The following is a 194122-nucleotide window of genomic DNA, read 5'->3' on the forward strand; positions in this document are numbered from 1 at the left end:
AGGCCGCCCCCCCCCGCGTCCGGCCGCCGGCTGGTCCCCCCCGCCCGCCCCGGCAGGGGGCTTGAGGACGGGCCCGAGAGCCCGACCCCGAACCCCCGCCGGGGCGCGGCGCCGCGCCCCGGCGGAAGGCCTCGCGTGCTCCGGCAGGGCCCGCCGGGCCGAGCCGGTCCGCCGTTCCACCTGATCCCGTTCAGCACCGGCCGGCCGAGCGCCGTCCGGCCCACGACCCCCGAACCGGGCAGGAAACGCGGCAGCACGGCCCGTCCCGGCGTCCGAAGGCTCATGACGGCGCACCACGACCGGCACGACCTCCCGTCACGTGACCGGCCCCGAAGGCGGCCCCTACCAGGTGGGAACGGGCCCGCCCCCGAAGCCCACGGGCTGCGCGAAGCCCGCGGGGTGCGCGGGGTGCGCGAAGCTCGCGGGCTGCGCGGCGTCGAGGTTCATCCCCTCGGCGACCGCGGCGGCGAGTTCGAGGTGGGCACGGCGGGTGCGGTGGCGGAGCTTCGCGGGGTCGAACGTCCCGCCGAGGGCCAGGTGCTCGTCGAAGGGCAGGACGACCGCGGCCCGGCACAGCCGCTCGAAGTGCGCCACCAGGTTCTCCGCCTTCACCATCCGGCCCGTGCCGCGGACGCCGGAGATCAGGGTCACGCTGCGCCACGCCAGCGCGCCGTACCCGTTCGCGTGCAGCCACTCCAGGGTGGCGCCGGCGCCGCTCGCGCCGTCGATGCTGGTGGTGGCGGCGATGACCAGCTGGTCGGCGAGGTCGAGCACGGCGCTCATGGACCCGTGCAGCAGGCTGGTGCCGCAGTCGCTGAGGACGATCGGGTACTGGCGGGCGAGCAGGTCGACCAGCTGCCGGTAGTCCTCGCCGCCGAAGCCGGTGGCGACCGCCGGGTCCGGGTCGTTGGCCAGGACCTCCAGCCCGCTGGAGGTCAGCGAGGTGAAGCGGCGGATGTCCATGTAGCCGGTGATCGAGGGCGCGACGGCCAGCAGGTCCTGGACGGTGGCCGCGGTCTCCCGGTGGACCCGCTGGCTCAGGGTGCCGGTGTCCGGGTTGGCGTCGACGGCGATCACCTTGTCGGACCGGGTCTCGGCGAGGACGGAGCCGAGCGCCAGCGTCGCGGAGGTCTTGCCCACCCCGCCCTTGAGGCCGACGACCGCGATCCGGTAGGAGCGCTGCAACGGCGTGCGGATGACGGCCTCCAGCCGCTCCCGCTCGCCCCGGCCGAGCGTGGTGCCCAGGCCGATCCCGCGCAGGCCCCGCCGCGCGGCGGGCGCGGCGGGTATGGCGGGCGCGTTGACCGCCTGCGCGGGGGGAGCCGCCTGGACGGGCGGAGCCGGTGGAGCGGGGTGGACGGGCGGCGCGGGGGGAGCCGCCTGGACGGGCGGAGCCGGTGGAGCGGGGTGGACGGGCGGCGCGGGCGGCACGGCGAGAAGCAGGGCCGGCGGCGGCAGGTGCGGCGACGGCGGCGGCAGGTGCTGCGGCGGCGGGGGCGGGGGCGGCGCCTGCAAGGGGAGTGCGGCGGGCAGCGGCCGGGCCTCCGGAGGCACCAGCACCGTGCCCATGGCGTCCAGCGGCCGGTGCCCCCGGGTCCCGGCCTCCGGCAGGGGTGCGGCCTCCGGCAGGGGTGCGGCCTCCGGCAGGAGCGCGGGCTCCGGCAGCGGTGCGGCCTCCGGCAGGAGCGCGGGCTCCGGCAGGGGCTCGGCCTCCGGCCGGGGGGACACGGGCCCGTACCCGGGGGCGAGGTCCCAGTCCGCGTCCTGCTCCAGTCGCCGTACCCGCTCGATGACCATGTGGTCGCCCGCCACGCCATCGCCTCCTGTCACCACATGTGCCCGACCCCCCGCCAACCTCCTCAACGGCCCGGGGCGGCGAACCCGTTCAACTCCGGAACCCGCGACCCCGGGCAGGCCGGAGGAGGGAGGGGCAGGCAGGTCGGGGCAGGAAGGGGAACCGGGCGGCGCCGTCAGGGCAGCGGCTGGTCGACCGCCGCGGCGACCAGGGCGGGCAGCTCGCGCATGTCGGCGAAGGTGCGGGTCCCCGGCCCGGCCAGCCAGTGCGCGGGGGTCAGCCCGCCGTGGAAGCCCAACGACCGCATGCCGGCCGCGCGGGCGGCCGCGACCCCGTACTTGCTGTCCTCGACCACCAGGCAGGCGGCCGGCTCCACGCCCATCGCCGCGGCGGCGTGCAGGAACAGGTCGGGGGCGGGCTTGCCGTTCTCCACGTCCTCGGAGCTGAAGATCCGTCCGGCGAAGCGCGGCAGCAGGCCGGTCCGCCCGAGGGTGGCGCGCAGCCGCGCGTGGCTGCTGGAGGAGGCCACGCAGTCCGCCGCACCGGCCCGCTCCAGCTCCGCCAGGGCCGCCACCACCCCCTCCACCGGGGCGAGTTCGGCGGCGAACGCCTCGTCGTAGAGGTGCTGGAAGCGCTTGTCCCAGCCGGGCTCCAGCGGCACGCTCGCGTGCGCCTCGACCTCGGCGGACATGGAGGCGTGCGAGCGGCCGAGGAAGCGTTCGACGATCTCCTCCTGCGTCAGCGGCCACCCCACCGCTTTCAGCACCTGCTCGTCCACCCGGACCGCCAGGCGTTCGCTGTCGAGCAGCACGCCGTCGCAGTCGAAGATCACCAGTTCGACGGGAAGGGACATGCCCGCCACCCTACGGGCCGCCGCGCACGGGGCGGCGGCCGGGGGTGACGGGCAGTCGGCCGGGGGCAGTCGGCCCGGCCTGCGGCTCAGTGCGGGTGACCCAGGTACGGGAAGGCGGGCAGCAGGTCGGTGTGCGGGCCGATGTGGTCGGTGGGCACCTTGCCGTCGGTCAGCATCGACAGCCGGGCGGAGGTGACGTCGTCGCTCGGCGTGCGCCCGTTCGGATAGCCGGCCGGGCGGGTGCGGTCGTAGCGCAGGACGTCCGGCAGGACCACGCGCAGCTGCGCCTCGGCCGCGTCCGTCGTGTACTCGCCGAAGTGCTGGAGAACGGCCGTCCACGGCTCGCGGTAGGTCTGCCAGTCCTCGGCCGGTTCCCCGGCGTTGTACGCGTCCTTGACGTCCTCCTCGTTGAAGTACGCCGTCAGCGACGGGTGCGCGCCGCGGTCCACCGACACCAGCCCGCCGTCCTTGCGCACGCTCACCCGCGCCCACACCCCGATCTGCGGCGCCTCGCCGAACTCCGCCTCCGGCGCCTCCAGCACGATGCCGAACACGTTCTTGTCCGCGCCCCAGTCGACACCCGTCCACTGGAACTTGGCGACGATGCCGTCCAGGTCGGCGAAGAACGGGTCGCTGCGCAGCCCCGCGCTCACCCGGTACGGGCCCGCCTCGACCACCGCCGGGGTGCTCGTGAAGCTCACCGGCGCCCCCGACACCAGCGGCGCGCCCGTCGCCTCGTGCCCGCGCGCCCCCTCGCCGGTGGCGCGCCGCACCGTCATGGTCTGCGGCCCGTCGGCCGGGTCGGAGAAGGTGAAGCTGAAGGCGAGGTCGGCCCGGTTGTCACCGTCGGTGTCGACGTTGATCCGGTACACCGCCTCCGGGTGGAAGGCCTGCCCGCCGGTCGGCGCGATCGGGTTCACGTTCATGATCAGCACGGTCCGGCCCGGCTCCGGCGAGGCGAAGGCGAACAGGTCGGTCAGGTCCAGGCGCGCGTCGCCGTCGGGCGAGCGCAGGTTCGGTCCGCTGAGGTGATGGGACAAGACGGTCTCCGGCTTCGAGTGCGTGCGTGCTTCGACATGCGCGGAGCGTTCCGAGCGTTCCGAGCGTTCCGGGTGCTCGCGTGCGTGCGTGCTTCGTACGGACGGCCCCGCCCCTGTGGCCATTGCTAGCACGCCCGCCCGCCCCCGGCCCGCCCGCTGCGCCGCGCGGGCGAGGAGCCCGGCGCCGGCCCTCAGCCCTGCGGGGCCGGCTCGCCGAGGAGCACCGGCAGGGCGCGGGTCCCGCGCGCGTCGGTGACGCTCACCCCGGTGGCGTCCACCACCGCGCACCGGCCGACTTCCCACTCCCGCACGTTGCCGTGGCCGACCCGGCGGACCCGGCCGGCCTGGCCGTCAGGCCGAGGGCAGTGCTCCCAGGGCGTGCAGGCCGGTGCGGCTGCCGCGGAAGACCGCCGACCCGGTGGCGGCCAGGAACACCTTGGTGTACTCGGTGCCCCCGGTGAGCCGTTCCGGTTCGTCCCGCCAGCGCGGCCGGCCGGTCGCGAGGTCGAACGCGAACAGCCGGTCGTCGTTCGTCCCCACGTACACGCTGCCGTCCGCGGCGGTCATCGAACTCATCCCGCGCCCCAGGCCCATGGGCACGTTCGCCGTCCACAGCGTGTCGCCGGTCCGCGTGTCCAGGGTCGTCAGCCGGTCCCCGCTGAGCAGGCACACCGATCGGTCGGCGACCGACAGCGGGCCCGCCACGGGCAGCCGTCCGCGCTGCCACAGCACCCGCCCGGTGGCCGCGTCCAGTGCGAAGACCGTCGAGGAGGCTGCCCCCGGGTCGGTCTGCCGCAGGTGCACGACGCCCTGGTGGACGACGGGGGCGTCACCGACGGCGGCGACGGCGTCCTGGGCCCAGCGCCGTTCCCCGCCGCGCGCGTCGAACGCCAGGACCCCGCCGTAGCGGCCTGCGGTGTACACGGTGTCCCCGGCCAGTGCCAGGACGCCCGAGGCGCCCGGGTCGCTGCTCCAGCGCAGCGCGCCGGAGGCCGCGTCGTGGCAGTGCAGCGAGGTGCCGTGGGCGGTGAACACGCTGCCGCCGCCGACGACGGGCTGCTGCTGCCACGCGGACTCGTCCCAGTCCGGCAGCGGCGCCTCCCACCGGGGCTCGCCCGACGCCGCGTCGAGGACGTGCACACCGCTGGTGGAGACCACGCACACCACGCCGTCTCCCGAAGCCAGCGGCCAGCCGCCCGAGTTGGCCAGCTGCCAGCCGTCCAGGGCGTCCACGGGCGGTGCCGCCCCGACCGCCCGGCTCCAGCGCACCGCGCCGGTGCGCGGGTCGAGGGAGCGCACGCTGCCGTCGTATCCCGAGGCGAACAGCGCCTGCTGCTGTCCGGCGGGATCGCCGGGCCCGGCGGCGAGGACGACCCGGCCGCCGAGGTCGGGCGAGCTCCACAGTCGCGGGCCACGCACGTCGCCCCGGCGTGCCCACCAGCCGACTCCGCCGGCGACGGCGAGCGCGCCGAGGCCTCCGGCGGCGCTCAACAGCAGTCTCCTGCGGTCGGGCCGAGCGGGCTGAGGGGGTGCCGGCGGGGCGGGGGGCTGGTGCTGGGTGGTGTCGGAGTTCACGACGGACATGACTTTCGGGTACGGACCTCTGGTTCCCGCGGGGCGGACGGGCGGCGACTAGAAGGTGGTCCAGTCGTCGTGGTCCGGGGTGCCGAGGGTGCGGACGCGCTCGCCGTCGGCGTCGTCGAAGGTGTCGGTGGCGATCTTGAACGACTGGCCGTTGGGGCGGAGCCCGAACAGGGTGACCTTCTCGTTGCTCTGGCCGGTCAGGTCGAGGTGGATGCACTGGCCGGGCGGCACGACCGTGGTCGACAGGTTGCCGCGCTTCTCGAACACCGCGTAGGACCCGTAGGTGCCGCCCGAGCAGAGGGTGAAGTCCGGCGCGAGCGTGGGCTTGGAGGTGGGCGTCGCCCGGGCGGCCACCGGCTTCGCCGCGTTCGACGCGCCGGTCGCCGGGGCGGCGGTGGCGGTGGCGGCCGCGGCGAAGCCGACGGCGGAGATCAGGCCGGCGGTCAGCAGCAGGCCGGTCGTCCGGACGGAGCGGGGGGCAGCGGGCACGGGGTCCTCCAGGGGTCGCGAAGCGGATCGGGGCGTCTCGTGCGCCCCGATCCGCTCAACGGGCCCTTTCGGCGCGAAGGTTCACCGCGCTCATGCCAAGGACGGCCCCTGGCCGTGCTGCCCGAGCCCGTCGCGCAGCAGGTCGAAGGCCCGTTCGGTCGCGCGGACGGCCTCCGGGTGGTGCTCGTCGGCGGAGGTGCCGGCCGCCAGGCGTTCCTGGTTCGTGACCGCCGGTTCCTGCTGCACCACGATTACCTGGACAGCCGCCAGGCGCGTGGTGAGCGGTTCGACGCCGGCTTCCCGCAGGGCCTCCTCCAGGGCGTCGCTGCCGCGCGTCGTGTACCGGATCGGCAGCGCGGCCAGGCTCTCGGTGTCGGCGATCAGGCGCAGGACCGCGGCGGGCGGAAAACCGGTGGGGCGATCCCGCCCCGGTCTGCCACGATCGCCCGATGGGTGCATTGGATGCGGTGGCGGCCAGGGTCGCCGGCGGGGCCACCGTCGAGTTCCGGCCGAGCGGTTCCTCGATGGTCCCGTTGATCCGCAGCCGTCAGCCGGTGCGCGTCGCCCCCGTCGACCCCGCCCGGCTCGAACCGGGCGACATCGTCCTCGCCCGCGTCGCCGGAACCGTCTACCTGCACCTGGTGTCGGCCGTCGACCCGGCCCGCCGACGCGTCCGGATCAGCAACAACCGGGGCCGCGTCAACGGCTGGACCGGCCACGACCGCGTCTTCGGCATCTGCGTCGCCGTCGACGGCACCCCCCGGCCCGGCGTCACGGACAAGACCACCGCCCCGCCGTGACCGGACGGTGAGCCCCCGTCACCCCGCCGGAACGCCCCGCCCGCCCCGCACCGCCGGGCCGGACCCGGCCGCCCGGATCGGCGCTGGCGGGAACGCATGCCGCGCTATAGCGTGGGGTCCCGTCCGCGCCGCTGGACCCCCACCGCGCGAACAACGAGAAGAGAAGCAAGAAGCCGAACCCAGGACAGGACGCGATGCCGGCAGAGACACCGCCCACCGGGAACCACACCGGCCGCAGTGCGCAGCCCGCGATGCGGGCCTCCCACGCGGACCGGGACCGGGTGGCCGAACTGCTGCGGATCGCGGCGGGCGACGGCCGCCTGACCGCCGACGAACTCGACGAGCGCCTCGAAGCCGCCCTGTCCGCGCGCACCGTCGACGAACTCGCCGACCTCACCGTCGACCTGCCGCCCGTGTCGCTGTCCGGCGGCGCCGTGACGGACGTCAAGGACCTCCTGCGGATCGACCAGAAGTGGGCCACCGTCAAACGGACGGGACGCTGGGTCGTGCCGCGCCGCATCGAACTCTCCGTGGAGTGGTGCGACGTGACGCTCGACTTCACCGAGGCGGTCATCACCCAGGACACCCTGCGGATCGACCTCGACATGCGCGGCAAGACCCTGACGCTGATCACCGGGCCGGGCATCACGGTCGACGCCGACGCCCTGGCACTTGAGTTCGCCAACGTCAGGAACCGCCAGGCCCAGGACGCCGGCACCCCGACCACGCTGCGCGTCGAACTGGCCGGCCACAAGAGCTTCGGCCGCGTCGTCGTGCGCCCGCCACGCCGCCCGGCCGGCCGCTGGATCCGCCGGGGCACCCCCGCCCTGCCCACCGCCGACTGACCCGCCCACGACCCCGCCCACGGCCCCGACTGCTTGCGACACCCGAATGACGATCTACTTCTACGGCGCCGACGACGTCCCGTACGGCTGCTTCTCCAACTTCTCCCCGCACGCCCTGGAACTCGACGGCCACCTGTGGCCGACCTCCGAACACTACTTCCAGGCCCAGAAGTTCACCGGCACCCGCCAGGCCGACCTGATCCGCCGCGCCCGCACACCGCTGAGCGCCGCCGAACTCGGCCGAGACCGGTCCAAGCCGCTGCGGCGGGACTGGGAGCGTGTCAAGGACGACGTGATGCGCCGCGCGGTGGAGGCCAAGTTCCGCACGCACGAGGACATCCGCGCCGTCCTGCTGTCCACCGCCGACCAGGAGATCATCGAGGACACCACCACCGACCACTACTGGGGGCGCGGCAGCACCGGCACCGGCAGGAACATGCTCGGCCGGATCCTGATGCGCACCCGGACCCGGCTGCGCGCCGAAGCCTGACCACAGAACGGCAGAACGGCAACCGTGGACCACCTTGCCGCAGCCGGCCTGCTGCCCGTCCACGGGTGGACCGAACCGGACGGACTCGTCCCGCCGCTGATCACCGGCCAGGCACCGAGCTGCCCGCCCGAGGAGGGCCGTGTCGAGGCCGTCCCGGACGTCCTCGAACCCGGCCTGCGCGAGAAGGCCAACGCCGACTGGTGCCGGCTGTCCGCGAGGTGTTGCCGAATCCTGTGGACTGACCAGACGGCCCGATGACCGGTGATCAAGCAAGCGGCTTGCGGTAACGGACGTACTCGTTCTGCCGCCGGAACCCCACACTCTCGTAAAGGTCGTAGGACCGGTGCGGGTTTGCCGTGCCCGTGAACAGCCGGGCGGTCGTTGCGCCCTGTGCGCGAAGGCTCCGCAGCCCGTCCAGCAGCAGGGCCCGGCCGATTCCGAGGCGTTGCCGGTCCGTCCGGACACTCAGCTCTTCCACCTCGCCCACGGTGTGGTCGTGGCGGCGGATGGAGCAGAGGGCGACGCCGACCATGTCCTGCCCGTTCCAGGCAGCCCTCCAGCATGTCGGGTCGGCGGTGTCGACGAAGTCCTGGAAAGGCCATCTCTGAGTGAAGCCGGTGTCCGCGTACGAATCGACGACCGTCTTCCAGGCTGCACGGTAGTGGCTTGTCCCGATCGGCCCTGTCCGTATCCCGGCCGGCAGTTCGCTGCCCGGCTCGGGCAGGTGCTGCAGATCGCCCAGCTCCAGTTCGACCAGGCTGAAGACACGTCGGTAGCCGGCTGCGCGCAGAAGTGCCGTGGCGTCCTGCTCGGAGGCCATGGCGTTCGCGCCGATCACTGCCGTCCGCGCCGTTCCGTGCTGATTGACGATCTGGCGGATCCGCTCTTCGGCCCAGCTCAACATGGCTGAGCCGATGCCCTGGCCGCGATGCTCGGGCAAGAGGTAGCCGCTGTGCAGGTACAGCCACGTACCGTCCCGCTCGTGCCACCACCGGATCGTCGAGTAGCCGACGACGCTCCCGTCGCACACCACCAGGATCTGGTTCTTGGACGGCTCCTCCGACTTGGCAGAAGCTTCGGCGATCTCGGCCGCTGTCGGGAGCCCTTCCACAACCGAATGGGCATCGACCCGGTCCCGTTCAGCACACCCCAGCCGCACCGCGGCCATGGCGCCGTGGTCTTCGTCGCCGCGATACGGCCGGAACCCGAAGCCGACCGGAAGGTCCTGTCCTGCCGTGCCATCCAGCATGACCGGATGTTCTCGAACTTCGAGGCAGGTCCGCCACCCTGTTCAGGAGAGCCCTCGACGGCGGCGTGCTCTGCTTCGCCACGACCTGGCAGCACACCATCAGCACCTCCGTCCTCACCGCGCCGAACCGTTCGAGGGTCCTGCGCCGGTTCGCCGAGTGGGTCGCCCGGGGCGCGATGGACGAGCCGGGCGAGCCGCCGCCGAGCACACCGGCGCGCCGCCGGCTCGACACCCTGTGACGACGGCCGTCCGGTAAAACCGGGTGCCCCATCCCGGCCGCCCCGGTATCGTGCGCCGCCATGGCACCGGAACTCCACCGCCCCCCGTTCCAGGCGGACGAACGCACCGCACTCATCGGCTGGTTGGACCTGCAGCGGAACATCCTGCGCTGGAAGTGCGAGGGGCTGAGCGACGAGGACGCGCACCGCCCGGTCATCCCCACCTCACCGGCGATGACCATGGCCGGGCTCGTCTCCCACATGCGCTGGACCGAACACCTTTGGCTGGAAGTGCTGTTCCTCGGCGGCGACGAGACACAGAACCCGTCCTTCGACGAGTCGAGCGAGGACGCCGACTGGCACACCGGCGGCCGCCCCCTCGCCGAACTCCTCGCCGAGTACGAGGCCCAGTGCGCCCGCAGCAACGAGATCGTTGCCGCCGCCTCCCTGGACGACACCGGCCGCCACACCGGCTTCCGCAGCGGCGGCGCCAACCTGCGCTGGATGCTCGTCCACCTGGTCGAGGAGACCGGCCGCCACGCGGGCCACGCGGACGTCGTCCGCGAACTCCTCGACGGCACCAAGGGCTACTACTGAGGCCTGCCGGGACCGGTTCGCGCCGCCCCGCGTGAGGGAGCGCGAACCGACGGGGGTGACGTCACCCTTCTGCTCCTGGCCAACGACGGCGTCCTGCGCGAGTCCCCGGCGGCCTCCACGGCCGCATCCCGCCGCCTGCTCGCGTACTTCCTCCAGTCCTGCCTGCCGACGGACGGCCCACCCCTGCCCCGGCCCGCGCCACTGCGCCTCGACGACCTCTACCGGCCACCCCATCGAACGGGGTGAGGCAGGGCGGTCCGTCACCTGCTGCGGTCCGCCGCCTGCTGCGGCGCCCGGGGTCGGCCGACCGCCGGCGGGCGGTCAGTCACCCGCGCACAGCGCGTGCTCGATCAGGGCGCCGGCCGCCTTCTCCTGTTCCACGATGTGGTCCAGGGAGTCGCCGTGCGCCTCCGACATCGAGACCACCGCGCTGCGCCGGCCGTCCGCGGTGACGCCGTTGAGGGTGATGTAGCCGCCGTCCCCGCCCTCGTGGCTCCAGTACGACCCCTTCCTGCCTCCGCAGTCCAGCGGGATCTCGACCAGGCCCAGCCCGTACCGGGTGCCCGCGGGCCACATCGCGGCGGCCTGCGGGTTCCCGGAGACGTCGACCCCGTCCTTCATCGCGGCCAGCTGACGGGCCGGCAGCAGGCGGCCCGAGAGCAGGGCGCGGAATAAGGTGTTCTCGTCCTGCGTGGTGGTGACCCACGACAGTTCGGTGGACACCGGGATCTGCACGGTGACGTCCTTCTCGGCGCCGGGGCCGTAGAACTCGTAGGCGCGGGCGTGCGGTCGGGGCAGGGTGGGCGAGGCGCCCGTCCACCGGGTCTGCCGGAGGCCGAGCGGGCGCAGGATGCGGTCCTCGATCTCCTGGTGGGAGGGGCGGCCGGTGGCCCGTTCGATGATCATGCCGAGCATGACGTAGCCGGTGTTGGAGTAGCTCCAGCCCGTGGCGGGCTCCTGGGCCATGGCGCGGGTGACCAACTCCTCGGAGCTGTAGGTGAGGAAGCGCTGGTGGTCGTACTCGTCCGCGGTGCGGTACCCGGGCAGGCCGGCGTCGGAGATGCCGCCGGTGTGCCGCAGCAGGTCGCGGACGGTGATCCGGGCGGGGTCGTGGGCCGTGCCCCAGGCCACGTCCGGCAGCCACCGGCCGACCGGGTCGTCCAGGGACAGCCGGCCCTCGGCCTCCAGCTGCAGGACCACGGTGGCGACCAGCGTCTTGGCCGTGCTGGCCATGCGGAAGTAGCCGTCGGGCGACACCGGGCGGCCGGTGCGCAGATCGGCGGTGCCGCTGGTGGCGACCGCCTGGCGGCCGTCGGGTGCGACCGTGCGGGCCTGCACGCCGCTGATCCCCAGGGCGTGGATCGCCGCCACGTCCTGGCGCAACCGCTGCGCGGTGGAAGGCGCGGTGGAAGGCGGAGTGGAAGGCGCGGCGGAAGACGCGGAGGCGGAGGCGGAGGCGGGCCGGGCGACGGCGGTGGCCGCGTTCGCGGCGAGGAGCGCGGCGACGGCGGCCGCCACGGCGAGGTGCTTTCGGTGATTCGACGTCATGTTCCGGACGCTAACCATGTCCGGCCCGCACCGGGGCGTGCTCGGGTCCACCTCAGGGAGGATTGGGGGACAGCCTCATGGCGCGGACCGCGGCGGTGCGCAAAAGCCTCCAACTCCTTTTTTTCCTAAGGAAAATGAGGGTTCTTTCGGGGATTCCTCTCGGGGTTGGCCCTGATGCCGGCCGGGTTGCCGCACCCGACACTTCGGGCATGCGCATCACTCGGGCCGGCTGGGCCCTCATGACGGTGTTGTCCACGCTGATCGTCCTGCTCGCCGCGCGCTACGCGGGCTTCGACCCGGAGGTGTTCTTCAGCAATCAGCGCGCCACCTACCTGGCGCACGAACTCCCGCTCGGCATCCACATATCCGGCGCGGCGGTGGCGCTCGCGGTCGGGCCGTGGCAGTTCGCGGCCCGGCTGCGGGAGCGGTGGCCCCGCCGGCACCGCCGCGTCGGCGTCGTCTACCTGCTGGGCTGCCTGGTCGGCGGGATCGGCGCGCTGCTGCTGGCGCCGGTCGCCTACGGGGGGCCGGTCGCCCGGCTCGGCTTCGCCTGCCTGGGCGTGGCCTGGCTGGTCACCGGCGGCATCGGCCTGCGGATGATCCTGCGCCGCCGGATCGAGGACCACCGCCGCTGGATGGTCCGCAGCTTCGCGCTCACCTTCGCCGCGGTCACGCTGCGGCTGATGCTGGTCGCCGCCCAGGCGGCGGACCTGGACTTCCGCACCTCGTACACGGTGGTCGCCTGGCTGTGCTGGGTCCCCAACCTCCTCGTGGCGTGGTGGTTCACCCGCCTGCGCCCCGGCGGGCGGTGAACCCGCCGCCCGGGGCCGGTCGCCGCCGGCCCCGGGCGATCCGACGGTCGCTCAGGAACGGCCGTCCGGGGCGGGTGCGGGCTTCGTGTGGAGGATGTCGCGGGCCTGGTCGGCGGCGCGGGCGATGTTCTCGGAGACGAAGTCGACGAAGCGGGCGATGTTCTCCAGCCGGGCGGCGGCCTGGGTGCCGGGGCCGAGGACGCTCACGCCCTCCCGGGCGATCCGGGCGAGTTCGGCGGTGCCGCGGGCGCCGGCCATCGTGGACTGGTACATGACGTCGTCGTCGACGACGTAGCGCTCGCGGCGGCGTTCGTCGCGTTCGCGGCGGATCAGGCCCTGGCTTTCGAGGAACGCGACCGCCTTGGAGACGGACGCCGGGCTGACCCGGAGACGGTCGGCGAGTTCGGCGGCGGTGAGGCTGGCGCTGTCGGTGGTGTAGAGGGCGGCCAGCACCCGGGCCGTCATCGTGGGCAGGCCCTGGCCCATGAAGACGGTGGTGAACGTCTCCTCGTACGCGCGGACGGCTTCGGCGTCGCGGCCGTGCGTCTGCGGGGGCGTGCCGGGCGGGCGGGGCGCGGCCTTCTTGCGGCGGTGGGCACGGTGTTCGGTGGCCCGGTGGGCGAGGTCGGCGCGGTAGCCGGTGGGGCCGCCGTTGCGCATGACCTCGCGGGTGACGGTCGAGGTCGGGCGGTCGAGGCGCCGGGCGATCTCCGCGTAGGCGAGGCTGTCGGCCAGTCCCAGCGCGATCTGCTGGCGTTCCTGCTGGGTGAGTCTGCCTCCGGGCATCGCGCGCTCGCTCCTTCGTGGGCCGTGGGTGCCGTCACCATAGCGTTCACTCTTGATCCAGTGCAACGAAAGGCTTGCTGTTGTTGCGTTAGATCTCCAGCCGTTGCAATGATTTAACGTCACCTACCTGCACTTATACCGATTTCCCGCAATGGTTCCGTTGCCGGGTCCATGAACGCAACGTAGCGTTTCCATCGTCAGAAAGACGGACGACGGATCACGGACAACGGACCCGAGGAGCACACCACCATGACCACCACCCCCGCCGGCCAGGACCGCCCGCACCTGCAGAAGGCCATCGAGGAGATGGTCGGATCCGGATTCACCGGGGTGACGCTGCGCGTGCACGACGAGCAGGGCGCATGGGCCGGCACCGCCGGGGTGCGCGAGCTGGGCGACACCGCGAAGCCGCCCGTGGACGGGCACGTCCGGATCGGCAGCAACACCAAGACCTTCACCGCGGCCACGGCGCTGCGCCTGGTGGCCGAGGGCGCGATCGACCTGGACGCCCCGGTGGCCGACCACCTGCCCGAGTTCGGGCCGGACCCGAGGATCACGGCGCGGATGCTGCTGCAGCACACCAGCGGGGTGTTCAACTTCACCGGCGAGTACTACGAGGACGGGACGTTCGCGCCCGGGATCGCCGCCACCACCGCGGGCCGGGAATGGGTGGACAACCGCTTCGCGACCCACCGGCCCGAGGAACTGGTCCGGCTCGCCCTGTCCAGGCCGGCGCGGTTCGAGCCGGGAACGGACTGGAGCTACTCCAACACCAACTACGTGCTGGTCAGGCTGCTGATCGAGAAGGTCACCGGCCGCCCGCTCGCCGAGGAGATGCAGCGGCTGGTCCTCGGCCCGCTCGGACTGACCGGCACCCTGCTGCCCGGCACCGACCCGGAGATCCCCGAGCCGTACGCCCACGCCTACTACCGCTACGAGGACGCCGGCCGCCACACCGTCGACGTCACCCGTCAGAACCCGTCCTGGATCTCCACCGGCGGCGACATGATCTCGACCACCCGGGACCTCCACACCTTCATCTCCGCCCTGACCGGCGGCACGCTCCTGCCCGCCCCGCTGCTGGCCGAGATGTGCACGCCGCACCCCAAGGCGGGCTACGGCCTGGGCGTGTTCGTGCAGGAGGTCGACGGCGGCGGCACCGTCATCACCCACAACGGCGGCATGGCCGGCCACGGGGCGCTGATGTACAGCACGCCCGACGGCCGCACGACCCTGACCGCCGCACTGAACTACGTCGACGACGCCGAACTGTCCCTGGCGGCGGCGTTCCAGCGGGCGGTGCAGCGGCTCGTCGCCGAGGTCTTCGGCGGCGGCCGGGCCGGATCGGCCGCCGCCGGCCGGTAGGGCCCCGCCCGGCTTCCCGCCTCGCTTCCTCCTTCCGGTGCCCGCTACCTGCGCGGCCGCAGGCCGAGGTCCGAGACCGGCCCGAGGTGGGCGAGCTTGTCGGGGTTGGACACCGAGTGGAACGCCCGGACGGCGCCGTCGGCGATGTCGAGCGCGATGACACCGGCGACGCGCCCCCGGGCGTCCAGCAGGACGGCGCCGGGACGGCCGTTGACCCGGGCGTAGCGCCGGGAGATGCCGAGTTCGCGGTTGCGGCCGAAGCCGAACAGCAGCAGCTGGGCGACGCGCCGCAGACCGCTGACCGACCTGCCGACCGCCCGGGCCTTGCCGCCGCCGTCGCCGTGGAAGACGACGTCGGGCGCGAGCAGGTCGAGCAGCGCCTCCAGGTCCCCGCCCTCGGTGGCCGCGAAGAAGCGGCGGGCGAGCTCGTCACCCTCCGTGCGCCGCGCCGTGGCCCGCTCCCGGGCGGGCCGGCCGCCGGGGCCCGGGGCCAGGCGTTTGCGGGCCCGGGCGAAGATCTGACGGCAGTTCGCCTCGGACTTCCCGGTCATCTCCGCGACCTGCGGGTAGCCGTACCCGAACGCCTCGCGCAGCAGGAACACCGCCCGCTCGGCGGGGGAGAGCGCCTCCAGCATCAGCAGGAAGGCCATCGACAGGGTGTCGGCCAGCTCGGCGTGCTCGGCCGGACCGCCGGGGCGGTCGGCGAACGCCACCACCGGCTCGGGCAGCCACTCGCCGACGTAGGTCTCGCGCCGCACCCGGGCCGACGTCAGGTGGTTGATGCCCAGCCGGGTGACCGTGGTGGCCAGGTACGCCTTCGGGTCGGTGACCTCGGTGCCGGCCCGGCCGGCGCGGGTCAGGCCGAGGAAGGCGTCCTGGACGAGGTCCTCGGCGTCGCCCACCGAGCCGGTCATCCCGTAGGCGATGGAGAACAGCAGCGGCCGGTACCGGACCGCCTCCGCCACGCCCGCCACGCCCGCCACGCCCGCGATGCCCGCCACGTCCGCGACGCCGTCCGCCGTGCCCGCCGTCTCCGCCGTGCCCGCCGTCTCCGCCGTGCCCGCCGTCTCCGCCGTGCCCGCCGTGTCCGCCGGTCCCGCCATGGATCCTCCTCCCCCCGGCGCCCGTCCCGTCCCGGGTGGCGCGCGTCACATCCGGGCCCTGTCACAGCCCGGGCGGCTGTCCTGTCTGAGAGGGCAGCAACGGACAACGTACCGAGGAGCACGCCATGGAAGCCCGCCTGAGCCCCTTCGCCAGCCCCGTCATGGGCAAGGTCTACAAGCACCTGATCGCCGCGAGCCAGGCCGTCACCGACGCGGTCCTGCCGTACGCCACCCAGGAGTTGGTGCGGCTGCGGGCCAGCCAGATCAACGGCTGCGGGTACTGCGTCGACATGCACTTCAAGGACGCCGTGCACGCCGGGGAGGAGGCGGCCCGGCTGAACCTGGTGGCGGTGTGGCGGGAGGCGACGGTGTTCACCGACGCCGAGCGGGCCGCCCTGGAGCTGGCCGAGCAGGGCACCCGGATCGCCGACGCGGCCGGCGGGGTCAGCGACGAGGCGTGGGAGAACGCGGCGAAGCACTACGACGAGGAGCAGCTCGCGGCGCTGGTCTGCGTGATCTCGGTGATCAACGCCTTCAACCGGGGCAATGTGATGACCCGTCAGCCCGCGGGCGGCTACGAGCACGGCCGGCACAGCCTCTGACCGGCCCGGCCCCGCCCCGAGTCCGCTCACCCGCTCACCCGCACACCCGCACACCCGCACACCCACAAGGAGATCGCCGTGAACGTCGCGTTGTGGATCGTCACCGGACTGCTGGCCGCCGTCTACCTGGCGGGCGGCGTCTTCAAGATGGCCGTGCCCCGGGCGAAGATCGCCGCCGCCGGGCGCAGCGGCAGATGGGTCGAGGACTTCGGCGCGGGCGCCGTGAAGGCCATCGGCGCGGTGGAGGTGCTGGCGGCGGTGGGGCTGGTCCTGCCCGCCGTGCTGGACATCGCGCCGGTGTTCGTGCCGCTGGCGGCCGTCGGACTGGTGCTGCTGATGGCAGGGGCGGCGGCGGTGCGGGCGCGGCGCCGGGAGTACGGGCTCGTGGTGGTGGACGCGGTCTACGTGCTGCTGGCCGCGTTCGTGGTGTGGGGGCGGCTGGGGCCGGAGTCGTTCCTCAACTGAGCGGGCGGGTGGAGCCGGTGGCGGGGCGACGGGCCGGGGACGGTGGTCCGTCCCCCCGCACGGGTGAACCTCGCCGACCCGTACCGGTCACGGCGGCAGGTGCGGGACGGCCGACCGGCCGGGGCTGCCACGATCGTCGCTGTCGCGCCCGTGCGGGGAGGTCCCGCCGCGGGGGAGAGGGAGAAGCCCGATGCCCGAGGAACTGCCGCGCCGGATCGTCCTGATCCGCCACGCCAAGGCCGAGCATCCCGACGATGTGGACGACCGCGAGCGCCCCCTCGCGGGGCGGGGCCGCAAGGACGCGCCGGTGCTCGGCCGCTGGCTCGCCGGTGCCGGTCTCACTCCCGACCTCGCGCTCGTCTCGGCCGCCCGGCGGACCCGGGAGACGTGGCGGCTCGTCGTCCCCGAACTGGCGGCCACGCCGAAGACCGTCTACGAGGAACGGCTGTACGGGGCGGGCCTCGAGGAGCTCGTCGTGCTGCTCACCGAGGTGTCCGACGAGGTCCAGGACGTGGCCGTGGTCGGCCACAACCCCGGTGTCCACGCGCTGGCGGACGCCCTGGCCGGCGAGGCCGAGGGCGACCCGCTCGCGCGGATGAACCGCTCCGGCTTCCCGACGGCGGCGGCCGCGGTCCTGACGTTCCAGGGGAGTTGGAAGAGCGTCGAGCACGGTGTCGCCCGGCTGGTCGCCTTCTGGACGCCCCACACCTGACCCCCGCCCCCTGACCGCCCTTTGGCCTTCCTCGTGCCGCCCGGCCGTTCGCCGGGCGGCACCGTTGCGTTCGGGTGTGCCCGGCTGCGGTCAGCGGCGCGGCCCGGCGGCCGGGCCCCGTTCGGAGCGGCGGGCGCCCGGCACGGGGGTTCAGTGCCCGGTGCGGGCGGCCTGCCGCTCACGCAGGACGGCGATCGCCTCCCGGCACCAGTCGCGGTTGCCGCGCTCGAAGGCCAGCCCGCGCAGGCAGGTCAGGTACGGGCCGATGCGCTCGCCCTCGCGCAGGTGGTCGGCTTCGCTGCGGCCGCCGCGCATGGCGTGCAGCATCCGCTCGAACAGGTCGACCTTGGCCTGCGCGAACTCGGCGCGCTCGGCGAGCTGTCCGAGGAGGACGGCGGGGTCGAGGCGGTCGGCGGCGCGGACCTTGACCATCAGGTCGTCGCGGACGAAGGACGGCTTGGCGGACGCCTCGGCGAAGGCCTCCAGTTCGGCGAGGCCCGCGTCGGTGACGTGGAAGAGGCGCTTGGTGGGCCGGTTGTCCTGGACGACCTCGCGCCCGGCGGCCAGCCCGTCCCGCTCCAGCCGGGCCAGCTCGGCGTACAGCTGCTGCGGCTGGGCGTACCAGAAGTTGGCCACGCCCAGGTCGAAGGCCTTGGCCAGCTCGTAGCCGCTGGTCTCGCCGTCCAGCAGTGCGGCCAGTACGGCGTGGCGCAGTGCCATCGCGTCGCCCGTCCCTTCTGTTCCGTCGCCCCGTGCCCTGTTGTGGAGTGCGCCTGCCATGGTACTCATGAATCTTACTAGTCATATTCATGAGTACCCGAGTGTCCGACCGACCGAGGAGTGCGAGCCCATGACCGCCGCCGCCAACGCCGCCACCGCCGAGCGCTTCCGCACCGCCGTGCACCATCGCGACCTCGCCGCGCTGGACGACCTCTTCACCGACGACATCCGCTTCTACAGCCCGGTCAAGTTCACCCCCTTCGAGGGCAAGCCGATGGTGCTCGGCCTCTTCGGCGTGCTGCTGCGCACCTTCGAGGACTTCCGCTACGTCGGCGACCACACGGGCGCGGCGCAGACGAGCACCGACGGCACCGAGGCGCCCTCGGTGGTGCTGCTGTTCCGGGCGGTGGCCGGCGGCAAGGACATCCACGGCATCGACCTGCTGCACTTCGACGAGCAGGGCCGGATCAAGGAGTTCACCGTGATGGTCCGCCCGCAGTCCGCCGGGCAGGCGCTGGGGCAGGCGGTGCTGGCCGGGCTGGTCGCCGACGGCCTGGCGCCCGCGCCGCCGGCCGCCTGAGCCCGGAACCGTGTGGGCTCGGAACCGTGTGGGCCCGGCCGTTGTCTGAGCCTGCGCTGAGCTTTCGGGCCCGTCAACCCGCCCCGGGTACAAGGCTGTTGCCGTTCCCGGACACGTCCGCCCCTCCCGGGTCGGGCATGATCCGGAACCCGGGACCGGATCCGGGGTGTGCCCCTCCGGCACCGACCCGTGCCGCGACGCCCACTGAGCCCCGCCGGCGGTTCGTCCGGCCCGGACGACCGGACCGGATCCACCGTCACCGCCGAGGACGGCAGCCCCGGTCGCGGATTCACCGGTCAAATCGCGAACTTCGGTGTGGCGCGGCATCGTCGGGCCCTATGGTGATCCCCGGACGTGCCGGGGGGCCGGTCCGACCGGGATGCCGACGACGTTTGGGGGCGCGCATGGGCGAGTGGGACGGATTCCTGGTGGACGGCTACGGCGTGGAGGAGAGCAGCACCTCGCTCGCCCACTCCGAGACCGAAGCCGTCGTGGTCGAGGAGTACACGGAGAGCGCGTTCGCGTTCGCGGTCGAGACCGAGACCGAGACCGGCGGGCACGAGGTCCACGACGTCCACGAGGTCGAGGTCGTCGAGGTCGTGGAGGTGGCGGCGGTGGTGGAGGCTTCGGAGGTCACCTTCGAGGCCTACCTCTCCGTGGCGGAGACCTACACCGCCGCGGGTTCCTACGAGTCCGGGACGTCCTACGGTCACACCGAGGAGGACGGCGGCCTCTCCGCCGACGACAACGGCTTCACCCGCGACCACGGCTCGTCCCATGACGGTGACGCGGCGCACGACAGTGATCCGTCCCATGGCGGCGAGACGGCCTACGACACCGACACGTCCTACGAGGACCTGATCTGACGCTGTCCCGGACATCCGGCGCCCGGCGCCGGACGGACTGATCCTCCCCGCCTGCCGCCACCGGAGGTGCTGTGCCCTCGATCACCCTGGACGCCGAACGCCGGATCGCGGCTCCGCCGGAGCGGGTCCGCAGTGCCGTGGTGGCGGTGCTCCACCGCTCCGGCTTCCAGCTCACCGCGGACCTCGCCACCGTCATCGAGGCCCAACGCGGCTCCGCCGTGAGGGCGGTGATGATGATGCCGGACCAGGTGCCGATCCTGGCGCGGATGAACGTGCTCCCCGATGCCGGGCCGCAGGTGGCGCTGGTCCGCGTGCACTTCTCCGACCGGGCGCTGTCCACCGTGGTGGTGGGGGTGCAGGAACCCTTCCAGCAGGCGTTCCTGTCGATGCTCGCCGCCGTCGACGAGGCGCTCGCCGGCCTCGCCCCCGGGACGGCCGCCGACGGGTTCCCCGCCCCGCACCTGTGGGCGCGGCAGCGCAGTTCGGATGTCGCGGAGCGCGGCCACGCCGCCGGCCAGCGCCTCGTCGACGGGGCCGCCTCGATGTTCTCCGGCCGCCTTTCGGGCGGGGCGAGGAGCGGCGGCCCGGCGGGCTGGGCGGGCATCACCCACGTCCGGTTCGTCTCGGCCGCGGGCCTGGTGGTGCTCGGCATGCCCGCCGTCGGCGCGCTGCTGGCGATCCCGGCGCTGATCGGGTCCGAGCGGGTGCCCGCGGGCGGGGCGCCCTCGCTGCCGGACGCGCTCAGGGCGAAGGTGTTCGATCTCGCCGCGCTGGTCGAGACCAGGCTTTCCCGGGGTGCCTACGGGGTCGAGACCGTGGAGGTCCCGGACGGGCACCGGCTCACCTTCCAGTTCCTGCACCAGCAGGCGGCGATCCGCTCCCGGCTGCCCGTGCGCACGCTCTGCGTCTGCCGCGACTGCAAGCACCCCAAGGTCGTCAACCTGGACCTGAAGCGGCTGCGGTCGAGGAACCGCAACCTCAAGATGCTGGTGTCCGTGCTCGGTGCGACCGCCGGGCGCAACGACCCCAACCCCTTCCAGGTCTTCAGCACCGTGTTCCGCCAGGCCAAGCTGGAACCCGACTTCATCTGCACCCGCTGCGAGAGCACCGAGGCCGACGAACGCCCCGTCACCTTCTGCCCGGCGTGCGGCGACCAGCGCGCGGAGGCCGTGCTCACCACCTGCGACAAGTGCGGGCACGACTTCCGCACCCCGTTCCGGGACGCGCGCATCTGGGACGACACGCCGCCGGCGCCGCCGATGCCCCCGGTGCCGCCCCAGCCCGCGATGCCTCCTCAGCCCGCGGCGCCGCCCTCGCCCGCGATGCCGCCGGTGCCCGCGCCCGCCGTGCCGCCGGTGCCTCCGCCTTCGCCGCCGACCCCGCCCGCGACGCCGCCCGCGACCCCGCCCGCGACCCCGCCCGCCCCCGGGTTCGGGCCCCCGCCGGCCCCCGGGTTCGGGCCCCCGCCCGCCCGGCACCCGGCACCGGCCGCACCCGTGTCCGTGCCGCCTCCGGTGCCGCCGCCGTCCCACCGGCCGGCGCCGCCGTCCCAGCCGGTGCCGCCGCCGTCCCCGCCGTGGTCCTCCCCGCCCCCGGTCAACCCGTACGCGCAGCCCGCCGCGGCGCCGGGGCGGAACTGCGCGATCTGCGGCCTGCCGTACCCGGTGCTGTGGAACGTGCAGGTCCTGCGGGACGGGGCCCGGCAGCAGCTGGCGGTCTGTGCGACCACCCCGCGCTGCTCCCCGCCGTCCGCCACCGCGCCCGTCCGGGCCTGAGCGGGCGGGTGGCCGAGCCGATCCGGTGCCCGCCCTGCCCGGCTCCCTCCGGCGTGCGGCGCCCGGTGCCCGCTCACCCCAGCAGTGCCGCCACCGCGCCCGGGGTCCAGTGCCCGTCGGCGCCGGGGCGGGTGGCGAGGTAGCCGGCGGTGCGCCACGGCCCCCAGGCGTGGGACTCGGCCAGGCCCGCACCCAGGGTGCGCAGGTAGGCGGCCGAGGGGGCGTTCAGTGCGGCGCCGGCCACGCCCCCGGGGGCGGTGAAGGTCAGCAGCGGGTGTCCGTCCAGCTCGCCGACGTGCAGCAGCGTCTCGTAGCGGCCCGGGCCGAGCTCGGCGCGGCCCTCGGCGAGGACCCGGGTGAGGTCGAGGTCGGTGCCGGGGGAGCGGCGCATCTCCTGGGCGGCGATGTCGCTGAACTGGCCGCCGGTCAGCAGGTAGGCCCGGCAGGGGGCGCCGCCGGGCACGGACGGGTCGTAGAAGGCCGAGCCGCCGCCCCAGGTCAGGGACCGGCCGGCGAAGTACAGGGTGCCCGGCAGCGCGGTCGCGACCGCCCGGCGCGCGGGGCTGCGGTTACGGCATCCGGGGTAGGCGTGCGCTCCGCCGTTGGGACGGCCGCCGTGCAGGTAGCAGGCGAGCCGGGCCGCGTGCAGGTTCGAGCCGTACGCCACGTACCAGACGAGATCGCACGCATTCCGGCCGATGACACGCCCGTTCGGTAAAGGATTTCCCTCGTTTTCCTCAGGAAATGCCCCGGCGTCGACCCCATTCCACAGCTTGCTCACAGGAAGCGCTCACGGTGAGGGGTGCGAGAGAATCCCACACGACCATGTGGGAGGCGTGAACGGGGTGATGATCCGACCAGAACCCCCCGATTCGGTAGCGCCCCCCTCACTACCGGTACCGTGCCCGACGCCATGGTGTTCATCACTCTTCCCTCTCCCGACATGTCGTTTCACTGCTCGGCGATTACGCTGCACCAGCGAAAACGCCAAAAAACACCGAAATGACATTCGAATCATGCTCTGCCGGCCCCATCCGGCATCGATGATGAGAATTTTCTTTGACCGCACCCCCGCTGCATCCAGCGGACTCCCAGCGGAGTCATGGTGAGTGGGCGCGCCCGCAGATGACCTCAGTGTCACCTCCCGTCACCCCCGACACAGCCCGTACGCGCCCCCCAGAACCGGAGCCGAGGAACACCCCCCATGGACGCACGCCACGACACGGCCGGCCCGGGCACGCTGCACCGCCCGCACCCGGGCCCCGCGGCCGGCTGGCCGGTGGCCCAGCCGGCCCACCCCCGCAGCCTGCTCGACGTCATCGCCGCCACCGCCGACGCCCACCCCGAGGCGACCGCGCTCGACACCGGCGACACCGTCCTCGGCTACCGCGCCCTGCTCCACGAGGTCGACGCCCTCGCCGGACAGCTGGCCGCCCACGGCATCGGCACCGGCGACCGCGTCGGCGTGCGCATCCCCTCCGGCACCGCCGACCTGTACGTCGCCGTCCTCGCCGTGCTGCGCTGCGGCGCCGCCTACGTCCCCGTGGACGCCGACGACCCCGACGAACGCGCCGAGATGATCTGGCAGGACGCCGCCGTCTGCGCCGTCATCGGCGCCGAACGCCGCCTCTACGCCGGACCCGCCGCCCGGCCCTCCGGCCGCCCCGCCTGGCCCACCCCCGCCGACGACGCCTGGATCATCTTCACCTCCGGCACCACCGGCCGGCCCAAGGGCGTCGCCGTCACCCACCGCAGCGCCGCCGCGTTCGTCGACGCCGAAGCCCGCATCTTCCTGCGCCGGCAGCCCCTCGGCCCGGGCGACCGCGTCCTCGCCGGCCTGTCCGTCGCCTTCGACGCCTCCTGCGAGGAGATGTGGCTGGCCTGGCGCCACGGCGCCTGCCTCGTCCCCGCCCCCCGCTCCCTCGTCAAGGCCGGCACCGACCTCGGCCCCTGGCTCGTCGAACGGCGCATCACCGCCATCTCCACCGTCCCCACCCTGCTCGCCCTGTGGCCGCAGGAATGCCTGGACGACGTGCGCCTGATCATCGTCGGCGGCGAGGCCTGCCCCGCCGAACTCGTCGACCGCCTCGCCACCCCCGGCCGCGAGTTCTGGAACACCTACGGCCCCACCGAGACCACCGTCGTCGCCACCGCCGCCCGCATGCTCCCCGGCCGGCCCGTGCGCATCGGCGCCCCCCTGGACGGCTGGGAGATCGCCGTCGTCGACCAGGCCGGGAACCCCGTCCCCTGGTACGAGACCGGCGAACTGCTCATCACCGGCGTCGGCACCGCCCGCTACCTCGACCCCGCCAAGGACGCCGAGAAGTTCGGCGCCCACCCCGCCCTCGCCTCCCCGCGCGTCTACCGAAGCGGCGACCTGGTCCGCAACGACCCCGACGGCCTGGTCTTCCTCGGCCGCGCCGACGACCAGATCAAACTCGGCGGCCGCCGCATCGAACTCGGCGAGATCGACGCCGCCCTCCAGGCCCTGCCGCACGTGGTGGCCGCGGCCGCCGCCGTCCGCAAGACCCCCGCCGGCGCCGACCTGCTCGTCGGCTACCTCGTCGCCCGGCCCGGCACCACCCCCGACCTCGCGGCCGCCCGCCGGCAACTCCTCGAACGCCTGCCCGCCCCGCTGGTGCCCGTCCTCGCCCTCGTCGACTCCCTGCCCACCCGCACCTCCGGCAAGGTCGACCGGAACGCCCTGCCCTGGCCGCTCGCCACCACCGGCGGCGCCGACCGCCCCGCCGAAACCCCCGACGGCACCGCCGGCTGGCTCGCCGGACACTGGGAACGCCTGCTCGGCATGGCCCCCGGCACCGGCGACGACTTCTTCGCCCTCGGCGGCTCCAGCCTCACCGCCGCCCGCCTCGTCTCCGACCTGCGCACCCGCCACAGCGGCGTCTCCGTCGCCGACCTGTACGCCCACCCCGTCCTCGGCGACCTCGCCGCCTACCTCGACACCCTCACCCCCGTCGCGGCCCCCGACCACACCACCGCCGCCCCCGCGCAGAACCGGCGCACCGTACGCCGCACCCCCCGCAGCGCCGCCCTGTGGCAGACCCTCCTGCTCCTCGGCATGTTCACCCTCTCCGGACTGCGCTGGATCCTCGTCCTCGTCGCCCTCGACAACCTCACCGGCAACCACCTCACCTGGGCCCCGCACAGCTCCTGGTGGCCCGTCGCCGCCGGCCTCGCCCTCCTCTACAGCGCCCCCGGCCGCACCCTGGTCGCCGCCGCCGGCGCCCGCGCCCTCACCGCCGGCATCCGCCCCGGCAGCCACCCCCGCGGCGGCCACGTCCACCTGCGGCTGTGGGCCGCCGAACGCTACACCGCCATGTTCGGCACCGCCGCCCTCGCCGGCACCCCCTGGGCCGTGCGCTACGCCCGCGCCCTCGGCTGCCGCGTCGGCCCCGGCGTGCGCCTGCACACCCTGCCCCCCGTCACCGGCCTCGCCCGCCTCGGCGCCCACAGCTCCCTCGAACCCGAAGCCGACCTCGCCGGCTGGTGGCTCGACGGCGACACCCTCCACCTCGGCCACGTCGAGGTCGGAGAAGGCGCCCGCGTCGGCCACCGCGCCACCCTTATGCCCGGTGCCCGCGTCGGCGCCCGCGCCGAGATCGCCCCCGGATCCTGCGTCACCGGCACCGTCCCGCCCGGCGAACACTGGCACGGCTCCCCGGCCCGCCCCAGCACCGAACCCCTCGCCGACTGGCCCGCCACCCCCGCCCGCGCCTCCCGCGCCTGGAACCTCGCCTACGGCGCCGGCTTCGCCCTCCTCGGCCTCGTCCCGATCATCTCCGCCCTGCCCGCCCTGGCCGTCGTCTACCCGATGATCGACACCGACCACACCCTCGCCGCCGCCCTCGTCCAGCTCCTGCCCGCCACCATCCCCCTCGCCGCCCTCACCCTCCTGTGCCACGCCGCGCTCATAGCGCTCCTCGTCCGCCTCCTCTCCCGCCCGCTGCGCCCCGGCTACCACCCCGCCGGCGGCCGCGTCGCCTTCTGCGCCTGGGCCGTCAGCCGGCTCAGCGACACCGCCCGGCGCACCCTCTTCCCCTTCTACGCCGGCCTCTTCACCCCCGTGTGGCTGCGCCTGCTCGGCGCCCGCGTCGGACGCCGCGTCGAAGCCTCCACCGTCCTCGCCCTGCCCGGCCTGATGCGCGTCGACGACGGTGCCTTCCTCGCCGACGACACCCTCGTCGCCCCCTACGAACTGCGCGGCGGCTGGCTCCGCCTCGGCCCCTCCCGCATCGGGCGCCGCTCCTTCGTCGGCAACTCCGGCATCGTCGGCCCCGGCCGCCACCTGCCCGACAACTCCCTCGTCGGCGTCCTGTCCGACACCCCCGCCCACGCCCCCGAAGGCTCCTCCTGGCTCGGCCGCCCCGCCTTCGCCCTGCCCCGCGTCGCCGACACCGGCGGCGAAGGCCGCACCTACGACCCGCCCCGGCGCCTGATGTGGGCCCGCGCCGGCGTCGAGGTCTGCCGCCTGCTGCCCGTCATCCTCGCCGCCCTGCTCGGCGACCTCGTCCTCGCCGTCCTGCAGGAACTGCGCGACGACTACGGCCTGGCCACCGCCCTCGCCGGCGCCGGACTCGTCCTCGCCGCCGCCGCCGTCATCGCCTGCGCCGTCACCACCGCCGCCAAATGGCTGCTCGTCGGACGCTTCCGCGTCGCCGAACACCCGCTGTGGTCCTCCTTCGTGTGGCGCAACGAGCTCTACGACACCTTCGTCGAGGAACTCGCCATGCCCTTCGGCGGCCACACCATCACCGGCACCCCCTACCTGAACGTGTGGCTGCGCAGCCTCGGCGCCCACATCGGACGCGGCGTGTGGTGCGAGACCCACTGGCTGCCCGAGAGCGACCTCGTCACCGTCGAAGCCGGCGCCAGCGTCAACCGCGGCACCGTTCTGCAGACCCACCTCTTCCACGACCGCGTCATGCGACTGGGCCCCGTCCACCTCGGCGCCGGCTCCACCACCGGCCCGCACTCCATCGTCCTGCTCAACTCCTCCCTCGGCACGAACACCACCGTCGGACCGGCCTCCCTCGTCATGCGCGGCGAGAACGTCCCCGGCGCCACCCGCTGGCTCGGCAACCCCGTCGCCGCGTGGAACACCGACCCCACCCCGCCCGCCGGGCGCCGCGCCGGACGCGGCCGACGACGGGCCCCGGCCTCGGCGTGACACAGGTCACCCCGTTCGGGCGATGAGTCGGCGGTGCGGTCACGGTCTACCCCCGTGACCGCACCGCCGATCGCTTTGCCCGACCGAGAGGAACCACGCTCATGACCGCCACCCCCGTGAAGAAGACCGCCGCCGCGAAGGGAAACCCGGCGTCCTACTTCCCGTCCATCGAGAAGAAGCACGGCCGCCCGATCGAGGAGTGGAAGGACCTCATCCGCACCTCCCCCCTCACCCGGCACATGGAACTCGTCGCCTGGCTCAAGGCCGACCACGGCCTCGGCCACGGCCACGCCAACGCCCTCGTCGCCCACACCCTCGCCGAGCGCACCGCCTGACCGTCACAGCCCCTCCGTAGACCTCGCCCCCCGCTTCGCGCACCTCGACCTGCGCACGGCGGTCTGAGCGCCGCCCGGCCCCCGGGGTGCAGGGTGCAGGGCGCAGGGCCCCGGGGGCTCAGGGGCTCAGGGGATGATGACCCGCCGTCCGCGGGTGTGGCCGGCCCGGCTGTCGGCGTGCGCGGCCGCCGCCCCCGCGAGCGGGTACGACTTCTCGACCGGGATGTGCAGCCGCCCCCGGGAGATGAGGCCGACGGCCTCGGCGAGCGCCCGCGGCACGCTCCCGGCCACGCCGGAGAACCGGACCCCGTGCTCCGGGGCGCCGAGGTCGGCGATGGAGACCACCCTCGCCGGGTCCCCGGTCAGCTCCACGAGCTCGCGGACCACGCCCGCGCCGGCCAGGTCCAGGGCCGCGTCGACCCGGCCGAGGCGGCGCACCCGCTCGACCCAGCCCTCGCCGTACGTGGTGGCGAGGGCGCCCAGGCCGCGCAGGTAGTCCTGGTTCGCGGCCCCGGCCGTGCCGATCACCGCGATGCCGCGCTCGCGGGCGATCTGCAGCACCGCCGACCCGACGCCCCCGGAGGCGCCGCTGACCAGCAGCGTCTGCCCGGGCCGCACGCCGACCTCGCGGATGACGCGCAGCGCCGTCTCCACCACCGAGGGGTACCCGGCCGCCTCCTCGAACGTCAGCCCCTCGGGCATCCGGGCCCAGGCCGACAGCACGGCGAACTCGGCGTAGGTGTCCCTGCCCTCGCCGAACACGCGGTCGCCGACCTCGACGCCCTCGACGCCCTCACCGACCTCGTCCACCACCCCGGCGGCGTCCAGCCCCACCCCGGCGGGCAACTCCACCGGATGGGCCCCCAGTACCTGTCCCTCACGGATCCTCCAGTCGACGGGGTTCACGCCTGCCGCCCGGACGGCGATGCGGATCCGGCCGGGGCCCGCGTGGGGCTCCTCGGCATCCACGAGCCGCAGGACGTCCGGACCGCCGAACTCGGCGAAGCTCACTTTCCTCATGCAGCCGACCGTAACCCTAACGGTTAGGATTTCACAACGGTTAGGTATTCGTAGCTGGTAGGGTCCGGACATGATCGAGTCTGAGCAGGGGCGGGAGCAGGAGGGACGGGAGGGCGAGGCGGGGTGGCAGCCGGGTCGCCGCGAACGCAAGAAGGCCGCGACCCGCCAGAAGATCGCCGACACCGCCCTGCGGCTCTTCCTGGAGCACGGGTACGACGCCGTCGGCATCCGCGACGTGGCCGCCGAGGCCGATGTCGCCGTCACCACGGTCTTCTCCCACTTCGCCGGCAAGGAGGCCCTGGTCTTCGAACGCGACCAGGACTTCGAACAGCGCCTCACCCGGGCGGTCACCGACCGGGCGCCGCACGAGCCGCTCGTCCCCGCGCTGCGCCGCGAGGTCGAGGCCCTGGTGCGGCACTGCACGGCGGAGGGCACCGCCCCGGTCCGGCGCATGATCGAGGGATCGGCCGCCCTGCGGGAGTACGAGGAGTCGATGGGCCTGCGCCACGCGGAGGCGCTGGCGGCGGCCATGACCGCCGATCCCCGCCTCCCGGCGACCGCGACGGCCTGCCGGGCGACCGCGCGGTTCGTGATCGACGCCTACGCGCTGGCCTGCGGGGCGGCCGATCCGCAGGCCGCGGTGGACGAGGTCTTCCGGATGATCGAGGCGGCCTGGGAGGCCGCCGCCCGCTGACCCGCCCGCTGACCCGCCCGCTGACCCCCCGGCAGGCACCGTCCCGCCGGGGGTGGGGGAGCGGCGGCGTGATCGGGGCCGGTGGTGCGGGTCGGGCCGGTGGTGCGGGCCCGGTCAGTGGGGGCGCAGGCCGGTGAGGACGACCTCGAAGACGCGTTCGCGGGCGGCGGGGTCGGCGGCGAGCTGTTCGGTCGCGGCGCCGGTGCCGACGAGCAGGGCGACCAGTTCGGGCAGGCCGAGGTCGGGGCGGACGGCTCCGGCCTGCTGGGCCGCGGTGAGGAGGCCGGCCAGCTGAGCGCGCATCAGGCCGGAGGACTCCCGCAGGGAGGCGTGGACGTCGACGCCGGCTTCGGCCAGGGCGCGGGTGAACTCCTGCTTGCCCGCGGACTGTTCGACGACCAGGCGGAAGCAGGCGTGGAAGGCCTCGGCGGGCGGGTGTTCGGCGGCGAGCCGGGCGGTGCGGTCGGTGATGGTCTCCAGCCGGCGCACCACGACGGCTTCCAGGAGTGCTTCCTTGGTGGGGAAGTGACGGAAGAGGGTGCCGACGCCGACGCCGGCGGCGCGGGCGATCTCCTCGGTCGGCACGTCGACGCCCCGGGTGGTGAAGACCTCGGTGGCGGCGTCGAGCAGCCTGGCCCGGTTGCGGGCGGCGTCCGCGCGCAGCGGCCGTGGGGTGGCCCCGCTCATGCCCGTCTCCCTTCCGTCCGCGGTGTCGCGGACTCACCCGTGGACAACCGGAGTGGTTGGTCCGTATCGTATTAAGCGGAGTCGCTGGTCCGATTCCAGTGACGTGTCCCGTGGGGGTTGATCATGTCCGAAACGCCGTCGCCGCGCGAGGTCTTCTCCGAGCTGCTGGAGGGCATCACCGGGGGGAAGTTCACCGAACTGGCCCGGCTCTACGCCGAGGACGCGGTGGTGGAGACCGTCTTCCAGCCGGTCGGTCCGCGCCTCTTCGAGGGGCGCGCCGTCATCGCCGAACGGTTCGGGCAGCTCGGCGCACACACGCCGCTGGAGCTGCAGGCGCAGAACGTGGTGGTCCGGGAGACCGACGACCCCGAGGTGATCGTCGCGCAGTTCGACTACCGGGCGCACCACCGGGACACCGGGCGGGACTTCGAGGTCGCCAACGTCCTGGTGCTGCGGGTCCGCGACGGCCTGATCGTCCACAGCCGGGACTACCACGACCACCTGGCCCTCGCCGTCGCCGGCGGCAACCTGCCCCAGCTCGTGGCGGCCCTGGAAGGCGCGTAGCGCCCGGAACGACCCGGGGGCCGGGGCCGCCGACGGCACGATCGGAAAGACGGCGGCCCCGGCCCCGGGTACGGGTTCCGTACGGGCGGGGCATCGACCGCGGTGCCCGTACGGCTGCGGTCGGGTGCCATTCGACAACTTCAACAGGACTTGAAGTCAAGCCCGGACGCCCCGGCCCCGCAGCGGCCCCCGCCGGACCCCGCCGTGCCCGCCCCCGGCCGCCCGCGGTTCTCCGCAGCGGGGTAGCCTCGCTCACGGCGGAGGCCTGCGTACGGGCACGGACGAGGCGGACAGGGGCGGACGGATGGCGGAGCAGCAGCGCGGGTACTGGCGGGTGTCGGACGGTGTGGCGGTCGGCGCCACCCAGGCGCACATCGTGTGGACCAGAGCGGCCTACCCGGCCCTGGTCGAGGTCGCGGGCCGCTACCACGCGGTGATCAGCTACGCGGACCTGGCCGAGGCGCTCCAGGAGGCCTCCGGGGTGCGCACCCGGGTCAACCACCGGCACTGGATCGGCAAGGTGCTGTCCCTGGTGGTCCTGGAGGCGCACCGGCGCGGGGACCCGCCGCTGACGGCCCTGGTGGTGAACGCGACGGACGGCAAGGTCGGCCCCGCCTACCAGGAGGTGCTGGCGGTGGCCGGGCAGCCGCCGCTGGTCGAGGAGATGGACCGCGAACAGCACGCGGCCGCCGCCCGTCTGGCCTGCTACCGGCACTTCGGCGCCGACCTGCCCGCCGACGGCGGCACGCCCGCCCTCGCCCCGCGCCTGCTGGCCTCGGTGGCGCGCAAGAAGGCCGCCCCCCGCACCGCGGCGGCCACCACCACCACCACCACCGGTGCGGCGGCGGCCGTGCCGCGCCCGCCGGCGATCTGTCCGACCTGCTTCCTGGAGCTGCCGGCGACCCGGGTGTGCGACTCCTGCGGGGAGACCATCGCGCCGTGAGCGGCCGGTGAGCGGCCGGTGAGCGGCCGCCGGGCGCCCCGGCCCGGCGGGCGGCCGTCAAACGGCGGAGGTCAGACGGCGGAGGTCAGGCGCCCCGGCATCCGCCAGCCCTCGGCGAGCCGGGAGGGGGACAGACGCCCGCCGCCGCCGAAGAACTCGCAGAACTTCATGATCAGCGGGTCCCAGCCGACCGGGTCGACGTAGTGGTCGGTGCCCGGCACGATCAGGCCCTCCTCGACGTGCGCCCGCACCACCGTCACCTCGAAGGCCGTGCACCGCTCGTTGCCCGCCATCGGCGTCGCCGCCTCCAGCCGGCACTCCAGCTGCACCGGGCACTCCGCTGCGCGAGGCGCCCGGACCAACTCGCCCGCCAGCTCGGTCATCCCCGCCGCCGCGAACTTGCGCCGCTCGTGGCGGTAGCCCTGCTCCCGCCGGTACTCGGTGATGCGCGGGTTCGCCGTCAGCAGCGCGAGGGCGTTCACGGCGTCGACCTGCGCCGAGGACGGCAGGTTGAGCACGCACTCGCCCTCGCGCCGCAGGTTGACGGCGGTCTGGGAGGTGTTGCCCAGACCCAGCACGCAGGACTGCCCCAGCCACCACGCCGAGGACATCGGCATGAGGTTGGCGCTGCCGTCCTCGTTGCGCGAGCCGATCAGCACCACCGGGGTGCCGAAGTAGAGGACCTTGAGATCGGTGACCTTGTGCACGGGAATGGCCGTCCTGGGTAGGGGAACCGCTGTCGGTCACCGACTCTGCCCCCGCCCGTACGGGGGCGCTGGCGGTGATCGGACATCCAGTTCCCGCAGTTCCCGCAGTTCCCGCAGGTCCCGGGGCCCGGGGACGGCAGTCCCGGGCCGTCCGACCCGGCGTCAGCCCACCGGCCCCCGGGCGGCGACCTGACGGGCCTGCCCGTCATGCAGCCGGTAGGACAGGCCCACCACGGCCGCCTCGCCCGCGGCGACCCTGGAGGCGAGCACCTGCGAACGCTCCACCAGCAGGTCCACGGTCTGGCGGATGTGCTCGTCCACGATCGCGTCCCGGTCCTCGATGCCCGCCGCCCTGGCGGACAGCACGCTCGGGGTCACCCGCTCCACCACGTCCCGCACGAAACCGCCCGGCAGCTGCCCCTGCTCCAGGGAGTCCAGCGCCGCCGCCACCGCACCGCAGGAGTCGTGCCCCAGCACGACCACCAGCGGGCACTCCAGCACGCTCACCCCGTACTCGATGCTGCCCAGCGCCTCCGCGCCGGTCACGTGCCCGGCGGTGCGCACCACGAACAGGTCGCCCAGGCCCTGGTCGAAGATGATCTCGGCGGCCAGCCGGGAGTCCGAACAGCCGAACAGCACCGCGAACGGCCGCTGCGCCGGGGCGAGCGCCGCCCGGCGGCCGGCGTCCTGGTTGGGGTGCTCCGGGCTGCCCGCGACGAACCGGGCGTTGCCCTCCAGCAGCATCCGCAGCGCCTGGCGGGGATCGGAGATCGGGTCGGATATCGGTGTGGGGATCATGCCAGCACCCTAGATCGCCGCAGGTGGGCCCCGCAGCCGGGGGTGACCGGTCTCTCACCGCCGCCCGCCGCCGCGACACGCCGTCACACCCGCCCCGCTGCACCGCCGCCCGCACCGAGCGGGGTTTGAAGACGGACAACGGGGTCAACGGATGGAGCAATCGGGGACAAAGAGGCCCGGGACCGGCAGGGCAGGGGAGCGACAGATGGGGACGAAGCGGCTCACAGCGGTACGGACCGCAGCGGCGTGGCTCGACGGCGCACGGCCCGGCAGGCTGCGGTTCACGACACGGGGGTTCACGGCACGGGGTTTCACGACACGGGGGTTCACGGCGCCCCGGTCGGTGACGGCCCGGCTGGACGCCCTCGACCGCGCCCTGTTCGACAGGATCGCCGCCGCCCCGCTGCACGGCACCGCCACCTGGCTGCGCACCCTGAGCCGGGCCGCCGACCACGGCCTGCTGTGGACGGGCACCGCCGCCGTCCTCGGCGCCGTCGGCGGCCGCACCGGGCGGCGCGCCGCCCTGCGCGGCCTCGGCTCGCTCGCCCTCGCCTCCACCACCGCCAACACCGTCGCCAAGCACGCCACCCGGCGCCCCCGCCCCCTGCTGGACCCCGTCCCGCAGGTGCGCCGGCTGCTGCGACAGCCCGTCACCACCTCCTTCCCCTCCGGCCACTCCGCCTCCGCGGCCGCCTTCGCCACCGGCGTGGCGATCGAGTCCCCGCTGCTGGGCGCGGCCGTCGCGCCGCTCGCCGCTGCCGTGGCCCTGTCCCGCGTCTACACCGGCGCGCACTACCCCGGCGACGTCCTCGCCGGCACCGCCCTGGGCGCCGCGGCCGCCGCGGCCACCCTGCACTGGTGGCCGCGCTCCTGCGACGCCCCGCCGCCGGCCGCCCCGGCCCGCCGCCCCGCCCCCGCCCTGCCGCAGGGCCGCGGCCTGTCCGTGGTCGTCAACGCGGGCTCCGGCAACGGCAGCCCCGTCGCCCCCGGCCCCGAGGACACCGCCGAGACCCTGCGCACCCTGCTGCCCGAGGCGGACGTCCGGGTGTGCGGGCCCGAGGACGACCTGGCCAAGATGCTGACCGAGGCCGCCGACCGGGCCGCGCGGGCCGGCGGCGCACTCGGCGTCTGCGGCGGCGACGGCAGCGTCAACCTGGCCGCCGCCCTCGCCGTCGAACGCACCCTGCCGCTGGCGGTCTTCCCCGGCGGCACCCTCAACCACTTCGCCCTCGACCTCGGTGCCGCCACCCACCAGGACACCGCCGAGGCAGTCCAGGACGGCAGCGCCGTCGGCGTCGACCTCGCCCTGGCCACCGACGACAGCGCGCGCCGGGTCTTCGTCAACACCTTCAGCCTCGGCCTCTACCCCGAACTCGTCCGCCGGCGCGAGAAACTGGAGAAGCGCATCGGCAAGTGGCCGGCCCTCGCGGTCGCCGCCGCCACCCTCCTGCCCACCGCCGAACCGGTCACCGTCCACGCCGACGGCCGCACCCACCGGCTGTGGCTGCTGTTCGCCGGCAACGGCGCCTACGAACCGGCCGGAGTCACCCCCACCCACCGCGCCGCCCTCGCCGACGGGCAACTCGACGTCCGGGTCGTCGACGGCTCCGCGCCCCTGGCCCGCACCCGCCTGGTCGCCGCCCTGCTGACCGGCACCCTGCACCGCTCCCGCGTCTACCGCACCACCCGCCTGCGCGCCCTGCACCTGGACTCCCTCGGCGACGCCACCCGGATGGCCGTCGACGGCGAGTCCGTCCCCGCCCGCGGCGCCCTGCACCTGTCCAAGGCGCACGCCGCGCTCACCGTCTACCGGCCCCGCTCCGCCCAATCCGTTCCCCCGGCGGCTCCGAACCACTGACGACCCGACCCCCGCCGGGAACCGACCGCCGAACCCCGCCGCCCCACCGTACGAGGCCCCCGAGATGAGCACCGCCGTCGTCCTGTTCACCCAGGACCTGCGCCTGCACGACAACCCCGCCCTGCACGCCGCCCGCACCGGCGCCGACCGGGTCCTGCCCCTGTTCGTCCTCGACCCCGCCGTCGACAGGGCCGACTTCGCCCCGCCCAACCGGCGGGCCTTCCTCGCCGACGCCCTCGCCGACCTCGACCGCTCCCTGCGCGCGGCCGGCTCCCGCCTCGTCCTGCGCCACGGCGACACCGCCGAACAGACCGCCCGCGCCGCCGCCGAATGCGACGCCACCACCGTCCACACCGCCGCCGGCGTCTCCGCCTTCGCCACCCGCCGCGAAACCGCCCTGCGCCGCGCCCTCGGCGACCGGCTCCACCTCCACGACGGACTCACCGTCGTCCCCGCCGGCGCCGTCACCCCCGCCGGCCGCGACCACTACGCCGTCTTCACCCCCTACCTGCACGCCTGGCAACAAGCCCACCGCCGCCCCCTCCTGCCCGCCCCGCGCACCCTCGCCACCCCCGACCACCCGCACGGCGACCCGCTGCCCACCGCCCCCGCCGGCACCTCCCCGGCCCTGCCGCCCGGCGGCGAACGCGCCGCCCGCCGCCGGCTGCGCGCCTGGGACGCCGACGACTACGACCGCCTGCACGACGACCTCGCCGCCGACGCCACCTCCCGCCTCTCGCCCTACCTGCACTTCGGCTGCCTGTCCGCCGCCGAACTCGCCCACCGCGCCGCCACCCGCGGCGGCCCCGGCGCCGACGCCCTGGTCCGCCAACTCGCCTGGCGCGACTTCCACCACCAGGTCCTCGCCGCCCGCCCCGCCGCCGCCCACACCGACTACCGCCCCCGCGGCACCCGCTGGCACCACGACGACCAGGAACTGCAGGCCTGGCGCGAAGGCCGCACCGGCTACCCCGTCGTCGACGCCGGCATGCGCCAGCTCGCCCACGAAGGCTGGATGCACAACCGCGCCCGCCTGATCACCGCCTCCTTCCTCACCAAGACCCTGCGCCACGACTGGCGCCCCGGCGCCGCCCACTTCCTCCACCTCCTCGTCGACGGCGACCTCGCCAACAACCAGCTCAACTGGCAGTGGATCGCCGGCACCGGCAACGACACCCGCCCCAACCGCGTCCTCAACCCCCTGCGCCAGGCCGAGCGCTACGACCCCGACGGCAGCTACGTGCGCCGCTGGCTGCCCGAACTCGCCCACCTCCCCGGCCGCACCGTCCACCAGCCCTGGACCCACGACGGACCCCTCGACTACCCCGACCCCCTCATTCCCCCGGACGCCCTGACCGCCCGCATCCACGCCACCGGCTGACCCGGCCGGCCAGTGGCGCGGCGCACGGCTACGGCGCCCCCGGGCCGCGCACGGCCAGCACCGTCACGTCGTCACGGCTGCGCCCGCCGCTCCACCGCCGGGCCCGCTCGTCCAGGGCCTGCGGCAGCGCCCCGGCCGGCGTCCCGGCGAGTTCGGCCAGACCCCGCTCCACCGGGTAGAACACCCCGGAGTCGTCCTGCGCCTCCGTGATGCCGTCCGTCAGCAGCACCAGCACCCCGTCCGCCGGCAACGCGAACCGCCGCACCACACGCGGCCCCGCCCCGCCCGCCGGCTCCGCCAGCGACGCCAGGCCCAGCGGGATCCCCGCCGGCAACGCCACGGACTCCACCCGGCCGTCCGCACGCAGCAGGTACGGGGCGAGGTGGCCGCAGTTGACGGCCTGCACCCGGGCCCCGACCTCGCGCCCGCCCGGCCCGTGCAGGCCCAGGACCGTCGCCGTCACGAACCGCTCCTGCTCACCGCTCTGCACCGCGTACGCGTTGTGCCGCTCGACCGCCGCCTCCAGCGCGTCCGCGACACCGGTCAGCTCCGCCTCCCGGAACGCCGCCTCCCGGAACGCGCTCAGCACCGCGAAGCCCGTACCGATCGCCGGCAGCCCCTTGCCCTGCACGTCACCCACCAGCACCCGGGTGCCGAACGGGGTCTCGGCGACGTCGTACAGGTCGCCACCCACCATGGCGTCCTCCTCCACCGGCCGGTACAGCCCGTCCAGCCGCACGTCCGCCGTGGTCACCGGCAGCGGACGCAGCAACTGGCGCTGCAACGCCACCGCGCTCTGCCGCATCCGCGACAGCTCCCGCTCGCGCCGCACCCGCCGCGTGCACAGCCCGATCACCGCGGCCTCCGCACCGACCACCGCCACCAGGGTGCCCACCCGCGCCTCCAGCGCCGGCGGCGGGAACAGCACCGTGCTCACCACCACCACGACCGCCACCCACACCGACACCGCCACCGTCTGCGCGACCGTGCCCAGACCGGCCAGCAACGCGGGCAGGAACACCAGCAGCAGCACCAGCCGGGCATTGGTCCCACTGACCGCCTGCGCCAGCAGCAGGACGACGGTGGCGGCCAGCACCCCCAGCACCACCGCCCGGTTGCCGGGCGCGCGCGGGACGGTTCCGTTGCTCTCCACCCCGCCGCCCTCTCCGCCCGTCCGCTCCGCCGTCCGCCTCGCGCACCGATCCGCGCCCGAGCGTCCCCCCAGGGTCGTCGGCCCGGCGGCACCGGCGCCAACGGGCCGCGCCGGACGGGGGAACACGCCGGCTGTCACCGGCAGTCGGTACGGTGGCTGCCGTGTCCACCCGTGAACCCCGCGCGACCCGCGTCCCCCTGGCCGACCTCGTCCGGCTGCGACAGGCCCGCGACCGGATGGACCGCGACTACGCCCAGCCCCTCGACGTCCCCGCCCTCGCCCGCACCGCCCTGATGTCCTCCGGTCACTTCTCCCGCAGCTTCCGCACCGCCTACGGCGAAACCCCGTACAGCTACCTCATGACCCGCCGGATCGAACGCGCCAAGGCCCTGCTGCGGCGCGGCGACCTCAGCGTCACCGACGTCTGCATGGCGGTCGGCTGTACCTCGCTGGGCTCCTTCAGCACCCGCTTCACCGAACTCGTCGGCGAGAGCCCCAGCGCCTACCGCGCCCGCGACCACGGCGACGGCGCCGCCATCCCCGCCTGCATCGCCAAGATCCGCACCCGCCCGGTCAGGAACACGGAAGCCAAGGGCGGGACGCCTCCCGTAGCGTGACCGGCATGAGCATCGAACTCGCCCAGTGCTTCATCGCCGTCGACGACCACGACAAGGCCCTCACCTTCTACCGCGACGTCCTCGGCTTCGAGGTCCGCAACGACGTCGGCTTCGAAGGCATGCGCTGGGTCACCGTCGGTTCGCCCGACCAGCCCGGCGTCGAAATCGTCCTGGAACCCCCGCTGGCCGACCCGCACGCCTCCGAGGACGACCGCCACGCCGCCGCCGAGCTCCTCGCCAAGGGCCTCCTGCGCGGCGTCATCTTCCGCACCGACGACTGCGACGCCATCTTCGAACGCATCCGCGCCGCCGGCGCCGAAGTCCTCCAGGAACCCATGGACCAGCCCTACGGCGTCCGCGACTGCGCCTTCCGCGACCCCTCCGGCAACATGCTCCGCTTCAACCAGCCCCGCACGACGTAGCTTGCCCCGCCCGCCCGGTGGGCGGGAGCCGGGTCCGGCGGGCTCCGGTCCGGTCCACCCCCGTGGGGCCGGGCCGGAGTCCGCCGGGGTCAGGTGGCGAGCAGGCGCAGGCAGGCGCGCAGGAGCAGGGCCGTGGTGACGGCGGCCGGGACCGACCAGGGCAGGAGACCGGCGGCCGCGGCGAGGACGGCGGGGGTGAGGACGGGCAGGGTGCCGGCCAGGGCGGTCACCAGGGGTGCAGGGTGCGTACGGTCAGGCCGCTCGCTTCGGCGAGGGGACCGACCTTCCAGGTCTGTTCGGTGGGCATGGCAGGAGGATCCCTCCTGACGTCGGGTGAGGTTCAAGCCCCCGGGCGAATCCGTGGTGCGGGTTCGCCGGCGCGGGTTCCGGGTGCGCGTTCCCCGGTACGGGGGCTCGGGTGCCTCAGGCCCATGCGTTCGACGACGGTGCGTCCGGCGCCGAGCAGGTAGTGCAGCCGGGTGTTCGGGGCCGCCCCGGGCCGCTCCCGGGCGCCCGGCCGGGGCCTTTCCGCAGGCGGGAGGGCGCCGGGGGCGGCGACGGGTGCACTAGTGCGGCACGATGGCGCCATGGAGAACACTCGACAGCTCGTCAGTTCCGGCTCGCCCCTCGAACCGCGGATCGGCTTCTCCCGGGCGGTGCGCAAGGGCTCGTACGTCGCGGTCGCGGGCACCGCCCCCATCGCGGAGGACGGCACGGCGGCCGCGCAGGGCGACGTCCACGGCCAGACCGTGCGCTGCCTGGACATCGCCGAGGCCGCCCTGAAGGAGGCGGGCGCCTCGCTCAAGGACGTCGTGCGGACCCGCATCATGCTCACCGACATCTCGCGGTGGAAGGAGGCCGCGCGCGCCCACGGCGAACGCTTCGCGACGATCCGCCCGGCGTGCACCTTCGTGGAGGTGTCGCGCTTCATCGACGAGCAGTGGCTGGTCGAGGTCGAGGTCGACGCGATCCTCGACTAGGCCCCGGGGCCCCGGCCGGGCCCCGGTGGGGGATCCGGGCCCGGCCTTGTAGGTTCTTCGGTGCCGCCGGGCCGATCGGCGCCGGCGGCGCGGCGGCGCACGACGGTGGAAGGCCGGAGGGCCGAAGGGGAGGCGGAGGAAGGCAGTGGGGGCGAGGACGGCGGGCGCGGCGGGCGCGGAGGCGCCGACGGCGGGCACGGACGCGTTCCGGAGCGAGGACCTGCCCGCCACGGAGCGGTTCGACTACTGGCGGGAGCTGATCGGCCGCACCCGGGACAGCGAGATGACCAGCGTGCACGCCGCCGATTTCCGGGCCGACATGCGGCGCCTGGAGCTGGGCCAGGCGACCCTGCTCAGGTCGTCGTTCCCGCCCTCGCGTTTCCGGCGCAGCGCCGGCATGGTGCGCCGCTCGGACCGGGAGGTGTACCACCTCACGCTGGTCCTCGACGGGGCCCTGGCGCTGACCCGCGAGACCCGCGGGTCCGGGGACCGCGTGACGACGTTCGGGGCCGGCCGGCTGTACGTGGTCGACAGCTCCCACCCCTACGACGTGCGGGGCATCGGGGCCGCCCGGGCCGGCCGGGGCGAGCCGCGGATCGAGGCGCTGGGCATCGACTTCCCGGCCGCCTCGCTGCCGCTCCCGCCGCAGCGGCTGCGCGAGGTGATGGGCCGGGGGTTCTCCCGCGACGAGGGCACCAGCGCCCTGCTCGCCGACTTCCTCCTCGGCCTGGACCGCCAGGCCGCCCTCCTGGGCCCCGCCGAGACGCCCCGCCTGGGCACCGTCGTCATCGACCTGGTCACCGCCTGGCTGGCCCGCGAACTCGACACCGAGGCCGCCGTCCCCGACGACGCCCGCCAGCGCGCCCTGGTCGAGAACGTCCGCACCTTCGTCCGCCGCAACCTGTCCGACCCCGGCCTCACCCCCACCGCGATCGCCGCGGCCCACCACGTCTCCGTCAGCTACCTGCACCGCCTGTTCACCCGCCACACCCAGGGCCGGACCCTCGCCGGCTGGATCCGCGCCGAGCGCCTGGAGAGCGCCCGCCGTGACCTCGCCGACCCCGCCCTGCGCACCCTGCCCGTCCACGCCGTCGCCGCCCGCTGGGGCATCCCGCGGGCCTCCGACTTCACCCGCGCCTTCCGCGCCGCCTACGGCCAGACCCCGGGCGAACACCGCCGGCAGGCCCTGGCCGCCGCCGGGCGGGTGGCGTAGGACCCGCCCCCGGACCCGCCCCGGACTCCGGGTACGCCGTCCGCGCCGGGGCTCGACTACGGGCCCCGGGCCCGTCAGGCCCGCCGCAGGGAGCCCACCACCGCCGACAGGTCCTGCTCGGCGATCGACGGGTCCGCCAGCAGCACCTCGCGGGCCGCCGACAGGACCCGGCCGCCGCCCGCCAGGGCGAGGTCCTTGGCGGCCAGCCGGACCGGGAAGTCCGAGTCCGCGCTGTGCGCCCGGGCCACCACCCCCGCGAGCGGCCCGGCCGCCAGCACCTCCCGCGCCAGCTCCTGCGACACGCCCAACTCCTCGGCTGCCGCCAGCACTTCGCCGACCACGGTGACCGAGGCCACGATCGCGCCGATCACCACCACCTTCAGCGCCGCGCCCGACCCCGGGCCGCCGCAGCGCCGCACCCGGCCCAGCTGCTCCAGGACGGGCTGCGCACGGTCCAGGTCGGCGTCCTCGCCGCCCGCGAAGACCGTCAGGTCGCCGGTCGCCGCCGGGCCCACGCTGCCGAGCACCGGGGCGTCCACCAGGGCGACGCCGTCGGGGAGCCGCTCGCGCAGTCCGGCGGTGGCGGCCGGGCCGATCGAGGACATGTCGATCCACAGTGCGCCCGGCGCCAGCTCCGCCGTGAACCGTCCGGCCACCTCGGCGACGGCCGCCGGGTCGGACAGCATGGTGACGACGACGCCCGCGCCCCGCACGGCCTCCGCCGGGCCGGCGGCCTCGGTGAGGCCGTCGGCGCGGCCGGGGGAGCGGTTCCAGACGGTCAACGGGTGGCCGGCGGCGGCGAGGCGACGGGCCATCGGCAGGCCCATGCGGCCCAGCCCCAGAAATGCGATCTTCTCCATGGCCGCAACGCTAGGCAGCCACGAGCCAGGCGACAAGCGAATGTCCCGCATGGTAGCCATGCGGGATGGACATGGCTTGGCTGGACGTCTTCCGCACCGTCGCACACCTCGGTTCCTTCACCGCCGCCGGCGAACGGCTGGGCTTCACCCAGTCCGCGATCTCCCGTCAGATCGCCACACTGGAAGGGGAGTTGGGCGCCGCGTTGTTCGACCGGCTGGCCCGCGGCGTGCGGCTGACCGAACACGGCCGCGCCCTGCTGCCGCACGCCGAGGCGATGCTGGACCGCCTCGACACCACCCGGCGCGACCTCGCCGCCCTCACCGAACTCACCGCCGGACACCTGCGGGTGGGCGCCTTCGACAGCGCCAACGCGGCCCTCGTCCCCGGCGCGCTCGCCGCCTTCCGCGCCGCGCACCCGCACGTCGAGATCAGCCTCACCGAAGGCCTCTCAGCCCACCTGCTGGACCTGCTCGCCGACGGCACGATCGACCTCGCCGTGGTCGCCTCGTACGGGCAGGACGCCTACGACGGCGAACAGTTCGAGCCGCGGCCGCTGCTGGACGACCCCGTGCTGGTGGCCCTGCCGCCCGGACACCGCCTCGCCGGCCGCAAGCGCCTGCGACTGGCCGAACTCGCCGACGAACCCTGGATCGCCGCCCGCCGCCACGCCGAATCAACCCTCCTCGCGGCCTGCCTGCGCAGCGGCTTCCGGCCCCGGATCGAGTACGCCGTCGGCGCCTGGACCGCCAAACTCGGCCTCGTCGCCGCAGGACTGGGCCCCACCCTGATCCCCGCCCTCGCCGCCCGCGCCGCCCGCCCCGACCTCGCCCTCGTCCCCCTGCACCCCGACGACACCCCGGTCCGGCACGTGTACACGGTGACGCGCAGGGGCCGGCGGGTGCCGCCGGCGGTGGCGGCGTTCACCGGGTTCCTGCGGGAGGCGGCGGGGGCGGGGGCGGTGACGGCGGCGGCCGGGACGGCGGCGGGGGAGTAGGGGAACGACGCTTCCGGTGAACGACCGCCTCCGTGACGACGGCCCCTCGCACGCACCCGCGCGTGAGGGGCCGTCCGGCGTCCGCGGACCCCCTTTGGTCAGCGGCGCAGCGCGAGGACACCCGCCACGGTGGTGAGCGCGGGGCCGAGGAGCAGGAACAGCCGGCGGGGGCGGGACTGCAGGGTCAGGCGGAAGCCGCCTGCCCGGAACTCCAGGAAGGGACGCTGCGGACGCTGCTGACGGCGCATGGGAATCTCCAGGGGATTGCGACAACCCGGTACGTCCCCCAGCACAATGGGCCGCAGGGCGGTTGCGTCAGGTCGCAACCCCGACTTGCGGCGGGAGAACGCAACTTGCCGACGGTGCAACACGGAGGAGAGCGCGGCGTGACCCGGGAGCAGATGCCCGCGCGGCGGGGGCTGGCCCCGCTGGACGAACGCCTGCAGGAGCCGGAGCGGCGCTGCGCCGAACGCCTGCGCGAACTGCGGGCCCGGACCGGCCTGTCCTCGGAGGACCTCGCCGAACGGCTGAGCGGGGACGGGATCCGCGTCGACCGGACCCGGCTGTCCAAGTTCCTCAACGGCCGGGAGGTGCCGCGCCGGGAGATCGCCGCCCGGCTCCACGCGCTGGCGGCGGAGTGCGAGGGCGTGGACGTGAACGCGGAGGAGGTCGCGGCGACCCGCGCGCTGATGTACGCGGCCGCGTGCGTGCGCAGCCCGCTGCAGGCCCGCGAGTTCGAACTCGCCACCGCCCGGGAGGACCTGGACCGCCACCGCGCCGAAGCCGTACAGGAGTTGGCCGACCTTCAACGGGACCTCCATGACGAGCGCAAGCGGCGCCAGGACGCGGAGGACGCGCTGGAGGACCTGGCCCTCCACAGCCGGGAGGAGGTCCGCGCGCTGACCGAGGAGCGGGACACGGCGCTCGACCGCATCGCGCAGCTGGAGGACCAGATCCGGCAGGCGGGGGCCGTGCTCAGACTGCGGGACCGGGACACCGAGACCCTCGACCGGATCACCCGGGCCACGGACGCCGAGTTGGCGGTGTGGGAGAGCGGCGGCACGGGCGATCTGGCGGGGATCTGCGCCTCGGTGGCCTACCTGCGCGACGCCGACGAGGACGCCGCCGCCGACCGCATCATCGAGCAGATCGCACTGGGCCATCCTGTCGGGGACATCGTGCGCCTTGCGAACGAGTTCCGGTCCCTCGGCCGCTTCCACGACAGTGTCAAGATCGAACACTCCCTCGTCCGTTTGCGGAAGCCCGTCGATCTCTTCCACTGGTTCGCCGGCGAATCCAGGTGGAGCAAGGAACGTGTGCGTCTCCTGGAGTCGATGACTGTCGTCGCGCCCGTCGAGCATTTGGCCCGGCTCCACAAGGCCTGCACGGATCACGGAAACGGCGACCTGGACTTCGACCTCCTGAGCAGCATCGTCGAGAGGCCTCGGGCGGTACCGGAGGGCACCGGTGACGAGTGGGTCGAGGATCTCCGGAGGAGCGTGGATGTCACGAAGCAGGTGCTGACCGAGGGGGCCGTAGCCGGCCCCGCTCAGCAGGAGGTGTCCGCCGCCGGCAGCGCGCCCGTCGACAGGTAGGCGTCGACGGCCTGTCGGGCGCACGGGCTGTAGCCGTTGAGGTAGACGGTGTGGACGCGACCGGGCACGGTGACCAGGCGGGAGGCGGGCATCCGGGCGTGCAGGGCGAGGGCACCCCGGTAGGGGGCATGGGTGTCGCCGGTGGACTGCACCTGCAGGGCGGGGACGGCGGTGCGCACCTCGACGAGCGGCTCCAGCGGGGCGCGGCGCCAGGAGGCGCACGGCGTGGGGCCGTTGTAGACCGGGCCGAAGACCGGCTGGGCGGGGCGGGCGCGGTCGACGGCGTCGCGGTACCACTGCGCCGAGCGCGGCATGGCGACGTCGTCGCACAGGATGCCGATCGCGGCCGCGAGGTCGGCGCCGCCCTCCGGGCCCGGGCCGACGACGGTGGCCAGCAGTTCGTGCAGGAGCGGGCCCGCCTGCACCGGCTTGCCGTCGGCGGCGTCCAGGAGCCGGCGCAGCACGTCCGCGTAGTCGGCGCTGTCACGGTCGTCGCCCTGGCAGACCGCGAGCAGGACCGGCAGCAGCCGGTCGTCGAGGCGGAAACCGTCGATCGCGATCGGCGCCGCGCCCGCCCGGCGGACCAGCCCCTCGACGGTGGCCCGCACGGCCGCCGGGGTGGCGCCCAGGCCGTACACGGCGTCACGCGGGGCGGCCCAGGCGGCGAAGTCGTCCAGGGCGCGTTCGTTGGCGCCGCCCATGTCCTGGAACATCCGGATGCCGTAGCGGGCCGGGTCGGGCGCGCTGTCCAGGACCAGGCGGTCGACCCGCTCCGGGTACAGCTGCGCGTACACGACGCCGAGCAGCGCGCCGTAGGACTGCCCGAAGAAGGAGGTGCGCTGCTCGCCGAGGGCGGCGCGCAGCACGTCCGTGTCGCGGGCGATGTTGCGGGTCGTCAGATGCGGCAGCAGATCGGGGTACCTGCTCCAGCAGGCGTCGGCGTCGGCCGCGGCGAGGTTCCAGGCCTGCTCGAAGCCGGCCCGGCCGGTGCCCACCGAGCGCAGCCAACTGCCCCTGACCAGGCCGCAGTCGAGGCCGCCGCTGGCACCGACCCCGCGGGTGTCCATGCCGATGACGTCGTACGCGGCGGCCGTCGCGGGCGCCATCGCGGCCCGCAGCTCGACGGGCATGGCCAGCCCGCGCCCGCCGGGGCCACCGGGGTTGGTCTGCAGGATGCCGCGGCGCCGGGCCGGGTCGGCGGCCCTGATCCGGGAGACCGCCAGGGACAGGGTGCGGCCCCGGGGCTCGCGGTAGTCCAGCGGCACGGTCAGGGTCGCGCACTCGGCGCTGGCGGCGGCCGGCTGCGGGTCCTGGCAGGGCGCCCAGGCGAGCGGCTGGCGGCGGTAGCGCTCCAGCGGGTCCCCGGCGCTGGTGGGGGCGCCGGGGGCGGCGACGGGCGCGGGGGAGGCGGCGGTGAGGACGGCGGCCGCCGACAGGGCCAGGGCGGCGGCAAGCGTCGGTATCGACTTCATGTCACCCACCCTAGAAGGCAGTTGACGAACAATCCGGCCGCAGGTTTCGGGCGTGTCGGCGGTCCGGTCCGGCCGGGGGAGCGGGCAGCACGACGACACCGCCGCCGTGCGTCCGATCCGCGCGTCCGATCCGTTCGTCCGATTCGTTCAAGGCCTCCGGGCCGTCCCCGACCTACCGTCGTGGGCATGACCTGGGTGAACGACAGCATGCTCGAACGCGCCGGCCGGTTCCTGTGGACCTCGGGGCGCGTCCTGGAACAGCGCCGCTTCGCGTTCCACTTCGGCGACGCAGGCGGATCCGCCGACCCCGCCGACCCCGCCGACCCCGCTGACCTCGCCGACCCCGCCGGGCCGCTCGCCGCACTGGACGCCTACACCACCCCCGACGGCGGCTACGCCTTCGGCCTCGAACCCGACGTCCGCGGCCCCGCCCCCCAGCCCATCGCCGTGCCCGCCGCCCTGCGCGTCCTGGAGGAGACCGGCGCCCTGCACGGCGAACGGGCCCGGCGGATCTGCGACTGGCTGACCGCCCGCACCACCCCCGACGGCGGCGTCCCCGCCGTCCTGCCCACCCTGCGCCCCTACCCCCGCCCGCCGTTCCTGCCCGTCCCCGACCACCCCGACGCCGACCTGCTGGCCACCGGCCAGATCGTCGCCCCCCTGCTGCGCTCCGGCACCGTCCACCCCTGGATCGAGCGGGCCACCGCCTTCTGCCGCCACGCCGTCGAGCACCTGGAACAGACCCACCCGTACGAGGCCGGTGCCGCCGTCACCTTCCTCGCCGCCGCCCCCGACCGCGACTGGGCCCGCCGCCAGGCCCGCCGCCTCGGCGACCTGGTGCGCGACCAGCGGATCGTCCTGCTCGACCCCGACCACCCCGACCGGGCCCGCCTCGCCGCCGGCTACGCCCCCGGCGAGCACCACCTCCCGCACGACTACGCACCCACCCCGGACAGCCCGGCCCGGCCCTGGTTCACCGACCGCGAGCTGCACCGCGGCCTGGCCCACCTGGCCGCCCAGCAGCAGGAGGACGGCGGCTGGCCGATCCGCTGGGCCCGCTGGTCACCCACCACCGAGGTCGAGGCCCGCCCCGGCGTCACCCTCGCCGCCCTCCTCACCCTGCGCGCCCACGACCGGGCCGCCGCCTGAACCCACCCCGGCCCCACGTCACCCCGATCTCAAGGCGGCTTGACCTCAAGGCGACTTGAGGTCCTACCGTCGATCGCATCCTGACGATCAGTCAGCGAACGATGCGAAGGAGTGCGGGACGTGACGATCAAGACGTACGCGCCGGAGGTCATCGCCGCCCAGCCCATCGGGGCGTGGGCCGGACTGGCCGGCCGCCTCGTGGTGGGAGGCCTGCGCGAACAGCTGGCGGTCGAAGGCCTCACCCAGCCGCACTGGTGGACGCTCAACCACGCCGCCGGCAAACCGGGCGGCTGGAACCGCACCGCCCTGGTCGAACGGCTCACCCCCTACGACGACCAGGACACCGACTTCGGCGCCGTCTTCGACGACCTGATCGCCCGCGGCTGGCTCGTCGAGGACGCCGACGGTGCCCTCACCCTCACCGAGGACGGCGAGGCCGGACGCCTGCGGGCCCGTGAACGCAACCTGCGCGTCCACGAACGCACCCACGTGGGCGTCGACCCCGAGGACTTCGTCACCACCATCAACGTGCTGCGCCGCATGGTGGCCAATCTGGGCGGCAACGGGAACCTCCCCGACTGACCGCCGCCGGCCCCTCGAAGGAGGCCTCCGACCACGGTCGGAGCCTCCTTCGCCATATCGGGGGAGGGATGGGGGCCGGGGAGAATTGACCCACGAAAGCTGTTGATGATTGCCACATGATCATGGGTCTATTCGGCCGTAGATTGATCACATGACGACGACGAAGAACACCGCCACCACCGCCACCGCCACCGCCCCGCAGGCCCCCGTCCTGACCCGCAGCGCCGAAGCCGAGACCTGCGCCGACCCGAGTGCCACCATGACCCTGCTCGCCGAGACGGACCCCGGACAGGGCGGCTTCACCGTCTACCGCTCCACCTTCTCCGAAGGCGCCGCCGGAGCCCCCTCGCACTTCCACACCAAGGCCTGGGAACTGTTCTTCGTGATCAGCGGCTCCCTGGAGGTCCTCGTCGACGACGAGGTCACCGTCCTCGGCGCAGGCGACTTCCTCGCCGTCCCCCCGCACACCCCGCATGCCTTCGCCGCCGCGCCCGGCGCCGAAGCCGACGTGCTGTGCATCTTCACCCCCGGCATGGACCGCTTCGACTACCTGCGCCTGCTGGGCAGCGTCATGCGTGGCGAGACCCCGCCGGCGGCCATCGCCGCCTCCTCCGAGCGCTTCGACAACCACTACGTCGACAGCCCCGCCTGGCGCGCCGCCCTGGAGCGCCGCGCCTGAGCGACCGGCGTCGGCCTCCACGTTTCGGTGCCCGGCGCCCCGGCCCGCGCCCGCTCGACGGGCCGGGACGGGCCGGGTGTGGAACGGTGGAAGACCAGGGGTGTCCCGGTTGCGAGAGGAGTGGCCATGTCGTCGAAGCGCCGCCGCAAGAAGAAGGCCAGGGCCAGGCGCGGGGCCAACCACGGCCGCCGCCCCCAGTGCTGAACGGCTGAGCGGCCGACCACGCGGCCGCCGGCGGGGATGACCCCCGCCGGCGGCCGCGCCCGTGCCCCGCCTCACGGCGCGGGTGATCCGGTGCGTGGGTGGGCGTCGGTGGCGTGTCCTACGGTGGGTGCCGTGGACGAGTACGCGGTGCCGATCCTGCCGAGCCGGGACCCGGACGAGACCCTGGAGTTCTACGCCCGCCTGGGCTTCGAGCCGCGCGGGCGCTGGGACGGGGAGGACGGCTACCTGATCCTCGCCCGGGGCACGGTCGAGCTGCACTTCCGCCACGACCCCCGGGTGGACCCACTGACCACGGCCGGCAGCTGCTACCTGCAGGTCCGCGACGCGGACGCGCTGCACCGCGAGTGGGAGCGGCTCGGCGTGCCCACCGACCCGGCCACCGGCAGCCGGCTGGCGCCGCCCGTCGACACCGCCTACCGGATGCGGGAGTTCGCGCTGGTCGACCGCAGTGGAAACCTGCTGCGGATCGGCAGCCCGTCCGGCCGGCGGTAGGGGGTCAGCCCTCGACGGGGAACTGGCCGTCCCGGATCGCGGTGATGAAGGAACTCCACGCGGCGGTCGGGAAGATGAGGGAGGGGCCGTCGGGGTCCTTGGAGTCACGCACCGGCACGGCGCCTGGCAGGAATCCGGGGGCCACCTCGATGCAGTCGCCCCCGTCCGGGCCGCTGTAGCTGCTCTTGCGCCAGCTGGCTGTGTCGAGCTCGTTCCGCATCATCTCTGAACCCTTCCAGCGCCTCGGCGATCAGGGCGCGCGATTCAGTCGGCGCAAGTACACCGCTGGGTGAGGTCGAAGTCTCGTCCGGCGGGCCGTGGCTTCGGAGGCGGATCCTCGCGCGGCCTTCACCGGGTGGCGGGTTGGTGACCCCACCGGCGAACTGCGGTCAGCGCACCACGGGGATCGCCCCGGAGCGCCAGTCGGCCAGCCGCTTCCGGATGCTCGCCACCATCGGCAGCCCGTCCGTTTCGGCCGGGGTGAACCACGCCACCTCGTGGGACTCGTCGGACACCTGCAGCTCCCCGCCGACCGGCCGCCCGAGGAGGCAGACGGAGAATTCCTGGCGGACCTCTCCGTCGTCGTAGGCGAAGACGTGGCGGGGGTTGGTGTAGGTGCCGACGATCCCGGTGATCTCGACATCAAGGCCGGTCTCCTCGCGCGTCTCGCGGATGCCGCACCCGGCGAGCGACTCCCCGATGTCCATCCTGCCGCCAGGCAGGGCCCACATCCCGTTGTCGGTACGGCGCTGGAGGAGGACACGGCCCGCACCGTCGACCACGACGACGGACGCGGCCGGGACCAGCGAGTTCGCCTCGGGGGCGTTCGGATCGTCCTCGTAGTCACGCCTGGGCATGATCCACCACCTCCGCTGTCGGGATCGTCCACACATCACGCCCCTTCGCCCACAAGTCCTCGACGTGACCGGCGAAGCGATCGAACACCCCGTCGTCCTGGGCCCGCCTGAAGTGCATCATCGGGGCGTCATGTCCGATCCTACCGGGCAGCAGCGGCGTGACGATCATGTCGTCGTCGAAGCGGAAGACGCTGAGTGAGACGTGCGCGGTCTCGTATCGTGCCTCGATCGACGTGTCCCGCAGCTTGGCCAGTTCGGACAGAGTGACCTCGATCCGGGTCGACAAGCTCAGTGGGACATCCTCCTCCAGCTCGCGCTGACGGGTGACCGGATGTTCGGGATCGCCCAGGATGAAGCGGGCCCGAACACCAGCTGCTGCCTTCTGTCGAAGGAGGCTGCCGAAGTTCGCGTGCTCCAGCCACAGGAAGTAGTTGGTGTACCCGGCGAACGTCAGCTCCCGGGTTGCCCCCTTCAGCAGTTGACGCCACAACGCTGCCGGCGCTGCCGATCGGTACGGGTACATCTGCACCAGCTCCCGATCCGGGCCCGATTTCACAAGCTGTTGCACGGATGGCCAGAGCACGGTTTCCTCCTCGCCGAGAGCCTGTCCGGCCGCTGCGCGGTGTCGGGCGTGGGGCTCGCGAGAGGGGTTTGAGAGCCACCGGTCGACGGTCTTGGGGTCGACACCGCACGCACGCGCGAGCTTGGACGAGGTCATGTTGGCACGGACCATTGCGTCACGGAGTGGGATGTTCATCGGCCGGCCTTCCAGTTAGGGACGTTTCAAGGTCTACCAGTCAGATGTCCCAAAAGTCCTGCAAACGCGGTATGACGTCCTGTCGGGCTGCCCGACGATTCGAGCGTGACAGATGCCGCGCTGCCCACCCACGTTCAGCTTCAGGCCGCATCCCGCATCCGCTGCGGTGACGAGGGTGGCGAGTCGGCTTGGTCGGCCACGTCCATACGCCCACCAGGTCTGGTCGGGCCCCGCTCGGTTGGGCGGTCGTTGCACACCCCACATGCCTCGGCGACGAATCGTGACCGCCGTCGTTGAGTTCGTCCCCGCCGTCGGATCGCGTCGTGATCGGACTCAACGTACGCAGGGGGGTCGGTGCCCAACCGCCGATTGCCAGCTCGACGATCTCTCATTACATGCGATCAAGCTGTAACGCCAGGACATTTGGGTGGCGCCGAATCAGACACGCGCAGCGTGGCAGTGCGCTCCCTCCGTACGCCCCATTCCACCCCCCGAGGTACTTCGCCATGCTCGCTGCCTGCCGCCCCCGCACGTTCGCCGCCCGGCTCGACTCCCGCACCGCCTCCACGCCGTTCGCCCGCCACTTCCTCCGGGCCTACCTCGCCGGCCTTCCCTTCGGGGACCGTTACGCCGATGTCGCCGAGTTGTTGCTCGGCGAGCTGTTCGCGAACGCGGTCCGGCACTCCGACGCGCCCGCCGACCGGCTGATCGAGGTCCGCTTCGCCGTCGTCGGCGACCGCCTGCGCATCGAGGTGCACGACGCCGGTTCCGGGCGTCCCTCCGTTCGCTCCTCCATGCCGGACGAGGAGTGCGGGCGGGGGCTGTTCCTCGTCAACGAGCTGGCCGAGCGCTGGGGTTGCTGCCCGCGCTCCGGCGGCATCGGCAAGTTCGTCTGGGCCCTCGTCGCCCCCTCCCTCCCCGTCGTCACCGTCACCCCCGCCACCGTCTGAAAGCCGCGCCCCGATGCCTTCGCCCTCCCTGACCACCCTCGCCCGGCACGCCCTCTCCCGGGGCACCACCCCCGCCGCCGCCTACGCCCTCCTCGCCCGCCGCACCCGTGAACCGCTGCCGTCCGCGCGGGCGGTGTGCCTGGCCCTTTCCATCCCCCTGGCCGAGGTCACCCGCCGCCTCAACGACTGCTACCACGCCCTGCTCGCGAACCCCCGCCCGAGCTCCGAGGCCGACACCGGTGAACTCCTCGAAGCCCTGGGTGTGTTCGACGTCCCGGTCACCCTCGACCCCACCGGCCGGGCGATCGTCGCCCACTTCCTCACCGCCGTCGACGCCATGGGCGGCATCCGGTCCGGTCACCAACACGGCCTCACCCGTTGGTTCACCACCGGCAACCTCGCCACCGCCTACCTCTCCCTCGCCGCCGCCCACCCCACGCCCCGCACGGGCGACCCCGCCGTCTACTGGACCGCCCTCGTCACCGCCGGCGAACTCCTCACCACCACCCCCAACCCCGACACCCGCATCGGATACGCCCTCGCCCACTGCCGCACCCAGGCCGCCACCCACGCCGTCCGCACCTGAAGGGCCGTGCCGCGCGCAGGAAGTCGACCCCGCCGACTTCCTGCGCGCACCCCGGCCGTCCTGGTGTGTTGGACCTCGTCGGTCTCGGGGGTAGGCCACCTCCCGGCCGGGCGGGTCGGCGATCCCCTCCGCCGGGTGCCGGTTCGGCCGAAGAGGCGCTGCGACGCAGGCCGGGGGAGGGCCGCCGGGAACGCAGAGAGACCGCCTGGGCCGCTGGGGCCGGGCGGTCTCTGCTGTTCGGACGGGCCCATGCGCCAACACGGCCCGCTGCCGATGTTCCCGAGATTGTCGGAGTGAACAGCGCCCCCCGGGTTCCGGACCCGCAGGTCCTGGTGACGCCGCTGCAAATCGTCACACCCGGCCCGGAGGGCTTACAAGGGGGTGCTGCACAAAGGCGCATCAAAATCCGGTTTCGAGGCGCTGAACTGCCCCTTTCTGCTACGGCGTTCGGAAGACCACGGGCGGGAGCCGGGGCGGCGGCGCATCAATCCGCGCGATGTTCACCGAACCGATTGGGAATCACCCGTACGCCTGACAGAGTGTCACCCCAACGGACATCCAGTGCGACGCCAACCGCGCGAAGTGCCCGTCAGTCGGAGTGAACAGTGATACAGGAAGGGGTTCCCTCGATGACGAGGAAGCGAAACAGGCGCGCCCGCACCCACTGCGCGGCCGGTGCGCCGGAGCCCGCGCGGCCGGTCCCGCCCCGGCGGCCCGCGTTCGGCCGGACGGCCGTGGTCGTCGTGGTGGTCGTCCTGACGGTCGTGACGGCCGCCGCGCTGGTGGCGACCGGCATGTCGGCCGGGGTGGCGCTCGAACTGGCCGCCGGAGGCTGGCTGCTGGCCGCCAGACTGCGACAGGAGCGGGTCTAGCGGGGAGCGCCTGCCTGCGATGGGACGCCGGGAGAAACCGATCGAGGCGACCGAGCCGGCGCTGGGCCGGCTGGCCGCATGGCTGCGCGAGCAGCGCGAACGCTCGGATCTGACCTACCGTCAGCTCGCCGTTCGGACCAACTACCACGCCACCACCCTGCAGCGGGCCGCCAGCGGCCGCACCGTGCCGAACTGGAAGGTCGTCGAGGCCGTCACCCGCGAATGCGGCGGCGACCTCAAGACGGCCCGGCGCAAGTGGGCCCAGGCCAACTACTGGGCCCACGTGCCCCGCCCCTCCGGAACCAGGCGGCTGCGGGCGCCCCGGCGGGTCGACCCCCAGCAGGTCGACTCCTTCGCCGACCTGCGCCGGGCGATGCACGAGATGCGCCGCAAGGCCGACTGGCCCTCCCTCAAGGAACTGGACCGCCGGGCCCGCGACAAGGGCCGGCGCCTGCCGGCCAGCACCCTGGCCCTGGTCCTCAAGGGTGAGGCCCCGCTGCACAAACCCGTGTTCCTCACCTACATGGAGGCCTGCGAGGTCAGGGAGGTCCGCCGCGCCCTGTGGGCGGCGGCCTGGGAGCGGACGAACAACGCCCGCACCCCGGTACCGGTCAACTCCCGGACGCACCACAGCGAGTTCGCCCGGGCCATGCAGTCCTCCAGCGGCGGCACCTCGACGGACATCCTGTTCCGGCTGTGGGTGACCCTGCGCAACAGCCTCGCCGCCGACCGGGCCGAGGACCCCGGCCACCGCGCCGCGGCGGGCCGCGAAGGCACCGACGACAACCCGCCGGTGCCCGTGTGACCGGGCCTGCGGACGGAGCACGCCACGTGCTCCGTCCGCGGGCCGGCACCCACCCCGGGACACCACCATGCCGACACCACCACGCCCACCAGTCGCCTCCGGGGCCGCCCTGGGCCTGTGGGCGCTGCACGACCTCCATCTGCGCCACTACCTGGACTACGCCGCCCTGCTCCTGCCGGCCGACGACGCGCCGCTGGTCGTCCGCGCCGCCTTCGAGGAGCTCGGCGGCCACTGGCTCGACGCCCTGGCCACCGCGAGCCCGGCGGCCTGCGCCTGGCAGGCGGTGCGCCGCCGCGTCCGCGCCCTGGCCGGCCCGCGGCCGTTCGGCCCGGTGGCCCACCTCACCGCCACCCAGCAGGACGTCCTGCTGCTGCACCTGGTCCTCGACCTGTCCGCCGCGCAGGTCGCCGCCCTCACCGGCACCGAACCCGCCGCCGTCCACGTCCAGCTGCGCTCGCTGGCCGCCGCCCGCCGCTGAGACGGCCCGCCGGGCTGCCGACTTCCCGCGCACGCAGGCATGCAGGCGCGCGGGCATGCCGGCGACCCACCTGCCCGAATGCCGCCAATTCGTGGCCTGAGCAGGGCGCGGACAGGGCCACCGGCCGATCGCCGCATACGAGCGCGCGCCGGCGACCACCGTCGAGGCGGCAACCGGCAACACCGCCACGAACGGGGACGCACACCGCGCCGCCGACGCGGATCGGGCAGCACCCGCAAACGTTCCACCAGCGAGAGCTTTGCGGCATCCTCCAGAGCGGGCGACTTGACGAGACGGGCGGCGGCAGACTGACGGCACATCGAAGCTCCAGCGGTGCAAGGCGACTTGGGAAGGTCACCTCGTTCAACCGGAGCTCGATGCATACGTGACGGGCCGCCCCGGACTCTCCAGGCCGCTCCGACCTGGAGAGTCATGTGATCACCGGGACTTTGAAACGCCCCTGCGTCTCTGCCACCGAGGCACCGGCACTATGCCTGGCCCGCGGAAACGCGCCCGTCATACCGGAAAGACAACGGCTTCTGAAACGCCCCTGGTGTGCGCGGAGAACAAGATCCTGGTGCGCTGTCAGGCAAATCGCCCCCGTGCTCCCGTATTTACGATGAGTTCCGGTCGTCGGCCTCTCCCGGCTGTCGGCGTAGACCGACCGCGCCTGTCTTCCCACCGCAACCGGACTTCCGCGCCGCGTTCACGTGCCGGCTCGGCTCGGCTCGGCCGAAACCCTCTGTCTCATAAAGGATCGGGATCATATGAACAGACTCTCCGCACTGGTGCTGTCCCTGACGGTCGGCATGGGGCTGCTGGGCGCGACAAGCGAGGCGGCGGTCGCGGCGCCCCACGTCGCGGTCGCGAGCGAGCAGGTGCACGGCACTTCGCGATCCAGCGCAGCCCAGCTCGTCGACTGGCCGGTGATCAACTGGGACATTTCGAGCATCACCGACGGCGGTGCCGAAATGGAGCAGCGCTACTACCAGCTGATCAGCCAGATCCACTCGGCCACCTACGGAGGTGCGACGGGCGAGTCCAGCATCACGCAGACGACTCAGGACACGAGAAGGATCATCCAGATCCAGGTGAACGACACGAACAACCAGCACCTGGTCTCGTTCTACATGTGGGCCGACACTCTCTACATCGCGGGCTACTACTCGCCGGGTGCAAACGAGCACTGGGCCTTCCAGGACGATCGAACGCAGCTGCTCCAGCAGCTCACGGGGACGCAGTTCAGGTTCATGCCTCGGACCGGAAGCTATTCCAGCCTGACCGGTGGAAATTCCCGCCAGGATCTGCACCTCGGGGCTCATAGCATCTACTCGGCGATGGCCGGGCTGCATGAAGTCCGCTCCCACGACAACGTCAGGACGGATCGCGGTCTGCTGATGGCGATCACCATCCTCTCCGAGGCCGCTCGCTTCTCCCCGATTCTGGATCGCGTCCGCCAGAACATCAGGGAGTGGCGAGACGATACCCTGAGTCTCGATTACGCCAATATGGAGAACAACTGGGGAAGCCTGTCCACGGCGGCCCACGCCTGGCGGACCGGGCACAATGCCACGGTCAATGTGATCGGCCAGAATGTCAGCAGCTTCGATGCCATGCGCCGGGTTCTCCACTTCGTCGAGCTCCACGGATCGGAAGCCCGGCTGTAGCCAGGGGTGTTTCAAAGTCCTGATGATCATGTGAGTCCGCAGGCCAGGCTGTCGGACCGCCCGTCACGTACGCAACGAAGCTCCGGTTGAACGGGGTGACCTTCCCAAGTCGCCCTGAACCGCCGGAGCTTCGATGTGTCGTCGGTCTGCCGCCGTCTGTCTCGTCAAGTCGCCTGCGCTGGAGGGTGTTGCGGGGCTCTCGCTGGTGGAGCGGTTGGCCGCGGCGCGCGCACCCGGCACGTTCGCACGGGGAATCCCACCCACTCACGCGGCGGACAGCCACCGGGCTTCGACGAGGAGCGGCACAGACAAGAAGCCCAACATCGTCGAACGAGCCATCAACAAGCTCAAGAACGCCGGAGCGGTCGCCGCCGGATACGACGAACGCGGCTACGTCCACCGCGGCACCATCATCGCGGCAGCCCTCGCCATCCGGCTCCACACGTGATCGGCCGGACGGCGGCTAGAGGTTCAGCCGCAGCTGAAGTCGGCAGCCGCCGGGGCGGTTGTCGGTGTCGACGGTGAGCGGCACCGGGTGGCCCGGGTACGCGGTGTAGAGGTCGTTCGGGAGCGCGCCGCCGTACTGGCTGACGTCGCCGTTGCCGGCGTACCGGACGTCGAGGGTGACGGAGGCGGTGTTCGACACGAGGAAGGTGAGCGTGCACCCGCCCGGCCGGCTGTCCGTGTCGATGCGGATCGCCGGGCCGAAGGTGAAGTTCGGCGTGGCCGGGATCCGGTAGTCGCCCTGGTTGCCGCACTGGCCCGGGGCGGTACCGGGGGCGGACTGGAACGCGTACCGGACGGAGGCGTCGCCCAGCTCGTTCTGCGGGTCGAAGATGCCGAACGCGAGCAGGCAGCCGCCCGGGCGGTCGTCGGTGTCGAGCACGATCTCGTCGGACCAGTCGCCGGTGAGGTTCCACTGCTCGCCCCGGTGTCCGCCGCACTGGCCGGGGTCGCCGTCCGGCTCGAAGCGGATGCCGAACTCCGCGGGGCTGAACTGCCGGGGCGCGGCGTGCGCGGCGGGCGTGGCAGGGGCGGGGAGGACGGTGGCGGTGGCCGTCGTGGTGGTGGCGGTGGTGACGGTGGTCGTGGTGGCGGCGGCGAGCAGGGCGAGTTTCCGGATGACGTGGTGCACGCTGGTGGTTCCCTTCGGTGCAGGGCCTGGCGGCCCTCCTGAGGCACAGGGATTCCGGCGGCGTGGACACGCCAAACGAAAACGGGGGATGCTGGCGGAGAAGTCACTGGAAAGGACGGCGGGCCGTCACCCGGGGCCCGCCCGGCGACTGATGCGTGCGGCACGCGGGGCGCCCCACGAGAAGTCGGACCGGCCGGCTTCCTGGGCAACACCCCTTCGCCCGCGCCCTCTTGCGGCTGCACCCGACGGGCGGCAGCGTGACGGAAACAGCGCTGCTCCGGCCGGCGGGGTAGGCGGCGGGAACCGGACGACGGGCGGACCCGCCCCGGGGTGAGCCGCGGAGGGGCCCGGGTCCGTAGACGTGGAAGGGCGCCCCCTGCCGGAGGGGACGCCGGGGCGTCAGGAGGCGGGCATGCTCAGGTTCCACGGAGCGTGGCGGATCACGGTGGTCGGACGCAGCGCCGACTTCGACCAGCGGGCCGTCGTGCGCGGACCCTACGGCCTGCGGATGCTGGCCGGACGGGTCGGCGCGACCCTCGACGTGGACGAGGACAGCTGGACGCTGTCCCTGGAACACCACCTGTGGGGGCGCAGCTGGCAGCCGAACCTGCGCACCACCCCGGGACCGGTCACCGAACGCGACGGCGTGCGCAGCCAGTTGCTCACCAGCAACGACTGCCACCAGCCGGGCAAGCCGCTGGACTACGTCAACTTCGTCCTGCGGCTGGACCAGGCCCTCACCCCGGCCGTCGTACCGTCCGCCTCGCCACTGCGCGCCGCCCGGCCGAACGGGGTGCCGATCGCGGCGTCGATCGCCGCGCCCGTCCGGGCCGTCCGCACCTCGTCGTCGGGCGGGCCGGGGGCGGGCGGGCCCGGGGTCGAGGTCCCGGGCGTCACGGTCCCGGGCGTTCCCGTCGAGGGTGTCCCCGCGGCCGTGCCGGGGCGGACCGTGCGGCGCTCCACCTGGTAACCGTAGCGGCGGCAGCAGCCGTAGCGGCCGCCGCGATCGTGGGCGCCCGCCGTGATCGCCGGGCCCCGTCGGCGCACGGCTAAAGTCCCAGGTGAGAACCGTCGCGCCCGAGGAGACCACGCCATGCCGACCGACCCCGCCACCGGAGCCCCCGCCCGCCCGCAGCCCGCGCGCCTGGGACTGGGCACCGCCGCCGTCGGCCGGCCCGGCTACATCACCCTCGGCCGTGACACCGACCTGCCCGCCGACCGCACCGTCGAGGCGCTGCGCGAACGCACCCACGCCCTCCTCGACGCCGCGTACGCCGCCGGGGTGCGCTACCTCGACACCGCCCGCTCCTACGGCCGCGCCGAGGAGTTCCTCGCCCAGTGGTTGGACGAACACCCCGAGGCGGCGGCCGAGGTGACGGTCGGCAGCAAGTGGGGCTACACCTACACGGCCGGCTGGCGGACCGACGGGGTCTCCGCGCACGAGGTCAAGGAGCACTCCACGGCGGTGTTCGACCGCCAGGTCCGCGAGACCCGCGCCCTGCTCGGCGACAGCCTCGACGTCTACCTCGTCCACTCCGTCGTCCCCGGCAGCCCTGCCCTCACCGACCCCGCCCTGCACGAGCGGCTGGCCACCCTCGCCGCCGAGGGCGTGCGGGTCGGCCTGTCCACCAGCGGCCCCGCCCAGGGCGACACCATCCGCGAGGCCCTCGCCGTCACCGTGGCCGGCCGCCCGCTGTTCACCGCCGTCCAGGCCACCTGGAACCTGCTGGAGACCTCCGCCGCCCCCGCCCTCGCCGCCGCCCACGCGGCCGGCTGGCTCGTCGTCGTCAAGGAAGGCATGGCCAACGGCCGCCTGGCCGGCCGCAACGCCACCGGCCCCGACACCGCCGCCCTGCGCGTCCTCGCCGAGCGCACCGGCGCCACCCCCGACGCCCTCGCCCTGGCCGCGGCCGCCGCCCAGCCCTGGGCCGACGTCGTCCTGTCCGGCGCCGCCACCCTCGACCAGCTCGCCTCCAACCTGACCGCGGCCGGGGCGGGGCTCACCCCGCAGGACCTCGCGGCCCTCGACGGCATGGCCGAGCCGGCCGGGGCGTACTGGCACACCCGCTCGCAACTGCCCTGGGCCTGACGGGCACCCACCCGGCGCGGAGGTCAACTCCTGCGGTGCGGCCGGTGCGGCCGGTGCGGCGGTGCGGCGGTACGGGGGTACCGCGGTGCGGCGGTACGCCCGGCCGTCGTGCTTGCCTGCCCGGCCGTGGTTCCCCGCTACTCGGCCGCCGTGCCCGCCCGCCACTCGTCCAGGTAGCGGAAGAACACCTCCAGGGGCGGTTCGTCCCCGGCGGCGTCCTCGACCGCCCGGGCCCAGCCCAGCACCAGCGACAGCCCCTTGGCCCGGTTCAGCCACTCCGGGAACGCCCCGACGGCAGGGGCGAATTCGAAGGGCTCGTCCACGCCGTGGGTGTCGAGCGCGACGCCGTACCCGATGAGCATCGCCTGCAAGTGCTGCAGGGACCCGTCGGGCAGCCACGCCCCGGGCCGGAGCCGGACCTGCGCCAGGAAGTCGTACACGTCCCGGAACTCGGTGGGCGGCCGGGGCATCGGCCCGGCCCCGTGATCAGCTGACATCCGCCCACCCTATGCCGCCGCCCGTCCCGAAATCCGGTCGCGGCGGCTGCGGGACGCCTGGGACGATCGGCCGATGCGCGTGAACTTCGACGGGGTCACCCCGGTGCCGCGGATGCTGCTGCTCCGCGACTTCCTGCTCCACTCCGACTTCCGGGTCGGACTGGACGAGCCGCTGTTCGTCGCGGCGGGCGACCGGCTCTCCTACGACAAGGGCGACGTCGTGGTGACCCGTCCCACCGGCGAGCAGCAACGGCACCCGGCGGGCAGGAGCCACTGGATCTGCAGCCGGTAGGCACGGGCACCGGGGCCGTGCGGCCGGCACCCCGGGGGGCGCAACGCCGTTGTCGGTGCCCGCTCCTACGGTGGGCGCCATGACGCAGCCCCTGGACCTCGCCGCCGCCCTCGCCCACCTGCCCGTGCCGCTGCCGCCCGGCCGCCCGGTGGGGGAGGACGGCAGGGAGCCGCTGCTGTGGATCACCGACGCGCCCACCCCCGCCGGGCTGTGGGCGCAGCTGCACCGCGCGCACCCGCAGAGCGGGCTGTGGCCGCTGCTGCTCACCCCGCTGGACCGCACCGCCCCCGACTACCGGCCCTGGCTGTCGGGCGAGTTGTACCCGAGCGACGCCGGCGTCGCCGAGCTGTACGACCCGGCCGCGCTGCTGCGCGGCTGGTGGCAGACGCGCGGCTCCGGCGAGGCCGAGGACGACCGCGGGGACGACGACGGGGACGACGACGAGATCGCCGAGGCCCTGGCCCCCTACGGTTTCACCTGGCCCGGTACCGCCCCCGCCGTCGACGTGCCCGACGGCGCGGCCGGTGCCGAGGCCCGCGGGCTGGCCGACGTGCTGCAGTCCGTCAAGGACGTGCGCCTGGGCCTGGTGCGGGCCGACAGCGGCGCCGAGGCGCTGGCGGTGTGCGGGTGGAGCGGGCCCACGAACCACGAGAACGACATCGCCAAGGTCGCCGCCGTGCTCGCCGACTGGGAGCGCCGCTTCGGCGCCCGGGTCGTCGACGTCGGCTTCGACACCCTGGAGCTGAGCGTCCCGGTGCCGCCCGCCACGCTCGCCGAGGCGCTCCCGGTGGCCGCCGAGCACATCTCGCTCTGCCCCGACCTGGTCTTCCAGGGCACCGGCAGCCTCACCGAGTACGCCCGCGAGCTGGTGGGCGCCCACCAGTGGTCGTTCTGGTGGGACTGACCCGACCTGGGAGAATGGGGCGCCCGGCAGCCCGTCGGAGCCCGCCCGCATCCGGGCACCCGACCGGCCGAGCGCCCGAACACCCGAGGAGTACGCCCTGAACACCGCCTGGGCCGAAGTCCTGTCCGCAGGCCTGCTGGCCCTGGTCCTGGTCTGCGCCGTCGCCCGGCCCTGGGGGTGGCCGGAGGCCGCGGCGGCGGTGCCGGCGGCCGCCCTGCTGGTCGCGGCCGACGCCGTCCCCCTCGACCACGCGACCGCCGAGGCCGCCCGGCTCGGGCCGGTGATCGGCTTCCTCGCCGCCGTCCTGGTCCTGGCGAAACTCTGCGACGACGAGGGGCTGTTCCGCGCCTGCGGGGCCTGGATGGCGCGCAGCGCGGCCGGGCGCCCGCGCCGGCTGCTGGTGCAGGTGTTCGCCGTCGCCTCGGTGGTGACGGCGGTGCTCAGCCTGGACGCCACCGTCGTGCTGCTCACCCCCGTCGTCCTGGCCACCGCCACCCGCCTGGGCGCCCGGCCCGACCCGCACCTGTACGCCTGCGCCCACCTGTCGAACACCGCCTCGCTGCTGCTGCCGGTGTCCAACCTGACCAACCTGCTCGCGTTCACCGCCAGCGGCCTGAGCTTCGGCCGCTTCGCCGCGCTGATGGCCCTGCCGTGGCTGACGGCGGTCGGCGTCGAATACCTGGTACTGCGCCGCTTCTTCGCCGCCGACCTGGACGCCGGCGCGAGCGCGCCGCCCGCCGGGGAGGCGCCCGCGATGCCGCTGTTCGCCCTGGTCACGGTCGGCTGCACGCTCGCCGGGTTCGTCGTCACCTCGGCGCTGGGCGTCGACCCGGTGTGGGCGGCCGCGGCCGGTGCCGCCGTGCTGGCCGTCCGCGCCCTGGCCCGCGGCCACGCCACACCCGCCGACGTGCTGCGCTCGGCGAACCCGCCGTTCCTGGCGTTCGTCCTCGCGCTCGGCGTCGTGGTGCGCGCCGTCGTCGACAACGGACTCGCCACCGGCCTGGCCCACCTCGTCCCGCACGGCACCGCGCTGCCCGCCCTGCTGGGCACGGCGGCGCTGGCGGCCGTCCTCGCCAACGTCATCAACAACCTGCCCGCCACGCTCGCCCTGGTGCCGCTGGCCGCGCCGGCCGGGCCCGGCGCCGTCCTGGCGGTGCTGCTCGGCGTCAACATCGGCCCCAACCTGACCTACGCGGGCTCGCTGGCCACCCTGCTGTGGCGCAGCATCGTGCGCGAGCGCGGCGTCCCGGTGCGGCTGCGGCAGTTCACCCACCTCGGCCTGCTCGCCGTCCCGGCCACCCTGGGCGTCGCCGTCCTGGCACTGTGGGCCTCGCTGCGCCTGATCGGCACCTGACGGCGGAGCCGGGCGCCGCGGAGGCCTCCGGCACGAGACGGCCGGGTCGGGCGCCGCGGAGGCCTCCGGCACGAGACCGCAGGGTCGGGCGGTCCGTCGCGCGGGAGGGCGAGGACTCCGTGGGGAGTCCCCGCCCCGGGGCGGACGTCAGGCGGACTCGGTCGGGAAGCCGGCCTCGACCCAGTCCTGGATGCCCTCGCGGTACTTGCGGACGTCGGTGTAGCCGAGACGCGTGAGCCGGTCGGCGACCTGTCCGCTGTTGGGGCACGCCGGGTTGGAGCAGTAGGTGACGATCGCGGCGTCGCGGTCGGGGAGCACGGCGGGTGCCAGGGCGTCGACGTCGGCCGGGGCCAGTACCACGGCGCCGGGCAGGTGCTGGCGCGCGTAGTACTCGCCGCCGAGCGCGTCGACCACGGTCACCGAGCCGTGCTCGATCGCCGCCGCCAGCTCGTCGCGGGTGATGAGTGCGGTCATGTCGCTTCCTCCCAGGAAATCGGACTACAGTCCTGTTATGGCTCACGACAGTAACGGACTGCAGTCCGGTTCGGCAATCCCGCTGGAACTCCTGCTCACGCCGCCGCCCGCCGAGCGCGCGGACGCGGCCCGCAACCGGGCCGCGGTACTGGAGGCCGCCGCCCGGCTGTTCGCCGAGCAGGGCGTCGAGGCGGTGTCCATGGACCAGGTGGCCGCGGCTGCGGGGGTCGGCAAGGGCACCCTGTTCCGCCGGTTCGGCGACAAGTCCGGGCTGGCCGCCGCGCTGCTGGACGCCCGTGAGCGCGTACTGCAGGGCGCGATCCTGCACGGGCCGCCCCCGCTCGGCCCCGGTGCCCCCGCCGACGAGCGCCTGGCCGCGTTCCTCGACGCCTACTTCGACTACCTGCTGGAGCACCTGGCGCTGGTCCGGATGTCCGAGACCGCCACTCCCGGCGCCCGGTACCGGATCGGGGCCTACCGGTTCTGGCACCGCCACGTGGCGATCCTGCTCGCCGCCGCACCCGACCCCGACCACGCCGCTCACGCCCTGCTCGCCGCGCTGGCGGCCGACCACGTCGCCGCGCTCCTGCCGGAGCTCGGAGAACAGCGGATGCGTGCCGGCCTGCTCCGCCTCGCCCGGTCGGCGGCCTGACCACCCCGTCCCTCCAGGCCGCGACCGCCCGGCCCGCCCGCGACCGCCCGCGACCGCCCGGCCCGCCTGTCCTCGGGCGTGTCAGTACTCCGAGCTGGGCGCCTCCGTGGTCGGCCCGAGGTCCGGCTCGTCGCGCAACTCCAGTGCCTCGCCGTGCTGTTCGAGCTCCAGCGCGACCAGCTCGTTGCCGCCCGCCCGCCACAGCGGCGCCGGGGCGTACAGGGTGCGCTGCGGGCCGACGGCGGCGTAGCGGCCGAGCAGGAAACCGTTGAGCCACAGCAGCCCGCGGCCCCAGCCGGGCAGGGCGACGAACGCGTCCGCGGGGGAGGGGAGTTCGGCGGCGAAGCGGTGGAACACCGGTTCGCCGTCCCGGGCCGGGGTGCCGGGCGTGCCCGGGGCGAAGCGCAGCGCCGACAGGTCGGTCAGCGGCAGCGGCCGGATCCGCCAGCCGAACAGCCGCTGGCCGCCGTGCGAGACACCGCGGGTGATGCCCTTGCGGTCGTCCATGTTCGGGCCGTAGTTCACCCGGCCCAGTGCCTCGACCAGGACGTCCAGGGTGACGCCGTCGGTGCCGGTGGCCAGTTCCAGCGTGGCGCCGGGGTCGTTGCGGTCGAGGGTGCCCAGCGGGCGGCCGTCCGCGAACACCTGCGCCCGGTCGGCGAGCCCGTCGATGCACAGCGGCAGTTCGGGGCGCGGGCCCGGCACCCGGGTGCGGTAGTGGATCAGGCCCAGGGACTGCCCGAGCTGCTCCATGGGCAGCGGCGCGGCCCGTTCCACCGGTTGCGACAGCGCGTCCAGGCTCTCCAGCAGGGCCACCCGTCCGTCCGCCCGCTCCAGGCGCTGCGGCGCCACCCGGGGCGCGGGGGCGGGCAGTTCGTCCTGCGGCAGGTCGACGTAGCGGCCGATGACCTCGCGCAGCGCGTGGAACTTGGCGGTCAGCTCGCCGCCCTCGCCGATCGGCGCGTCGTAGTCGTAACTGGTGACGGTCGGCTCGTACCCGGCGTCCAGCGGGTGCGCCCCGGAGTGGTTGGCGCCCGACCACAGGCCGAAGTTGGTGCCGCCGTGGGCCATGTAGAGGCTGACGGAGGCGCCGGTGGCCAGCAGTTCGTCCAGTGCGGCGGCGGTCTCCTTCGCGTCGCGCACGTGGTGCGGCAGGCCCCACCGGTCGAACCAGCCGATCCAGAACTCCATGGCGGTCAGCGGCCCTTCGGGCTGGTGGCGGCGCAGCACCGCCAGCCGCTCGGGGGCGCGTGAGCCGAAGGTCACGGTGGCCAGGTGCCCGGGCAGAGCGCCGCCCTGCTGCATGGTGTCGTGGGCGCCGTCGGTGGTGAACAGCAGGCAGTCCACGCCGCGCCGCTCCAGCCCGTCGCGCAGGTGGCGCAGGTACGCGGTGTCGTCGCCGTAACTGCCGTACTCGTTCTCCACCTGCACCGCGACCACCGGCCCGCCCCGGCTCGCCAGCAGCGGCAGCAGCTCGGGCACCACCGCGTCGAACCAGCCGTCCACCTCCGCCAGGTACGCCGGGTCCGCGCAGCGCAGCCGTAGCCCGTCCACGGCCAGCAGCCGGGCCGGCAGGCCGCCGAACTCCCACTCCGCGCAGATGTACGGGCCCGGGCGCAGGATCACGTCCAGCCCCATGTCCCCGGCCAGCCGCACGAACCGGGCCACGTCCCGCCAGCCGGTGAAGTCCACCCGGCGGTCGGGCAGTTCGTGGAAGTTCCACGGCACGTAGGTGTCCACCGTGTTCACCCCCAGCGCCCGCACCCGCCGCAGCCGGTCCTCCCACAAGTCGGGGTGGATCCGGAAGTAGTGCAGTGCCCCGGCCACCACCCGGTGTGCCACCCCGTTCCGCACGAACCCGTCCGCGTCGTACCCGAGCATGCGCACACCCGCCTTCCGGCCTGGACAACCCGTCCCCGCCGAGCCTAACCGGGCGGGGAGGCCCCGATTGCTCACCTGGGGTGATTGATTCCCCACTCTCCGAGCTATCGCCGCCTTCGGGATGCGACCTTCCGTACATGGGGATATTTGTCTCGCGTTCGTGCGCCACCACGTGAACATGCTCGGCCGGTACTCCTTCCAGCTCCCGGAGCTGCCGGGCGGGATGCGGCCGTTGCGCGAGCCGGTGGCCGAGGACTGGTGAGGTGTACCGGGAGCCGAGGTGGGGTGTCAGCCGGCGCGGTGCGTCTCCTCGGGGGCACGCGGCTCGGTGCTGGAGGTGCTGGTCCAGCTGGCGAGGATGCCGAGTGCTTCGGCGGAGGGGGAGGCGGGTTCGGGGGTGTAGATGACGAGGGTCTGATCGGGGTCGCCTTCGACGGCCAGGACCACGTAGTCGAGGGTCAGGTCGCCGACGATCGGGTGGTGCAGGCGTTTGGTGCCGGTGGTGTGGGCGTGGACGTCGTGGTCGGCCCACATGCGGCGGAAGGTGTCGCTGTGCAGGGACAGTTCGCCGATCAGCTCGGTGAGCTGTGGGTCGTCGGGGTGGCGTCCGGCGTACAGGCGCAGGGTGGCGACACAGTCGCCGGCGACCCGCTCCCAGTCGGCGTACAGCGTGCGGGCGGCGTCGTCGAGGAAGACGAAGCGGGCGGAGTTGCGCTCGCGGTGGGGTCGGGCCTGGAAGTCGGTGATGAGGGCGTAGCCGAGCTGATTGGCTGCCAGGACGTCCATGCGTCGCCCCAGGACGATGGCGGGGGCGCTGAGGCAGTCCAGGGCGCGATACAGGGCTGGGCGGACCTTCTGCGGGCTGAGCGGCCGCCTGGTGCGGGTGCGGGTGGTGGTGGGCTGAGCGAGGTCGAAGAGGTGAGCGCGTTCGGTGTCGTCCAGCTGTAGGGCGCGGGCGACCGCCTCCAGGACGGCTTCGGAGACGCCCTGGGTGCGGCCCCGCTCCAGGCGGATGTAGTAGTCGACGCTGACTCCGGCGAGCTGGGCGACTTCCTCGCGCCGCAGTCCCGGCACCCGGCGGGCCCGCGGATCCGGGGCGAGGCCGGCCTGTTCGGGGGTGATCCGGGCTCGTCGGGTGCGCAGGAACTCACGGATCTCGGTGCTGCGGTCCATGGATCCACCGTACGGCGGCCCCTCGCGCGTGTGCGGTCCCGAAGGGGTACTGGCAGACCCTGGGAAGAGCCGTGCCCCGTACGGCGGCCCGGCGGTGGTCGGAGCGTGGTTGCCTGGATACCGGGCCCACTGCACTGATCATGGCAATCGCAGGCCCACCCCATCTCACCTGGTGTGATGCCCGCGATGCGGGCCCCGTACGCCCAGAAGAAGGACACTCCCATGGCATCGAACCTGACCGGCACCGTCGCGCTTGTCACCGGCGCGAGCAGCGGTATCGGCGCGGCCACCGCCAGCCGGCTCGCCGAGAACGGCGCCGCCGTGGCGCTGGTGGCCCGCCGCAAGGACCGTCTGAGCGACCTCGCCGCCGAGATCGAGAAGGCGGGCGGCACCGCGCTGGTGGTCGAATCGGACATTGCCGACCGTACCCAGGCCGAGGCGGCCGTACAGCAGACCGTCGAGCGGTTCGGACGGCTGGACACCCGGGTCAACAATGCCGGCCTGATGCTGCTTGGCCCCGTCATCGGCGCGGACGTCACAGAGTGGGACCGCATGATCGCCGTCAACGTCCAGGGCATGCTCTACACCACCCGCGCCGCCCTGCCGCACCTGCTGCAGGCGGCCGAGGAGGGTCCGCGCCGGGTCGCCGACATCGTCAACATCAGCTCGATCGCCGGCCGCGTCGCGTGGAACGGATACGGCGTCTACAACCTCACCAAGTTCGGTGTGAACGGATTCACCGAGTCCCTGCGCCAGGAGGTCACCCAGCGTCACGTGCGTGTCGGTGTCCTGGAGCCGGGTGGCGTGGCGACCGAGCTGGGCTCGCACAACGATCACAAGCCCGAGATCCGCGAAGCGATCGGCACCTTCTACGAGCAGACCGAGGTCCTGGCCCCCGAGGACATCGCCGACGGCGTCGCCTACATGGTCACCCGTCCCCGCCACGCCTCCGTCGGCGAGCTGTGGATCATGCCGACCGACCAGGCCTGACCACATTCGGACAGCTCAGCGGCCCCCTCGCGACGCCGCACTCCTCACCACGCCAAAGCTGACGCCGACTTACGGCGTCTGGAAGGACGCCCTCATGAGCAAGGTCATCTTCGTCACCGGTGCCGGACGCGGTCTGGGCACGGACATCGCCCGCCAAGCCCTCGCAGGCGGCCACCAGGTTGTCGCCACCGGCCGCCGCCCCGAGGAGGTCGAGAAGACCCTGGGCGGACCGCAGGACAACCTGCTCGTCACGAAGCTGGACGTCACCAGCCTGGAGGACGCGCAGGCAGCCGCGCATGCAGCCGTCGACCGCTTCGGCCGCATCGACGTCCTGATCAACAACGCCGGGAACTTCTTCGCCGGCTACTTCGAAGAGATCACCCCCGCGCAGATGCGCCAGCAGATCGAGACCAACCTCTTCGGACCGATGAACGTCACCCGCGCCGTCCTGCCCATCATGCGGGGGCAGCGTGCCGGCCACGTCATCACGCTCTCCTCCTCCGCCGGCCTGATCGGCCAGGAGTTCTGCGTCGCCTATGCCGCCTCCAAGTTCGGTGTGGAGGGCTGGATGGAGTCCCTGCGCTACGACGTGGCCCCCTACAACATCCGCACCACGGTCGTGGAGCCCGGCTTCTTCCGCACCGAACTGCTGGTCGACGCCTCCACCACCTGGCCCGAGCCGTCCATCGACGACTACGCCGAGCGCACCAGCGCCACCATCGCGGCGTGGAAGAGCATGAGCGGCCAGCAGCCCGGCGACCCCGCCAAGCTCGCCCAGGCCCTGCTGACCATCGCCGACCAGGACCAGCCGCCGCTGCGGTTCGTCGCCGGCGCGGACGCCATCGAGGGCGTCGAGGCCAAGGCCAAGGAACTGCTGGCCCAGGCCCAGGCCTCCCGCGAGCTGGGCGGCAACCTGGGGTACGGCGCCGCCTGAGCCACCCGCTGACCCGGCCCTGATGCGCCGGGTGGGCCCAGCCCGCCCGGCGCATCACCGTGCCCGCCGGGCCTCAGGTAGCGCAGCAATGGCGGCCCTCCGTCCGACGGAAGCCGATCGGCGCATGAACCCATGCACCGCAAGGGACTCAGCGCTGGGTGTTGCCAGGCGCCAGCAGGCTGGTCAGCTCTGCGATGGCCTCCGGCGAGGGCTTGAAGTAGCGGCGGACGTTCTCCGTCTTCTTGTGCCGGGACTTCGCCATCAGCATCAGCAGGCTCGCCCCGGCCCGGCCGAGGTGGGTCAAGCCGGAGTGGCGCCACTCGTCCCAGCCGGTCCCGAGCCCGTTCACCGCGGTGTGTTCGTCCAGCAGCGCGCGGGCTTGGCCGTAGGAGAGACGGGCGAGCCCGGTGTCCGGGCAGACGTCGCGTGGGCCGACCACCTTGCCGGGCCCGGGGCGGCGGTGGGTGACGAACACAGGGCCCCGGGTGCGGCCCTTGAGCAGGCGGGGCAGCAGGCGGGCGGTGCCGACGTCCAGTAAACGGTCTCCAGCACGAAGTCCTCGCGGGCGCCGCCCCGGCGGCGGGCCTTGGGCTGGGCACCCTTCGCCTTCACCGGGCACCGGCGGTCGGCCAGGTCCAGCTCCTCGATGTTGACGTCCAGGATCTCCTCCGACCGGGCGCACGTCTCGTAGAGCATCCGCCACAGCGTCTTCTCCCTCGGGTGCACCTCTCTCCGGGCGATCAGCCGGTCGACCGCGATCCGGGAACGTGCCGGGGTGTCCGAGTCGGGCACAGTCAGTCGCTTCGCCCAGCCCGGCACCGCCGGGCCGTCGTAGCCGCGCTCGGTACACCGGCCGAGCCAGGACGACACCGCGCCCCGGCGGGCGTTCCAGGTGTTCACCGCGGAGTTGCCCCAGAGCCGGCCCAGGGCCTCGCCGACCTCGTCGCCCTCCACTGAGGCCAGCGGCCGGCCCTCGCCGAGCCGCTCAGCGGTCTTGGTGACGGCGATGCCGTAGTTCCGCACGGTGTTCGGGTTGCCGAGGGAGTCGAGGAACAGGGCCCCGGCCGACCGGACGGTCAGCGCCTTCCCGATCGGCAATTGCACGACGGTGGGCACCGCTTCCCCCTTGTCCCAGATAACAGGGCCGCTTCATGCAGTGGCCCGAGGACGTCACCGCAGGTCGCGGTTCCATATGTCACAGGTAATAGGCCGTTATCTCTGGAAAGACTTCACGACCGTCCCGGGACCGACGGCGCGGCACCGACGCCTGAGGTTCGTCCCCGCCCGGCGCTGTCGCCGGGCGGGGGCGGGGGAGTTCAGGAGCCGTGGGTGGTGATGGTGATCGGGTGGGCGGTCCAGTCGGTCATGCCGCCGACGTAGAGGGTGGTGCTCCAGCTGCCGCCCTGGGCCAGGCACCGGGCGACGCCTTGGCCGCCGCCGGGGCCGATGCAGATCCGGATGAAGTCCCGGTGGGCCTCGCGGACGGGGAGTCTGCGGACGTGTTCCCACAGCACGGGCAGGGCCACGTCGAGGCTGGGGAAGAGGACGGGCGGCATCACGCCGGCGATCGCGGCCCGGACGACGGCGGTCACGCGGCGGCCCCCTCGGGGGTGACGAGGCACCAGACGAACTTGCCGATGCCGCCCTCGCGCGGGGAACAGCCCCAGCTGCGGGCCAGCTCGTGGACGAGGAGTAGGCCCCGGCCGGTCTCGGCGCACACGGGGGCGTCGCGCAGCGCGGGCTTCTCGCTGTCGGCGTCGTGCACCTCGATGCGCAGGGTGTCGTCCGGGCCGAGGTGGAAGCGGACGTGGATCAGGCGGTCGCGCGGGACCCGGGTGTGCTGGACGGCGTTGGTGACCAGCTCGCTGACGAGCAACTCGCCGGTCGGGAGGAGGAGTTCCCCGACGGGGAAGGGGTCGAGGAAGTCGCGGAGCCGCCGCCGGGCGATCCCGGGGGAGGTCGGACGCCGGGGCAGCCGGCAGGCCGTCTCCGTGGGGGCCGGGGAGGGCGAGTCGGTTTCAGGCATGGCGGAGCCACCTCCGGGGTGTGCGGGGTGAAGACGGCCGAGGAAGGCATGGGAATGCCCGGGTGATGAGCCCGCCATGATCACGCTGTGTGGCAGTGCTCACTACTCCAGGTAGCATGCACCTGTGGTGGTGCAACCTGCAAGCGATACTGCTGCAACGATGCAGGTATGGCTAAGCTGGATTGACGAATCGTCACAAGGCAGACTGGGTTCGTCAGGTGAGAGGACTTGCGCATGGCCGATGAACCGAAGCCGACCGTCCGTGCCCGCCGACTCGGTTCGGAGCTTCGCCGCCTTCGCGAAGCCGTGAACAAGGGGACGGATGACGCGGCGCAGGCCCTTGTCTGCTCCCGCGCCAAGATCAGCCGCATAGAGACCGGCGCGTCCGGCGTTCGCCGACTGGACCTCGGGATCCTGCTGGACCTGTACGGGGTGGCCGGCAAGGAGCGCGATGCTCTTGAGGGGCTGGCGAGGGACAGCAAGAAGCGCGGATGGTGGCACGACTACGGTGACACGATCCCCTCCGCCTACGTCGACGTTCTCGGGCTGGAGGACGACGCCCGGTACATCCGCATGTGGCAGACCATGGTCATCCCGGGCTTGTTGCAGACGAAGGGCTACGCCAGGGCGCTGCTGGAGGCCAATCCGGCTGCGGTGCGACCGGAGCGCATCGATCAGTTGGTTGAGATTCGGATGGAACGGAAGGAAGTCCTCGCCAAGCCAGATCCGGCCCGGTTCTGGGCGATCATCTGGGAGCCCGCGCTCAGGTGCCCGGTGGGAGGGGCGGGGGTTCACAAGGAGCAGTTGGAGCACTTGACGGAGATGGCGCAGCTTCCCAACGTCACCCTGCAAGTGGTGCCGCTGGGCGTCGGCGCGACGGCTGGTGCGTGCGGTGCCTTCGTGATGTACGGCTTCTCCGATTCGCCCACTGCCGGAGCCGTGTTTCTGGAGACGCTGACGAGCAGCCACTATCTGGAGCAGCAGGGTGAACTGGACGGCTACGGGCTGGTCTTCGAGTACTTGCGCTCGGCTGCTCTGAACCCCAAGGAGTCGCTGGATATGATCGCGGCCATCGCTTCGGCGGCATGACGACGAGACCGGAAGAGGTGTGAACCGTGGCTGTGCCGGAGAGCGGCGCTCGGGGTTGGTACAAGAGCAGCTACAGCGCCCAGGCGAACGAGTGCGTGGAGGCCCGGCAGTCGGTGTTGAACGGGATGGCTGTCCGGGACTCGAAGGATCCGAATGGTCCGATCCTCCGGTTCACCGCAGAGGCTTGGGCTGCCTTCGTCGGCGGCGTGAAGGCCGGCGAGCTCGCGGACGGGTAGACAGGTCTCGGCAGGAATGTTCGGGTGCGGTGGTAGCTGTGCCGCCGTTGGCCATCGGAGGGTGGGGCATGCTCGCATCGGACTTCGGCAACGTTCTGTGGCGCAAGAGCAGTTACAGCGGTCAGGGCGGCAACTGCGTCGAGGTGGCCGACGTCATGCATGTCCATGGCGCCGGGCTTGAGTGGCGCACGTCGTCCCATTCCGGCGCACAGAGCAACTGTGTGGAGATCGCCGCCGGAATCCAGGATGTCGTGCCGGTGCGTGATTCGAAGGACCCGGCCGGGCCGGTCCTGCTGTTCCCCGCTGACGCCTGGTCGTCGTTCCTCGCCGGGGTGAAGGGCGGGGAGTTCACCGCGGGCTGACCTGACACCCAGGTGCCCCGTCCGGCGATCGTGCCGGGCGGGGCACCCTTGGTTGCTCGGGGTGCGGCGGCCGGAGCCCGCCCGGCCGTGGCTGGTTCAGCGGGGTGTGGCAGGTGGGTTGGTCGGGCCGACGGGGATGGCCGGGCCGAGCGGGTGGCAGCCGTCCCAGGAGGCAATCTGTCCGGGCGGGCAGGAGGCGGGGACGGGCGGCAGGGTGGGCACCGGCCTGGGCGGGATGGTCCAGTCGGGGGAGGGTTTGGCGGCGGGGGCCGCCGGTTGTTTCCGGGTGGGCGGTGCCGGTGCCGGGGTGGTGGGCGCCGGGGCGGCCGTGGGGCGGGACCGGGCCGGCTGGGTGGTGGCCGGGGCCTCGGGCGCGGCGGTGGCTTCGGCCCTGGCACCGGTTCCGGCCCCGGGTCCGTCCGTCGTCGGTGCGTCCGCAGGCGTCTCGGTAGGTGCCGTTGCCGGTGCGTCGGCCGGCGGGGAAGCGGAGGGGGAGGGGGCCGAAGTGGCCGCCGAGCCGGGCGCCGCCGGGGCCGGCGACCCTGCCAGCAGGAGCGTCCCGCCGATCCCGGTCGCGCCCAGCACGCACACCCCGGCCGCCACGGCGAGGGTCCGCCGACGCCGCGTCATCCTGTCGTCCCCGGCGCTGTCTCCGGGGCCGCCGTCGGCCGTCTTCTGCACTCTTCCTCATCCGCTCGCATGGTCACGCCTTTGAGCTGCGCGGATGCTACACGAGGCGTCAGGACCGGGACCCCCGCCGGGACCCCCGCCGGTACCCCTACCGATACGTGACGGATTCGCCCGCCACCCCCCGCGCCCTACCGTCGGGGACGTCGGCAGGAACCACCGATCACCGCGACGAACCCCCAGGAGCACCCCATGACCGCCTACGCCATCGCCCAGGTCCACTCGGTCGAGTTCGGCCCCGACATCGTCGAGTACCTGGAGCGCATCGACGCCACCCTCGACCCCTTCGGCGGCCGTTTCATCGTCCACGGCGGCAAGTTCGAGACGGTGGAGGGCCGCTGGGGTGCGGGCGGCACGATCGTCATCGAGTTCCCCGACTACCAGCGGGCCCGCGCCTGGTGGGACTCGCCCGCCTACCGGGAGATCCTGCCGCTGCGCACCCGGCACATGATCGCCGACGCGATCCTGGTCGAGGGCGTGCCGGGCGACGGCTACCGTGGCGCGGACTCGCTGAAGCACTGACGCGGTTACGGCGTGCTCAGCCGCTCGCGCCACCAGGCGACCGTCGCCTCGACCTGTTCCGCCAGGGGCGTCGCCCGGACGGTGAACGCCGTCTCGTAGGCGGTGGAGTCCATGACGAACGGCCGGTCGAACTGGTAACGGGTCTCGCGCAGTTCGCGCAGCAGCGGGGAGAACAGCCCGGCGGCGGCGAGCAGGGCGGGGGACAGGCGGCGGACCGTGACCGGGGCGGTGCCGGCCTCGGCGGCCAGGCGCTCGACCATCACACGCACCGGTACGGCGGGGGCGGTGGGCACGTGCCAGGCCCGGCCCCAGGCCCGCTCGTCGCCCGCGACCTCGGCCAACGCCCGTGCCACGTCCGGCAGGTAGGTCCAGCTGTGCGGGGCGTCCGGGTCGCCGAGCACCGCGACGGAGCGGCCCTTGAGCAGGCCGGGCAGCACCCGGGACGCCAGGTGGCCGCCGTCGGTGACGCCGGGGCCGAAGAAGTCCGAGGCGCGCACCTCCACGGCCCGGATCCGTCCGGCCTCGTGCAGCGCCCGGGCCTGTTCCCAGGCGGCCGCCCGGACCCGTCCCTTGGGGCCGGTGGCGGCGAGCGGCAGGTCCTCGGTCATGGGGCGGTCGGGGTCGGGCAGTGGCCCGTAGCCGTACAGGTTGCCGAGCATGACCAGGACGGCGCCGCTCTCCTCGGCCGCCGCGCACAACGAGGAGGCCAGTGCGGGCCAGTGGGTGGTCCACTGCGGCAGCGGTGGTGCGGCGCAGCCGTGGATGGCGGTGGCGCCGCGCGCGGCCAGGGCGAGGGCCGCGGGGTCGCTCGCGTCGACGGCGAGGTGTTCGACGCCTTCGACAGGCTGGTGGGCGGGGGCTCCGGAGCGGGTGGCGACCCTGACCTCCTGGCCCTGTCCGGCCAGTAGGCGGGCGGTGGCGGCCCCGGCGGGCCCGTGTCCGACGACGAGATGGAAGCTCACCGGCCCCACCCTATCCACGGCCCGGGCGGGGCAACGCGGGGGCGGGGAGGTGCTGTTGAGGGTCTGGATTTATTTGGTATGGGAATCGTAAAAGGCGATCTATGCTGTCCGGGTTCATGGTCCTCACGCGAAGTAAGGTCTGCTGCATTGAAGCTGCCCCGGGTGTCCGCCGTCGTCGCGGCCGCCGTCCTGGCCCCCGCCGTCCTCTTCCCCTCCACGGCCTCCGCCGCCACCGTCCAGCCGGCCGGCGTCGCGGGCCCTGACACCGCCTCCGGTTCCGCGCCCGACACCGCCGCCGGGGACCCCGCCGGGGAGACGAGGAAGGACACCGGCAAGGAGACGGCCAAGGACCCGGCCAAGGACACCGGCAAGGACACGGCCAAGGACACCGGCGTCACCGACCAGGAGAAGCAGGACCGCGCCGAGATCCAGCACATCCTCGACGACCCGGCGACCGGCCCCAAGGTGCGCGAGCTGGCGGAGAAGGCCCTCAAGGGCACCGCCGCCGACCTGCGCCACTTCCTGACGGCCGAGCTGGAGGGCGCCCGCCAGACCGACAACCGGCTGCTGGTCGTCCAGATCGAGGACCGCGGCGGACCGGCCGTGCGCAAGGCCGCCGACAAGGCGCTGCGCGGCACCTACCAGGACATCCTCGACTTCCTGAAGACCGGTCAGTACGTCGCCCGCGCCGAGGACCAGGACCGCGCCGAGGTCGAGCGCATCCTGGCCGACAAGGACAGCGGGCCCGGTGTGCGCGAGGCGGCCGCGAAGGCGCTCAAGGGCACCGCCGCCGACCTGCGGCACTTCCTGGAGGTCGACCTGGCCAAGCAGCGGGGCGACGACAACCGGGTCAAGGTCGCCCAGATCATGGCCTCCGGCGGCCGGGCCGTGCGCGAGGCCGCCAACAAGGCGATGGACGGCGACGACGCGGCGATCCTGAAGTTCCTCACCGAGGGCTGGCCTGCCGCCCAGGCCGAGGACGACCGGGTCGCGATCCTGGTCATCCTCGCGAACAAGGAGACCGGCCGTCACACCGCCGAGGGCGCCCAGAAGGCCCTCGACGGCACCGCCGCCGACCTGCGGAAGTTCCTGGAGGTCGAACTCCCGAAGCTGCGCGCCGACGACAACCGGATCAAGGTCTCCCAGCTCGCCGAGAACGGCGGGCCGGCCGTGCGCAAGGCCGCCAGGGCCGCCCTGGAGGGCAGCGACGCGGACATCGCGGCCTTCCTCACGGACGGCTGGGCCAAGGCCCGTGCCGAGGACGAGGCCGCCGCGACCGACTCCGGCTCCGGCACCTCCGGGCAGGGCACCGGACAGCAGGGCCAGGGCGCGCAGCAGCCGCAGACCGTCCAGCCCGCCGGCTTCACCGAGACCACCACCACCGGCACCACCGGCACCACCGGCACCACCGGCACGGGCACCGGGATCACCGCCGTCGGCTCCGGCTCCGGTGCGCTCGCCGCGACCGGCACCGACGGGATCGGCTGGGAGGCCGGCGGTGCCGCCGCGGCCCTGGCCGCGGGCGCCGCGCTGGTCGCGCTCTCCCGCCGCCGCTCCGCCGAGGACTGACGTCCCCTCGCGGCCCCGGCCGCCGCCCGCGGCCCCGGCCGCCGCCCGCGACCACGGGCGGCGGCCGGGGCCGCGGTGCGTCAGCCGCCGCCGTGCGTCAGCCGGCGGGGCGGGCGAACCTGCGGGCGATCCGCTCGCGCTGCCGGGCCGCGTTGGTGCCGTCCAGCTGCCCGGCGAAGGCCCGCCGGGCCGCCTCGACCAGGGCCGGCGGCACGTCGGGGCGGGCCGATTCGACCGCCCACAGCGCCTCGTCGGTGTCGTCGTCCAGGCCCAGGCAGGTCGGCACCCCGCGCCCGGCCAGGGCACCGGCCAGCACCGCCTCGAAGACGGCCCGCAGCCGCTCCCGCTCCTCCCGGGCCTCCCGCCGCTCCCGCTCCTCCCGCTCCGTCACGCCTCAGTCACCGCCGCCGCCGCCGTTCGAGCCCCTGCGGCGCCGGTTGCGCTGCGCGCTGCGCACCACCTCCCCCGCGCGGACGGTCAGGGCCGCGACCATGCGCGTCCAGGCCGGGCCGCCGCGGTCGGCCCACACCACGCACACGCACCCGAAGATCACCAGCACCAGCAACCCGATCAGCGCCGCACCGATCACCACGACCACCCGCCTTTCCCGCGCACGTCCTGCGTGCGCCCTCGGTAGGTCCGACGTGGGGATCCTTCCACCCGGTTCGGCCGTGAACCCCGGGGCTGTGCCAGGATGCCGTAGCCGGTCTTCCCGATCCGCCCCACGCGTCCGTCGCACCCGAGGAGCCACCCGTGGCCACTGCCCGCTTCGCCACCCTGCACACCACGGCGGGCCCGATCCGCCTGGAGCTGTTCCCGTTCCACACCCCGAAGACGGTCCGCAACTTCGTCGAACTCGCCGAGGGCACCCGCGAGTACACCGACCCGCGTACGGGCGAGCCGGGCAGCGGCCCGTACTACGACGGCACGCCGTTCCACCGGGTGATCGCGGGCTTCATGATCCAGGGCGGCGACCCGACGGGCACCGGCACCGGCGGCCCGGGCTACGCCTTCGCGGACGAGTTCCACCCGGAGCTGTTCTTCACCAAGCCGTACCTGCTGGCCATGGCCAACTCCGGCCCGGGCACCAACGGTTCGCAGTTCTTCATCACGGTGGGCACCCCCGGCCACCTCAACCGCAAGCACACCATCTTCGGCCAGGTCGCCGACGCGGCTTCCAAGGCCGTGGTGGACGCGATCGCCACCGCCCCCACCGAGGGCGACCGCCCGGTGCAGGACGTGGTGGTCGAGTCCGTCGAGATCGCCTGGTCCTGACCGGTCGATCCCGATGAGCATCGAACCGGAGAGCTTCCCGCCCCGCCCGATCCGCGGCGTGCGGGCCCGCTACGTCCGCCAGGCCGGCTGTCCCTGCGACGTGGCGATCGTCGAGGTGGACTTCGAGCCCTGGGAGGAGGGCGTGCACCTGGAGGCGGCCCCGGGGGCCGTGGTGCACGGCGACTCCGATCCGAAGTACCTGGCGCTGTTCCACGCGGCGCTGGCCGAGGGGGTGCGCGAGGAACTGGCCGAGCGGGCGCCGGGTCGGGCGGTGGCGCTGGCGGTGGTGGTGCACCTCACCGTCGTGCACGAGCTGGACTCGCGCGAGCACTCCTTCCGGGTGGCCGGACGCCTGGCCGCGCGCGAGGCCCTGGTCCGGGCGTACGGCGACCCCGGCGAGGACGCGGACGGCCGCCGCCCGTAGCGCGGGCGGCGGCCGAAGATCCGACTGTGCGTCAGGCGCAGGTGGTGAACGTCGGGCTGGTGTTGGCGACGTAGAGGGTCGGGCCGGCGTTGGGGTCCGAGGTGACCGGGACGGTGATGGTGTCGTCGGCGGTCCACGGGATGCCGTGGGCGTCGAAGGTCCAGGTGCCGGTGACCTTGCGGGCGACCGCGGCCAGCGTCACCCAGCCGTACTGCTGCTGCGGGACGGAGACGGTGACGGCGTTGTTGACGCTGCGCGAGCCGTTCCAGACGTTGGTGAAGCTCAGGCCGACCTTGACCGCCGCGCTCAGGACGCCCGGCGTGCCGGCGGAGATCTCGGAGCCGATCTCGGAGCCGAGGGAGGTCGACCAGCCGCTGGTGTCGGTGACCGCGAAGTTCTGCTGGACGGTGCCGCTGGTGTTGTTGAACCAGACCGCGGAGGAGCACACCCGGGGCAGCGGCGCGGCCGGGGCCTCGCTCTGGACGGCCCAGGAGCAGGTGGAGGCGTCCTTCTGGCACTGCTTGGCGGCGTGGTCGGTGGCCAGGGTGCGGGCGGCCTGCGGGAAGCCGGTGGCCCACTGCTGGTTGGCGGTGCCGTTGCAGGCGTACTGGTCGGTCCAGGCGTCGTCGTACTGGGCGCCGTTGAGCACGTCCAGGCAGGTGCTGTCGCCCGCGTGGCGGATGAAGAACGCGTCGCCGCCGCTGGGCGCGGGCTGCAGGAACCAGCGCTGGCTCGCCTGCCCGGCGCAGGTCTGCTGGCGCAGGACCGGGACGAACCAGGAGGCCAGGTCGATGCACTTGCCGGTGTCGTTGTTGACGATGGTGAAGGTGTAGTCGGACGGGTCGACGTTCAGCCGCCAGGACTGGTGGTAGCCGGGCGCGGAGTTGGTGACGATGTAGACGCCGTCGCCGGTGTTGCCGTTCTGGACGTCGAGCTGGCGTCCGTTGCCGAGCGACTTGATGGTCAGGCACTGCTGCGGGGTCGCGCACGCGGCGGCCGGAGCGGCGGCGGGCGCGGGGGCCGGTGCCGGGGCGGCGGCGTGGGCGGGGGCCGGTGCCGGGGCGGCGGCGTGGGCGGGCGCGGCGGCCAGGCCCAGGGCGGCGCAACAGGTCACCAGGAAGGCCGCGAGCAGGCGCAGCCAGGGCGCCGTACGGCCGGGGGTCGTGGTGGCGGGCACGGAGGATGTCCTTTCGTCAGGGGGCGGGGAGAGGTGAGGGAGGGCCTCAGGGCGCGGCGGCGAAGGCCGCCTCCAGGCGCGGGACGTAGTCCACGAGGTCCTGCGCCCAGCAGCCCGCGGTGTGGCCGCCGTGGCAGTCGGCGCCCCAGCCGGTGCCGTCGCCGTAGTCGACGTAGTGGTAGGGCAGCTTGAGGGCGTCCAGGCGGTCCTTGACGCGCTTGGCGGTGCCTTCGGCCCAGAACTCCATGTCGGCGGGGTTGCCGTTGCCGTTGCCGGTGTAGACGGCGATGCCGGTGCGGTCGAGCAGGGCCAGCCGGGAGGCCGGGTCGGCGGCGTTCCAACGCCAGTCGGCGTTGAACACCGGGTACGGGGTGCCGAAGATCGCGTCGCTGGAGACGGTGGGCCCGTAGTCGAAGCCGCAGGGGCGGCCGTCGCTGGGGCCGCACAGCACGGTGCCGGCGTTGGTCAGCATGGCGACGACGGCGCCGCGCAGGATCATCTCGTCGGTGGACAGGTCGTTGGCGCCGGACATGGTGAGGACCTGGCCGAACAGGTCGGGGCGGTCCTGGGCGTAGTGCAGGGCGCCGAAGCCGCCCATGGACAGGCCGCCGACGGCCCGGTGGGCGCGGTCGGTGCGGGTGCGCAGGTTGGCGTCGACGAACGGGAGGACCTGGGTGAGGTGGAAGGTCTCCCAGTTCTGCGCACCGGCGGCGGTGCCCTGGTCGAGCCAGTCGGTGTACCAGCCGCGCAGGCCGCCGTCCGGGATGACCGTGATCATCGACCGGGCGGCGGTGAGCGCGGGGTAGGCCAGCGCGGGGTCGCTCGGGTTGTCGGAGGCGCCGTGCAGGAAGTACAGCACGGGGTAGCGCTTGTCCGGGTGCTGCGCGTAGTCGGCGGGCAGCAGGATCCGGATGGTGTGCGGCCCGGCGACCTGCGGGGTGGTGACGGTGACGACGAAGTTGGTGGCGCTGCCGGTCGCGGTGCCGACCTGGGTGAGCCCGAAGCCGTCCGTGAGCGGCGGCGGCCCGCCGGCGTCGGCGGGAACGGCCGTCGCGGCGGCCGGACCTGACGCGGCCGTCGCGGGGGTGGCTGCCGACGGGGCGGCGGAGGCCGCGGGTGTCGCGGCGAGCGGGAGCAGGCAGGCGGCCAGGGCGGCGACGGCCGTACGGGCGCGCCGCAGCCGGGCGGGCAGGTGCCGGGCTGGGGTCATGGGGGTCGTCCTCGGCCTTCGACGGTCGGTGGTGGCGGGCGGTCCTCGCGGGTTGCGCAGACGGTCGTGCCGACGGGGCCGTCCTGACGGTCCGCCTCACCACTCCTGTCTGAACATCGACAACTCTCGTCACACGGACCGTCCCGCGCCAGAGCACCCGGCGGCGCACCTGGGCCACTGGCGCATGTGGGCCACCCACCCGGGTAGGCTCCCCCGGCCACCCGGGACCACCGGGCGGCAGGGGGACACGATGACCGGGGGGTGTCGTGCACGACGTCTTGGATCCCGACTCCGAACGCGGCCGCGTCTACCGCTGCCTGGTCGGACGGCCCAGGGCCCGGGTGGCCGACCTCGCGCACGGCGCGGGCCTGGACGAGGACACCGTGCTCGCCGTGCTGCGCGACCTCGCGGACGAAGGCATCGCCGTCGCCTTCGACGGCGCCGGCACCGCCGACGACCGCGACCACTCCTGGGAGGCGCTGCCGCCCGGCCGGGTGGTCGAGACGGTGCTGCAGCGCGACGCGCTGCGCCAGGCCACCGCCCGCCGGGCCGGCGCCGAACTCGAACGCCTCTACCGCTTCGCCCGGCGCGACGCCGGCAGCTACGGCGCGCTGGAGGTGGTCGAGGACCCCGCCCAGGTGCTCGCCGCCAGCCACCGGCTGCAACTGGCGGCCCGGCACCAGATCCGGGTCATCGACGTGCCGCCGTACTCCGGCAGCCACGCCCACTACGCCGACCAGGAGGTGCTCCAGCGCCGCCGGATGGCCGCGGGCGTCGTCTACCGCGCGATCTACCAGGGCTGCGCGTTCGAGGACCCGGTCGCCGGGCCCAACATGGCGCGCATGGTCGAGGCCGGGGAACAGGCCCGCACCCTGGACGAGCCGCCGCTCAAGCTCGCCATCGGCGACGACGACCTCGCCATCGTCACCCTGCCCGCCGACGACCGCCCCGGCGTGGTCTCCCTGCTGATCCGCCCCTCCAGCCTGCTGCAGGCCATGACCGCGGTCTTCGAGACCCTGTGGCGCCTGGCGGTGCCGGCCAGCGTGGCCGGCGTCGACCTGCGCATCGACGAACGCGACCGGCGCATCCTCACCCTGATGGCCGGCGGCGCCACCGACGACGCCATCGCCCGCCGCCTCGGCCTGGGCCGGCGCACCGTGGTGCGCCGCGTCTCCGTCCTCCTCGCCCACCTGGGCGCCACCACCCGCTTCCAGGCCGGCGTCCAGGCCGCCCGCCGGGGCTGGCTGTGAGACGGATGCGGAGACGGATGCGGAGACGGCAGCGGCGGCGGGGCCGCGGGGCAGTTCGCCCCACGGCCCCGCCGCCGCTGCGCCGGTGAGATCCGCTCAGCAGGTGCCCGCCGGACGGTCACGGACCACCAGGTCGGTGCGGCCGACGGTGGCGTCCAGCCACACCACCCGGGTGCCCTGGTCGGCGGCGGCCTCGTACTGGCCGCCGCGGTTGCAGGACAGCCGCTGCGGGGTGCCCCCGGCGAGCGGGACCTGCCACAGCTTCGGCAGCGCGGCGTTGGTCCAGCCGCCGGCGGGCTTGTCGCCTTCGACCCGGTAGGTGACGGCCTGGTCGGAGGCGGCGAGGGTGGTGGAGCGCGGGGCGTTCGGGGAACCGGCGCCCACCAGGTCGACGACGCCCGAGCCGTCCGGGGCCGCGGAGCGGATCGTGCTGCGCACGGTGCGGTCGACGGGCAGGTCCACCCACAGCAGGCGCCCACCCGCCAGGGTGAGGGAGCCGGCGCTGCTCGGCCCGGAACCCGCCGGGGCGTGCGCGGGGTACCGCGCGGTGACCTTCCCGGCGGCGACGGAGTAGACGGTCGGCACGGTCACCCACTGGTCACCGTCCTGCCAGGTCTCGGTCCAGGCGACGAGGCCGTCCTTGAGGGCGAGTTCGGACACGTCGTGCCCCTCGGGCAGCGGGAGCGCGACCGGCGCGGCGCCGTCGCGGCTCAGGTACGGCCGGGAGTGGCCGTTCTCGGAGACCGTGAAGGCGATGTCGGTGCCGGAGATCCGGGCGTTGCCGAGCTGCTGGGCGGGGGAGGTGGAGCGGAAGACGCTCCGTACGGGGCCGGCGCCGCTCAGCGGAGCGGTCAGCACCTCCTGCCCCGTGCCCGGGGGGCCGCCCATGGCCACCCACACGGCGTTCGTCCCGTCGGTGGCGGCCCAGCTGTGGATGCGGCCGTCCTCGGGGCTCAGGCGCACCGGGGTGCCGTGCCCGTCGACGGTGCCGGTGTACAGCCCGGTGCCGGCGGCCCCGTCGCCGAGGATCACCCAGTGGCCGCGGGCGACGGCCGGGGTGGCCATGCCGTTGGAGACGTTCTGCAGCAGGATGCGGCTGTCGGTGCCGAGCCGGCGCTGCCAGCCGGGACGGATCCCGTGCGCGTCGAACGCGGCGGCCAGCGCCCGCAGTTGGCGCTTGTCCAGGCCCTGGTCACGGCCGGCGGCGAGCACCGCGTCGCGTCCGGCCTGGAAGTCGTCCAGCGGGGTGAGGTAGTCGGCGAGCGCGTGGTAGACGACGCGGTCGGCGGTGAGCGGGTCGAGGGTGCGCCGGATGTCCCAGAGTGCGCCGCCGAAGATGGTGGAGTTGAGGTGCACCCCGCCCGAGTCGATGGAGTACCGGGTGCCCAGGAAGTCGGCCGTGGTGGTGCGGTGGTCGTCCAGACGGCGCGTGGCGCAGGCCTGCGGGGTGCCGGTGCGGCACAGGCTCTCGCCGAGCAGTGCCGCGGCGGGGTCGTCCATGGCCAGGCCGCGGGCGGTGACCTCGATGGCGTTGCCGAAGTAGTCGGCGATGGCCTCGTCCATGGCGCCCGACTGGTTGAGGTAGAGCAGCTTGGCGGTGTGCTGGACGACGCCGTGGGTCATCTCGTGCCCGGCCACGTCCAGGGCGACGGAGAACGGGTAGAAGTTCTGGCCGCCGGAGCCGTAGACCATCTTGGAGCCGTCCCAGAACGCGTTCGGGAACGGCTTGCCGCCGTCGCTCACGTTCACCACCGAGACGATCGCCCCGCCCTGGCCGTCCAGACCGTTGCGGCCGAGCCGGTCACGGTAGAAGTCGAGGACCAGCCCGGCGTTGACGTGCGCGTCGGTGGCACCGTCGTCCCCGGTGGCGGCGGGGAAGGCGGGGGCGGGGGAGGAGGCCGGGGCGGCGTCGGCCGGGACGGGCACGCCGTCGAAGTCGCCCGTGTCGCGCCCGGCGGCGTCGTAGGTGGTGACGGTGGCGGGGCGGGTGAGGTCGGTGAGCTGGTAGGTGCCGTCCGCCCGCTTGGCGATGTTCACCGCGGCGCTGCGCCCGTGGGCGTCGGGGGCGGTGCCGGTGGCGGGCTGCAGCCCGGTGCCCGGATCGGCCGGTGCGGGGGTGGCCGGTGCGGGGGTGGCCGGGGCCGGGTCGGCGGCGGGCCGGGGCGCGCGGGCGTCGTGGGCGAGGGCGACCGCACCGGTGGTGGCGTCGACGTACACCTCCCGGGCGGTGCCGCCCGCCGTGCCGCGCACGGTGTAGTGCTCGGTGAGGCGGCCGGGGCCGTCGGGCAGGATCACCGGGCCGTGGTCCTCGGCGGTGGCGCCGGCGCGGGCCGGCGGGTCGGGGAGCTCGGCGACGGCCGCCCGCCGCAGGGCCTCGGCCGGGACGGCGGGGGTGGTGGGGGCGCTCAGCCCGGTGAAGTAGCGTCCGCCCGCGGACTCGACCTTCTGCCCGGCGCCCTGGCCGGACAGGTGCACCAGGTACTGGCCGCCGAGCACCGGTATCCCGCCGTGGCGCTGCTCGAACCTGACGGTGCGGCGGCCGTCGGGGCCCGTCGTGGAGCCGAGTGCGGCGAGCTCGCCGGTGTCGATGCGGTAGCGGTCGGGGTGGGCCGCGAGGTGGGCGAGCGCGGCCCCGGCCGGGTCGCCGGGCGCGGGTTCGGACAGGCCGGTCACCAACTGCGGGGCGGCGGTGCCGGTGCCGTCCACCAGGGCGGGCACCGGGTCCGCGTCCGGTGCGGGGGCGCCTGCGGCCGGCAGGGCCAGGGCGGGCGGCACGGCCAGCGCCAGCATCACGACGGCGGCGGCACCGACGGCGAATGTGCCGGCGGTACTTGGGAGTCGGGGCACGGAGGTCCTCTCGCGCGTGGGTCGGGAACGCGGCGGCACGACGGCCACCGCACCGCCCACGATAGTCAGTCAGACGACATATGTCGATCGATTGCCTATCGGGGGCGGGGTGCCGCCGGGGCGTCGCGGGGGTGCGGTCGAGGTGCGGTCGGGGCGCCGTCGAGGTGCGGTCGGGGCGCCGGCCCTCCCACTCCCGTCCACGTCCGTCCGTGCCCGACCCGTTCAGGACACGGCCCCGGTGCGCCGCCCGCCGCCGTCCGGTCCCGGCGCACCGTCAGCCCGCCGCCCTCCGGCGCGCGGTCAGCCCCGCCGTCGGTCGTCCCACGGGCCCGCGTCCGCCGCCCACGCCACCAGCCGGAAGGCGAAGGCCCCCGAGGCGGCCGGCCCGGCCAGGGCCAGGACGATCCAGAACGGGATCGACAGCACGCTCGGCCGGCCGGTGGCCATCCGCCCGCCGTCCTCCAGCCGCACCCGGGTCTCGTGGCCGTCCGGGTAGGGCGCGTCGACCGGTCGCTCCTCGCTGAACGACCGCCCGTCCACGCTCCAGCGGTAGGTGCAGGCGTACGTCCTGGCCCCCAGACCGCCGCCCTCCACCGGGACCTGACCGCTCACCCGGCAATGCGTCACCAGGGCCGGCACGCTGCGCGGCTCGTGCACCCGGGTGCGGATGGTGTCGGCGGCCTGGGCCGTCGCGAACACCGTGCCCCAGGCGGCCAACAGGAACACCACCGCGAACGCGCCGACCGGCGCGAAGCCCCGGCCCGAGGCCCGCCCGCGCAGCGGGACGGCGGCAGCCACCCCCACCGCCAGCGCGGCCGCGCACACCGACTCCCGCACCCCGCCCACCGGTTCGTCCAGCGACCAGTGCCACACCGCCGTCGCGCCCGCCACGGCCGGCACCGCCAGTGCCACCGCGGCCGACGCCGTCCGCCCCCGGCCGCGCCCCCGTCCGTCACGGCGCCGTCCTTCCCCCGTCGTCCGGCCCTCCCGTCGGTCCTCCTACCGCCGGGCAGCCCGCCCACACCCCGGGCCGGGAGCCGTGCCGAGCGGTGACGGGGCCGCGACATCGTCACGGGCTCTCCGGCGCCGGGGCGTTCGGTGGCGGGGCGTTCGGTGGCGGGGCGTTCGGTGGCGGGGCGCTCGGTGGCGGGGCGTTCAGATGCCGCTCAGGCCTTGAGCACGGTGAACCCGAGCATCCGCGCGCCGGTCTCGGTGCGCGGCCGGTGACTGCTGCCCGGCGCGAACACCACGTAGCTGCCCGCCGGGTGACGCTCCTCGCCCTCGATCACCTCCCCGCTCAGCACGAAGTACCGCTCCTCGGTACCGTGCACGTCGACCTCCGGCCACCGGCTGCCGGGCGCGAAGTCGATCAGCCAGCCGCGCGCGTACCCGGTGGCCGTCAGCCGGCGCCGTACGATCCCCGGCGCGACCTCCACCGGCTCCACCTCGTCCACCAGCAGCGACGTCTTGAGTCCCGTGTCGTTGTCGTCCATGCCCCCACTGTGGCGCCCCCGCACCCGCCGCCCCCAGAGTCCGGAAAGACATCCTCAGGTACATTCATGACATGAGCGTCGCAGCCACGGAGACCCCCGCCCCCGCCCCCGCCACGCGCCGCCACCGGGTGGTGGCCCTGCTCGGCGCACCCCAGTCGCCCTTCGAACTCGCCTGCGCCGCCGAGGTCTTCGGCACCGAGAGGCCCGGACTGGCCGCCCACTACGACTTCCGCCTGTGCACCCGCACCCCCGGCCCGGTGCCCACCACCCTCGGCGTCCCGCTGCTGGTCGAGGACGGCCTGACGGCACTGGAGGAGGCCGACACCGTCGTCATCCCCGGCTGGCAGCCGCCCGGCTCCCCGGTCCCGGCCGACGTCCTCGCCGCGCTGCGCGCCGCCCACGCGCGCGGCACCCGGATCGTCTCCATCTGCACCGGCGCCTTCGTCCTCGCCCGGGCCGGACTGCTGGACGGCCGCAGCGCCACCACCCACTGGGGCCGCACCGCCCAACTCGCCGCCGAATACCCGGCGTTGCGGGTGGACCGGGACGTCCTGTACGTCGACCACGGCGACGTCGCCACCAGCGCCGGGTCCGGCGCGGGCATCGACCTGTGCCTGCACCTGCTGCGCCGCGACCACGGCGCGGCCTACGCCGCCCAGGTCGCCCGGCACATGGTGCTGCCCCCGCACCGCGAGGGCAGCCAGCTGCAGTACGCCGCCGCCCCGGAGCCGGCCCGGGCGGACGAGTCGCTGGCCCCGCTGCTGGAGTGGGCCGAACAGCGACTGGGGGAGCGGCTGGCGGTGGACGGGCTGGCCGCCCGCGCCGGGGTGTCCGGGCGCACCCTGGCCCGCCGGTTCGCCGAGCAGCTGGGCACCAGCCCCGGCCAGTGGCTGCTGGCCCGGCGCATCGACGCCGCCCGGGCCCTGCTGGAGCGCACCGACCTGCCGGTGGAGGCCATCGCCGACCGGGTCGGCCTCGCCTCCGCCGTCAACCTGCGCCGCCGCTTCCGCACCGCCCTCGGCACCACCCCCGGCGCCTACCGCCGCACCTTCGGCGGCGGTTAGCCGGGGCCGCCGCCGCACCTTCGGCAACCGGCCCGGGGCGCACCGGAGTCAGTCGCCGGACGACTCCGGCGGGAGGGCGAGCAGGCGGGCCCCCGAGGCCGGACTGATGACCGGCCACACCCCCGAGGGCCTCGCCATGCGCGAACTGCCCTGCGAACTCTGCGAACTCATCGACGGCGTGGGCGAGTTCTCCGACGACCTGGCCGCCCGCGCGGCCGGCCCCGCCGCCGTCTACCCGCCCGGCCCCGGCGACCACCCGCTGACCGGCACCCGCGCCCCCGACCTGCGGCTGGCCGCCCCGGCGGGCACCACCACCCTCTTCACCCCGATGAGGCCGGGCCGGCCCGGCCTGCTCGACCTCACCGGCCGCACCGGGGACGCCTGCCCCGGGCCCGCCCGGCCCGATCCCACCCGGCACGGCGGCCGGCTCGCCGAACCCCGGCCCGCCTGGCGCGCCGTCACCGCCGCGCTGGTGCGCCCCGACGGCCACCTCGCCCGGCTCACCGAGGAGACCGACCCCGCGGCCCTGGCCGCGGCCGCCCGGACCGCCACTGCCGCCTCCTGAACCCCTGCCGTCACGCCGGTGCCCTCGGGCCGGCCGGCCCGGGGACGGACCGTCAGGGCGGCGCCCGATTGCGTTTGGATCACGACGTGTCCGGTTCATCAAGCATTGGGCGAATGTGCGGTGATTGAATTTGTTGGCAGGGCCGTCAGCGGGCTCTCATAATGCCTGCTGACACGCGTGACGGACGGTCCGGAGACCCGCTGGGGGAGTGGGTCCCGTGAGGGCCCCCACGTGTGCGATTCCGCATCTTTCCCTGGGGGAGTCCCTTGCCCGAGAACGAGAGCGCCGCCGCCGAACCGCCGGCACCGGCCCAGCCGCCCGTGCCTGTTCCCGTGTCCGGTCCCGCGCCGGCCGCCGCGCCGGTTCCGCCGGTGGCCTCCGCCCCGGCCGGGGAGCCCGCTGCCGGCGAGACCGTGACATCGCGGCCGGAGCCGCAGCCGCAGCCGCAGTCCACGCAGGCTCCGGCCGCGCGCCGGCTGCCGCGCGCCGTCGGCGTCGCGCTGGCCACCGCCGGCCTGCTCGCGGTCACGGCGGCCAGCGCCGCGGTGACCGTCGCCGTCGGCAAGCCCGACCCGCACCCGGCCGCCGCACCCGCCGTCACCGCCGCCCCGAAGGCGAGCGCAAGCGCCACCGCGAGCGCCTCGCCCACCCCCGAGCCCGTCCCGGTGCCGACCGCCGTCCCGACCGAGCCCGCCCCGGCCAGCACCGTCAAGGGCACCGTCAGCGGCGGCAAGCACGCGGGCGACCTGCGCTACTTCCTGCTCCCGATCCCCGCCGGCGGCGAGTCCTACGGGCCCGCCGACGGCATGACGATGACCGACGACGACGTCGCCGACATCTTCGGCAAGCAGGACGGCATCAAGGACATCCTCGCCTCCTACGGCTACAAGGAGGGCGCGAGCCGGATGTACCGGACGGCCGACGGCAAGGCCGAAGTGACCGTCACCCTGCTGCACTTCGGCTCCGCCTCGATGGCGACCGACTTCGTCAGGGGCTACAAGATCAAGTCGCTGGACCCGATCGACCTCGACGGCCTCCCCGACGCCCGCGGCTACCTGAAGAAGCCCAAGCAGCAGGCCTACACCGGCTCGATGACCGGCATCGCCAGCCAGGGCGACGTCCAGTACACGATCGACGTCGACGTGAAGGGGACGCCCGACAAGGCGCTGCTGAGCGAGCTGATGAAGCGCCAGCGCGACTGGCTCGCCTCGGGCGGCTGAGCCCCGCGCCCGCGCGCGCCGCCGCCCGCCCACCGACGCCACCCTCCCTTCCTCCTCTGGAGCCACTTCCGTGACCACCGAACCCGCGGAGCCGGTGCCCGCCGCGCCCGCCGCGCCCACCGCGCCGCCTCCCGCGCCCGCCGTTCCGCCGCCCCCGGCACCGCCCGCCGCCGACCCGTGGGCCGCGTACCCGCACGCCGCCGGGCCGTCCCCGGCCGCGCCGGGCGAACTGCTGGAGACCGGCCCCGAGCGCGGACCCCGCACCCCGCGCCGCCCCCGCCCGGTCGCCCTGGCCGCCTGCGCCCTGGCGCTGGGCGCCCTGGCCGGCGGCGGCGTCGGCTACGCCGTGCAGGCCCAGCGCCCGCCCACGCCGCTGCCGCCGCTGCAGGTTGCGCGCCCCGCCTACCCGGCCGGGATGGTCGACCCGGCGGCCCTCGCCGCCCAGCAGCCCGCGCCGCCGGCCATCGAGGGCGACCTGACCAAGCTGCTGATCACCGCCCCCGAGGGCAGCACCCCCTGGGGTGACAGCCCGGACAAGCCCGGCTGGGTCTCCATCGGCGAGATCGCCGAGCAGAGCGGCAACGCGGCCCTCACGTTCCGCGACCTCGCCTCGCGCGGCTTCCGGCGCGCGGCCGAGGTCGACTGGAAGAAGGACGGCACCCGCTACCGCGTCTCGCTGGTCCAGTACACGGCCGACCACGCCGACGAGGCGAAGTCCTCCAGCTGGTTGCCGTTCGCCGACGGCGCCAACGGCGGCTACAAGGTCGAGACCGCGGCCCGGAACTGGGCCGAGAGCACCGAGCAGTACTACTACGGCGAGGCCGTCGCCAAGCGCGGCTCGGTGCAGATGACGATCGAGGTCTTCGGCACCCAGCAGGTGAGCGCCGACGTCCTCAAGGACCTCGCCAAGCGGCAGTGGGAGCGGATCATATGAACGACGACACCGTGACCCCGGCCCCCGGGGCCCCGCACGCGGAGGCGCCGGACTCCGCCGCCCCGCACGCCGACGCGACGGCCCCCGAGGCGCCGCACGCGGAGGCGCCGGACTCCGCCGCGACGCACCCCGAGGCCCCGCACGCCGACGCGCCGCACCCCGCCGCGCCCAACGCCGCCTCCCGCCGTCTGCTGCGCGCGGGCGCCGCGACCGCCGCGGCCGCGCTGGTCGGCGTGGTCATCGGCATCGGCATCATCAAGACCCAGTACGACGACCCGGCCCCGGCCACCGCCGCCGCCCCGTCCACCGGGCCCACCCCGACCGCGACCGCCACCCCCTACGGCGCCAAGTCCAACGGCAGCCACTTCGGCGCGCTGCGGGACCTGCTGCTGCCCGTCCCCGCCGGCTACGAGCCCGGCCCGGACGACGGCGTCTACGGCAACGACACCGAGCTGAACGGCGAGCAGCTGTCCGCCCAGCTGGACGCCGAACTCCAGCAGGTGCCCAAGGAGAAGCGCGACAAGCTCCGCTCCTACTGGGAGGGCCTGCACGTCAAGGCCACCGGGGTGCGCACCTACCTCGCCGGCAGCGACGACCTGGTCGTCGGCCTGAAGCTGCGCCAGTTCAACCAGCAGGAGGTGCAGCGGATCAACGAGTACACCGCGGTCTTCACCGGCGACACCGGCCTGTTCCGGATCGGCCCGTCGATCCCCGGCCACCCCGAGGCGCACTGCTACCTGATGCCGGCGCCGCCGTCCGCCCCGATCGACTACCTGGAGTGCTCGGCCGCCGAGGGCGACCTGCTGGTCGTCATGAACGCCGAGGGCGTGGCACCGCTGCCCAAGGACAAGATCGTCGCCCTTTTCACCCTGCAGCTCGACCGACTCGCCCGCCCGGGAGCGTCAGCATGACCGACCACTCCACCCCGCCGCAGCCCGCGTCCGACCCGCTGCCGCCGGCCCCGCTGCTGACCGAAACGGCCATCGGCGCCGTCGAGTTCACCGAGCCCGCCGACGCCGTCGAGGATCCCGCTGAAAGGCTTGCCCACCGGGCCCGCCGCCGCAAGGCCGCGGTGCGCTGGAGCTGCGCCGCCCTGGTGTTCGCCCTCGCCGGCACCGGCACCGCCCTGGCCGTCACCGCCCCCGAGCGCACCGACATCCCGGGCCTGGCCACGGCGAAGGACGGCCGCTACACCTTCCCGCCGCTGGCCCTGCCGCCCCTGCCCTCCGGCAGGCCCGCGCCGGACGCCAAGGGCAAGACCCTCCACTACGCGGACCTGCGCCACCTGCTGCTGCCCGCCCCCAAGGAGGCCGGCGGCGCCGTCACCGCCCCGACCGTCCCGGTCCCCACGCTGAGCCCCACCGCCGCCGGAACCCCGACGGCGTCGCCGAGCGCCCCGCCGAGCGCCTCCCCGACGGCAACGCCCACCGCCGCCGCGGCCACCGCGGACTGGGTGCCCTGCGACGCGATCCTCGCCGAGCAGCAGGACCCGGCCAAGCTGAACGAACTGCTCCTGCAGAACGCCTGCCGCGCGGCCACCGTCCGGGAGTGGACGGCCTCCGACGGCACCCGCACCCAGATCCGGCTGCTGCGCTTCGGCTCCGTCGGCGAGTCCTGGGACACCTACACCTCGCTGCGCAACAAGGGCCGCGCCAAGGCCGCCCCCGACACCAAGTCCACCTCCCACGAGAACTGGGACACCGTCGACAGCGTCGAGCTGACCACCCAGGAGTCCACGGCGAACGGCCCCAAGGGCAACCCCACCGCCCGCGTCGCCTACCTCGCCGCCGCCGACGTCCTGGCCGTCATCACCATGACCAACCCCGACGGCATCCCCGTCGCCCCCTTCCGCCAGGTCGTCACCCTGCAGTCCGACCTGCTGGCCTGACCCGGGCCCCGCCCGGCGCGGGACGTCGGCCCGCCCGACGTCCCGCGCGCCGACGTCATCCGCCTCGTCGTGCGGACGAGGCGGCCCCTGGGCGTCACCCCGGGCCGATCCGCGCCGCCAGCGGCCGGTGGTCGCTCGCGGTGGCCGGCAGCGGCCAGGTGCGGGCGGCGGGCAGACCGCGGGTCAGCACGTGGTCGATCCGGACCAGCGGGAACGCGGCGGGCCAGGTGAACCCGAAGCCGGAGCGGGCCAGGGCGAGCCGGGCGGTCAGCGGCGCGAGGGCGCGGTCGTCGGCGGCGGTGTTGAGATCGCCCAGCAGCAGGACCCGGCGCAGCGGCTCCCCGTCCAGGGCCCGGCCCAGAGCGGCGAGGTCGCGGTTCCGGTGGGCGGTGCCGAAGCCCGCGGCGGTCAGCCGCACCGAGCCGAGATGGGCCACGTACACGGCCAACGGCCCACCGGGGGCCTGGACTTCGGCCCGCAGGGAGCGGTTCCAGCCGGGATCGACGACCAGCCGCCGCGCCTCCGTCACCGGGTAGCGGCTCCACAGCGCGACGGTGCCGCTGCGCGCGTGGTGGGGCAGCGCCCCGTCCAGCACCGCCCGGTAGGCGGGCAGGGCCGCGTCGGTGACCTCCTCCAACGCGACCAGGTCCGGGCGGGCGGCCAGCAGCGCGCGGGCGGTGCCCGCCGGGTCCGGGTTGTGGGCGTTCACGTTGTGGGTGACCACCGTCAGCCCCGCCCCGCCCGCCGCACCCCCGCCCGACAGCAGCAGCGGCCCGAACACACCCGCCCACACCACGGCCGCGACCCCGCCCGCGCACGCCGCCACCGGCGCCCGGCGCAGCACCGCGCACACCAGCACCACCACCGCCACCAGGCCGCTCCACGGCAGGGCGCTCTCCCACAGACTCCCCAGGCCCGCCCCCAGGTCCGGCACCAGCCGGTGCCCGCCCAGGGCCGCCGCGGCGACCAGCCCGAACCCGGCGGGCACCCACCCGCGCCGCCACCGCGGCACCGAACGCCACCGGGGCACCCGGCCCCGGCGACCACCCGGACGGCCCACCGCCGCCCGCCCACCACCGACCGCCGCACCACCGACCGCCGCATCACCGACTGCCGCATCACCGACCGCCGCAGCCACCGACCCCGCACGCCCGCTCACCCGGCGGCGTCCGACAGCTGCGCCGGGCACGTCCCGCCCGGCTCCGTGCGCAGCTCGAAGTGCCACATCTCGTTGGCGTACACCTGGCACAGCCCGTACCGGGCGCCGCGCCGGATCAGCCAGTCGTCCGCGTCGGTCGGCCCGACGTCCACCGCCCTGCCCGTGACGTGCGCGGACCTGTCCGGCGTGTTGACGAACTGCCGGGCCTGCTCCAGGCTCCCGTACCTGGCCACCGCCCTGTCCAGCAGCCGCTGCTGGTAGGCCCTGCTGCGCCAGCCGGACGTGACGTGCATCTCGACGCCCTGCGCCCGCGCGTCCGTGGCCGCCTTCCGCAGCGCCTCCCGCAGCGGCCCGTCCAGGTTCACCACCGCCGGGGCCGTCCCGTCGAAGGGGCTCAGCGTCGTGCCGTCCGGGATCACCCCGTCCTCGGCCGTCCCCGCCGAGGGCGTGACGCCGACCCCGGCCGCCAGCGTCCGCAGCACGGCCCCGGTGCCCGGCGGGTCCGCGGCGCACGCCCCGGCTGCCGCCAGCACCGCCGCCGCCGCGGCCCCCGCGGCCAGCCGCCGCCCCCGCGCACGCACCGCCGATTCCCCGCGCACCGTGCCCATCCCTGCCTCCCGACGTCGTTCGTCCGTTGCCGGACCCATTCGAGGAGGCGCCGTGTTACGAGGACGTCTGCGCAGGCCGATACGTTTTCGACACGCCCCATCGGGTCCAATGGGGGACGAACGGTGAAGACGGACGGGAGAACGGCACGTGCGGGTCCTGGTGGTGGAGGACGAGATCTACCTCGCCGAGGCGGTCCAGGCGGGACTGCGCCTGGAGGCGATCGCCTGCGACATCGTCACCGACGGCGACGCCGCGCTGGAGCGGCTGGCGGTCAACAGCTACGACGTCGTCGTCCTCGACCGCGACATCCCCGGCACCCACGGGGACGACGTCTGCCGCAGCATCGTCGAGCGCGCCCTGGGCTGCCGGGTCCTGATGCTCACCGCCGCCGCCCGGCTCGACGAGAAGGTCGCCGGCTTCGAACTCGGCGCCGACGACTACCTCACCAAACCCTTCGACCTGCCCGAACTCGTCGTCCGGCTGCGCTCACTGGCCCGCCGCCCGGCCCAGGCCGCCCCGCCCGTCCTGGAGTACGTCGGGCTGCGCCTGGACCCCTTCCGCCGCGAGGTCTACCGCGACGGCCGCTACGTCGCCCTCTCCCGCAAGCAGTTCGCCGTCCTGGAAGTCCTGATGACCGCCCGCGGCGGCGTCATCAGCGCCGAGGACCTCCTCGAACGCGCCTGGGACGAGAACGCCGACCCCTTCACCAACGCCGTCCGCATCACCATCTCCAGCCTGCGCAAACGCCTCGGCGACCCGTGGCTGATCCAGACCGTGCCCGGCGTCGGCTACCGCCTCGGCCACGTCGGTTCCCCCGGCGACGAGGACACCCCCCGATGACCACCGCACCCGGTGCCCCCGCCGCCCCCGGCCGGCGCACACGCCCCCGCCGCCTCACCGCCCGGATGCGCCTGACCCTCAGCTACACCCTCTTCGCCGTCACCGCCGGCACCCTCTCCCTCGCCGTGGTCTACGTCGGCATGCGCTACGTCCCCAACTACCCCCTGACCTCCTCCAACCCCCGCTACCGCTCCGACGCCCCCTCCCGCCAGGAGATCCTCGACTCCCTGCTCACCGCCTCCGGCTACGCCCTCGCCCTGCTCACCGCCGTCGGCCTGATCGGCGGCTGGCTGATCGCCGGCCGGGTGCTGCGCCCGCTGCAGGACATCACCCGCGCCGCCCACACCGCCGCGAGCGGGGCCCTGGAACACCGCGTCGCCCTCACCGGCCCGCGCGACGAGTTCACCGAACTCTCCGACGCCTTCGACGAGATGCTCGAACGCCTCCAGCGCTCCTTCGAGGCCCAGCAGCGCTTCGCCGCCAACGCCTCCCACGAACTGCGCACCCCGCTGGCGATCACCCGCACCATGCTCCAGGTCGCCGCCGCCGATCCGGCCGGCCAGGACTGGGACACGCTCGTCCGCCGCCTCCAGGACACCAACCAGCGCGGCATCGAGATCAGCGAGGCCCTGCTCCAGCTCGCCGACCTCGGCCACGCCCCGCCCGACCTCGCCCCCCTCGACCTCGCCGACACCACCGGCCAGGCCCTGGCCGCCGTCCGCGAGGAGGCCCGCGCCTTCGGTGTCACCCTCACCGCCGACCTGCGCCCCGCCCCGGCCACCGGCAACCCCGTCCTGCTGCGCCAGGCGGCCGTCAACCTGCTGCACAACGCGCTGCGCCACAACCTGCCGGCCGGCGGCGAGGTCACCGTCGCCACCGGGCCCGACCCGGAGCGGCCCGGCCGGGTGCACCTGACGGTGGCCAACACCGGACCCCGGCTCACCGCGGAGGCCGTGGCCACCTTCACCGAACCGTTCCTGCGCGGGCGCGGACGCACCGCCGAGGCCGACCCGGCCCGCCGCGGCCACGGGCTGGGCCTGGCGATCGTGGCCGCCGTCACCGACGCCCACCACGGCGAGCTGCGGCTGGCCCCGGACCCGGCCGGCGGCCTGCGCGCGACCATCGACCTGCCGGCCCTGCCGGCCCCCTGACCGGCGGGCCCCCGTGCGGCGAGGCAGGCCGGGCGGGGGGTCAGTCGGGCGTGACGGGCAGCAGTCCGCGCTCGGCGAAGACCTTCTTGGCGACGAAGGTGGCGTTCAGGGCCCGGGGGAAGCCGCAGTAGCCGGAGGCGTGCAGCAGGGCCTCGACGATCTGCTCGGGGGTGAGCCCGACGTTCAGGGCGGCGTTGACGTGGACCTCCAGCTGCGGCTCGCAGCCGCCGAGCGCGGTGAGCATGCCGAGGGTGACCAGCTGGCGGTCGCGCGGTGCGAGCTGGGGGCGGCTGTAGATCTCGCCGAAGCCCCAGGCGACGATCTGGTGGCCGAGTTCGGGGCTGACGTCGCCCAGGGACTCCACGACCCGGCGCCCGACCTCGCCGTCGACGCGCTCCAGCACCTCCATCCCGTGCTCGAAGCGCTCCTGCCGGGCCTGTGCGTCGTTCGCGGTGCTGCTCATCGTCGTGCTCCTGTCTCCCGGCCGCCCGTGCGGCGGCTCCCGTGTCCCGTCCCGACCCGCCCGCCGGGGCCGGCGGGTCGGACTCACGGCAGAACCGTAGGACTTGGAGTGCACTCCGACTCAAGCCCGACACCCCCGCACTCGCCGGGGGCCGGCGGGCGCGGGGGTGCCGAGGTGGTGCCGGGTGTCAGGCGCGGTGGTACTGGACGGGGGAGAGGACCTCGCCGCCGAGTTCGGCGGCGGCGCGGCGGGCCCAGGACGGGTCGCGCAGCAGTTCGCGGCCGACCAGGACGGCGTCGGCGTGGCCCCCGGTGACGACGGCCTGGGCCTGGGCGGGGTCGGTGATCAGGCCGACGGCGGCCACGGGCAGGCCGGCCTCGTTGCGCACGGCCTCGGCGAAGGGCACCTGGAAGCCGGGCGCGGCGTCGATCCGGGCGTCGGGGACGAGGCCGCCGGTGGAGACGTCCAGCAGGTCCACGCCGTGCGCCTGGAGTTCCTTGGCGAGGCGGACGGTGTCCTGCGAGGTCCAGCCCTCGCGGCCGTCCTCCGGGTTCTCGGTGAGCCAGTCGGTCGCGGAGACGCGGAAGAAGACCGGCAGCTCCTCGGGCCACACGGCGCGCACCGCGTCGACGACCTCCAGTGCGAAGCGGATGCGCCCCTCGAAGGTGCCGCCGTAGCCGTCGGTGCGGCGGTTGGTGTGCGGGGAGAGGAACTGGTGCACGAGGTAGCCGTGGGCGCCGTGGATCTCGGCGACCTGGAAGCCGGCGTCCAGCGCCCGCCGGGCGGCGTCGGCGAACTGCCTTACGATCGTGCCGATCTGTTCCTCGGTCAGCTCCTGCGGCGCGGTGTGGGCGGGGGAGAAGGGCTCGGTGCCGGGGCCGACCGGCGCCCAGCCGTGCTCCTCGTCGGCGGCCAGCGGGCGCCCGCGGTCGACCCAGGTCCGCTCGGTGGAGGCCTTGCGTCCGGCGTGGGCGAGCTGGATCGCGGCCACGGCGCCCTGGGACTTCAGGAAGTCGGTGATCCGGCGGAAGGCCGCAGCCTGCTCGTCGTTCCAGATCCCGAGGTCGTACGGGCTGATGCGGCCCTCGGGGCTGACGGCGGTGGCCTCGGTGATGATCAGTCCGGTGCCGCCGGCGGCGCGCGCCGCGAGGTGGGTGAAGTGCCAGTCCGTCGGCACGCCGGCCGCGTCCCCGTCCGGCGCGGCGCTGTACTGGCACATCGCCGGCATCCAGATCCGGTTGGGGACGGTCAGTTCCCGCAGGGTGTACGGGGTGAAGAGGGTGGTGCTCATGACGGACTCCCGAGGGGTCGGCGGCGCCAGGACGGAGGGGCGCACCCACAAAGTGATTGCAGCTGCAATTTATGAGCCCAAAGATAGTTGCGCGTGCAGATATCTGCAAGGGTCCACCGCCCGTCCCGCGCCGCCCCGACCACCGGCACCGCCGGCCCCCGCGCCGCCCCGGCCTCAGCCCGTGTTGCCCTGGCCACCGGCACCGCCGGCCCCCGCGCCGGCCCGGCCTCAGCCCGTGTTGCCCTGGCCACCGGCACCGCCGCCCCGGCCTCAGCCCGCGTCGCCGTCCGTCCGCAGCAGAGCACGGGCCCGGGCGGCCAGCCCGTCCGCGTCGCACCGGGTGGCCAGCTCCAGCCCCCGGGCGAGCGCCCCGCGGCCACCCGCCGCGCCGCCCAGCACCTCCCCCAGGTCGACCAGGGCGATCGCGTGCTCGTAGCGGGCCGGCGACCGTTCCAGATGCCCGACCGCCTCCGTCAGCAGGGCAGCCGCACGCGGCCGCTCGTGCACCGCGGCGCACAGCCGCAGCGCGCTGCCGACGGCCGAGTCCGTCCCCGACTCCCGGGCCCGGCGCACCGCCTCCGCGGCGAGGCCGCGGGCCCGGTCCGGCTGCTCCGGGGCCACCGCGCGCGCCAGGTGGCCCAGCCACGGCGCCCACACCGTGTTGCGCCACCCGCGCGCGTCCAGGGCCGCCCCGGCGGCGGCCAGCGTCGCGGCCGCGCCCGCCGCGTCACCCCGGGCCAGCAGCAGCCGCCCGTACAGCGTCGGGGCGTCCGGCAGCACCATCACCGTCGGATACGGCGGGCCGAAGGCGTGCTCGCGCGTCAGCTCCAGGGCCTCCTCCACCCGGCCGCGCGCCGCCAGGGTCTCGGCCAGCGCCCCGACCGCGTCCCAGTGCAGCGGGGTGCCCGGGCCGATCCGCCCGGCGATCCGCAGCGCCCGGCGCAGGTAGTCCTCCGCCGCGGCGAGCGCGCCGCAGCGGAAACGGAGCATGCCGGTCAGCAGGTAGGCGAAGCCGAGGTGGCCGCCGCTCCACCCGGCGACCTCGTAGGTGCGCACCGCCTCGTCGAACAGCTCCTGCGCCCGGTCGACCCGGTCGGCGTACAGGTAGCTGATGCCCAGGATCCCGGGCAGCTCGAAGCCCCAGGTGGTGTTGGTCCAGCCCAGGCTGCGGGGCAGCCGGCCACCCGGCAGCGCCGACTCGCCGAGGGCGATCGCCTCCGCGCTGTCGACGCCGCGCAGCGTGAGGTCCCAGCAGCGCAATACCGCCACCGCGTGGACCAGACCGTCGCGTTCGAACACGGCCCCGCCGCCCGTACCCGCGCCGGCACCGCCGGGCGCCTCGGCGCGGGCGTCGGCGTCGGCAGTACCGGAGGCCTCGGTGAAGGTGTCGCTGAAGGCCAGGCCGATCGTGCCCAGCATCCGGTCGAACTCCGCGAGCCGCCGCGACCGCCCCGGACCGTCCGGGTCCTCGGACTGGAACGCCGCGAACATGAAGTGGGCGACCTCCAGGCGCAGTTGCCCCGGCCCGGGCCCGGTGCGCGCGGCCTCCTCGGCACACAGCGCGGCGGCCTCGCCGAGCCGGTTGCTGTGGGCCAGGGCCTGGGCGAGCCGGAACGTCGCGTCCACCCGCAGCCCCGGGTCCAGCCCGTACGGGTCGGCGAGCGCCAGGCGCAGCTGGTTGACCGTGGTCGCCGGGTCGGTGAGCAGCGCCGAGCAGCCGAGCTCGTAGAGCACCGGGGCCCGGTCCTCGTCGGCGGGCGGCTCGCTGATGGCGCGGCGCAGGCAGCGCTGAGCGGCCTCGGGCGCGCCGATGGCCAGGTGCTCGCGGGCCGCCCGGCGCAGCTTGTCGACGATCGCGCCGTCCCCTTCGGGCAGGATCTCCAGCAGGTGCCGGGACGCGGCCAGCAGGCCGAGGCCGGCGTTCTCCAGGGCGACGGCGGCGACCCCGTGCATCGCGGTGCGGGTCGCGGGCGGCATCGACTGGTACACCGAGGTGGCGACCAACGGGTGGACGAACTCCAGCCGGCCCCCCGCGGTGCCGGTCAGCACCCGGTGGTGGCGCAGCTCCCGCACGGACTGGGCGGCGGTCTCCGGGCCCTGGGCGCAGATGGTGGCGGCGAGGTCGTGGCGGATGTCGGTGTCCAGCACGGACGCCGCCCAGGCGAAGCGCAGCGCGGTGGGGCCGAGCCGTTCCAGCCAGTGCCGCAGCGTCATCCCCCGCGCGGTGGCGGCGAGTTCGCGCAGCTGCCCGGTGCTCTCCTCGACCGGGTCGAGCCGCTGGTCGGCGACCTCGCGCAGCAGGGCGGCGGTCTCGTACGGGTTCCCGCCGGTGACGGCCCAGACGTGCCGGCAGAAGGCGTCCTCGGCCCGCTCGCCCAGGGCCGCGCGGACCAGGTGCGCGACCGAGGCCGGCTGGAGCGGGCGCAGCTCGTGCCGGCGGTCGGCCCGGTCGGCCAGGCCGCGTTGCAGGGACAGGGCGTCGTCGGGGAACTCGTCACGGCAGGCGAGCACCAGCAGGGCCGGCAGCTCCCGGGTGCGGACCGCGAAGCCCGCCAGCCAGCCGAGCGACTCCGGGTCGGCCCAGTGGAGGTCGTCGACGATCACCGCCAGCGGGGAACGCAGCTGCACCAGGCGGGTCAGGACGAAGTCCAGCCCGTCCCGCACGCCCTGCGGGTCGAGCTGCCCGCGGGGCGCCAGCAGCCCGGCCGCCGGGCCGACGACGTCCTCCCACGGCCCGAAGACCCGGGCCCGCTCCTCGTCGGACAGGGCCGCCAGCACCGGGCGCACCAGCTGGCGCACCACGTGGAACGGCTCGTGGCACTGGCGCTGCCCGCCCCGGGCGAACAGCACCGTGCAGCCCGCGCGCCGGGCCGCCCGTCGCACCTCGGTCAGCACCGCGGTCTTGCCCAGCCCGGCGGCGCCCGTGTAGAGCAGCAGCTCCCCGGCCTCGCTGCCGGCGGGAGCGGTGAGCGCCCCGATCGCCCGCGCCGCCGAGCGGATCTCGGCCTCGCGCTCGTGCAGCGGCCCGCCCTCCCCACCGGCCCCACCGGCCCCACCGGCCCCGCCGGGCCCGCCACCGGCCCCGCCGGGCCCGCCACCGGGCCCGTCGGGCCTGCCGTCCGCGCTGTCGTCCCCGGGCTTCGCCTCGGTCACCCTCGCCTCCAATTCACCGTGTCGGAACGGTCGTTGAGAGCCCGACGCTATCGCCGCGCGGCCGCCTCCGGTACGGGCTTGACAAAGCCGCCGGCCGCCCCCCGCGGGCGGCCGGTCCGATTCGGAGCGTTCGGGCCCGGACAGCCCGCCCCGGCCTGCGATGACGCCGCTCCGTGATCGATTCCACCGCCCCCGCCGCGTCCCTCGGCGGGCACGCGGCGGCCGGCCGGTGAAACGGCGACGGCGCCGCCCGGGAGGACCGGGCGGCGCCGTCGACGCGTCATGTGGTGGCCGTCAGCGCACGGTCAGCGCACCGCCTGCGGGACGCGCTGGGACGGGACGCCCCGCGCCGGGCCGTCGGCCGGTGCGGCCGCGGACCCGGCCGGTGCCGCGCCCAGGGCGGTGCCGCGGGTCTCCTCGGCCCACAGCGCGCACACCAGCAGGCCCAGCGCGGTGATGCCGGCGGCGATCAGCATGGTCGGGCCGGTGCCGAGCCCGGTCAGGGACAGCGGCAGCAGGTAGGTGCCGACGGCCGCGCCGATCCGGCTGACCGAGGTGGCCACGCCCACGGCGGTGGCCCGGATCTCGGTCGGGAACAGCTCGTTGGGGTAGGTCCAGTCGAGCACGTTGGGCCCGCCGCACAGGAAGGCGTACGCGCACAGCGCGGTCAGGGCGATCGCGGCGGGGGCGGTGGGCCACACGCCGAGCAGGGCGAGCGGCACGGTCATCAGGGCGAAGGACCAGATGATGACGGGGCGTCGGCCGCGGCTGTCGATCAGGCGCAGGGCCGGGTAGCAGCCGAGCAGGAAGACGAGGCTGATCAGCCCGGTGCCGAGGGTCTCCATGACGGTGCCGCCGGGCATGCCGAAGGAGGAGAGGATCTGCGGGCCGAAGGTGAGCATCGCGAACAGCGGGCCGACCTGGCAGAGGAAGAACAGGCCGCAGAAGAGGGTGCGGCGCCGGTAGGGCTGGGTCATCAGCAGGCGCAGGCCGACGGGCCGGCCGCGCTCGGCCGGGTCGGGCATCAGCTCGCGGCCGTCGACCCGGACCCCGAGGTGCTTCTCGACCACGCGCACCGCGTCGCCGACCCGCCCGTTGGCGGCGAGCCAGCGCGGCGACTCGGGCGAGCCGCGGCGGATCACCAGGAAGACCACACACAGCACCGTGGAGCTCGCCAGCATCCACCGCCAGCTGCCGGGACCGGCCAGCTCCAGGAACAGGTAGCCCACCACGTAGGCGAGCACGGAGCCGGCGTACCAGGCGACGATCTGCTGGCCGAGCAGACGGCCCCGGTGCTTGGCGGGCAGCCACTCGGCGAGCAGCGAGGTCGCGATGGGGTAGTCGGCGGCCACGGCCATGCCGAGCACGAAGCGCAGCACGGCGATCGCCCACACCTGGTCGACCCAGAACGAGAGCACCGAGCAGGCGACCATCACCAGCAGGTCGGCGGTGTACATCACCTCCCGGCCGATCTTGTCGGTCAGCACGCCGAAGAGCGCGCCGCCGACGAACATGCCGACCAGGGCGGCGGCGCCGATCAGGCTGACCTCGGCGGTGGACAGCCCGAGGTCGGGGCGCATCCCGATCAGGGCGACGCCGACGATGCTCAGGATGTAGCCGTCCAGCAGCGGCCCGCCGGAGCAGGCGAGGGCCAGTCTGCGGTGGAAGCCGGTATACGGGGCGTTGTCGATGGTCTGGGACATGAGCTTGGGGTCCTCCGGAGCGTACGGCGGCGAGCCGGGGCCCGTTCACCGTGCGCCGGGTAGACGGCAGGGAACGGCGCCGCCCACGCTGGACGGCGCCATCGCCCGATCACACCGGGCGACCGTCCAGGGTTGCCCCGGTCCACCGGGGTCACCACGAGGTCCAAGGTCAAACGGATTGATGACCTTGGTCCCGAAGCGGACGGGCCTTCCGGCCGTATCGATCCAAGCCCCGCCCAGTCATGCCGGGGCCGATCGCCGTCCGGCCCCCACGGCGGCGGCGGATCGCGCACGCGGCGTGACCCTTCTCACTCACGGGCCCCGGACGGCCCCGTTCTGTGGCCCTTCCCACAGCGGCGGGGCCCGGCGGCGCCCCCGGCCGGCCGCGTCAGCCGGGGCGAGGACCCTGCCGCGCCACCGGTCCCAGGCCTGCCGGGAGGTGAGGGGGCCCAGCTCCGGCCGGGGCTCGTTCGGGAGGGAACGGTCAGCACGGTAGGCAGCCGGAAATGGACCCACAAGTCCAGAATCCTGGGTGCGGTGCGGTGCGGTGCACTTCGCGCTCACGGACCTCGTAGACGGCCCCGCCCCTTCCCGTCAGCACCGAGCGGGCGTAGCCCACCGCCTCCCGGCGGGCCGCGTGCACGCCCTCCTGCTCGCGCCAGTACGCGAGCAGCAGCCGCTCGCCCTCCGCGCCGCCCGCGTCCAGGACGGCCGCGATCCGCGCCGGCGGCAGCCCGGCGGCGCGCAGCAGCGCGATCCGCCGGGCCCGTTCGACCTGCTCCGGGCCGTAGCGGCGGATGCCGGTGCGCGGGTCGGTGCGGGCGGGCCGCAGCAGGGCCCGCCCGTCGTACAGCCGCAGCGCCTTGACGCTCAGCCTGGTCCGGGCGGCGAGTTCCCCGATGGTGATCAGTTCGTCCTGCACGCCGCCACTGTGCGCCCTGCCCCTGGGGGAGGGGCAACCCGCCTGGCCCGGCCCGGCTGCGGTGCCCCGCCGTGCGCCGGGCCTCCTCCCCGTTCTCCCGGGATCCGTCGGGAGGTGCTTCCCGGGGCGTCGGGGAAACGTCCTGTTCGTTCCCTGCCGCCCGCTTTCTCGGCCGGCGGCGGATTCGCAGCCGATTCGCAGCCGATTCGCAGCCGGTTCACAGGAGTTCGGGCGCCGGCCGGTCGGGCCGCCCGGAATTGGTCCGTCCTCCGCGTGATCCGGCCAAGCAGGCCCCTCGATCTTCCAGTCGAAGACATGTACGAATCTAGGGTGATCCCTGACACCCGAGGTGCAGAAGGTGCCATCGGGAGAATGGGGGAAGCTCGTGTTCACGAAGGTCAAGCGGCTGTCAGCCCTGGTGGGGGCCGGCGCGGCCCTCGCACTGTGTGCGACGCCGGCGAGCGCGTCCGAGGCGATCCCGCACATCGACCAGAACGCGGTCAGGGCGTCGGTGCAGGCCCACGGCGGGGTGCTCACCCAGGCCGAGGCCGTGCGGCTGGGCATCAAGCCCAACACGCAGTACCTCGACACCCCGCTGGCGGGCAAGATCCACCGGAAGCTGGCCAGCGGCGCCCGCACCGGCTCGACGGCGGGCGTCGTCGCCAGCCCGAGGAACGCCTCCGGGTGCAACGGCGAGGTCTGCATCGAGGTGACCGGGTCGGGCCTGCACGTGTCCACCTGGAGCACCTTCGCCTACACCAACGGCTACCAGTGCAGCTACGGCGCGTTCTGGGAGGACGGCGACCTCGCCGGCACCGGCCCCCAGGAGTGCAACGACGGCATCGTCTGGAACTCCACCGGCGACCTCGACTTCGGTGGCACGACCCAGATCTGCAACACCTGGGTCGGGATCTCGGGCCGCCCCTGCGAGACCGTCCACGGCTGATCCGACGGGAATCACGGCGGCGGTCCCCCGGGGCCGCCGCCGTGCCTATGCTGGATCCGGAGGAGAGGAAGGCGCCATGACCACCGATCAGATCGTGGGGATCCCCGGCTGGGCGGAGGGCAGGGGCATGCTCATCCGCGGCGGGACGGGCCCGGGCACGGACTCCGTGGTCCACTCCTACGGGCACGGCGGGCGGCGTGGGCTGCCGGTCGTCGTCTTCGCGCAGTCGACCGCACGGGACCAGACGGAAGCGGCGGTCAGGAACCTGCTCGGGCGGGGCGACCGGCCCGAACGGCTCGAACTCGTCGAGGAGACGCCCGCCCCGGTCGTCGTCCACGGCACCGCCGTCACCGCAGTGCGCCGCCGGTCAGCCGACGGCCGCCTGACCTGCGTGAGCTTCCCCTGGCAGGGGGCGACCGTCGCCGTCGCCTCCTGGGAACACCCGCTGGACGCCGCGTTCTTCGCCTCGCTCGGCGCCGTCGACGCGTAGGCACCGCCGTTGCCCTCAGGGAGGAGTGGCCGTCGTGACCCGAAAGACCTCGATCGTCCTGGGAGCCGCCGTGGTTCTCCTGACCGTCGCCTCCGCCGGAACGGTCTCCGCGGACACCGCCCGGCACCCCGCCGACGGGACGTTGCGCGTCCAGGGGCGGGTGGTGCACGTCGACCCGGCGGTCGCCCGGCGCATCACCACCGGGCACGGCACCGCCTCCGACTACCGCGCGGCGGGCATCCTGCCCTCGATGCCGCTCCCGGGCGGCACCCGGCCCGACGGCGGGGCCCGGTAGGCAGCGGAGCGGCGAAGGGCAGGACGGACGACTCGGGAGGACCCCGAATGGCCATTCACACAGTCGACTTGACCGGTGCCGGGTGGCGCAGGTCCGGCTACAGCGACAACGGCGGCACCTGCGTGGAGGTGGCGCCCGGCTTCCCCGGGGTGATGCCCGTCCGCGATTCCAAGGACCCGGACGGGCCGGCCCTGGTCTTCGCCGCCGAGGCCTGGCAGTCGTTCGTCGCCGCCGTCCGCAGCGGCGAGTTCGGCGAGGTCTGAGCCGGAGCGTTCGTGAGCCCCGACGGGGGCGAGAGCCGGGGGCGGGGTCGTGCGATCGTGGGTGCCGTGAATGAACCGGTGGAACGCGTGGACGATCAGGATCGGGTGCTGGCGGTGGTGGACCGGGGTGAGGCCATCCGTCGGGGCTGGCTGCACCGCATCGCGACGACGGTCTGCCGTGATCAGCAGGGGCGGGTGCTGGTCTACCGGCGGCCGGAGAACCTGTCCCGGTTTCCCGGCCACCACGAGGTGATGTTCGGCGGAGCGGTGAACGTCGGCGAGTCCTATGAGCAGGCGGCGGCCAGGGAACTGGCCGAGGAACTGGGCGTGGATGCGCCGGTGCGCTTCCTGTTCACGTTCCTGTGCCGGGGGGCGATCAGCCCGTACTGGCTCGGCGTGCACGAGGCCGTGGTCACGGGCGAGGTGACACCCGACCCTGGAGAGGTCGCCTGGCACGGATGGCTGACGGAGGCGGAGCTGCGGGAGGCCGTGCGGAAGTGGCGCTTCATCCCGGACGGGCAGGAGGCGTTCGATCGCTATCTCACCTGGCGCCGTGACCGGCCCCGGAACGGGCCGTGAGGCGGACGTGGCTGCGCGGCCCCGGCCACCGGGAGGTGCCCGGGGGCGCCGCCGTCCTGCGGTGAGCCGGGGGAGAGGACCGAATGGTTCGGGCGGGCCCCACCTGAGCGCGGACGGCCGGTGCCGCCCGCTGTCCCTGATCGTCACACCGGGCCGGCGGGCCGACTGCACTCGGCCACCGGGGTTCGAGGAGGCCCGGTACAAGAAGCGCAATACCGTCGAACGGGCCATCAACAAGCTGAAGAACTCCCGGGCCGTCGCGACCCGCTATGACAAGCGCGGCTACGTCTTCCTCGGAACGGTCACCGCCGCGGCCCTGGTTATCTGGCTGCGGTCATGAGCCGACACGCTGGTCTTCCGTCCCGGACGTAGCCGGCTCGGCGCCGAGCGGCCAGCGATAGCCGGCGTCATGCAGCTTGCTCAACGCCGAGTGATCATTGGACACCAGCACCTGGGCCAACCGGGCTGCCGCAGCGACTACGGCAGGCCAGCCCGGTGAGTCCAGATAGACCTCGTCGCGGGCAGCGGCGCCAGCGGCGCCGACCGAGTCCTGTACCGCGCCGTAGGCCGCACCAAGACGCGCCATCAGCTCGACTTCCTCCTCGCTGCGAAGGCACTGACCCAGCCAGGGCAGAGGATTGCTCGCATCGCAGAAGTCGTCGAAGAGCACGTGCACGGTGTAGTCGAGGTCCTCGAACTGATCCGGATCGAGCCATACTTCTCGCTGCCACGTCGGGCTGGCCAGCGCCACGACCGCAGGCACGACATGGAGGCGGTAGTAGGGCAGAGCAATACCGTGATCAATCACGCGCCAAGAGTACGCACCTCATGATCGGCCGGACAGCTCCTGGTTGATCGCTCTGGCCGCGAGAATGGTCAGCCGACCGACAGCGCGGGGGCGCCATGGGAGATAACGGGGGGCGTATTTTGAGCGAGCATTCTGAGCCCTATGAGGTCACGGACTACCCGATGCTCGACGCCAATGGCGTCACCATCTGGCTGAAGTACGGCGGAAGGACCGTGGAGGGGCACTTCTACGACGGGTGGTACAAGTTCGAGCCGGGGGACCCTCGCTACGACGAACTCCTCCCGCAAGCACAGCAGAATCCGCAGGTAGTCGAGGAGGAGAACAAGGCCCCGATCTACCCCGAGACCTTGGCCATCCTGCAGGAGATGCGGCGCAAGACGCGGGAGCGGAACGCGGGGCAGTGAGCAGAACTTCCGGCGTATGGGCTCCGCGTGCCGCAGGCCCGGGCCGCCACCACGCGGTCCGGGCCTGCGGACGTTCTCCGCGTCCCCTGCTACGAGCCGGCGGTGGCCGCTTCCAGGGTGGTGGCCATCACCGGGCTGGTGAAGGTGTTCGTCGCGTCGCCCGTGGACTCGTGGTACGAGCCCCACTTGAGGTAGTTGCTGTCGCCGTCCCAGGTGGTGCCCTTGAAGGTGCCGGAGCCGGTGGTGAAGGTCTGCTTCTTGCCGTCGAACCAGAAGTCGATGGTGCCGTCGGTCCGGCCCAGGCGGATCTTCAGTGCGTAGGAGTGCCACTGGCCGTTGGCCGTCGGGGCGGTCCACAGCGTGTGCGAGACGTGCTGGGTGTCCCATTCCTGGAGCCGGATGCGCCCGTTGGTGGCGTCGATCTCGATGGGGTGGTTGGCCGTGTCGGTGCTCGGTGAGCACTTGAGCTGGAAGACGTAGCGGCTGTTGTCGTCCTTGATGTCGACCTTGGACGACCAGCCGAGGTAGAAGGTGTCGCCCTTCTTCAGCTCGGGGCTGAGCGTCTCGCAGCGTTCCTGCCCGGCGGCCTGGTATGCCCGCCACACCTTGCCCTTGGCGGCGTCGTTGACGACCTTGAAGTTGCCCGAGGCGCACTGCACGGAGGCGAAGGAGGACGGGCCCTTGCTCGTGCTCGGGGTCCACAGCACCTGGCCTGCCGCGCTGCTGGGGGCCGCGGTGGCCCAGGAGAGCGCGAGGACGGTGGTGGCCACGCCCCCGTAGGTGAGCGTGCGGCGGCGGGACGGACGGGACATGGGTCTCCCCGGGGAGGTGCGGAATCGGACGCGGGCCCGGGCCGGGACGACTGGCCCGAGCCTACGCAGCGATTCGACCATCTGCCGGGCCCGTGAACCAGGCGGAACCACGGGCGGAAGTACCTGCGGGGTTACTTCCGCCGGTGCCTCACGGGTCGTCAGCTGCCGCCCTCGGGGGTCTGTTCGTCGTAGGAGGAGGTGCCTTCGTCGAGCAGCGGTTCCTGCGCCTTGAGGTGGGCGGGGGCCAGGGCCCGCAGTGTGTGGTAGCCGGTGATGACGACCAGGGTGCCCAGCGCGATGCCGCTGAGGCTGAAGGTGTCGGTGAACTTCAGTGTCACGTTGCCGATGCCGATGATGATGCCCGCCGCGGCCGGCACCAGGTTGAGCGGGTTGCGCAGGTCCACCCCGGACTTGGTCCAGATCTGCGCGCCGAGCAGGCCGATCATGCCGTAGAGGATGACGGTGATGCCGCCGAGCACGCCGCCGGGGATGGCGGCGACGATGGCACCGAACTTGGGGCAGATGCCGAAGAGCAGCGCGAAGCAGGCCGCCGCCCAGTACGCGGCGGTGGAGTAGACCCGGGTCGCGGCCATGACGCCGATGTTCTCCGAGTAGGTGGTGTTCGGCGGGCCGCCGACGGCGGTGGAGAGCATGGAGGCGACGCCGTCGGCGGAGATCGCGGTGCCGAGCCTGTCGTCGAGGTTGGTGCCGGTCATCTCGCCGACGGCCTTGACGTGTCCGGCGTTCTCGGCGACGAGGGCGATCACCACGGGCAGGGCGACGAGGATCGCGGACCACTGGAAGGAGGGGCCGTGCAGGGTGGGCAGGCCGACCCAGTCGGCCTTGCCGACGCCGGACAGGTCCAGGCGCCAGTGGTCGGTCAGGTGGCCGCTCGCGTCCACCGAGTGGATCTTCCCGAAGACGCGGTCGAACAGCCAGGAGATCCCGTACCCGAAGACCAGCCCCAGGAAGATCGCCACCCGCGACCAGAAGCCGCGCAGGCCCACGACGGCCAGCCCGGTGAAGAACATCACCAGCAGCGCCGTCCACTGGTCCTGCGGCCAGTACGTGGAGGCCGTCACCGGGGCCAGGTTGAAGCCGATCAGCATGACGACCGCGCCGGTGACGATCGGCGGCATCGCCGCGTGGATGATCCGCGCCCCGAACCGCTGGACGGCGACGCCCACCAGGAACAGGACCGCGGCCACGACGAACACCGCACCGGTGACCGTCGCGCTGGTGCCGCCCTGGGCCCGGATCACCGCGGCGACGCCGACGAAGGACAGCGAGCAGCCCAGGTAGCTGGGCACCCGGCCGCGGGTGGCCAGCAGGAAGATCATGGTCGCCACGCCGGACATCATGATCGCGAGGTTCGGGTCGAGCCCCATCAGTACGGGTGCCACGAAGCTGGCCCCGAACATCGCCACCACGTGCTGGGCGCCCAGTCCTGCCGTGCGGGGCCAGGAGAGCCGTTCGTCGGGGCGGACCACCGCCCCCGGTGCGGGCGTGCGCCCGTCACCGTGCAGCTTCCAGCGCACGCCGAGATCCATGATGAGGTATCGCTTTCTCTGAACTTCCGGGGGACTGTCGGCACCATTCTCGTGGTCACCGGGTGGTCCATCGAATCCCCGAGTCTCGGCCGACCGTTCCAGGGGCCCGGCATCCGCCCTGGTCAGGGATGGTCCGCCCGTTCCAGCGTCCCTGACTGCCCGTGACCACTGGCGGTCGGGGCGGATCGCCGCGCAAGCTCCGGCCGGGGCGCGCCGCCGGGGTGCGGCGGTGTGCCCGGGGCACCGCGACGTCCGGCCGTCATCCGGAGGACACCTGCACGTCACCCGGGCGACACCCAGTGATCGCCGAGTCGCCTACTGTCATATGCTTGTCACATTGATCGAGGGGCGGGTCGTGGATTTCCGATTGCTGGGCTCGGTGGCCGCCGTGGCCACGGACGGCCGGGAGCTGCCCACCGGATCCGCCAAACGCCGCAGCCTGCTGGCCATGCTGCTGCTGAACCCCGGCGCCCCGGTCACCGTGGACCGGCTCACCGAGACGCTGTGGGACGAGGAACCGCCCCGCCACTCACGCACCGTCATCCACAACCACGTCTCGGGCCTGCGCGCGCTGCTCGCCGCGCACGGCGCGCCCGCCGTCGGCGTCGAACTGGTCACCGACGGCGGCGCCTACCTGCTGCGGGTGCCCGAACTCGCCGTGGACACCGCCCGCTTCGAACACCTGCTGTGCTCCGCCCGGTCGACGCCCGACACCGCCGAGGCGGTCACGGCCCTGCGGGAAGCACTCGCGCTGTGGCGCGGCCCCGCCCTCGCCGGCACCGCGCCCAGCGTCCCGCTGCAGTGCGCCGCGCACGCCCTGGAGGAACTGCGGCTCGCGGCCGTGGAGGAACTGGCCCGCGCCCACGGCCGCCTCGGCGACCACGGCGCGGCCGCCGGAGTGCTGTCCACCGAGGCCACGATGAACCCGCTGCGCGAGCCCCTGGTCGCGGCGCTCGTCCTGGCGCTCGGCCGGGCCGGACGCCGCTCGGAAGCCCTGGACTGGTACCACCGCACCCGCCGGGCGCTGGCCGAGGACCTGGGCATCGACCCCGGCCCCGAACTCGTCGAGGCCTACGACTCCCTGCTGCGCACCGACGCCGCCGCCCTGCGGTCCGACCGGGTCCCGCCCCCGCGCGTGCCCACCGTCGGCGGCCTGGCAGCCTCCGCCGCCGCGCCCGCACCCGCCGCCGCACCCGCGCCCGCGCGCCTGCCCGTCGAGGCGCCCGTGCCCGTGCACGCCACCGCCGCCGGGCCTGCCGGCCCCGTCCGCACGCCGCGCACCACCCCCTGGCCCTTCCCCCGCCGCCCGCGCGGCTTCTCCGGCCGCGAGGACGAACTGGCCGCACTCGACCGGGCCACCGCCGGCCCCGGCGCCATCGCCGTCGTCACCGGCGGGGCCGGGATCGGCAAGACCACCCTCGCCCTGTACTGGGCCCACCGCCGCCAGGACGACTTCCCCGACGGCCGGCTGTACGTCGACCTCTGCGGCCACAGCCCGCTGCCCGAACGCTCCACCCCCGCCGTCCTGCGCGAACTGCTGCTCGGCCTCGGCCTGCCCGCCGAGGAGATGCCCGCGACCCCCGAGGCCATGGCCGCCCGCTACCGCGAACTGACCGCCGGCCGCCGGATGCTCATCGTCCTGGACAACGCCCGCCGCTCCGACCGGGTCCGCCCGCTGCTGCCCGACGGCGAGGACTGCGTCACCCTGGTCACCAGCCGCGACCGGCTCGGCGGCCTGGTCGCCTCCGACGCCGCCCGCCCCGTCCCGCTCGCCCAACTGTCGCCCCCGCAGGCCGTCACCCTGCTCGCCGCCACCCTCGGCGCCGACCTCGTCGCCGCCGAACCCGAAGCCGCCGCCCGGCTGGCCGCCCTGTGCGACGGCCTGCCGCTCGCCCTGCGCCTGGCCGCCGCCCGCGTCGCCACCGGCCCCGCCCGCGACCTCGCCGAACTCGCCGCCGAACTCGCCGACGAACAGGACCGGCTGGGCATCCTCGACGTCGAGGACACCAGCGTCGCCGCCGCCCTCGCCCTCACCGTCCAGCACCTCTCCGAGCCCGCCCGCCGGATGTTCCACCGCCTCGGCGCCCACACCGGCACCACCCTCGACAGCCGCACCGCCGCCGCCCTCGCCGACTGCCGCCCCGCCGAGGCCTCCGGCGCCCTCGGCCAACTCGCCACCGCCCACCTCATCGTGGAGATCGGCCGCGACGCCTACACCCTCCACGACCTCGTCCGCCTCTACGCCCGCAGCCTGCCCGGCGAGGTCGACGACGAGGTGCTGCCGCGCCTGCTCGACCACCTGATGAACACCCTGGTCGCCGCCTGCGACGCCGCCGAACCGGGCAGCGAGCCCTGCTGCGCCCTGCCGCCCGGCACCCGCCCCGCCGAGGTCCGCCCGTTCCCGGACCGCGCGAGCGCGCTCGCCTGGTACGCCGCCGAACGGGACACCCTGCGCGGCGCGGTCGGGGCGGCGGTCACCGCCGGACTGCACGACCGGGCCTGGCGCCTGGTCCTGCTGCAGTGGCCGCTGATCGTGTGGCAGGTCCGGGACGGCTGGGTGCCGCTGCTCGAACACGGCCTGGCCGCCGCCGAGGCCGACCACGACCCGGCCGCCCAGTCCCGCGCCCGCGCCCTGCTCGGCTGGGTCCTGCTGGAGGAGGGCCACCACGACCGGGCCCTGGTCCACCTCGAACGCGCCCCCGACCTCGCCGCCCGGGCCGGCGACGGCACCGCGCAGGCCGTCGCCCTGATGAACCTGGCCGTCGCCCTCGGCCGCCACGGCAGGAACACGCGGGTCCGCGGGCTGCTGGTCCGCGCCCTGTCGCTGTCCGAACGGGCTGGCCGCGTCGACCTGGTCGCCCTCGCCCGCCAGCACCTCGCCCAGGAATGCCTGAGCGCCGGCAGCCCCGAGGAGGCCGCCCACCACGCCGCCCGCGGCCTGGCCGTCGCCGAAGCCCCCTTCCCCGCCGCCCGCCGCGTCCTGCTGCAGACCCTCTACGGCCGGGCCCTGGCGGCCACCGGCCACCCGGAGGAGGCCGCCCTCCACCTCAACGCCGCCGTCCGCGCCGCCCGTGCCCACCAGTACGGCGACGGGGAGGCGGGCGCCCTGGCAGCCCTGCACACCCTCGCGGCCACGGCCACGGCCACGGCCACGGCCACTGCCACGGCTGCGACCGTGGCGCCGGCCACCGCCACCGCGACCGCCACCGCGGGCCCGTGCGGCCGCTGACCACGACCACCGAGCGCCACCGCGCGGACGGCGGGGGACGCGACGGGGGAGCGGGGTCAGCCGTCGAGGAGGCCGGCCACCAGGCGGCGGGCGTAGGCGGCGTCCAGCTCCGCCGGGCGGAAGAGGATGCGGTACATCAGCGGGGCGACGACGCGATCCATCGCCGTCTCGACGCCGGGCACCGGCTCCCCGCGTTCGCGGGCCCGGGCGAGGACGGTGTCGATCTGCTCGGCGGCGTAGGCCGAGCACCGGCCGGCGTTGTCGCCGTCGGGGTCGCCGAGCAGGGCGTCGCGGACGTAGGCACGGCCCGAGGGGGAGGACATCTCGTCGAGGAACTGCTCGGCCCAGGCCGTCAGGTCGCCCCGCAGGTCACCGTGGTCCTGCGGCGCGGTGTCGGGCCGCAGGCGCTCCACGGCGACGTCCGACAGCAGCTCCTGCAGGTCGCCCCAGCGGCGGTAGACCGTCGACGGCGTGACCCCGGCCCGCTGGGCGACCATCGGCACCGTCAGCGCGTCGCGGCCCGCCTCCGCCAGCAGCTCGCGCACGGCGGTGTGCACCGCGGCCTGGACCCGGGCGCTGCGCCCGCCGGGACGCACCATCTGCCTGCGACTCATGCGGTCCACCGTAAAGCACAGCCGTTGCGTTTACCGCCGGCTCCGTGGCACGCCCCATTACCCGGCCCCGTCACCCGGCCGTCATCCGGCCCCCGTCACCCGGCCCCCGCGTCCGGCCGCCGTCACCCGGCCGCCGGGGCGAGGGTGCGGACCGGGCGGGTGCGCTCGTGGGCGTGGGCGACCTGCAGCAGGGTGCGTTCGCCCAGGGGGCGGGCGAGCAGCTGCATGCCGATCGGCAGGCCGGCCGGGTCGTGGCCGACGGGCAGGGACAGGGCGGGCGCGCCGGTGATGTTGGCGGGGGCGGACAGCCGGACGTAGGCGTCGGAGACGCTCTCGGTGGTGCCGTCGGGCCAGCCGATGCTCTCCTGTCCGGCCGGTACGGCGGTCATCGGGACGGCCGGGGCGGCGATCACGTCGACCCGCTCCCACAGCCCCGCCCACTCCTGCCGCATCAGGGTCCGGGCCCGCTGGGCGCGCAGGTGGTCCGTGGCGCCCATCAGCGCGCCCGCCTCCAGCAGGACGCGGACGTCGTCCCCGTAGCGTTCGGGCGCCGAGCGCAGGGCGGACTCGTGGTAGACGGTGGCCTCGGGGACCATCAGGCCCCAGTGGGCGGCCCGGATGTAGCGGGTGAGCGGGATGTCGACCGGGACGAGCCGTGCGCCGAGCGCCGCCAGGTGGTCGACGGCCTGCCGCACGGCGGCCTCCACCGGTTCGGTGACGCGGTCGAAGTAGTAGGTGCGCGGCACGCCGACGCGCAGCCCGGTCAGGTCGGTGTCCGGGTGGGGCCGGTAGTCGGCGGCGGGGACGTCGAGCGAGGCGGGGTCGCGCGGGTCGTGGCCGGCCAGGGCGGCCAGGACGAGGGCGGCGTCCTCGGCGGTGCGGGTGAGCGGGCCGACGTGGTCCAGCGACCAGGACAGCGGGGTGACGCCGTGGCGGGGGACGAGCCCGTAGGTGGGCTTGAGGCCGACGACGCCGTTGAGCGCGGCGGGCACCCGGATCGAGCCGCCGGTGTCGGTGCCCAGGGCGAAGGTCGCCGCGCCCGCGGCCACGGCGGCCGCCGAGCCGCCGCTGGAGCCGCCGGCGATCCGGTCGCGGTCCCAGGCGTTGCGGGTGCGCGGGGTGATCAGGCCGTAGGCGAACTCGTGGGTGTGGGTCTTGCCGACGAGGACGGCGCCGGCCGCCGCGAGCCGGGCGGTCACGGTGGCGTCGGTGTCCGCGCGGTGCCCCTCGCGGACCCGGGAGCCGGCTCCGGTGGGCAGGCCGGCGACGTCGATCAGGTCCTTGAGGGCGACGGGGACGCCGTGCAGCGGCCCGCGCGGGCCGCTGCGGGCGATCTCCCGTTCCGCCTCGCGCGCCGCCTCGCGCGCCCGCTCGGCGGTGACGTCGGCGTAGGCGCCGAGGCCGGGCTCGACCCGCTCGATGCGGTCGAGGACCGACTCCACCAGTTCGACGGGGGACAGGCGCCGGGCGTGGATCTCCCGCGCGGCGGCCGCCAGTGACAGCTCGTACGGCCGCATCACGCCACCTCCGTGCCGTGGTCGTGCACCGCGCGGTAGGCGGCGGCCGGCGGGGTGTCCGCGAGGTCCAGCTCCCGCAGGACGGCGACCACCGAGCGGATGTGCTCGGCGGCGGCCGCGACCGCCGCGTGCCGGTCGGCGGGCAGCGGGACGCCGGCGCGGGCGGCCTGGCGGGCCGCCTCCGGCGGGGTGAGGTCGATGTCGGGCACGGGTCCTCGCACAGGTCTTCCCTTTCCAAAAGCTAACGGTTTGCTTTAGGTGACTGTAGGTTCTAGAGTCAGTCAAACGCAAATACGTAGCTTTTAGTCGGAGGAGTCCCATGCCTGCCGCTGCCCCCACCTGGACCGTCGGTGACGTCACCGTCCACCGCATCGACGAGATCCCGCTGCCGCCCGCCACCGGCCCCTGGCTCCTGCCCGACGCCACCCCCGAACTGGTGACCGGCCAGGACTGGCTGCACCCCCACTTCGCCGACCCGGACGGCACACTGCGCCTGGCCAGCCACACCTTCGCCCTCACCGCGGGCGGCCTGCGCGTCCTCGTCGACACCGGCATCGGCAACGGCAAGCAGCGCGCCAACCCCGCCTGGCACGACCTGGACACCGACTACCCGCAGCGCCTGGCCGCCGCCGGATTCCCCCCGGACGCCGTCGACCTGGTGATCCTCACCCACCTGCACGCCGACCACGTCGGCTGGAACACCCGCTCCGTGGACGGCCGGTGGATCCCCACCTTCCCCAACGCCCGCTACCTGACCTCACGCGCCGAGCGGGAGTTCTGGGCCGGCCACCCGATGGAGGAGGCGCGCCGGCAGATGTTCGAGGACTCCGTGCTCCCGGTCGAGCGGGCGGGCCTGCTCGACCTCCTCGACATCCCCGCCGAGGGCCTCACCGTCGCCCCCGGCCTGCGCCTGGTGCCCACCCCCGGCCACACCCCGGGCCACGTCGCCGTCGAACTGACCAGCCGGGGCCGCACCGCGCTGATCACCGGCGACTGCGTCCACCACCCCGTCCAGCTCGCCCACCCCGCCATCGGCGCCTGCGTCGACATCGACCCCGGGCTCTCCCGCGCCACCCGCGACGCCCTGCTCGCCTCGCTCGCCGGCACCGAGACCCTCCTGCTGGGCACCCACTTCGCCCCGCCCACCGCCGGCCGCGTCCACCGCCACGGCGACGCCTACCGCCTGCGGCCCGTCCCCGCTTCCTGACGGCCCGGACCGGTCCGGCCGGAGCCGGTAGAACCCGCCGCCACGGGGGAAGTGACGTCGCATCAGTGTCGGCGGGGGCGGCACCGTGCCCGAACGGTCCGTCCCCGCCGGCTGCCCGACCGAGGGAGCCGCGATGACCGTGCCGCCGGAGTGGGACCGCCGGATCGAACTGCTGGAGCTCTACAAACTCGCCGTGGAGATGGCCGACCGGGTCTCGGCCCGCCGGGGCACCGCCAACACCTTCTTCCTGTCCGTGCAGACCGCCCTGGTCACCCTCATCGGTTTCGGCATACCCAAGCTCTCCGAGTCCCCGTGGTGGGTGCCGACGGCCGTCGCGCTGGCCGGCATCACCCTGTCCGTCGCCTGGTGGATGCAGCTGCGCAGCTACCGGGACCTCAACGCCGCCAAGTTCCAGGTCATCAACGCGCTGGAGGAGGAGCTCTCGGCACGGATCTACACCGACGAGTGGGTCACCCTCAGCAGCGCCGCCCGCCGCGGCCGGTGGCACAAGCACTACACCGAACTCGGCACCACCGAGCGGGCCGTGCCGGTGGTCTTCGCGGCAGCCCACCTGATCCTCCTCACCGGCACCCTGGTCACCGGCACACTGGGCCCATGAGCCACCTCGACCCGATCGCCGACCTGATCCGCGACAGCCTGCCCTCGGAGGCGAGACCCCCCGAGGGCGCCGACGACCTCTTCCGCCTCTACGCCGTCCTGCTCCAGGCCAAGGGCGAGGAGGTCACCGACGAGGACGTCCACAACGCCTGGACCGCCTGGACCCAGTCCACCGACGACACCCACAGGTCCCTGGTGCCCTTCGACGAACTCGACGCCCGCACCCGCGCCCTGGACACCCCCTACACGCTGGCCATCCGCACCGCCGCCCGCAAACTCCACCACCCGGCCGGCTAGGCCCTGTCCGGCTCCCGGCGGCGGCCCGGCGGTCCGTGACCGTCGGGCACACCGGCTGTCGGGCACCCGGCCGTCGGGCACCCCGGCCGTCGGGGAGGTTTCCCCAACCGTCCTCCCGGGCAGTCGCTGCGGTTTCACGAAACCTCCACCCCGGGTGGCGGCATCGATCGGCCGTCACCGGGTAACCGGGGCGTTCGACCGTGCCGACACGAGGAAGGGAATCCGATGGTCACGCCCACTGGTGAACTGACCGTTTCCGCCGCTCCGACGACGGGTGAGCCGTCGTCCCGCTCGGCCGCGCCCGACACAGGACTGCGCGAGCTGCTCCCGCCGCAGCTCGCCGCCGTCGACGACCCGCGGGAGATCGCCCCCGCCGACGCCCGGGAGCTCACCCGGGTGCTGCTGCGGCGCCTGGGCACGCTGGAGGAGGGCACGCGGGAGTACTCCTACGTCCGCGCCACCCTGGTGGAGATGAACCTGTCCCTGGTGCGGTTCGCGATCCGCCGCTTCACCGCGCACCGCGAACCCCAGGAGGACCTGCTGCAGGTCGGCGCGGTCGGCCTGATCAAGGCCATCGACCGCTTCGACCCCGAGCTCGGGGTGGAGTTCACCACCTTCGCCATGCCGACCGTCCTCGGCGAGATCCGGCGCCACTTCCGCGACACCACCTGGGCCGTCCACGTGCCGCGCCGCCTCCAGGAGCTGCGCATCGTCCTGGCCCGGGCCCAGGAGAAGCTGGCGCAGGAGCTGGACCGGGCCCCCACGGTGGCCGAACTCGCCGCGCACCTCGACCTCTCCGCGGAGGAGGTGATCGAGGGCCTGACCGCCGCCAACGCGCACACCGCGGGCTCCCTGGACACCGGCGCCGAGGACGACGACCGCCCCGGCCCGCTGGCCGGGCGCCTGGGCGAGGACGACCGGGACCTCGCCCTCGTCGAGGACCTGGTGGCGCTCAAGCCGCTGGTCGCCGCGCTGCCGGAGCGCGAACGCCGCATCCTGTCGATGCGCTTCTGCGAAGACCTGACGCAGTCCCAGATCGGTGAACGCCTCGGACTGTCCCAGATGCACGTCTCCCGGCTGCTGAGCCGCACCCTGCGGCGCCTGCGCGAGGGGCTGGAGGACGCCTGACCGGTGCCGCGGGGAGACCGCCCGGGCGGGGCCGGTTCACGCCCCCCTGCTTGGCCGACGGGCGCGACCTCCGTATGGTCGGAGGGCACGGACATGGAGGGGACGACGATGATGCCATCCGACAACGACCGGTGGGCCACCGCGCCGGCGGCCACCGCGCCCCGGGCGGACCTGGCGGTGCGGACCCGGCCCGGAGCCGGCGGCGCGGCGGTGTGCGTCCTGGAGGGCGACCTCGACATCGAGACGCTCGCGCCGGCCGCGGACGCGCTCACCGCCCTGGTCGCGCAGCGCCCCCGCGCGCTGGTGATCGACCTCGCGCAGGTGGGCTTCTGCGATTCCTCCGGCCTGAACCTGCTGCTCAGGACCCGTCTCGCGGCGGGGGAGGAGGCGGTGGCGCTGTACCTGGCCGCGGTGTCGCCCACCGTCATGCGGGTCCTCGAACTGACCGGCGCACAGGCGGTGTTCTCCCTCCACACGTCGGTCGAAGCGGCCCTGGCGGCTTGAGCCGGAGCCGCCGGGGCCCCTCGGCGGGCCACGGGCCGGGTGCGCCGTTCGGGCGCGGCCCGGGGCCGGCGCGGTGCATAATCCCGAATGCGCCGGGAAACCGACCATGCGACAACCGCGTCGATCCGAAGGGGTGCCCTCACATGACGATGAGCCGGGGAACCCTGGACGGTGATCCGCACCGGGCCGGGCCGGCGCTGCCCCCCGGCGGCCAGCGCCGGCGGCTGACCCTGGCGGGGCTCCCCAAGCCGGTCGCCCACGCCAGGACCTTCACCCTCCGGGCCCTCGACGACTGGTACGCGCCCGCCCTGGTGCCCGCCCGCACGCCGGACGCCCTGGCGCTGGACGCCCTCGTGCCCGACGCCCGCCAGGGCGTTGCCGCGGACGTCGCCGCGGACATCGTCCTGCTGGTGGCGGAACTCGTCGCCAACGCGATGCTGCACGGCGACGGCCCGCTGGAGCTGGTCCTGGACACCGCCGGGGAGCGGCTGCGGGTCGAGGTCAGCGACCGCAGCCCGGAGATGCCCGCCCCGCGCCTGCCGCACGAGCCGGCCCTGCCCGGCGGTCACGGCCTGGTCATCGTGCGGCGCATCGCCGACCGCTGGGGCGCCCAACCGCACAGTCAGGGCAAGACGATCTGGGCCGAGTTCGACGTCCGGCGCCCGGGCCTCGGCTGACCCGCCGCCACCACCCGTACGCGTCGGGCCCGGTGAGGGAACCCCCTCACCGGGCCCGACGCCGTTTGCGGCCCGTCCGCCGCCCGCCCGGCCGGAGCCGGCAGGAATGGCCGCGCCGCGCCGGGACAGACGAGCAGGCGACACCGGGCCAGGCGGCGCTGCCCGTCCGGCCGCCCGGGACGCGGAGCCCGGCGGGAGAGCCCGGGGCAGAAGGGAAGTACGGACGATGTGGTGGAGTCTGGTACGCCTGGCACTGGCGGGTGCCGCGGCGGTCCTCTTCGCGAACGGCCTGGACCGGATCGCACAGTTCGCGGTACGACGGCTGGCCGCCCGCAGGGGCAGCACCGGGGTGCCGCTGTTGGTGCGCCGGTGCCGGATGCCGATCCTGGCGCTGACGGCGTCCCTGCTCCTGCTCGGCGCCCTCCCGTGGGTCGCCGCGCCGCCCGCCGCCCGCGAGGGGCTGCGCCACCTGGCGGTGATCCTTGCCATCGCGGCCGGCGGCTGGCTGTGCGCCCGGGTGGTGGCCCTGCTGGTGGACAGCACCCTGCGGCTCGCCGTGCACCGCCGCGACCCGGCGTGGGCCGGGCGCGCCCGCACCCAGGCCGACCTGCTCGGCCGGATCGGCCAGGCGATCGTCGCCCTGGTGACGCTGGGCGCGGTCCTGATGACCTTCCCGGCGGTGCGCGGCATCGGCACGAGCCTGCTCGCCTCCGCCGGCCTGGTCGGCGTGGTGGCCGGTGTGGCGGCCCAGAGCACCCTCGCCAACGTCTTCGCGGGCGTCCAGATGGCTTTCGGCGACCTCGCCCGGATCGGCGACGTCGTCGTGGTGGGCGGCGAGTGGGGGACGGTGGAGGAGATCACCCTGACGGCCGTGGTGATCGAGACCTGGGACCAGCGGCGGCTGGTGATGCCGATGTCCTACTTCGTCGGCCGCCCCTTCGAGAACTGGTCCCGCCGCTCCAGCCGGATCACCGGCACCGCGCTGCTCCACCTCGACCACCACGCCCCGATCGCCCTGCTGCGGGAGGAGTTCGACGCGTTCCTGGCGAAGAACGGGCTGTGGGACGGCGAGGGCAGCGCCCTGCAGGTGGTCGACACCACCCCCACCACCATCGTGGTCCGGGTGCTGGCCACCGCGGCGAACGGCGCAGACGCCTTCGAACTGCGCTGCGAGCTGCGCGAGCACCTGGTCGGCTTCCTGCGCGACGAGCACCCGTACGCCCTGCCCCGCCTGCCGGTGGCGGACGCGCCCGGACGGCACCCGCAGGTCCCCGACCCCCGGGCCGCCGACGACGCGCCCCGCCCGCCCCGGGGCGGGCCCCGTCCGCCCCAGGACCCGCCCCGGAGGTGACGCCGGGCTTGATCATCCGGCGTCACGTCCGCTGTACAGCTCGGGGTCTCCGGGCGGTTGTCGGGGGAGGGAGGCGGCAAGGTGGGAGGTCGACGTCATCGACCGCTCCCGCACCGCCCGGACCTTCCTGGTCGGCGACCTCGCCTACGGGGACGGGCTGCGCGAGGTGCGGGTCGCCGCCGGCGACGACCGCACCGTCGACCTCACGGTGGGGCCGGAGGGCTGGTACGACGTCGTGGTGGGCGTCAGCGACGACCTGGCGTTCCGCCGCATCGCCGGCCGCTTCCCGTGGGACGACCGCACCGTGACGGACCCGGCCCTCGGCCTCGCCGACCCGCTGGCCGTGAACGTCGCCCTCGGCGCCGCCTCCGCCACCATCGACGAACCCGTCCTGCTGCCCGGCCGCCCGGCCAGGGTCACCGCCACCTTCACCGCCGGCGCCGCGCTCACCCGGCTGGAGGCGCAGCCGGTGCTCCCGCCGGGCTGGACGGCCGCCGCCGGCACCCCGCCGCCCTGGCCGCCGGTGCCACCGCCACCGCCGCCTGGGAAACATCCGCCTGGACACCCGTCCGATCACCGGCTGACCCCCGCCCGCCCCGCCCCGGCCCCGCCGGTCGCCCTCCGCGACCGGCGGGGCCGGGGTTCATCCCCGTCCGTCCGCTCCGGCGCCGGTGAGGAGCGCGTGCACGGCGGCGGCCATGGTGTGCCGTGCCTGTTCGACGCTCAGGCCGCCGTCGCGCCAGTGGTGCCAGGCGCTCCACGTGGTCACCGCGTCCAGGGCGTTGAGCAGGTCCGTGCGGGCGGGCCCGGGGAGCGGGTCGAGTTCCGCCGCGAAGACCTGCGCGAGCCGCAGGCGGGCGAAGTCCAGCATCTGCCGGACGGCCTCCAGGACCCGGGGGGAGGGGTTCTCCAGCCGCATGACGGCGAGCCGGGCCGGGGTGACGCCCTCCAGGATGCGCGCGCGCTGTTCGGCGAGGGCTGCCACGCGCACCTCGCGCGGGCCCTCGGTGGGGAGCGGCCGGATCTGGGCCGCGAGCTGTTCCAGGCGGCGGTCGACGGCGACTTCGGCCAGTTCGGCCATGTCCGCGAAGTGGTGGAACACCAGCCGGCGCGAGACGCCCGCCCGTTCGGCCACCTTGTCGGCGGGGAAGTGCGCCTGGTTCTCGTCGAGCAGCGACAGCACGGCGTCGGCGATCTTCTCGCGGGTCTGGCGCCCACGTTCCGTGCGCCCGTCGGGGACGGGCGCAGCGGCCTCGGTCCGTTTCACGTGGGCTCCTCGCCCTCTCGTTGACATTGTTGCACCGTGAGTGCAAGTGTACGCGTTGCACTGAGAGTGCAATGAGTTTGGCGGGGGCCCGATCGCGCCTCCCGCCGCACGAGAAGGGCTGTCCGTCGCCGATGTTCACCACTGTGGGGCGCTGGTGCGCCCGCAGGCCCAAGCGGGTCGTCGCGGCCTGGCTGCTGCTGGCCGCCGCCGCGCTCACCGCCCTCGCGACGTTCGGGCGCGTCACCAGCGAAGCCGTCTCCATCCCCGGCAGCGACAGCCAGGCCGCGAAGGACGTCGCCGACCGCGCGTTCCCCGCCCCGGCCTCCGGCAAGCAGCCCGTCCTGCTCCACACCCCGGCCGGCGGCCCCGCCCTCACCGACCCGGCCACCGCCGCCGCGGTGCGCAGCGCGGCCGCGGCCGTCGCCGCCGTCCCGCACGTGGCCGCCGTCACCACGCCCTACGACCCGGCGGGCGCCGGCGCCATGAGCGCCGACGGCCACACCGCCTACCTCTCCGTCGAACTCGACGTCACCGGACGGGAGGTGACGCCCGCGACGACCGATGCCGTGCTCGCCGCGGCGGCCCCGGCCACCGCCGCCGGCATCGAGGTCACCCCCGGCGGCTACCTGGCCGCCGCGGTCGACAAGGGGAGCACCGGGCGCAGCGAGGCCATCGGCCTCGGCGCCGCCCTGGTGATCCTCACCCTCACCCTCGGCAGCCCCGTCGCCGCCGCACTGCCGCTGCTGGCCGGCGTGATCGGCCTCGGCATCGCGCTGCCCGTCCTCGGCCTGGCCGGCCACCTGATGGACGTGCCCGAGGCCGGCGAGACCATCGCCGCCATGATCGGCCTGGGTGTCGGCATCGACTACACCCTCTTCGGCCTCACCCGCTTCCGGGACCTGCGCGCCGCCGGGGCCGGGATCGAGGACGCCGCCGTGCGCACCACCGCCGGCTCCGGCAAGTCCGTCGCCTTCGCCGGCAGCGCCGTCGTCGCGGCCCTCGCCGGACTGGCCCTGGGCGGACTGCCGCTGCTGTACGCCCTGGCGCTCGCCCCCGCGATCGCCGTGCTGACCGCGCTGGGCGTGAACCTCACCCTCCTGCCCGCGACCCTCGTCCTGCTCGGCCGGCGGCTGACCCCCCGGCCGGCCGCCCCGGCCCCCGCCGGGCGCCCGCGCGGCTGGGGGAGGATCGCCGCCCTGGTCGCGGCCCGGCCCTGGCCCCTGCTGCTGGTGGGCCTGGCCCTGCTCGGAGCCCTCGCCGTCCCGGCCGCCCGCCTGCACCTCGGCCAGCTGGACGCCGGCAGCAAGCCCGCCGGAAGCATGAGCCGCACCGCCTACGACCGGATGGCCGCAGCCTTCGGTCCGGGCTCCGACGGCGTGCTCCAGGTCGTCGACGTCCTGCCCGCCCCGGCGCCCGCGGGCACCGCCGACCCCCGGACCGCGGCCGTGACCACCGCGCTGCGCGGGGCGGAGGGCGTCGCCGCCGTCAGCCCGCCCGCGCCCGCCGCCGACGGCCGCACCGTCCGCTGGCAGGTCACCCCGGCCACCGCCCCCGCCGACCCCGCCACCACCGCCCTGGTCCAACGCCTTCGCGCGCAGGTGCTGCCCGCCGCCACCGCGGGAAGCGGCCAGGTGCTGCACGTCGGCGGCACCCCCGCCGCCCAGGCGGACCTCAACGCGCGGATCGCCCGGCGCATGCCGCTCGTCGTCGGCTTCGTCCTCACCGTCGCGGGCCTGCTCCTGCTCCTGGCCTTCCGCTCGCCGGTCGTCGCGCTGAAGGCCGCCGTGATGAACCTGGTCTCGGTCGCCGCCGCCTACGGCGTGCTCACCGCGGTCTTCCAGCAGGGCCACGGCGCCCGGCTGATCGGCCTGGAGGGCGCCGTGCCCGTGCCCGGCTACGTGCCGCTGCTGATGTTCGCCGTGCTCTTCGGCCTGTCGATGGACTACGAGGTCTTCCTGCTCAGCGCCGTGCGCGAGGGCTACCTGAAGGAACGGGACAACCGCCGCGCCGTGGTGGCCGGACTCGCCGGCACCGGACGGATCATCAGTTCGGCCGCCCTGATCATGGTCGCCGTCTTCCTCGGCTACCTGCTCTCCGACGACCCGGTCGTCAAGATGTTCGGCATCGGCCTGGCGACCGCCGTCGCCCTGGACGCCACCGTCGTCCGCGGCCTGCTGGTCCCCTCCACCATGGTCCTGCTCGGCGACGGGAACTGGTGGCTGCCCCGGTGGCTCGACCGCCTCCTGCCACACATCGACATCGAGGGCGACGGCTCCGGGGAGCACCCCGCCGCGCCGCACCCCGCCGACCCGTCACCCGCGACCCGGTGAGCCCCGCGGGCCGACGCCCGCCGACCGCCCGGGCCCCGCAGCCCCACCCTTCCCCGACCCGATCCACCCGCCAGGAGCAGTTCCCGATGCACCCGCACCCGCGCCGCCTGCCGGCGCTCACCGCCGTCGCCCTCACCGCCCTCACCGCCGGCGGTGCCGCCCTCGCGGCGCCCGCCGCCCACGCCGCCCCCGACTGCGGGCGTGCACCGCTCCAGTACTCCGTCGACGGCGGCGCCCACTGGACGGCCGGCGCGACGATGCCCGCCGAGTCCGCCACCGTCCAGGTCCGACTGGCCGGAGAACCGGCCGCCGGCTGCGACTACCACGTCTCGCTGGGCTCCTACGAGGCCCAGGGCCCGACCTGGGCCACCTCGGGCCGCCAGGCCTTCCTCGGCTGGGCGACCACGACGCTCACCCGCGAGCACTACCGCGACACCCTCGACGTCACCGGCCACCTGCCGCGCTGCTACGGCGAACTGGCCCTCTACGCGGTCGGTGAGAAGTACGACGGGAGCGACAGCGACCACCCGCTGCCGCACTACCCGGACGAGCCGTTCTCCGGCCTGGCGATCGCCTCCTGGAACGGCGGTACCGCCTGTGCCCCCGCGCCCACGGCCAGCCCGACGACCCCCGCCCCGGTGCCGTCCACCCCGACGACCGCCCCGACCACCGCAGCCCCGACCACCGCAGCCCCGACGACTGCCGCCCCCGCCCCCGTGCCGTCCCCGACCGGGCCGGGCACACCGTCCCGGACCCCGACGCCCGCCCCGACGCTGGCCGCCACCGGATCGGACGACGGCCTGCTGACCGCCGCTGCGCTGGGCGCCGTGGTCCTGGTCGCGGCCGGCGGCGCGACGCTCCACGTCGGCCGACGCCGCTGACGGTCCGGCGACGAACGGGCGGCGGCCCCGCGCCGGGGCCGCCGCCCGGCGCGGGGCCGACGGCTCAGCCGGCGTCCGGAGCGGCGTCCACGGCCTGCCCGGCCGCTACGCCCGCTCGCCCTCGCCCTCGGTGTCGAGGTGCGGCAGGATCCGGTCCAGCCAGCGCGGCGTCCACCACGCCTTCGCCCCCAGCAGCGTCATCACCGCCGGCACCAGCAGCAGCCGCACGACCGTCGCGTCCACCAGCACGCTCACCGCCAGGCCCAGCCCCATCATCTTGATCACGATGTTGTCGCTGACGATGAACGCGGCGAACACACTGACCATGATCAACGCCGCACAGGTGATCACCCGCGCCGTGATCTCCAGCGCGTGCGCCACCGCGTCCCGGCTGCGCCCCGTGCGCAGCCAGGCCTCGTGCACCCGCGACAGCAGGAAGATCTCGTAGTCCATGCTCAGCCCGAAGACGATCGCGAACATCATCATCGGCACGTAGCTCTCGATCGGCACCTTTCCCGCGACCCCCAGCGCCGGCCCGCCCCAGCCCCACTGGAACACCGCCACCACCACCCCGTACGAGGCCGCGATCGACAACAGGTTGAGCACCGCCGCCTTGACCGCGACCAGCAGGCCCCGGAAGACCACCAGGATGACCAGGAAGGCCAGCCCGACCACCACCGCGATGATCAGGGCCAGCCGGCTCGCCACGATGTCCAGGAAGTCGACCTGCGCCGCGGTGTTCCCGGTCACGTACGTCCTCGCCCCGGTGCCCGCCACCGCGTCCGGCAGCACCGTGTCCGACAGGCGGTTGACCAGGTCGGTGGTGGCCCGGTCCTGCGGCCGGTCGGCCGGGACGACGGTACCGAACAGCACCGCGCCGTCCGGACTGGTCTGCAACGGCGTGCTGCTCGCGGCGCCCGGCACACCCGTGAGCGCCTGCTGCACCGCGGCCGGCACGCCCGGCCGCGACCCGGCGGGCACCGCGCTCTGGTCGACGACCACGGTCAGCGGCCCGTTCGACCCCGGACCGAACGCCGCGGACATCAGGTCGTAGGCACGCCGGTCGGTGAAGCCGGTGGAGTCCGCGCCGTCGTCGATGTGACCCAGCTGGATGGAGAACAACGGGATCGACAGCACCGCCAGCACCGCCACCCCCACGGCCAGGTACCGCCACGGGTTCGCCTCCACCCGCCGGGCGTAGCGGTGCCAGCTCCCGCCCTCCACACCCCCGTCACCGCCGGCCTCGGCGACCGGACGGCGCACGCACACCCGGTCCATCCGGCGCCCGATCGACCCCATCAGCGCCGGCAGCAGGGTCAGCGCCCCGAGCACCGCCGACACCACCGTCACCGCCGCCGCCGCACCCAGCTTGGCGATGAAGGAGATCCCCGACACCGACAGCCCGGACAACGCGATGATCACCGTGCAGCCGGAGACCAGCACCGCCCGCCCGCTGGTGGCCACCGCCTGCCCCGCGGAAGCCACCGGATCCACCCCGTCCATCAGGTTCTGCCGGTGACGGGTCAGCAGGAACAGCGCGTAGTCGATGCCCACCCCGATGCCGATCATCGTCGCCAGCGTCGGCGCGACCGTCGCGAAGGTGGACAGCGCCGCGATCAGCCCCAGCACCCCCAGCCCCACCACCGCCGCGAACAGCGCCGTCAACAGCGGCAGCCCGGCCGCGACGACACTGCCGAACCCCACCAGCAGCACCACGATCGCCACCGCGAACCCGATCGCCTCACTGGCCCGGTCGTCCGGCGCCGGCCGGGCCAGCTCGCCCAGCGGCCCCCCGTACTCCACCTGCACCCCGGCCTGCCGCAGCGGCGCCACCGCCTCGTCCACCCCGGCCAGGTACTCGGTGCCCAGCAGCGTCGGCGCGGTGTCGAACCGGACGGTGATGTACCCGGTCGTCCCGTCGGCGGACAGCGGACCGCCCGGCGGGGACGGCTGACCCGGCGGCGGCAGCGGACTCTGCACCGACACCACGTGCGGCAGCTGCTGGAGCGAGGAGACCGCCTGCGCGATCTGCGGCTGGAAGCCGCCCAGCTGCGCCGGGTCGTGCAGCACCACCTGCGAACTGGTGCCCGCCGCGGCCGGCTCGTGCGCCTGCAGGACGTCACGGCCCTGCTGCGCCTGGGTACCGGGCAGCGAGAAGTCGTCGGAGTAGGCGCCGCCGATCGTCCTGTCGGCGGCTTGCACCCCGGCCAGGGCGACGATCCACAGCACGATGACGATCACCGTGTGGCGGGCGCACCACTCGCCCAGACGGCGCAGCGCCGCCCGCTCGGTCGGGCTCGCGGCGGCCGGAGGGGCTTGGCGGGCGGACGGCGGCATGGACGACTCCCGGGTCTGCTGCGCGCTGGTGCGCCGGATCGGCGCAGTGTTCCCGACGGCGCGCCGCGGCCACCGGTACCGGCGGGTAGTCGCCCCTACGGCCCCGGCCCGCAGTGGGGCCGGCGCCGTGGGAAACCGCAGGTCAGTGCCGGGTCAGGGCCGGGCGGGTCCGCCCGGCAGGGGGGTGCGGACGGGGGCGGCGGCGCCGACCAGGACGACCAGCTCGTGGCCGCCGGGGTTGGTCCGGACGGGCACGGTGCGCCAGTTGTTGGCCAGCCAGACGTTGCCCGAGGGGTCGATCTGCAGGCCGGTGTTGCGCTCCAGGCCGTCGCTCGGGTAGCCGGTGCCGGGCGGGGAGATCGGCTGGCCGGTGCGGAACCCGGGCGGGCAGGCGGTGAGGTCGGTGCCGCACAGCCGGGCGACGCGGTGGCCGCCGAAGTTGGCGACCCAGACGGTGTCGTCCCCGTCGACGGCGACGCCCCAGGGCAGGAACAGGCCGCCGTCGGTGAAGGGTTCGGGGGCCGGGGCGCCGTCGGGCCCGATCAGGGTGACCGAGGCGCCCGGGAGCGGGCCGGAGCCGGTGTCGGTGCCGACGGCGGCGGCGAAGTCGTCCGCGGTGGTGTTCCCGCAGGGCACCGGCAGGATGCCGCTGTTGCTGACCCAGGCGTAGCCCCTGCTGTCGGTGGCGACGGCCAGCGGGCGGCGCAGGCCGCCGCCGGTGACGGTCCGCTCCGGGGTGCCGTCGGCGGCCAGGACCTGGACGCTGTCGTTGCCGTTGCCGCTGACCCACAGCCGCCCGGCGGGGTCGACGGCGGCGCCGAAGGGCTTGCTCAGGGCGGGGGTGGGGACCTCCCGGGCGCGGGTGGCGTCGCCCTCCGGGATCCGGGTCACGCTGTCGCCGCCGCAGTCGGCGACCCAGACCGTGCCGGCCCGGTCGGCGGCCATGCCCTGCGGCTGGGCGATGCCGCCCCCGCGCCAGCCCTCGCGCGGGGAGAGCGCGGTGCCGTCCGCGGCGAACCGGGAGACGCTGCGCTCCAGCGGGGCCGGGTCGACGGGGCAACCGCGGCCCTGGAAGCCGAAGTTGCCGACCCAGGCGCTGCCCCGGGCGTCGACGGTGATGCCGAAACCGGCGCCGTACAGGCCGCCGCCGCTGTAGGGCGCGCCGGGGGCGTCCCGGCCGGCGGGCGTGAACTTCAGGACGGTGCGGCCACCGCAGACCGGGACGGCGGGGTCGGCGCCGTAGCGGTAGTTGTTGCTGACCCAGGCGTTGCCGTCGGCGTCGAAGGCGATGTTGCCGGGGCCGTCGAGTTCCCGGCCGTTGCCGTCGTAGCGCAGGGCCACGGTCCAGGCGTCGGGGGCGGAGGGCAGGGCCGGCCGGTAGGTCGGGGTGGTGGCGGCGAGGCCGAAGAGGCCTGCGGCGTTGTTCCCGGGGTCGTGGGCGATGTCGACGGCGGCGCGCAGGGTGTCGCGGGGCCGGTCGTGGCCGGGGCTGCGGGCCAGGTCGAACAGCCGGTCGCAGGCGCCGCCGGTGACGCAGGCGGCGAGCAGGTCGGCCAGGGTGTTGAACTCGGCCATGGTCGAGGTGAGGGCGCCGTTGGGCGGCGCGGCGAGCAGGGCGGCGACGTCGCCGGTGCCGGTGTCGGCCAGGTTGTGGGCGACGGCGGCGGCGTTCTGCAGCCCGGGTTGGGGGCCGGAGACGCCGTCCGGGCCGGTGAAGCGGGACAGGGCGTAGGCGACGGCGACGGTGGTGCGCTCGTTGACGACGAGCTCGGGCGGGGCGGCGGCGCCGCTGAGCACCGCGGCGAGCACGGCCGGCCCGCCCTGGGCCGGTCCCGCGTGCGGTGCGTCCTGCGGGGCCCGGCCCGCGGGGCGCCCGAGGTCGGCGAGCACGTACAGCACGGCGCGCGGGTCGCGCGGGCGGCGGTAGTCGAGGGTGAAGCGTCCGTCCTCGGCGCTGCGGGCACGGGCCAGCACCCGGGGCGCGGCGCCCTCGCCGTCCCCGGCCTGGTAGAGCGTCACCTCGGCGCCGCCGAGCGGGGTGTCGCCGCTGCGCACCACCCCGCACTGGTCGGTGTTCTCCCACCCGGCGGGGGCGGGGGCCGCCGCGTGGGAGGGGCCGGCGGCGAGCTGGGCCAGGAGGGCGGCGGTCAGCAGGACGCCGTGGCGTCGGCGCATGGGAGCTCCGTTCGGTCGCGGGGGAACGGCGGCCCGTGCGCCCGGCACGGGCGGGGCCGCCGTCCTCCTGCCTGCCACACCGGGGCGCCGCGGTGCGCGACCGGCCGCGGGACGCGGCGGAAATTGCCCGGTACGGGCGAGGCGGTGCGGCGGGAGGTGTCCCCGCCGCCCCGCCCCGCCCGTGTCGTCCGGGGGCGCGGGTGCCTCAGCCGAGTTCGGCCAGGGCGGCGGTGGCGAAGGAGTGGTCCTGCTCGGGGGCGCCGCCGCCGATGCCGATGGCGCCGATCGGGCGGCCGTCGCGGTGGACGGGGATGCCGCCGGCGATGAACAGCAGGGGGCGGTCCAGCGCGGTGGGCAGGGAGTGGAACGGGCCGTCCGGCTTGACCAGGTCGACCAGGTCGGCGGTCGGGGCGTTCAGCTGGAGGGCGGTGTAGGCCTTGCGGGTGCTGGTCTCGCCGGAGATCAGCACGGCGCGGTCGTCGCGGCGGAAGGCGAGCAGGTGCCCGCCCGCGTCCAGGACGGTGACGCTGACCGCGACCCCGGCCGCCTCGGCGGCGGCGCGGGCGGCGGAGACGAGGGTCTCGGCGTCGGTGATGGTCAGCGGGGCGACGGCGGTGGTGGTGCTCATGGGTGGTTCTCCCGTGGTGTGGTGTGGTGTGGTGCGGTGCTCGGTGCGGGTGGTGCGGGGCGCCGGTCGGGTGGGCCGGTCGGGGCGCCGGTCAGTGGTGCAGGGCGGCGGCGCGGGGCGCGGCGTCCGGGGTGACGGCCGCGGCGGCCCGGTCGCGGCGCTCCAGGGCGGCGGACCAGAAGGCGAGGACGAGCGCGGCGGCGGCGAGGGCGGCGCCGACCCAGTTCGGGGCGGTGTAGCCGAGGCCGGCGGCGATGACGGTCCCGCCGAGCCAGGCGGCCAGCGCGTTGCCGAGGTTGAACGCCCCGATGTTGACGGCCGAGGCCAGGGTGGGCGCGCCGTGGGCCTGGTCCAGGACCCGCTTCTGCAGCGGGGGGACGGTGGCGAAGCCGAGGGCGCCGACGAGCAGGATGGTGACGGCGGCCAGGATCTTGTCGTGCGCGGTGAGGGTGAACAGGGCCAGCACGACCGCGAGGCCGCCGAGGGTGGTGTAGAGCATCGGCATCAGCTTGCGGTCGGCGTACCTGCCGCCGAGCAGGTTGCCGAGGAACATGCCGACGCCGAACAGCACCAGCAGCCAGGTGACCGCGCCCTCGGAGTAGCCGGCGACGTCGGTCATCATCGGGGCGATGTAGGTGATCGCGGCGAAGACCCCGCCGAAGCCGAGTACGGTCATCGCCATCGCGAGGAGCACCTGCGGGTTGCGGAAGGCGGTCAGCTCGCGGCGCAGGTGGGCGCCTTCGGGGCGCGGCATCGCGGGCACCAGCCTGGCGATGCCCAGCAGCCCGAGCACGCCGAGCACGGCGACGCCGCCGAAGGTGGTGCGCCAGCCGACGGCCTGGCCGACGAAGGTGCCCAGCGGCACGCCGACGATGTTGGCGACGGTCAGCCCGGTGAACATGGTGGCGATGGCGCCGGCCTTCTTCCCTGGGGCGACCAGGTCGGCGGCGACGACCGAGCCGATGCCGAAGAAGGCGCCGTGGGCCAGGGAGGTCACGATGCGCCCGGCCAGCATCAGCGGGAAGGTCGGGGCGAACGCGGAGAGCAGGTTGCCGGCCACGAACAGGCCCATCAGCAGCATCAGCATCGTCTTGCGGCTGATCCTGGTGCCGAGCGCGGTCATCAGCGGCGCGCCGAGGACGACGCCGAGGGCGTAGCCGGTGACCAGCAGGCCCGCGCTGGGGATGGAGACGCCGAAGTCGCCGGCGATCCGGGGCAGCAGGCCCATGATCACGAACTCGGTGGTCCCGATCCCGAACGCGCCGATGGCCAGGGCGAGGAGAGCGAGAGGCATGGGCCCATCCCTTCTGTGTGGTTGCTTGAACGAGCGCCTAGCGTGCTTTCACAATAGTTGCAGACGCGCGATAAGTGCAAACGCTGACAGGAGGCGTGCGCGATGAGGGCTGGGGGCCGGGCCGGCCGGGTCGTCGGGGTCGGCGCGGGTGCGCGCCGGGAAACGCGACCGGGCCCGACGCGTCCGTGCCGCGGGGCGGCAGGGGCGCGTCGGGCCCGGTCGGGTGGGGGAGCGGCCGGTGGGCCGCCCGGGTCAGGTGCGGGACGAAGCGGCGTCCACGGCCTCGACGGCCTTGACCAGTGAGGCCAGCTCGGGGTTGCGGGCGGCCTCGTCGAGCGCTTCCCGCAGGGCGGCGTCGTTGGTCGGCCGGGCCTCCTCCAGGAGCTTCAGGCCGTCCTCGCTCACGTTGGTGTAGATCCCGCGGCGGTCGGTCGGGCACAGGTAGCGCAGCAGCAGGCCGCGGTCCTCCAGCCGGGTGACCAGGCGGGTCGTGGCGCTCTGGCTGAGGACGACGGCGTCGGCGACCTGCTTCATCTGCAGGTGCCCGCCCTCGCCGTCGTGCTGGCGGCTGAGCACGTCGAGCAGCGAGTACTCCCGCACGCTCAGGTCGTGCCCGGACTGCAGGGCGCGCTCGATGTGCGACTCGATCCTGCCGTGCAGGAGGGACAGTGCGCCCCAGCCACTGGCGAGGGCGGTGAGCGCGGGGTCCGTGGCGGTCATGGGGCCTGGCCTCCTTCCGGGTGCGTGGTACTCCGGCCAGGATACGCCATGAATCAAAATATCGCCTAGAGCGCATATAGCGCTTGTGCAAGTAATTGCATGGGCTTCCTCCCGGGCCGGATGGGACATCCGGCGGCGCCCCGCCCGCGGGCGGGTGGTGCCGCAATGGTTCAGACCATTGACGCGCCGGGAAAGCAGCTCCTACGGTGTCCGCATGGTCTGGCGCGAGCATGCCATGTCATGGCAGGGCCCCACGCACACCCCCACGCGCACGCCCCGCGCCGGGCGCACACTCCATCCACCCCCACGGAGGAGCACCATGCGCACACGCCACCTGATCGCGGCCGCCGCGGCCGCGATCGCCCTGCCGATCGCGATGGCCTTGCCCGCCCAGTCGCACGGCTTCATCAACCAGCCGCCGAGCCGCTCCGCGCTCTGCGGGGCCAACGCCGTCCCCTGGGACTGCGGCGACATCCAGTGGGAACCGCAGAGCGTCGAGGGGCCCAAGGGCTTCCCGGGCCGCGGCCCGGCCGACGGCACCATCTGCGCCGGCGGGGACGCCCGCTGGGCCCCGCTGGACGATCCGCGCGGCGGCACCTGGCCCACCACCAGGGTGACGGCCGGCCGGCAGCTCACCTTCACCTGGGAGATCGAGGCCCGGCACTCCACCACGAACTTCACGTACTACCTCACCAAGCCCGGCTACGACGCCTCCCAGCCGATCACCCGGGCCGCCCTGGACCTGACCCCGTTCCTGACCGTCCCCTACAACGGCCGCCGGCCCGCCGCCACCACCACCCACACCGCGACCCTGCCCACCGGCCGCACCGGCCACCAGGTGATCGTCGCCGTCTGGGAGATCGCCGACACCGGCAACGCCTTCTACTCCTGCACCGACGTCCGGTTCTGACCCACCGCCGCGTCCCGCCGGTGCCCGCCCCCCACCCGGGCGGCGCCGGCGGGACGCCGCGCGTCCGGGGCCCCGCCAGGCCCGGCCGGGGCGGTCCCGGCCTCGCGCTCCGGAGCCCTTTCCGCGCGCCGGAAAGCCGCAGATCTGTAGATTGAGGGCATTTGGGGGGAGCAGCGCCAGGCTTCGCGCGTCCACGCACAGAAGGCCGAACCGCCTTCGGAAAGGGTCTCCATGCACCCCGCCCTCAGCCCTGCCGTCCTCGCCGAACTGCGCCGGCCCCGGCCCTACCCGGTGGTGTCGATCCTGATGCCCACCCACCGCCGGGAGCCGGACAACGCGCAGGACCCGGTCCGGCTGCGCAACCTGCTGGCCGAGGCGAAGGAGCGGGTCCAGGCCGACCCGGCGGTGTCCCGGGCCGAGCGGATCGACGTGCTGGAGCAGCTCGACCGGGCCGCGGCCGAGGTCGACCTGGTGCACGCGGAGGACGGCCTGGCGGTCCTCGTCGCGCCCGGCGAGCGCCGGGTCTGGTCACTCGGGCGCACCGCCCCCGCCCGGGTGGTCGTGTCCGACACCTTCCTCACCCGCAACCTGGTCGCCGCGCACGCCGCCGAGCGCCCGCACTGGGTGCTCGCGGTCTCCGCCGACCGGGTCGCACTGTGGGGCGGCACCGGGGAGCGGGTCGTCGAGGAGACCGGCGACGGCTTCCCGTTGGTGCGCGTCCACGACAACCCCGACCCCGAGCGGCAGGAGCAGATCGGCGACACGCCCAGCACCTTCCGCGACGAGGAGACCAAGACCTTCCTGCGGCAGGCCGACACCGGGATCGGCAAGGTGCTCGCCGCCGACCCGCGCCCGCTGTACGTGGTCGGCGAGGCCGCGGCGCTCGCCCTGCTGGACGCCGTCGGCCCGATCGCCCAGCAGGCCGCCGCGCAGATCCCGCACGGCGGCCTCGCCCAGGCCGGCGCCGAGACCGTGCGCAGGGTGGTCGAGCCCGCCGTGCGCGCCCGGGCCGAGCGCGAGGTCACCGACGCCCTCGCGGTGCTCGACAAGGCCCGCGGCGGCAAGGGGTTCGCCGCCGGCCTGGACGAGGTCTGGCGGGCCGCCGGCGAGGGCCGGATCGACCGGCTGGTGGTCGAGGAGAACTACCGCGCCACCGTCCGCGACGACGGCGAGCACCTCGTGCCCGCCGAGTCCGACCAGTCCGGTGCCCGCGAGGACATCGTCGACGAGGTCGTCGAGCGCGCCCTCGACACCGGCGCCACCGTCAGCTTCGTCCCCGACGACGCCCTCGCCGACAGCGGGCGGATCGCCGCCGCCCTGCGCTACTGACCCGCCGGCGACCCTTCGCGGCCGCCCGCCGGAGCACCCCTCCGACGGGCGGCCGCGGTGCGTCCGCGGCACCGCCGCGCGGCGGACGACGCGCCCGTACGGCCGGGACGCGGCCGGGGTCTTGACGCCCCGCAAGTGTGAGTGGTTGAGTACTCACATGCAGACGGAACGACGCCGACAGTTGTCCACCGCCGAGGAACGCCGGGAGACGGTGCTGCGCACCGCGATCGGCGCCTTCGCCGCCCGGGGCTACTTCGGGACCACCACCACCGAGGTCGCCAGGGCCGCGGGCATCTCCCAGGCGTACGTCTACCGGCTCTTCCCGAGCAAGGAATCGCTCTTCGTCGCCGTCGTCGAGCACTGCTTCGTCCAGGTGCGCGCCAGTCTGGAGCTGGCCGCCGCCGAGGCGAAGGGCAGCTCGGCGGAGGTGGTGCTGCACGCGATGGGGGAGTCGTACGCCCGGCTGATCAGTGACAACGACCTGATGCTGATCCAGCTGCACGCCCAGGCGGCGGCGGTCTCCGAGCCGGCCGTGCGCGAGGCGGTCCGCCAGGGCTACGCCCGCCTGGTGGAGTACGTCCGCGGCGCCTCCGGCGGCGAGGAGCGGCAGGTCCAGGAGTTCTTCGCCACCGGGATGCTCTGCCACCTGCTGGTCTCGATGGACGCGGACGCCGTGGACGCACCCTGGACCAGGACCCTGTCCGCGGGCATCACCCACTACTGACCCGCACCCGCCGCCGGCCCGTTCGGCCCCGGCCCCGCGCCGGCGGGGCGCGCACCCGCTGCGCGCGCCCCGTCGTTTCTTCGGCCACGAGTGTGAGTGGTCAACCACACATAAATTGAGAGGAAGCCCCACCATGCACACCGTCGACCGCACCGCCCCCCTCGTCGTCCGTCTGTCCACCGTGATCGACGCCCCGCTCGACACCGTCTGGGCCCTGCACGCCGACATCGGCGACTGGCCCGTCTGGAACACCGACATCGACCAGGCCCGCCTCCACGGCCCGCTCGCCGAAGGCGCCCTGTTCACCTGGCGTACCCACGGCATGACCATCACCTCGACCGTCCACGAGCTCGTGCCCGGCGAGCGGATCGTCTGGGGCGGCCCCGTCGACGGCATCGACGGCATCCACGTGTGGACCTTCGAGCAGTCCGGCGGACAGGTCACCGTCCACACCGAGGAGTCCTGGAGCGGCGAGCCCGTCGACGCCATGCCCGAGGAACTCGGCCACGCCCTGCGCACCTCCCTGGAGAGCTGGCTCACCTGCCTCAAGAACCGTGCCGAGAAGCGCTTCTGACGGAACATCACCGAAAATCGCCCCCCCCAGCATCCGATCCCGTTCCACCGAGACTGCGAGGCCCGACCATGACCGGCAAGCCCTATCTCACCGGCCACTACACCCCCGTCGCCGACGAGATCACCGCCACCGGGCTGACCGTCGAGGGCACCCTGCCCCCCGAGCTCACCGGCCGGCTGGTCCGCAACGGCCACAACCCCAAGCCCGGTGTCACGCCGACGCACTGGTTCAAGGGCAGCGGCATGGTCCACGGCGTCCGGCTGCGCGCCGGGCGGGCCGAGTGGTACCGCAACCGCTGGGTGCGCACCCCCGCCCTGGACGGCGCCCCGTACCTGACCGAGCACGGCCCGGACCTGACCGCCAGCACCGCCGGCACCCACGTCATCGAGCACGCCGGACGGCTGCTGGCGCTGTGCGAGGCCAACCTTCCCTTCGAGCTGACGCCCGAACTGGAGACCGTCGGGGCCTACGACTTCGGCGGGCGGCTGCGCACCGCGATGACCGCCCACCCCAAGGTCGACCCCGTCACCGGCGAACTGCACTTCTTCGGCTCCTCGCCCGTCCCGCCGTACCTCACCTACCACGTCGCCGACGCGAGCGGCGAGATCGTCCGCAGCTTCGAGGTGCCCGGCGCGAGCGCCGCCCTGAAGCACGACTTCGGCCTGACCCGCAGCCACGTGGTCTTCGTCGAGGGCAACGTGACCTTCGACCCCGCCGAGCGCTCCGGCATCCCCTACGGCTGGAATGACGAGCAGCCCGCCCGGATCGGGGTGATGCCGCGCACCCTCGGCGGCGCCGGACGGATCCGCTGGTACCCGGTCCGGCCCGGCAGCATGCTGCACGCCGCCAACGCCTACGAGGACGCCCGGGGCCGGATCGTGCTGGAGGGCCCCACCGTCGACCGCGAGGGCTTCGAACGCTCCTGGAACTGGTGGACCGGCGCCCCCGGGCGCGGCAGCGAGCCGTCCTCCCGCTCCTTCAACCGCCGCTGGGTGATCGACCCGGACACCGGCACCGTCGACGAGGACACCGTGGACGACCTCGCCACCGAGTTCCCCACCATCAACGAGGACTACCTCGGCGCCGAGCACCGCTACCAGTACGCCGTCTCCTTCCCGGACGACGACCTCGGCGGCTACGGCATCGTCAAGTACGACCGCACCACCGGGGAACGCCACCTCCGCCCGGTCGGTGACGCCCGGCTGCCCAGCGAGGCCCTGTTCGTCCCCGCCGCCGGCGCCACCCGCGAGGACGACGGCTACCTCCTCACCGTCGTCTCCGACCTCAAGCAGGACACCTCCCGGCTGCTCGTCCTGGACGCCTCCGGCCTCGACCAGGTGGCCGCCGTCCACCTGCCGCGCCGCGTCACCGCCGGCGTCCACGGCTCCTGGATCCCCGACAACGGGCCCGACGCCGACCAGGACTGACACCCAGGCCGGGACCGGCACCACGCCACCCCCCTCCCCGCCTCCCGGTTCCGCCCCTCCCCGGCGCGCGGAACCGGGAGGCGCCCCCAATCCGCCGCCGCACCCGCTCCGAACACCGGATGCGTCCCCCACGGGCGCAGCCGCACCGCACCGAGCGCACCGCACCGGCCGACCGGGAGGGAACCCCGTTGACCACACCCACGACCGCACCGCCCGCCACCCCGCGCACCCCGCGGACCCCCGAACGCCGCCGGATCGCCGTCGTCGGCGCGGGCGTGGCCGGCCTCACCGCGGCCTGGGAACTCCGGCGCGCCGGCGCCGCCGTCGAACTCTTCGAAGCCGACGGACGCCTCGGCGGCCACGCCCACACCCAGCGCGTCCCCGCCCCCGACGGCCGCCGACTCGCCCTGGACACCGCCTCCCTGATCCACGCCGAGTTCGTCGCCGCCCAGCGCCTGCTGCCCCGGCTGACCACCGGGCGCACCGCGTTCGCCGGCGCCCACCACGGCTGGGGCTCCCACGAGGACGGCTGCCGATCCGGCCTGGCCGCCGCCCGCGCCCTGCTCGGGCTCGGAGCGGACGCGCCGTGACGGCCGCCGGGCACCGCGCCGGGCGGGCGCAGAACGCGTACCTGACCCGCAGCCAGGGCGCGTGCCGCTCGATCAGCGCGCGCAGCTCGGCCAGGGCCGCGGCCCTGGCCCGGGCCCGGTAGCGCACGTTCCGGCCGCCGTTCCCGCGCGGCGAGGCCGGCGCGGCCGGTTCGGCGTGGATCCGGCGGACGTCGAGCAGCGGCACGGGACGGGCGGCGTGGGACACGGGTGACCTCCAGGGCAGCCGATCGTAGGGCCCGCCGCGCCACGGGGAAAACGCTGCGCAAACGCTGCGAATACCCGGCCGGGGTTCCGCTGCGGGACGGTCGGAGTGTGCAGGCGACGATCGACCGGCGACCCGGCGCGAGCGCCCCCGAAGCCCCCGGCGCCGGGGTGCCGACCCCCGAGGCACCCGGCGCCGGGACGTCCGCGGACCGGCGGCCCGGGCTGCGCGCGCTGATGGCCCGGACCGCGCGCGGCGACGAACGGGCCTTCGAGGCCCTCTACGGCACCGCCGCCGCCCCCGTCCTCGCCCTGGTCCTGCGGGTGCTGCGCGACCGCGCCCAGGCCGAGGAGGTGGCCCGGGAGGTGTTCTGGCAGGTGTGGCGGGAAGCGCCGCGCTACCGCCCCGAGCGCGGCGAGGTCCTGCCCTGGGTGCTCACCCACCGGCGCGCCGTCGACCGCGTCCGCTCCGCCCGGGCCGCCGCCGACCGCGACCGCACCGCCGCCCTGCGCGACCACACCCCCGACTTCGACCGGGTCGCCGACCGCGTCGAGGAAGCCCTGGAACGCGACCGCGTCCGGCGCGCCCTGACCGTGCTGAGCGACGCCCAGCGCGAATGCCTGCTCCTGGTCTACTTCGGCGGCTGCACCCAGGCCCAGGCCGCCGCCCGGATCGGCGCCCCCCCGGGCACCGTCAAGACCCGCATCCGCGACGCCCTGCGGCAACTGCGCGGCCACCTCGGCGACGCCCCCCTGCCCCCGCCCCGCCGGTCCCCGCGTCCGAGCGGCGCGCCGGCGCGCCCCGCCGTAGGCTCACGGCCGTGACCGCCCCCACCGTCGCGGCTGCCGCCGCACTGACCACCGGAGCCCTCGCCCGCCGGCTCGGCGTCTCGCCCACCACCATCCGGTCCTGGGAGAGCCGCTACGGCATCGGCCCGGCCCACCGCGACCCCGGGCGGCACCGCCGGTGGGAGCCGCACGACGTGGCCGTGCTGGAGGAGATGTGCCGCCTCACCGCCCGCGGCGTCACCCCCGCCGAGGCCGCCCGCGTCGCCCTGGCCGCCGGCACCGCCGACCCGTCCGCGCCCGCCGGCACCGCCGACCCGTCCGCGCCCGCCGGCGCCGCCGCCCCGGACCGGGCCCCGAGCGCGCCGCCCGGGCCGTCCCGGACCGTGCCCGCCCCCGGCGGCAACACCCTGCCGGTGGGCACCGTCCGCCCCGAGTGCCGGGGGCTGGCCCGCGCCGCCGTACGCCTCGACGCCCCCGAGATCGCCCGCATCCTGCGCCGCAGCATCGACGACCTCGGCGCCGTCACCGCCTGGACCGAGGTCATGACCCCGGCCCTGCGGGCGGCCGGGCGCAAGTGGGCCGTCGAGGGCGAACGCTGCGTCGAGGTCGAACACCTGCTGTCCTGGCACGTCGCCGCCGCCCTGCGCCGGGCCTGCGACCGGGCCGACCCGCCGTCCGGCCCGGCCGTGCTGCTCGCCGGCATGCCCACCGAACTGCACTCCCTGCCGCTGGAGGCCGTCGCCGCCGGCCTGGCCGAACGCGGCCTGCCGTTCCGCATGTTCGGCCCCGCCCTGCCCCCCGAGGCGCTCCTGGAAGCGGTGCGCCGCACCGGACCGCCGGCCGTCCTGCTCTGGTCCCAGGTCGCCCGCACCGCCGACCGGACGCTGGCCCACCACGTCGCCCGCACCACCTGGGGCCCCCACGGCGCCCGCACCGGGCCCGTCGTGCTCGCGGCCGGCCCCGGCTGGGCCGGCCCCCGCCGCCCCCCGGGCACCCTGAGACCCCGTGACCTGGCCACCGCCCTCGACCAGTTGGAACGACTGCTGCGCTGACCGGGCCGCCCCGGAACGGCCCCGCCCGGACCCCGGGCGGACCCCGCACGGACCGGGCCCTGCCCGGACAACCCCGCCGCAGCAGCAGGAAAGGAGCCGACAGTGGACGAGCCAGCCCCGACCGGACGGCGCTGCCTGGTCACCGGAGCCACCGGCTACATCGGCGGACGGCTGGTGCCCGAACTCCTCGCCGCCGGGTACCGGGTGCGCTGCCTGGCCCGCGACCCCGGGCGCCTGCGCGACCAGCCCTGGCGCGCCGAGGTCGAGGCCGCCCCCGGCGACGTCACCCGGCCCGAGACCCTCGACGGTGCCTTCGACGGCGTCGACGTCGCCTACTACCTGGTCCACTCGCTCGGCACCGGAGCCGACTTCGAGGACACCGACCGGCGCGCCGCCCGCGCCTTCGGCCGCGCCGCCGCAGCGGGCGGGGTCACCCGGATCGTCTACCTCGGCGGACTGCTGCCCGCCGGCGTCCCCGAGGCCGAGCTCTCCCCGCACCTGCGCTCGCGCGCCGAGGTCGGCCGGGTCCTGCGCTCCGCCGGCGTGCCCACCGCCGAACTGCGGGCCGCGGTCATCATCGGCTCCGGCTCCGCCTCCTTCGAGATGCTCCGCTACCTCACCGAACGCCTGCCCGTCATGGTCACCCCCCGCTGGGTCGACACCCGCATCCAGCCCGTCGCCGTCCGCGACGTGCTGTCCTACCTGGTCGGCGCCGCGGCCCTGCCGCCCGAGGTCGACCGGGCCTTCGACATCGGCGGACCGGACGTCCTGACCTACCGCACGATGATGCTCCGCTACGCCCGCGCGGCCGGGCTGCCCCGGCGGGTGATCCTGCCCGTGCCCGTCCTGTCCCCGGCCCTGTCCAGCCTCTGGGTCGGCCTGGTCACCCCCGTCCCCGGCCCGCTCGCCCGCCCGCTGGTGGAGTCGCTGCGCCACGAGGTGGTCTGCCACGAGCACGACATCGCCCGCTGGATCCCCGACCCGCCGGCCGGCCTCACCGGCTTCGACCGCGCCGTCGAACTCGCCCTGCACCGCATCCGCGACGCCGGGGTCACCACCCGCTGGTCCTCCGCCTCACTGCCCGGCGCCCCCAGCGACCCGCTGCCCACCGATCCCGACTGGGCCGGCGGCAGCCTCTACCAGGACCTGCGCGAACGACGCGTCGCCACCGCACCCGCCGCCGTGTGGCGGGTGGTCGAAGGCATCGGCGGCGACAACGGCTGGTACTCGCTGCCCTACGCCTGGGCCCTGCGCGGCATCCTCGACCGCCTCGTCGGCGGCGTCGGCCTGCGCCGCGGCCGCCGCGACCGCCACCACCTGCGGGTCGGCGACGCCCTCGACTTCTGGCGGGTCGAGGAGATCGAGCCCGGCCGGCTGCTGCGCCTGCGGGCCGAGATGCGCCTGCCCGGCCTGGCCTGGCTTGAACTGCGGGTCACCCCCGACGGGGACGGCGGCACGCGCTACCGCCAGCGCGCCCTGTTCCACCCGCACGGCCTGGCCGGCCACGCCTACTGGTGGTCGATGGCGCCCTTCCACGGCCTGGTCTTCGGTGCCATGGCCCGCAACATCACCGACCAGGCCCGCCGCGCCGCCTGGCCGCCGTGACCGCCGGGCCGGCGGTCACACCGCGGCCGCCTCGGCGGGCCGGGGGGAGCGGACGGGGGAGGGCGCGGGGGCCTGCGGGGCCGCGCCCTCGTCGGAGCCGGCCGGCTCCAGGGCCACGTCGAGCACGTCGACCATCCGGCGCAGCTTCTGCTGGACGCGGACGGCCTCGGGCCGCGGGACGCGCACGACGGCCCGGGCCGAGGCCGGCGCCGCGGTGGTGAACGCGAGGTCCAGGACCCGGTGGTTGTTGAGGGTGGAGGCGAGCCGGGCGAGCGTCCCGGTGGTGGGGCGCAGGATGACGGTGAGCCGGGTGTGTTCCATGGCGACGGTCCTGTCTGTGGATGGGACTGGCGGGCCGGGAAAGCAGAAAGACCCCTCGCGGAGCGCGAGAGGTCTGCGTGCGGGCGGTGGGCCGGGGAGGTTCACGCCTCCCGGCACGGTGCCGGCACGCCGCCGCTGGTAATCAGCTGCTGCTGCATGCCCCGCATGCTGGCAGAAACCCGCCGGGGTGGGACGGGGCGTCTCATCCTGCGGGACAGCGGCGGTGCCCCGCCGTCAGACCGCGCGCCGCGCCCGTACACCTGTCCGTACGGCCCGTCCGCGGGCCGCGCCCGTACGGCCCGTCCGCGGGCCGCAGCGCGACGCCCGGATACCATCGGCCGCCTTCGCCGGCCGCAGGCCCGTACCGCCGACCGTCCGACCCCGCAGGAGCGCACCGTGCCCGCCCCCGACCGCCCCGCCTGGTTCACCGGCCCCGAGGAGTCCCTCGCACTGCTGCGCGGCGCCGCCGAGTCCGGCGGCGTGAGCCTCGACCCGGACACCCCGCCCGGGGAGGAGGACGCCCAGGTGCTGACCGACGAACTCGCCGACGTCCTCCTGTCCGGGGACTGCTTCGACCGCGAGCGCGACTGGGAGATCACACCGTTCGGCGACCTGGTCGAGACCCTCATCGACACCCTCAACCGCTACGCCTACCCGGACTGATCCCCGCCCCGGGCGGTGCCGCTCCCGGAGGTGCCGGCCGTAAACCGGTTGGGACCGGGGGCCCGCGACTGCTACGGTCTGCGCAGCCGTGAGAGAACGCGAGGAGGTGAGACCCATGAAGGCCGTATCCATGTGGGTGCTCCCCCTTTCCGTCACGGTGGGCGGTTGACATAGGTGTCGCCCCGGGAGCGCCTCAGAGCAGGCACTCCCGAAAGGCACCACCCATGAACCCCGAACACGTCAACCCCGCGCGTCCGAACCCGCTGCACGCGGACCCGGCGCGCCCCCTCCCGGGCACCGGCGACCGCGCGGTCGTGGTCACCCGGATTTCGGACACCCAGTGGCACGCCGTGCAGGACGACCGCGTGGTCGGCTCCGGTGACGCCTCGCGCCGGCCCGACGGGCGGCTCTTCGTCAGCGTCGACGCGTGGCACGACGAGGTCTTCGACCGCGTCGCCGCGGCGATGTCGGCCGACCTGCCCGAACCGCTGCACACCCTCACCGACGAGGCCGACCGGGACACCACGGCCGCTTGGCAGCGGGCCGGCTTCACCACCGTCCGCCGTGAGCGGGGCTATCTGCTGCCCACCGACCCGCAGGCCACCGGCCTCGGCGCGGTACGGCCCCCGGCGGGCGTGACCGTCCTGCCCGCCGGGCAGGCACAGGAGGGCCCGCTGAGCGCCCTGGACCGGATCGTCCACGCCGAGGTCGAGGCGGGCCCCGGCTGGCCGGCGATGCCGGCCCAGGTGCTGCCCTGCCCGGCCGGCACCACGGTGGTCGACCCCGCCCGCTACGCGGTGGCGCTGCAGGACGGCGAGTACGTCGGACTGCTGCGGGTGGCCCCGCTCCGCCGGCCGCGGATCGGGATGCTCGCCGTCCGCGCCGACCACCGGCGCCGCGGCATCGCCCGCGTGCTGCTGGCCCACGCGCTGGAATCGATGCACCGGGCCGGCACCGCCTCGGCCTGGGCCGACGTGGCGGAGTCCAACACGGCCGCCACCGCCCTCGTCGAGGGCATCGGCGCCCGCCGCGCGGGCGCGACCCTCGAACTCGTCCGACACTGACGACGACTGACGAGGACTGACGACCGACGAGGACCGACGACCGACGACCGACGAGGACCGACACGACTGACGACGACTGACGACACCGTGCGACAACCGACGACCGACCACCGAACGGAGAGGTGAGAGACATGGCCAAGACAGCAGACGGAATCGAAGTCGAAGGCACCGTCACCGAGTGCCTGCGCAATGCCACTTTCAGGGTGGAGCTGGCCAACGGGCACATCGTGCTCGCCCACATCAGCGGCAAGGTCCGCAAGAACCACATCAAGATCCTCCCGCACGACCGGGTGCTCGTGGAGCTCAGCCCCTACGACCTCACCCGCGGCCGGATCCGCTACCGCTACCGGTCATAGGGTCCGCCGTCGGACTCGCGTACCGGGCCGGGGAATCCGGCGGCGCCGGCGGGGCGCAGCGGCTTGGATGGGGGGATGACCGACACCGCGATCCCCCGGCTGCGCGAGGCCGTCCGCCGTACGGGTGAACTCACCCGTGACCGCACGCCCACCGGCCGCCGGCCCGGCGACGCCGACGTCCACGACGGGACCTTCGCCACCGACGGGGCGATCGGGTTCGACCCGCTGCCGTTCCTGCGCGCCCTGCAGGAGGCCGGGTCGGGCGCCGTCGTGGTCGGCCAGGTCGCCGGCATCATGCACGGCTCCGTCGAGCCGACCGGCGACCTCGACCTGCTCTGGGACGGCACCCCCGCCGAGGCCCGCGCCCTGCGCGCGGCCCTCACCGCGGCGGGCTGCGCCGAACCACCCGACCTCGGCCGCCCGGTGGGCTCCTACCGGGTGGCCGGGGCGAGCGGTGACCTGTGCACGCCCGCGGTGCCGTGGGGCGGCCTGGACACGGCCGCCTGCCTGGGGCGGGCCCTGACCGCCACCGACGCCGCGGGCCTGACGGTGCGGTACGTCGCCCTGGACGACCTGATCCGCATGCGGCGCGCCCTCGGGCGGCCCAAGGACCACCGCCGGGCCGACGAGCTCGAACTCCTGCGCGGGGCCTGAGCGCGTCGGCCCGGTTCGGTCATCCTGCGGTGCCTCCGTCGGCCGGCCCAGCGTCAAGTGACCGATGTGCGCGACCGCCCCGCGGACCACAGTGGGTGGTGCCGGCCGCCGGTCCGCGGGGCCGGCCGACGCGACGCACGACGGAGGAACGAGCATGATCGACAGGCGCACCTTCACCAGGGCCGTCGGGCTCGGGGCGGGCGCGAGCGCGCTGTCCCTGGCCGCCCTGCCCCAGGCCGCGCAGGCCGCACCGGAGGCCCCCGCACCTACGGCCCCCGCACCTACGGCCCCCGCACCGGAGGCCGCGCCGGGCGGCGCCCCCGCCGGGCGGACCGGGTTCGCCCGGCGGGGGCAGGTCCGCGCCGGGGTGCTGGACGTCGGCTACGCCGAGGACGGCCCGGCGGACGGCCCCGTGGTCATCTGCCTGCACGGCTGGCCGTACGACATCCACAGTTACGTCGACGTCGCCCCGCTGCTCGCCGCGCAGGGCTACCGGGTGATCGTCCCCTACCTGCGCGGGCACGGCCCGACGCGTTTCCTGTCCGCCCGTACGCCCCGCAACGCCCAGCAGGCCGCGGTGGCGCTGGACGTCGTCGCGCTGATGGACGCGCTGGGGATCGGCCGGGCGGTGCTGGCCGGCTTCGACTGGGGCTCGCGCACCGCCGACATCGTCGCCGCGCTGTGGCCCGACCGGGTCAAGGCGCTGGTGTCGGTCAGCGGGTACCTGATCACCGACGTCGAGAAGCAGAAGGAGCCGCTGGCGGCCGCCGCCGAACACACCTGGTGGTACCAGTTCTACTTCGCCACCGAGCGCGGGCGCCTGGCCATGGAGGACCGGGACAAGCGGCGCGCCCTGTGCCGCCTGGTCTGGGAGGACGTCTCGCCCACCTGGGCCTTCGACGACGCCGTCTTCGAGCGCACCGCCGCCGCCTTCGACAACCCCGACTACCCGGCGATCGTCATCCACAACTACCGCTGGCGCCTGGGCCTGGCCGACGGCGAGCGCCGCTACGACCGCCTGGAGCAGCGGCTCGCCGCCCGCCCCCGGATCGCGGTGCCCACCGTCACCCTCGACCCCGGGCGCGACCCCTTCACGGCCCCCGGCGACGGCTCGGCCTACCGGCAGTACTTCACCGGCCCCTACCTGCACCGCACCCTCCCGGAGGTCGGCCACAACCTGCCCCAGGAGGCGCCCGCCGCCTTCGTCCAGGCCGTCCTCGACGCCGACCGCCTCTGAGGCCGGCTCCGGCACCGCCCCTGCCGCCCTTGCCCCTGCCGCCGTTGCTCCGCCGCTGTTCTCCGGCGCTGCTCTCCGCTGCTGTTCTCCGGCACCCCCGGGCCCCGGCCCCCGCCCCGGGGAGCCGGGGCCCGCCCGCGCCCGAACCCCGGACCATTGCAGACCTGTTGCACGCGGAGTGGCCCGGCTCACAGCCGTTCGGGCGCGGAGCATGATCGACTCGCCCGATGCGTCAGTTCGAGAAACACCCGGCCCTCCTGACGGCCCGCCGGTCGGCCGCACTCGCCGCGGCCGCCGCCGCGGCCGTCGCGCTGCTCACCGGCTGCGGCTCCCGGGTGGCCGGCGCGACCGGCGCGGCCGGGGCGGACGGCACCCCGACGGCGTCCGGCACCGTCGGGCCGTGCGGGACACCGCTGCCGTCGCCCACCGGCGCCCAGGAGCCGTCCGGGCTCGCCCAGCGCGGGGTGCGGATCGCCGCCGTCGGCCCGGTCTGCGCCGAGTACGAGGTGACCAACCCGGACGCCGAACCGTCCGACGTCACCGTGGTGTTCAGCCGCCTCTCGGCGACCGGCGCCGCACTGGACACCGTGACGCACACCGTCACCGCGCTCGCCCCGGGGGCCACCGAGAAGCGGCGGATCGACCTGTCCCCGTCCGACCGCACCCGGCCGGCCACCGGCGCACAGCTGAAGATCGTCAAGGTCCGCAGCGTCCCCAGCGCCGAGGCCCCGCAACCCGGCGGCCCCTGCCCGGCGTCCGGCCTGCGCCTGTACGCGGACGAGGGAGACGCCGCGATGGGCCTGCGCGTGGTCGGCCTGCACCTGCGCAACTGCGGCACGGCCGCAGTGACCCTCGACGGCTACCCGACCCTGCAACTGCTCGACGTCGACCACCGGCCCGTCGACGGCGTACGACTGCTGTCCGGCGGCGCCGAGATCGCCACCGGCACCGGCGCGGACACCCCGCCGCAGAAGATCGCGCTGCGCCCGGGCGAGGGCGCCCGCGCCACCCTGGTGTGGCGCAACACCACGGGGGACGGCGCCCCGGTGAACGCCCCCTACGTCCGGGTCCGGGCCACCCCGGACGCGGCCCCGGTGACGCTCACCCCGGAACTCGACCTGGGCACCACCGGCCGCCTCGGCATCGGCGCCTGGGCCGGCGAGGCCGGCGACGCCCGGCCGCCCGCGACCACACCGCCCTCCCCGTCCGGCGCCCCGGCCGGCTGACCGCGTGACACCCGGGCGGGGCGGGCGCCGTCCGGCAGGCCCCCGCCGCCCAGGCCCGGACCGCCCCGCCCGCCGCCGTGCTCGGCGTCGACTGCAGCACCGGCACCTTCGGCAGCGACGGCACCCAGCAGTCCTTCACCAGCTCCTGCTCGGCCACCGGCACCACCAAGTGGTGGGTGAACGCGAGCTGTTCGAACGGCACCACGCGGACAGCCGGCCCGTACACGGCCTTCCGGAACGTGCGGGTCCACTGCCCGCCGGACACCACCGCCCTGCGCGGCCGGGTCGGTTGCGTCTGCCCCCCGCACGGGCGGCCGTGCGACCGGCGGCCCGGCACGCTCCCCCGTGGCGTGCCGGGCCGCCGGCGTCCACCGTGGAGGATGCCAGGGCGCGGTCCGGCGGTGTTGGCACTGCGTCGACAGTTCCTTGGCACTGCGTCGACGGTCCGCCCGGTCACCCGCCCGCGGGCCCGTCCGTTCCGTTGTCATCCGCCCGCGTGGTCGTCGTCCGCGCGCTCGGCCAGCGCCCGGCGGCGGTGTTCGCTGGGCGAGAGCCCGTACGCGGCCCGGAAGGCGCGGCTGAGGTCGGAGGCGCGGGGGATGCCACAGCGGGCGGCGACGGCCTGGACCGGCAGGCCGCGCAGCGCGGGGTCGGCGAGGTCGCGGTGGGCCTTCGCCAGGCGCAGGCTCCGGATCCAGGCGGCGAGCGTCTCGCCGTCGCCGTGCCGGGTGAACAGGCGGTGCAGGTAGCTGACCGAGAGGTGGTGCGCGCCGGCGATCACGGCCGGGGTGAGTTCGGGGTCGTGGAGGTTGCGCCGGACGAAGGTGCGGACGTTCTCCACGAGGGCGCGCCGGCGGGCGTCGTCCGGCAGCGCGGCTTCGGCGTCCAGCTCCCGGGCCAGCCAGGCCGCGACCAGGTCGACCACGACGGTTCCCAGCCGGGGCGCCTCGGCGTCGCCGAGCAGGGCGGCCTGCCGGTCGAGGCCGACGAGGAAGTCCGCGAGCAGCGCGCTGGTGCCCTCGCGGCCGGAGAACCCCCGGCCCAGCAGCTCACGCAGCCGCTGCGGCGGGAGCGGCAGCAGACAGGTGGGGAAGTCGATGCCGACGGCCTCGACCCGGCGGTCCGCCCGGCCGGGGGCGGGGGAGGCCCGCAGGTCGAAGGGGTCCGAGCTGTCGAGGACGTGCAGGTCGCCCGGGGTGAAGGTCTCCGTGCGGCCCCGGGCGTCGCGGGTCAGCGCCAGGCCGCCGTCCAGCAGCAGCGTCAGGTGGTACACCTCGGGGTCCGAGCGCCGCACCATGCCGGCGGTGCGCCGGAACCGGGTGGAGGGGAAGGAGGTCCGCAGGAGCGTCACCGGCCCGAGTTCCAGGCGCCGCATCTCCGCCCGGAAGTCGTCGGCATGCGCGCTGGTCACCTCGCTGGCCCGGGTGCGGCCGATCAACTCCCGCCAGTAGTCGAAGCGTTCCCTCGCGGGCACGTCCTCGCCCCGGAGCACGTTCCCCGTCCTCGCGGTCACGTCCACCGCTTCCTCTCCCGTTGCCTCCCCCCGCCGTCGGCGGGGACGTCCCGCCCGATTTTCCTCTTCCGATCATGAGCTGGTAACTTCGTCCCCGTCGGCGGGACAAGATCGCGGAAGCGGTCGGGAACCGCCGGCCAGGCGTCGGTGGTGCAGTGGTAGCACGCCCACTTTCAGTGGGAGGGGTTCGTTCGATCCGGGCCCGGCGCTCCAATGGACAGGGGCGGAAGTCGTTCTCGACTTCCGCTCCTGTCGTGTTTCCCGCCGCGACGGCAGGACGGCCGGTCAGGCCGGCCAGTCCAGGCACAGCTCGTGGAACTGCCCGCCGAAGCGGCTCCGGGCGTGGGCGTGCATCCGGCGCAGGTACACCGGGTCGGCGGCGAGCCCGGAGTAGCCCCGACCGCGCCGCAGCGGCAGCCCGGCGGTGTCGGCGAGGTACACGTCCAGGCCCGGGTACATCAGCTCGATGCAGGGCAGGTCGTCGACGTCCAGCGCGAACACCGGGTACTCGCCGTGCTCGTCGGCCTGCCCGGTCGCCAGCACCCGGCGCGAGTCCGACCCGCCGGGCAGCAGGAAGCACTCGTCGAAGCGCTCCGACAGCGCCCCGAACGGCGCCCCCCACCCCTCGCCGAACTCCGCGGTCGCGATCTCTCCGAGCGGACGCGGCGTGAACACCAGCGCGTCCACGCCGTCCGCGCCCTCCTCGGCGAACCACCCGAAGCGCCGCAGCATCCCGCTGTCGTACGCCAGCCACCGCCGCAGGCTCGGCGGCAGCGGCCGCCCGCTCGGGAACACCGCGCGCTCCAGCACCTCCGGCGCCACCGGCCGCGGCCGCCCGTCCACCCACGGCCCGGCGAAGCGGTCGTGGGCGAGGACGAGGCGCTGCGGATCGGCCCGGACGGCGGCGACGGCGCGCTCGGTCAGGGCGACGCCGTGCTCGGCGGCGGAGGTCATCACGGACTCCCGGAGGTGCGGTGATCGCGGGGACGGGCGCCGGCAGGGCGCCGGCCGGACCAACCTACGGGTCGGCTAAGACAGTTGGCGGCCCGGCCGGCGCGGGAGCGGGCCTCAGCCGGCCGACAGCGCGCAGACGAAGTCCTCCTCGACCGCGCGCAGCTGCGCCAGCAGGTCCGGGGCGACCCGCTCGTTGACCTGCGTGGTGACGGACACGGTCACGCTGCGCCGCCCGTCCGGGGTGCCCGCGCCGAACTGGGTGTAGCCCGCGGTGTTGCCCGTGTGCCCGTACACCACGCCGCACCGGGTGGAGTACTCGAAGATCGCCAGCCCGGCCCGGTTGGCGCCCGGGCCGGCCGGCTCGGAGGCGCCCTCGACGAAGGCCCGCTGCTGGCGTCGGGTCGCGGCGGAGATCAGCGGGCCGCCCGCGTACCCGGCCGCGAACGCGCTGAAGTCCCTCGGGGTGGAGACGACGCCGCCCGAGGCCCAGGCGCCCGAGGCGCCGAACAGGGTGCTGACGTCCTCCGGCGGCTCGGGCGGCTGGACGGCGTAGCCGTGCAGGTACGGCTCGGGCAGCTCGTAGCCGGAGGGCAGGCTGGTGCGCCTCAGCCCCAGCGGCCGGTAGACCTCGGCGGCCAGCAGGTCCTCGTAGCGCTGCCCGGTGACGGCCTCGGCCATCAGGGCGACGGCGATGTTGTCGGAGTTGGAGTAGTGGTACTGCGAGCCGGGGGTGAACTCCAGGTCCTCGTCGGCGACGAAGTCCAGCAGGTGCCGGGAGTCGAACACGTGGTGCGGGTCGGCGCGGATCAGGGCGACGAAGTCCGGCGCGTTGCTGTAGTCCGGCAGCCCGCTGGTGTGCTGGAGCAGCTGGCGCAGCGTCACCGCGCCCCAGGCGGCGGGCAGCGTGGGCAGCCGCTCGGCGATCGTGTCGTCCAGCCCGAGCTGCCCGCAGTCGACCAGGCGCAGTGCGACGGCGCCGCTGAACGCCTTCGCGGCGCTCGCCAGGCGCATGTGGTCGTCGATCCGGGGCGGCCGGCGGGTGCCGACCTCGGCCGTCCCGGCCCGGTACACCCGCACCCGGTCGCCGTCGCGGAGCACCGCGATCGCCCCGGGCGGGCCGTCCGGACGGTCGACCAGCTCCTGCAGCCGGGCCCGCAGCGCGAGGTCGTCGTCGTCCCGGGGCGCGGCCGAGGCGGGCCCGGCGGGTGCCAGCGCCAGCACGGCGGTGAGCAGGGCGGCGGCCGCGCGCCCGGGGCGGGCGGACAGCGGAGCGGGGCGAGCGGGGCGGTCATGGCGGGAGGGGGGTGAGCAGCGGCGGGAGCGCAGGGACACGGCGGGGCCTCCGGACGGCGACGGGGATGACTCGGGTGACGCGGCGGCGGGGATGGACGCACCGCCGCCCTGGCCGCAAGGGATCACCCGCCGCCGCCCGGCGGAAACGGCCGCGGGCCCGCCGTGACCCGCCCAGCCGAGCCCACCGGCCCGCCCGAGCCCACCGAGCCCACCGAGGCCACCGGGCCCGCCCGCCTCGGCGGCCCCGCTTCCGCGGCCGACGGGAGCCAGCCCCCGGCCGGGGCGCAGGCCCTGGCGGGTGACGCCCTCGGTGTAGCTGGTCAGGGACAGCGGTTGCTCGATCTTGGGCCCGGCGACGACCGAGTTCTGGACCGCCACCCAGCTCGGCCAGTCCCGCGAGACCAACGTGCGCGCCCGCAACGTGTTCGCCGTCGCCGACTCCGACGAGTGGGACGACAAGGCGCACGGCGCCGGCCAGTTCGACTCCACCCTGGTCAGCCCCGCCTACCCGGTGGCCGGCCCGGGCCGCGGCACGATCTCCTTCGCCACGGACCACAAGGTCGACGGCCCGCAGACCGGCGACCTGTACGTGGTCTTCGACAACGGCGCCCCGCAGCTCGTGAAGTCCTACCGCAGCGACCTCAACACCGTCGAGCACCTGCCCGGCACCGTCCCGGCCGGCGCCGCCACCGCCCGCTTCCGGTTCCGCCACACCGGCACCAACAGCGCCTTCTGGACCGTCGACCAGGTCACCTTCACCGCCCCCTGATCCACCGCCGCCCGACCGGCCGCCGGACCACGCGGGCGGGGCGCGTCCACCGACGCCCCCGCCCGCCCGGCGTTCAGTGGGCCGAAGGCGGACCGGAGAACATGCCGAAGCACAGGGGGTTGGAGGACCCCGGGGTGCAGACGGCGAAGGTGGGGAAACCGCTGGGGCCCCACCCCGAGTCGGGGAACCCGTGGTCCGGGAAGTTCGGACCCGGGGACGTCAGCGGCGCCGGGGCGTCGGCACCCGCCCCGCCGGGCCCGCCCCCGAAGCCGGCCACGGCGGCGGCCACCCCGATGCCGACGGCCGCCAGGCCGACCACGGCCCCCGCGACCAGCGGGGCGGTGACGCCCGACGGGTGCTGGTCGGCGATCACCGCCTGCCGCGGCCGCTCCGGCAGGTACCGCATCGGAACCCGGTCGCCCCGCACCCGCGGGACGCCGGACGTGTCCCGGAACCGGACGTCCTGGCCGTCCGGTGTGGTGAACCCGATGATCACGTGCCGGTCGGAGGAGGTGTGTCGGTCCGTCCCGGTTCCCCGGGTCTCCACCGTCACATAGGTGTCGAGGCACCGGGCCTGCGCCGTCAGCCCCTGCGCCAGGGTCCGCGCCCGTAGCCGGACCTTGAGCACCACCCCGGTCAGGGCCGCCGCCCCCAGACCCGACGCGGCGACCCCGATCACCGACCAGAGGACACTGTCGTCCGCCATGTCCACCCCCCGTGGAACTGCTTGTCGTACGTAGGAACCTTCGCCATGGAGACGGTGATCGGCCCCGCGCGGTTCCGGCCGCCCCCGGGGCCGGCGGAACCCGCCGGGGCGCTCCCCGGACACGACGGATCCCGTCCGGGCCCGGCCCGGACGGGATCCGCGGTGGACCGTCCGTCAGGCCCCGGGCAGGTGGTCGGCGACGAGGACGGCGAAGTCGTCGGGGGTGACGATCCGGATGCCGAGCTCCTCCGCCTTGGTCCGCTTGGAACCGGCCTTCTCACCCGCCACCAGCAGGGTGGTGCGCTTGGAGACGGACGAGGACGCCTTGCCGCCGGCGCGCTCGATCAGCTCGTTCATCTCGTTGCGGGACAGCGCGGCGAGCGGGCCGGTCATGCTGCCGGTGACGACGACGGCCTCGCCCGCGAGCAGGCCCGCGCCCCCTCCGTCCGTCGCCGCCGGCCCCTCGGCTGCCCCCTCGGCGGCCGCCGCGACGGGCACCTGCGGCGCGGTGACGGCGGTTCCCACGTCCTGGGCCGCGAGGCGGTCCAGCAGCGGTGCGAGTTCGGCGAGTTCGGCGACGATCACCCGGGCCTTCTCGGTGCCGATGCCGTCGACCTGGGCCAGGGTGTCGGCGTCCGCGGCGCGGACCGCGGCCATCGAACCGAAGTGGGCCGCGATCCGGCGGGACATGGTGCGCCCGGTGCCGCGCACGCCGAGCGCGCAGAAGACCCGGTTCAGCGGGCGGCTGCGGGCGGACTCGATCGCGGCGAGCAGGTTGTCGGTGCTGGTCTCGCCCATCCGCTCCAGGGAGAGCAGCTGCTCGCGGGTGAGCGTCCACAGGTCGGCGAGGTCGGCGACCAGACCGGCCTCGACCAGCTGGACGGCGCGGGTGCCGCCCAGGCCCTCGATGTCCAGCTGGTCACGGCCCACGGCGTAGCCGATCGACGCCACCACCTGGCAGTTGCGGCCCCGCGCGCAGCGCCAGCGCTGCTCCTCCCGGTCGATCGCGTCACCGCAGCGCGGGCACGCCTCGGGGAAGGCGATCGGCCGCTCGTCGCCGGTGCGCTCCTCGACCAGCGGCGCCTCGACGCGCGGGATGACGTCCCCGGCGCGGTAGACGAAGACCCGGTCGCCCAGCATCAGACCGCGCCGGGTGATGTCGGCGGGGTTGTGGAGCGTGGCGTAGGTGACGGTGACACCGTCGATGACGACCGGCTCCAGCACGGCGCGCGGGGCGATGATGCCGGTGCGCCCGACGTTCCACTCGACGTCCAGCAGCCGGGTCACCTTGTGCTCGGCGGCGAGCTTGCGGGCCACGGCCCAGCGCGGCGCCCGGGAACCGGAACCGGCCTCCCGCCGGTCCGCCGCGGAGTCCGCCTTGACCACCACCCCGTCGATGCCGAACGGCAGCCCGGAGCGGAGCGCGGCGATCTCGTCGACGCGCCGCTGGGCCTCCTCCAGCGTGGCGCAGCGCAGCGGGTGGGCGGCGGTGACGGCGGCGGTGTTCGCCCCCAGGGCGGCCAGGCGCTCCAGCAGGGCGCTGTGGGTGAGGTCGTCGTCGAGGCCGACCGCGCCGTAACCGAAGAAGGTCAGCTCGACGCGGTAGGGACGGTCCTTGGCGCGCAGGGTGCCGGCGGCGCCGTTGCGCGGATTGGCGAAGGGGACGGCACCGTGCGCGGTGCGGACCTCGTTGGCGTGCTCGAACTGCTCGCGGGTCAGCAGGACCTCGCCGCGCAGCTCGACGTCGACGGGCTCGGCGAGCACGGCGGGCAGGCCCAGCACCGCGTCCGCGGCGTGGCTGATGTCCTCGCCGGCCAGGCCGTCGCCGCGGGTGATCAGCCGGTGCAGGCGCCCGGCGCGGTAGCGGGCGGCCACCGCCAGGCCGTCCAGCTTGGGCTCCACGCACCAGGCGGCCACCGGGCGGCCCAGCCGGCGCTCCAGCCCGGCCGCCCAGTCCGCCAGCTCCTCGGCCGAGAAGACGTTGTCCAGCGACAGCATCGGCACGCTGTGCGGCACGTCGCCCCCGACGGCGCCGCCGGCGACCTTCCCGGTGGGGGAGTCCGGCAGCACCTCGCCCGGGTGCGCCTCCTCGTAGGCGGCGACGGAGCGCAGCAGGGCGTCGTACTCGTCGTCGCCGAGCGGTGTGCCGCCGTCGGTGTAGTAGGCGGCGGCCGCCCGGACGGCGGTGGCAACGGCGTCGGCGTAGTCGCCGGGGGTGAGCAGAGCGGCGTCGTTCATGGACAGCATCATCACCACCGGCACTGACAACGGACGCCGCCGGGCAGTGCCGGGGCCGTACCCGGGCCGCACCCGGGTGGTGCGGGGAGCGGGTGCGGGCGGCTGGGCGGGCGTACCACCGGGCGCGGCCGGTCGCGCCCCGCTCCCGCCGGGGCGGCGGTGCACGCGGACTGCTCCCGGCTGCGGGCGGCCGACGTTGACGCCCGGTCATACCGGGGTGGAGCGTGGCCAGTGGCGGGGTGCCGTCGCTCCGGCCCTCCCGCCCTCACGGCCGACGTCGGCTGCACGACGCCCGGCGGCCGGATCTACGGCTACCCGGTGCCGGCCGGCCGGTCGATCGTCGGCAGCGGCACCAACTCCGCGTGCTCGTACCAGAACCTGCGCTTCGCCTGAGCCCGCTCCGCGGCGTCGCCCGGGTCCTGCCGGGCGTGCTCCTGCCGGGCGGGGCCCGCGGCCCGGCGGCGACGGCCCACGGCGCGTCCTCCTGCCGGGCGGACCGCCCGCACCGGGCGTGCCGAAGGGGGTCCCGCGGGGCCGGGGCGGGGGCGGTGCCACCGGTGGACGGTCGGACCCGTCCAGGTCGGCCCCGCGCCCGCCGGCCCCGGTTCCGCTCAGGGGAGGTAGCGCTCCAGCGCGGCAGCGCCCTTGCGCTCGATCTCCTGCCGGGCCCACTCGATGCGCCCGGGGGTGACGTCGCGACCCGACGCCATCACGAGGTCCTCGGGGTCGAAGGGCCGCTCGGACCCGGAGTAGAGCTGGCGCTGCATCCCGGATGCCGACTCCGGCACGCCCTCGTTCGACGATTCGCGCATGTCCATCACCTCATCGCATGGTGTCCCGTACGCACGGTCCTTCGATGGTCGTTCGGACGGCCGGACCGTGACGGGTGGAGCACGACCAAGTTACTCCGTTCGGGTGAACGCGCGACCCGACGGCCGACCCGGCCACGGTCCGGGCCACCGACCCGGCCACCGCCGCCCCGACCGCGCCCGCACGGTCGGGTCGCTGCGCGACGGCCGCGACCATCGTCACCGACAGGTGGAAGGCCCCCGCCCGGCGGCCTCGTCGAGGCCGCCGCGAGCCGGTCGCGCTGCTCCTCGGTGATCAGTCGCGGGTCGCTCATGGCGCCACTACAGGGAGCCGCCCGGACACCGTCCGTGGCCCGTCCCTGACCCCGACCCCGACCCCCTGCGGAACGCCCTCAGCTCGCCGTTCAACGTCTGCTCAAGCTCCAAGGGAAAACAATTCGCCACGGTGCTCGGCCGGGAACGCGGTCACACTGCCCGCCGGGATCGACTCACGGCACTCCCGGACATCGGGCCCGACCATCTGTCGACCCATTCCCGCATCGCCACGGAAACGAGTCCGGCCCCGTCGCTCGCGCGGCGGGGCCGGAATCAGGATCGGCCCGGTTCAGCGACCTGCGGAAGCGCGTTCATTCTCGATTCCGGGTCACGCGGCAGCTTCGGCCGACTCCGGTGACGAAGTTCGGCGCCGAGCGGGCGGGCATGACCCGGGCGTGCGACCGCCCGACCACCCGGCGCCGGGACGGGACGACGAACCCCTTCGCGTCCTTGGGACTGTCGACCGTATTGATCGTGAGGTGCAGGTACTTCTTCGCCCCGCCGACCAGTTGGGCGGTGTAGGCGTGGGCGTAGGCGGCCCGGACGGTGGTGATCTCCGGGTGCGTCAGCCGCAGCCGGAACAGCACGTCCTTCGCCGCGTGCCGGTCGGTGACGTCGGCTGGGGTGACCGTGACGAACGGCGGCAGGCCCTTGGCGTCCACGACCGGGTGCTCTCGACCCTGATCCGCCGGCCGGCTACCCCCGGGCGCAGTTGACGCCCACTCGGGCCGGCACCGGGGCCGGGTGCCGGTGCTCGGGCCGGTGCTCAGGCCGGGGCGAAGGTGCGGCGCAGGTGGGCGACCAGGCGGGCCGGGTCCGCGGCGGGCAGCCGGGCGGCGAGGTAGCCGTCGGGACGGACGAGCACGGCCTCGCCGTCGCCGGGCCGATAGGCGGCGTGGAAGGCGCCGGCGGTGTCGTGGACCACGGGCAGCCGCAGGCCCTCCGAAGCGGCGGGGGAGCGCGGGGACTGCGTCGAGTACGGCGAGTGGGGCGAGTGCGGGGACTCCGGGGCTTCCGGGCCGAGGACGGCGTACACGTCGAGCAGCCCGTGCGCGGCCGCGTGGGCGGCGGCCGCGCAGGCGTGCAGGGCCGGGGCGTCGGTGGCGGGGCCCGCGGCCAGCAGCAGGACGTGGCGGGTGCCGCGCAGCAGCTCGTGCAGGCGCTGCGGGTAGGCGGTCAGGGGACGGGTGAGGCCCGGGCAGTCGGGGGCGCGGTCGCCGGGGGCGGGGCGGGTGCCCGGGGCGGGCTCGGTCAGCGGTCCTCCGCGGTAGCCGACGAGGAGCTGGGCCTCGCGCAGCAGCGGGTCGGCGGGGTCGGCGGGGTCGGCGTCGAAGCCCGTGCGGGCGTGGCGCACGGTGCGGGAGACGACCTCCTCGCCGACCGGGTGGCGTTCGGCGTGGTAGCTGTCGAGGAGGGTTCCGGTGGCGACGCCGCGCACGGTGAGGGCGAGCTTCCAGGCGAGGTTGAAGGCGTCCTGGATCCCGGTGTTCATGCCCTGGGCGCCGGTGGGCGGGTGGATGTGGGCGGCGTCGCCGGCCAGCAGCAGACGTCCTTCGCGGTAGCGCTCGGCGAGGCGGTGGCTGATCCGGAACACCGAGGACCAGCGCAGCGCGGAGGCGGTGGCGGGCCGCGGCGACAGCCGGTCCAGGCCCTGCTGGATGTGCCGCAGCTCGGGGGTGCGGCCGTCCTCCAGCCCGTGCGCGACCCCGCGCACCGGGTCGGCGTCGGTGGCGAGTTCGGGCGGGACGGTCATCGACACCCGGTAGCGGTGCCGGCCGGGCAGCGGGACGCACACCAGCGTCTCCCCGTCGGCGCCGCCGGTGGCGCGCACGGCGTAGCCGGGCGGCAGGTCCCAGTCCAGCTCGACGTCGCCGAGCATGAACTGCTCGGGGAAGGCGTCGCCGCCGAAGCCGATCCCGGCGGCGTGGCGCACCGTGCTGTGGGCGCCGTCGCAGCCCACGACCCAGCGGGCGGACAGCTCGCGCGGACCCCCCGGGGCGGCCAGCGCGACGAGCACGCCGTCCTCGTCCTGCCGCAGGCCGACCACCTCGGTGCCGCGCTCGACCACGGCGCCGTGGCCGGCCAGGTGCTCGGCCAGCAGCCGCTCGGTGGCGTCCTGGGGCAGCGCGGCGAAGCGGTACGGCACGTCGGCGGGAAGACCGAGGTCGAGGCGCGGGCCGGGTTCGCCGTCCACGAAGGCCAGCCGGCCGAGCAGGGGCACCGCCTCGTCCAGGGCCCGGCCCACCAGCCCCATGGCGTCCCAGACCTCCAGGGTGCGGGGCTGGATGCCCACCGCCTTGGCGTACGGCTGCGGGGCGTCCAGCCGGTCGACGATCCGGCACCGCACACCACGGCGGCACAGCTCTGCGGCGGCGGTCAGACCCACCGGTCCGGCCCCCACGACCAGTACGTCGGTGTCGTCCATGCCCGCTCCTCGGTGCCCGGCACCGGCGGCGCCGCCGTACTCCCAGGCTGCCCTCCGGCGCGGCCCTCCGCCCGGCGGTCGGCGTCCGGTCCCGTCCGGGGCGTGCCGGGTCCTCGTCGGTCCGTGTCCGTGTCGGGGGCGGCGTCCGGCCCGCCGGCGGGTGCACCGTTCGGGTCAGGGCGTGTGCCAACGGTTGACGCCGGGCACGCCTGCTCCACCGACCCGCAGCCTCGACGCCATTCCCCGTTCGTCCGACAGTCTTGTAAGGTCCCTACATTCGGGCCACTGCCGGTGGTCGGCCGTCGGCGGTGCGTACCCGCCCGGCCCCACCCGGCCCGTCCGCACCTGAGCGAAAGGCGCCGCCCGATGGCCCCCCGCCTGTCCGTCGTCGTCCCGATCTACAACGTCGAGCGCTACCTCCGGGAATGCCTCGACTCGATCGCGGCCCAGACCTTCGAGGACTTCGAATGCGTCCTGGTCGACGACGGCTCGACCGACGACGGACCCGTCATCGCCAAGGCCTACGCCGACCGCGACCCACGCTTCCGGCTGGTCCGGCAGGAGAACAAGGGCCTCGGCGCCGCCCGCAACACCGGCTGGCGCCACCTCACCCCCGGCACCGAGTACCTGGCCTTCGTCGACAGTGACGACACCCTGCCGCCGCACGCCTACCAGCTGATGATCAGCACGCTGGACGAGACCGGATCCGACTTCGTCACCGGAAACGCGCTGCGCCTGCGCACCACCGGCCTCACCCCCTCGCACGGCCACCGCCGCGCCTTCCGCGAGACCCGGCTGCGCACCCACGTCAGCGAACTGCCCGCCCTGGTCACCGACCGCACCGCCTGGAACAAGGTCTACCGGCGCTCCTTCTTCGACACGGCGGCCGTCCTGTACCCCGAGGGCATCCTGTACGAGGACGCCCCGGTCAGCGTGCCCCACCACTTCCTCGCCGAGCGGGTCGACGTGCTCGCCGAGCCCATCTACCACTGGCGGGTGCGCGAGGACGGCGACCTGTCCATCACCCAGAAGAAGACCGACCCGCGCGGCGTGGTCGACCGGGTCCGCTCGATGGAACTGGTCCGGCAGTGGCTGACCGCCCGCCCCGAGCCGGAGTTCGCCGAGCACCTGCGCGCCTACGACCACAACTGCCTGGTCGAGGAGATCCCGATGTTCTTCTGGTCCGTCCCGGACGGCGACCGCGCCTACCGCGAGGCCTACCAGCAGCACGTCAGCCGGCTGCTGCAGGCCATCGGCCCCGAGCGGCTGGCCGGGCTCAGCAGCCAGCTGCGGCTCAAGTACCGCCTGACACTGGCCGACCGGATGCACCGCTTCGTCGCCGTCCAGCGCCTGCACCGCCTCGCCCGCCGCACCCGTCAGGCCGCCACCCGGGCCTGAACCGCCGGGCCCGCACCGCTGGGCCCGCACCGCTGGGCCCGCACCGCTGGGCCCGCACCGCCGGGTCCGATTCCCCGTGACCGAACCGCCGGGCCTGCGCCCGGGAGTCGGCGGCCGCCGGCGCGCGGCAGGAGCAGGTCACGGCCGGGCGCGGGGCCCCTGGAACCGCTGCGGCAGGAGCTCGCCGACCAGCCGGAGGACCTCCTCCAGGCGAAGGCCTGGGCGCGGCCCTGCACCGCTGGGCCGGCGCGCCCTCGTCCTCGTCCTCGCTCTCGGTCGCACCCGCACCCGCACCTGCGCGCGGGTCCGAGCCCGACCGCGAGCCGGCGGGCTGACCCCGGCCCGCCGGGCCTCAGTCGACGCCCGGCCTGGCGGTGCGCGGCCCGGTGCCGTCGAGCGCGGCGAGCAGGCGGGCGCGGACGTCGGCGGCGGCCTCGCGGGTGACCGGGTCCGTGCTCTCCAGCTGCGGGGCGATCAGCTCCGCGGCCGCGGCCAGGAGCGGGAGGGGGACCTCCGCGGTCCGCAGGTGGAGGAGCTGCGACGCCGCCCGCTGGCCGGGCGTGGCGGGCGCGGGAGCACTGGGGATCAGGGCGGTGATGCCTCGGGGGAGCTGACTGTCGGTCACCCGCCCATTGTCCCGCGCGCAGCCGCTGACGATCACCAGGTGCGGCCGCCCGGCGGGGCAGAAGGAGGTGTTCCCGGGCGGCCGGGGGCGGGAGAATGGCCGCCATGAGTGCGATCATCAGCTTGGATCTGGCCGGCTTCACCCCACGGGAGGACGAGGGCGGCACCGGGGGCGGAGACCGGGTGTGGGACGACGACCGGGGAGTGGTCCTGTCCGTCCACGACTTCCCGCTCGTCCCTGACCTGGTGGCCCCGCTCGACGCGGACGACCGGCTGCTGCGCGAACTGGCCCGCCACACCGCGCGCGGCGGCGCCGCGCTGATCGAGGCGCAGGTGCGCGACCTGGGCGGCGTGCCGGGCCTGTGGCAGCTCGTCAAGGTCTCCCGGGGCACCGGCCGCGGGCAGGTGTTCATCGGGGCGTGGACGGTGCCGCGGGACCGGTGCAGCGTGGTGCTGAAGGTGCAGGCCGCCGAAGGCCCGGTCAGCGGCATGCGCGAGGCGGTGGTCGCCGACCGGGTCGGCTTCGACGCCTACGTCCGCCCCCACCCCTACGACCCGGGCCTGCGCGGCCCACTGCCCTACCACGTCGCCGACCTCCCGGAATGGGACGCCCACTTCCCGACCCACCCGCTGACCCTGGTCCGCGAAACGCTGGCCCGCGTCGGCGCGAGCGCCGTCCTCGACGACCGCTTCCGCGCCCTGCCGCCGTTCCCCGGCCCGGTACCGGACGGCCAGGTACCCCCGGGCCCCGCGGGCGCCGGCCCGGCCCCGGCCGCCCCGGAGGAAGCCCCCCGTCGCCGCTGGTGGCGCGGCCGCTGACCGCCCGCCGGCCCGGGCTCCCCGGGCCGGCACCGCTTCAGCGCCCGGGCCCCGGGGAGTGCCCCGGCAAGGGGCCGAACAGGACGCAGACCTCGCAGTCGCAGCAGGTCAGGGAGTTGGCCGCGCAGTGGGCGGCAGGCCGGAACACGGCCGCGAAGGGACCGGGCCCGACGGGGGAGCCGTCGTCGGGCAGAGTACGGCCGCACCAGCCGCACCGGACGGCGACCGGTACACCGGCCCGGCGCAGCCGCTCCGCCGCGGAGACGGCCAGGTCGTGCGGGACGCCCGGCGTGACGGCGGCGGGCGCGCGCTCTCCAGCAGCTGCCGACTGCGCCACAGACTCAGCCCGGTGACCGCGCGGACCGCCCTGAGCGCCTCCGCGCCGCCAGGGCCGGGGCCGGTCAGCAGGACGGCGAAGACCGGGTCCTCCACGGCCACTCCTCGGTCGGTTCGGCGTGACGTACCCCGACAGTCAAGCTCCTCGGCGAATCGTAGGCCGGGCGTTTTCCTGCGGCCCGGCTGCGGCCCGGCTGCGCCTCCGCGCGTGGCCCGTCCGCGCGCCGCGCACCGGGGACCGCCGAGATGAGCGTGAAGCCGACGGCGTCGGCCCTCAGACGCTACGGCTCAACGCTTCGCCGAGCCAGGCGTCCACCGCACCGGGGGTGGGGTCCGGGGAGACCTCGCCCGCCAACTCCCAGTAACGGCGCACCACGGGGTGTCCGCCGCGTGCCAGCGCACCGTTCAACTCCCGCCGGAAGGCGGGCGTGTCACGCCGCTCGTGCGAACGGGCGTGCGCCGTGACGAAGCAGTCGAGCGCCTCGCCCCCTGCGGGCGGGTGCCCTGCCACCAGGGCCGGAGCAGCCAGCGCGTACGCCTCGCGCAGGCCGTCGTAGAGCAACTCCGGTCTGGCGAGGGCCGGTCGGTGGGCGGCCAGGCACCCGTCGTCCGCCGCGCGGGTCAGCTCGTGCATCCGGGCGAAGGCCAGCACCTGCCCCGGTGAAGGCTGTTCCGGCAGCGGCGCCACCGCCGCGTCCACCACCGCGGCGGCGATCCGGGCCGGCAGGCGTGTCGGCAGCAACCGGCGCCAGTACCGCGCCGGCGCGTCCGTGGACGGCGGTGAGCCCACCGCGCCGAGCAACCGCAGGCGTTCGGCCCGCTCCCCGGGCGGGCCGTCGTGCAGCAGCCGCAGCGCCGCCTCGCGCCAGCGCATCGCCCGCAGCTCGGCGGACAGGTCCTCCAGCCGCCGCGCGACGACGTCCCGCAGCCGCTCCCCGGCGTCCTCCTCCAGGACTCCGGCGATCTCCGGCAGCGACACGTCCAGCCCGCGCAGCGAACGGATCGTCCGCAGCCGCTCCAACGCCTGCGGCGGGTAACGACGGTGGCCGCCGCCGCTGCGCTCCGCCTCCGGCAGCAGACCCCGGTCCGAGTAGAAACGCACCGCCCGCACGCTCACCCCGGCCCGCTCGGCCAGCTCACCGATGCTCAGCAGATCGTGCGGCAGCAAGACTTGAACCTCCGGCAGGGGGAGTTCCTACCGTACCCGCCATGCGAAGCGACAACGAGATCACCACCGCGTTCGTGCTGGCCTCCGGCCCCTTCACCGCCGCCGCGCTGTGGCAGCAGACCGGCGAACTGCTGCGGCGGGCCGGCGCCGAGGTCCACGCGGTGACGTTCACCGGCCTCGGAGCCGGCTCCGGCCCAGGCCGTGACACGGGCTGGGACACCCGTTGGGACACCGGCCGCGACATCGCCCCGGACACCCACATCGACCTGGACACCCACATCGCCGACGTCCTCCGACTGATCGACGCCGCCACCGCACCGCGCCTGGTGCTCGTCGGCCACGACTACGCCATCCACCCCGTCCTCGGCGCGGCGCAGCAACGGGCCCACCGGATCAGCCGGATCGTCCACCTGGACACCGCTCCGCCCCAGGACGGCGGCACACCGCTCGCCCTGGTCCCCGACCAGGCCACGCACGAGCTCCTCCGGTCCAGGCCGGACGCACCCGTACCCGCCCCCACCCCCGACCGGTGGGCGGACTGGGGCGACACCACCGGCCTCTCGGCCGCCGACCTGGACCGGCTCTCGGCACTGGCCGCGCCGCAGCCCGCCCGCACCCTGACCCGGCGGCTGCGCCTGACCCCGGCGCTCGCGGGCGTGCCGACCAGCGGCATCCTCTGCACGGCGGGCGGCACGACGATCGCGGGCCTGCAGTACCTGGTGTCCGCGGGCGTGCCGCAGCTCCAGGCCCTGGCCGACCCGCGGGTGGGCTTCCTCGAACTGGCGACGGGCCACTGGCCGATGCTCTCCTGCCCGGACGAGCTGGCCGCGGCCCTGCTGCGCGCGGCGGCGGGCGAGGGGCACCGGCTCACCCGGGCCGCGGCGGCCGAGACGCCCGGCGGGAAGCCGTCCTCCGACCTGCCGTCCCCCTCCGACCTGCCGTCCGGCGACCGGCCGGTCCGCGAACGGCCCTTCCACGAGCGGCCGTTCGTCCTGGACACGGTCGAGGCGCCGCGGATCCGCACCGGCCGGGTCGACCTGCACCTGCCGGACGCCGACGAGCCGCGGCCCGCGGTCCTCTTCGTCCACGGCGGCCCGCTGCCCCGGGGCATGCGTCCGGGGCCGCGCGACTGGCCGCTGTACACCGGCTACGCGCGCCTCACCGCGAGCCGGGGCGCGGTCGGCGCGGTGGTGGAACACGGGCTGCACGGCCCGGCCGACCACCCCGCCGCCGCGGCGCACGTCGCGGAGGCGATCGACCTGCTGCGTGCCGATCCGCGCGTCGACGCGGACCGCGTCGCCGTGTGGTTCTTCTCCGGCAGCGGTCCGCTGCTGGCCGAACTGCTGGGGGCGCCCGCGCCCTGGCTGCGGTGCGTCGCCGCGACGTACCCGGTCCTGGTCCCGCCGCCACCGTCGTCGCAGTCGCAGTCGCAGTCGGCGTCGTCGTCGCCCTGTGCCGGCGCCGAGCGGCGGTTCCGGCCCGCGGCCGCGCTGGCGGGGGCCGGGCGGCTGCCGGTCGTGCTGACCCGGGTGGGCCGGGAGGCCCCGGACGTCGCCGGGGCCGTCAACGGGTTCCTCGCGGCCGCGCGGACGCACGGCACGCCGGTGCGGCTGGTCGACGTGCCGCACGGGGTCCACGGCTTCGACTGCGACGAGCCGACCGGGGAGTCCCGGGCCGCCGTCGAGGAGGCGGTGCGGGCCGTGCTCGCGCACCTGCGGGACTGAGGCCGGCGTCCCCGGCGCGGTGGCCCGGGTGCCACCCTGCCGATCGGCAGGGCAGAACGCCCGGGGGAGCGGGACGTTTATGCCGATCGGCACATGTGCGCGAGGGGGTGCGGCGGCGAGGCTTGGGGCATCAGGACAGCGGCCACCGGGGCCGCCGGAGGGAGGGAAGCCCACCATGTTCCGCATGCGCACCCGCGTCCGTGTCAGCACCCGTGCCGCCAGGGGCGTCGCCGCCGCCGGCCTGGCCTTCGCGGCGCTCACGGGAGCCGCCGGCGCCCCGGCCTCCGCCACAGGTGTTCCGCCCGCCGACGCCCCGCCCGCCGACGCCCCGCCCGCCGGCGCGGCGTCCGGCCGCCAGGACGGCGTCCCGTCCGCGCGTCCGGCAGGCGTCAGCGGCACGGCCCGGATCTCCTACGCCCTCGCCCCGGACGACGAGATCTGGTTCACCGTCAACGCCCGGGCGGCGCCGTACACCCGCCGCTTCCCGGGCACCGGTGCGGCCGAGGGCCTGCCCACCGACGCGGGGGGCACCGTCCGCTTCTCCCACCAGGTGGCCGCCACCGGGAAGGTCTACAGCGCCGAGGCCCGGGTGGACTGCCTGTCCACGGGCGGCCCGGTCGCCACGCTGACCGCCGTCGTCACCACGTCGGACGTCGGCAACGTCGGCGAGCGAATAGGCCTGAGCGTCTACCAGGGCACCGGCCACGGCGACGGCCGCCTCGGGTTCTCCTGGGGCGTGGCCAACATGGACGTGGGCGCCGACGGCAAGCCCTACCAGCCGGTGGTCGGCACGTGCATGGCCCCGGCCCCGTTCGCCCCGGTCCTGCGGGGCGGCTTCACCGTCCACCACACCGAACTGGAGGCTCCCGAGGCGGCGGGCCGATAGCCGCCGCGCCCCCCGTGCGGCGGGGCGCTCAGCCGGCCCAGACGAGGAGCCCGTGCCGGTAGCGCGCGGTGGTGCGGACGAAGGCGGTGAGGTCCGTGTAGTGCGTGCCCAGGTAGGGCAGGGCCGTGTCGTCCGCCCAGAGCCCGGTCGGGTAGACGTCGGAGCGGGCGAGGTCGGCGGCGGTGACGTCGCCGAGCAGGGCTTCGAAGGGGAGTGGCGCGAGCGCGTCGGCGGCGAGCGTCACGTGCTCGGGCGTGAGCACGCGGGGCGGGCCGTAGCCCCAGTCGTCGGCGCCGGGCAGTTCCTCCTCACCGTGGAGGAGGTCGACCGGGAACGCGTGGCGTTCGAGGAGGAAGCGCAGTGCGTCCCAGGCCTTGCCGGTGTCGTGGCCGCGGCGTTCCGACGGACTCACCGGCCGTTCCGACTCCCGCTCGGCGACCTCGTCGGCGAACACCGACGCCCAGTCCGGTTCCCGGGCCGCACGGGCCAACTCGCTTGGACTCAGGCGGAGATACAGTCCGATGATGCTCACGGGGGCCGATCCTATGAAACGTCACCCCGGGGGCAGCGGCGGCCCCGGGCAGCACCGCCCCGGGCAGGAAGGGAGGTGCGCCCCGCCCCCGTCGCGCTCCGCAGTGCCACCGGCCACCGTCCCGGCCACGGTCCCGACCCCTACACCCTGACCACGAGGCGGCCGATCGCTCTGCCGAGGAGGCCGGCCGCGTCGACGTCGACCGCTGCCACCGCCCACCCCGCCCGGACCAGCCGCAGCGCGGGCGCCCGTCCGATCCCACTGGCGGCACCGGTGACGACGGCCACCCCGCCGGTGAAGACGACATCCGCACGCTCCTCGGACTGTTCGACCCGTTCGACCTGTTCGACGGCCGGGCGCACCCCGGGGTCCGTGCCCCGGCGCCGGAGGCCGCACCTTCCCGCCCCGCCGGGGCCCTCCCCAGACGGCACACCGCCGACGCCGACGCCGACGCCGACGCCCGGGCGCCCGGGCGCCCCGGCCCGGGCACGGCGGGGGCCGCCGTGCGACGGTGAAGGGAGGACCGCGGCTCCGGGCACGCGCGGCGCCACCGAGCGGGACCACCGCGTGACGGGTCCCGGCAGGCCACGGGTCCGCGCGGCCGCCGGAGGAAACATCATGCGTGCGAGCGACAGGACACCGGGAGACCCGGGGGACGAGTACGGACACGCGTCCGGGCCCGAGCACGCTGACGGGCCCGAGCACGCTGACGGGCGCGGGCCCGAGCCCCCGGCGCCCTCACCGGGCCCGGTCACGGCGCCGGGGACGCCCGGGAGGATGCGCGCCCGGCAGGCCCGACGGCGGGCCCGGCGGGCGGCCGAGTGGGGCAGGGCGAAGTACTTCGGATCCTGGGCCGAGAACCTGTGGGGGCGGCTGGACGCGGTGGACTTCCTCAGCCAGGCGATGGTGCTGGCCGCCACGCTGCTGCTGTGCGCCGTCCCGTTCCTGCTCGTGGTGTCCGCCCTGGCCGGGCGGTCGGCGGTGACCGGGCTGACGGCGCGGCTGGGTCTGAGCCCGCAGGCCTCCGCCGACGTCGGCCGCCTGTTCGCCTCCTCCTCGACCACTTCCTCGGCGGTCACCGGCCTGTCGTGGGTCTTCTTCGTCATGGGCGGCCTCGCCGCCGCCGCCTCGATCCAGCAGCTGTACCAGCGGGTGTTCCAGCTGCCCAAGCAGGCCTGGGACAGGCTGCGCGCGCTGGTCTGGCTCGCCGTGGTGGTGGGCTGGCTCGCCCTGGCCGCGCTGGTGGGCCACACGTTCCACGCGAGCCAGCCGGTGCTGTGGTGGATCATCAGCGTCGCCGCCTGCGTCGCCTTCTGGTGGTTCACGATGTGGTTCCTGTTGGGCGGGCGGGTCGCCTGGCGCCGGTTGTTGCCGTGCGCGGTCGCGACCGGCGGTTTCTGGACCGGCATGCTGGTCGTCTTCCACTTCACCTTCTCGGGCATGGTCATCGGCAACGAGCAGGAGTACGGCCCGATCGGGGTGGTGTTCACCCTCATGTCGTTCTTCATCGCGATCGGCGTGGTGATCATCCTGGGCGCGTCCATCGGCATGATGTGGCACGACCGGGGCATGTCCTTCAGGGCGGCGGTCCGCAGAACACGACGGGTGCGGCAGCCCCCGTCCTGACACCGGCACCGAGGACATGCCGTCCCCGCCGCCGCGCCGGTGTCGCCTTCCTGCGCCGGTGCTGTCCTCCCGCGCCGGTGCCGCCTTCGCCACGGCCCTCCCCCTCCCCTCCCGGCCGTGGTCCCGCACGGACGGGCCCCCACCGCTGCTCCCCACTGCTGCTCCCCACCGCCCACCCACCCCCAACACCAGCCCTGCGCGCGCATAGTCAGCTCTTGCATTAGAAAGCGTGCGCAAGGCCGCGGCGCACGGCGTCTCCATCAAGGCCGCCGCCCTGCAGTTCGCCCTCGCCCACCCGGCGTCCGCCGCCGTCATCCCCGGCGCCACCCGGCCCGGCCGGATCGCCGAGGACACCGCCGCGCTGAACGAGACCGTCCCGGCCGCGTTGCCCCCGGGACTGCGTGCTCGTGACCGCAGGCCCGTGACCGCAGGCCCGTGACCGCAGGCCCGTGATCGCGGCCGCACCCGAAGACCCCCGTTACCCGCCGCCCCCCGTACGGGCGGTGACCAGGCCGGACTCGTAGGCCGCGATGACCGCCTGGGCGCGGTCCCGGACGTCGAGCTTGCCGAAGATGCTGGTGATGTAGTTCTTCACCGTCGAGAGGCTGATGTCCAGGGCCCGGGCGACCTCGGTGTTGTCGAGGCCGGTGGCCATCAGGCGCCACACCTCCACCTCCCGGGGCGTCAGCCCGCCCGTGTCGGCGACCGGCGGTGGCGCGCCGACGGGGGCCCGGACGTACGTGGAGATCAGCCGGGTGAGCAGGCGCGGGGCGACCGCCGCCTCGCCGCCGTGGACGGTGCGGATCGCCGCCGCCAGGTCCTCCGGCGAGACGTCCTTGGGCAGGAACCCGTGGGCGCCGGCGCGCAGCGCGGCCACCACGTACTCGTCCATGTCGAAGGTGCTGAGGGCGAGGACCCGGCAGGAGGGCAGCGCGCCGGCCAGCTCCCGGGTCGCGCCGACCCCGTCCAGCACGGGCATCCGGATGTCCATCACCACGACGTCGGGGCGCAGCCGCAGGGCGGCGGCGACGGCCTGCTCCCCGTTCTCGGCCTCGCCCACCACCTCGAAGGACGGGTCGGGGGACAGGATCAGGGACAGGCCGCGCCGCACCAGCGGCTGGTCGTCCGCGATGAGGACCCTGATGCCCGGTGCCGCGTCGCCCGGTGCCGCCGCGCTCACCGGGCCGCCGCCGTCCCGTGCTGGACGGCAGCGTCGGCCGTCTCGTCCGGGGCCAGTGGCAGATCGGCCACCACGGCGAAACCGCCCGCCGGCCGCGGGCCCGCCCGTAGGGTGCCGCCGTGCAGGGCGACGCGCTCGCGCATGCCGATCAGGCCGTACCCGCCCCGGGCCCCGGACGGCGACGGGTTCCGGGCAGGCATGCCCGCGCCACCCCGCAGCCCGCCGCCCTCGCCGAGCCCGCCGTCGTCGCGCACCTCGACGGTGACCTGGTCCGGACCGTACGTCAGACGCACGTGGGCCCGGGCGGGCCCCGCGTACTTGCGGGCGTTGGTGAGGCCCTCCTGGACGATCCGGAACACCGTCAGGCCGACGGTCGGCGGCAGCGGGCGCGGGGTCCCGTGGACGCTGAGGTCGGTCGGCAGGCCCGCCACGCGGGACTCGTCCACCAGCCGGCCGAGGTCCTCCGTCCCGGGCTGGGGCGACGGCGGGGCGGCGTCCGGCTCGTCGCCGGCCCGCAGGACGTCCAGGAGCTGGCGCATCTCGCGCAGCGCCAGCCGCCCGGAGGACTCCAGGGTGACCAGGGCGTCCCGGACCACCTCCGGGTTGCCGAGATTGGCCCGGGCGCCGCCGGCCATCAGCTGCATGGTGGTGATGTGGTGCGCCACGATGTCGTGCAGCTCCCGCGCGATGCGGCGGCGTTCGTCGGCGACCGCGCGGTCGGCCAGCAGCCGGCGGTTGGCCGTGACCTCCCGCTGCCAGCGCGACAGCCCGATGCCGGCGCCGGCCACCAGCAGGGCGGAGAAGGCGGCGCTGACGGCCGCCTGCCAGGTGGGCATCCGCAGGTGGCTCTGGCCCAGCAGCGTCACCACCGCCGTCACGGCCGTGGCCGCCGCCGTCTCCGGGAGGGGGCGGGCCCTGGCGACCGAGTACAGGGCGACCACCAGCGCGGCGCCGAAGTGGGGGCTCGCCGGCGCGGACAGGTCGGCCGCCGTCCCGAGCACCAGGACACCGGCCAGCACCGCGACCGGGCGGCTGCGCCGGGCGAGCAGCGGCAGGGCCGACAGCACGACCAGGAGGAAGCCGGGCAGGCCCACGCCGCGGCCACCGCTCTCCTCGGCGAACACCAGGTAGCCGAGCAGGTCGAGCGTGCAGGCGCCGACGGCCACCAGCGCGTCGGTGTGGGTCCACGGCGCACCGTCGGCGTCCCGCGACGCGTCCGCCGCCGCGCGGGCTCCCGGGCCCGCGCCGCAGGGCCCCCGGTCCGACGGGTCCGTCCCGTCCGCCGGGTCCGCCCCGTCCGCCGGGCCCGTCCCGTCCGCCGGGCCCGTCCCGTGTGCCGAACCCGCCGCGGGGCGCTGACGCTCACCCATGTCCGTTCCCCTCCGTGCCCGGCCTTCGCCGTGTGCCGTGTGCCGTGTGTCGCGCGCCGTGTGTCGCCGCGTGCCCGCGCCGTGTTGCCTGCGCCGCGCGCCTGCCCTGCCCGGCCGGGCCCAGCCGGGCCGGCACGGTCCCGGACCGCCCGGCGCGCTGATCAGCCCTGATGACGCCATTCTGGCATCGGCCCACCCGGCCCCCGCATGCTCCCCACGGCCGATCGCGGCGGCCCGGACCAGGACCACGGTCCCGGGTCGGGGCCCGGCCGAGGAGCTGGGGCCCCGGTGCGGATCGTCCGCCGCAAGGACGTCCGGGGCCCACCCCGGGTGATGGTCTGGAACCCGGCCGGGAACCCCCGGAGCCGAGACCGACCTGCGGACGTTCGCGTCCACCGCCGGAGGGACATCGTGATCCGCGCACTGACCGGATACTCCACCAGGAACCCGTGGAGGGTGATCGCCCTCTGGGTGGTGCTGGGAGTCGCCCTGGCCGGGCTGAGCCCGATGCTGCTCTCCCGGGTCACCCAGGCCCGGACCGGGGACTTCCTGCCCCGCGGCTACGACTCGGCCGCCGCGCTGCGGATCGCCGAGGAGGAGTTCGGGGTGAGGCCCGACGCCACCACGGTCACGGTGCTGGTCGCCAGGGCCGACGGCAAGGCCCTCACCGCCGCCGACGAGCAGCGGGTCGGGGCCGAGGCGGCGAAGCTCGCCCAGCGCCGGGTCGCCATGCCCAGGAAGGACGACAAGCCCGCCTTCCTCGTCCCCGACCGCTCCCAGACCCCCAGGGTCGCCCCGGCGATGACGGCACCCGACCGGAGCTTCGAACTGCTCGCCGTCGAACTGACCGGGAACGCCGCCGACGAGGGCGTCCAGGACGTCTTCCGGGCCTTCCGGGACGCCGCCCGGGCGCAGTTCGCCGACGCCGGGATGCGCACCGGCTTCACCGGCGGACTGGCCGACGCCGCCGACACCACCGACTCCCACCGGACCGCCGCGACGGTCGGCAGCGCGCTCGTCGCGGGGCTGATCGTCCTGCTCAACGTGCTGGTCTTCCGCAGCGTCCTGGCGGCCCTGCTGCCGCTGGTCGCGGTCGCCATGATCGGCGGCGTGGCAGGCGGGGCCGTGGCCGGCGCCGCGGCGCTGACCGGCCTCAAGCTCGACGCCGGCACCCCGGGACTGGTCTCCGTGGTCCTGCTCGGCATCGGGATCGACTACCTGCTGTTCCTGCTCTTCCGCTTCCGCGAGCATCTGCGGGCCCGGCCCGGGCAGCCCGCCCGCGAGGCGGCCGCCCAGGTGTGTGCCCGGGTGGGCACCGCGATCACCTCCGCCGCGCTGACCATCGTGGCAGCCTTCGCCACCCTCGGCGTGGCGAGCTTCGGCCAGTTCCGCTCGCTCGGCCCGGCCATCGCCGTCGCGGTCCTGGTCATGCTGCTAGGCAGCCTCACCCTGATGCCCGCCCTGCTCGCCGCCTGCGGACGCAAGATGTTCTGGCCCTCCCGCAGCCTGCGCCGCGAGCCGCGCGAGGGCTCCGCCGCCCGCCTCGGCGCGCTCGTCGCCCGGCGGCCCCTGCCGCTGCTGCTCGCCGCCGTCGCCCTGCTCGGCGCGCTGGCCGCCGGGATGGCCGGGATCCGGATGGACTACGGCCAGGGCGGCGCCGGCGGGAAGACCCCGGCCGCCGCCACCGCCGCCGAGATCTCCCGCGCCCTGCCGGCTGGCGTCTCGGACCCGACGAGCGTCTACGTCGTCACCACGGACGGCACCCCCCTGGACGCCGGCCGGCTCGACGGCCTCTCCCGCGCCCTCACCGCGGTCGACGGCGTCGGCAAGGTCGGCGGCACCGCCCTCAGCGGGGACCGGCGCGCCGCCCGGATCGACCTCTACCTGACCGCCGACCCGCAGAGCTCGCGCGCCCGCGACCTGGCCTCCGGCCCGGTCCGTGCCACCGTCGCCGCCCACACACCCGCCGGGACCACCGCCCACGTCGGCGGCACGGCCGCGATCTTCGCCGACGTCTCCACCGCCGTCGACCACGATCTTGCGGTCGTCTTCCCGGTCGCGGCCGCCCTGATCGCCCTGATCCTGCTGCTGCTCCTGCGCAGCCTGCTCGCCCCGGTGGTCCTGATGCTCTCCGTCGGGCTCGGTTTCGCCGCCACCCTCGGCGCCGCCACCCTGCTGTTCCAGCACGGGCTGGGCGAACCGGGCGTCAGCTTCACCCTCCCGCTGGTGCTGTTCCTGTTCGTCGTGGCCCTGGGCACCGACTACAACATCCTGATCACCGACCGGATCCGTGAGGAGATGCGCCGACCCGGCCCGGCCCGCGACGCCGTCGCCCGCGCCGTGCGGCACACCACCCCCGCCATCGCCACGGCCGGACTGGTCCTGGCCGGCTCCTTCGCCACCCTCGCCACCACCCCGGGCAGCGAACAGGTCGCCTTCGCGATGACGCTCGGCATCCTGCTCTCCGCCCTCGTCCTGTCCCTGGTCCTGGTGCCCGCCGTCGCCGCCCTGCTCGGACGCGCCCTGTGGTGGCCCCTGCGCCCGGGCCGTCACCGGGACCCGGCCGAGCAGGCCCCGGAACCGGCCCGCGTCCCGGTGCCCTGACCGGCACGGACCCGACGCGAGGGGTGGGGCGCGGCCCCGCTCCCTCGCCGTCGGGCCCGCCCCCTTCGTCCCTCGCCCTGCGCCCGTCCGTCCCCTCGCGCCCGTCAGACCAGCCAGCGGCCGTCGCGCATCAGCTCGCGGCCGGCCAGTTCGTCCTCCTCCCGCCACGCCTGGACACGGCGCGGGGTGACCCGGAACCAGCGGTAGTCGGCGGCGAGTCCACGCGGGTCGAAACCGGTGCGCGCCGCGAACCGGTCGCCCCGCGACCGCGGCAGCGCGTCCATCGCCAGCACCTCCACCCCGCCCTCGACCACCGTGACGTCGCGGGTGTGACCCAGGGCCAGCCGGGTGCCGCGCCCCGCGGCCAGATTGCGGCCGGTCGGACCGTCCGCCGCCGTGGCCGGCAGCAGCGTCCCGCCGTCCCAGTCGAAGGACAGCGGCACCAGGTACGGGTCGCCGTCCGGCGAGGCGCCGGCGAGCCACAGGTCGACGTCCTCGGCGAGCCGGCGCTCGGTGTCCCGCCGGCGCTCGGCACGGGGCCGGGGACCGGAGCCCGCCGGTTCCTGCAGGAGGCCGAGCAGACAGTCCGCCGCCCTCATCACCCCCGCCACCCCTGCGGCCGCGCTGCGCGAGGCCGCAGGGGTGGCCGGGTGCCGCAGACGCGGCGAGGACATGTTCCGCCTGCACCTCGCCGCCGCCGAGGCCGCCCGGCGGGCCGGCGACACCGCCGGCGCGAGCCGCGACCTGGCGGCCGCCGCCACCGTCGCGTACCGCTTCTCCAGCACCTTCGCGCGGATCCCCGGGGCGCCGCAGGTCCACGCCCTGCTCGCGCAGGCCCGGGAGTCGGCCGGCCCGGCGGACCCGGCCGCACTCGCGGCCGTCGCCCTCGCCGAGGCCGCGGTCCTCGCCGACGCCTTCGGCGCCGTCCAGGGCGACGCGGACAACACCGCGCACGAGACCGTCGGATACGCCGAACGCGCCGTCGAACTCGCCCGGCTGACCGGGGACCCGGTGGCCCAGTCCGCCGCCCTCGACGCGCTCTCCGGCGCCCGCAGCTGGGCCGGCGAACCCTTCGGCGCCGCGGCGGCCGCCGGTCGCCGGATCGACGTCCTGGCCGCCGCGCCGCGCACCCCGGCCGGCACGAACGAACTGGTGGACGCCCTCGCGATGGCCGCCGGAAACGCCCTCGGCGTCGGTCAGTTGGCGAAGGCCCGCCGATGGAGCGGGCAACTCGCCGAACACCCGCTGCTCGCCGAAGCGGGCCACCACGCCACGTCCTGGCTCCTGGTCACCGAGGCGTTCGCCGGCCGCGCCGACGCCGTGCTCTCGGGCGGCACGAGGTTCCTCGACGCGTGGGAACACGGTGGCCGGCCGCGGTCGTTCGTCCTCGGCCCGGCCGCCGCGTCGGTCGCGATGGTCCACGGACTGCGCGGCGACCACGCCGCCCAGGCGGCCTGGCTCGCGGTCGCGGACCGGGCCGGCCCCGTCCTGGACCACCGCCACGGCCACGGCGCGGTCTTCGACGCCGTCGTCCTGCTCCACCACGGGGACGCGCCGGCGGCTCTGGAACGGCTCGCGCCGGAACCGGACGAGGTGTGGAAGTGGGTCTGCTGGGTCTGGCTGCACTGGTACGTGGCCCTGCGGGCCGAGGCGTCGGTGCTCGCCGGCCACCCGGACGCCCGCGCCCGGGTCGCCCGGGCCCGCACCGTGACCGTCGGCAATCCCGTCGCCACCGCCCAACTCGACCGGGCACAGGCCCTGCTGGACGGCGACCCGGCGCCGCTGCCCGCCGTCGCGGCCGCCTTCGAGGCGGCCGGCTGCCACTACCAGGCGGCGCGCACCCTCCTGCTCGCCGACGACGGCCACCACGCCGCGGGCCGGGCGGCGCTCGCCGGCCTCGGCCTCGCCCCGGCGGCCGTCGGATAGCCCGGCCGCCCGGACCCGCCGACCCGCCGGAGCCGTCGCACCTGCCGAACCCGCCGACCCGGCCGCGCCGTTCGGCCGGTCCGGCGGATCAGGCGACCGCGCGCCCGACCAGCGCGGCGATGTGCTCCTCGACCTCCGCCGTGACCTCCGTCAGCGCGAAGTAGGCGGGCCACATCGGCCCGTCGTCCAGCTGCGCCTGGTCGCTGAAACCGAGCATGGCGTACCGGGACTTGAACTTCTCGGCGCTCTGGAAGAAGCAGACCACCTTGCCGTCCAGCGCGTAGGCGGGCATGCCGTACCAGAGCTTGGGGGCCAGTGCGGGGGCGGTGGCGGCGACGACGGCGTGCACCCGCTCGGCCATCACCCGGTCGCTCTCCCGCATCTCGGCGATCTTCGCGAGGACGTCGCGCTCGGCCTCGGCGGCCTTCTCGGCCTTGGAGACGTTGCGCGCGGCCTTCTTCAGCTCCTGCGCGTGGTCCTTCATCGCGGCCCGCTCCTCGGCGGAGAAACCGGCGTGCTTGTCGATCCCGGTGCTGGTCATGGCCCACCCCTGTCGTCCTGAGTCCCGATCGGCCGGCCCGTGCGGCCGGACCCGACCGCCGTGATCACATCCTTCCCCGCCGGCCCCACCCACCACATCCGTGCTGACCACGGAGAGCACCACGGACCGGCGGCGGATAGCCTCGCCCGATGACAACCCCGTTGAACGACGCCGTCCGCGCCCTGCTCGACGCGCCGATCCCCGCCGTCCTCGCCACCCTCAACCCGGACGGAAGCCCGCAGATGTCGGTCGTCTGGGTCGGCCGCGACGGCGACGACGTCCTCGTCTCCACCGCCGCCGGGCGCCGCAAGGAACGCAACCTGCGCCGCGACCCCCGGGCCGGCCTCACCGTCTACGACCCCACCGACCCGCTGCGCTACGTCGAGATACGCGGCCGCGCCACCGTCACCGAGGACCCCGGGCGGTCCGTCGCCGTCGCCCTCGCCGAACAGTACGAGGGCCCCGGCGCCGGCCAGGAGTACCTCGACCTCCCGGAGGAGGTCGTACGGGTCGTCGTCCGCATCACCCCCACCAAGGTGATCGGCACCGCCACCGCCTGACCGTCCGTCCGCCCGTCGACCGCCAGAAGCCGGGAGCCGGGCCGGGAGTGCCGGCGGCGTGTGGCAGGTCCGCCTCCTACCCGGCGGGCGACCTGGACGTGGAGATCGACCCGTACGAGGCCACCATCGGCCAACTGCGCGCCGCCCGGTACGGCCCGCCGAGAGCGCCCACCAGTACCCACCATCCGCCGTGCCCCGTCCGGCCCGTCCGCCCGGTCCGTCCGTCCCGCGCAGCGCGCCGACACGGCGTCAGGCGGCGAGGGCGGCCCGGGTGGCGCGGTAGCGGCCGGGTGTGGTGCCGAACTGGCGGACGAAGGCGTGCGAGAGCGCGTAGGGGCTGGCGTAGCCGACCTTGCGGGCGACGGCTTCCAGCGGATCGGCGGTGGTGCGCAGCAGGCGCGCGGCCCGGGTCATCCGCCACCAGGTGAGGTAGGCCATCGGGGGCCGGCCGGTGAGCGCGGTGAAGCGGCGGGTGAGGGTGGCGCGCGAGACGCCGGCGCGGGCGGCCAGGGTGTCGGTCGTCCACGGGTGGGCCGGGTCCTCGTGGACGGCGGCGAGCGCGGCCGCCACGACCGGGTCCGTCAGTGCCGCACCCCAGCCGTCGGCGCCGCAGCGGGTGGTCCAGGCCCGGACCAGGTAGACCAGCAGCAGGTCGATCAGGCCGGGTACGGCGAGTTCGCCGCCGGGGCGCGCGGCGGTCAGTTCGGTGCTCAGCAGGTCGACGGCGGCGCGCAGTTCGGGGTGCTCGGCGGTGCGGGTGGGCAGATGGACGACCTCGGGCAGCTCACGCATCAGCGGGTGTCCGAGCCCGTGGTCGAGCCGGTACTTGCCGCACAGCAGGTCGGCCGCCCCCGGAGCGTCCACGCCGGACACATCCGGGCCCGGAGCACCCGGAGCCCCCGGAGCACCCGGAGCCCCCGGAACGTCCGGGGAACCCGGGAGCCGGCGGGGCCCGAGCAGCGCGTCCAGCTCCGGCAGGCGGCCCGCCCGGGCTGCCGTCAACTCCTCACCGGACAGGGCGTGTCCGGTGCCGTGCGGCAGCAGCACCGCGTCGCCGGGCCCCAGACGCAGCGGCTCGCCGCCGTCGGCCAGCAGCCAGCAGTGGCCGGCCAGCACCACGTGGAAGCCCGCGCCCGGGTAGGAGGGGATCCGGGCGCCCCAACGCCCCGCCACCTGCAGCCGGTTGGAGACGGGCCGACCCGTCCGTACGGCGGCGATCGCGTCGCTGACCACGTCCATCCGGCCATCGTAGTCCTCCCCGGAGCGCCCCGACCGGGCAGCAGCGATGAGCCGTTCGCGTATCGGAGCGAGCCGCTGGCGCATTGAGCGGCTCACCCGGGCTTCCTAGGCTCGACGGGCAGACAGCGAACCGACGGACGAGCGGGCAGGAGGGACGAACCGTGGAACGGATCGTGCTGGGGGACGTGGAGATCATCCGGGTGCTGGAGTTCCAGGGGCCGTTCGCCCCGGCGGAGGTGATCGTGCCCGGACTGGGCGAGCCCGACTGGAACGACGCCGACGCCGCCCTGGCACCCGAGCACTACGACCCGGCGTCCGGCGCCTACATCGGCGCCCTGCAGACCTGGGTGGTGCGCAGCGGGGGCCGCACGGTGCTGGTGGACACCGGGGTGGGCAACGGGCGCGAGCGGCCGGCGACACCGATGTTCCACCGGCGCGAGGGGAGCTTCCCGGACCTGCTGCTGGCGGCGGCCGGGGTGCGGCCGGAGGAGGTGGACGTGGTGGTGAACACCCACCTGCACGCCGACCACGTCGGGTGGAACACGACGGAGGAGGACGGGACGTGGGTCCCGACCTTCCCGAACGCCGAGTACTACCTGCCGGCCGCGGACCGGGCGTTCTTCGACCCGGCCGCCGGGCACCCGGCCCGCAGCGGCGGCGTGGTGGACCCGACGCTGTGGACGGAGTGGGACCTGGTGTTCGGGGACAGCGTGGCCCCGGTCCTGGCGGCCGGGCAGGCGGTGGAGTGGTCGGGCTCGCTGCGCCTCGACGCGGCGCTGGTGCTGGAGGAGGCGCCGGGGCACACGCCCGGCTCGTCCGTGCTGCGGCTGGAGTCCGGCGGTGAACGGGCCGTGTTCGTCGGGGACTTGATGCACTCGCCGGTGCAGCTGGCGCATCCGGCCTGCAGCAGCTGCTTCTGCCTGGATCCGGCGAGGGCGGCGGCGAGCCGGCTGCGGGTGCTGGAACGGGCGGCGCGGGAGGGTGAGCTGGTGATCCCGGCGCATTTCGCGGGGGCGGGAGCGGCGCGGATCAGTCGCGCGGGGGAGGGGTTCTCGGCCGCCTGGGCGCGCTGACGGCCGTCCGGCCGGCATGCGGTGGCTCGGGCGGTGCCCCCGTCCCCGGCCAGGGAACGGGGGCACCGCCGGACGGCCCGGACCCGGCGCCCCGGCGCCCCGGCGCCCCGGCGCCCCGGCGCCCCGGCGCCCCGACGCCCCGGCGCCCCGACGCCCCGGCGTCCGGGCGGGCGGGCGGCCGTCAGCCGAAGGCGGCCCAGGCCTGGCTGTTGGCGCTGTTTGCCGGGTTGACGGTCACGGCCGCACCGGCGCTGACGGAGGCGCTGTCCAGGACGTACCCGGTGGCCGGGTTGGTGATCGTGTAGGTGCCCCTGCCGTTCTGGGCGACCTGCCACTTCTGGTGCGTGTCGGTGGAGTTGTAGGCCTTGAGGGTGACCTGGGCCCCGGCGGTGGCGGGCGCGGTCAGGGTGAGCGGGGTCGGGCAGCTGTCGTAGATCCTGACCGTGCCGTCGGCGTTCGTGTCGAACTTCCACCGCTCGGAGGCGTGGGTGGAGTCGTAGGTGTCGAGGTCGGCGACGACGTTGGTGGTGGCGGCGCACTGGCCGGCGTGTTCGAGGGCCAGTCCGCCGCCGTCGGTGAGGGCGTGGTACTGGTTGTCGCCGACGATCGTGGGCCCGTAGTCGATGGCGTGGGAGGCCAGGTAGGCGAGCGCGGCTCCGTTGGTGGCGAGGTTGCCGTCGGGCCGGCCGCTCTTGAAGTAGTCGGCGAAGGTGGCCGGGGCGTGCGTGGTCAGCAGCGCGATGGTGCCGTTCCAGCCCCCGTCGAGGTTGTTCCACAGGTCGAGCAGCGAGCCGTCCACGTTGCCCTGGACCTGGTCGCCGGTGTTCCAGCCGGTGGTGTACGCGAAGCCGGCGCTGTTGCCGTCCGGGAAGACGTACCGGTAGTCCTTCAGGAGGTAGGCGGCGACGGAGTCGGCGAAGCCCTCGGTCCAGGCGCAGCTGCCGGAGCTGACCAGGTTGACGTAGTGCGGGCTGCAGTTGGTGACGGTCGGGAACGTGCCGTCGTACAGCCGGTGCATGAGGAAGTGGCCGGCCTCATGGAGCACGGTGTGCTCGGAATCGGGGTCCGCGGAGGAGAGGTGGACGGCGTTGGCCAGGTCGTAGTACGGGCCGTCGGAGGAGCCGTCGGTCCACCGGACGTTCAGCTCGGTGCAGGCGTTGCTGTTCGCCTCGTGGGAGGACCAGCAGTCGCTGGTGGTGTTGTTGCGGTTCCACCACAGGAGGTTGACGGTGTCGAAGGCGTGCCAGGCCCGGGCGGCGGTGGCCGGCTTGACGGTGCCGAGCGAGGTGCTGGCGGAGACCGGCCGGGCGGGCGTGTCCAGGGTGTAGGGAGTGCCGGTGGTGTCGCTGACCTTCCACAGCTTGGTGCTCTCGGTGCGGAAGCGCACCCACATGCTGTTCATGGAGGTGGTGGTGACGGGGGTGTAGCAGAGGTTGAAGCCGCCGTCGGCGACGGCGGTGTACTGGTAGTCGGCGGTGAGCTGGCGGGGGGTGTCGGTGGACTTCTCGTTGCCCCACAGCGTGACGTTGGCGTTGCGCACCGGTTTGGTCCTCGTGGGCTTCGCGGTGCCGTCCTCGGCCGACTGGTAGTCGTACTGGAGGTTGCCGCTCAGGCACAGGGGGGAGGCCGCGGCGGCGGGGGAGGCGGTCAGCGGGACGGCGGCGGTGGCGGTGAGGAGGGCGGTGCCCAGGGCGGCGAAGCCGCGCGGCAGTCGGAGTCCGATGGCCAAGGACGGGTTCCTCTCGGGAGGACGGACACCCGGGGGGTCCGCCGGCGGTTCCCTGATCGGTCGGGCCTGCGGTGCCGCCCGGCGTGGACGGCACCGTCGGCCGGCGGCAGCGTCGTTCGCCGCCGGTAGGGCCCGCACCAGGATCACCGTCGGGCACGGTCGCGGTAAGAGCGCTCGGAAGCGCGGGGCGCTGGCCGGTGGTCCGGCGAATCACTTCGGGTGCGAAGCCGCCGGCGCACGCCGTCCGGGTTTCCCTCGCACCGCCCGGCCCGCCCCCTCTTCCTCACCCGGCCCGCGCCCTCCGGGCCCTCCCCTCCCCGCCTGCCCCGCCCTCTCCCGTCCCCCTTCCGCACCTTTCCTTGCTCGCCCGCGCAAGTTCTTGCTCAGTTGAGCAAACTGCTCTACAGTCTTGCTCAGGCAAGCAAGAATCTGCTTGCGAGGGCAGGGAGGTGTGGGGATGGGGCGGACGTTCACCGAGTCGGGGCGCCGGGCGCAGATCGTGCAGGCCGCCATCGAGGTGGTCGCCGAACTGGGCTACGCGAAGGCGTCGTTCAGCCGGATCGCGAAGCAGGCCGGGCTGAGCAGCACCGGGATGATCTCGTACCACTTCGCCGGCAAGGACGACCTGATGCACGAGGTCGTCGCCGAGGTGACCCGGGTGACCGGCGAGTTCATGGCGCCCAGGATCGGCGCGGCCGAGGGGGCGCGGGCCCGGCTGCGGGCGTTTATCGAGTCCAACATCGAACTGCTCGCGTTCCGGCCCGGCCACCTGAAGGCGCTGATCGAGGTGCTGCCCAACCTCGGCGGGGACGATCCGGCCGCGGTGGGCTACACGGCCTCCATGCAACTGCTGATGGAGCAGCAGGAGCAGGCGGTCAAGGCGGCCCAGGAGGCGGGCGAGTTCCGGGAGTTCGATGCCCGGCTGATGCTCGTCGCGCTGCGCGGGTCGATCGACGCGGTGGTGCTGCGCTGGGTGGGCGACCAGGACTTCGACGTCGCCGAGGCGGGCCGCGAGCTGGCGGACATCTTCGACCGGGCCACCCGCGCCGAGTCGTAGCGGGACCGCCCGGAACCGGCGGGCGCGGCAGGTCGCACACGGGACAGGACAGGGGAGTGGGAGTCATGGCAGGGGTGAGCGTGATGGGGGAGACCGTGAACGAGCAGGTCCAGCAGGAGGCCGGCGCGGGGACCGGCGCGGAAGCCGGCGGGCAGGGCGCCGTGCCGGGCGCGGACCGCAAGGCGGGCGCCGCCAAGCGGGCGCTGGTCAAGTCGCTGGTCTTCGAACTGGCGCTGCCGCTCGGCGGGTTCTACCTGCTGCACGGCCTCGGGCTCAGCCAGTGGGCCGCGCTCCTGATCAGCGGTCTGCTGCTGGTGCCGTGGCTGGTGCTCGGGATGGTGCGCAGCCGCCGGGTCGAGGTGATGCCGGTCTTCACCCTGCTGATGGTCGCGCTCGGCGCGTTGATGTCGATGGTCAGCGGCAGCCCCCGGGTGCTGCTGGTGCGCGACAGCTGGGTGTTCGGTGTGCTCGGGCTCTGGGTGCTGGGCACCCTGGCGACGCGGCGTCCGTTCATGCTGACCGCGGCGCGTTCGATCGTCGCCGCCAAGCTCGGTGAGGCGGGCGCCGAGGAGTGGGTGGGGCGCTGGGACCACGACGCGGTCTTCCGCCGTCACCTGCGCCTGCTCACCGCCGTCTGGGGCCTGGGGTTCGCGGTGGACGCCGGGATCCGGGTGACGCTGGCCTGCACCCTGCCGGTGGACGCGGTGCCGCTGGTGAACTCGCTGCAGTGGCTGGTGGTGCTGGGCGGGCTGTTCGGCTTCCACTTCTGGTACGTCAACCGTCATGGCCTGAAGGTCTGACGGCCTGAACGCCTGAACGTCCGGAGGGCCCGACGGCCTGACGGTCCGAAGGTCTGACGCCGGGCCGCGGGGGTGGCCGGCGCCTGACCGGGACGCGGACGGGGCGGTGCGCGGATTTCGCGCACCGCCCCGTCCGCATTCCGGCCGACCGGTGCGGGCCGGCGCGTCGACGGAGCTCGGCGCGCTGCGGCCCGACGTCATCGAGGGGTGCGAGTTCAAGCCCGGAGCGGTGGACGAGAGCCGGTACCGGCCGCTGTCCGGTGCGGCTGTCGGCTTCCACCGGCGGGCGCCGGTGCCCTTCGTCCGGCCGGTGTGGCACGGCCGGGAGCACCGCCGGCCCTCGGGCGAGCGGGCCGGTGCGGGCTGCCGGGCCGCGGGCGCCCGCGGACGGGAGCCGGCCGCGACCGCCCGCCCGGGGCCGGGGCCTACTGCTCGATGCGGACCTTGTCGGCCTGCATCCCCTTCTGGCCCTGGACGGCCTCGAAGCTGACCTTCTGGCCCTCCACCAGGGACTTGAAGCCGCTCCCCTCGACCGCACGGAAGTGAACGAACAGGTCGGGCCCGGACTCAGGGGTGATGAACCCGTACCCCTTCTCGTCGTTGAACCACTTGACCGTGCCGTTCTGACGCTCCGCCATGTCTTCCCCTAGTCGATGTGAATCATTGCCGACCGCGATCCTTTCACGTTCGGTGAGGGAACGAGTGCCAAACGTCACGCGCGTCCCGCTTCCGGCCGCGCGCTCCCGCCGGGCCGCCGGCCCCGCCGGGGAATGGTGTGCACGGCGTGAAAGCGGGCGGCGGGGGTCCGGATCCCGGTGGTAGGCAGTCGCAGTGACAGCGGAGCTCGCACTCCCCGCCCTGCTGCAGCTGATCGACGAGCGGTCGACCACCTTCCGCGCCGCGGTCGCCGCCGCGCCCGGCCCGGACGCGCAGGTGCCGACCTGTCCCGAGTGGACGTTGTCCGACCTGGTGCGGCGCCTGGGCGAGGTGCACCGCCGCTGGGCCGCCACCGTCGCTGCGGGCCCCGCCGACGGGCGCACGAAGGGGAGGGTCCGGCCGCGCCCCGCGAGCGAGAGGCCCTGCGGGCCTGGTCGGCCGAGGGGACGCAGCTGCTGCCGGACGCGCTGCGCGTGGCCGGCCCGGACGCCGGCTGTCGGACGTGGTGGGGCGCCTCGCAGTCGCCGCGGACCGCCGGCGCCGTCGCCCGACACCAGGTCCAGGAGGCCACGGTGCACACCTACGACGCCCAGGCCACCGCGGGCAGCCGCTGCCCGCCGACGCGGGCACCGACGGCGTCGACGAGTTCCGGCACACCTGCTGCGCGACGCCGAGCCCCTGGCCGTACGAGCCCGCGGCCGCCGAGGGCCACGCCTGGCGCCTGTGGCTCTCCGCCGACGGCGCGCGCGCCACCCGGCTGCCCGTGCCCGCCCCGGAGACCGGCGACGCCCCGGACGTCCCCGTCGCCCGCGCCCACGGCACGGCCGGCGAGCAGGTCCTCTTCCTGTCCGACCGCAGCCCGGCGGACTCCCCGCAGTCCGACGGCGACACACGCCTGTTCGACCTGCTCCGCGCGCGCCCGGGAACCGGAGGAGTAAGCCCCCGTCCGGCCGCGCCCCCGTCCGGCCCCCGGCCGGCTCCCGCCCGCCTGACAGCCGCCCGGCTGCTCAGCCGCCGCCGCCCATCCCGCCCTGGGCGGCGACCATCGTCAGGTTCAGCCCGCCCACCGCCCGGGCCAGCCCCGGGGACCGGTCGGCGATCCGGTCGGTGAGCTCGGCGATCCGCCCGGCGTGGGCCCGGCGGTCGTGCCGCGAGAGCACCAGCCGCAGGTGCCCGTGGGCGGCCAGTGCCGCGAGGACGGCGTCGGCGAACGGCACCGCGGCGACCGGGGCGCCGCCGCGGACGAGCCCGGCCACCCGCACCTGGAGGTCCAGGGCCTCGCGCGGGTCCGCCATCGCCACCGGGCGCCGCGGCACGACCGGGCCGTAGGGGTCCCGGTCCGCCATGGTCACCACACCGAGCACTGCGAGCCGTTCCTCGACGGCCTCCAGGGTCTCCTCGCGGTTGCGCCTGATCCACGACTTCCAGGTGTGCGGCCGGCTGCCCAGCTCGGCGAGCAGGGTGTCCAGGACCGGGTCCGCGGTGGCGGCGGCGGAGACGACCCGCACCCGGCCCGCCGCGTCCTCGGCGGCGGCGCCCCGGTGGGCGAGCTCGGCCAGGGCGCCCGCGCGCACCAGGAAGCCGGCCCGGGCTCGGTCCTGCAGCGACTGGGACCGGGTGTCGAAGGCCAGCAGGTAGACGTCCAGGTGCAGTCCTCGGCTCATGCCTCCGACGATACGGCGCGCCCGCCGGCCCGCCGTCGGCCTCGGGGCCGGACCCGTCTCCACCTGCGGGAGTACCCCCGGCCGTCGTCCGTTAGGATCCTGCCGATCTTGGTCGAGCACGTGTACGGGGGAATGCTTCATGAACGGTGGTCCGCGGCTGGTCGGACTCGTCCAGTCGGTACGGATCCAGGGGGCCCTGCTGCTCGCCGTGAGCCTGGTGAGCTGCGTGCCGGCCTTCCTCGGGGGAGCCGGCGAACCGGACCCGCTGAGGAGCGCCGGCATCGGCCTGCTCCTCTTCGCGACGACCTGCTACGGACTCCAGCGGGCCCGCCGGCCCTGGTACCGGGAGCGGCTGGAGCGGCTGAGCCCGCCGCCGCCGACCGCCGAGCCGGTCCCGCAGAGCGAGGCCTTCGACCTGTTCTCCCGCAGTCTCACCGCGCCCCTGCTCCTGGTGCTGCTGATCGGCCTCGCGGTCGGCTACGCGACGGGGATCCCGGTCGGCATGTTCGTGGCGGGCATGGCGGCCGGGATGCTCCTGCAGTCCCGGTGGCTGGCGGCCGAGGAACGGCGGCTGGGCGGCCGGGTCCTGTGCCTGTACACCCCGGTCCGCGTCCGGGCCGACGACCCCGACGGCCCGCTGTACCGCCGGTCCCCCTTCTGGATCGTCCGCGAAACCCCCTGACCCCTCCACCCCCTGACCCCTTCATCCTCCGCCCCGCCTGCCGCGCACACACACGCCGCGGCCGCCCGCGGACGAGCGCGCACGCACGTCCGGCTGAGTGGGACGAGCGCGCACGCGCGTCCCACCCGGCCGAGCACGTCCCGCTCAGCCGAGCAGCCGCAGCCGGGTCGCGGCGACACCGAGCCGCACGCTCTGGCCCCACACGAGTTCCAGGGCGTCCGCCTCGATCCCGTCCCCGAACGCCACCAGGTGCTCCGACTCGACCGTGAGCACCAACCGCCGCCCGGCCTCCAGCACCCCGTGCACGTGACCGGTTCCCGTCGCGGGGGAGGGCCACGCCTCCCGGACGAACCAGGCCAGCGCCGGCGCCCCCGGCGCGGGCAGGACCACCGGGCCGCCGCGCTCCAGCCAGGCCGAGCGGCACCAGCCGGTGGCACCCGTACCGGTCCCGACCAGGACACCCGACGACGCCTGCGCCTCCCCGGCCCCGGCCTCGGCCCCGGCAGCGTCGGACGCGCCGTCCTCCGTCCCCAACCGGTAGCGCGCCGTCTGGTGCCCCGGCTGCCCCACGTACACCTCGTTCAGCGCCAGCAGCCGCTGCCCGTCGTCGGCCACGGCCTCGACCATGGTCCGCTCCTGCACCGCCCCCTCGCCCCGCGCCGCCGCCCGCAGCAACCCGGCCAGCCCGTCGACCCGGTGACGCACCAGCACACCGGGATTGCGGCCCGGATCGGCGTCCACCCCCACCACCGGCTGACCGTCCAGGTACTTGGCCACATTGGCCACCAGACCGTCCTGACCCACCACGGCCACCACGTCCCCCGGCTCGAACAGGAACCGCGGCAGGTCCGCCCGTTCGACCCGGCTGCGCCGCCAGTCCAGCGGCACGGCCGCCGCCGCCCCGGCGAGCGCCTGCGCCTGCCGCCGGTGCCGCTCCTCGACCTCCCGCGCCGACCGGCCCCGCGACGTGAGGAAGAACGCGGCCTGCCCGGGCGTGCCGTGACGGGCGACCAGCTCCTCGTACTCGGTGCGCCGGTGCACCAGCACCACCCGCGGGGCGAGCGTCACCGCTGCGCCCCGGGCGCGCCGAGCCGGGCCAGCAGACCGGTGAGCACGTCCGGGGTCAGCGTCACGCTGTCGATCCGCGGCAGGTGCTCCGCCAGCCGCATCAGCGCCAGCGCCCGCAGCACCGCCGGATCGGCCTGCTGGTGGGCCGCCAGCCACGCCGCCTCCGCCACCGCCCGGGCCTCGCCGAGTTCGCGGGAGGCCTGTGCCTCGGCGGCGGCCAGCCGGGTGCGGCGCTGCGCCTCGGCGTCGGTGCGCACCCGGTCGGCCGCCGCCTCCTCCTCCGCCTGGAGCCGCTGGTTGGCGCCCTGCTGGGCGAGCAACTGCTCCTCGCGCCGGGCGAGTTCGATGCGGTTGGCGAGTTCGTTCTCGGCGATGCCGCGCTCGTGCTCGACGGCCACCGCGCGGCGCTCGAAGGTCGCCCGGTCGGCCTCCTGCTGCACCAGTTCGCGGGCCGGGGTGCGCAGCGCCCGTTCGACCTCGGGCTCGGGCCGCAGCGCCACCACCCGGACGGCGATCACGGCGAGTCCGGTCTCGGTGATCCGGGGCTCGCCGGCCAGGCCCTCGGTCATCCGCCCGCGTACGGCCTCCACCCCGTCCGCGAGGGCACCGGCGAGCGGGGTGCGGGCGAGCAGGCCGAGCGCGTGCTGCTGGGCGGTCTCGGTGAGCAGTGTGGCGAGCTGGTCGAGCGGGGCCGCGCGCCAGGCGCCGGTGTCGGGGTCGATGCCGAAGTCGACGCGGGTGGCGGCGGTGGCCGGGTCGGTGATCCGGTAGGTGAGCGTCGCCTGGACGCTGACGTCCTGGAAGTCCGAGGTGCGGGCGTGGAAGAGCATGGCGAGTTCCCGGTCGTCCACCGGCACTTCGGAGATCGCCGCGGTCAGCGGCCGGAACCAGAACGCCAGCCCGGTCCCGTCGTGGGCGACCCGGCCGCGCCGCAGGTGGCGGATGTGCGCGGTGGGAACGGCGCGCAGGTGGCGCAGCCCGAATCGTCTGGTGATGTCGGCCATCGGAGAACCCCTTTTCGTCATGTCGACGATATTGGGCCGTCCCGTTTCTCGTCAAGATGACGAAAAGAGGAGAAGAGAGAACCCCGGGGAAACGAAGAGGGCGCCGCCGCGCCCGAAGGCACAGCGACACCCTCACCCAGCCCTCACCCGGCCCGCCCCCGCCCCGCCCCCCGGGGCCGCGGACCCGAAACCGCCCGCCCTCAGGCCTCCAGGACCAGCTGCAACAGCTCCCGCAGCGCCTCCCGCTGGCCCGCCGTGAGCCCGGCCAGCGGCTCGGCGGCGAACGGCATCCGCTCGCGCAGGTCGGCGACCACGGCGCGCCCGGCCGCGGTGGCGGCGACACGCTTGACGCGGCGGTCGGCCTCGTCGACGCTGCGCTCGACCAGGCCCCGCGACTCCAGCCGGTCGATGATCACGGTCACGTTGGACGGCTCCGCGTGGAGCCGCTCGGCGATGCGGCGCGTGGGGACCGGGCTCTCGGCGGCGAGCAGCGCCTTGGCCTGCAGCGGGGTCAGGTCGTGGGCCGCGGCGGCGGCCTCGGACTCCTGGGTGTAGCGGCGGTTGACGGCCGCGAAGAGGCCGACGACCTCCCTGGTGAGCTCATCCGATGGGTCGGGCATGGGGTCCAGCGTAGCCAGGTGCTTGACAGGGTTGAATGTCGGCCCACATAGTTATGGTTCATAGTGGTTATGAACCATAAGCATTCGAGAGGTCACACGATGAGCACCAAGACCGTCCTGATCACCGGCACGTCCTCCGGCATCGGCCTGGCCACCGCCGTCACCGCCGCCCGCGCCGGCTGGCACGTGATCGCCACGATGCGCGACACCGCCAAGGCGGGCGCCCTGCTGGCGGCGGCCGAGGAAGCCGCGGTCACCGTCGACGTCCGCCCCCTGGACGTCACCGACCCCGCCTCGGTCGAGGCCTGCCTGGCCGGCCTCGACCGCCTGGACGCGCTGGTCAACAACGCCGGCGCCGGCCACGTCGGCACCCTGGAACAGGAGAGCGTCGAGGACGTGCGCGCCGTCATGGAGGTCAACTTCTTCGGCGTCCTGCACGTCACCAAGGCCGCCCTGCCCCTCCTGCGCGCGAGCAGGGGCCGCGTCCTGACCGTGACCAGCGTCGGCGGCGTCATCGGCCAGCCCTTCAACGAGGCCTACTGCGCCGCCAAGTTCGCCGTCGAGGGCTTCATGGAGTCCCTCGCCCCGGTCGCGGCCACGACCGGCGTGGCCGTGAGCGTGATCGAACCCGGAGCGGTCGCCAGCGAGTTCGTCGCCAACGTCGGCCTCGCGGACGACGCCTTGGAGCAGGCCGGACCGTACGCCCCGGCCCTGTCCGCCTACCTGGACCGCACCCGCGGCGCCTTCGCCAACGCCCAGACGGCACAGGACGCCGCGGCCCGGATCGTCGACCAGCTCACCGCCGAACACCCCGCCTTCCGGCTGCTCACCTCCGACGCCGCGCGCGCCTTCGCCGCCACCAAGCTCAAGGACCTCGACGGCTCGGCCGTCCAGGCGCTGACCACCGCCTGGGTCGCCGGATAACGCCGCAGCGCGGGCCCGGACACCGCCACACCCCCGGACACACCCCGAAGCGGACGGTCCGATCGGTCGACGCGCCCTGCGAGGCGCCCCTGCGACCGGCCGCCCGCCGACTAGACTCGCCCACCATCAGCCGCCTGACCAGCGAAAACAACGAACGGCTACCCCCGCAGCAGCAGGAAACCGCGTCGAAAGGCAGAGCGTTGAAGGTGACCGAGATCCTCCCGGGTTCCCCGTGCTGGGCCCAGTTGAGCGCCCGCGACCTCCCCGCAGCCCAGCAGTTCTACGGCGAACTGTTCGGCTGGACCGCCGAGACCGACCCGGACCCGCAGTACGGCGGCTACACGACCTTCTCCCACGACGGCGCGCCCGCCGCGGCCGTGGCCCCGCTGATGAACCCGCAGCAACCGGTGATGTGGCTGCTGTCCTTCGCCGCCGCCGACGTCGACCGCACCTGCGAGTCCGCCAAGGGCGCCGGCGCCCAGGTGTGGATGGGGCCGACGGAGATCGGCGACCTCGGCCGCTGGGCCCTGCTCAGCGACCCGACCGGCGCGCCGTTCGCCGTCTGGCAGAAGCGCGGGTTCGGCGGCTTCGGCGTGGTGGACGAGCCGAACGCCTTCGGCTGGGCCGACCTGTCGACCCGGGACAGGGACGCCGCGCTCGCCTTCTACCAGGGCGTCCTCGGCTGGCGGGTCTGGCCGCACGACACCTACCCGATGGTCGGCCTGGCCGACCGGATGTTCGGCGGCGTGATGCCCATGGACGCCTCCTTCCCGGCGGAGGTCCCCTCCCACTGGAACCCGTACTTCACGGTCACCGACGTGGACGCGGCCGCGGCGACCGCGACCCGGCTCGGGGCCGAGGTCCTGCACGGGCCCGTCGACGTGGAGATGGAGAACGGCCCGAGGATCGCGGTGATCCGCGACCCGCAGGGCGCCACCTTCGGTGTCTTCGCCCCCCTCGCCGACAGCTGACCCCGCCGGGCCGGGACCTCGGGACACCCCCCCGCCCCGACGTCCCGGCCCCTCCGCCACCCGACTCCCTCACCCGCCCGACTCCCTCACCCGCCCGGTCACCCGTCGCCCGCCGCGCCCCCCGCCTCCCCGTCGCCCGTCTCCCCGCCTCCCGCCTCCGCCAGGAGGGCCAGCAGGCTGCGACGGGCGGCGTCGACGTGTTCGGCGGCGAGCCGACCGAGTTCCTCGGCGTCGCCGCCCGCCCGCAGCAGGCGGGCGAGCTCGCGGTGCTCGTCGACGACCAGCGCCCGGTACCGGCCCCGGGCGAGCGAGACCCGCTGCAACTGGAACAGGAACACCTGGGAGCGCACGGCCTGCCAGGCCGCGGTGAGCCGGCCGTTCCCGGCGGCCTCGTAGACGCGGTCGTGGAAGGCCATGTCCAGGGCGAGCAGCCGCGGCACCCCGGCATCGGCGGCCAGCTCGGCGGCCATCCCGTCGACGAGCCGGTCGAGTCCGTCGAGCTGTTCCGGCGTCGCCCGGCGCATCGCGGTGACGGCCGCCAGCCGGTCGAGCGCGGCGCGCACCCGGTAGACCTCCTCCACGTCGACGGCGCTCGCCGCCACGACGGTGGTCGGCCGGTGCCAGCCGGTGCGGATCAGCCCCTCGTGCTCCAGCCGGGCGAGCCCTTCGCGCACGGCCCCGCGGCTCACGCCCAGCGACTCGGCGAGGTCGACCTCCCGCAGCGGGGCGCCGGGCGGGAAACGCCCGTCGAGGATCGCGTCGCGCACCCGGTCCGCGACCTCGTCGGCGAGCCCGCGCCGGACCGCCTTCCGCAGGGGTTCATCATTCATGTCCGAATGTTGACATCGGTAGGGTGCGGGGATCAAGGTGAGGGCCATGACCCGTCCCGCCTTTCACCTCGCCGTCCCCGTCGATGACCTGGCCCGCGCCCGCGCGTTCTACGGCGGCGTGCTCGGACTCCCGCAGGGCCGCTCGACCGACGGCTGGGTCGACTGGGACCTCCACGGCCACCAACTGGTGACGCACCTCGTCCCCGGGCACCGCCCCGATCCCGCCGGGCACAGCACCGTGGACGGCCGCCCCGTCCCCGTGCCGCACTTCGGACTGGTACTGGACGTCGACGCCTTCCACGCCCTCGCCCGGCGACTGGCCGACGCCGGCACCGGGTTCGTCATCGAGCCCACCCTGCGCTTCGCCGGACAGCCCGCCGAGCAGTGGACGATGTTCCTGCTCGACCCGGCCGGGAACGCCCTGGAGTTCAAGGCGTTCCGTGACGAGACCCGGATGTTCGCCCGATGAGGGGCGTCCTGGTCACCGGTGCCTCCCGAGGCATCGGCCGGGCCGTGGCGCACGCGTTCGCCGCCCGGGGCGACCGCGTCGCCGTGCACTACGCCTCCAGCCGCGCCGGGGCCGAGGAGACCCTGGCCGCGCTGCCCGGCGAGGGACACCTCCTGGTGGACGGCGACCTCGGCGACCCCACCGCCGTCCGGCGGATCGCCGAGACCGCCGACGCCGGGCTCGGCGGGGTGGACGTCCTGGTCAACAACGCCGCCGTGGCCACCGCGGAGACGAACGCCCACCACCCGGCCGAAGCGTCCTACGACGACTGGCAGCAGGTCTGGCGCCGGATGGTCGACGTCAACCTGCTCGGCGCCGCCAACCTCAGCCACTGCGTCGCCCGCCGCCTCATCGCCCGCGGCGCACCCGGCCGGATCGTGCACATCGGCTCGCGCGGCGCCTTCCGCGGCGAACCGGACCACCCCGCCTACGGCGCGAGCAAGGCCGCGCTGCACGCCCTCGGCCAGTCCCTGGCCGTCGCCCTGGCCCCGCACGGCATCTCGGTGACCTCGGTCGCCCCCGGCTTCACCGCCACCGACCGCGTCGCCGAACGCATCACCGGCCCGTCCGGCCCGGCCCTGCGCGCGCAGAGCCCGTTCGGACGGGTCGGCACCCCGGAGGAGGTCGCCGCAGCCGTCCTCTACCTTGCCTCGCCCGAGGCGACCTGGGCCTCCGGCACGGTCCTCGACCTCAACGGCGCATCCCACCTGCGCCTGTGACCCGCCCCGCCGCCACCCTGCCCCGCCCCGCCGCCGTCAGCCGCCGAAGACGGCCTTCGGATCCCCGGTGAACCAGGCGTTGTCGATGCGCATCCGCCGGATGAGCCAACGACCACCCTCACGCACCAGATCCACCGTGTAGGGGTTCTTGAGCAGGGCGTGCGTACCCGGCTCACCGACGAGCAGGTGCTGCGCCTCGACCAGCGCGGTGAGCCGGGCGGTGTCCCCGTCGACACCGACGCGCGGGTTGGTGACCTGGTGGGTGGTGTCCACCCGGCCGGCGAACATCGCCAGGATGGCGTCCACGATGAAGTCCCGACCGGTCATCAGGGGCGGCTCGCCACCCCAGCGCGCCGCGGCCGGACGGAAGTCCAGCTCCGCGTCGGCGGTGAAGGCCGAGGCGAACAGCTCACGGTCCTTCAGGTCCTGGCCGAGGGCGAACCGCAGGAGGGCGTCCGTGATCTCGGCACGGTCGCGCAACTCGCCGACGACCGCGGCGATGTCGTCGGGCCGCGCGGTCAGGGCCTGCAGGGGCTCGGTCGTCATGATGTCCTCCGGTGGAATCGGTGAAAGAGGCCGGGTTTCGACGTCCCCCACTCTGCCGCCGTGACCGATGGCGAACAACGCCCTTCTGCGCAATGATCGTTAACTCGGGCTTGACGACGGGGTGGCGCGTGATCGAGCGGTACGAGGTGGAGTCGTTTCTGGTGCTCGCGGAGGAACTGCACTTCGGGCGCACCGCCGAGAAGCTGCGGGTGTCCACCGCGCGGGTCAGCCAGACCATCCGCAAACTGGAACGACGGGTGGGCGCCACCCTGTTCGACCGCACCAGCCGCCGCGTCGAACTCACCCCGCTCGGCCGCGCGTTGGCCGATGACCTGAGGCCGGCCTGGCAGGCCGTCGAAGCGGCCCTCCAAGGCGCTGTCGAAGCCGGGCGCGGCCTGTCCGGCAGCCTCCAGGTCGCCTACGTCGGCGCCGCCGCTGGCCAACTCCTCATCGGGATCACCCAGTTGTTCCGCGAACGGGCCCCCGACTGCGAGGTCAGGCTACGCGAGGCCCGGATGACCGAGGCGACCCGCTGGCTGCGCGACGGCGACGCCGACCTGTGCCTCGGCCCCCTCCCGGCGCACGAACCCGACCTCACCTGCGGCCCGCCCCTGGTCCGCGAGGCCCGCATGCTCGCGGTCCCCGCCGGACACCCCCTCGACCGCCCGCACGGCGCCACCACCGAGGACCTGACGAACCTCCCGGTGATCCGACTGCGAGACGGCACCGCCGTCCCGCCACCCCTCCCACCGGGCCCGGCAGCCGACAGCATCCAGGAAGCACTCACACTCGTCGGCGCCGGCCACGGCGTCCTGCCCGTCGGCGCCCACACCCGCCGCTACTACCCGCGCCCCGACATCGCCTACGTCGCCCTCGCCGACGCACCACCCCTCGAATGGGGCCTGATCTGGCCGCAGAGCCGTACCACCGCCCGCGTCCGCGCCTTCACCCGCGCCGCAACCGACCTGGTCACCGACCCCACCCCCTGACCCCCACCCCCTGACCCCCTCTGCCCCTGGCGAATCTGCGCCAAGCAGAGAAACCCCATCCCCGAACCCCCGGAGGCAAGAGTGGAGCCGACGGCACACCCGCCCCCGACGAGGAGACCGGATGACCCCCCTCACCACGCCCCGACCCCACGCACAGGACGACGACACACCCCTCAGCCGCTTCGACGACCACCTCGCGGCCCACCTGCTCGCCCAGCGGATCGTCCTTCTCGGCACCCAGGTCGACGACGTCTCCGCCAACCGGGTCTGCGCCCAACTGCTGCTCCTCTCGGCCGAGGACCCGCGCACCGACATCAGCCTGTACATCAACAGCCCAGGCGGATCGGTCACCGCCGGCCTGGCGATCCACGACACCATGCAGCTCATCCCGAACGACGTCACCACGCTCGCGATGGGATTCGCCGCCAGCATGGGCCAGTTCCTCCTCACCGTCGGAGCCCCCGGCAAGCGCTTCGCACTGCCGAACGCGCGGATCATGATGCACCAGCCCTCGGCCGGCATCGGCGGCACCGCCGCGGACATCGAGATCCAGGCACAGAACCTGGAGTACACCAAACAGGCCATCGAACGGATCACCGCCGAACACACCGGCCAGAGCGAGGAGACGATCGCGCGCGACGGCGACCGCGACCGCTGGTTCACCGCCGAACAGGCCCGCCAGTACGGCATCGTGGACCGGGTGGTGCAGTCGCTCGCCGACATCCGCCCGGCCGCACCGCACCGACGGATGGGACTGTGACATGAGCTCCTACCCGGTTCCCTACGTCATCGAGCGCACCGCACAGGGCGAGCGCTCCTACGACGTCTTCAGCCGACTCCTGAACGAACGGATCGTCTTCCTCGGCACCGGGATCGACGACGGCGTCGCCAACGTCGTCATCGCCCAACTCCTGCACCTGGAGTCCGCCAACCCGGAACGCGAGATCTCGATCTACCTCAACTCGCCCGGCGGATCCTTCACCGCCCTGATGGCGATCTACGACACGATGACCTTCATCCAGTCACCGATCTCCACCTTCTGCGTCGGCCAGGCGGCATCCACCGCGGCCGTCCTCCTGGCCGGCGGTGACCCGGGACGACGGTTCGTGCTCCGGCACGCCCGGGTCCTGCTCGGCCAGCCGGCCAGCGCGGGCCGCCAGGGGACGGTCTCCGACCTCAGCCTCGCGGCCAAGGAAGTGATCCGCATCCGCTCGCAGGTCGAGGAGGTCCTGTCCCGGCACACCCACCACGACGCCGCGACGCTGCGCGCCGACCTGGACCGCGACAAGGTCCTCACCGCCGAGGAGGCCGTCGCCTACGGCCTCGCCGACCAGGTGCTCACCCGACGACTCGCCCTCACCTGACCCCTCCCCTCACCCGACCCCGCACCGGCGGCGCCCACCGGCCCCGCCGGTGCGGGGTCACGCAACCAGGCACAGACCGTCGTGCCGCCCCGTCGACGCACGCCCCTGACGTGCCCGGTCCACCCGGCTCCGCGCAGACCGTGCCAGCTCCTCCTGAGCGAGCGACAGCACATCGGCCAGGCCCAGCCCCAGCGCCCGGGCGGCAGCCGCGAGCACCTCGGACGACGCCTCCTTGCGCCCGCGCTCCAGCTCCGACAGGTACGGCATCGAGATCCGGGCCGCCTGCGCGACGTCCTTCAGCGTGCGCTCCTGCGCGAGCCGCTCGCGCCGCAGCACACCACCGACGAGGTCGCGCCACAGCGGCTCCCTCACCGCGGGTGCCTGCACGGGCGGCGCCCCCTGCGGACGCAGGGGGATGACGCGGGCTTCGTCCGGCGCATGAGTGCTCACCCCATCAGCCTAAGGATCCGGCGCCCCGTGGGAAGACAGCGGCATTCTGCCCTGGGTGAAGCCGACGCCATCACGCCCCCGACCACGCCACGGGTCTGGACAGCGACCCCGGAGTCGGCCAGTGTTCACCACCATGACCCTCCCGCCCCCCGAGCGCACCACGCTCCTCGCAGCGGTCACCGCACTCGGCGACGAGGCCGTCACCCTCCTCGCCGACAGCCGCGGCGACACCCCGATACCCGGCGCCGAGTGGACGGTCGCCGAGGCCGCTGCCCACCTCGCCATGGCCAACGAACTGATGGCCGCCCTCGCCGCCGGAGAGGAACGCCCCTACGGCGACGGCACCGCGGGCTCACTGGCCGCCGCCAACGAAGCCGCTCTGGCCGCCCGCTCCGAACGCGACCCGGCCGCCCTCGCCGAGGAGATCGCCCGACAGGCACACCGGTTCACCTCGGCAGCCGCCCCACGCACCGGCACCGACCCGGTACGGACCCCGCTCGGCCCGATGGACCTGGACACCCTCGCCGCCTACCTCCTGACCCACATGCTCGGCCACCTCTACGACATCGCCCTGGCCCTGCACCGCCCACACCCCATCGACCGCCAGCGCGTCGCGCTGACCCTGCCCTTCCTGCGCACAGCCATGCCACGGGTCACCAACCCCCACACCACGGCCGGCCACAACGCCTGCTACCGGCTACGGGTACGCGGCCTGGACACCTTCACCGTGACCTTCACGGACGGAACCGCCACGGTGACCCAGGACCCACCCCGACGCCCGGACTGCACGATCCTCACCGGGCCGGTCGCGTTCCTCCTCATCGCACTGGGCCGCTACACCGCCATCGACGCCCTCACCCGCGGCAAAGTCCTCGCCTGGGGCCGCCGGCCATGGCTGGCCCCGACCTTCCCCACCCTCTTCACCGCCCCCTGACGTACCCGGACCGATCTGAGTACGCCTACTCAAGCTGCCCGGCACCGACAGCCGCGAGGATGGCGGTACCACCCCGCCGAAGGCCACGAAGGAACCACCGATGCTCAGCCGGATCGCCAGCACCCTGATCCCCGTCCTCGGCCGCCTGTCCGTCACTTCCGACACCCCGGGCCCCATCGCCCCGGGCAGCATCGTCGCCGCCAACCACAGCTCACTCGCCGACCCCGGCGTCGTCCTGGCCGCACTGCGCCGGCTGGGCACCGAACCCGTGGTGATGGCCGCCGCCGGACTGTGGCGGATACCCCTCCTCGGCACGGTCCTACGGGCCGGCGGACACATCCCCGTCCACCGAGGCACCGCCAACGCCGCCACCGCCCTCGACACCGCGGCAGCCGCACTCGCCGCCGACCGCGTCGTCCTCATCTACGGCGAAGGCGGCCTCCCGAAACACCGCGACTCCCACGACAGCGAGCCCCGCCCCTTCCGCACCGGCCTGGCCCGACTCGCAGCGACAAGCGGCGCCCCCGTCGTCCCCCTCGGCCAGTACGGCGCCCGCCGCCTCAGCTCCGGCAGCGCCGCCAAACAGCTCGCCGGATTCGCCACCGCCCCACTGCGCCGCCCCACCCTGCACGTCCACCTCGGCACCCCCCTCCACCTCGAAGGCGACATCACCGAGGCAACAACCACCGCCCACCACGCCGTCACCGCAGCCTGGACCACCGCAGCCCACCACCTGCACGCTGACACCCACCCCACCGAATCCTGACCGGATCCTCCGGCCCTGCGAAGGTTGACTTATTTGTCGTCGGATGTGGGGGACTATCACGATCTAGGTGTACGACACCCGGTTGGACTAGGTGTTGATCTTGCTGTCGGGCGTGGGCCGGGTGGCCTACGCCCGTCCGACTGACAGGCGCCCGTCGAAGGTGATGTCGAAGGCGTTGAGGGCGGCCATCCAGCGGTTGCTCCAGCG

The 194122-nt window shown here is 74.9% G+C and carries 203 protein-coding genes, 1 tRNA gene and 4 pseudogenes; 120 read left to right on the forward strand and 88 right to left on the reverse strand.

Annotated elements, in window-relative coordinates; genetic code table 11:
• Positions 1–342: 342 nt before the first annotated feature.
• From AB0D10_RS12840 to AB0D10_RS12865, 6 genes are all read right to left on the reverse strand, one after another.
• Positions 343–1812 carry an AAA family ATPase gene (locus AB0D10_RS12840; protein ID WP_360254845.1) on the reverse strand — a complete coding sequence of 490 codons (1470 nt, stop codon included), beginning with the start codon at positions 1810–1812 and terminating at the stop codon, positions 343–345.
• 158 nt (positions 1813–1970) lie between these two features.
• Entirely contained in the window at positions 1971–2648 is a 678-nt protein-coding gene (locus AB0D10_RS12845; RefSeq protein ID WP_360254847.1) for an HAD family phosphatase, read from the reverse strand.
• Between the two features lie 86 nt (positions 2649–2734).
• Positions 2735–3688 carry a DUF4331 family protein gene (locus AB0D10_RS12850; protein WP_360254849.1) on the reverse strand — a complete coding sequence of 318 codons (954 nt, stop codon included), beginning with the start codon at positions 3686–3688 and terminating at the stop codon, positions 2735–2737.
• Between the two features lie 351 nt (positions 3689–4039).
• Positions 4040–5179: a PQQ-binding-like beta-propeller repeat protein gene (locus tag AB0D10_RS12855; RefSeq protein ID WP_360254851.1), complete on the reverse strand. Its 1140-nt coding sequence runs from the start codon at positions 5177–5179 to the stop codon at positions 4040–4042.
• Positions 5180–5320: 141 nt separating this feature from the next.
• On the reverse strand, positions 5321–5761 hold the full coding sequence (locus tag AB0D10_RS12860) for a hypothetical protein (RefSeq protein ID WP_360254853.1): 441 nt from the start codon (positions 5759–5761) through the stop codon (positions 5321–5323).
• Between the two features lie 90 nt (positions 5762–5851).
• Positions 5852–6220 (reverse strand): hypothetical protein, encoded by a 369-nt coding sequence (locus tag AB0D10_RS12865; protein ID WP_360254855.1) that lies wholly within the window; start codon positions 6218–6220, stop codon positions 5852–5854.
• Here AB0D10_RS12865 and AB0D10_RS12870 point away from each other — a divergent pair.
• From AB0D10_RS12870 to AB0D10_RS12885, 4 genes are all read left to right on the forward strand, one after another.
• Entirely contained in the window at positions 6211–6561 is a 351-nt protein-coding gene (locus AB0D10_RS12870; RefSeq protein ID WP_360254857.1) for a S26 family signal peptidase, read from the forward strand. The two genes, AB0D10_RS12865 and AB0D10_RS12870, sit on opposite strands and share 10 nt — an antisense overlap.
• Positions 6562–6755: 194 nt before the next feature.
• The gene (locus AB0D10_RS12875) at positions 6756–7406 is read left to right on the forward strand and encodes a DUF1707 domain-containing protein (protein ID WP_360254859.1); all 651 of its coding nucleotides are present in this window, start codon (positions 6756–6758) and stop codon (positions 7404–7406) included.
• Between the two features lie 46 nt (positions 7407–7452).
• Positions 7453–7896: an NADAR family protein gene (locus AB0D10_RS12880; protein WP_360254861.1), complete on the forward strand. Its 444-nt coding sequence runs from the start codon at positions 7453–7455 to the stop codon at positions 7894–7896.
• A 24-nt stretch (positions 7897–7920) separates the two neighbouring features.
• Entirely contained in the window at positions 7921–8154 is a 234-nt protein-coding gene (locus tag AB0D10_RS12885) for a hypothetical protein (RefSeq protein WP_360254863.1), read from the forward strand.
• 7 nt (positions 8155–8161) lie between these two features.
• Here AB0D10_RS12885 and AB0D10_RS12890 read toward each other — a convergent pair whose 3' ends face one another.
• Positions 8162–9145: a GNAT family N-acetyltransferase gene (locus tag AB0D10_RS12890; RefSeq protein ID WP_360254865.1), complete on the reverse strand. Its 984-nt coding sequence runs from the start codon at positions 9143–9145 to the stop codon at positions 8162–8164.
• 65 nt (positions 9146–9210) lie between these two features.
• Here AB0D10_RS12890 and AB0D10_RS12895 point away from each other — a divergent pair, with 65 nt between their 5' ends.
• The gene (locus tag AB0D10_RS12895) at positions 9211–9384 is read left to right on the forward strand and encodes a hypothetical protein (protein WP_360254867.1); all 174 of its coding nucleotides are present in this window, start codon (positions 9211–9213) and stop codon (positions 9382–9384) included.
• Positions 9385–9444: 60 nt separating this feature from the next.
• Positions 9445–9960, forward strand: a complete 516-nt coding sequence (locus tag AB0D10_RS12900; protein WP_360254869.1) for a DinB family protein — start codon at positions 9445–9447, stop codon at positions 9958–9960.
• A gap of 321 nt (positions 9961–10281) precedes the next feature.
• On the opposite strand, the gene AB0D10_RS12905 is transcribed toward AB0D10_RS12900, so the two are convergent.
• A complete protein-coding gene (locus AB0D10_RS12905; RefSeq protein ID WP_360254871.1) occupies positions 10282–11508 on the reverse strand; it encodes a serine hydrolase domain-containing protein in 1227 nt (408 codons plus the stop codon).
• A 209-nt stretch (positions 11509–11717) separates the two neighbouring features.
• Here AB0D10_RS12905 and AB0D10_RS12910 point away from each other — a divergent pair, with 209 nt between their 5' ends.
• Positions 11718–12320: a DUF2306 domain-containing protein gene (locus AB0D10_RS12910; protein WP_360254873.1), complete on the forward strand. Its 603-nt coding sequence runs from the start codon at positions 11718–11720 to the stop codon at positions 12318–12320.
• 51 nt (positions 12321–12371) lie between these two features.
• On the opposite strand, the gene AB0D10_RS12915 is transcribed toward AB0D10_RS12910, so the two are convergent.
• The gene (locus AB0D10_RS12915) at positions 12372–13106 is read right to left on the reverse strand and encodes a MarR family transcriptional regulator (protein WP_360254874.1); all 735 of its coding nucleotides are present in this window, start codon (positions 13104–13106) and stop codon (positions 12372–12374) included.
• A gap of 249 nt (positions 13107–13355) precedes the next feature.
• Here AB0D10_RS12915 and AB0D10_RS12920 point away from each other — a divergent pair, with 249 nt between their 5' ends.
• Entirely contained in the window at positions 13356–14471 is a 1116-nt protein-coding gene (locus tag AB0D10_RS12920; RefSeq protein WP_360254876.1) for a serine hydrolase domain-containing protein, read from the forward strand.
• Between the two features lie 44 nt (positions 14472–14515).
• Here the strand turns inward: AB0D10_RS12920 and sigJ are convergent, their stop codons facing one another.
• Positions 14516–15574: an RNA polymerase sigma factor SigJ gene (sigJ, locus tag AB0D10_RS12925; RefSeq protein ID WP_360254878.1), complete on the reverse strand. Its 1059-nt coding sequence runs from the start codon at positions 15572–15574 to the stop codon at positions 14516–14518.
• A gap of 125 nt (positions 15575–15699) precedes the next feature.
• Between sigJ and AB0D10_RS12930 the strand changes: the two genes are divergently transcribed.
• The 3 genes from AB0D10_RS12930 to AB0D10_RS12940 all read left to right on the forward strand — a co-directional run bounded on the left by AB0D10_RS12930 (position 15700) and on the right by AB0D10_RS12940 (position 17353).
• Positions 15700–16176 (forward strand): carboxymuconolactone decarboxylase family protein, encoded by a 477-nt coding sequence (locus AB0D10_RS12930; protein WP_360254880.1) that lies wholly within the window; start codon positions 15700–15702, stop codon positions 16174–16176.
• Positions 16177–16254: 78 nt separating this feature from the next.
• Positions 16255–16641, forward strand: a complete 387-nt coding sequence (locus tag AB0D10_RS12935) for a DoxX family protein (protein WP_360254882.1) — start codon at positions 16255–16257, stop codon at positions 16639–16641.
• Between the two features lie 190 nt (positions 16642–16831).
• Positions 16832–17353 carry a histidine phosphatase family protein gene (locus tag AB0D10_RS12940; RefSeq protein WP_360254884.1) on the forward strand — a complete coding sequence of 174 codons (522 nt, stop codon included), beginning with the start codon at positions 16832–16834 and terminating at the stop codon, positions 17351–17353.
• A gap of 150 nt (positions 17354–17503) precedes the next feature.
• Here the strand turns inward: AB0D10_RS12940 and AB0D10_RS12945 are convergent, their stop codons facing one another.
• A complete protein-coding gene (locus AB0D10_RS12945; RefSeq protein WP_360254886.1) occupies positions 17504–18073 on the reverse strand; it encodes a PadR family transcriptional regulator in 570 nt (189 codons plus the stop codon).
• Between the two features lie 130 nt (positions 18074–18203).
• On the opposite strand from AB0D10_RS12945, the gene AB0D10_RS12950 reads away from it, so the two are divergent.
• The 3 genes from AB0D10_RS12950 (at position 18204) to AB0D10_RS12960 (ending at position 21294) form a co-directional block, all read left to right on the forward strand.
• Positions 18204–18653: a nuclear transport factor 2 family protein gene (locus AB0D10_RS12950; protein ID WP_360254888.1), complete on the forward strand. Its 450-nt coding sequence runs from the start codon at positions 18204–18206 to the stop codon at positions 18651–18653.
• 404 nt (positions 18654–19057) lie between these two features.
• Positions 19058–19519 carry a hypothetical protein gene (locus AB0D10_RS12955; RefSeq protein ID WP_360254890.1) on the forward strand — a complete coding sequence of 154 codons (462 nt, stop codon included), beginning with the start codon at positions 19058–19060 and terminating at the stop codon, positions 19517–19519.
• 71 nt (positions 19520–19590) lie between these two features.
• A complete protein-coding gene (locus tag AB0D10_RS12960; RefSeq protein ID WP_360254892.1) occupies positions 19591–21294 on the forward strand; it encodes a hypothetical protein in 1704 nt (567 codons plus the stop codon).
• Between the two features lie 73 nt (positions 21295–21367).
• Here the strand turns inward: AB0D10_RS12960 and AB0D10_RS12965 are convergent, their stop codons facing one another.
• Positions 21368–21961, reverse strand: a complete 594-nt coding sequence (locus tag AB0D10_RS12965) for a histone deacetylase (protein WP_360254894.1) — start codon at positions 21959–21961, stop codon at positions 21368–21370.
• Between the two features lie 537 nt (positions 21962–22498).
• Between AB0D10_RS12965 and AB0D10_RS12970 the strand changes: the two genes are divergently transcribed.
• Positions 22499–26482: a Pls/PosA family non-ribosomal peptide synthetase gene (locus AB0D10_RS12970; protein WP_360254896.1), complete on the forward strand. Its 3984-nt coding sequence runs from the start codon at positions 22499–22501 to the stop codon at positions 26480–26482.
• Positions 26483–26583: 101 nt separating this feature from the next.
• Positions 26584–26817 (forward strand): DUF4287 domain-containing protein, encoded by a 234-nt coding sequence (locus AB0D10_RS12975; RefSeq protein WP_360254898.1) that lies wholly within the window; start codon positions 26584–26586, stop codon positions 26815–26817.
• Between the two features lie 126 nt (positions 26818–26943).
• Here AB0D10_RS12975 and AB0D10_RS12980 read toward each other — a convergent pair whose 3' ends face one another.
• Positions 26944–27837 (reverse strand): NADP-dependent oxidoreductase, encoded by an 894-nt coding sequence (locus tag AB0D10_RS12980; RefSeq protein ID WP_360254900.1) that lies wholly within the window; start codon positions 27835–27837, stop codon positions 26944–26946.
• Positions 27838–27907: 70 nt separating this feature from the next.
• Here AB0D10_RS12980 and AB0D10_RS12985 point away from each other — a divergent pair, with 70 nt between their 5' ends.
• Positions 27908–28531 (forward strand): helix-turn-helix domain-containing protein, encoded by a 624-nt coding sequence (locus tag AB0D10_RS12985; protein ID WP_360254902.1) that lies wholly within the window; start codon positions 27908–27910, stop codon positions 28529–28531.
• A 114-nt stretch (positions 28532–28645) separates the two neighbouring features.
• Here AB0D10_RS12985 and AB0D10_RS12990 read toward each other — a convergent pair whose 3' ends face one another.
• Positions 28646–29218 (reverse strand): helix-turn-helix domain-containing protein, encoded by a 573-nt coding sequence (locus AB0D10_RS12990; RefSeq protein ID WP_360254904.1) that lies wholly within the window; start codon positions 29216–29218, stop codon positions 28646–28648.
• Between the two features lie 123 nt (positions 29219–29341).
• Here AB0D10_RS12990 and AB0D10_RS12995 point away from each other — a divergent pair, with 123 nt between their 5' ends.
• A complete protein-coding gene (locus AB0D10_RS12995) occupies positions 29342–29782 on the forward strand; it encodes a nuclear transport factor 2 family protein (protein WP_360254906.1) in 441 nt (146 codons plus the stop codon).
• Between the two features lie 304 nt (positions 29783–30086).
• Entirely contained in the window at positions 30087–30725 is a 639-nt protein-coding gene (locus AB0D10_RS13000; protein ID WP_360254908.1) for a hypothetical protein, read from the forward strand.
• 71 nt (positions 30726–30796) lie between these two features.
• Here AB0D10_RS13000 and AB0D10_RS13005 read toward each other — a convergent pair whose 3' ends face one another.
• The gene (locus tag AB0D10_RS13005) at positions 30797–31432 is read right to left on the reverse strand and encodes a flavin reductase family protein (RefSeq protein WP_360254910.1); all 636 of its coding nucleotides are present in this window, start codon (positions 31430–31432) and stop codon (positions 30797–30799) included.
• A 162-nt stretch (positions 31433–31594) separates the two neighbouring features.
• Positions 31595–32230, reverse strand: a complete 636-nt coding sequence (locus AB0D10_RS13010) for a carbonic anhydrase (RefSeq protein ID WP_360254912.1) — start codon at positions 32228–32230, stop codon at positions 31595–31597.
• A gap of 343 nt (positions 32231–32573) precedes the next feature.
• On the opposite strand from AB0D10_RS13010, the gene AB0D10_RS13015 reads away from it, so the two are divergent.
• Together AB0D10_RS13015 and AB0D10_RS13020 are read left to right on the forward strand one after the other, a co-directional pair.
• Positions 32574–34088, forward strand: coding sequence for a phosphatase PAP2 family protein (locus tag AB0D10_RS13015; protein WP_360254914.1), 1515 nt, complete (start codon positions 32574–32576; stop codon positions 34086–34088).
• Positions 34089–34152: 64 nt separating this feature from the next.
• A complete protein-coding gene (locus tag AB0D10_RS13020; RefSeq protein WP_360254916.1) occupies positions 34153–35469 on the forward strand; it encodes a deoxyribodipyrimidine photo-lyase in 1317 nt (438 codons plus the stop codon).
• A gap of 28 nt (positions 35470–35497) precedes the next feature.
• Here AB0D10_RS13020 and AB0D10_RS13025 read toward each other — a convergent pair whose 3' ends face one another.
• Positions 35498–36622, reverse strand: coding sequence for a PP2C family protein-serine/threonine phosphatase (locus AB0D10_RS13025; protein WP_360254918.1), 1125 nt, complete (start codon positions 36620–36622; stop codon positions 35498–35500).
• Positions 36623–36858: 236 nt separating this feature from the next.
• Here AB0D10_RS13025 and AB0D10_RS13030 point away from each other — a divergent pair, with 236 nt between their 5' ends.
• Positions 36859–37239 (forward strand): helix-turn-helix transcriptional regulator, encoded by a 381-nt coding sequence (locus AB0D10_RS13030; RefSeq protein ID WP_360255258.1) that lies wholly within the window; start codon positions 36859–36861, stop codon positions 37237–37239.
• Positions 37240–37244: 5 nt separating this feature from the next.
• Complete coding sequence (locus AB0D10_RS13035) at positions 37245–37661, forward strand: VOC family protein (RefSeq protein WP_360254920.1); 417 nt, start codon at positions 37245–37247, stop codon at positions 37659–37661.
• Between the two features lie 89 nt (positions 37662–37750).
• On the opposite strand, the gene AB0D10_RS13040 is transcribed toward AB0D10_RS13035, so the two are convergent.
• Positions 37751–37891, reverse strand: coding sequence for a hypothetical protein (locus AB0D10_RS13040; RefSeq protein ID WP_360254922.1), 141 nt, complete (start codon positions 37889–37891; stop codon positions 37751–37753).
• 357 nt (positions 37892–38248) lie between these two features.
• On the opposite strand from AB0D10_RS13040, the gene AB0D10_RS13045 reads away from it, so the two are divergent.
• Together AB0D10_RS13045 and AB0D10_RS13050 are read left to right on the forward strand one after the other, a co-directional pair.
• Positions 38249–38641 (forward strand): RidA family protein, encoded by a 393-nt coding sequence (locus AB0D10_RS13045; protein WP_360254924.1) that lies wholly within the window; start codon positions 38249–38251, stop codon positions 38639–38641.
• A 145-nt stretch (positions 38642–38786) separates the two neighbouring features.
• Complete coding sequence (locus AB0D10_RS13050; protein WP_360254926.1) at positions 38787–39854, forward strand: AraC family transcriptional regulator; 1068 nt, start codon at positions 38787–38789, stop codon at positions 39852–39854.
• Between the two features lie 74 nt (positions 39855–39928).
• Here AB0D10_RS13050 and AB0D10_RS13055 read toward each other — a convergent pair whose 3' ends face one another.
• Positions 39929–40714 carry an NAD(P)-dependent oxidoreductase gene (locus AB0D10_RS13055; RefSeq protein ID WP_360254928.1) on the reverse strand — a complete coding sequence of 262 codons (786 nt, stop codon included), beginning with the start codon at positions 40712–40714 and terminating at the stop codon, positions 39929–39931.
• Positions 40715–40779: 65 nt separating this feature from the next.
• Between AB0D10_RS13055 and AB0D10_RS13060 the strand changes: the two genes are divergently transcribed.
• Entirely contained in the window at positions 40780–41709 is a 930-nt protein-coding gene (locus tag AB0D10_RS13060) for a LysR substrate-binding domain-containing protein (RefSeq protein ID WP_360254930.1), read from the forward strand.
• 98 nt (positions 41710–41807) lie between these two features.
• Here the strand turns inward: AB0D10_RS13060 and AB0D10_RS13065 are convergent, their stop codons facing one another.
• On the reverse strand, positions 41808–41957 hold the full coding sequence (locus AB0D10_RS13065; protein ID WP_360254932.1) for a hypothetical protein: 150 nt from the start codon (positions 41955–41957) through the stop codon (positions 41808–41810).
• Between the two features lie 138 nt (positions 41958–42095).
• Here AB0D10_RS13065 and AB0D10_RS13070 point away from each other — a divergent pair, with 138 nt between their 5' ends.
• On the forward strand, positions 42096–43304 hold the full coding sequence (locus AB0D10_RS13070) for a helix-turn-helix domain-containing protein (protein ID WP_360254934.1): 1209 nt from the start codon (positions 42096–42098) through the stop codon (positions 43302–43304).
• Here the strand turns inward: AB0D10_RS13070 and AB0D10_RS13075 are convergent.
• The gene (locus AB0D10_RS13075) at positions 43259–44776 is read right to left on the reverse strand and encodes an alpha/beta hydrolase (protein ID WP_360254936.1); all 1518 of its coding nucleotides are present in this window, start codon (positions 44774–44776) and stop codon (positions 43259–43261) included. The two genes, AB0D10_RS13070 and AB0D10_RS13075, sit on opposite strands and share 46 nt — an antisense overlap.
• A 186-nt stretch (positions 44777–44962) precedes the next feature.
• On the opposite strand from AB0D10_RS13075, the gene AB0D10_RS13080 reads away from it, so the two are divergent.
• From AB0D10_RS13080 to AB0D10_RS13095, 4 genes are all read left to right on the forward strand, one after another.
• Positions 44963–45925, forward strand: coding sequence for a hypothetical protein (locus AB0D10_RS13080; protein WP_360254938.1), 963 nt, complete (start codon positions 44963–44965; stop codon positions 45923–45925).
• A gap of 120 nt (positions 45926–46045) precedes the next feature.
• Positions 46046–46507 carry a MarR family transcriptional regulator gene (locus AB0D10_RS13085; RefSeq protein WP_360254940.1) on the forward strand — a complete coding sequence of 154 codons (462 nt, stop codon included), beginning with the start codon at positions 46046–46048 and terminating at the stop codon, positions 46505–46507.
• A gap of 151 nt (positions 46508–46658) precedes the next feature.
• Positions 46659–47186 carry a cupin domain-containing protein gene (locus AB0D10_RS13090; protein WP_360254942.1) on the forward strand — a complete coding sequence of 176 codons (528 nt, stop codon included), beginning with the start codon at positions 46659–46661 and terminating at the stop codon, positions 47184–47186.
• A gap of 336 nt (positions 47187–47522) precedes the next feature.
• Positions 47523–47903: a VOC family protein gene (locus AB0D10_RS13095; RefSeq protein ID WP_360254944.1), complete on the forward strand. Its 381-nt coding sequence runs from the start codon at positions 47523–47525 to the stop codon at positions 47901–47903.
• Positions 47904–47907: 4 nt separating this feature from the next.
• Here AB0D10_RS13095 and AB0D10_RS13100 read toward each other — a convergent pair whose 3' ends face one another.
• The 3 genes from AB0D10_RS13100 to AB0D10_RS13110 all read right to left on the reverse strand — a co-directional run bounded on the left by AB0D10_RS13100 (position 47908) and on the right by AB0D10_RS13110 (position 49478).
• Positions 47908–48126, reverse strand: a complete 219-nt coding sequence (locus tag AB0D10_RS13100; protein WP_360254946.1) for a DUF397 domain-containing protein — start codon at positions 48124–48126, stop codon at positions 47908–47910.
• 166 nt (positions 48127–48292) lie between these two features.
• Positions 48293–48760 carry an NUDIX domain-containing protein gene (locus tag AB0D10_RS13105; protein WP_360254948.1) on the reverse strand — a complete coding sequence of 156 codons (468 nt, stop codon included), beginning with the start codon at positions 48758–48760 and terminating at the stop codon, positions 48293–48295.
• Positions 48747–49478, reverse strand: coding sequence for an XRE family transcriptional regulator (locus tag AB0D10_RS13110; RefSeq protein WP_360254950.1), 732 nt, complete (start codon positions 49476–49478; stop codon positions 48747–48749). Before AB0D10_RS13110 ends, AB0D10_RS13105 begins: the two co-directional genes overlap by 14 nt.
• Before the next feature lie 545 nt (positions 49479–50023).
• Between AB0D10_RS13110 and AB0D10_RS13115 the strand changes: the two genes are divergently transcribed.
• From AB0D10_RS13115 to AB0D10_RS13145, 7 genes are all read left to right on the forward strand, one after another.
• The gene (locus AB0D10_RS13115) at positions 50024–50467 is read left to right on the forward strand and encodes an ATP-binding protein (protein WP_360254952.1); all 444 of its coding nucleotides are present in this window, start codon (positions 50024–50026) and stop codon (positions 50465–50467) included.
• Positions 50468–50480: 13 nt separating this feature from the next.
• Positions 50481–51053 carry a hypothetical protein gene (locus AB0D10_RS13120; RefSeq protein ID WP_360254954.1) on the forward strand — a complete coding sequence of 191 codons (573 nt, stop codon included), beginning with the start codon at positions 50481–50483 and terminating at the stop codon, positions 51051–51053.
• Between the two features lie 629 nt (positions 51054–51682).
• Positions 51683–51925 carry a hypothetical protein gene (locus tag AB0D10_RS13125; RefSeq protein WP_360254956.1) on the forward strand — a complete coding sequence of 81 codons (243 nt, stop codon included), beginning with the start codon at positions 51683–51685 and terminating at the stop codon, positions 51923–51925.
• A 19-nt stretch (positions 51926–51944) separates the two neighbouring features.
• The gene (locus AB0D10_RS13130) at positions 51945–52730 is read left to right on the forward strand and encodes a helix-turn-helix transcriptional regulator (RefSeq protein WP_360254958.1); all 786 of its coding nucleotides are present in this window, start codon (positions 51945–51947) and stop codon (positions 52728–52730) included.
• Positions 52731–52797: 67 nt separating this feature from the next.
• Positions 52798–53208: a sigma factor-like helix-turn-helix DNA-binding protein gene (locus AB0D10_RS13135; RefSeq protein WP_360254960.1), complete on the forward strand. Its 411-nt coding sequence runs from the start codon at positions 52798–52800 to the stop codon at positions 53206–53208.
• A gap of 767 nt (positions 53209–53975) precedes the next feature.
• Positions 53976–54875, forward strand: coding sequence for a ribosome-inactivating family protein (locus tag AB0D10_RS13140; RefSeq protein ID WP_360254962.1), 900 nt, complete (start codon positions 53976–53978; stop codon positions 54873–54875).
• 133 nt (positions 54876–55008) lie between these two features.
• Positions 55009–55323, forward strand: coding sequence for a hypothetical protein (locus AB0D10_RS13145; protein WP_360254964.1), 315 nt, complete (start codon positions 55009–55011; stop codon positions 55321–55323).
• Positions 55324–55338: 15 nt separating this feature from the next.
• Here AB0D10_RS13145 and AB0D10_RS13150 read toward each other — a convergent pair whose 3' ends face one another.
• Positions 55339–56010, reverse strand: a complete 672-nt coding sequence (locus tag AB0D10_RS13150) for a hypothetical protein (RefSeq protein ID WP_360254966.1) — start codon at positions 56008–56010, stop codon at positions 55339–55341.
• 412 nt (positions 56011–56422) lie between these two features.
• Here AB0D10_RS13150 and AB0D10_RS13155 point away from each other — a divergent pair, with 412 nt between their 5' ends.
• Complete coding sequence (locus AB0D10_RS13155) at positions 56423–56980, forward strand: hypothetical protein (RefSeq protein WP_360254968.1); 558 nt, start codon at positions 56423–56425, stop codon at positions 56978–56980.
• A gap of 123 nt (positions 56981–57103) precedes the next feature.
• Entirely contained in the window at positions 57104–58099 is a 996-nt protein-coding gene (locus tag AB0D10_RS13160) for an aldo/keto reductase (RefSeq protein ID WP_360254970.1), read from the forward strand.
• 137 nt (positions 58100–58236) lie between these two features.
• Here the strand turns inward: AB0D10_RS13160 and AB0D10_RS13165 are convergent, their stop codons facing one another.
• Positions 58237–58596, reverse strand: coding sequence for a hypothetical protein (locus AB0D10_RS13165; RefSeq protein WP_360254972.1), 360 nt, complete (start codon positions 58594–58596; stop codon positions 58237–58239).
• Between the two features lie 73 nt (positions 58597–58669).
• Here AB0D10_RS13165 and AB0D10_RS13170 point away from each other — a divergent pair, with 73 nt between their 5' ends.
• The 3 genes from AB0D10_RS13170 (at position 58670) to AB0D10_RS13180 (ending at position 61146) form a co-directional block, all read left to right on the forward strand.
• The gene (locus AB0D10_RS13170; RefSeq protein ID WP_360254974.1) at positions 58670–58888 is read left to right on the forward strand and encodes a hypothetical protein; all 219 of its coding nucleotides are present in this window, start codon (positions 58670–58672) and stop codon (positions 58886–58888) included.
• Between the two features lie 79 nt (positions 58889–58967).
• On the forward strand, positions 58968–59792 hold the full coding sequence (locus AB0D10_RS13175; protein ID WP_360254976.1) for a DUF4253 domain-containing protein: 825 nt from the start codon (positions 58968–58970) through the stop codon (positions 59790–59792).
• 97 nt (positions 59793–59889) lie between these two features.
• Positions 59890–61146, forward strand: a complete 1257-nt coding sequence (locus tag AB0D10_RS13180) for an SLC13 family permease (protein WP_360255261.1) — start codon at positions 59890–59892, stop codon at positions 61144–61146.
• 147 nt (positions 61147–61293) lie between these two features.
• On the opposite strand, the gene AB0D10_RS13185 is transcribed toward AB0D10_RS13180, so the two are convergent.
• Positions 61294–61620, reverse strand: coding sequence for a rhodanese-like domain-containing protein (locus tag AB0D10_RS13185; protein ID WP_360254978.1), 327 nt, complete (start codon positions 61618–61620; stop codon positions 61294–61296).
• A gap of 37 nt (positions 61621–61657) precedes the next feature.
• Here AB0D10_RS13185 and AB0D10_RS13190 point away from each other — a divergent pair, with 37 nt between their 5' ends.
• Positions 61658–62272 (forward strand): helix-turn-helix domain-containing protein, encoded by a 615-nt coding sequence (locus AB0D10_RS13190; RefSeq protein ID WP_360254980.1) that lies wholly within the window; start codon positions 61658–61660, stop codon positions 62270–62272.
• An 81-nt stretch (positions 62273–62353) separates the two neighbouring features.
• On the opposite strand, the gene AB0D10_RS13195 is transcribed toward AB0D10_RS13190, so the two are convergent.
• Together AB0D10_RS13195 and AB0D10_RS13200 are read right to left on the reverse strand one after the other, a co-directional pair.
• Positions 62354–64153 carry a beta-galactosidase family protein gene (locus AB0D10_RS13195; RefSeq protein WP_360254982.1) on the reverse strand — a complete coding sequence of 600 codons (1800 nt, stop codon included), beginning with the start codon at positions 64151–64153 and terminating at the stop codon, positions 62354–62356.
• Between the two features lie 288 nt (positions 64154–64441).
• The gene (locus tag AB0D10_RS13200; RefSeq protein WP_360254984.1) at positions 64442–65326 is read right to left on the reverse strand and encodes a helix-turn-helix transcriptional regulator; all 885 of its coding nucleotides are present in this window, start codon (positions 65324–65326) and stop codon (positions 64442–64444) included.
• Between the two features lie 222 nt (positions 65327–65548).
• Here AB0D10_RS13200 and AB0D10_RS13205 point away from each other — a divergent pair, with 222 nt between their 5' ends.
• Together AB0D10_RS13205 and AB0D10_RS13210 are read left to right on the forward strand one after the other, a co-directional pair.
• Positions 65549–66316: an SDR family NAD(P)-dependent oxidoreductase gene (locus AB0D10_RS13205; protein WP_360254986.1), complete on the forward strand. Its 768-nt coding sequence runs from the start codon at positions 65549–65551 to the stop codon at positions 66314–66316.
• Positions 66317–66410: 94 nt separating this feature from the next.
• Positions 66411–67250, forward strand: a complete 840-nt coding sequence (locus AB0D10_RS13210) for an SDR family oxidoreductase (RefSeq protein WP_360254988.1) — start codon at positions 66411–66413, stop codon at positions 67248–67250.
• Positions 67251–67398: 148 nt separating this feature from the next.
• On the opposite strand, the pseudogene AB0D10_RS13215 reads toward AB0D10_RS13210, so the two are convergent.
• The 3 genes and pseudogenes from AB0D10_RS13215 to AB0D10_RS13225 form a co-directional block, all read right to left on the reverse strand.
• Positions 67399–68366, reverse strand: a pseudogene (locus AB0D10_RS13215) (site-specific integrase).
• Between the two features lie 200 nt (positions 68367–68566).
• Positions 68567–68842, reverse strand: a complete 276-nt coding sequence (locus AB0D10_RS13220; RefSeq protein WP_360254990.1) for a hypothetical protein — start codon at positions 68840–68842, stop codon at positions 68567–68569.
• Positions 68839–69276 (reverse strand): ATP-binding protein, encoded by a 438-nt coding sequence (locus tag AB0D10_RS13225; RefSeq protein WP_360254992.1) that lies wholly within the window; start codon positions 69274–69276, stop codon positions 68839–68841. Before AB0D10_RS13225 ends, AB0D10_RS13220 begins: the two co-directional genes overlap by 4 nt.
• 234 nt (positions 69277–69510) lie before the next feature.
• On the opposite strand from AB0D10_RS13225, the gene AB0D10_RS13230 reads away from it, so the two are divergent.
• The 4 genes from AB0D10_RS13230 (at position 69511) to AB0D10_RS13245 (ending at position 72172) form a co-directional block, all read left to right on the forward strand.
• Entirely contained in the window at positions 69511–70365 is an 855-nt protein-coding gene (locus AB0D10_RS13230; RefSeq protein WP_360254994.1) for a helix-turn-helix transcriptional regulator, read from the forward strand.
• A 26-nt stretch (positions 70366–70391) separates the two neighbouring features.
• On the forward strand, positions 70392–70601 hold the full coding sequence (locus AB0D10_RS13235) for a DUF397 domain-containing protein (RefSeq protein ID WP_360254996.1): 210 nt from the start codon (positions 70392–70394) through the stop codon (positions 70599–70601).
• Positions 70602–70669: 68 nt separating this feature from the next.
• Entirely contained in the window at positions 70670–70963 is a 294-nt protein-coding gene (locus AB0D10_RS13240; protein ID WP_360254998.1) for a DUF397 domain-containing protein, read from the forward strand.
• Between the two features lie 879 nt (positions 70964–71842).
• Positions 71843–72172: a DUF1330 domain-containing protein gene (locus AB0D10_RS13245; protein ID WP_360255000.1), complete on the forward strand. Its 330-nt coding sequence runs from the start codon at positions 71843–71845 to the stop codon at positions 72170–72172.
• A gap of 5 nt (positions 72173–72177) precedes the next feature.
• On the opposite strand, the gene AB0D10_RS13250 is transcribed toward AB0D10_RS13245, so the two are convergent.
• Positions 72178–73134: an NAD-dependent epimerase/dehydratase family protein gene (locus AB0D10_RS13250; protein ID WP_360255002.1), complete on the reverse strand. Its 957-nt coding sequence runs from the start codon at positions 73132–73134 to the stop codon at positions 72178–72180.
• A gap of 147 nt (positions 73135–73281) precedes the next feature.
• On the opposite strand from AB0D10_RS13250, the gene AB0D10_RS13255 reads away from it, so the two are divergent.
• On the forward strand, positions 73282–74703 hold the full coding sequence (locus AB0D10_RS13255) for an ALF repeat-containing protein (RefSeq protein ID WP_360255004.1): 1422 nt from the start codon (positions 73282–73284) through the stop codon (positions 74701–74703).
• 97 nt (positions 74704–74800) lie between these two features.
• On the opposite strand, the gene AB0D10_RS13260 is transcribed toward AB0D10_RS13255, so the two are convergent.
• Positions 74801–75094, reverse strand: a complete 294-nt coding sequence (locus AB0D10_RS13260; protein WP_360255006.1) for a hypothetical protein — start codon at positions 75092–75094, stop codon at positions 74801–74803.
• A 3-nt stretch (positions 75095–75097) separates the two neighbouring features.
• The gene (locus tag AB0D10_RS13265) at positions 75098–75301 is read right to left on the reverse strand and encodes a hypothetical protein (protein ID WP_360255008.1); all 204 of its coding nucleotides are present in this window, start codon (positions 75299–75301) and stop codon (positions 75098–75100) included.
• Positions 75302–75456: 155 nt separating this feature from the next.
• Here AB0D10_RS13265 and AB0D10_RS13270 point away from each other — a divergent pair, with 155 nt between their 5' ends.
• Both AB0D10_RS13270 and AB0D10_RS13275 read left to right on the forward strand, forming a co-directional pair.
• On the forward strand, positions 75457–75978 hold the full coding sequence (locus tag AB0D10_RS13270) for a peptidylprolyl isomerase (protein WP_360255010.1): 522 nt from the start codon (positions 75457–75459) through the stop codon (positions 75976–75978).
• A gap of 13 nt (positions 75979–75991) precedes the next feature.
• A complete protein-coding gene (locus tag AB0D10_RS13275; protein WP_360255012.1) occupies positions 75992–76402 on the forward strand; it encodes a hypothetical protein in 411 nt (136 codons plus the stop codon).
• 31 nt (positions 76403–76433) lie between these two features.
• Here the strand turns inward: AB0D10_RS13275 and AB0D10_RS13280 are convergent, their stop codons facing one another.
• Positions 76434–77579 (reverse strand): RICIN domain-containing protein, encoded by a 1146-nt coding sequence (locus AB0D10_RS13280; protein ID WP_360255014.1) that lies wholly within the window; start codon positions 77577–77579, stop codon positions 76434–76436.
• 46 nt (positions 77580–77625) lie between these two features.
• A complete protein-coding gene (locus AB0D10_RS13285; protein ID WP_360255016.1) occupies positions 77626–78789 on the reverse strand; it encodes an alpha/beta hydrolase-fold protein in 1164 nt (387 codons plus the stop codon).
• Positions 78790–79055: 266 nt separating this feature from the next.
• Between AB0D10_RS13285 and AB0D10_RS13290 the strand changes: the two genes are divergently transcribed.
• Complete coding sequence (locus AB0D10_RS13290) at positions 79056–80039, forward strand: hypothetical protein (protein WP_360255018.1); 984 nt, start codon at positions 79056–79058, stop codon at positions 80037–80039.
• 96 nt (positions 80040–80135) lie between these two features.
• Here AB0D10_RS13290 and AB0D10_RS13295 read toward each other — a convergent pair whose 3' ends face one another.
• The 3 genes from AB0D10_RS13295 to AB0D10_RS13305 form a co-directional block, all read right to left on the reverse strand.
• Positions 80136–82886: a M4 family metallopeptidase gene (locus AB0D10_RS13295; RefSeq protein WP_360255020.1), complete on the reverse strand. Its 2751-nt coding sequence runs from the start codon at positions 82884–82886 to the stop codon at positions 80136–80138.
• A 300-nt stretch (positions 82887–83186) separates the two neighbouring features.
• Positions 83187–83777, reverse strand: a complete 591-nt coding sequence (locus AB0D10_RS13300) for a hypothetical protein (protein ID WP_360255022.1) — start codon at positions 83775–83777, stop codon at positions 83187–83189.
• 275 nt (positions 83778–84052) lie between these two features.
• Complete coding sequence (locus AB0D10_RS13305; RefSeq protein WP_360255024.1) at positions 84053–84379, reverse strand: cupin domain-containing protein; 327 nt, start codon at positions 84377–84379, stop codon at positions 84053–84055.
• 71 nt (positions 84380–84450) lie between these two features.
• Between AB0D10_RS13305 and AB0D10_RS13310 the strand changes: the two genes are divergently transcribed.
• The 6 genes from AB0D10_RS13310 (at position 84451) to AB0D10_RS13335 (ending at position 90050) form a co-directional block, all read left to right on the forward strand.
• The gene (locus AB0D10_RS13310) at positions 84451–85443 is read left to right on the forward strand and encodes a helix-turn-helix domain-containing protein (protein WP_360255026.1); all 993 of its coding nucleotides are present in this window, start codon (positions 84451–84453) and stop codon (positions 85441–85443) included.
• Positions 85444–85549: 106 nt separating this feature from the next.
• Complete coding sequence (locus AB0D10_RS13315) at positions 85550–86008, forward strand: hypothetical protein (RefSeq protein WP_360255028.1); 459 nt, start codon at positions 85550–85552, stop codon at positions 86006–86008.
• Between the two features lie 266 nt (positions 86009–86274).
• The gene (locus AB0D10_RS13320; RefSeq protein WP_360255030.1) at positions 86275–87228 is read left to right on the forward strand and encodes a hypothetical protein; all 954 of its coding nucleotides are present in this window, start codon (positions 86275–86277) and stop codon (positions 87226–87228) included.
• Positions 87229–87298: 70 nt separating this feature from the next.
• The gene (locus AB0D10_RS13325; RefSeq protein WP_360255032.1) at positions 87299–88162 is read left to right on the forward strand and encodes a hypothetical protein; all 864 of its coding nucleotides are present in this window, start codon (positions 87299–87301) and stop codon (positions 88160–88162) included.
• Positions 88159–89073 (forward strand): hypothetical protein, encoded by a 915-nt coding sequence (locus AB0D10_RS13330; protein ID WP_360255034.1) that lies wholly within the window; start codon positions 88159–88161, stop codon positions 89071–89073. The genes AB0D10_RS13325 and AB0D10_RS13330 overlap by 4 nt, the downstream gene beginning before the upstream one ends.
• Complete coding sequence (locus tag AB0D10_RS13335) at positions 89070–90050, forward strand: hypothetical protein (RefSeq protein ID WP_360255036.1); 981 nt, start codon at positions 89070–89072, stop codon at positions 90048–90050. Before AB0D10_RS13330 ends, AB0D10_RS13335 begins: the two co-directional genes overlap by 4 nt.
• A 94-nt stretch (positions 90051–90144) precedes the next feature.
• Here AB0D10_RS13335 and AB0D10_RS13340 read toward each other — a convergent pair whose 3' ends face one another.
• Entirely contained in the window at positions 90145–91038 is an 894-nt protein-coding gene (locus AB0D10_RS13340; protein WP_360255038.1) for an endonuclease/exonuclease/phosphatase family protein, read from the reverse strand.
• Between the two features lie 167 nt (positions 91039–91205).
• Complete coding sequence (locus AB0D10_RS13345) at positions 91206–91817, reverse strand: M15 family metallopeptidase (protein ID WP_360255040.1); 612 nt, start codon at positions 91815–91817, stop codon at positions 91206–91208.
• Positions 91818–91965: 148 nt separating this feature from the next.
• Here AB0D10_RS13345 and AB0D10_RS13350 point away from each other — a divergent pair, with 148 nt between their 5' ends.
• Both AB0D10_RS13350 and AB0D10_RS13355 read left to right on the forward strand, forming a co-directional pair.
• Positions 91966–92658, forward strand: a complete 693-nt coding sequence (locus AB0D10_RS13350) for a response regulator transcription factor (protein ID WP_360255042.1) — start codon at positions 91966–91968, stop codon at positions 92656–92658.
• Complete coding sequence (locus AB0D10_RS13355; protein ID WP_360255044.1) at positions 92655–93809, forward strand: HAMP domain-containing sensor histidine kinase; 1155 nt, start codon at positions 92655–92657, stop codon at positions 93807–93809. Before AB0D10_RS13350 ends, AB0D10_RS13355 begins: the two co-directional genes overlap by 4 nt.
• 40 nt (positions 93810–93849) lie before the next feature.
• Here AB0D10_RS13355 and AB0D10_RS13360 read toward each other — a convergent pair whose 3' ends face one another.
• The 5 genes from AB0D10_RS13360 to AB0D10_RS13380 form a co-directional block, all read right to left on the reverse strand.
• Entirely contained in the window at positions 93850–94272 is a 423-nt protein-coding gene (locus AB0D10_RS13360; protein ID WP_360255046.1) for a carboxymuconolactone decarboxylase family protein, read from the reverse strand.
• 187 nt (positions 94273–94459) lie between these two features.
• Positions 94460–95563, reverse strand: a complete 1104-nt coding sequence (locus tag AB0D10_RS13365; protein ID WP_360255048.1) for an NADH:flavin oxidoreductase/NADH oxidase — start codon at positions 95561–95563, stop codon at positions 94460–94462.
• A 270-nt stretch (positions 95564–95833) separates the two neighbouring features.
• Positions 95834–98716, reverse strand: a complete 2883-nt coding sequence (locus tag AB0D10_RS13370) for an AAA family ATPase (protein ID WP_360255050.1) — start codon at positions 98714–98716, stop codon at positions 95834–95836.
• A 305-nt stretch (positions 98717–99021) separates the two neighbouring features.
• Positions 99022–100419, reverse strand: coding sequence for an MFS transporter (locus AB0D10_RS13375; protein ID WP_360255053.1), 1398 nt, complete (start codon positions 100417–100419; stop codon positions 99022–99024).
• 484 nt (positions 100420–100903) lie between these two features.
• Positions 100904–101341 (reverse strand): MerR family transcriptional regulator, encoded by a 438-nt coding sequence (locus AB0D10_RS13380; RefSeq protein WP_360255055.1) that lies wholly within the window; start codon positions 101339–101341, stop codon positions 100904–100906.
• 385 nt (positions 101342–101726) lie between these two features.
• Here AB0D10_RS13380 and AB0D10_RS13385 point away from each other — a divergent pair, with 385 nt between their 5' ends.
• The 6 genes and pseudogenes from AB0D10_RS13385 to AB0D10_RS13410 form a co-directional block, all read left to right on the forward strand.
• Positions 101727–102287: a hypothetical protein gene (locus tag AB0D10_RS13385; protein ID WP_360255057.1), complete on the forward strand. Its 561-nt coding sequence runs from the start codon at positions 101727–101729 to the stop codon at positions 102285–102287.
• A 76-nt stretch (positions 102288–102363) separates the two neighbouring features.
• On the forward strand, positions 102364–102777 hold the full coding sequence (locus AB0D10_RS13390) for a hypothetical protein (RefSeq protein ID WP_360255059.1): 414 nt from the start codon (positions 102364–102366) through the stop codon (positions 102775–102777).
• A 34-nt stretch (positions 102778–102811) separates the two neighbouring features.
• A complete protein-coding gene (locus AB0D10_RS13395; RefSeq protein WP_360255061.1) occupies positions 102812–103072 on the forward strand; it encodes a hypothetical protein in 261 nt (86 codons plus the stop codon).
• 47 nt (positions 103073–103119) lie between these two features.
• Positions 103120–103335: a DUF397 domain-containing protein gene (locus AB0D10_RS13400; protein ID WP_360255063.1), complete on the forward strand. Its 216-nt coding sequence runs from the start codon at positions 103120–103122 to the stop codon at positions 103333–103335.
• A gap of 66 nt (positions 103336–103401) precedes the next feature.
• Positions 103402–103914 (forward strand): NUDIX domain-containing protein, encoded by a 513-nt coding sequence (locus AB0D10_RS13405; protein WP_360255264.1) that lies wholly within the window; start codon positions 103402–103404, stop codon positions 103912–103914.
• Positions 103915–104086: 172 nt separating this feature from the next.
• Positions 104087–104254, forward strand: a pseudogene (locus AB0D10_RS13410) (IS5/IS1182 family transposase); the annotation flags it as partial.
• On the opposite strand, the gene AB0D10_RS13415 reads toward AB0D10_RS13410, so the two are convergent.
• Entirely contained in the window at positions 104249–104722 is a 474-nt protein-coding gene (locus AB0D10_RS13415; protein WP_360255065.1) for a hypothetical protein, read from the reverse strand. The pseudogene AB0D10_RS13410 and the gene AB0D10_RS13415 sit on opposite strands and share 6 nt — an antisense overlap.
• Before the next feature lie 161 nt (positions 104723–104883).
• Between AB0D10_RS13415 and AB0D10_RS13420 the strand changes: the two genes are divergently transcribed.
• On the forward strand, positions 104884–105126 hold the full coding sequence (locus AB0D10_RS13420) for a hypothetical protein (protein ID WP_360255067.1): 243 nt from the start codon (positions 104884–104886) through the stop codon (positions 105124–105126).
• An 89-nt stretch (positions 105127–105215) separates the two neighbouring features.
• On the opposite strand, the gene AB0D10_RS13425 is transcribed toward AB0D10_RS13420, so the two are convergent.
• Positions 105216–105938 carry a heparin lyase I family protein gene (locus AB0D10_RS13425; protein ID WP_360255070.1) on the reverse strand — a complete coding sequence of 241 codons (723 nt, stop codon included), beginning with the start codon at positions 105936–105938 and terminating at the stop codon, positions 105216–105218.
• Between the two features lie 158 nt (positions 105939–106096).
• Positions 106097–107488 (reverse strand): solute carrier family 23 protein, encoded by a 1392-nt coding sequence (locus tag AB0D10_RS13430; RefSeq protein ID WP_360255072.1) that lies wholly within the window; start codon positions 107486–107488, stop codon positions 106097–106099.
• Positions 107489–107843: 355 nt separating this feature from the next.
• Between AB0D10_RS13430 and AB0D10_RS13435 the strand changes: the two genes are divergently transcribed.
• Positions 107844–110717: an AfsR/SARP family transcriptional regulator gene (locus AB0D10_RS13435; protein ID WP_360255074.1), complete on the forward strand. Its 2874-nt coding sequence runs from the start codon at positions 107844–107846 to the stop codon at positions 110715–110717.
• Between the two features lie 56 nt (positions 110718–110773).
• Here the strand turns inward: AB0D10_RS13435 and AB0D10_RS13440 are convergent, their stop codons facing one another.
• From AB0D10_RS13440 to AB0D10_RS13450, 3 genes are all read right to left on the reverse strand, one after another.
• Complete coding sequence (locus AB0D10_RS13440; protein WP_360255076.1) at positions 110774–111331, reverse strand: TetR/AcrR family transcriptional regulator; 558 nt, start codon at positions 111329–111331, stop codon at positions 110774–110776.
• Positions 111332–111453: 122 nt separating this feature from the next.
• Entirely contained in the window at positions 111454–112848 is a 1395-nt protein-coding gene (locus AB0D10_RS13445; protein ID WP_360255078.1) for an amidase, read from the reverse strand.
• Complete coding sequence (locus tag AB0D10_RS13450) at positions 112848–113057, reverse strand: hypothetical protein (RefSeq protein ID WP_360255080.1); 210 nt, start codon at positions 113055–113057, stop codon at positions 112848–112850. The genes AB0D10_RS13445 and AB0D10_RS13450 overlap by 1 nt, the downstream gene beginning before the upstream one ends.
• A gap of 110 nt (positions 113058–113167) precedes the next feature.
• Between AB0D10_RS13450 and AB0D10_RS13455 the strand changes: the two genes are divergently transcribed.
• The 7 genes from AB0D10_RS13455 (at position 113168) to AB0D10_RS13485 (ending at position 118630) form a co-directional block, all read left to right on the forward strand.
• Entirely contained in the window at positions 113168–114055 is an 888-nt protein-coding gene (locus AB0D10_RS13455; protein WP_360255082.1) for an MBL fold metallo-hydrolase, read from the forward strand.
• 133 nt (positions 114056–114188) lie between these two features.
• Positions 114189–114674 carry a hypothetical protein gene (locus tag AB0D10_RS13460; RefSeq protein ID WP_360255084.1) on the forward strand — a complete coding sequence of 162 codons (486 nt, stop codon included), beginning with the start codon at positions 114189–114191 and terminating at the stop codon, positions 114672–114674.
• Positions 114671–114970: a hypothetical protein gene (locus AB0D10_RS13465; protein ID WP_360255087.1), complete on the forward strand. Its 300-nt coding sequence runs from the start codon at positions 114671–114673 to the stop codon at positions 114968–114970. The genes AB0D10_RS13460 and AB0D10_RS13465 overlap by 4 nt, the downstream gene beginning before the upstream one ends.
• Positions 114971–115195: 225 nt before the next feature.
• Complete coding sequence (locus tag AB0D10_RS13470; protein WP_360255089.1) at positions 115196–116098, forward strand: SigB/SigF/SigG family RNA polymerase sigma factor; 903 nt, start codon at positions 115196–115198, stop codon at positions 116096–116098.
• Between the two features lie 108 nt (positions 116099–116206).
• Positions 116207–116602 carry an STAS domain-containing protein gene (locus AB0D10_RS13475; protein ID WP_360255092.1) on the forward strand — a complete coding sequence of 132 codons (396 nt, stop codon included), beginning with the start codon at positions 116207–116209 and terminating at the stop codon, positions 116600–116602.
• Between the two features lie 143 nt (positions 116603–116745).
• Entirely contained in the window at positions 116746–117279 is a 534-nt protein-coding gene (locus AB0D10_RS13480) for an ATP-binding protein (protein WP_360255095.1), read from the forward strand.
• A gap of 226 nt (positions 117280–117505) precedes the next feature.
• Positions 117506–118630 carry a mechanosensitive ion channel family protein gene (locus AB0D10_RS13485; protein ID WP_360255098.1) on the forward strand — a complete coding sequence of 375 codons (1125 nt, stop codon included), beginning with the start codon at positions 117506–117508 and terminating at the stop codon, positions 118628–118630.
• Positions 118631–119273: 643 nt separating this feature from the next.
• Here AB0D10_RS13485 and AB0D10_RS13490 read toward each other — a convergent pair.
• On the reverse strand, positions 119274–119897 hold the full coding sequence (locus AB0D10_RS13490; protein WP_360255100.1) for a TetR/AcrR family transcriptional regulator: 624 nt from the start codon (positions 119895–119897) through the stop codon (positions 119274–119276).
• A gap of 131 nt (positions 119898–120028) precedes the next feature.
• On the opposite strand from AB0D10_RS13490, the gene AB0D10_RS13495 reads away from it, so the two are divergent.
• Positions 120029–122227, forward strand: coding sequence for an MMPL family transporter (locus AB0D10_RS13495; RefSeq protein WP_360255103.1), 2199 nt, complete (start codon positions 120029–120031; stop codon positions 122225–122227).
• An 86-nt stretch (positions 122228–122313) separates the two neighbouring features.
• Complete coding sequence (locus tag AB0D10_RS13500) at positions 122314–123108, forward strand: hypothetical protein (RefSeq protein WP_360255105.1); 795 nt, start codon at positions 122314–122316, stop codon at positions 123106–123108.
• Between the two features lie 105 nt (positions 123109–123213).
• Here the strand turns inward: AB0D10_RS13500 and AB0D10_RS13505 are convergent, their stop codons facing one another.
• From AB0D10_RS13505 to AB0D10_RS13525, 5 genes are all read right to left on the reverse strand, one after another.
• Complete coding sequence (locus AB0D10_RS13505) at positions 123214–125445, reverse strand: MMPL family transporter (protein ID WP_360255108.1); 2232 nt, start codon at positions 125443–125445, stop codon at positions 123214–123216.
• A 153-nt stretch (positions 125446–125598) separates the two neighbouring features.
• Positions 125599–127620: an NHL repeat-containing protein gene (locus AB0D10_RS13510; protein ID WP_360255110.1), complete on the reverse strand. Its 2022-nt coding sequence runs from the start codon at positions 127618–127620 to the stop codon at positions 125599–125601.
• 205 nt (positions 127621–127825) lie between these two features.
• Positions 127826–128248: a heme-binding protein gene (locus tag AB0D10_RS13515; RefSeq protein WP_360255113.1), complete on the reverse strand. Its 423-nt coding sequence runs from the start codon at positions 128246–128248 to the stop codon at positions 127826–127828.
• 91 nt (positions 128249–128339) lie between these two features.
• A complete protein-coding gene (locus AB0D10_RS13520; protein WP_360255115.1) occupies positions 128340–129542 on the reverse strand; it encodes an MFS transporter in 1203 nt (400 codons plus the stop codon).
• Between the two features lie 252 nt (positions 129543–129794).
• Positions 129795–130262 (reverse strand): MarR family transcriptional regulator, encoded by a 468-nt coding sequence (locus AB0D10_RS13525; RefSeq protein WP_360255118.1) that lies wholly within the window; start codon positions 130260–130262, stop codon positions 129795–129797.
• A 319-nt stretch (positions 130263–130581) separates the two neighbouring features.
• Here AB0D10_RS13525 and AB0D10_RS13530 point away from each other — a divergent pair, with 319 nt between their 5' ends.
• The 10 genes from AB0D10_RS13530 to AB0D10_RS13575 all read left to right on the forward strand — a co-directional run bounded on the left by AB0D10_RS13530 (position 130582) and on the right by AB0D10_RS13575 (position 139484).
• Positions 130582–131172 (forward strand): lytic polysaccharide monooxygenase, encoded by a 591-nt coding sequence (locus tag AB0D10_RS13530; protein ID WP_360255120.1) that lies wholly within the window; start codon positions 130582–130584, stop codon positions 131170–131172.
• A 231-nt stretch (positions 131173–131403) separates the two neighbouring features.
• Complete coding sequence (locus AB0D10_RS13535) at positions 131404–132501, forward strand: chemotaxis protein (protein ID WP_360255123.1); 1098 nt, start codon at positions 131404–131406, stop codon at positions 132499–132501.
• A gap of 157 nt (positions 132502–132658) precedes the next feature.
• Positions 132659–133225 (forward strand): TetR/AcrR family transcriptional regulator, encoded by a 567-nt coding sequence (locus AB0D10_RS13540; RefSeq protein WP_360255126.1) that lies wholly within the window; start codon positions 132659–132661, stop codon positions 133223–133225.
• A gap of 133 nt (positions 133226–133358) precedes the next feature.
• The gene (locus AB0D10_RS13545; protein WP_360255129.1) at positions 133359–133799 is read left to right on the forward strand and encodes an SRPBCC family protein; all 441 of its coding nucleotides are present in this window, start codon (positions 133359–133361) and stop codon (positions 133797–133799) included.
• Between the two features lie 68 nt (positions 133800–133867).
• Complete coding sequence (locus tag AB0D10_RS13550) at positions 133868–135226, forward strand: carotenoid oxygenase family protein (protein ID WP_360255131.1); 1359 nt, start codon at positions 133868–133870, stop codon at positions 135224–135226.
• Between the two features lie 188 nt (positions 135227–135414).
• Complete coding sequence (locus AB0D10_RS13555; RefSeq protein ID WP_360255134.1) at positions 135415–135816, forward strand: FAD-dependent oxidoreductase; 402 nt, start codon at positions 135415–135417, stop codon at positions 135814–135816.
• A complete protein-coding gene (locus AB0D10_RS13560; RefSeq protein WP_360255136.1) occupies positions 135813–135938 on the forward strand; it encodes a hypothetical protein in 126 nt (41 codons plus the stop codon). The genes AB0D10_RS13555 and AB0D10_RS13560 overlap by 4 nt, the downstream gene beginning before the upstream one ends.
• Before the next feature lie 337 nt (positions 135939–136275).
• Entirely contained in the window at positions 136276–136863 is a 588-nt protein-coding gene (locus AB0D10_RS13565; RefSeq protein WP_360255266.1) for a sigma-70 family RNA polymerase sigma factor, read from the forward strand.
• Complete coding sequence (locus AB0D10_RS13570; protein ID WP_360255137.1) at positions 136860–137879, forward strand: MerR family transcriptional regulator; 1020 nt, start codon at positions 136860–136862, stop codon at positions 137877–137879. Before AB0D10_RS13565 ends, AB0D10_RS13570 begins: the two co-directional genes overlap by 4 nt.
• 102 nt (positions 137880–137981) lie before the next feature.
• Positions 137982–139484, forward strand: coding sequence for an SDR family oxidoreductase (locus tag AB0D10_RS13575; protein WP_360255139.1), 1503 nt, complete (start codon positions 137982–137984; stop codon positions 139482–139484).
• A 15-nt stretch (positions 139485–139499) separates the two neighbouring features.
• Here AB0D10_RS13575 and AB0D10_RS13580 read toward each other — a convergent pair whose 3' ends face one another.
• Positions 139500–139805, reverse strand: coding sequence for a hypothetical protein (locus AB0D10_RS13580; RefSeq protein ID WP_360255141.1), 306 nt, complete (start codon positions 139803–139805; stop codon positions 139500–139502).
• A gap of 396 nt (positions 139806–140201) precedes the next feature.
• Between AB0D10_RS13580 and AB0D10_RS13585 the strand changes: the two genes are divergently transcribed.
• From AB0D10_RS13585 to AB0D10_RS13610, 6 genes are all read left to right on the forward strand, one after another.
• Entirely contained in the window at positions 140202–140468 is a 267-nt protein-coding gene (locus AB0D10_RS13585) for a hypothetical protein (RefSeq protein WP_360255143.1), read from the forward strand.
• A gap of 224 nt (positions 140469–140692) precedes the next feature.
• Complete coding sequence (locus tag AB0D10_RS13590; protein ID WP_360255145.1) at positions 140693–141532, forward strand: GNAT family N-acetyltransferase; 840 nt, start codon at positions 140693–140695, stop codon at positions 141530–141532.
• 131 nt (positions 141533–141663) lie between these two features.
• Positions 141664–141888 (forward strand): translation initiation factor IF-1, encoded by a 225-nt coding sequence (infA, locus tag AB0D10_RS13595; RefSeq protein WP_360255148.1) that lies wholly within the window; start codon positions 141664–141666, stop codon positions 141886–141888.
• A gap of 75 nt (positions 141889–141963) precedes the next feature.
• Positions 141964–142542, forward strand: a complete 579-nt coding sequence (locus AB0D10_RS13600) for a hypothetical protein (RefSeq protein WP_360255150.1) — start codon at positions 141964–141966, stop codon at positions 142540–142542.
• A 154-nt stretch (positions 142543–142696) separates the two neighbouring features.
• The gene (locus tag AB0D10_RS13605; protein ID WP_360255152.1) at positions 142697–143779 is read left to right on the forward strand and encodes an alpha/beta hydrolase; all 1083 of its coding nucleotides are present in this window, start codon (positions 142697–142699) and stop codon (positions 143777–143779) included.
• A 227-nt stretch (positions 143780–144006) separates the two neighbouring features.
• Entirely contained in the window at positions 144007–145005 is a 999-nt protein-coding gene (locus AB0D10_RS13610; protein WP_360255154.1) for a DUF4232 domain-containing protein, read from the forward strand.
• A gap of 484 nt (positions 145006–145489) precedes the next feature.
• On the opposite strand, the gene AB0D10_RS13615 is transcribed toward AB0D10_RS13610, so the two are convergent.
• On the reverse strand, positions 145490–146518 hold the full coding sequence (locus AB0D10_RS13615) for an AraC family transcriptional regulator (protein WP_360255156.1): 1029 nt from the start codon (positions 146516–146518) through the stop codon (positions 145490–145492).
• Between the two features lie 141 nt (positions 146519–146659).
• Here AB0D10_RS13615 and AB0D10_RS13620 point away from each other — a divergent pair.
• Positions 146660–146731, forward strand: a tRNA-Glu gene (locus AB0D10_RS13620).
• Positions 146732–146803: 72 nt separating this feature from the next.
• Here the strand turns inward: AB0D10_RS13620 and AB0D10_RS13625 are convergent.
• Both AB0D10_RS13625 and AB0D10_RS13630 read right to left on the reverse strand, forming a co-directional pair.
• Positions 146804–147472, reverse strand: coding sequence for a hypothetical protein (locus AB0D10_RS13625; RefSeq protein ID WP_360255158.1), 669 nt, complete (start codon positions 147470–147472; stop codon positions 146804–146806).
• 114 nt (positions 147473–147586) lie between these two features.
• Complete coding sequence (locus AB0D10_RS13630) at positions 147587–148690, reverse strand: serine hydrolase domain-containing protein (RefSeq protein ID WP_360255268.1); 1104 nt, start codon at positions 148688–148690, stop codon at positions 147587–147589.
• Positions 148691–149108: 418 nt separating this feature from the next.
• Here AB0D10_RS13630 and AB0D10_RS13635 point away from each other — a divergent pair, with 418 nt between their 5' ends.
• The gene (locus AB0D10_RS13635) at positions 149109–149534 is read left to right on the forward strand and encodes a hypothetical protein (RefSeq protein WP_360255160.1); all 426 of its coding nucleotides are present in this window, start codon (positions 149109–149111) and stop codon (positions 149532–149534) included.
• Between the two features lie 73 nt (positions 149535–149607).
• Here AB0D10_RS13635 and AB0D10_RS13640 read toward each other — a convergent pair whose 3' ends face one another.
• The 6 genes from AB0D10_RS13640 to AB0D10_RS13665 form a co-directional block, all read right to left on the reverse strand.
• The gene (locus AB0D10_RS13640) at positions 149608–150240 is read right to left on the reverse strand and encodes a DUF3592 domain-containing protein (RefSeq protein WP_360255162.1); all 633 of its coding nucleotides are present in this window, start codon (positions 150238–150240) and stop codon (positions 149608–149610) included.
• A gap of 174 nt (positions 150241–150414) precedes the next feature.
• On the reverse strand, positions 150415–152487 hold the full coding sequence (gene ligA, locus AB0D10_RS13645) for an NAD-dependent DNA ligase LigA (protein WP_360255270.1): 2073 nt from the start codon (positions 152485–152487) through the stop codon (positions 150415–150417).
• A gap of 302 nt (positions 152488–152789) precedes the next feature.
• Positions 152790–152951: a hypothetical protein gene (locus AB0D10_RS13650; RefSeq protein WP_360255165.1), complete on the reverse strand. Its 162-nt coding sequence runs from the start codon at positions 152949–152951 to the stop codon at positions 152790–152792.
• Positions 152952–153089: 138 nt separating this feature from the next.
• Entirely contained in the window at positions 153090–153290 is a 201-nt protein-coding gene (locus AB0D10_RS13655; RefSeq protein ID WP_360255275.1) for a hypothetical protein, read from the reverse strand.
• Between the two features lie 623 nt (positions 153291–153913).
• Positions 153914–154264: a hypothetical protein gene (locus AB0D10_RS13660; protein WP_360255167.1), complete on the reverse strand. Its 351-nt coding sequence runs from the start codon at positions 154262–154264 to the stop codon at positions 153914–153916.
• 104 nt (positions 154265–154368) lie between these two features.
• Positions 154369–156027 carry an FAD-dependent monooxygenase gene (locus tag AB0D10_RS13665; protein ID WP_360255170.1) on the reverse strand — a complete coding sequence of 553 codons (1659 nt, stop codon included), beginning with the start codon at positions 156025–156027 and terminating at the stop codon, positions 154369–154371.
• A gap of 366 nt (positions 156028–156393) precedes the next feature.
• Here AB0D10_RS13665 and AB0D10_RS13670 point away from each other — a divergent pair, with 366 nt between their 5' ends.
• Entirely contained in the window at positions 156394–157425 is a 1032-nt protein-coding gene (locus AB0D10_RS13670) for a glycosyltransferase family 2 protein (RefSeq protein WP_360255173.1), read from the forward strand.
• Positions 157426–157777: 352 nt separating this feature from the next.
• Here the strand turns inward: AB0D10_RS13670 and AB0D10_RS13675 are convergent, their stop codons facing one another.
• Positions 157778–158050: a hypothetical protein gene (locus AB0D10_RS13675; RefSeq protein WP_360255175.1), complete on the reverse strand. Its 273-nt coding sequence runs from the start codon at positions 158048–158050 to the stop codon at positions 157778–157780.
• 104 nt (positions 158051–158154) lie between these two features.
• Between AB0D10_RS13675 and AB0D10_RS13680 the strand changes: the two genes are divergently transcribed.
• Positions 158155–158868 carry a hypothetical protein gene (locus AB0D10_RS13680; protein ID WP_360255177.1) on the forward strand — a complete coding sequence of 238 codons (714 nt, stop codon included), beginning with the start codon at positions 158155–158157 and terminating at the stop codon, positions 158866–158868.
• A gap of 37 nt (positions 158869–158905) precedes the next feature.
• Here AB0D10_RS13680 and AB0D10_RS13685 read toward each other — a convergent pair whose 3' ends face one another.
• The gene (locus AB0D10_RS13685; RefSeq protein ID WP_360255179.1) at positions 158906–159205 is read right to left on the reverse strand and encodes a hypothetical protein; all 300 of its coding nucleotides are present in this window, start codon (positions 159203–159205) and stop codon (positions 158906–158908) included.
• 273 nt (positions 159206–159478) lie between these two features.
• Positions 159479–160372, reverse strand: a complete 894-nt coding sequence (locus AB0D10_RS13690) for a MerR family transcriptional regulator (protein ID WP_360255182.1) — start codon at positions 160370–160372, stop codon at positions 159479–159481.
• 41 nt (positions 160373–160413) lie between these two features.
• Here AB0D10_RS13690 and AB0D10_RS13695 point away from each other — a divergent pair, with 41 nt between their 5' ends.
• Both AB0D10_RS13695 and AB0D10_RS13700 read left to right on the forward strand, forming a co-directional pair.
• Positions 160414–162096 (forward strand): alpha/beta fold hydrolase, encoded by a 1683-nt coding sequence (locus AB0D10_RS13695; protein WP_360255184.1) that lies wholly within the window; start codon positions 160414–160416, stop codon positions 162094–162096.
• A 184-nt stretch (positions 162097–162280) separates the two neighbouring features.
• Positions 162281–162982 carry a hypothetical protein gene (locus AB0D10_RS13700; RefSeq protein ID WP_360255186.1) on the forward strand — a complete coding sequence of 234 codons (702 nt, stop codon included), beginning with the start codon at positions 162281–162283 and terminating at the stop codon, positions 162980–162982.
• A gap of 28 nt (positions 162983–163010) precedes the next feature.
• Here AB0D10_RS13700 and AB0D10_RS13705 read toward each other — a convergent pair whose 3' ends face one another.
• Positions 163011–163514 (reverse strand): YfbM family protein, encoded by a 504-nt coding sequence (locus tag AB0D10_RS13705; RefSeq protein ID WP_360255189.1) that lies wholly within the window; start codon positions 163512–163514, stop codon positions 163011–163013.
• Between the two features lie 140 nt (positions 163515–163654).
• Positions 163655–163876 carry an SDR family NAD(P)-dependent oxidoreductase gene (locus tag AB0D10_RS13710; protein ID WP_360255191.1) on the reverse strand — a complete coding sequence of 74 codons (222 nt, stop codon included), beginning with the start codon at positions 163874–163876 and terminating at the stop codon, positions 163655–163657.
• A gap of 415 nt (positions 163877–164291) precedes the next feature.
• On the opposite strand from AB0D10_RS13710, the gene AB0D10_RS13715 reads away from it, so the two are divergent.
• Positions 164292–165140, forward strand: a complete 849-nt coding sequence (locus tag AB0D10_RS13715) for a ribonuclease BN (protein WP_360255193.1) — start codon at positions 164292–164294, stop codon at positions 165138–165140.
• 247 nt (positions 165141–165387) lie between these two features.
• Positions 165388–165579, forward strand: a pseudogene (locus AB0D10_RS13720) (aldo/keto reductase); the annotation flags it as partial.
• A gap of 39 nt (positions 165580–165618) precedes the next feature.
• Here the strand turns inward: AB0D10_RS13720 and AB0D10_RS13725 are convergent.
• Positions 165619–166320: a response regulator transcription factor gene (locus AB0D10_RS13725; protein WP_360255195.1), complete on the reverse strand. Its 702-nt coding sequence runs from the start codon at positions 166318–166320 to the stop codon at positions 165619–165621.
• Positions 166317–167690, reverse strand: coding sequence for a histidine kinase (locus tag AB0D10_RS13730; RefSeq protein ID WP_360255197.1), 1374 nt, complete (start codon positions 167688–167690; stop codon positions 166317–166319). The genes AB0D10_RS13725 and AB0D10_RS13730 overlap by 4 nt, the downstream gene beginning before the upstream one ends.
• A 411-nt stretch (positions 167691–168101) precedes the next feature.
• On the opposite strand from AB0D10_RS13730, the gene AB0D10_RS13735 reads away from it, so the two are divergent.
• Entirely contained in the window at positions 168102–170294 is a 2193-nt protein-coding gene (locus AB0D10_RS13735) for an MMPL family transporter (protein ID WP_360255199.1), read from the forward strand.
• A gap of 104 nt (positions 170295–170398) precedes the next feature.
• Here AB0D10_RS13735 and AB0D10_RS13740 read toward each other — a convergent pair whose 3' ends face one another.
• Positions 170399–170893: a pyridoxamine 5'-phosphate oxidase family protein gene (locus tag AB0D10_RS13740; protein ID WP_360255272.1), complete on the reverse strand. Its 495-nt coding sequence runs from the start codon at positions 170891–170893 to the stop codon at positions 170399–170401.
• A 73-nt stretch (positions 170894–170966) separates the two neighbouring features.
• On the opposite strand from AB0D10_RS13740, the gene AB0D10_RS13745 reads away from it, so the two are divergent.
• Positions 170967–172220 (forward strand): hypothetical protein, encoded by a 1254-nt coding sequence (locus AB0D10_RS13745; protein WP_360255201.1) that lies wholly within the window; start codon positions 170967–170969, stop codon positions 172218–172220.
• Positions 172221–172308: 88 nt separating this feature from the next.
• On the opposite strand, the gene AB0D10_RS13750 is transcribed toward AB0D10_RS13745, so the two are convergent.
• Positions 172309–172761, reverse strand: coding sequence for a DUF1801 domain-containing protein (locus tag AB0D10_RS13750; protein ID WP_360255204.1), 453 nt, complete (start codon positions 172759–172761; stop codon positions 172309–172311).
• Positions 172762–172910: 149 nt separating this feature from the next.
• On the opposite strand from AB0D10_RS13750, the gene AB0D10_RS13755 reads away from it, so the two are divergent.
• Positions 172911–173321 carry a PPOX class F420-dependent oxidoreductase gene (locus AB0D10_RS13755; protein WP_360255206.1) on the forward strand — a complete coding sequence of 137 codons (411 nt, stop codon included), beginning with the start codon at positions 172911–172913 and terminating at the stop codon, positions 173319–173321.
• A 249-nt stretch (positions 173322–173570) separates the two neighbouring features.
• On the opposite strand, the gene AB0D10_RS13760 is transcribed toward AB0D10_RS13755, so the two are convergent.
• Positions 173571–174560, reverse strand: coding sequence for an AraC family transcriptional regulator (locus tag AB0D10_RS13760; protein WP_360255208.1), 990 nt, complete (start codon positions 174558–174560; stop codon positions 173571–173573).
• Between the two features lie 161 nt (positions 174561–174721).
• On the opposite strand from AB0D10_RS13760, the gene AB0D10_RS13765 reads away from it, so the two are divergent.
• Complete coding sequence (locus AB0D10_RS13765) at positions 174722–175633, forward strand: MBL fold metallo-hydrolase (RefSeq protein WP_360255210.1); 912 nt, start codon at positions 174722–174724, stop codon at positions 175631–175633.
• 181 nt (positions 175634–175814) lie between these two features.
• Here the strand turns inward: AB0D10_RS13765 and AB0D10_RS13770 are convergent, their stop codons facing one another.
• Entirely contained in the window at positions 175815–177362 is a 1548-nt protein-coding gene (locus AB0D10_RS13770; protein WP_360255212.1) for an RICIN domain-containing protein, read from the reverse strand.
• A 457-nt stretch (positions 177363–177819) separates the two neighbouring features.
• Between AB0D10_RS13770 and AB0D10_RS13775 the strand changes: the two genes are divergently transcribed.
• The gene (locus AB0D10_RS13775; RefSeq protein WP_360255215.1) at positions 177820–178419 is read left to right on the forward strand and encodes a TetR family transcriptional regulator; all 600 of its coding nucleotides are present in this window, start codon (positions 177820–177822) and stop codon (positions 178417–178419) included.
• 65 nt (positions 178420–178484) lie between these two features.
• Positions 178485–179219, forward strand: coding sequence for a VC0807 family protein (locus AB0D10_RS13780; RefSeq protein ID WP_360255217.1), 735 nt, complete (start codon positions 178485–178487; stop codon positions 179217–179219).
• 425 nt (positions 179220–179644) lie between these two features.
• Here AB0D10_RS13780 and AB0D10_RS13785 read toward each other — a convergent pair whose 3' ends face one another.
• The gene (locus tag AB0D10_RS13785; protein ID WP_350519589.1) at positions 179645–179857 is read right to left on the reverse strand and encodes a cold-shock protein; all 213 of its coding nucleotides are present in this window, start codon (positions 179855–179857) and stop codon (positions 179645–179647) included.
• Positions 179858–180050: 193 nt separating this feature from the next.
• Between AB0D10_RS13785 and AB0D10_RS13790 the strand changes: the two are divergent.
• A pseudogene (locus AB0D10_RS13790) lies at positions 180051–180792 on the forward strand (maleylpyruvate isomerase N-terminal domain-containing protein); the annotation flags it as partial.
• A 91-nt stretch (positions 180793–180883) separates the two neighbouring features.
• Here AB0D10_RS13790 and AB0D10_RS13795 read toward each other — a convergent pair.
• Positions 180884–181540, reverse strand: a complete 657-nt coding sequence (locus AB0D10_RS13795; protein ID WP_360255219.1) for a GPP34 family phosphoprotein — start codon at positions 181538–181540, stop codon at positions 180884–180886.
• Positions 181541–181679: 139 nt separating this feature from the next.
• On the opposite strand from AB0D10_RS13795, the gene AB0D10_RS13800 reads away from it, so the two are divergent.
• Positions 181680–182222: a hypothetical protein gene (locus tag AB0D10_RS13800; RefSeq protein ID WP_360255222.1), complete on the forward strand. Its 543-nt coding sequence runs from the start codon at positions 181680–181682 to the stop codon at positions 182220–182222.
• Positions 182223–182366: 144 nt separating this feature from the next.
• Here AB0D10_RS13800 and AB0D10_RS13805 read toward each other — a convergent pair whose 3' ends face one another.
• From AB0D10_RS13805 to AB0D10_RS13815, 3 genes are all read right to left on the reverse strand, one after another.
• The gene (locus AB0D10_RS13805; RefSeq protein WP_360255224.1) at positions 182367–183290 is read right to left on the reverse strand and encodes a hypothetical protein; all 924 of its coding nucleotides are present in this window, start codon (positions 183288–183290) and stop codon (positions 182367–182369) included.
• A complete protein-coding gene (locus AB0D10_RS13810) occupies positions 183287–184294 on the reverse strand; it encodes an SPFH domain-containing protein (RefSeq protein ID WP_360255226.1) in 1008 nt (335 codons plus the stop codon). Before AB0D10_RS13810 ends, AB0D10_RS13805 begins: the two co-directional genes overlap by 4 nt.
• A gap of 200 nt (positions 184295–184494) precedes the next feature.
• Positions 184495–184914, reverse strand: a complete 420-nt coding sequence (locus AB0D10_RS13815; protein WP_360255228.1) for a MarR family transcriptional regulator — start codon at positions 184912–184914, stop codon at positions 184495–184497.
• A 99-nt stretch (positions 184915–185013) separates the two neighbouring features.
• Between AB0D10_RS13815 and AB0D10_RS13820 the strand changes: the two genes are divergently transcribed.
• A complete protein-coding gene (locus AB0D10_RS13820) occupies positions 185014–185838 on the forward strand; it encodes an SDR family oxidoreductase (protein WP_360255230.1) in 825 nt (274 codons plus the stop codon).
• 206 nt (positions 185839–186044) lie between these two features.
• Positions 186045–186809, forward strand: coding sequence for a VOC family protein (locus AB0D10_RS13825; RefSeq protein ID WP_360255232.1), 765 nt, complete (start codon positions 186045–186047; stop codon positions 186807–186809).
• A 98-nt stretch (positions 186810–186907) separates the two neighbouring features.
• Here AB0D10_RS13825 and AB0D10_RS13830 read toward each other — a convergent pair whose 3' ends face one another.
• Complete coding sequence (locus AB0D10_RS13830) at positions 186908–187639, reverse strand: GntR family transcriptional regulator (RefSeq protein WP_360255234.1); 732 nt, start codon at positions 187637–187639, stop codon at positions 186908–186910.
• Between the two features lie 46 nt (positions 187640–187685).
• On the opposite strand from AB0D10_RS13830, the gene AB0D10_RS13835 reads away from it, so the two are divergent.
• Entirely contained in the window at positions 187686–188108 is a 423-nt protein-coding gene (locus tag AB0D10_RS13835) for a VOC family protein (RefSeq protein ID WP_360255237.1), read from the forward strand.
• On the forward strand, positions 188105–188866 hold the full coding sequence (locus AB0D10_RS13840) for an SDR family oxidoreductase (RefSeq protein WP_360255239.1): 762 nt from the start codon (positions 188105–188107) through the stop codon (positions 188864–188866). Before AB0D10_RS13835 ends, AB0D10_RS13840 begins: the two co-directional genes overlap by 4 nt.
• 36 nt (positions 188867–188902) lie before the next feature.
• Here the strand turns inward: AB0D10_RS13840 and AB0D10_RS13845 are convergent, their stop codons facing one another.
• The gene (locus tag AB0D10_RS13845) at positions 188903–189412 is read right to left on the reverse strand and encodes a nuclear transport factor 2 family protein (protein WP_360255241.1); all 510 of its coding nucleotides are present in this window, start codon (positions 189410–189412) and stop codon (positions 188903–188905) included.
• Positions 189413–189540: 128 nt separating this feature from the next.
• Between AB0D10_RS13845 and AB0D10_RS13850 the strand changes: the two genes are divergently transcribed.
• From AB0D10_RS13850 to AB0D10_RS13860, 3 genes are all read left to right on the forward strand, one after another.
• On the forward strand, positions 189541–190401 hold the full coding sequence (locus AB0D10_RS13850; protein WP_360255244.1) for a LysR family transcriptional regulator: 861 nt from the start codon (positions 189541–189543) through the stop codon (positions 190399–190401).
• A 121-nt stretch (positions 190402–190522) separates the two neighbouring features.
• Positions 190523–191161 (forward strand): ATP-dependent Clp protease proteolytic subunit, encoded by a 639-nt coding sequence (locus tag AB0D10_RS13855; RefSeq protein ID WP_360255246.1) that lies wholly within the window; start codon positions 190523–190525, stop codon positions 191159–191161.
• A 1-nt stretch (position 191162) separates the two neighbouring features.
• On the forward strand, positions 191163–191765 hold the full coding sequence (locus tag AB0D10_RS13860) for an ATP-dependent Clp protease proteolytic subunit (RefSeq protein ID WP_360255248.1): 603 nt from the start codon (positions 191163–191165) through the stop codon (positions 191763–191765).
• A gap of 57 nt (positions 191766–191822) precedes the next feature.
• Here the strand turns inward: AB0D10_RS13860 and AB0D10_RS13865 are convergent, their stop codons facing one another.
• Complete coding sequence (locus AB0D10_RS13865) at positions 191823–192215, reverse strand: helix-turn-helix transcriptional regulator (protein ID WP_360255250.1); 393 nt, start codon at positions 192213–192215, stop codon at positions 191823–191825.
• A 133-nt stretch (positions 192216–192348) separates the two neighbouring features.
• On the opposite strand from AB0D10_RS13865, the gene AB0D10_RS13870 reads away from it, so the two are divergent.
• Positions 192349–193149, forward strand: a complete 801-nt coding sequence (locus AB0D10_RS13870) for a maleylpyruvate isomerase family mycothiol-dependent enzyme (RefSeq protein ID WP_360255253.1) — start codon at positions 192349–192351, stop codon at positions 193147–193149.
• Between the two features lie 100 nt (positions 193150–193249).
• A complete protein-coding gene (locus tag AB0D10_RS13875; protein WP_360255255.1) occupies positions 193250–193915 on the forward strand; it encodes a lysophospholipid acyltransferase family protein in 666 nt (221 codons plus the stop codon).
• Positions 193916–194122 lie beyond the last annotated feature (207 nt).

Origin of the sequence: Kitasatospora sp. NPDC048545 (assembly GCF_040651155.1) — a bacterium.
Classification (GTDB): Bacteria; Actinomycetota; Actinomycetes; order Streptomycetales; family Streptomycetaceae; genus Kitasatospora.

Excerpts from the sequence above, each read along its gene's own strand:
- AB0D10_RS13345 (WP_360255040.1), bottom strand. The coding sequence starts at position 91,817 with ATGGGCACGGTGCGCGGGGAATCGGCGGTGCGTGCGCGGGGGCGGCGG.
- AB0D10_RS13740 (WP_360255272.1), bottom strand. The coding sequence starts at position 170,893 with ATGAGGGCGGCGGACTGTCTGCTCGGCCTCCTGCAGGAACCGGCGGGC.
- AB0D10_RS13465 (WP_360255087.1), top strand. The coding sequence starts at position 114,671 with ATGAGCCACCTCGACCCGATCGCCGACCTGATCCGCGACAGCCTGCCC.
- AB0D10_RS13090 (WP_360254942.1), top strand. The coding sequence starts at position 46,659 with ATGACGACGACGAAGAACACCGCCACCACCGCCACCGCCACCGCCCCG.
- AB0D10_RS13540 (WP_360255126.1), top strand. The coding sequence starts at position 132,659 with ATGCAGACGGAACGACGCCGACAGTTGTCCACCGCCGAGGAACGCCGG.
- AB0D10_RS13420 (WP_360255067.1), top strand. The coding sequence starts at position 104,884 with ATGCTCGACGCCAATGGCGTCACCATCTGGCTGAAGTACGGCGGAAGG.
- AB0D10_RS13315 (WP_360255028.1), top strand. The coding sequence starts at position 85,550 with ATGACCGGCCACACCCCCGAGGGCCTCGCCATGCGCGAACTGCCCTGC.
- AB0D10_RS13045 (WP_360254924.1), top strand. The coding sequence starts at position 38,249 with ATGGAGAACACTCGACAGCTCGTCAGTTCCGGCTCGCCCCTCGAACCG.
- AB0D10_RS13640 (WP_360255162.1), bottom strand. The coding sequence starts at position 150,240 with ATGGCGGACGACAGTGTCCTCTGGTCGGTGATCGGGGTCGCCGCGTCG.
- AB0D10_RS13365 (WP_360255048.1), bottom strand. The coding sequence starts at position 95,563 with ATGAGCACCACCCTCTTCACCCCGTACACCCTGCGGGAACTGACCGTC.
- AB0D10_RS13875 (WP_360255255.1), top strand. The coding sequence starts at position 193,250 with ATGCTCAGCCGGATCGCCAGCACCCTGATCCCCGTCCTCGGCCGCCTG.
- AB0D10_RS13600 (WP_360255150.1), top strand. The coding sequence starts at position 141,964 with ATGACCGACACCGCGATCCCCCGGCTGCGCGAGGCCGTCCGCCGTACG.
- AB0D10_RS13780 (WP_360255217.1), top strand. The coding sequence starts at position 178,485 with ATGGCAGGGGTGAGCGTGATGGGGGAGACCGTGAACGAGCAGGTCCAG.
- AB0D10_RS13205 (WP_360254986.1), top strand. The coding sequence starts at position 65,549 with ATGGCATCGAACCTGACCGGCACCGTCGCGCTTGTCACCGGCGCGAGC.
- AB0D10_RS13105 (WP_360254948.1), bottom strand. The coding sequence starts at position 48,760 with ATGCCCAGGCGTGACTACGAGGACGATCCGAACGCCCCCGAGGCGAAC.
- AB0D10_RS13565 (WP_360255266.1), top strand. The coding sequence starts at position 136,276 with ATGGCCCGGACCGCGCGCGGCGACGAACGGGCCTTCGAGGCCCTCTAC.
- AB0D10_RS13210 (WP_360254988.1), top strand. The coding sequence starts at position 66,411 with ATGAGCAAGGTCATCTTCGTCACCGGTGCCGGACGCGGTCTGGGCACG.
- AB0D10_RS13130 (WP_360254958.1), top strand. The coding sequence starts at position 51,945 with ATGGGACGCCGGGAGAAACCGATCGAGGCGACCGAGCCGGCGCTGGGC.
- AB0D10_RS13810 (WP_360255226.1), bottom strand. The coding sequence starts at position 184,294 with ATGGCCGACATCACCAGACGATTCGGGCTGCGCCACCTGCGCGCCGTT.
- AB0D10_RS12845 (WP_360254847.1), bottom strand. The coding sequence starts at position 2,648 with ATGTCCCTTCCCGTCGAACTGGTGATCTTCGACTGCGACGGCGTGCTG.
- AB0D10_RS12880 (WP_360254861.1), top strand. The coding sequence starts at position 7,453 with ATGACGATCTACTTCTACGGCGCCGACGACGTCCCGTACGGCTGCTTC.
- AB0D10_RS13755 (WP_360255206.1), top strand. The coding sequence starts at position 172,911 with ATGACAACCCCGTTGAACGACGCCGTCCGCGCCCTGCTCGACGCGCCG.
- AB0D10_RS13375 (WP_360255053.1), bottom strand. The coding sequence starts at position 100,419 with ATGTCCCAGACCATCGACAACGCCCCGTATACCGGCTTCCACCGCAGA.
- AB0D10_RS13225 (WP_360254992.1), bottom strand. The coding sequence starts at position 69,276 with ATGCCTGAAACCGACTCGCCCTCCCCGGCCCCCACGGAGACGGCCTGC.
- AB0D10_RS13680 (WP_360255177.1), top strand. The coding sequence starts at position 158,155 with ATGAGTGCGATCATCAGCTTGGATCTGGCCGGCTTCACCCCACGGGAG.
- AB0D10_RS13200 (WP_360254984.1), bottom strand. The coding sequence starts at position 65,326 with ATGGACCGCAGCACCGAGATCCGTGAGTTCCTGCGCACCCGACGAGCC.
- AB0D10_RS13730 (WP_360255197.1), bottom strand. The coding sequence starts at position 167,690 with ATGGGTGAGCGTCAGCGCCCCGCGGCGGGTTCGGCACACGGGACGGGC.
- AB0D10_RS13760 (WP_360255208.1), bottom strand. The coding sequence starts at position 174,560 with ATGGACGTGGTCAGCGACGCGATCGCCGCCGTACGGACGGGTCGGCCC.
- AB0D10_RS12865 (WP_360254855.1), bottom strand. The coding sequence starts at position 6,220 with ATGCACCCATCGGGCGATCGTGGCAGACCGGGGCGGGATCGCCCCACC.
- AB0D10_RS13310 (WP_360255026.1), top strand. The coding sequence starts at position 84,451 with ATGAGCGTCGCAGCCACGGAGACCCCCGCCCCCGCCCCCGCCACGCGC.
- AB0D10_RS12985 (WP_360254902.1), top strand. The coding sequence starts at position 27,908 with ATGATCGAGTCTGAGCAGGGGCGGGAGCAGGAGGGACGGGAGGGCGAG.
- AB0D10_RS13840 (WP_360255239.1), top strand. The coding sequence starts at position 188,105 with ATGAGGGGCGTCCTGGTCACCGGTGCCTCCCGAGGCATCGGCCGGGCC.
- AB0D10_RS13695 (WP_360255184.1), top strand. The coding sequence starts at position 160,414 with ATGCGAAGCGACAACGAGATCACCACCGCGTTCGTGCTGGCCTCCGGC.
- AB0D10_RS12995 (WP_360254906.1), top strand. The coding sequence starts at position 29,342 with ATGTCCGAAACGCCGTCGCCGCGCGAGGTCTTCTCCGAGCTGCTGGAG.
- AB0D10_RS13795 (WP_360255219.1), bottom strand. The coding sequence starts at position 181,540 with ATGAGCCGAGGACTGCACCTGGACGTCTACCTGCTGGCCTTCGACACC.
- AB0D10_RS13605 (WP_360255152.1), top strand. The coding sequence starts at position 142,697 with ATGATCGACAGGCGCACCTTCACCAGGGCCGTCGGGCTCGGGGCGGGC.
- AB0D10_RS13060 (WP_360254930.1), top strand. The coding sequence starts at position 40,780 with ATGGACATGGCTTGGCTGGACGTCTTCCGCACCGTCGCACACCTCGGT.
- AB0D10_RS12915 (WP_360254874.1), bottom strand. The coding sequence starts at position 13,106 with ATGCCCGGAGGCAGACTCACCCAGCAGGAACGCCAGCAGATCGCGCTG.
- AB0D10_RS13800 (WP_360255222.1), top strand. The coding sequence starts at position 181,680 with ATGAACGGTGGTCCGCGGCTGGTCGGACTCGTCCAGTCGGTACGGATC.
- AB0D10_RS12870 (WP_360254857.1), top strand. The coding sequence starts at position 6,211 with ATGGGTGCATTGGATGCGGTGGCGGCCAGGGTCGCCGGCGGGGCCACC.
- AB0D10_RS13185 (WP_360254978.1), bottom strand. The coding sequence starts at position 61,620 with ATGACCGCACTCATCACCCGCGACGAGCTGGCGGCGGCGATCGAGCAC.
- AB0D10_RS13330 (WP_360255034.1), top strand. The coding sequence starts at position 88,159 with ATGAACGACGACACCGTGACCCCGGCCCCCGGGGCCCCGCACGCGGAG.
- AB0D10_RS13010 (WP_360254912.1), bottom strand. The coding sequence starts at position 32,230 with ATGATCCCCACACCGATATCCGACCCGATCTCCGATCCCCGCCAGGCG.
- AB0D10_RS13655 (WP_360255275.1), bottom strand. The coding sequence starts at position 153,290 with ATGCGCGAATCGTCGAACGAGGGCGTGCCGGAGTCGGCATCCGGGATG.
- AB0D10_RS13830 (WP_360255234.1), bottom strand. The coding sequence starts at position 187,639 with ATGAATGATGAACCCCTGCGGAAGGCGGTCCGGCGCGGGCTCGCCGAC.
- AB0D10_RS13080 (WP_360254938.1), top strand. The coding sequence starts at position 44,963 with ATGACCTGGGTGAACGACAGCATGCTCGAACGCGCCGGCCGGTTCCTG.
- AB0D10_RS12930 (WP_360254880.1), top strand. The coding sequence starts at position 15,700 with ATGGAAGCCCGCCTGAGCCCCTTCGCCAGCCCCGTCATGGGCAAGGTC.
- AB0D10_RS13285 (WP_360255016.1), bottom strand. The coding sequence starts at position 78,789 with ATGACCCCAGCCCGGCACCTGCCCGCCCGGCTGCGGCGCGCCCGTACG.
- AB0D10_RS13430 (WP_360255072.1), bottom strand. The coding sequence starts at position 107,488 with ATGGATCTCGGCGTGCGCTGGAAGCTGCACGGTGACGGGCGCACGCCC.
- AB0D10_RS12910 (WP_360254873.1), top strand. The coding sequence starts at position 11,718 with ATGCGCATCACTCGGGCCGGCTGGGCCCTCATGACGGTGTTGTCCACG.
- AB0D10_RS13075 (WP_360254936.1), bottom strand. The coding sequence starts at position 44,776 with ATGAAGTCGATACCGACGCTTGCCGCCGCCCTGGCCCTGTCGGCGGCC.
- AB0D10_RS13400 (WP_360255063.1), top strand. The coding sequence starts at position 103,120 with ATGGCCATTCACACAGTCGACTTGACCGGTGCCGGGTGGCGCAGGTCC.
- AB0D10_RS13110 (WP_360254950.1), bottom strand. The coding sequence starts at position 49,478 with ATGACCTCGTCCAAGCTCGCGCGTGCGTGCGGTGTCGACCCCAAGACC.
- AB0D10_RS13475 (WP_360255092.1), top strand. The coding sequence starts at position 116,207 with ATGATGCCATCCGACAACGACCGGTGGGCCACCGCGCCGGCGGCCACC.
- AB0D10_RS12875 (WP_360254859.1), top strand. The coding sequence starts at position 6,756 with ATGCCGGCAGAGACACCGCCCACCGGGAACCACACCGGCCGCAGTGCG.
- AB0D10_RS12975 (WP_360254898.1), top strand. The coding sequence starts at position 26,584 with ATGACCGCCACCCCCGTGAAGAAGACCGCCGCCGCGAAGGGAAACCCG.
- AB0D10_RS13190 (WP_360254980.1), top strand. The coding sequence starts at position 61,658 with ATGGCTCACGACAGTAACGGACTGCAGTCCGGTTCGGCAATCCCGCTG.
- AB0D10_RS13030 (WP_360255258.1), top strand. The coding sequence starts at position 36,859 with ATGGACCGCGACTACGCCCAGCCCCTCGACGTCCCCGCCCTCGCCCGC.
- AB0D10_RS12980 (WP_360254900.1), bottom strand. The coding sequence starts at position 27,837 with ATGAGGAAAGTGAGCTTCGCCGAGTTCGGCGGTCCGGACGTCCTGCGG.
- AB0D10_RS13625 (WP_360255158.1), bottom strand. The coding sequence starts at position 147,472 with ATGACCTCCGCCGCCGAGCACGGCGTCGCCCTGACCGAGCGCGCCGTC.
- AB0D10_RS13470 (WP_360255089.1), top strand. The coding sequence starts at position 115,196 with ATGGTCACGCCCACTGGTGAACTGACCGTTTCCGCCGCTCCGACGACG.
- AB0D10_RS13535 (WP_360255123.1), top strand. The coding sequence starts at position 131,404 with ATGCACCCCGCCCTCAGCCCTGCCGTCCTCGCCGAACTGCGCCGGCCC.
- AB0D10_RS13135 (WP_360254960.1), top strand. The coding sequence starts at position 52,798 with ATGCCGACACCACCACGCCCACCAGTCGCCTCCGGGGCCGCCCTGGGC.
- AB0D10_RS13245 (WP_360255000.1), top strand. The coding sequence starts at position 71,843 with ATGACCGCCTACGCCATCGCCCAGGTCCACTCGGTCGAGTTCGGCCCC.
- AB0D10_RS13120 (WP_360254954.1), top strand. The coding sequence starts at position 50,481 with ATGCCTTCGCCCTCCCTGACCACCCTCGCCCGGCACGCCCTCTCCCGG.
- AB0D10_RS13590 (WP_360255145.1), top strand. The coding sequence starts at position 140,693 with ATGAACCCCGAACACGTCAACCCCGCGCGTCCGAACCCGCTGCACGCG.
- infA (WP_360255148.1), top strand. The coding sequence starts at position 141,664 with ATGGCCAAGACAGCAGACGGAATCGAAGTCGAAGGCACCGTCACCGAG.
- AB0D10_RS13055 (WP_360254928.1), bottom strand. The coding sequence starts at position 40,714 with ATGGAGAAGATCGCATTTCTGGGGCTGGGCCGCATGGGCCTGCCGATG.
- AB0D10_RS13610 (WP_360255154.1), top strand. The coding sequence starts at position 144,007 with ATGCGTCAGTTCGAGAAACACCCGGCCCTCCTGACGGCCCGCCGGTCG.
- AB0D10_RS13230 (WP_360254994.1), top strand. The coding sequence starts at position 69,511 with ATGGCCGATGAACCGAAGCCGACCGTCCGTGCCCGCCGACTCGGTTCG.
- AB0D10_RS13500 (WP_360255105.1), top strand. The coding sequence starts at position 122,314 with ATGCACCCGCACCCGCGCCGCCTGCCGGCGCTCACCGCCGTCGCCCTC.
- AB0D10_RS13115 (WP_360254952.1), top strand. The coding sequence starts at position 50,024 with ATGCTCGCTGCCTGCCGCCCCCGCACGTTCGCCGCCCGGCTCGACTCC.
- AB0D10_RS12945 (WP_360254886.1), bottom strand. The coding sequence starts at position 18,073 with ATGGCACTGCGCCACGCCGTACTGGCCGCACTGCTGGACGGCGAGACC.
- AB0D10_RS13445 (WP_360255078.1), bottom strand. The coding sequence starts at position 112,848 with ATGCGGCCGTACGAGCTGTCACTGGCGGCCGCCGCGCGGGAGATCCAC.
- AB0D10_RS13485 (WP_360255098.1), top strand. The coding sequence starts at position 117,506 with ATGTGGTGGAGTCTGGTACGCCTGGCACTGGCGGGTGCCGCGGCGGTC.
- sigJ (WP_360254878.1), bottom strand. The coding sequence starts at position 15,574 with ATGGCGGGACCGGCGGACACGGCGGGCACGGCGGAGACGGCGGGCACG.
- AB0D10_RS13580 (WP_360255141.1), bottom strand. The coding sequence starts at position 139,805 with ATGGAACACACCCGGCTCACCGTCATCCTGCGCCCCACCACCGGGACG.
- AB0D10_RS13175 (WP_360254976.1), top strand. The coding sequence starts at position 58,968 with ATGACGCAGCCCCTGGACCTCGCCGCCGCCCTCGCCCACCTGCCCGTG.
- AB0D10_RS13855 (WP_360255246.1), top strand. The coding sequence starts at position 190,523 with ATGACCCCCCTCACCACGCCCCGACCCCACGCACAGGACGACGACACA.
- AB0D10_RS13165 (WP_360254972.1), bottom strand. The coding sequence starts at position 58,596 with ATGTCAGCTGATCACGGGGCCGGGCCGATGCCCCGGCCGCCCACCGAG.
- AB0D10_RS13155 (WP_360254968.1), top strand. The coding sequence starts at position 56,423 with ATGCTCAGGTTCCACGGAGCGTGGCGGATCACGGTGGTCGGACGCAGC.
- AB0D10_RS12990 (WP_360254904.1), bottom strand. The coding sequence starts at position 29,218 with ATGAGCGGGGCCACCCCACGGCCGCTGCGCGCGGACGCCGCCCGCAAC.
- AB0D10_RS13240 (WP_360254998.1), top strand. The coding sequence starts at position 70,670 with ATGCTCGCATCGGACTTCGGCAACGTTCTGTGGCGCAAGAGCAGTTAC.
- AB0D10_RS13140 (WP_360254962.1), top strand. The coding sequence starts at position 53,976 with ATGAACAGACTCTCCGCACTGGTGCTGTCCCTGACGGTCGGCATGGGG.
- AB0D10_RS13785 (WP_350519589.1), bottom strand. The coding sequence starts at position 179,857 with ATGGCGGAGCGTCAGAACGGCACGGTCAAGTGGTTCAACGACGAGAAG.
- AB0D10_RS13835 (WP_360255237.1), top strand. The coding sequence starts at position 187,686 with ATGACCCGTCCCGCCTTTCACCTCGCCGTCCCCGTCGATGACCTGGCC.
- AB0D10_RS13145 (WP_360254964.1), top strand. The coding sequence starts at position 55,009 with ATGTGTCGTCGGTCTGCCGCCGTCTGTCTCGTCAAGTCGCCTGCGCTG.
- AB0D10_RS13455 (WP_360255082.1), top strand. The coding sequence starts at position 113,168 with ATGCCTGCCGCTGCCCCCACCTGGACCGTCGGTGACGTCACCGTCCAC.
- AB0D10_RS13775 (WP_360255215.1), top strand. The coding sequence starts at position 177,820 with ATGGGGCGGACGTTCACCGAGTCGGGGCGCCGGGCGCAGATCGTGCAG.
- AB0D10_RS13700 (WP_360255186.1), top strand. The coding sequence starts at position 162,281 with ATGCGCACCCGCGTCCGTGTCAGCACCCGTGCCGCCAGGGGCGTCGCC.
- AB0D10_RS13000 (WP_360254908.1), top strand. The coding sequence starts at position 30,087 with ATGGCGGAGCAGCAGCGCGGGTACTGGCGGGTGTCGGACGGTGTGGCG.
- AB0D10_RS12955 (WP_360254890.1), top strand. The coding sequence starts at position 19,058 with ATGGGCGAGTGGGACGGATTCCTGGTGGACGGCTACGGCGTGGAGGAG.
- AB0D10_RS13035 (WP_360254920.1), top strand. The coding sequence starts at position 37,245 with ATGAGCATCGAACTCGCCCAGTGCTTCATCGCCGTCGACGACCACGAC.
- AB0D10_RS12905 (WP_360254871.1), bottom strand. The coding sequence starts at position 11,508 with ATGACGTCGAATCACCGAAAGCACCTCGCCGTGGCGGCCGCCGTCGCC.
- AB0D10_RS13100 (WP_360254946.1), bottom strand. The coding sequence starts at position 48,126 with ATGATGCGGAACGAGCTCGACACAGCCAGCTGGCGCAAGAGCAGCTAC.
- AB0D10_RS12970 (WP_360254896.1), top strand. The coding sequence starts at position 22,499 with ATGGACGCACGCCACGACACGGCCGGCCCGGGCACGCTGCACCGCCCG.
- AB0D10_RS13460 (WP_360255084.1), top strand. The coding sequence starts at position 114,189 with ATGACCGTGCCGCCGGAGTGGGACCGCCGGATCGAACTGCTGGAGCTC.
- AB0D10_RS13670 (WP_360255173.1), top strand. The coding sequence starts at position 156,394 with ATGGCCCCCCGCCTGTCCGTCGTCGTCCCGATCTACAACGTCGAGCGC.
- AB0D10_RS13665 (WP_360255170.1), bottom strand. The coding sequence starts at position 156,027 with ATGGACGACACCGACGTACTGGTCGTGGGGGCCGGACCGGTGGGTCTG.
- AB0D10_RS13510 (WP_360255110.1), bottom strand. The coding sequence starts at position 127,620 with ATGCGCCGACGCCACGGCGTCCTGCTGACCGCCGCCCTCCTGGCCCAG.
- AB0D10_RS13065 (WP_360254932.1), bottom strand. The coding sequence starts at position 41,957 with ATGCGCCGTCAGCAGCGTCCGCAGCGTCCCTTCCTGGAGTTCCGGGCA.
- AB0D10_RS13845 (WP_360255241.1), bottom strand. The coding sequence starts at position 189,412 with ATGACGACCGAGCCCCTGCAGGCCCTGACCGCGCGGCCCGACGACATC.
- AB0D10_RS13390 (WP_360255059.1), top strand. The coding sequence starts at position 102,364 with ATGACCACCGATCAGATCGTGGGGATCCCCGGCTGGGCGGAGGGCAGG.
- AB0D10_RS13545 (WP_360255129.1), top strand. The coding sequence starts at position 133,359 with ATGCACACCGTCGACCGCACCGCCCCCCTCGTCGTCCGTCTGTCCACC.
- AB0D10_RS12900 (WP_360254869.1), top strand. The coding sequence starts at position 9,445 with ATGGCACCGGAACTCCACCGCCCCCCGTTCCAGGCGGACGAACGCACC.
- AB0D10_RS13160 (WP_360254970.1), top strand. The coding sequence starts at position 57,104 with ATGCCGACCGACCCCGCCACCGGAGCCCCCGCCCGCCCGCAGCCCGCG.
- AB0D10_RS13425 (WP_360255070.1), bottom strand. The coding sequence starts at position 105,938 with ATGTCCCGTCCGTCCCGCCGCCGCACGCTCACCTACGGGGGCGTGGCC.
- AB0D10_RS13550 (WP_360255131.1), top strand. The coding sequence starts at position 133,868 with ATGACCGGCAAGCCCTATCTCACCGGCCACTACACCCCCGTCGCCGAC.
- AB0D10_RS13530 (WP_360255120.1), top strand. The coding sequence starts at position 130,582 with ATGCGCACACGCCACCTGATCGCGGCCGCCGCGGCCGCGATCGCCCTG.
- AB0D10_RS13515 (WP_360255113.1), bottom strand. The coding sequence starts at position 128,248 with ATGAGCACCACCACCGCCGTCGCCCCGCTGACCATCACCGACGCCGAG.
- AB0D10_RS13715 (WP_360255193.1), top strand. The coding sequence starts at position 164,292 with ATGCGCGCCCGGCAGGCCCGACGGCGGGCCCGGCGGGCGGCCGAGTGG.
- AB0D10_RS13505 (WP_360255108.1), bottom strand. The coding sequence starts at position 125,445 with ATGCCGCCGTCCGCCCGCCAAGCCCCTCCGGCCGCCGCGAGCCCGACC.
- AB0D10_RS13170 (WP_360254974.1), top strand. The coding sequence starts at position 58,670 with ATGCGCGTGAACTTCGACGGGGTCACCCCGGTGCCGCGGATGCTGCTG.
- AB0D10_RS13820 (WP_360255230.1), top strand. The coding sequence starts at position 185,014 with ATGAGCACCAAGACCGTCCTGATCACCGGCACGTCCTCCGGCATCGGC.
- AB0D10_RS13355 (WP_360255044.1), top strand. The coding sequence starts at position 92,655 with ATGACCACCGCACCCGGTGCCCCCGCCGCCCCCGGCCGGCGCACACGC.
- AB0D10_RS13020 (WP_360254916.1), top strand. The coding sequence starts at position 34,153 with ATGAGCACCGCCGTCGTCCTGTTCACCCAGGACCTGCGCCTGCACGAC.
- AB0D10_RS13860 (WP_360255248.1), top strand. The coding sequence starts at position 191,163 with ATGAGCTCCTACCCGGTTCCCTACGTCATCGAGCGCACCGCACAGGGC.
- AB0D10_RS13525 (WP_360255118.1), bottom strand. The coding sequence starts at position 130,262 with ATGACCGCCACGGACCCCGCGCTCACCGCCCTCGCCAGTGGCTGGGGC.
- AB0D10_RS13125 (WP_360254956.1), top strand. The coding sequence starts at position 51,683 with ATGACGAGGAAGCGAAACAGGCGCGCCCGCACCCACTGCGCGGCCGGT.
- AB0D10_RS13870 (WP_360255253.1), top strand. The coding sequence starts at position 192,349 with ATGACCCTCCCGCCCCCCGAGCGCACCACGCTCCTCGCAGCGGTCACC.
- AB0D10_RS13360 (WP_360255046.1), bottom strand. The coding sequence starts at position 94,272 with ATGAGCAGCACCGCGAACGACGCACAGGCCCGGCAGGAGCGCTTCGAG.
- AB0D10_RS13495 (WP_360255103.1), top strand. The coding sequence starts at position 120,029 with ATGTTCACCACTGTGGGGCGCTGGTGCGCCCGCAGGCCCAAGCGGGTC.
- AB0D10_RS13815 (WP_360255228.1), bottom strand. The coding sequence starts at position 184,914 with ATGCCCGACCCATCGGATGAGCTCACCAGGGAGGTCGTCGGCCTCTTC.
- AB0D10_RS13440 (WP_360255076.1), bottom strand. The coding sequence starts at position 111,331 with ATGAGTCGCAGGCAGATGGTGCGTCCCGGCGGGCGCAGCGCCCGGGTC.
- AB0D10_RS13335 (WP_360255036.1), top strand. The coding sequence starts at position 89,070 with ATGACCGACCACTCCACCCCGCCGCAGCCCGCGTCCGACCCGCTGCCG.
- AB0D10_RS12950 (WP_360254888.1), top strand. The coding sequence starts at position 18,204 with ATGACCGCCGCCGCCAACGCCGCCACCGCCGAGCGCTTCCGCACCGCC.
- AB0D10_RS12920 (WP_360254876.1), top strand. The coding sequence starts at position 13,356 with ATGACCACCACCCCCGCCGGCCAGGACCGCCCGCACCTGCAGAAGGCC.
- ligA (WP_360255270.1), bottom strand. The coding sequence starts at position 152,487 with ATGCTGTCCATGAACGACGCCGCTCTGCTCACCCCCGGCGACTACGCC.
- AB0D10_RS12890 (WP_360254865.1), bottom strand. The coding sequence starts at position 9,145 with ATGCTGGATGGCACGGCAGGACAGGACCTTCCGGTCGGCTTCGGGTTC.
- AB0D10_RS13520 (WP_360255115.1), bottom strand. The coding sequence starts at position 129,542 with ATGCCTCTCGCTCTCCTCGCCCTGGCCATCGGCGCGTTCGGGATCGGG.
- AB0D10_RS13750 (WP_360255204.1), bottom strand. The coding sequence starts at position 172,761 with ATGACCAGCACCGGGATCGACAAGCACGCCGGTTTCTCCGCCGAGGAG.
- AB0D10_RS13305 (WP_360255024.1), bottom strand. The coding sequence starts at position 84,379 with ATGGACGACAACGACACGGGACTCAAGACGTCGCTGCTGGTGGACGAG.
- AB0D10_RS12940 (WP_360254884.1), top strand. The coding sequence starts at position 16,832 with ATGCCCGAGGAACTGCCGCGCCGGATCGTCCTGATCCGCCACGCCAAG.
- AB0D10_RS13480 (WP_360255095.1), top strand. The coding sequence starts at position 116,746 with ATGACGATGAGCCGGGGAACCCTGGACGGTGATCCGCACCGGGCCGGG.
- AB0D10_RS13195 (WP_360254982.1), bottom strand. The coding sequence starts at position 64,153 with ATGCTCGGGTACGACGCGGACGGGTTCGTGCGGAACGGGGTGGCACAC.
- AB0D10_RS13275 (WP_360255012.1), top strand. The coding sequence starts at position 75,992 with ATGAGCATCGAACCGGAGAGCTTCCCGCCCCGCCCGATCCGCGGCGTG.
- AB0D10_RS13745 (WP_360255201.1), top strand. The coding sequence starts at position 170,967 with ATGTTCCGCCTGCACCTCGCCGCCGCCGAGGCCGCCCGGCGGGCCGGC.